206 protein-coding genes and 1 tRNA gene (2 of these 207 cut by a window edge) are annotated in these 230,686 nt (G+C 33.4%); 96 read left to right on the forward strand and 111 right to left on the reverse strand.

All coding sequences use genetic code 11. The annotated features are described in order from the left end of the window. A protein-coding gene (gene dinB, locus OZP10_RS08440; RefSeq protein ID WP_281634275.1) for a DNA polymerase IV crosses the window boundary here: on the reverse strand, positions 1-213 show its start. It extends 870 nt beyond the left edge of the window; 213 of the gene's 1,083 nt are visible here — the first part of the coding sequence; its start codon is at positions 211-213; the stop codon falls past the left edge of the window. 139 nt (positions 214-352) lie between these two features. Here dinB and OZP10_RS08445 point away from each other — a divergent pair, with 139 nt between their 5' ends. After that, positions 353-1,087, forward strand: coding sequence for a metallophosphoesterase family protein (locus OZP10_RS08445; protein WP_281634276.1), 735 nt, complete (start codon positions 353-355; stop codon positions 1,085-1,087). Between the two features lie 48 nt (positions 1,088-1,135). Beyond that, positions 1,136-1,663, forward strand: coding sequence for a DUF6646 family protein (locus OZP10_RS08450; protein WP_281634277.1), 528 nt, complete (start codon positions 1,136-1,138; stop codon positions 1,661-1,663). 249 nt (positions 1,664-1,912) lie between these two features. Here OZP10_RS08450 and OZP10_RS08455 read toward each other — a convergent pair whose 3' ends face one another. From OZP10_RS08455 to OZP10_RS08480, 6 genes are all read right to left on the reverse strand, one after another. Further along, positions 1,913-2,569, reverse strand: a complete 657-nt coding sequence (locus OZP10_RS08455; RefSeq protein ID WP_026727421.1) for a CoA transferase subunit B — start codon at positions 2,567-2,569, stop codon at positions 1,913-1,915. A gap of 93 nt (positions 2,570-2,662) precedes the next feature. Next, positions 2,663-3,544, reverse strand: a complete 882-nt coding sequence (gene bla / locus OZP10_RS08460) for a class A beta-lactamase, subclass A2 (RefSeq protein WP_281634278.1) — start codon at positions 3,542-3,544, stop codon at positions 2,663-2,665. Between the two features lie 90 nt (positions 3,545-3,634). Next, a complete protein-coding gene (locus OZP10_RS08465; RefSeq protein ID WP_281634279.1) occupies positions 3,635-4,336 on the reverse strand; it encodes a CoA transferase subunit A in 702 nt (233 codons plus the stop codon). A gap of 165 nt (positions 4,337-4,501) precedes the next feature. Next, on the reverse strand, positions 4,502-6,808 hold the full coding sequence (locus tag OZP10_RS08470) for a penicillin-binding protein 1A (RefSeq protein WP_281634280.1): 2,307 nt from the start codon (positions 6,806-6,808) through the stop codon (positions 4,502-4,504). A gap of 10 nt (positions 6,809-6,818) precedes the next feature. Further along, a complete protein-coding gene (locus tag OZP10_RS08475) occupies positions 6,819-7,298 on the reverse strand; it encodes a gliding motility lipoprotein GldH (RefSeq protein WP_111377678.1) in 480 nt (159 codons plus the stop codon). Continuing rightward, positions 7,282-8,685, reverse strand: coding sequence for a PSP1 domain-containing protein (locus OZP10_RS08480; protein ID WP_281634281.1), 1,404 nt, complete (start codon positions 8,683-8,685; stop codon positions 7,282-7,284). The genes OZP10_RS08475 and OZP10_RS08480 overlap by 17 nt, the downstream gene beginning before the upstream one ends. Positions 8,686-9,036: 351 nt before the next feature. On the opposite strand from OZP10_RS08480, the gene OZP10_RS08485 reads away from it, so the two are divergent. The 5 genes from OZP10_RS08485 (at position 9,037) to OZP10_RS08505 (ending at position 14,059) form a co-directional block, all read left to right on the forward strand. Continuing rightward, a complete protein-coding gene (locus OZP10_RS08485; RefSeq protein WP_281634282.1) occupies positions 9,037-10,218 on the forward strand; it encodes an ankyrin repeat domain-containing protein in 1,182 nt (393 codons plus the stop codon). A gap of 35 nt (positions 10,219-10,253) precedes the next feature. Next, positions 10,254-11,594, forward strand: coding sequence for an ankyrin repeat domain-containing protein (locus tag OZP10_RS08490; protein ID WP_281634283.1), 1,341 nt, complete (start codon positions 10,254-10,256; stop codon positions 11,592-11,594). A 20-nt stretch (positions 11,595-11,614) separates the two neighbouring features. After that, positions 11,615-12,157, forward strand: a complete 543-nt coding sequence (locus tag OZP10_RS08495) for a hypothetical protein (RefSeq protein WP_281634284.1) — start codon at positions 11,615-11,617, stop codon at positions 12,155-12,157. An 81-nt stretch (positions 12,158-12,238) separates the two neighbouring features. Then, positions 12,239-12,994 (forward strand): hypothetical protein, encoded by a 756-nt coding sequence (locus OZP10_RS08500; RefSeq protein WP_281634285.1) that lies wholly within the window; start codon positions 12,239-12,241, stop codon positions 12,992-12,994. A gap of 27 nt (positions 12,995-13,021) precedes the next feature. After that, positions 13,022-14,059, forward strand: coding sequence for an XAC2610-related protein (locus tag OZP10_RS08505; RefSeq protein ID WP_281634286.1), 1,038 nt, complete (start codon positions 13,022-13,024; stop codon positions 14,057-14,059). Between the two features lie 52 nt (positions 14,060-14,111). On the opposite strand, the gene OZP10_RS08510 is transcribed toward OZP10_RS08505, so the two are convergent. The 5 genes from OZP10_RS08510 to OZP10_RS08530 form a co-directional block, all read right to left on the reverse strand. Next, a complete protein-coding gene (locus tag OZP10_RS08510; RefSeq protein WP_177211604.1) occupies positions 14,112-14,342 on the reverse strand; it encodes a ferredoxin in 231 nt (76 codons plus the stop codon). After that, positions 14,342-15,583, reverse strand: coding sequence for a peptidase U32 family protein (locus OZP10_RS08515; protein WP_281634287.1), 1,242 nt, complete (start codon positions 15,581-15,583; stop codon positions 14,342-14,344). The genes OZP10_RS08510 and OZP10_RS08515 overlap by 1 nt, the downstream gene beginning before the upstream one ends. A 184-nt stretch (positions 15,584-15,767) precedes the next feature. Then, positions 15,768-17,126, reverse strand: a complete 1,359-nt coding sequence (gene trhO / locus OZP10_RS08520) for an oxygen-dependent tRNA uridine(34) hydroxylase TrhO (protein ID WP_281634288.1) — start codon at positions 17,124-17,126, stop codon at positions 15,768-15,770. A 159-nt stretch (positions 17,127-17,285) separates the two neighbouring features. Continuing rightward, the gene (locus OZP10_RS08525) at positions 17,286-18,962 is read right to left on the reverse strand and encodes a SulP family inorganic anion transporter (RefSeq protein WP_281634289.1); all 1,677 of its coding nucleotides are present in this window, start codon (positions 18,960-18,962) and stop codon (positions 17,286-17,288) included. 63 nt (positions 18,963-19,025) lie between these two features. Continuing rightward, complete coding sequence (locus OZP10_RS08530; RefSeq protein WP_281634290.1) at positions 19,026-19,988, reverse strand: polyphosphate kinase 2 family protein; 963 nt, start codon at positions 19,986-19,988, stop codon at positions 19,026-19,028. A gap of 260 nt (positions 19,989-20,248) precedes the next feature. Here OZP10_RS08530 and OZP10_RS08535 point away from each other — a divergent pair, with 260 nt between their 5' ends. From OZP10_RS08535 to OZP10_RS08545, 3 genes are read left to right on the forward strand one after another with little or no spacing between them, the layout of a single operon-like run. Beyond that, the gene (locus OZP10_RS08535; protein ID WP_281634291.1) at positions 20,249-21,394 is read left to right on the forward strand and encodes an efflux RND transporter periplasmic adaptor subunit; all 1,146 of its coding nucleotides are present in this window, start codon (positions 20,249-20,251) and stop codon (positions 21,392-21,394) included. A gap of 18 nt (positions 21,395-21,412) precedes the next feature. Then, positions 21,413-24,586, forward strand: a complete 3,174-nt coding sequence (locus OZP10_RS08540; RefSeq protein WP_281634292.1) for an efflux RND transporter permease subunit — start codon at positions 21,413-21,415, stop codon at positions 24,584-24,586. Continuing rightward, entirely contained in the window at positions 24,579-25,946 is a 1,368-nt protein-coding gene (locus OZP10_RS08545) for an efflux transporter outer membrane subunit (protein ID WP_281634293.1), read from the forward strand. Before OZP10_RS08540 ends, OZP10_RS08545 begins: the two co-directional genes overlap by 8 nt. 165 nt (positions 25,947-26,111) lie before the next feature. On the opposite strand, the gene OZP10_RS08550 is transcribed toward OZP10_RS08545, so the two are convergent. Together OZP10_RS08550 and OZP10_RS08555 are read right to left on the reverse strand one after the other, a co-directional pair. Beyond that, a complete protein-coding gene (locus tag OZP10_RS08550; protein WP_111284876.1) occupies positions 26,112-26,522 on the reverse strand; it encodes a BrxA/BrxB family bacilliredoxin in 411 nt (136 codons plus the stop codon). A 153-nt stretch (positions 26,523-26,675) separates the two neighbouring features. Beyond that, positions 26,676-27,845, reverse strand: coding sequence for a lycopene cyclase family protein (locus OZP10_RS08555; RefSeq protein WP_281634294.1), 1,170 nt, complete (start codon positions 27,843-27,845; stop codon positions 26,676-26,678). 141 nt (positions 27,846-27,986) lie between these two features. Between OZP10_RS08555 and OZP10_RS08560 the strand changes: the two genes are divergently transcribed. Genes OZP10_RS08560 through OZP10_RS08570 form a run of 3 tightly spaced genes read left to right on the forward strand, consistent with a single transcriptional unit; the run spans position 27,987 to position 31,101 of the window. Further along, complete coding sequence (locus OZP10_RS08560) at positions 27,987-28,808, forward strand: DUF6492 family protein (protein WP_281634295.1); 822 nt, start codon at positions 27,987-27,989, stop codon at positions 28,806-28,808. A gap of 30 nt (positions 28,809-28,838) precedes the next feature. After that, positions 28,839-29,909, forward strand: coding sequence for a glycosyltransferase family 4 protein (locus tag OZP10_RS08565; RefSeq protein ID WP_281634296.1), 1,071 nt, complete (start codon positions 28,839-28,841; stop codon positions 29,907-29,909). A gap of 46 nt (positions 29,910-29,955) precedes the next feature. Beyond that, positions 29,956-31,101, forward strand: coding sequence for a glycosyltransferase (locus tag OZP10_RS08570; RefSeq protein ID WP_281634297.1), 1,146 nt, complete (start codon positions 29,956-29,958; stop codon positions 31,099-31,101). Here the strand turns inward: OZP10_RS08570 and OZP10_RS08575 are convergent. From OZP10_RS08575 to OZP10_RS08595, 5 genes are all read right to left on the reverse strand, one after another. Then, a complete protein-coding gene (locus OZP10_RS08575) occupies positions 31,087-32,283 on the reverse strand; it encodes a glycosyltransferase (RefSeq protein WP_281634298.1) in 1,197 nt (398 codons plus the stop codon). The genes OZP10_RS08570 and OZP10_RS08575 overlap by 15 nt on opposite strands. Before the next feature lie 287 nt (positions 32,284-32,570). Then, positions 32,571-33,029 (reverse strand): thioredoxin family protein, encoded by a 459-nt coding sequence (locus OZP10_RS08580; RefSeq protein ID WP_281634299.1) that lies wholly within the window; start codon positions 33,027-33,029, stop codon positions 32,571-32,573. Between the two features lie 177 nt (positions 33,030-33,206). Continuing rightward, positions 33,207-35,459 carry a TonB-dependent receptor gene (locus OZP10_RS08585; protein ID WP_281634300.1) on the reverse strand — a complete coding sequence of 751 codons (2,253 nt, stop codon included), beginning with the start codon at positions 35,457-35,459 and terminating at the stop codon, positions 33,207-33,209. Between the two features lie 186 nt (positions 35,460-35,645). Further along, entirely contained in the window at positions 35,646-36,557 is a 912-nt protein-coding gene (locus OZP10_RS08590) for an NAD(P)/FAD-dependent oxidoreductase (protein WP_281634301.1), read from the reverse strand. Positions 36,558-36,567: 10 nt separating this feature from the next. Continuing rightward, positions 36,568-36,921, reverse strand: a complete 354-nt coding sequence (locus tag OZP10_RS08595) for a MerC domain-containing protein (protein ID WP_281634302.1) — start codon at positions 36,919-36,921, stop codon at positions 36,568-36,570. A 93-nt stretch (positions 36,922-37,014) separates the two neighbouring features. On the opposite strand from OZP10_RS08595, the gene OZP10_RS08600 reads away from it, so the two are divergent. The 3 genes from OZP10_RS08600 (at position 37,015) to OZP10_RS08610 (ending at position 40,109) form a co-directional block, all read left to right on the forward strand. Then, a complete protein-coding gene (locus OZP10_RS08600; protein ID WP_281634303.1) occupies positions 37,015-37,407 on the forward strand; it encodes a Fur family transcriptional regulator in 393 nt (130 codons plus the stop codon). 74 nt (positions 37,408-37,481) lie between these two features. Beyond that, positions 37,482-39,350: an Nramp family divalent metal transporter gene (locus OZP10_RS08605; protein WP_281634304.1), complete on the forward strand. Its 1,869-nt coding sequence runs from the start codon at positions 37,482-37,484 to the stop codon at positions 39,348-39,350. A gap of 105 nt (positions 39,351-39,455) precedes the next feature. Further along, the gene (locus tag OZP10_RS08610; RefSeq protein ID WP_281634305.1) at positions 39,456-40,109 is read left to right on the forward strand and encodes a metal-dependent transcriptional regulator; all 654 of its coding nucleotides are present in this window, start codon (positions 39,456-39,458) and stop codon (positions 40,107-40,109) included. 157 nt (positions 40,110-40,266) lie between these two features. Here OZP10_RS08610 and OZP10_RS08615 read toward each other — a convergent pair whose 3' ends face one another. The 7 genes from OZP10_RS08615 to OZP10_RS08645 all read right to left on the reverse strand — a co-directional run bounded on the left by OZP10_RS08615 (position 40,267) and on the right by OZP10_RS08645 (position 46,434). Further along, positions 40,267-40,665, reverse strand: coding sequence for a hypothetical protein (locus OZP10_RS08615; protein WP_111377756.1), 399 nt, complete (start codon positions 40,663-40,665; stop codon positions 40,267-40,269). A gap of 174 nt (positions 40,666-40,839) precedes the next feature. Beyond that, entirely contained in the window at positions 40,840-41,622 is a 783-nt protein-coding gene (locus tag OZP10_RS08620; RefSeq protein WP_281634306.1) for an enoyl-CoA hydratase/isomerase family protein, read from the reverse strand. A gap of 11 nt (positions 41,623-41,633) precedes the next feature. Next, positions 41,634-43,049: a sensor histidine kinase gene (locus OZP10_RS08625; protein WP_281634757.1), complete on the reverse strand. Its 1,416-nt coding sequence runs from the start codon at positions 43,047-43,049 to the stop codon at positions 41,634-41,636. A 142-nt stretch (positions 43,050-43,191) separates the two neighbouring features. Next, positions 43,192-43,740 carry a CopD family protein gene (locus OZP10_RS08630; RefSeq protein ID WP_281634758.1) on the reverse strand — a complete coding sequence of 183 codons (549 nt, stop codon included), beginning with the start codon at positions 43,738-43,740 and terminating at the stop codon, positions 43,192-43,194. Further along, positions 43,740-44,312: a hypothetical protein gene (locus tag OZP10_RS08635; RefSeq protein ID WP_281634307.1), complete on the reverse strand. Its 573-nt coding sequence runs from the start codon at positions 44,310-44,312 to the stop codon at positions 43,740-43,742. Before OZP10_RS08635 ends, OZP10_RS08630 begins: the two co-directional genes overlap by 1 nt. Positions 44,313-44,327: 15 nt before the next feature. Continuing rightward, a complete protein-coding gene (gene hemH, locus OZP10_RS08640) occupies positions 44,328-45,347 on the reverse strand; it encodes a ferrochelatase (protein WP_177211579.1) in 1,020 nt (339 codons plus the stop codon). A gap of 211 nt (positions 45,348-45,558) precedes the next feature. Next, positions 45,559-46,434, reverse strand: coding sequence for an AraC family transcriptional regulator (locus OZP10_RS08645; RefSeq protein ID WP_177211578.1), 876 nt, complete (start codon positions 46,432-46,434; stop codon positions 45,559-45,561). A gap of 227 nt (positions 46,435-46,661) precedes the next feature. On the opposite strand from OZP10_RS08645, the gene hemA reads away from it, so the two are divergent. The 11 genes from hemA to OZP10_RS08700 all read left to right on the forward strand — a co-directional run bounded on the left by hemA (position 46,662) and on the right by OZP10_RS08700 (position 56,059). Then, positions 46,662-47,912: a glutamyl-tRNA reductase gene (hemA, locus tag OZP10_RS08650; RefSeq protein ID WP_073410229.1), complete on the forward strand. Its 1,251-nt coding sequence runs from the start codon at positions 46,662-46,664 to the stop codon at positions 47,910-47,912. Between the two features lie 104 nt (positions 47,913-48,016). Beyond that, positions 48,017-48,940 (forward strand): hydroxymethylbilane synthase, encoded by a 924-nt coding sequence (hemC, locus tag OZP10_RS08655; RefSeq protein WP_281634308.1) that lies wholly within the window; start codon positions 48,017-48,019, stop codon positions 48,938-48,940. Then, positions 48,940-49,605, forward strand: a complete 666-nt coding sequence (locus tag OZP10_RS08660) for a uroporphyrinogen-III synthase (RefSeq protein WP_281634309.1) — start codon at positions 48,940-48,942, stop codon at positions 49,603-49,605. The genes hemC and OZP10_RS08660 overlap by 1 nt, the downstream gene beginning before the upstream one ends. A gap of 52 nt (positions 49,606-49,657) precedes the next feature. Continuing rightward, entirely contained in the window at positions 49,658-50,683 is a 1,026-nt protein-coding gene (hemE, locus tag OZP10_RS08665; RefSeq protein ID WP_111377708.1) for a uroporphyrinogen decarboxylase, read from the forward strand. A 78-nt stretch (positions 50,684-50,761) separates the two neighbouring features. Continuing rightward, positions 50,762-51,439 carry a hypothetical protein gene (locus OZP10_RS08670; protein WP_281634310.1) on the forward strand — a complete coding sequence of 226 codons (678 nt, stop codon included), beginning with the start codon at positions 50,762-50,764 and terminating at the stop codon, positions 51,437-51,439. Between the two features lie 3 nt (positions 51,440-51,442). Beyond that, entirely contained in the window at positions 51,443-51,826 is a 384-nt protein-coding gene (locus tag OZP10_RS08675) for a hypothetical protein (protein WP_281634311.1), read from the forward strand. After that, a complete protein-coding gene (locus OZP10_RS08680) occupies positions 51,823-52,368 on the forward strand; it encodes a GNAT family N-acetyltransferase (protein ID WP_281634312.1) in 546 nt (181 codons plus the stop codon). Before OZP10_RS08675 ends, OZP10_RS08680 begins: the two co-directional genes overlap by 4 nt. Next, a complete protein-coding gene (hemF, locus tag OZP10_RS08685) occupies positions 52,365-53,270 on the forward strand; it encodes an oxygen-dependent coproporphyrinogen oxidase (protein ID WP_281634313.1) in 906 nt (301 codons plus the stop codon). Before OZP10_RS08680 ends, hemF begins: the two co-directional genes overlap by 4 nt. A gap of 325 nt (positions 53,271-53,595) precedes the next feature. Next, the gene (gene tnpA / locus OZP10_RS08690; protein ID WP_281634314.1) at positions 53,596-54,054 is read left to right on the forward strand and encodes an IS200/IS605 family transposase; all 459 of its coding nucleotides are present in this window, start codon (positions 53,596-53,598) and stop codon (positions 54,052-54,054) included. A gap of 90 nt (positions 54,055-54,144) precedes the next feature. Then, the gene (locus OZP10_RS08695; protein WP_281634315.1) at positions 54,145-55,080 is read left to right on the forward strand and encodes a DUF4421 family protein; all 936 of its coding nucleotides are present in this window, start codon (positions 54,145-54,147) and stop codon (positions 55,078-55,080) included. Between the two features lie 82 nt (positions 55,081-55,162). Beyond that, positions 55,163-56,059 carry a fructose bisphosphate aldolase gene (locus tag OZP10_RS08700; RefSeq protein ID WP_281634316.1) on the forward strand — a complete coding sequence of 299 codons (897 nt, stop codon included), beginning with the start codon at positions 55,163-55,165 and terminating at the stop codon, positions 56,057-56,059. Positions 56,060-56,114: 55 nt separating this feature from the next. Here OZP10_RS08700 and OZP10_RS08705 read toward each other — a convergent pair whose 3' ends face one another. Beyond that, positions 56,115-57,992, reverse strand: coding sequence for a hypothetical protein (locus tag OZP10_RS08705; protein ID WP_281634317.1), 1,878 nt, complete (start codon positions 57,990-57,992; stop codon positions 56,115-56,117). Positions 57,993-57,996: 4 nt separating this feature from the next. After that, positions 57,997-58,629: a hypothetical protein gene (locus OZP10_RS08710; protein WP_281634318.1), complete on the reverse strand. Its 633-nt coding sequence runs from the start codon at positions 58,627-58,629 to the stop codon at positions 57,997-57,999. A 266-nt stretch (positions 58,630-58,895) separates the two neighbouring features. On the opposite strand from OZP10_RS08710, the gene hemB reads away from it, so the two are divergent. From hemB to OZP10_RS08725, 3 genes are read left to right on the forward strand one after another with little or no spacing between them, the layout of a single operon-like run. After that, positions 58,896-59,891, forward strand: coding sequence for a porphobilinogen synthase (gene hemB / locus OZP10_RS08715; protein ID WP_281634319.1), 996 nt, complete (start codon positions 58,896-58,898; stop codon positions 59,889-59,891). A gap of 1 nt (position 59,892) precedes the next feature. After that, on the forward strand, positions 59,893-60,234 hold the full coding sequence (locus OZP10_RS08720; RefSeq protein ID WP_281634320.1) for a cupin domain-containing protein: 342 nt from the start codon (positions 59,893-59,895) through the stop codon (positions 60,232-60,234). Positions 60,235-60,245: 11 nt separating this feature from the next. Next, positions 60,246-60,644, forward strand: coding sequence for a c-type cytochrome (locus OZP10_RS08725; protein ID WP_281634321.1), 399 nt, complete (start codon positions 60,246-60,248; stop codon positions 60,642-60,644). 279 nt (positions 60,645-60,923) lie between these two features. Here the strand turns inward: OZP10_RS08725 and OZP10_RS08730 are convergent, their stop codons facing one another. After that, complete coding sequence (locus OZP10_RS08730; protein ID WP_281634322.1) at positions 60,924-62,981, reverse strand: M13 family metallopeptidase; 2,058 nt, start codon at positions 62,979-62,981, stop codon at positions 60,924-60,926. A 227-nt stretch (positions 62,982-63,208) separates the two neighbouring features. Between OZP10_RS08730 and OZP10_RS08735 the strand changes: the two genes are divergently transcribed. The 6 genes from OZP10_RS08735 to OZP10_RS08760 all read left to right on the forward strand — a co-directional run bounded on the left by OZP10_RS08735 (position 63,209) and on the right by OZP10_RS08760 (position 67,747). Beyond that, positions 63,209-63,874: an SCO family protein gene (locus OZP10_RS08735; protein WP_177211561.1), complete on the forward strand. Its 666-nt coding sequence runs from the start codon at positions 63,209-63,211 to the stop codon at positions 63,872-63,874. A 103-nt stretch (positions 63,875-63,977) separates the two neighbouring features. Beyond that, positions 63,978-64,217 carry a FeoA family protein gene (locus OZP10_RS08740; protein ID WP_177211560.1) on the forward strand — a complete coding sequence of 80 codons (240 nt, stop codon included), beginning with the start codon at positions 63,978-63,980 and terminating at the stop codon, positions 64,215-64,217. Further along, entirely contained in the window at positions 64,217-66,316 is a 2,100-nt protein-coding gene (feoB, locus tag OZP10_RS08745) for a ferrous iron transport protein B (protein ID WP_281634323.1), read from the forward strand. Before OZP10_RS08740 ends, feoB begins: the two co-directional genes overlap by 1 nt. Before the next feature lie 6 nt (positions 66,317-66,322). Next, complete coding sequence (locus OZP10_RS08750) at positions 66,323-66,448, forward strand: FeoB-associated Cys-rich membrane protein (protein WP_085949274.1); 126 nt, start codon at positions 66,323-66,325, stop codon at positions 66,446-66,448. A 188-nt stretch (positions 66,449-66,636) separates the two neighbouring features. Next, on the forward strand, positions 66,637-66,759 hold the full coding sequence (locus OZP10_RS08755; RefSeq protein WP_281634324.1) for a hypothetical protein: 123 nt from the start codon (positions 66,637-66,639) through the stop codon (positions 66,757-66,759). Between the two features lie 61 nt (positions 66,760-66,820). Then, complete coding sequence (locus OZP10_RS08760) at positions 66,821-67,747, forward strand: alpha/beta fold hydrolase (protein ID WP_281634325.1); 927 nt, start codon at positions 66,821-66,823, stop codon at positions 67,745-67,747. Positions 67,748-67,879: 132 nt separating this feature from the next. Here the strand turns inward: OZP10_RS08760 and OZP10_RS08765 are convergent, their stop codons facing one another. The 3 genes from OZP10_RS08765 to OZP10_RS08775 form a co-directional block, all read right to left on the reverse strand. Continuing rightward, on the reverse strand, positions 67,880-68,533 hold the full coding sequence (locus tag OZP10_RS08765; RefSeq protein ID WP_281634326.1) for an HD domain-containing protein: 654 nt from the start codon (positions 68,531-68,533) through the stop codon (positions 67,880-67,882). Between the two features lie 135 nt (positions 68,534-68,668). Continuing rightward, positions 68,669-69,664 carry an acyl-ACP desaturase gene (locus OZP10_RS08770; RefSeq protein WP_281634327.1) on the reverse strand — a complete coding sequence of 332 codons (996 nt, stop codon included), beginning with the start codon at positions 69,662-69,664 and terminating at the stop codon, positions 68,669-68,671. Between the two features lie 45 nt (positions 69,665-69,709). Continuing rightward, a complete protein-coding gene (locus tag OZP10_RS08775) occupies positions 69,710-70,456 on the reverse strand; it encodes a lysophospholipid acyltransferase family protein (protein WP_201999254.1) in 747 nt (248 codons plus the stop codon). A 125-nt stretch (positions 70,457-70,581) separates the two neighbouring features. On the opposite strand from OZP10_RS08775, the gene rnpA reads away from it, so the two are divergent. The 4 genes from rnpA to OZP10_RS08795 all read left to right on the forward strand — a co-directional run bounded on the left by rnpA (position 70,582) and on the right by OZP10_RS08795 (position 74,346). Further along, the gene (gene rnpA, locus OZP10_RS08780; RefSeq protein ID WP_281634328.1) at positions 70,582-70,986 is read left to right on the forward strand and encodes a ribonuclease P protein component; all 405 of its coding nucleotides are present in this window, start codon (positions 70,582-70,584) and stop codon (positions 70,984-70,986) included. 70 nt (positions 70,987-71,056) lie between these two features. Then, on the forward strand, positions 71,057-71,899 hold the full coding sequence (locus OZP10_RS08785; RefSeq protein ID WP_281634329.1) for a DUF4349 domain-containing protein: 843 nt from the start codon (positions 71,057-71,059) through the stop codon (positions 71,897-71,899). A gap of 2 nt (positions 71,900-71,901) precedes the next feature. Beyond that, positions 71,902-73,539, forward strand: coding sequence for a S41 family peptidase (locus tag OZP10_RS08790; protein WP_281634330.1), 1,638 nt, complete (start codon positions 71,902-71,904; stop codon positions 73,537-73,539). A gap of 3 nt (positions 73,540-73,542) precedes the next feature. Further along, positions 73,543-74,346 carry an OmpA family protein gene (locus OZP10_RS08795; RefSeq protein WP_281634331.1) on the forward strand — a complete coding sequence of 268 codons (804 nt, stop codon included), beginning with the start codon at positions 73,543-73,545 and terminating at the stop codon, positions 74,344-74,346. A 98-nt stretch (positions 74,347-74,444) separates the two neighbouring features. Here the strand turns inward: OZP10_RS08795 and OZP10_RS08800 are convergent, their stop codons facing one another. From OZP10_RS08800 to OZP10_RS08855, 12 genes are all read right to left on the reverse strand, one after another. Beyond that, entirely contained in the window at positions 74,445-74,891 is a 447-nt protein-coding gene (locus OZP10_RS08800; protein ID WP_281634332.1) for a GNAT family N-acetyltransferase, read from the reverse strand. A gap of 163 nt (positions 74,892-75,054) precedes the next feature. After that, entirely contained in the window at positions 75,055-75,696 is a 642-nt protein-coding gene (locus OZP10_RS08805; protein WP_281634333.1) for a DUF1579 domain-containing protein, read from the reverse strand. 132 nt (positions 75,697-75,828) lie between these two features. Next, complete coding sequence (locus OZP10_RS08810; protein ID WP_281634334.1) at positions 75,829-76,797, reverse strand: DUF4837 family protein; 969 nt, start codon at positions 76,795-76,797, stop codon at positions 75,829-75,831. A gap of 47 nt (positions 76,798-76,844) precedes the next feature. Continuing rightward, a complete protein-coding gene (locus OZP10_RS08815) occupies positions 76,845-78,659 on the reverse strand; it encodes a lytic transglycosylase (RefSeq protein WP_281634335.1) in 1,815 nt (604 codons plus the stop codon). 110 nt (positions 78,660-78,769) lie between these two features. After that, on the reverse strand, positions 78,770-79,957 hold the full coding sequence (locus tag OZP10_RS08820) for a phosphoglycerate kinase (protein ID WP_281634336.1): 1,188 nt from the start codon (positions 79,955-79,957) through the stop codon (positions 78,770-78,772). A 157-nt stretch (positions 79,958-80,114) separates the two neighbouring features. Further along, the gene (locus OZP10_RS08825) at positions 80,115-81,095 is read right to left on the reverse strand and encodes a PorP/SprF family type IX secretion system membrane protein (RefSeq protein WP_281634337.1); all 981 of its coding nucleotides are present in this window, start codon (positions 81,093-81,095) and stop codon (positions 80,115-80,117) included. A gap of 43 nt (positions 81,096-81,138) precedes the next feature. Then, on the reverse strand, positions 81,139-97,611 hold the full coding sequence (locus OZP10_RS08830) for a T9SS type B sorting domain-containing protein (RefSeq protein WP_281634338.1): 16,473 nt from the start codon (positions 97,609-97,611) through the stop codon (positions 81,139-81,141). 118 nt (positions 97,612-97,729) lie between these two features. After that, entirely contained in the window at positions 97,730-102,184 is a 4,455-nt protein-coding gene (locus OZP10_RS08835) for a PorP/SprF family type IX secretion system membrane protein (RefSeq protein WP_281634339.1), read from the reverse strand. Position 102,185: 1 nt separating this feature from the next. Beyond that, the gene (sprC, locus tag OZP10_RS08840; protein WP_281634340.1) at positions 102,186-103,634 is read right to left on the reverse strand and encodes a gliding motility protein SprC; all 1,449 of its coding nucleotides are present in this window, start codon (positions 103,632-103,634) and stop codon (positions 102,186-102,188) included. Continuing rightward, positions 103,631-104,041 carry a hypothetical protein gene (locus OZP10_RS08845; protein WP_281634341.1) on the reverse strand — a complete coding sequence of 137 codons (411 nt, stop codon included), beginning with the start codon at positions 104,039-104,041 and terminating at the stop codon, positions 103,631-103,633. The genes sprC and OZP10_RS08845 overlap by 4 nt, the downstream gene beginning before the upstream one ends. Before the next feature lie 100 nt (positions 104,042-104,141). Then, positions 104,142-105,434, reverse strand: coding sequence for a hypothetical protein (locus tag OZP10_RS08850; RefSeq protein WP_281634342.1), 1,293 nt, complete (start codon positions 105,432-105,434; stop codon positions 104,142-104,144). 181 nt (positions 105,435-105,615) lie between these two features. Continuing rightward, complete coding sequence (locus OZP10_RS08855) at positions 105,616-106,068, reverse strand: hypothetical protein (RefSeq protein ID WP_111368292.1); 453 nt, start codon at positions 106,066-106,068, stop codon at positions 105,616-105,618. Between the two features lie 445 nt (positions 106,069-106,513). Here OZP10_RS08855 and OZP10_RS08860 point away from each other — a divergent pair, with 445 nt between their 5' ends. From OZP10_RS08860 to recA, 4 genes are all read left to right on the forward strand, one after another. Next, complete coding sequence (locus tag OZP10_RS08860) at positions 106,514-107,662, forward strand: DNA polymerase III subunit (protein WP_281634343.1); 1,149 nt, start codon at positions 106,514-106,516, stop codon at positions 107,660-107,662. A 6-nt stretch (positions 107,663-107,668) separates the two neighbouring features. Continuing rightward, entirely contained in the window at positions 107,669-108,052 is a 384-nt protein-coding gene (locus OZP10_RS08865; protein ID WP_095930182.1) for a DoxX family protein, read from the forward strand. A 115-nt stretch (positions 108,053-108,167) separates the two neighbouring features. After that, positions 108,168-108,677 (forward strand): acyl-CoA thioesterase, encoded by a 510-nt coding sequence (locus OZP10_RS08870; protein WP_177211537.1) that lies wholly within the window; start codon positions 108,168-108,170, stop codon positions 108,675-108,677. Between the two features lie 145 nt (positions 108,678-108,822). Continuing rightward, positions 108,823-109,830: a recombinase RecA gene (recA, locus tag OZP10_RS08875; protein WP_281634344.1), complete on the forward strand. Its 1,008-nt coding sequence runs from the start codon at positions 108,823-108,825 to the stop codon at positions 109,828-109,830. A gap of 552 nt (positions 109,831-110,382) precedes the next feature. Here recA and OZP10_RS08880 read toward each other — a convergent pair. Beyond that, positions 110,383-111,126 carry a lysophospholipid acyltransferase family protein gene (locus tag OZP10_RS08880; protein ID WP_281634345.1) on the reverse strand — a complete coding sequence of 248 codons (744 nt, stop codon included), beginning with the start codon at positions 111,124-111,126 and terminating at the stop codon, positions 110,383-110,385. A gap of 289 nt (positions 111,127-111,415) precedes the next feature. Here OZP10_RS08880 and trpS point away from each other — a divergent pair, with 289 nt between their 5' ends. Together trpS and OZP10_RS08890 are read left to right on the forward strand one after the other, a co-directional pair. Then, complete coding sequence (trpS, locus tag OZP10_RS08885; protein WP_281634346.1) at positions 111,416-112,390, forward strand: tryptophan--tRNA ligase; 975 nt, start codon at positions 111,416-111,418, stop codon at positions 112,388-112,390. A 114-nt stretch (positions 112,391-112,504) separates the two neighbouring features. Continuing rightward, complete coding sequence (locus OZP10_RS08890; protein ID WP_281634347.1) at positions 112,505-112,627, forward strand: hypothetical protein; 123 nt, start codon at positions 112,505-112,507, stop codon at positions 112,625-112,627. Positions 112,628-112,645: 18 nt separating this feature from the next. Here the strand turns inward: OZP10_RS08890 and dprA are convergent, their stop codons facing one another. Further along, the gene (gene dprA, locus OZP10_RS08895) at positions 112,646-113,746 is read right to left on the reverse strand and encodes a DNA-processing protein DprA (protein WP_281634348.1); all 1,101 of its coding nucleotides are present in this window, start codon (positions 113,744-113,746) and stop codon (positions 112,646-112,648) included. Between the two features lie 238 nt (positions 113,747-113,984). Here dprA and OZP10_RS08900 point away from each other — a divergent pair, with 238 nt between their 5' ends. Next, positions 113,985-114,956, forward strand: a complete 972-nt coding sequence (locus OZP10_RS08900) for an HU domain-containing protein (RefSeq protein WP_281634349.1) — start codon at positions 113,985-113,987, stop codon at positions 114,954-114,956. Between the two features lie 75 nt (positions 114,957-115,031). Here the strand turns inward: OZP10_RS08900 and OZP10_RS08905 are convergent, their stop codons facing one another. From OZP10_RS08905 to OZP10_RS08935, 7 genes are all read right to left on the reverse strand, one after another. Continuing rightward, complete coding sequence (locus OZP10_RS08905) at positions 115,032-115,793, reverse strand: hypothetical protein (RefSeq protein WP_281634350.1); 762 nt, start codon at positions 115,791-115,793, stop codon at positions 115,032-115,034. 78 nt (positions 115,794-115,871) lie between these two features. Continuing rightward, positions 115,872-118,151 (reverse strand): helix-turn-helix domain-containing protein, encoded by a 2,280-nt coding sequence (locus OZP10_RS08910; RefSeq protein WP_281634351.1) that lies wholly within the window; start codon positions 118,149-118,151, stop codon positions 115,872-115,874. A gap of 103 nt (positions 118,152-118,254) precedes the next feature. After that, on the reverse strand, positions 118,255-118,839 hold the full coding sequence (locus tag OZP10_RS08915) for an OmpH/Skp family outer membrane protein (protein ID WP_177211528.1): 585 nt from the start codon (positions 118,837-118,839) through the stop codon (positions 118,255-118,257). A gap of 237 nt (positions 118,840-119,076) precedes the next feature. Continuing rightward, positions 119,077-119,925, reverse strand: a complete 849-nt coding sequence (locus tag OZP10_RS08920) for a class I SAM-dependent methyltransferase (RefSeq protein ID WP_201999230.1) — start codon at positions 119,923-119,925, stop codon at positions 119,077-119,079. Between the two features lie 458 nt (positions 119,926-120,383). Then, on the reverse strand, positions 120,384-122,255 hold the full coding sequence (mnmG, locus tag OZP10_RS08925; RefSeq protein WP_281634352.1) for a tRNA uridine-5-carboxymethylaminomethyl(34) synthesis enzyme MnmG: 1,872 nt from the start codon (positions 122,253-122,255) through the stop codon (positions 120,384-120,386). Between the two features lie 560 nt (positions 122,256-122,815). After that, a complete protein-coding gene (gene ybeY, locus OZP10_RS08930) occupies positions 122,816-123,232 on the reverse strand; it encodes an rRNA maturation RNase YbeY (RefSeq protein WP_281634353.1) in 417 nt (138 codons plus the stop codon). After that, the gene (locus OZP10_RS08935; RefSeq protein WP_281634354.1) at positions 123,229-126,615 is read right to left on the reverse strand and encodes a collagen-like domain-containing protein; all 3,387 of its coding nucleotides are present in this window, start codon (positions 126,613-126,615) and stop codon (positions 123,229-123,231) included. The genes ybeY and OZP10_RS08935 overlap by 4 nt, the downstream gene beginning before the upstream one ends. Before the next feature lie 165 nt (positions 126,616-126,780). Here OZP10_RS08935 and gltX point away from each other — a divergent pair, with 165 nt between their 5' ends. Next, the gene (gltX, locus tag OZP10_RS08940; protein ID WP_281634355.1) at positions 126,781-128,286 is read left to right on the forward strand and encodes a glutamate--tRNA ligase; all 1,506 of its coding nucleotides are present in this window, start codon (positions 126,781-126,783) and stop codon (positions 128,284-128,286) included. Between the two features lie 134 nt (positions 128,287-128,420). Then, a complete protein-coding gene (locus OZP10_RS08945; RefSeq protein WP_281634356.1) occupies positions 128,421-129,404 on the forward strand; it encodes an SPFH domain-containing protein in 984 nt (327 codons plus the stop codon). A 20-nt stretch (positions 129,405-129,424) separates the two neighbouring features. On the opposite strand, the gene OZP10_RS08950 is transcribed toward OZP10_RS08945, so the two are convergent. From OZP10_RS08950 to OZP10_RS08970, 5 genes are all read right to left on the reverse strand, one after another. Next, positions 129,425-129,679 carry a DUF6327 family protein gene (locus OZP10_RS08950; protein ID WP_177211520.1) on the reverse strand — a complete coding sequence of 85 codons (255 nt, stop codon included), beginning with the start codon at positions 129,677-129,679 and terminating at the stop codon, positions 129,425-129,427. A gap of 2 nt (positions 129,680-129,681) precedes the next feature. After that, positions 129,682-130,032, reverse strand: coding sequence for a competence protein (locus OZP10_RS08955; protein ID WP_281634357.1), 351 nt, complete (start codon positions 130,030-130,032; stop codon positions 129,682-129,684). A 74-nt stretch (positions 130,033-130,106) separates the two neighbouring features. Next, positions 130,107-130,433 (reverse strand): YtxH domain-containing protein, encoded by a 327-nt coding sequence (locus OZP10_RS08960; protein WP_111378726.1) that lies wholly within the window; start codon positions 130,431-130,433, stop codon positions 130,107-130,109. A gap of 93 nt (positions 130,434-130,526) precedes the next feature. Continuing rightward, the gene (locus OZP10_RS08965) at positions 130,527-131,006 is read right to left on the reverse strand and encodes a hypothetical protein (protein ID WP_198855071.1); all 480 of its coding nucleotides are present in this window, start codon (positions 131,004-131,006) and stop codon (positions 130,527-130,529) included. A gap of 1,215 nt (positions 131,007-132,221) precedes the next feature. Further along, on the reverse strand, positions 132,222-134,339 hold the full coding sequence (locus OZP10_RS08970; RefSeq protein WP_281634358.1) for a glutamine--tRNA ligase/YqeY domain fusion protein: 2,118 nt from the start codon (positions 134,337-134,339) through the stop codon (positions 132,222-132,224). 107 nt (positions 134,340-134,446) lie between these two features. Between OZP10_RS08970 and folB the strand changes: the two genes are divergently transcribed. Both folB and OZP10_RS08980 read left to right on the forward strand, forming a co-directional pair. Beyond that, on the forward strand, positions 134,447-134,806 hold the full coding sequence (gene folB, locus OZP10_RS08975; RefSeq protein ID WP_111378731.1) for a dihydroneopterin aldolase: 360 nt from the start codon (positions 134,447-134,449) through the stop codon (positions 134,804-134,806). 94 nt (positions 134,807-134,900) lie between these two features. Next, positions 134,901-134,971: transfer RNA gene (locus OZP10_RS08980), tRNA-Cys, on the forward strand. 520 nt (positions 134,972-135,491) lie between these two features. On the opposite strand, the gene OZP10_RS08985 is transcribed toward OZP10_RS08980, so the two are convergent. From OZP10_RS08985 to rnr, 3 genes are read right to left on the reverse strand one after another with little or no spacing between them, the layout of a single operon-like run. Continuing rightward, positions 135,492-136,172 carry a LysE family translocator gene (locus OZP10_RS08985; protein WP_281634359.1) on the reverse strand — a complete coding sequence of 227 codons (681 nt, stop codon included), beginning with the start codon at positions 136,170-136,172 and terminating at the stop codon, positions 135,492-135,494. A gap of 13 nt (positions 136,173-136,185) precedes the next feature. Further along, entirely contained in the window at positions 136,186-136,854 is a 669-nt protein-coding gene (locus OZP10_RS08990) for a head GIN domain-containing protein (protein ID WP_281634360.1), read from the reverse strand. Positions 136,855-136,876: 22 nt separating this feature from the next. Continuing rightward, positions 136,877-139,060 carry a ribonuclease R gene (rnr, locus tag OZP10_RS08995; protein ID WP_281634361.1) on the reverse strand — a complete coding sequence of 728 codons (2,184 nt, stop codon included), beginning with the start codon at positions 139,058-139,060 and terminating at the stop codon, positions 136,877-136,879. A 110-nt stretch (positions 139,061-139,170) separates the two neighbouring features. Between rnr and OZP10_RS09000 the strand changes: the two genes are divergently transcribed. Both OZP10_RS09000 and rpiB read left to right on the forward strand, forming a co-directional pair. After that, the gene (locus OZP10_RS09000) at positions 139,171-139,404 is read left to right on the forward strand and encodes a putative signal transducing protein (protein WP_177211513.1); all 234 of its coding nucleotides are present in this window, start codon (positions 139,171-139,173) and stop codon (positions 139,402-139,404) included. Between the two features lie 805 nt (positions 139,405-140,209). After that, positions 140,210-140,641, forward strand: a complete 432-nt coding sequence (rpiB, locus tag OZP10_RS09005; protein WP_091129181.1) for a ribose 5-phosphate isomerase B — start codon at positions 140,210-140,212, stop codon at positions 140,639-140,641. Between the two features lie 155 nt (positions 140,642-140,796). On the opposite strand, the gene OZP10_RS09010 is transcribed toward rpiB, so the two are convergent. Then, positions 140,797-141,066, reverse strand: a complete 270-nt coding sequence (locus tag OZP10_RS09010) for a DUF1294 domain-containing protein (RefSeq protein WP_281634362.1) — start codon at positions 141,064-141,066, stop codon at positions 140,797-140,799. A 117-nt stretch (positions 141,067-141,183) separates the two neighbouring features. Between OZP10_RS09010 and OZP10_RS09015 the strand changes: the two genes are divergently transcribed. The 3 genes from OZP10_RS09015 to OZP10_RS22705 all read left to right on the forward strand — a co-directional run bounded on the left by OZP10_RS09015 (position 141,184) and on the right by OZP10_RS22705 (position 144,275). Next, positions 141,184-143,307: a Tex family protein gene (locus OZP10_RS09015; protein WP_281634363.1), complete on the forward strand. Its 2,124-nt coding sequence runs from the start codon at positions 141,184-141,186 to the stop codon at positions 143,305-143,307. Positions 143,308-143,462: 155 nt separating this feature from the next. Beyond that, positions 143,463-144,107 (forward strand): hypothetical protein, encoded by a 645-nt coding sequence (locus tag OZP10_RS09020; protein WP_281634364.1) that lies wholly within the window; start codon positions 143,463-143,465, stop codon positions 144,105-144,107. A 105-nt stretch (positions 144,108-144,212) separates the two neighbouring features. Then, entirely contained in the window at positions 144,213-144,275 is a 63-nt protein-coding gene (locus OZP10_RS22705; protein WP_489886153.1) for a hypothetical protein, read from the forward strand. Positions 144,276-144,365: 90 nt separating this feature from the next. Here the strand turns inward: OZP10_RS22705 and OZP10_RS09025 are convergent, their stop codons facing one another. Continuing rightward, positions 144,366-144,545, reverse strand: a complete 180-nt coding sequence (locus OZP10_RS09025) for a Sec-independent protein translocase subunit TatA/TatB (protein WP_008465789.1) — start codon at positions 144,543-144,545, stop codon at positions 144,366-144,368. Positions 144,546-144,758: 213 nt separating this feature from the next. On the opposite strand from OZP10_RS09025, the gene OZP10_RS09030 reads away from it, so the two are divergent. From OZP10_RS09030 to OZP10_RS09090, 13 genes are all read left to right on the forward strand, one after another. Then, positions 144,759-145,265, forward strand: coding sequence for a peptidase (locus tag OZP10_RS09030; RefSeq protein WP_281634365.1), 507 nt, complete (start codon positions 144,759-144,761; stop codon positions 145,263-145,265). A gap of 11 nt (positions 145,266-145,276) precedes the next feature. Then, the gene (locus tag OZP10_RS09035) at positions 145,277-146,761 is read left to right on the forward strand and encodes a GH3 auxin-responsive promoter family protein (protein WP_281634366.1); all 1,485 of its coding nucleotides are present in this window, start codon (positions 145,277-145,279) and stop codon (positions 146,759-146,761) included. A 140-nt stretch (positions 146,762-146,901) separates the two neighbouring features. Continuing rightward, complete coding sequence (locus OZP10_RS09040) at positions 146,902-148,581, forward strand: DUF6909 family protein (protein WP_281634367.1); 1,680 nt, start codon at positions 146,902-146,904, stop codon at positions 148,579-148,581. 9 nt (positions 148,582-148,590) lie between these two features. Continuing rightward, a complete protein-coding gene (locus OZP10_RS09045; RefSeq protein WP_281634368.1) occupies positions 148,591-149,574 on the forward strand; it encodes a hypothetical protein in 984 nt (327 codons plus the stop codon). A 101-nt stretch (positions 149,575-149,675) separates the two neighbouring features. Further along, positions 149,676-150,212, forward strand: coding sequence for a hypothetical protein (locus tag OZP10_RS09050; protein ID WP_281634369.1), 537 nt, complete (start codon positions 149,676-149,678; stop codon positions 150,210-150,212). 83 nt (positions 150,213-150,295) lie between these two features. Continuing rightward, the gene (locus OZP10_RS09055) at positions 150,296-151,597 is read left to right on the forward strand and encodes a flippase (protein ID WP_281634370.1); all 1,302 of its coding nucleotides are present in this window, start codon (positions 150,296-150,298) and stop codon (positions 151,595-151,597) included. Next, positions 151,584-152,663, forward strand: a complete 1,080-nt coding sequence (locus OZP10_RS09060; protein WP_281634371.1) for a glycosyltransferase family 2 protein — start codon at positions 151,584-151,586, stop codon at positions 152,661-152,663. The genes OZP10_RS09055 and OZP10_RS09060 overlap by 14 nt, the downstream gene beginning before the upstream one ends. A gap of 377 nt (positions 152,664-153,040) precedes the next feature. Continuing rightward, a complete protein-coding gene (locus OZP10_RS09065) occupies positions 153,041-154,051 on the forward strand; it encodes an O-antigen ligase family protein (RefSeq protein WP_281634372.1) in 1,011 nt (336 codons plus the stop codon). Further along, complete coding sequence (locus tag OZP10_RS09070; RefSeq protein ID WP_281634373.1) at positions 154,044-154,835, forward strand: glycosyltransferase; 792 nt, start codon at positions 154,044-154,046, stop codon at positions 154,833-154,835. The genes OZP10_RS09065 and OZP10_RS09070 overlap by 8 nt, the downstream gene beginning before the upstream one ends. A 254-nt stretch (positions 154,836-155,089) precedes the next feature. Beyond that, positions 155,090-156,019 (forward strand): O-antigen ligase family protein, encoded by a 930-nt coding sequence (locus tag OZP10_RS09075; RefSeq protein WP_281634374.1) that lies wholly within the window; start codon positions 155,090-155,092, stop codon positions 156,017-156,019. Next, positions 156,012-157,136 (forward strand): glycosyltransferase, encoded by a 1,125-nt coding sequence (locus OZP10_RS09080; protein ID WP_281634375.1) that lies wholly within the window; start codon positions 156,012-156,014, stop codon positions 157,134-157,136. The genes OZP10_RS09075 and OZP10_RS09080 overlap by 8 nt, the downstream gene beginning before the upstream one ends. A 1-nt stretch (position 157,137) precedes the next feature. Then, on the forward strand, positions 157,138-158,121 hold the full coding sequence (locus OZP10_RS09085) for a UDP-glucuronic acid decarboxylase family protein (RefSeq protein ID WP_177211503.1): 984 nt from the start codon (positions 157,138-157,140) through the stop codon (positions 158,119-158,121). A gap of 75 nt (positions 158,122-158,196) precedes the next feature. Continuing rightward, complete coding sequence (locus OZP10_RS09090) at positions 158,197-158,964, forward strand: glycosyltransferase family 2 protein (protein WP_281634376.1); 768 nt, start codon at positions 158,197-158,199, stop codon at positions 158,962-158,964. A 113-nt stretch (positions 158,965-159,077) separates the two neighbouring features. Here OZP10_RS09090 and OZP10_RS09095 read toward each other — a convergent pair whose 3' ends face one another. From OZP10_RS09095 to OZP10_RS09105, 3 genes are read right to left on the reverse strand one after another with little or no spacing between them, the layout of a single operon-like run. Further along, positions 159,078-159,605 (reverse strand): ORF6N domain-containing protein, encoded by a 528-nt coding sequence (locus tag OZP10_RS09095; RefSeq protein WP_281634377.1) that lies wholly within the window; start codon positions 159,603-159,605, stop codon positions 159,078-159,080. A 42-nt stretch (positions 159,606-159,647) separates the two neighbouring features. Beyond that, the gene (locus OZP10_RS09100) at positions 159,648-160,958 is read right to left on the reverse strand and encodes a phenylacetate--CoA ligase family protein (protein WP_281634378.1); all 1,311 of its coding nucleotides are present in this window, start codon (positions 160,956-160,958) and stop codon (positions 159,648-159,650) included. Further along, on the reverse strand, positions 160,955-161,824 hold the full coding sequence (locus tag OZP10_RS09105) for a hypothetical protein (protein WP_281634379.1): 870 nt from the start codon (positions 161,822-161,824) through the stop codon (positions 160,955-160,957). Before OZP10_RS09105 ends, OZP10_RS09100 begins: the two co-directional genes overlap by 4 nt. A 130-nt stretch (positions 161,825-161,954) precedes the next feature. On the opposite strand from OZP10_RS09105, the gene purD reads away from it, so the two are divergent. Continuing rightward, complete coding sequence (gene purD / locus OZP10_RS09110; RefSeq protein ID WP_281634380.1) at positions 161,955-163,229, forward strand: phosphoribosylamine--glycine ligase; 1,275 nt, start codon at positions 161,955-161,957, stop codon at positions 163,227-163,229. Between the two features lie 43 nt (positions 163,230-163,272). On the opposite strand, the gene OZP10_RS09115 is transcribed toward purD, so the two are convergent. Further along, positions 163,273-163,503, reverse strand: coding sequence for a DUF6341 family protein (locus OZP10_RS09115; protein ID WP_029271378.1), 231 nt, complete (start codon positions 163,501-163,503; stop codon positions 163,273-163,275). A gap of 141 nt (positions 163,504-163,644) precedes the next feature. Between OZP10_RS09115 and OZP10_RS09120 the strand changes: the two genes are divergently transcribed. Next, positions 163,645-164,574, forward strand: coding sequence for a DUF6427 family protein (locus OZP10_RS09120; protein ID WP_281634381.1), 930 nt, complete (start codon positions 163,645-163,647; stop codon positions 164,572-164,574). On the opposite strand, the gene upp is transcribed toward OZP10_RS09120, so the two are convergent. Continuing rightward, positions 164,569-165,222 (reverse strand): uracil phosphoribosyltransferase, encoded by a 654-nt coding sequence (upp, locus tag OZP10_RS09125; RefSeq protein WP_281634382.1) that lies wholly within the window; start codon positions 165,220-165,222, stop codon positions 164,569-164,571. The two genes, OZP10_RS09120 and upp, sit on opposite strands and share 6 nt — an antisense overlap. Before the next feature lie 110 nt (positions 165,223-165,332). Here upp and OZP10_RS09130 point away from each other — a divergent pair, with 110 nt between their 5' ends. Next, the gene (locus OZP10_RS09130; RefSeq protein WP_177211496.1) at positions 165,333-165,938 is read left to right on the forward strand and encodes a DUF4254 domain-containing protein; all 606 of its coding nucleotides are present in this window, start codon (positions 165,333-165,335) and stop codon (positions 165,936-165,938) included. A gap of 43 nt (positions 165,939-165,981) precedes the next feature. Further along, positions 165,982-166,992, forward strand: a complete 1,011-nt coding sequence (locus OZP10_RS09135) for a glycosyltransferase family 9 protein (protein ID WP_281634383.1) — start codon at positions 165,982-165,984, stop codon at positions 166,990-166,992. A 42-nt stretch (positions 166,993-167,034) separates the two neighbouring features. Here the strand turns inward: OZP10_RS09135 and OZP10_RS09140 are convergent, their stop codons facing one another. The 3 genes from OZP10_RS09140 to OZP10_RS09150 form a co-directional block, all read right to left on the reverse strand. Next, positions 167,035-167,379: a hypothetical protein gene (locus OZP10_RS09140; protein ID WP_281634384.1), complete on the reverse strand. Its 345-nt coding sequence runs from the start codon at positions 167,377-167,379 to the stop codon at positions 167,035-167,037. 229 nt (positions 167,380-167,608) lie between these two features. Continuing rightward, the gene (locus OZP10_RS09145; RefSeq protein WP_281634385.1) at positions 167,609-167,917 is read right to left on the reverse strand and encodes a hypothetical protein; all 309 of its coding nucleotides are present in this window, start codon (positions 167,915-167,917) and stop codon (positions 167,609-167,611) included. Between the two features lie 160 nt (positions 167,918-168,077). Next, positions 168,078-169,130, reverse strand: a complete 1,053-nt coding sequence (locus OZP10_RS09150) for a ferredoxin--NADP reductase (protein ID WP_281634386.1) — start codon at positions 169,128-169,130, stop codon at positions 168,078-168,080. Between the two features lie 127 nt (positions 169,131-169,257). Here OZP10_RS09150 and OZP10_RS09155 point away from each other — a divergent pair, with 127 nt between their 5' ends. From OZP10_RS09155 to OZP10_RS09245, 19 genes are all read left to right on the forward strand, one after another. Beyond that, entirely contained in the window at positions 169,258-170,718 is a 1,461-nt protein-coding gene (locus OZP10_RS09155; RefSeq protein WP_281634387.1) for a DUF5687 family protein, read from the forward strand. 81 nt (positions 170,719-170,799) lie between these two features. Beyond that, complete coding sequence (locus tag OZP10_RS09160; RefSeq protein ID WP_281634388.1) at positions 170,800-171,495, forward strand: ABC transporter ATP-binding protein; 696 nt, start codon at positions 170,800-170,802, stop codon at positions 171,493-171,495. A 174-nt stretch (positions 171,496-171,669) separates the two neighbouring features. Continuing rightward, complete coding sequence (gene porW / locus OZP10_RS09165) at positions 171,670-174,198, forward strand: type IX secretion system periplasmic lipoprotein PorW/SprE (protein WP_489886152.1); 2,529 nt, start codon at positions 171,670-171,672, stop codon at positions 174,196-174,198. Between the two features lie 12 nt (positions 174,199-174,210). Then, the gene (locus tag OZP10_RS09170) at positions 174,211-174,612 is read left to right on the forward strand and encodes a bactofilin family protein (RefSeq protein WP_281634390.1); all 402 of its coding nucleotides are present in this window, start codon (positions 174,211-174,213) and stop codon (positions 174,610-174,612) included. 43 nt (positions 174,613-174,655) lie between these two features. Further along, positions 174,656-174,817, forward strand: coding sequence for an AtpZ/AtpI family protein (locus OZP10_RS09175; RefSeq protein WP_420810997.1), 162 nt, complete (start codon positions 174,656-174,658; stop codon positions 174,815-174,817). Positions 174,818-174,875: 58 nt separating this feature from the next. Beyond that, entirely contained in the window at positions 174,876-175,268 is a 393-nt protein-coding gene (locus OZP10_RS09180) for a hypothetical protein (RefSeq protein ID WP_281634391.1), read from the forward strand. 118 nt (positions 175,269-175,386) lie between these two features. Beyond that, positions 175,387-176,562, forward strand: coding sequence for a F0F1 ATP synthase subunit A (gene atpB / locus OZP10_RS09185; RefSeq protein WP_281634392.1), 1,176 nt, complete (start codon positions 175,387-175,389; stop codon positions 176,560-176,562). Between the two features lie 34 nt (positions 176,563-176,596). Then, complete coding sequence (gene atpE / locus OZP10_RS09190) at positions 176,597-176,794, forward strand: ATP synthase F0 subunit C (RefSeq protein ID WP_008465835.1); 198 nt, start codon at positions 176,597-176,599, stop codon at positions 176,792-176,794. Between the two features lie 90 nt (positions 176,795-176,884). After that, a complete protein-coding gene (locus OZP10_RS09195) occupies positions 176,885-177,385 on the forward strand; it encodes a F0F1 ATP synthase subunit B (RefSeq protein ID WP_095930604.1) in 501 nt (166 codons plus the stop codon). Between the two features lie 4 nt (positions 177,386-177,389). Further along, positions 177,390-177,923 carry an ATP synthase F1 subunit delta gene (gene atpH / locus OZP10_RS09200; protein ID WP_281634393.1) on the forward strand — a complete coding sequence of 178 codons (534 nt, stop codon included), beginning with the start codon at positions 177,390-177,392 and terminating at the stop codon, positions 177,921-177,923. Positions 177,924-177,961: 38 nt separating this feature from the next. Beyond that, positions 177,962-179,539 (forward strand): F0F1 ATP synthase subunit alpha, encoded by a 1,578-nt coding sequence (atpA, locus tag OZP10_RS09205; protein WP_177211486.1) that lies wholly within the window; start codon positions 177,962-177,964, stop codon positions 179,537-179,539. A gap of 90 nt (positions 179,540-179,629) precedes the next feature. Beyond that, a complete protein-coding gene (gene atpG, locus OZP10_RS09210; RefSeq protein ID WP_281634394.1) occupies positions 179,630-180,490 on the forward strand; it encodes an ATP synthase F1 subunit gamma in 861 nt (286 codons plus the stop codon). A gap of 789 nt (positions 180,491-181,279) precedes the next feature. Beyond that, positions 181,280-181,726 carry a GNAT family N-acetyltransferase gene (locus tag OZP10_RS09215; RefSeq protein ID WP_281634395.1) on the forward strand — a complete coding sequence of 149 codons (447 nt, stop codon included), beginning with the start codon at positions 181,280-181,282 and terminating at the stop codon, positions 181,724-181,726. 95 nt (positions 181,727-181,821) lie between these two features. Next, complete coding sequence (locus OZP10_RS09220) at positions 181,822-183,282, forward strand: lipopolysaccharide biosynthesis protein (RefSeq protein ID WP_281634396.1); 1,461 nt, start codon at positions 181,822-181,824, stop codon at positions 183,280-183,282. 28 nt (positions 183,283-183,310) lie between these two features. Beyond that, a complete protein-coding gene (dut, locus tag OZP10_RS09225; RefSeq protein ID WP_274254888.1) occupies positions 183,311-183,745 on the forward strand; it encodes a dUTP diphosphatase in 435 nt (144 codons plus the stop codon). Positions 183,746-183,806: 61 nt separating this feature from the next. Next, entirely contained in the window at positions 183,807-184,823 is a 1,017-nt protein-coding gene (locus tag OZP10_RS09230; protein ID WP_281634397.1) for a sugar phosphate nucleotidyltransferase, read from the forward strand. A 48-nt stretch (positions 184,824-184,871) separates the two neighbouring features. Continuing rightward, positions 184,872-186,224, forward strand: a complete 1,353-nt coding sequence (locus OZP10_RS09235; RefSeq protein ID WP_281634398.1) for a tetratricopeptide repeat protein — start codon at positions 184,872-184,874, stop codon at positions 186,222-186,224. Between the two features lie 13 nt (positions 186,225-186,237). Continuing rightward, complete coding sequence (gene lolB1, locus OZP10_RS09240; RefSeq protein WP_281634399.1) at positions 186,238-187,017, forward strand: lipoprotein insertase outer membrane protein LolB1; 780 nt, start codon at positions 186,238-186,240, stop codon at positions 187,015-187,017. Between the two features lie 24 nt (positions 187,018-187,041). Then, positions 187,042-188,295 (forward strand): murein hydrolase activator EnvC family protein, encoded by a 1,254-nt coding sequence (locus OZP10_RS09245; RefSeq protein WP_281634400.1) that lies wholly within the window; start codon positions 187,042-187,044, stop codon positions 188,293-188,295. Between the two features lie 39 nt (positions 188,296-188,334). On the opposite strand, the gene OZP10_RS09250 is transcribed toward OZP10_RS09245, so the two are convergent. Continuing rightward, positions 188,335-188,754 carry a CBS domain-containing protein gene (locus OZP10_RS09250; RefSeq protein ID WP_281634401.1) on the reverse strand — a complete coding sequence of 140 codons (420 nt, stop codon included), beginning with the start codon at positions 188,752-188,754 and terminating at the stop codon, positions 188,335-188,337. Positions 188,755-188,878: 124 nt separating this feature from the next. On the opposite strand from OZP10_RS09250, the gene rbfA reads away from it, so the two are divergent. The 3 genes from rbfA to OZP10_RS09265 all read left to right on the forward strand — a co-directional run bounded on the left by rbfA (position 188,879) and on the right by OZP10_RS09265 (position 192,072). After that, on the forward strand, positions 188,879-189,271 hold the full coding sequence (gene rbfA, locus OZP10_RS09255; RefSeq protein WP_095930618.1) for a 30S ribosome-binding factor RbfA: 393 nt from the start codon (positions 188,879-188,881) through the stop codon (positions 189,269-189,271). Position 189,272: 1 nt separating this feature from the next. Next, positions 189,273-190,472, forward strand: a complete 1,200-nt coding sequence (locus OZP10_RS09260; RefSeq protein WP_281634402.1) for an ABC transporter permease — start codon at positions 189,273-189,275, stop codon at positions 190,470-190,472. A 172-nt stretch (positions 190,473-190,644) separates the two neighbouring features. Continuing rightward, complete coding sequence (locus tag OZP10_RS09265; protein ID WP_281634403.1) at positions 190,645-192,072, forward strand: MATE family efflux transporter; 1,428 nt, start codon at positions 190,645-190,647, stop codon at positions 192,070-192,072. A 146-nt stretch (positions 192,073-192,218) separates the two neighbouring features. Here the strand turns inward: OZP10_RS09265 and dusB are convergent, their stop codons facing one another. The 35 genes from dusB to flxA form a co-directional block, all read right to left on the reverse strand. Then, on the reverse strand, positions 192,219-193,211 hold the full coding sequence (gene dusB, locus OZP10_RS09270; RefSeq protein WP_281634404.1) for a tRNA dihydrouridine synthase DusB: 993 nt from the start codon (positions 193,209-193,211) through the stop codon (positions 192,219-192,221). A 162-nt stretch (positions 193,212-193,373) separates the two neighbouring features. Beyond that, a complete protein-coding gene (gene flxY / locus OZP10_RS09275) occupies positions 193,374-194,666 on the reverse strand; it encodes a flexirubin biosynthesis putative acyl-CoA ligase FlxY (protein ID WP_281634405.1) in 1,293 nt (430 codons plus the stop codon). After that, a complete protein-coding gene (locus OZP10_RS09280; RefSeq protein ID WP_281634406.1) occupies positions 194,663-196,327 on the reverse strand; it encodes a C45 family autoproteolytic acyltransferase/hydrolase in 1,665 nt (554 codons plus the stop codon). Before OZP10_RS09280 ends, flxY begins: the two co-directional genes overlap by 4 nt. 7 nt (positions 196,328-196,334) lie before the next feature. Then, positions 196,335-197,852 carry a phytoene desaturase family protein gene (locus OZP10_RS09285; RefSeq protein WP_281634407.1) on the reverse strand — a complete coding sequence of 506 codons (1,518 nt, stop codon included), beginning with the start codon at positions 197,850-197,852 and terminating at the stop codon, positions 196,335-196,337. Next, positions 197,849-201,526: a 1-acyl-sn-glycerol-3-phosphate acyltransferase gene (locus OZP10_RS09290; RefSeq protein ID WP_281634408.1), complete on the reverse strand. Its 3,678-nt coding sequence runs from the start codon at positions 201,524-201,526 to the stop codon at positions 197,849-197,851. The genes OZP10_RS09285 and OZP10_RS09290 overlap by 4 nt, the downstream gene beginning before the upstream one ends. A gap of 166 nt (positions 201,527-201,692) precedes the next feature. Continuing rightward, the gene (locus tag OZP10_RS09295; protein WP_281634409.1) at positions 201,693-202,868 is read right to left on the reverse strand and encodes a DUF2062 domain-containing protein; all 1,176 of its coding nucleotides are present in this window, start codon (positions 202,866-202,868) and stop codon (positions 201,693-201,695) included. A 16-nt stretch (positions 202,869-202,884) separates the two neighbouring features. Continuing rightward, a complete protein-coding gene (locus OZP10_RS09300) occupies positions 202,885-203,370 on the reverse strand; it encodes a hypothetical protein (RefSeq protein ID WP_281634410.1) in 486 nt (161 codons plus the stop codon). A 2-nt stretch (positions 203,371-203,372) separates the two neighbouring features. Then, the gene (locus OZP10_RS09305) at positions 203,373-203,744 is read right to left on the reverse strand and encodes an ApeI family dehydratase (protein ID WP_281634411.1); all 372 of its coding nucleotides are present in this window, start codon (positions 203,742-203,744) and stop codon (positions 203,373-203,375) included. Positions 203,745-203,749: 5 nt separating this feature from the next. Next, entirely contained in the window at positions 203,750-204,361 is a 612-nt protein-coding gene (locus tag OZP10_RS09310; RefSeq protein ID WP_281634412.1) for an outer membrane beta-barrel protein, read from the reverse strand. A 2-nt stretch (positions 204,362-204,363) separates the two neighbouring features. After that, a complete protein-coding gene (locus tag OZP10_RS09315) occupies positions 204,364-204,960 on the reverse strand; it encodes a porin family protein (RefSeq protein WP_177211465.1) in 597 nt (198 codons plus the stop codon). Positions 204,961-204,997: 37 nt separating this feature from the next. Then, a complete protein-coding gene (gene lolB2 / locus OZP10_RS09320) occupies positions 204,998-205,633 on the reverse strand; it encodes a flexirubin biosynthesis protein LolB2 (RefSeq protein ID WP_281634413.1) in 636 nt (211 codons plus the stop codon). Then, positions 205,599-206,225, reverse strand: a complete 627-nt coding sequence (gene lolA2, locus OZP10_RS09325; RefSeq protein WP_111422991.1) for a flexirubin biosynthesis/transport protein LolA2 — start codon at positions 206,223-206,225, stop codon at positions 205,599-205,601. The genes lolB2 and lolA2 overlap by 35 nt, the downstream gene beginning before the upstream one ends. A gap of 118 nt (positions 206,226-206,343) precedes the next feature. Beyond that, the gene (locus OZP10_RS09330) at positions 206,344-207,129 is read right to left on the reverse strand and encodes a polysaccharide deacetylase family protein (RefSeq protein WP_281634414.1); all 786 of its coding nucleotides are present in this window, start codon (positions 207,127-207,129) and stop codon (positions 206,344-206,346) included. Continuing rightward, positions 207,126-208,187, reverse strand: a complete 1,062-nt coding sequence (locus OZP10_RS09335) for a beta-ketoacyl synthase N-terminal-like domain-containing protein (RefSeq protein ID WP_281634415.1) — start codon at positions 208,185-208,187, stop codon at positions 207,126-207,128. Before OZP10_RS09335 ends, OZP10_RS09330 begins: the two co-directional genes overlap by 4 nt. After that, positions 208,187-209,386: a beta-ketoacyl-[acyl-carrier-protein] synthase family protein gene (locus OZP10_RS09340; protein WP_281634416.1), complete on the reverse strand. Its 1,200-nt coding sequence runs from the start codon at positions 209,384-209,386 to the stop codon at positions 208,187-208,189. The genes OZP10_RS09335 and OZP10_RS09340 overlap by 1 nt, the downstream gene beginning before the upstream one ends. A gap of 138 nt (positions 209,387-209,524) precedes the next feature. Continuing rightward, the gene (locus OZP10_RS09345) at positions 209,525-209,782 is read right to left on the reverse strand and encodes a phosphopantetheine-binding protein (protein WP_111378796.1); all 258 of its coding nucleotides are present in this window, start codon (positions 209,780-209,782) and stop codon (positions 209,525-209,527) included. A 2-nt stretch (positions 209,783-209,784) separates the two neighbouring features. Continuing rightward, positions 209,785-210,402 carry a 3-oxoacyl-ACP synthase gene (locus OZP10_RS09350; RefSeq protein ID WP_281634417.1) on the reverse strand — a complete coding sequence of 206 codons (618 nt, stop codon included), beginning with the start codon at positions 210,400-210,402 and terminating at the stop codon, positions 209,785-209,787. A gap of 19 nt (positions 210,403-210,421) precedes the next feature. Further along, positions 210,422-211,105 (reverse strand): hypothetical protein, encoded by a 684-nt coding sequence (locus OZP10_RS09355; RefSeq protein ID WP_281634418.1) that lies wholly within the window; start codon positions 211,103-211,105, stop codon positions 210,422-210,424. 5 nt (positions 211,106-211,110) lie between these two features. Beyond that, positions 211,111-211,389 (reverse strand): hypothetical protein, encoded by a 279-nt coding sequence (locus tag OZP10_RS09360; protein WP_281634419.1) that lies wholly within the window; start codon positions 211,387-211,389, stop codon positions 211,111-211,113. Then, complete coding sequence (locus OZP10_RS09365) at positions 211,386-212,525, reverse strand: beta-ketoacyl-[acyl-carrier-protein] synthase family protein (protein WP_281634420.1); 1,140 nt, start codon at positions 212,523-212,525, stop codon at positions 211,386-211,388. The genes OZP10_RS09360 and OZP10_RS09365 overlap by 4 nt, the downstream gene beginning before the upstream one ends. A gap of 100 nt (positions 212,526-212,625) precedes the next feature. Beyond that, entirely contained in the window at positions 212,626-213,075 is a 450-nt protein-coding gene (locus OZP10_RS09370; protein ID WP_281634421.1) for an acyl-CoA thioesterase, read from the reverse strand. Next, positions 213,050-214,333 (reverse strand): ABC transporter permease, encoded by a 1,284-nt coding sequence (locus OZP10_RS09375; RefSeq protein ID WP_281634422.1) that lies wholly within the window; start codon positions 214,331-214,333, stop codon positions 213,050-213,052. Before OZP10_RS09375 ends, OZP10_RS09370 begins: the two co-directional genes overlap by 26 nt. Next, complete coding sequence (locus OZP10_RS09380) at positions 214,323-215,021, reverse strand: ABC transporter ATP-binding protein (RefSeq protein ID WP_281634759.1); 699 nt, start codon at positions 215,019-215,021, stop codon at positions 214,323-214,325. Before OZP10_RS09380 ends, OZP10_RS09375 begins: the two co-directional genes overlap by 11 nt. 63 nt (positions 215,022-215,084) lie before the next feature. Beyond that, positions 215,085-216,083, reverse strand: a complete 999-nt coding sequence (gene darH, locus OZP10_RS09385; protein WP_281634423.1) for a BtrH-related acyltransferase DarH — start codon at positions 216,081-216,083, stop codon at positions 215,085-215,087. Beyond that, the gene (gene DarG, locus OZP10_RS09390; protein ID WP_111423013.1) at positions 216,084-216,488 is read right to left on the reverse strand and encodes a flexirubin biosynthesis protein DarG; all 405 of its coding nucleotides are present in this window, start codon (positions 216,486-216,488) and stop codon (positions 216,084-216,086) included. A gap of 322 nt (positions 216,489-216,810) precedes the next feature. Further along, positions 216,811-217,278, reverse strand: a complete 468-nt coding sequence (locus OZP10_RS09395; protein WP_281634424.1) for a hotdog family protein — start codon at positions 217,276-217,278, stop codon at positions 216,811-216,813. A 9-nt stretch (positions 217,279-217,287) separates the two neighbouring features. Further along, positions 217,288-217,716 (reverse strand): hotdog family protein, encoded by a 429-nt coding sequence (locus OZP10_RS09400; RefSeq protein WP_281634425.1) that lies wholly within the window; start codon positions 217,714-217,716, stop codon positions 217,288-217,290. After that, positions 217,716-218,849, reverse strand: a complete 1,134-nt coding sequence (gene darB / locus OZP10_RS09405) for a dialkylresorcinol biosynthesis protein DarB (protein ID WP_281634426.1) — start codon at positions 218,847-218,849, stop codon at positions 217,716-217,718. The genes OZP10_RS09400 and darB overlap by 1 nt, the downstream gene beginning before the upstream one ends. A gap of 17 nt (positions 218,850-218,866) precedes the next feature. Then, a complete protein-coding gene (locus OZP10_RS09410; RefSeq protein WP_281634427.1) occupies positions 218,867-219,769 on the reverse strand; it encodes an NADPH-dependent FMN reductase family protein in 903 nt (300 codons plus the stop codon). A 137-nt stretch (positions 219,770-219,906) separates the two neighbouring features. Beyond that, entirely contained in the window at positions 219,907-220,806 is a 900-nt protein-coding gene (locus OZP10_RS09415) for a lysophospholipid acyltransferase family protein (protein ID WP_281634428.1), read from the reverse strand. Beyond that, complete coding sequence (locus OZP10_RS09420) at positions 220,807-221,061, reverse strand: acyl carrier protein (RefSeq protein ID WP_177211448.1); 255 nt, start codon at positions 221,059-221,061, stop codon at positions 220,807-220,809. Next, a complete protein-coding gene (locus OZP10_RS09425; RefSeq protein ID WP_281634429.1) occupies positions 221,054-222,289 on the reverse strand; it encodes a beta-ketoacyl-[acyl-carrier-protein] synthase family protein in 1,236 nt (411 codons plus the stop codon). Before OZP10_RS09425 ends, OZP10_RS09420 begins: the two co-directional genes overlap by 8 nt. A gap of 86 nt (positions 222,290-222,375) precedes the next feature. Next, complete coding sequence (gene flxB / locus OZP10_RS09430; protein ID WP_281634430.1) at positions 222,376-223,107, reverse strand: flexirubin biosynthesis SDR family reductase FlxB; 732 nt, start codon at positions 223,105-223,107, stop codon at positions 222,376-222,378. 96 nt (positions 223,108-223,203) lie between these two features. Continuing rightward, the gene (locus OZP10_RS09435; RefSeq protein ID WP_281634431.1) at positions 223,204-224,430 is read right to left on the reverse strand and encodes a WG repeat-containing protein; all 1,227 of its coding nucleotides are present in this window, start codon (positions 224,428-224,430) and stop codon (positions 223,204-223,206) included. A 40-nt stretch (positions 224,431-224,470) separates the two neighbouring features. Further along, positions 224,471-225,991, reverse strand: a complete 1,521-nt coding sequence (gene flxA / locus OZP10_RS09440) for a flexirubin biosynthesis tyrosine ammonia-lyase FlxA (RefSeq protein ID WP_281634432.1) — start codon at positions 225,989-225,991, stop codon at positions 224,471-224,473. 101 nt (positions 225,992-226,092) lie between these two features. Between flxA and OZP10_RS09445 the strand changes: the two genes are divergently transcribed. Next, on the forward strand, positions 226,093-227,343 hold the full coding sequence (locus tag OZP10_RS09445) for an NAD(P)/FAD-dependent oxidoreductase (RefSeq protein WP_281634433.1): 1,251 nt from the start codon (positions 226,093-226,095) through the stop codon (positions 227,341-227,343). A gap of 17 nt (positions 227,344-227,360) precedes the next feature. On the opposite strand, the gene OZP10_RS09450 is transcribed toward OZP10_RS09445, so the two are convergent. The 4 genes from OZP10_RS09450 to OZP10_RS09465 form a co-directional block, all read right to left on the reverse strand. Further along, positions 227,361-227,696: an L-rhamnose mutarotase gene (locus OZP10_RS09450; protein ID WP_281634434.1), complete on the reverse strand. Its 336-nt coding sequence runs from the start codon at positions 227,694-227,696 to the stop codon at positions 227,361-227,363. A gap of 10 nt (positions 227,697-227,706) precedes the next feature. After that, entirely contained in the window at positions 227,707-228,561 is an 855-nt protein-coding gene (locus tag OZP10_RS09455) for a fumarylacetoacetate hydrolase family protein (RefSeq protein WP_281634435.1), read from the reverse strand. A gap of 280 nt (positions 228,562-228,841) precedes the next feature. Beyond that, complete coding sequence (locus OZP10_RS09460; RefSeq protein ID WP_281634436.1) at positions 228,842-229,606, reverse strand: SDR family NAD(P)-dependent oxidoreductase; 765 nt, start codon at positions 229,604-229,606, stop codon at positions 228,842-228,844. Positions 229,607-229,643: 37 nt separating this feature from the next. Beyond that, a protein-coding gene (locus tag OZP10_RS09465) for a UxaA family hydrolase (protein WP_281634437.1) crosses the window boundary here: on the reverse strand, positions 229,644-230,686 show its 3' portion. Its footprint extends 613 nt past the window's final position; the window shows 1,043 of its 1,656 coding nt (coding positions 614-1,656); its start codon lies off the right edge, out of view — the gene reads right to left on this strand; the stop codon is at positions 229,644-229,646.

Consider the following 230,686-nt stretch of genomic DNA (forward strand, 5'->3'; position numbering starts at 1 on the left):
ACAGTATTTTTTGGCTAAAGCGCCGCTAAGAGCACTTCTTACACCAAATTTTCTAGCTTCATAACTTGCTGCCGAAACCACACCGCGATTCTCTGAACCGCCAACTGCAACGGGTTTTCCTCTTAATTCGGGATTGTCCATCTGCTCTACCGATGCATAAAAAGCATCCATATCAATATGAATTATTTTACGATATGTTGGTGTTTCAGACATGCTACAAATTTAAAAAGGAAAGCAATAAAAAAGCGCTTCAAATAGTTATAAATAATACCAATCTTTAAAGAATATAAATTCGTTGAGTGCAAACCAATTATTCTTTCTATTTTTGTTCTTCTACTCGAAAAATTAAATAATGCGAACATTTGTTATAGGTGACATTCATGGCGGATTACTTGCACTAGAACAAGTATTACAAAGAGCCGAAGTTACTACTGAAGATACTCTAATTTTTTTGGGCGATTATGTTGACGGCTGGAGTCAGTCTGTTGAAGTAATCGACTATTTGATTGATTTAAAAAGCAAACAAAATATCATCTGCATAAGAGGAAACCATGACCAGCTTGCATTAGACTGGTTGGAAGAAAGACACGATGATTTTGACGAAGAAATGTGGTACAAACATGGCGGAAAAGCTACTGTTGAAGGCTACGCTAAAATTTCTGAAGAGAAAAAGAAAACCCATATCGAATTTCTTGAAAATCTTCAGGATTATTATCTTGACGATCAAAATCGATTATTTGTTCATGCTGGATTCACCAATTTAAATGGCGTAAAATGGGAATATTTTTCAAAGCTATTTTATTGGGACAGAACTCTTTGGGAAACAGCTTTGTCATTAGACCCAAAATTAAACGTAGACGACATACACTATCCTAAAAGATTTACCGTTTATAAGGAAGTTTATATTGGTCATACCCCAGTTACCCGAATCGGCGAAACGGTTCCTGTAAATAGAGCTTGTGTTTGGAATGTAGATACAGGTGCAGCATTTAGAGGTCCGCTTACGATTTTAGATGTCGATACTAAGGAATACTGGCAAAGTGAACCGTTGAACGAACTCTATTTTAACGAAAAAGGTAGGAATTAATTTATTTAAAAATTACATTTGCGCCACAATAATTAATATTAAATTTTTATGAAAAAGGTTATTACACTTTTGTTTTTAGTGACATTCGGATTTGTTAATGCTCAAGAAGCTTTCAAAGGAAAGGGAGATATTAAAGTAAACGTAGGAGCTAATTTACAAGATGGTGGTTCTGGAATTCAAGGTTCTGTTGATTTTGGTTTAGGAGAAAATTTCTCTTTTGGTTTTGTTGCTAACTATATCCTAGGATTTGATAATTTTAATGGTTTCTACCACGGTAGTTCAAGTGCTTATTATGATGCTGAACCAGATTTCTCAGATCGTTTTGATGCAAAAGCAAGAATCAATGCTAACTTATCTAGTGTAATTGGCATAAAAGAATTAGACGTTTACCCTGGATTAAGTCTAGGTTTACATAATTTTGGTGGTCATGTTGGAGGTCGTTATTTCTTCACAGACGGATTTGGTGTTTTCACAGAAATCGGATTCCCAATTGCAAAATATGGTTCAAACAATGATCCTTTCTATCATTTGAATAATCAAACTACTTTTAGTTTAGGAGCTTCATTTAATTTATAATACTTAGGAAATTAACCGCAAAGTGCGCTAAGATTTACGCAAGGCACGCAAGGTTTTTTCTAATCTCGCAAAGGCGCAGAGGCGCAAAGTATAAAAAACAAAAAACCGCTCAAATGAGCGGTTTTTTGTTTTTTTTCTATAAAGATTTTATAAAATTATCTTTGCGCCTCTGCGCCTTTGCGAGATTAAAACATTTCATAATACTTTTGCGTGCCTTGCGTAAATCTTAGCGCACTTTGCGGTTAAAATCTAAATCGACATCTCAGGAATTTCACCTTCAATAATCAAATCGGCTTCGGTTGAAGCGATGATGTGCTCGACTGATACGCCTGGCGCTCGTTCTAAGAGCTTAAAACCTTTTTCAGTCACTTCGAGAACCGCAAGCTCAGTTACAACCTTTTTAACGCATCCTACGCCCGTTAATGGCAAAGTGCATCTTTTTAAGATTTTGGACTCTCCTGCTTTATTTACGTGCATCATGGCAACGATGATATTTTCAGCGGAAGCTACCAAATCCATTGCGCCTCCCATTCCTTTTACCATTTTACCTGGAATCTTCCAATTGGCAATATCTCCGTTTTCAGAAACTTCCATTGCTCCAAGAATCGTCAAATCTACTTTCTGGCTTCTGATCATTCCAAAACTGAAAGCCGAATCAAAAAAACTTGCTCCAGGAAGCGTTGTAATGGTTTGTTTTCCTGCATTGATAATATCGGCATCTTCCTCTCCTTCAAACGGAAAAGGTCCCATTCCGAGAACTCCATTTTCACTTTGAAATTCTACCGCAATATCTTCTCGAACATAATTCGCTACTAATGTCGGAATTCCAATTCCTAAATTAACGAAGTATCGGTCTTTTACTTCTTTAGCAATTCGTTTTGCTATATCTTCTTTACTAAGTGCCATAATTTTTTAATGTGTCAATTTGTGAATTTGCCAATTAGATAATGCTATCTGCATTTTAAATTAATTATCTAATTGGCACATTGTCTAATTATCTCAATTATTAAAATAATTCCAAACTGCTTTTGCGATGTCTGCAATTATTTTTTCTGTGTCCTCTCTTTTCTCTGTAATATCTTTTAAATAAACTGACAGAATGAAATGTTTTCCGTTTGGAAGCTTTACAATTCCAATGTCATTCATTGCTACTCTCAGGTTATTATCATTAGTTCCAGAAATTCCAGTTCTGTGTGCCAGTTCAGTTCCCTCAGGAAGTCCAGCTTTCATCCAAGTAAGACCTCGTGAAGTTTCAACCATTATTTGATACAAATACTTTGTTGTTTCTTCTTTTAAAACTTCGCCTTTAAAAAACTTCTCAAGCAATTCTGTTGTTGCTATCGGAGTTGTGGTATTTACATAAAGATTTTTCCATGTCTTCATTTGGTCTTCGTTCATCTTAATAACGAAGTCCTTGATACCTTGCTCATTTATAAACTTTTGAATGTACTTTGTACATCCGACTAAATTGATCAAAATATCGCATCCGTTATTATCACTATGCGAAACCGTGTAGCGAAGTATTTTATCTAAAGTCAAATTCACATTTCCCTCTGGATAATCTACTTTCATCGGACTCCATGTATCTTCTTTTAAATCTTTCTTTTTTATAAAGATTTCCTGAGCAAGATTAAGTTTTCCTTCATCAACTTTATGCAAAACCGCCAAAGCAATATGAAATTTAAACACACTCATCATCGGCATTTTTAAATGTCCGTTAATGCTTAAAGTGTCGTTATCTTCAATACTTTTAATAGAAATTCCAACTGTTGCATTCTTATTTCCAATAATTTGATTTAGTTCTTTTCGAAGATCAGACGTTGTCTGAGAAAAAGCTTGAAAAGTTAAAAACGAAATTAGCAGTATAGAAAGTTTTGCCATATTTTTTAATGTGTCATTAGTCTATTTGATAATAAGATAATTCCATACACAGCCTGAATTAATTATCTAATTGCCTCATTTTCTAATTATCTAATTTCTAGCTCTTACAGTTCGTTGTTCGATTCGTTTCTCAAATTTTTCTCCCTGAAAGATACGCTGTACCATGATTCCCGGAATATGAATCTGATTTGGATCTAAAGTTCCAACTGGAACCAATTCTTCTACTTCTACAATTGTAATTTTTCCAGCTCCAGCCATACAAGCATTGAAGTTTCTGGCTGTTCCTTTGAAAATCAGATTTCCTGCTTCATCACCTTTCCATGCTTTCACGATGGCAAAATCGGCTTTGAAAGCTTCTTCCATAATATGCATTTTTCCGTTGAATTCACGAGCTTCTTTTCCTTCTGCTACTTCCGTTCCGTAGCCTGCTGGAGTATAGAAGGCAGGTATTCCTGCCTGAGCTGCACGACAGCGTTCTGCAAGAGTTCCTTGTGGAGTTAATTCAACTTCTAATTCTCCCGAAAGCATCTGACGTTCGAATTCTGCATTTTCTCCCACATAAGAAGAAATCATTTTTTTGATTTGCTTTTTCTGCAGCAATAATCCTAAACCAAAATCATCAACTCCCGCATTATTTGAAATACAGGTTAAATCTGAAATTGTTGTGTTTACCAACGCTGCAATTGTATTTTCAGGAATACCGCATAATCCGAAACCACCAAACATGATGGTCATGCCGTTTTTAATTCCTTCAATAGCTTCCTGAACACTATTTACTTTTTTTGTTATCATAACAAACTATCTTTATTGCTGAATATTTTTGATAAAAATAAGATTTTTAGATTAAATTATAACGATTTCGTAAAAATAAAACCAAAATAAAAATCCCTTTACTCATCTTCTAAAAGAGTCGTAAAGGGATTGAGATATAATCAGATAAGCTTTATTGCAACATTGTTACAATTCAAACTCGTCAGTATTTTGTTCAGTCTGTGTGGTATCTTTTACAACAGCAGGTCTTTGATAGCAATCTACTTTAATAGAAAGATTTGCCGGACGTTCAAATTCAGCTTTTGAAATCTGAAGATCTTTATCCGCATAACACTTTTTCATATAATAACCCCAAACTGGTAAAGCTGCTGTTGCTCCTTGTCCGTAAGTTAAACTTTTGAAACGTGCTGAACGATCTTCGCATCCAACCCAAACTCCAGTAACTAAGTTCGGAACCATTCCCATAAACCAGCCATCAGACTGATTCTGTGTTGTTCCTGTTTTACCTGCAATTGGGTTTGTAAACATATATGGATATCCTGTCCAACGGTTATCTCCGCTTCCACCGCCTTGCGTACGTAAACGCACACCAGAACCGCTTTCGGTAACACCTTGAAGCAATTTGATTACTGCAAAAGCGATATCTTTATTTAAAACGTCGTGAGACTCTGGAATTGGTTCATAAATAACCTCACCGCTTTTGTTCTCAATTCTGCTTAAAAACTGTGGCTTTACATAAACTCCCTGGTTTGCAAATGTGCTATACGCCGCAACCATATCTTCAACGGTGATATCTACAGCTCCTAAAGCAATAGATGGCTGTACGGGAATTTCTGTTTTAACTCCTAATTTCTTCGTCAATTCTACAACTGCTTCTGGGCTTGTTCTGTCAATTAATTTAGCCGAAACTGTATTAATAGAAGCCGCCAAAGCTTGCTTTAAAGTCACCATTCCGCGGTATTTGTAATCAGAGTTTCTTGGCTCCCAATCTTCTGTTACGTGGTGACGCCCTTTATGAATCATAAACGGTCCGTCAAGAATTGAATCGCAAGGCGACATATTAAGTTCTTCAATTGCCGTTGCATAAACGAAAGGTTTAAAAGTAGAACCAACCTGTCTTGCTCCTTGCCCAACGTGATCGTATTGGAAATATTTATAATTGATACCTCCAACCCAAGCTTTAATTGCTCCCGTTTGAGGTTCCATCGACATTAAACCAGATTGTAAAAAGTGCTTGTAGTAACGAATAGAATCTAATGGCGTCATTACTGTATCTTTTTCTCCTTTCCAAGTAAAGACACGCATTTTTGTTTTTACTTTGAATGAAGCAATAATATCATCTTCGCTTTTATCCATTTCTTTCATTTGCGCCCAGCGTACAGAATTTTTCATCGCCTGCATCATGATTCTATCTGTCTCAGCTTGAGTAATATTTACGAAAGGAGCATTTTTATTGTTTTTTTGATCAATAAAAAACTGCTGTTGAAGGTTTTGCATGTGTGCTGCAACAGCTTCTTCTGCATAAGTTTGCATTCTAGAATCTATCGTAGTATATATTTTAAGTCCGTCTTTGTAAATATCGTAATCCGATCCGTCTGGTTTTTTATTTTCTGCAACCCATTTCTTCATGTAATCACGAAGATATTCTCTAAAATAAGTCGCTATACCTTCACGGTGGCTTTCTAGTTTAAATTTCAAAGTAATTGGCAAAGCTTGAAGCCTTTCTTTTTCGGCTTCTGAAATCATTTTTGCTTTTGCCATTTGAGATAAAACCACATTACGACGGTTTTTTACTCCTTCTGGATTTCTAACGGGATTGTATAAACCTGAGTTTTTGAACATTCCAACCAAAATAGCCGATTCGTCAACAGTCAAGTCTTTTGGCTCTTTAGAAAAATAAGTCTGTGCAGCAGAACTTACTCCAACAGAATAATTTCCGAAGTCGTAAACATTGCAATACATCGCCAAAATTTCATTCTTGGTATATTGCCTTTCCAAACGAATAGCGATAATCCATTCTTTTATTTTTTGTACAATCCTGAAAGGAAGAAATTTAGATCCTTCTCCATGAAACAACTGTTTTGCAAGCTGTTGTGTCAATGTACTTGCACCTCCGTTTGTTCCTAAACTAAAAACGGCTCTTAACGTTCCGCGTCCGTCAATTCCTGAATGTTCGTAGAAACGTGCATCTTCAGTAGCAACAAGCGCTTCAACCAGATTTTTAGGTAAATCTGAATATTTAAGTTGAGATCTGTTGGTTTTGAAATATTTACCCAACACTACTCCGTCAGAAGAAATAATCTCTGTTGCAAGGTTTGAATCTGGATTTTCTAAATCTTCAAACGAAGGCATAGAGCCAAATAAACCCCATGAGGCAAATAAGAAGAAAGCTAAAACTCCTAATAAAGAGTAAGCAAATACCCTCCAGAATTTCTTCTTGTAATAATTAATATCCTTAGTTTTATTTGATGGATTGTTTTTTTTAGCAGCCATAACTATTTTTCTAATCTTTTTGTTCTATTCTAAAACCAACGTCTGTAATTCCTTGTAAAGCTTCAACTCCAGGAATTTTACCTGATTGTCTAACAGCTTGTTTGATATGAACTTTATATTTTCCTGTAAATTTTACATCTTCCTTGTAAAAGAGTTTACTTTCTTTTATATCAGAAAATCCATTTCCTAATAAAGTCCCATCTGGCGCTGCCATTTGATATTCTAACGTATCTACTTTTGTGAAACCGCTTGGGGTTTCTAGAGCCACAATCAAAAACAAATTATTAAACGGATAATTATTGTTATCTCTTATGTTTACAAAGGCATTGTATTTTTTTGTAGAATCTAAAACCGGCAAATCAAAGCTTATAATACTGTCTTTATGCCAAGCACTTCCAACAGATTTATACTCATCAAATACTCTTTTTTTATCACAAGAAAAAAGAAGTATTGCTGCCAAGAGAAGAATTCCGCTATTTTTTATTCTCATTTTTAGTATTCGTTATTGGTTTCCTAGGTTCAGCAGGTTTATTTTCATTTGAATTTTGCTTATTCGGATTGTTTTTATTCGAATTATGCTTTTTCTTATGATTTGGCTTATTTGGATTGTTTGGTTTAGTCCCAGCATTGCCATTATTTGCATTTCCAGCGTTGTTTGGATTATTATTTCCTACTGGTTTAGCATTGTTATTCGTATTTTTCTCCTGCTGTGGTTTTACCGGAGTTGCAACACCAGCCGTTTCCGTACTTTGCTTGCGTTTGCGATTTGGTTTTTTCTTTCTTTTTGGCTGGTCAAAACGAGTCAAACTCTCTTGTCCCATTGCATTATTGAAATCTTTTTCTGGTTCTGCAACTACCTCAACAGCAAAATCTTCTAGAGATGAGACTTTGTTTTTCTGTTTATTTTCAGCAATAATTTCTTTTACCTGATCAATTTTTAAAACATGCCAGTTTGCGAAATTATTGGTGTAAGCAAACCACATTAAACCTTTAAAAATATCTTGTTTTTGGCAAACAGCGTCTCCTTTTTCTGTTACTAGTTTTGTATCATAATCAGGAAAATCTTTTAACGCGTCCATGTAAGTGTCTAACTCATAGTTTAAACAGCATTTTAATTTACCGCATTGCCCCGCCAATTTCTGCGGATTCAATGACAATTGCTGATAACGAGCTGCCGATGTATTTACACTTCTAAAATCTGTTAACCAAGTAGAACAGCAAAGTTCACGTCCGCAAGAACCAACTCCACCTAAACGAGCCGCTTCCTGACGGAAACCAACTTGTTTCATCTCTACTCTAGTACTGAATTCTTTCGCAAAATCTTTAATCAGCATTCTAAAATCGACACGATCATTTGCTGTATAGTAAAAAGTCGCTTTAGAACCGTCTCCTTGAAATTCGATATCCGAAATTTTCATTTCCAATTTATGCTGAATTGCCAATTCGCGAGCACGAACTTTCATTGGCTCTTCACGATCACGCGCTACAGACCAGATATCAATATCTTTTTGAGATGCTTTTCTATAAATTTTCGGAACATCATTACTTTCGTAATTCACTCCTTTTTTCTTCATTTGAATCTTTACCAATTCTCCTGTAAGAGTCACAATTCCAATATCATGTCCTGGCGATGCAACAGTTGCTACGATGTCGCCAATACTTAAAGTTAATCTCTCCGAATTTCTAAAAAATTCCTTGCGTCCGTTTTTAAAACGAACCTCAACACAATCAAAAATCGCCTCTCCATTAGAAGGACTCATGTTCGAAAGCCAGTCAAAAACCGTCAATTTATTGCAGCTATCGGTGCCGCAAGTCCCATTATTTTTACAACCTTTTGGTGCGCCACCGTCTGAGGTTGAACAACTTGTACATGCCATAATTATATATGTAGTGCTGCCAGAATGCAGCTTAAGTTCATAAACGTTTGATCGGTAAAGATAGTATTTTTTTTATTTTGCTTTTTATGCATAAAAACTAAAGGCCTGTTAAATAAAAAAACGAGTTTTTTTGTACGTAAATTTCTACCAAAACACTCGGCTTCTCTTCTTGTTTTTAAAATATTCTTCAAAAAAACCTTTATTCTGTAAGTTTTATGACCTAAAATGGTAATTTAACTTTTCATCCTGAAATATATTTGCCATTTTTATGTTTTATCTTACAACATGGTTAGAAAAAGCCCAATTTTAGGCACTTTCAAATCTTAATCTTTCATTTTAAAATTCATCACAATGCAAACACAAAACCAGATTGAAAATTTCCTTTTTCAGGGAAAATTTGACGAGGCCAGAGAATGCCTAAATAACGGAGAAAAATTTAACGAACAATATCTAAAAAACAATTTTTCGCAGATTGCTGGTAAAATCATTGATGCCAAAGAAATTGATTTTATAGAAAAATTAATAAAAGCCGGATTTATTGAAACTGATATTTACGAATTGGACAGTTTTGATCAATCTATTTTCAAATCTTTAAGTTTATATTTAAAAGATGATGAAGAGTCAATTGCTTTTTTCAAGGAATTTATGTCGAAAATGGATAACATCAACGATGAAATAAGCGATAAAACCCTTCTTGGTTATTTTCTTGAAAAAGGTGTTTCGCCAAAAATAGTTCAAGTTTTAGTTGATGATTTTGGGGCTAACACTCAGTATAAGAACAATGCAGACGAAAATTTCATTCATGCTGTTTTGAATGTTTACGGACTAGATCCTGAAAAAGTAAAAGAGTACATAGCCATTTTGACAAATAGCGGAGTTGACATTAACGAAAAAAATATCGTTGGAACTACTCCACTTTTATGTGCCGTAAAAAGAAACAGAAAAGAACTAATCCCTTTTTTACTAGAAAACGGAGCAGATCCAAACGAAACTGACAACCTCAACAATACTGCTTTTTATTATGCTGTTGCTGAACAGTTTTCATTTGATATGTATGATGCCTTAACTTCAATTTCTTCTCCTAATTTTAATATTGTAAATAAAGACGGCCGAACTCTATTTACTAGTTTTATCAGTTCTGCTTCGGGTTCTGCAAGTGATATTTCATTCATAGAACGATTATTGTCTGATGGCGCCGATGTAAATTTCTGCGCTCAATATTACGGACAGCCTAAATCAGGAATTGATTTTATTGTCGAAAAGAAATCGGATATCTTAAAATCTGTTTTAGAAAATGTTTCTTTAGATATAAATGAACAAGACAATCAAGGAAACACCATTTTGCATAAAGTATGCGCTTATAATGTCAATTACGACGCAGAAATGGCAAAAGAAACGTATAGAAAAGTAAAACTGTTATTAGATCAAGGTGCAGATATTTCTATTACAAACGACAAAGACGAAACTGCTTTAATGCTTGCTTCTGGCGATAATCTGAAAATTAAAACAGTCGAACTTTTAATGAAACAATAAAACGATCATTTACTTAAAATTACTCAAAGATGTCAATGTCATTTATAGTTGCCTGCGAAAATGGGAACCGAAAAATAGCCGAATTGCTGCTTCAGAACAAAGAAGTAGACGTAAAATATACTGATGAAAAAGGAAGAACTGCAATTCATTATGCCGCGCACCGCGGTTATCTTGATATTGTAAAAATTCTACACGAAGAAGGTGCCGATATTAACTACGAAGATCATCAGGGAGAAACGCCTTTGTACTTTGCCTGTCTTCAAAAACAGAAACAAACTGCACTTTATCTTTTAGAAAATGGAGCAGAAATCACAAAGAATGATAAATACGGAAATAGTCTCCTACATTTAGTCGTTCAAACGGCTCAAATCGAAATCGCAACAAAGTTGCTTCAAGCCGGAACGGATGTTAATCTACTGAATAACAATGGAGAAACCCCTTTAATATTAGCTTCAACAAAATTAAACAGAGAAATTATCCAACTGCTTTTAGACAATGGAGCCGATATTAACGTAACCGATAAACAGGGAAATACGCCACTTATTTATGCTTGCTATACCAAATCGATTCCGATGGTGACTTTGCTCTTGGACAATGGCGCTGAGATAAACCACACTAATCATTCTGGCGAAAATGCGCTTTTAATTGCTTGCTACGAAACCAACAGAATGTTAGCTAAATTATTGATTGAAAGAGGATCAGATGTATTTACTTCAAGCAATAATGGATATTCTCCTATTTGGTACGCTTGCGCGAATAATCAAAAGGAGATTGTGGCCTTGTTTTTAGAAAACGGAGTTGATGTGAACTATAGCAAGCCCGTCGCCAGCGATACTTCATCTATGAATGATTATTTGGATTGGATTGTAAGCGCAACAAATATTTCAAATGAATCTACTTTTACCCTTAACGATTCTTATACTTATGGAGGTGAAAGCCTGTTGCACGTAGCTACCAAAAAAGGAAATTTAAGCATGGTGAAACTGCTTATTGAAGCTGGAGCAAACATTAACATTCAAGACGAATCTGGAAATACGCCTTTGCATTACAGTGCCGCTAATGGTAAGAAAGATGTTGTAAAATATTTATTAGACAACAAAGCCGATGCTTCAATCGTAAACGTAAAAGAACAAAAAGCGATTGATTACTCGAATGTAAAAGGCTTTAATGAAATTACAGAACTAATTCTGAAATACGCTCCGTCTGGAACTGTTGTAACCTCCATAAATGTTCCGCAAGAAGCACCAAAAACTGAAGCTTCAAATTCGATGGAAGCAAAGAAAAAGGCATTATTAGATTTAAAAGAACTTCTAGATGCTGGAATTTTGACTTCGGAAGAATTTGACGCTGAGAAAAGTAAAATATTAAAAGGATAAACAATAAATAAATTTAAAAAATGAAAAAAATCTTAAATGCCACAACTCTATTTTTAGTATTAATTGCCGGAAGCTTAGTTTCTACATCTTGCACCAACCTCTCTCCAGAAAAAACCTTTGAAATTGCAGCTTTAAATTCGAATTTGTTATCTCGTTTTGGAAGTAAGGAAATTAATGAAAAGCTTCAATCTGAGCCTCAGGTTTATGACGAAACGCAAAAGAAAATGATTCCGTCTACTTATCAAGATTCTTTTAAATACGATATAACTAATTTAGAAGCTAGATTAAAAACGATTCAGGACATACCAGAAGATGAAGACAACAAAGAGCTTCTTCAGGCCTCAAAAGATTTGTTTTCTTATGCAATTGCGAAACAAAAGGAAGGTTATGTACCAATCGCAAAGTTGAAAGACGAAAAAGCTTCTCCAGAACAAATTGAAAAAGCAATTGCTGATTTTGATGCTTCAACTCAAAGCGAAATAGATGCAAAATTTACTAAATTGATGAATGTGGCACAAACTTATGTTGATAAGCACAATATCAATGCTAAAATTGGAATCTAAATTTTCTCCTGCTGGCGCAAATTTTATACTAGCGCCAGCATTAGATTTTAGCAAGAAAATTGTAAAACAAGCTCAAAAAATATGATAAAAAAATACTCTCTAATTATTGGAACATTTGCATTGCTAGCAATTACCAGTAGCTGTAAAGATGATAAAAGCAGTAATAAGAAATCAAATAATGCCGAAATAACAGATTTACAAGAAATCCCAGAAGTAGATGAAACTACTGTTGTGACCAAAAAGAATCCAACCGACTTTATTCCTAAAAACTTTGTGGCTTTTGACACTATTTACGGCGATTTAAATAAAGACGGATTAGACGATTGTATACTAATTATTAAAGGCACCGATAAAAGCAAAGTAATTACAGATGAATATCGTGGTGAATTGGATAGAAACCGAAGAGGTATTATTGTTCTCCTTAACAAAAAAGGCAGTTACGAATTGTTTACAAAAAATGAAAGCTGTTTTTCTTCCGAAAATGAAGATGGTGGCGCTTATTATGCGCCTGAGTTAGAAGTAGAAATAACGAAAGAAAAACTATTTATAAGTTACGCGTATGGAAGATACGGTTACTGGCAATATATGTTTAGGCTTCAAGATAATGATTTAGCTCTTATTGGTTATGATTCTAGCAGTAATAATGGTCCTGTAGTAAATGTCGAAACCAGTATAAACTTCCTTACCAGAAAAAAGATTACCAATGTAAACACAAATGATGATGCAGACAGCGGTGAAGAAGTGTTCGAAAAAACCGAAACAAAAATTGCAAGAACTAAGCTTCTGAAATTATCTGGAATTAAAGATTTTGATGAACTTCGTTTTTTTGATGAATAGTTTCATAAACCTTATCCCGAATAAAGCATGAAAATAAAGCTTCTCCTTTTTCTAATTGCACAGGCGTACATCTCAAATGCCCAGAAAGCTTATATGAGTAATGATTTTTTAAAAGGTTATACTTTATATTTTGTGAAACAAACTAAGAATTCAGAAATAAAAGAATATTATAAACTTACAGAGAATCAAACCAAGAAAACGGTACTCGAATATGGCGCTAAAGAATTTTCTAATTCAGAACCGCTAAAAACGGCTAAAATCACTTCTTTCAAAAGTATTGCTGAATCTAATATTCGAGTTTTAGGAGATGTCAACTTTGATGGACGTACCGACATTATCATTTTTAACAATGAGAAAAATGAAGATGAAGGTTGTTATACACCTCAGGCAACAGCATATATCTTTATTAATTTGGCAAATTCTTTTGTGCTAAGCAATAGTATTAGCAACTTATATTACAATTCCTTTTGTGTAAGAGGTGGCGCATTTGAAATTGACGCTAAAAACAGACGTCTTATAACCTCGAGTAGCGGTGGCGCAGCCCTTCATGTTTGTTCCTATTATAGCGTTTCTGGTTTGGAAGCTGAAGAAGAATGCACTTTTGAGGAAGATGGCTATTCTTTTCCTTTTTTAAAAATAACAGGCAAAAAACGAAAAGGTAATGATTTCACACCTTTTTCGACTTTATCTGTCTATGAACCAAACCTAGACAACGTAGTTTCTTTTGATACTAAAAATGGTAAGGGCCACATAATTCTATTTAAATATAATGCTATTTTGTACTATGCATTTCGACAAAATGATGAGTATAAGTTTGTTTCGTTTGCTCACCCATCAAGTCCTGAAAAAGCAGACAAAGCAGGATTTAAATTTCGAAAACAAAAGACAGTTTATGAATTGGAATTTAATAGTGGCAGCATAAAATATATAATTTATGAAAGCGCTACAGACATTGGAATCAAAATTTATGTAAACGGAAAACTATCTGATTGGCAAGGAACTTCTAAAAAAGGAAGTTTATCTTTATTATCAAATAGCAGTTTCAAAAATATGGTCAAAGAATAAATTTATTGTAAAAAGAAAGAGCTGCGTTTTGCAGCTCTTTCTTTTTATGTTCCTAAGTCTCCTTAACCGTAATAATCTTTACTGGACAAGCCTTTGCTGCCAATTCACAGCTTTCCACAATGGCATGATTCGGAGATTTTAGAGTAAAAAATCCTTTTGCATTCTGCGAATGAATCAAAACCGATTTTCCGTCTTTTTTTGACATTTGAAAATGAATCGGATCCATCTCGACACAGTAATTACAGCCAATGCACTTATCTCTTTGTAAAGTTACAATAACCATTATGCCTCAACAATTTTATATAATTTGTCCGACATTCTGATTCTGAATGGCAATTTGAAACTGCAATCATCTCCTTTTGTGGCTTTTTCACCAGCAGCATCATTCACAAACATTTCGTCGATAATCATTTCCTGTGCACCTGTACTTGGTCCCGTTACTAAAATTTTATCACCAATTTTAATGTCATAAGCTTCAATCTTAAATTGCCCTATTTCTGCTTTCGGGAAATAATGTGTTCCTTTTCCAACATAAACCTTTTTCTGAGTCGCTGCAGATCCTGGAATATCACTCCATTCACCTAATTCCTGACCTAGATAATATCCAGACCAGAATCCGCGATTGTAAACGGTTTCTAAGGCTTTCATCCATTCTGCAGTTTTTTCTTTGGAAAAAGCACCTTCATAGTAAGCATCAATTGCTTCACGATAAGTTTTAGTTACCGTTGCGACATATTCTGGTGCACGGCCACGTCCTTCGATTTTCAAAACCTTAATTCCAGAATCGATAACCTGATCTAAGAAATCCAATGTACATAAATCTTTTGGTGACATCATATATTCGTTATCCAATTCGATTTCAAAACCTGTTTCCTGATCGATAACGGTATATTTTTTTCGGCAGTTTTGTTTGCATGCGCCACGATTTGCAGATGAATTATGCGAATGCAAGCTCAAATAACATTTTCCTGAAACCGCCATACACAAAGCTCCATGGCCAAAAATTTCGATTTCGACTAGATTTCCATTCGGTCCTTTTATCTGCTCTTTCTCAATTTGATCTGTGATGTTTTTTACTTGACGCAAACTCAATTCTCGGCTTAAAACCATTGTATCTGCAAATAAACTGTAGAATTTAATGCTTTCAATATTCGTCACATTCAGCTGAGTTGAAATATGAACTTCCATTCCAATCGATCTTGCCATAGCTATTACAGCTTGGTCAGAAGCTATTACAGCTGTAATATTGGCCTCTTTAGCTTTCGTCAATAATGTTTTTACAACCGATAAATCGTGATCGTAAATAATGGTATTTAAAGTCAAATAGCTTCTAACTTTTTTGGCTTCACATCGATTGGCGATTTCTTTTAAATCGTCAATTGTAAAATTTACCGTTGAACGCGCACGCATATTAAGCTGTTCAACTCCAAAATATACTGAATCACAGCCATTATCTAAAGCAGCCTGAAGCGACTCAAAATCTCCAGCTGGAGCCATGAGTTCAATTGTATTGTTAATTGTCATTTTCGATCTATTATTCAAATGACAAAATTAATGTGGGTATAGATTAGATTTCTATGATATATATCATAGTCTATATTTTAAAAATTATCCGCAGTATATTATTAAAAAAGCCCACGATTGAAAACGTGGGCTTTGTTCTATATTATCAAAATTTAACTTAAATACCGCAGCACTCCTATTAAACTCAATCTAAAATCTTGTATACTTTATCAGACAATCTAATTCTGAAAGGAACCTCAAAAGTAACCCTATCACCAACTTTAGCAGTTTGAGTTTCTGCGCCATTAACAATGATTTTGTCTAAAATCAATTCTTGATCTCCAGTTGTTGGGCCAGAAATAAGGATTCTATCACCACTGTTTAATTCGTGATTTTCTACAGTAAATTGTCCAACTTGAGCTTTTACGTAATAGTGTTCTGCTTTCCCAAGAAGTACTTTTTTTACTTTTATTTTCTGACGGATATCTGCTGGCTTTTGCGCTGTAGCCAAAGCAGTTTCTGGCAATTCCCCTGAATGTTTGAATTTCAAGTTTTCAGATTTTCCTTTTCTGAATACTTTGTTTCCAACTTGTTTTCCAGTTCTTAAACGAACTTGATCAACTAAAGGCATGTGTATAATATCCAAGCATTCTGTAGAACAGCAGTTTTCCATTGCCGCTTTACATTCATCACATTGAATAAATAATAAATGACAACCATCGTTTTCGCAATTCGTGTGGTTATCGCAAGGTTTACCGCATTGATGGCATTGCGAAATAATATCATCTGTAATTCTTTCACCTAGACGATTATCAAATACAAAGTTTTTACCAATGAACTTACTTTCTAAACCTTCTTCTTTCAATTGTTTAGCGTAATTAATAATTCCGCCTTCTAACTGATACACATTTTTGAAACCTTGATGTTTAAAGTAAGCACTTGCTTTTTCGCAACGAATACCTCCAGTACAATACATTACCAGATTTTTATCTTCTTTATGGTCTTGTAGCTGTTCGTTAATGATTGGCAAACTCTCTCTAAATGTTTCAACATCTGGGGTGATTGCGTTTTTAAAATGTCCTACTTCACTTTCGTAATGATTTCTAAAATCAACCACAATCGTGTTTGGATCGTCAAGGATTTCGTTGAATTCTTTGGCTTTCAAGTGAACGCCTATATTGGTTACATCAAAAGTATCATCGTTTAAACCGTCGGCAACGATTTTGTGACGAACTTTAATCGTTAATTTTAAAAACGAATGATCATCGTGTTCTACAGCTTCATTCAATCGAATGCCTTTCATGAAGTCATATACTTCAAGAGTTGTTCTAAAAGCCTCCAAATTTTCAGCAGGAATACTCATTTGAGCATTTATTCCTTCGCTGGCAACATAAATTCGGCCTAATGCATCAAGGGCATTCCAGGCTAGGAATAAGTCGTTACGAAATTTTTGTGGATCTTGAATTTTGGCATACGCATAGAAAGACAACGTTAGTCGTTGTTTACCTGCATCATCGATCATGATGGCTCTTTCTTCTGCGCTCAAAGTGTTATACAGTTGCATGCTATAAACAGTTTTAAGTTAAGAATATATGTATTTTTAGATTTTTCTTTAAATCTGCGGCAAATTTAGGGTTTATTTTGAGATTAAAAACGATCCTACCCTAATTATCTGATTATTTTAACATCAAAAAAGAATTCTATCGCCTTCATCCTTTACTTTTTACTTACTATTGTCTTGTATAGCATGTTGCACTAAATCGTCTACAGAAACAGAACGACTGATATGCCCAAACAGAATTTCAAAATTTTCTGCCCGAAGGCTGTCGCGAACGTCAGAGCGGGCTTCGGCAATTTTTAGAGTAATATTTCTTTTTTGTAAATCGATAAAAAGGCTTTTTAAAAAACGTGCCCCAGCAATATCAATGCGAGGTGAAGAATTAAGGTCTAATATTACTGTTTTTAGAGCATCCTGTTCGCTATAGATTTTTTCCAAGATTCGTTCTTTAATATATTCTGCATTGAAATAAAATATGGAAGATTCGACCCTAACAATCAATATGTTTTCCATTATCTCATTGTCAGGATGTCTTTTCAAATCGGTATAAATTCTTGTTCCTGGAATTCTTCCTAAAAAAGCTACATGAGGTTTTGAAGCAGCTTTTAATAAAAGCAACAAGGTTACGAGTGTTGCAAGCAAAACTCCCGCGAGAATTCCCCAGATTAATACTCCGGCAAGCGCAACCATAACTACAGCAAATTCTTGCTTGTTTATTTTATAAAGATGTCTCATTTCTTTCCAATCAAAAAGACCTCTAATGGCAACTAAAACTATCGCTGCCAGAATTACAGTTGGCAGATTCTGAAGATATCCCGTCAAAAACAAAAGACAGCATGCAATTGCGGCTGAAGCAAATAAAAGTGACAACGGTGTTTTGGCGCCTGCAACATCGTTTACAGCAGATTGAGACAAACCGCCTGCAACAGGATAACCGTGTCCGAATGAAACGGCAGCATTAGCAACTCCAAGTGCCAAAAGTTCCTGACGCGGATCGATAACATATCCATTTTTTTGTGCTAATGTCCGGCCAGCAGAAACGCTTTCGATATAAGACAATAAAAAACAAGCCATCGCAAGTGGCAAAACTCCCTCTACATCTCGAATCCGCAGAGAAGGCAGATGAAATTCAGGAAGACCAGTCGGAATAATTCCAACTGTATTGAATTCGGCATATTGTAATGATGTAGCCGAAATAAGAATAATAGATAAAATGACAATTACTATTGCAACTGGAAACTGCGGTGCTATTTTTTCTCCTATAATTAATATAAGAATAGCAATTATTCCAAAAATAAAAACAGCTGTATTCATGTCTGGAATTTGATGAACGAGAATAACAATTCGTTCCATGAAATTATCCCCGCCACCTTTAACTCCAAATAATTTCGGCAATTGTGTCAAACCGATAGTGATCGCCGCGCCTGCTTTGAATCCAACCAGAACGGTTTCACTAATAAAATTAATAATTCCACTTAACCTCAGCAAATAGGCAACAATGGCCATTCCAGCAAATACTAATGCCGTAAGCGAGGCAATTTCAGACCAACGGTGTACATCGCCATTTGCCATACCAGCTATAGTTGTACCGACTAATAAAGAAATTGCAGATGTCGGCCCAATTGCAAGCTGTTTGCTGGATCCTAACAAAGCATAAAATATGCCACCAATGAGGTATCCGTAAATTCCATATTGAGGAGGCAAACCTGCAAGAGTTGCATAGGCAAGAGAAACAGGAATTCCGTAAGCGGCAAGAGTTACTCCTGCAATGAAATCTCTTTTGAAATTCTGTTTTTCATAATTTTTAATCCAATCTATTGAGGGTAAAAGCTTAGAAATCATATTAAAAAAGATTAAGATAGTACTAATTCACAATTATAAATGAATGTTTATAGCTGCAAAAGGTTACTCTTTCTCTTCTAACAATGCTTTCTTAACCTCATTGAGTTCTGCAATTTTCTCTGGACTTACTTTAGGATATTCCAAATCCATTTCGTCTAAAGCATGAATAATTGCAGAAGCAATCGCAATTCGAGCATAAGACTTATCATCGGCAGGAATTACATACCAAGGCGATTTTTTGGTCGATGTGTTTTTAATTAATTCCTCATACGCATGCATATAATCATCCCAATAGCCTCGTTCTTTGGCATCGGCTGCACTGAATTTCCAGTTTTTATCAGGATTATCAACTCTTTCAATAAATCTTCTCTTTTGTTCTTCTTTAGAAACATTTAGAAAAAACTTAATGACCACTGTTCCGTTTCTGTTCAGATATTTTTCAAAGTTTCGAATGTCTTCAAAACGATTATCCCAAATGTCTTTGGTAATCAATTTCTCAGGAAGTTTTTGCGCTCTCAATATTTGTTCATGAACACGAACCACCAAGACTTCTTCATAGTAAGAACGATTAAAAATTCCAATTCTTCCTCTTTCTGGAAGGTGTTTTTGACAACGCCATAAATAATCATGGTCTAATTCTTCTGAGCTTGGTCCTTTAAAAGAAGAAACCTGACAGCCCTGCGGATTTATTCCTGACATTACATGCTTTATAGCACCATCTTTTCCAGCGGCATCCATAGCTTGAAAAATAATAAGAACAGACCACTTATCTTGCGCATACAAAATGTCCTGCATGGCAGCTAGAGCCTTAACTCCCATTTTTAATGTTTTTCGAACCGAGATATTGTCATTTTCTATAGCATAAGAAGTCGGTTTACCTTTTAATGTGAAGCTCTTATCGTCTCCAACACAATATTGCTCAGAAAATTTTTTTGCCCGATGTAATAATTCCTTTTTAGTTAATTTTTTTAAATCATTATCATCTCTTTCCTCTTTTTTGTGTTTTTTCTTGTTATTTTTTGACATGATTATAAAAGTTTTTGAATTATTATTACTAGTCTTTTGAATAATTTATTCTTACAAAAATGCAGTTTATCGGCAGTAAATGGCATTTCATCCTAATTTGTATTTATCAATTGAAATACAGACAGATAAAATTTTAACTAAAATTAACAAAATTCGCACAATATTTAATCACCTAACCAAAAAAACGCTAACTTAGCTATTGCACTTTATTGGTTTTTAGTTAGTTGTATTTAATGAATTTTACCTAAAAGAATTTAACAATGAACAAAATCTATTCCTCCGCAGTCTTACTATGTCTTTTAATGATTTCTTGCAAAAAAGAAACACCTCCAGCACCCAAACCACTAGAAATTTCAGTCACAACGGTTTTACAGCAAGATGTAAAATTAGAATCTGAATACACGGGGCAGACTTTTGGTCAATCTGATATACAAATTAACCCGCGAGTTGATGGTATAATTGAAAGTATGAACTTCAAAGAAGGAAGTTTTGTCAAGAAAGGACAGGTGCTTTATACAATTGACCCTTTACCATATAGAGCGAAACTTAACGAAGCACAGGGAGTTGCCGCAGAATCGCAGGCACGATTATCTAAAACCAAATCAGATTTGGATATGATTACTCCGTTGGCAAAAATGAATGCTGTCAGCCAAAGAGAATTGGTTTCGGCAAAAGCGGCATACAATGCTTCATTAGCACAGATTAAAGCATCTGACGCTTCGGTTCAAAATGCTAAAATCGAATTGGGTTACTGTCAAATTTTAGCACCAATTTCAGGATTAATTGGTTTGTCTAAAGTGAGAGTAGGCGATTATGTACAGCCTGGGCCTTTATCAGTTCTAAATACAATTTCTGATCTTGGCGATGTGAGAGTTCGATTTACAATAAGCGAACAGGAATTTTTGCGTCTTTTTAGAGAATTCAACAAACCAAATTCTCCTTTAAAAGGCTCTGGAGCAAGTGTTACCATAAAACTATCTGACGGTTCCACTTATCCGCATAACGGAAAAGTAAGTTTTGCCGACAGACAAATTGATCCTTCTACAGGAGCTATCACTTTTGAAGCCGCTTTTCCTAATCCAGATAAATTATTACGTCCTGGCCAATATGTAAAACTTGCTTTGCTTACTGATATTCGCAAAGAAGCAATCGTAATTCCGCAGCGCGCAGTTATTGAAATTCAAGGAATTTATCAAGTATATGTTGTAGGTAATGACAATAAAGTGCAAATGCAAATTGTAAAACCAGGCCCTATCGTTAAAAACGGTTATATTATTGAAGATGGATTAAAACCTGGCGACAAGATAGCCATGGGCGGTACTTCTTTATTGAAGAATGGAAGTGTCATTACCCCGAAAATCGTTCAATGGCAATTGGGCGATCCAGAAACTATAGTTGCAAAGTAATCTAAATCACATACTATTATGGGAGAATTTTTCGTCCGAAGACCAATTGTTGCCATTGTTATTAGTATTATTATTGTGATACTTGGATTACTGGCATTACAAAAAACACCTATCTCGCAATATCCGGATATTAATCCGCCAGTTGTAAAAATTACCACTTCTTTTACTGGAGCAAATGCGCTGAATGTTGAACAAGCAGTTGCAACTCCAATTGAGCAAAAGGTAAACGGTGTTGAAAACATGTTGTACATGAAATCGATCAACACTTCTGATGGTGCTTGTACTATCGAGGTAACTTTTGACGTAGGAACCAATCTGGACAACGCTAATATGCTAACGCAAAACAGACAAAACCAGTCTGCTCCCTTTATGCCATCAAGTGTAAAACAACAGGGTGTTGTGGTAAAAAAATCGCTTTCGTTTCCGATGATGTTATTTACCATTACATCTACCAATCCGAAATACGATGCTAAATTTTTAAATAACTATGCAAGTATCAATGTTGTTGACCAGCTGGCTCGTATCAAAGGAGTTGGAGAGGTTGCTCTTTTTGGAGGTAGTGATTACTCAATGCGTATTTGGCTAAAAGCTGACATGATGAGTAAACTCGGCGTAACAGTTGAAGATGTAAAAAATGCGCTAAACGCACAAAACATGATCAGTCCGGGAGGAAAATTTGGAGCTGAACCAGCACCTCCTAATACTGAATTTACATATGGTGTAACACTTCAAGACCGCTTGGTAACCGAAAAAGAATTTGGAAACATCGTAGTTCGAAGCAAAGAAGATGGAGCACAAGTTTTACTTGCCGATATTGCCCGAATCGAATTAGGAACCGAAAATTATAGCTCAACAGCTAGAAGAAACAGTTCTCCAAGTGCCGTTATTGCTATGTACCAAATGCCAGGAAGTAATGCTCTCGAGGTGGCAGAAATTGCAAAAGCCACCATGAAACAATTGTCTGAAAGATTTCCACAAGACATCGAATACCAAGAATCTTTAGATACAACACTTGCCATTACTGCAGGGGTTGATGATATTGTTCACACTCTTTTTGAGGCTATTATATTGGTTATTATAGTAGTGTTTATATTCCTGCAAAACTGGCGCGCTACTTTAATTCCGTTAATTACCGTTCCTGTTTCTCTTATTGGTACCATTGCCGTTTTCCCAATGTTAGGATTTTCGATTAATACCCTTTCGCTTTTAGGACTAGTACTGGCAATTGGTATCGTTGTCGATGATGCAATTGTGGTTGTAGAAGCCGTAATACATCATATCGAGCATGGAAAAACTCCTAAAGAGGCAACTGTTCAAGCAATGAAAGAGGTTTCGGGACCAGTAATAGCGATTGCATTAATTCTATGTGCCGTTTTTATTCCAGTAGCTATGACACCTGGAATTACGGGACGTTTTTACCAGCAATTTGCCATCACCATTGCCGTCTCGGTCGCCTTTTCTGCATTTAGCGCCTTGTCTTTAAGTCCCGCGCTTTGTGCCATGCTATTAAAACCTACAAAACCTATTGATCAGCAAAAAGGATGGCTTGCTAAATTCTTTACTTGGTTTAATAAGGTTTTCGAAAATGTTACAGGAAAATATATTGGTGGAGCAACATTTTTTGCCAAAAAAGCAATGCGTATTGTTGTTTTACTAGCTGTTATTCTTGTTTCAATTGTGCTTTTAGGCAAAAAGATTCCAGTAGGATTCATTCCAGAAGAAGATCAAGGATATGTTTTAGTAAATATTGCATTGCCTCCTGCATCATCATTACAGCGTACCGATGAAATATCGAAAAAAGTAGATAGTTTCCTTAAAGAAGAAAAATCTATTCTGTCTTATACCACGATAAACGGATTTAGTATGCTTACAAACTCTTATCAGCCAAATAACGCTTTTATTTTTATTTCCCTAAAACCTTGGGAAGACAGAGCAGAAACGGCTAAACAGTTTGTAGACCGATTCAATAAAAAACTGGCCACTCAAATTACAACTGCGACTTGTTTTTCATTTGGACCGCCAGCAATTCAAGGTCTGGGTGCATCAGCCGGATTTAGTTTGATGCTCCAAGACCGAGGAGGAAATACACCTCAATATTTAGCAGAACAAACACAAAAATTTATTGCTGCCGCACAGCAGCGTCCTGAAATAAAACGAATTTATACCACTTTTAATGCTGGTACACCACAAATTAAATTGGATATCGACAATGATAAAGCCATGAAATTAGGAATACCAGTTTCTAAAGTTACCGAAGCGCTCGGTGCCTTTTTGGGAGGAAGTTATGTGAATGATTTTAACCGATTTGGTCGTCAATATAAAGTTTATGTACAGGGAGAAGCTGTCAATCGTGTAAAACCAGAAGATCTAAACCTGATTTATGTAAAAAATAATAAAGGAGATATGCTTCCGGTTTCGACATTGGTTACGGCGACTAAAGTATCTGGTCCCGATTTTACGAATCGTTTAAACTTATTTAGATCTGCAGAAATTGGAGGAAGTCCGAATGATGGTTATAGTAGTTCACAAGCTCTGACTGCATTAGAAGAAGTCGCCAAAGAGACCTTACCTGCAGACATGAGTTTCGATTACATCAACTTATCGTATCAGGAAAAGCATTCACCAGGTGGATCTTCTGTATTTATTATGGCCTTGGTTTTTGTATTCTTAATCCTAGCCGCACAATACGAAAGCTGGAAGCTGCCATTTAGTGTACTTCTTGGAGCGCCTTTTGCCGTATTTGGAGCCTTTTTAGGACTTCTTTTGGCAAGATTTGGAAGTGATGCTTATGTCAACAACGTTTTTGCACAAATCGGACTCGTTTTACTTATCGGATTAGTGGCAAAAAATGCCATTCTTATTGTTGAGTTTGCCAAAGAAGAATACGAAAGAGGGAAACCGCTTTACGAATCGGCAATGTATGCAGCAAGACTTCGTTTTCGCCCGATTCTGATGACTGCTTTTGCCTTTATTCTTGGAGTTGTGCCGTTATTAACCGCTACAGGTGCTGGTTCTCAAGCTCGTATTGTAATGGGAATGGCCGTATTTAGCGGAATGTTAATCGCTACAGTTCTCGGTGTATTAATTGTACCAGGTCTATTTGTTATGATTGAAAGAATTGGACATAAGAAAGAGGAAACAATCGTAGAAGGAGAAAACAATGTAGAATCAAATACTACAGACCATGAGTAAGAAATATAAAATAATCGTTATTGTATTGGTTGTTTCCTTACTTCCAGTGGGATGTATGGTCGGACCAAAATATAAAAAACCTGAGCAGTTAAAATCAGATTCTTATAAAAACGAAAGAAATTTAGACAGTCTCGCTTCGGTAACCAACTTAAAATGGTTTGATTTGTTTAATGATGATGTTTTAAAAGGTCTTATTCAAAAAGGCCTTGAGAATAATTATGATTTAAAAATTGCGGTTTCGAGAATTGAACAGTTTCGTGCTGAATTAGGTTATTCCAAAGCCGATTTATTTCCGGCTTTTCAATATGGAGCTACTATAAACAGCAATAAGAAATACATTACTCCATCGACCGCCGGTGCAAGTATGTCTTGGGAACTAGATTTCTGGGGAAAATTTCGCCATGAAAACAATGCTGTCAAAGATGAACTTCTCGCTACAGAAGAAGCTCGTAAAGTAATATTGTCTGATATTGTTGCCAATATTGCAATAGCGTACTTTCAGATGCGAAATTTTGATGATCAGCTGGAAATAACCAAGCATACTCTTGAAACAAGAGAAAAGTACTATCAAATCATAAGTGAGAGATTTGAAAAAGGATACATCTCAGAAGTTGATAAAGTACAGATTGAACAGCAGGTTGCGATTGCTGAAGCAGCAATTCCTAACATTGAAAGACAAATAACCTATCAAGAAAATGCGATTGCGTTGCTTACAGGTCAGCTACCTACTGAAATTCCAAGAGGAAAAAGCAATACCGAGTTACAGATAGTCAGCAAAATTCCATTATCAATTCCGTCTGCCTTATTAGAAAACAGACCCGATGTAAAAGCGGCCGAATTAAGATATGCAGCAGCAAACGAAAGAATTGGCGTAGCACAGGCAATGCGTTTTCCGTCTATCAATCTAGCTGCAATTGCCGGATTTGCCAGTGCCGATTTGAGTAATCTTTTTCTAGGAAGCTCTTATATGCAAAATGCTTCTGGCGGAATTGCAGGACCAATATTTGCATTCGGAAAAAACAAAAGAAGAGTTGAAATAAACAGACAACAAGCAGAACAGTTCAAATTTCTTTATCAACAAAAATATATTGATGCTGTTTCTGAAGTAGAACAATCTATACAAAACGTTAGAACTTATCAAGAAGAATGGAAAGCCCGCAACAGACAAGTTCAAGCGGCTTTGATAAACTTTAAACTATCTCACGAAAGATATGACAGCGGTTATGTTTCTTACTTGGAAGTTTTAGATGTAGAAACCAACCTTTTCAATGCACAGTTAAGTCTAGCACAATTATCTGAAAGACAATTAAGTTCAATGGTTGAATTGTACAAAGCGCTTGGTGGAGGGTGGAATCTTTAAGAAAAGGTTCTGAGTTGCTAAGATTCTAAGGTACTAAGGTTTCAAAAATTGTATAAACAACAAAAAGCACTATTTTCATAGTGCTTTTTGTATTTATGCTTTGTGCTTGTGTTACTTTGTCCCAAAACTTAGAACCTCAGCAACTCAGAACCTTAGTCCCTTAAATTAGCAGAACTCGTTAAACGCATCCTGTAAATTCTCAGCAATTAATTCAGCTGGGCGTCCTTCAATGTGATGACGCTCTAACATGTGAACCAATTCTCCGTTTTTAAACAAAGCCATAGATGGCGAAGATGGAGGAAATGGGAACATGTGTTGTCTTGCAGCATCAACAGCTTCTTTGTCTACACCTGCAAAAACAGTAATTAAATGATCTGGTTTTTTAGCATTATCCAAACTCATTTTTGCTCCCGGACGTGCATTTCTTGCAGCGCACCCGCAAACAGAGTTTACAACTACTAAAGTGGTACCTTCAGCTTTGATAGCATTTTCAACAGCTTCAGCACTATGTAAATCTTGAAAACCTGCAGCTGTTAATTCAGCTTCCATTGGTTTTACCATGTCTAGTGGATACATATTTTTTGTCTTTTAAATTGTACTTTTTGAACTGCAAAGTTACAAAGTTTACTCGCAACTAGTTACTTTGAAGTATAAAGTTTTGTTATAGTTCGATTGATTTAGTCGAAAGTTCGAAAGTCATAAACAGGAAAGCCTCAATTCAGTCTGCTTTTATGTGAAAATCGCCCGTAACAAAGCCTTTATAAAAGGCAATTTTGGGCATTTCATAATCACTCGAAAATCTTCAATGAGATTAGTCTCTTCATCTAAAAACTTAAAAATCAATTTTGGATTTCCCTTTTTAAATAATGAAGAAAAAATAGAACTTCCCAATTCGTTATGTCGATACAGAATATCCAAAAGCAATAAATCATAAAACCAAAATTTAGATTTTTTATGAAACAATTTCATATTGAGCGAAGTCGCGGTATCATTCTGAATAAAACCTACCAAATCTGAGGATTTTTTATCTGAGTTTTTAAAAGTATAACCTGTACTTGCTTTTGTCCAGCCGCCTGCAGTCCCAATATTCAAGACTCTTTTGGTGTTTCTTTCCCAAAATGGATAACATGTCATGGGAATGCTTCCCTCTTCTTTTTCAAGAATTTGATATTGGCTTACACCGAGTTTCTTCAAATAGATTTGAATCTCGTTTTCATATTCCTCTTTTGGAAGAAGCTTTTCTGAAAACAGCGTATATTCTACCAAAGCTTCCGTTTTTGAAGTCGGCAGCACATACATAAATCTTGTATTTTCTTTTTGTTCAACCGAAAAATCCATGAAAGTTACTTCTTCAGGATTGAAAACTTCTTCTTGCGTCTTTACAAACCAACCCACAAAATGCTGTTGCAAAACGGGATATTTATTCTGTCCTTCGGCGAAAGCCTTAGTATAAATACTATTGAATAAATAATTGCAGGTAAATCTATTTTCTTCTGTTCCCACAAAAACATGAGTTTCCAATTCGTTTATGTCGGTTACTTTTTCGTTTAAAAACGTAATATTAGAATGATTTGAAATAGTTTCAAAAACGAAATTATAAAAATCTAATCCGTTGATTTTTTGGTATGAATAGGGTTTTAAATCCAGATCGCGTCTGAAATTCTCATTAGAAAAAAGAGCCGAATCCCATTTTTTTGAAATCACCGAATCCCAGATGCTTTCTTCTTTTTCCCAGAAACACCAAGTTCTGTCATTGGATTTCTTCAAATCCTGATCTAACAGTAAAATGGTTTTATCAGCGAATTTTCCAGACAAAATCATTTTATAAACCGTCATCAAAGATGCTAGTCCTGTTCCTGTAAAAATGTAATCGAAATGTGGGATTTGCGAAGAATTCATTCTCAAAAATAAGAAATTTTATTCTTTCCTTTTTTCTAAAAAAAACTTAAAAAGACCGCAATTTATTATTTCGTTTCGCCGTTTGTTTACAATATGATTTAATTCTATCTTTAGTAGTACAAAAAATAAAATTTCTGCCTTATGCATAAATTGATCCTTTTCATTAAAACTTATGAACCTGATTTTAAAACCGTTTATAAGCTTTTAGATTCTATAGATGAGTTTAATAAAGACAGCATTCCGGTAGTTATTTCTGTAAACGATGAGCATTTTGGTTTCTTAAAAAAGGACTGTCTTGAGAAATATAAAGTCTATCGAGATTCTGAAATCTGCAAAACAACAATTACCGAAGGATGGAGATACCAGCAAATCATAAAATGCAATGTTTACAAGCTTAATATCTGCGAAAATTATGTTGCTATAGATTCTGATGCTGTTTTTATAAAGGACTTTTACATTTCCGATTTTATGTATGACGAAAATACGCCATACACTATCATGCAAGAATCTAAAGATTTACTTGAAATGACAGAAAGAATCGGTATGGATTCTGAAAATCTGTTTTTTAAAAGAGCTTTGAGAGATACTCGTCCGTTTTTTGGAAATAAAGGCAAAGAATGGGATTATGGTCCATCTCCCTATATCTGGAATTGCAAGGTTTGGGAACATTTTAATGAAGTGTTCTTAAAAGAAATAAATCTCACTTTTGATCAATTTTTTACCGAAATAGACAAAAAAAGCTATTCCCCAAGTGATTGTGTGATCTATGGAGAATATCTGCTAAAGACCAGATTAATAGACTTATTACCAATTGGTAGCCTTTTTAAAGTTTATCATTACAAAAAGCAATATGCAATCGAAAATAACCAGTTGAAACTTGAGCAATTGCGCAAAATTTATCTTGGGCTTATTCACCAAAGTAATTGGCGAAGAAAGAAAAAAAAGTGGTATCGATTTTTTTAATGAAAATACTATTCTACAAAAGAATTTCAGATGATAAAGGCAAGTAAAGTTTATTTGGTATTTCTAAACGGAAAATCTAATGCCGGCGGTGCAGAACGGATGGTTCATTATTTGGACGAATATCTCAAAAGCCGAAAGATTCTGACTGAAATAATAGATGAGGATCGTTTAAAAAACACTTTTATCGGAAAGCTATACTGGAAATTATTCAATAAAAGACATTTCGAAAAACGAAGAGCAAAATATATTGCACGATTTGCAACTGCTTTTCTTTGGCTTAATTATCGATCAAATAAATTAGTCATTAGCAATGGTGAACCCACAGCTTATTATCCAACCGATTACGTAATTTCTCATGGTTGTTATCATAAAATGGAATTAGACTACGGAAGAAAAGATCCTAGATTGAGTAGAGTGGCCAAATTGCAAATGATAGCCTGCAAAAATGCCAAGAAAATAATCGCTGTTGAAGACAATGTCAAAAAAGATCTAATACAATACTATGGAATTGATGAAAACAAAATAAATGTGGTGCCAAATTGTATTGATAAGACTAATTTTTATCCCATAAAAAAAACATCAACCAGTTTTAAAACAGTTGTATATATTGGCCGACTCGAATACGGAAAAGGCATTTCAGAATTACAGGAACTAGCAAGACTTGTTGAACAGCAAAACGATTGGAGACTTCTTATTGCAACAAACAATCCTTCAAATACAGAACTTTTTAAAAATTTAAATCATACCGAAATCTTAGTCGGATTAACCATAGACAATATCAACGAACTGGCTTATTCACGGGCAGATATTGTTTTCTATCCTTCGTATTCAGAAAGTTTTGGAATGGTGACCATTGAAACACTTGCTTGCGGAAAACCAATTGCAGGAAGTGCCGTCGGCATTCTTCCCAAATTAGTCAAAGACAAACAGCCTGGCGCTTATTTGCTTCCCAAAGAAATCGATGAGAATATTTTTCAATTTTTGGATCATTGCATTGAAGATTCAAAAAAAACAAGCCCAGAGGAGATTCATGAAATGACAATGAAAAAGTTTAGCGTTGAATCTTATTTTGAACAAATGGATAAGCAGTTTACTAATTAAACCAACTGATTATCAATACAAATATTTTTGATTTTAAAAATTGCTTATGAGAATTTTATATTTCTATCCCGAAAATCCGCTGCACAAGGCAAAAGGAAATAACGCAAGAGCCTTGTCATTATTAGAATATTTTAAATCAAGAAATATTACTGTTGATTTTGTTGGTGTTGAAACAGACCTATTTGCTAAAAATGAAATCAACAAACTCAAAGAAGAAAAACTAATTTCTAACGGTTATTTTCTTCCTGTTTTTATCAGAAAAAAAAATAAGCTGAAGTATTTCTTTCAGTACTCGCTTCCAAACAAAATCAAAGGAAAAATTGGTTTGTTTGATAATATCCGTTCCGGTCATATTCCTGCTTTTAATGAAGCCTTAAAAGAGAATGAATATGATGTTATTTTGATCTCCTATCTGTATTGGTCAAAGCTAATCAAGAATAATCCGTATCTGAAAAAGGCAAAGTTAATAATTGATACGCACGATTTCCTTACTTCACAATTTCAGAAAAAAAAGAAGTTCCAATTAGGTAAGTTTTTTGAAACAGAAATAAAACTTTTAAATTCTTATGATAAAATTTTAGTGATTTCTCCAGAAGAAAAATACCTTTTCTCTCAATTTATTAATAAAGAAATCGCTTTGATAACCCATAGCTTGCCACAAAAAAGTAATTTAAAAACAGAAAGTAAATACGACATTATCTATGTTGCCAGCGAAAACGAACACAACACCAAAGCCGCCAAATGGTTCTTTGATCATGTTTATCCTTTACTTTCAAAATCGCTAAAAATTGCTGTAATTGGAAAAATCACTAAATTCATAGATGATTACCCAAATGTGGAGAAAATTAGTTTTATTGAAAATCTTGATGATGCTTATGCTCAGTCTAAAATTGCAATATGTCCAATGCTAAGCGGTACGGGAATCAAAATCAAAGTAATCGAAGCTTTGTCTCTCGGGCTTCCGGTAGTGTGCAATGAAAGAGGCGTTGACGGATTAATAAATAAGTCTAATAATGGCTGTTTGGTTTCGAATGATCCGAATGAATTTGCGAATCAGATCAATACATTACTAACCGATGCCAATTTTTATACTAAAATCAGCTCTGAAGCCAATGCCTATTTTAGCGCTCATCATAGTCTTGATGCAACTTACAGCATATTAGACAATGTATTTGAATTACAGCGATTCTAATTTTAAAAACAATGCTTCTAAAGCATGATTTGAGAATGGTTCAAGACTTTCTGCAGAGTTTTGCTGCAATTCCAGCCAAAGCGATTTGTTTCCATATAAATTAAGTATCGCCGAAGCAAATTCCTCTTTAGCATCGTAAATCAAAGCATTTCTTTCTTGAACCAGCTTCATGCCTTCCGCACCAATTGATGTCGTAACAACTGGCAGATAATACTCAAAAGCCTGGCCTATTTTTCCTTTTACCCCAGCACCATATCGCAAAGGAGCAACCATCATTTTATTTGTATTAAATAGTGGTTTTATATCACATACATGGCCTTTAAAAATAAATCTAGAATCTTTAATGTTTTTAAGTTTCTCATTAAGATTGCCTATAATATTTACTTTTATAGTGTTATTTGTCTTCCAAACCAGCGGCATTATTTCGTGATATAAATAATTGACAGCGTCAACATTGGGTTCATGCTGCGAGCCTATAAAAAGCAAGTCTTCACGATCTTCAAAAGGCAAAAGTTGATCTTTACCAACTTTTAAATAATGGATATTAGAAAGTATCATCAATTTGCGTTCATCGATATACTTTGCCATAATTTCATTTTCGACATTAGAAATAGTCAATACCAAATCTACTTTTCTGGCAAGTCTTGTTTCGATCCAAAAAAACTTCAAATAGTTTTTTGTTAATGAAATTCGGCTGGGATTAATCTTAATTGCTCTTTTATACCGCAGAAAATGAATATCTACCATATCATAAAGTGACGTAGCGAGCGGAAAAATTTTGGATACTTTTTTTACATTCCGACCTAAAGCTTTTGCTCCATAATACCACACAAAATCAACTTTAGGAAGTGATGCTATAAAATCAAAATAGTTCGAATACTGATTGTTTTCTACAAAAACGACGGCGCCTAACTTACTGAAATAAGTTACATAACCATTATCTCGAAAGGTATCTTTTGAACAAATAATACAATTATAATCTTTGCTTTTAAAAAACAATATAATCTCTTTCAGTCTGTTAGAACCCGAATCATGTTCAGGAGCTGGCATATGAATATTGAAAAAAACAATAGTTTTATTTGATGGGTTGTAAGTATTATAATTTGGAATTGATTGATCGTGCTGGTTCCTAATTTCTTCTTTTCGTTTATAATAGCGCTTAATATTTTTAAATATCCCCATATTATCCCCTTATATAAGCTTAATTTTCTTTCTATTTTTAATAATGAAATGATCTGAATCTCAATAAATTCAACATCTTATTTCATTCTTAAAACTCTTTCCGTAATTTTTATATTGTATGAGAACATTATAAAAAGCTGTTAATTAACAAAGCAAAAAACATATTAAACTGATTATCAATATCTTTTTTAACTTGCAAAGCTTTACAACAATTTACAAATAAATTTTAAAAAATACCGCGCAAACAGCGTTATTTATTTCATTTTCAAAGAACTAATCCAAAACTACTATTTCACTTTCTCCAACAGAATTTTAAACTCTTTTGAGCTTAAATAAATATTATATTGGAAAATGATTTCGTTTTTCTCATTCAAAACACATAAAGTCGGATAGGCAATTTGATTATTGATAGTTCCAAGCTGCAATGCCAATTCATGTACTCCAACATTATTTCCTGAAGGTTTGTACTTAAAAATATGGTTGTTGAATGTAATATCTCGCTTTTCCTCTGCATTGAAATCAATAAAATAGAAATCGGAGTTTAATTTTTCGATTATTTCCTGATCTTTAAAAGTTGTGGATTTCATTCTCTGGCAAAATTGACACCAATCGGTATGAATGAAAACAATGGTTTTTCGTTTTTGAATTTGCTGTAAGCTGCCTATTTCTTCAAAAGTGCTGCTTTTTAATTGGCAGAACCCTGTTGAAGTTATTCCGAAGAGAATTAAGAGAAACAGCTTTTTCATTTTTTTGTTTTGTTTGCCACAGATTAAAAGGATTAGAAAGGATTTTTATTCGTTTGTCACCCAGAGCGATCCCGAGGCTTCGGGAGAAGGGCGCTCCAATTGGAACGGGGCTTCGACTTCGCTCAGCCTGACAAAAAGAATAATCCTTTTAATCTGTGTAATCTGTGGCTTATAAATTTACCTAAAAGTATATCGCAATCCCAAAAATCCGCGAATTGTTTGGTTCTGTCCATAAACATAAGTTGTGTCAAATGTCAAACCGTAGGGATTATCAGGCGTAACCAGAACTTTTCCTGTCGAATCGTATTGCACATTTTTGTCGAAAGGATCATTGGTTCTCGAAATCAAAAATGGATTATTCTGTTTCGGAGTAAAATTCAACAGATTCTTAATTCCTCCATAAACTTCAAAATCCTTCCAACCTGAAAAGGTAAACTGAATATTCTGAATACTATACCAAGGCGAATCTGGACTTCTTGGATCGGTTTCGCTCAACAAAGGCAATTTCATCGGACTATAAACATTTCCAGTATAATCCATCGACAAGTTCCAAGGCTGAATTTTATACGAAATGCTCCAAGTTCCGGTGAAATTCTCCGTCAAATAAGGTCTTTCAGAAATCCCGTTCTCAACGTTTTTATTGTCTAAAACCGTGGCTCCGATAATAAACTTTAATCCCGATGGAAAATTAAGATCGATATTCGTACTGATTCCTTGACTTAATGCGTAACCATCAATATTGTCGTAAATGATTTTGTTGGGATCTGTTTCGTAATCAGAAATAATCTTATTGCTAAATCTCGTGTAAAAAGCAGTCGTTTCAATTCCCATAAACGTTCCATTGCCAAAATTGATTTTCTGAATATAATTTAAATTCACATTTATAGACTGTTCGGGTTTCAAATCGTTTCTAATAATAACATCTCTAGAACCCGTTAAAGCCGCGTGATCTTCGGTAAATAAATTGACGACACGAAACCCAGTTCCTGCATTTAATCTAAAAATGGTGTTTTCGTTTGGCTTAAATCTGTAAGCAAATCTTGGTGTGAAAATAGATCCGTGAATCGAATTGTAATCGTAACGCATTCCCAGCAAAACCTGACTTTTTGGAGAAAAGGTAATTTCGTCTTGAACAAAAATTCCTGGAAGCCAAGTGTTTTCGGCTTCTTTTGTTGCAGTTGTGTTATCGTCGTAGTATGTGTATCGGCTTGCAATTCCTGCTAATAAATCGTTTCGACCAATTTTTTTATCCCAAGTCAGTTGTAAAAATCCAATTTTCTGATTGGCGATATAAGATGTTGTTCCATAACGGCTGTCCTGATAATGCACATTTCCAGAGAACGAAAGCATCAGTTTTTCTTCAAACGGCAATTGATAACTTCCAATTAATTCGGCTCTTTTGGTGTAAATGCTTTCACCGTAAATTTCGTCACCACCTCGGTATTTTTTCTCCCAACGAATATCTCCGCCCCAACGATCTTCATACATTCCACGTACAGCAATGGTAAAAAGGCGATTTTGATTTCGCTGAAAACTCCATTTATTAAAAATCGAAATACGTTCAGAAAGCGTTACATCGGTAAAATTATCTTTATCTTTATCGATTACTTGATCATAGTTGAAGTAATTAACACCAATAAGCGAAATGGCCTTTTTTCCCACATTAAATTTCATTCCCAAATCTAGATTACTTTCAAAATAAGAAGTCGTAAAATAATCGGCTGAAAAAACGGGTGCGTTAGTCGGATTTTTAGTGATGATATTAATTAATCCTCCAACCGCTTCACTTCCATAAAGAGACGAGGCTGGACCTTTTACAATTTCGATTCGTTCCACCAAAGAATTCGGAATTCCAGACAAGCCATAAACCGTAGAAAGACTGCTCACAATTGGCATTCCGTCAATCATCACCAAAGTATATGGACCTTCCAATCCGTTGATATGAATGTCTCCTGTGTTGCAAACGCCACAATTTAACTGTGGACGAACGCCATTTATGTTTTGAAGCGCATCGTAAATACTTGGTGTTGGATTTTTCTTGAAGAATGTTGGTGAATACACCTCAACAGGAACGGCACTTTCTAATCGTTTTACAGGTTTTAACGTTCCTGAAACCACCACTTCGTTCAATTCATTTTGATCTTCTTCTAATTCAAAATCAAGATTCAGATTTTCATTTTCTACAATTGTAATTCTTTGGGTTATGGGTTTAAATCCTGTTGAGGTTACGTTTATTTTATAAGTTCCGTTTGGGATATTTTCTAATTTATAAAATCCGAAAGAATCAGCTTGTGTTCTAAAGTTTGTATTTAATAAACGAATGGTAATTTCCTGATCAATAGGAAGTATACTTTCTACTTTTCCAGTGATATTTTGAGAGAAAACACTTTTTGTTGCAATTATTAATATTGTCAAAAATAAATATTTCATTATTATAAAATTAAATTTAGACAAAACTAAAAATTAAATTTGACAAATAATTATTCTTAAAACAAAAATTTTCAAACTGATTGAGTTCAATATGTTATGTTTTTTTAAACCACATAAGTTATATAAGATAATTTAAGTTTGTGCTGAAATGAACTTATATACTTATATGGTTGAACTACTCTTTATCTATTGACTAAAATCATCGTCAATAAGCTCTTTATTAATGACCGCGCCAGCGAACGAACCCGTAGAAACCGCAATGGCCACAGATCGCATTTGTGTTGTACAATCTCCGCTGGCAAAAACTCCAGCAATATTTGTTTTCTGCATCGCATCAACTTTTAATAAACCTTGTTCATTTATATCACAGCCTAAATCTTTTGGCAGCAAACAATGCTGTTCAAACGCTGGTCGCGAATAAATGGCTTTAACTTCAACTTTATTTCCATTCTTGAAAACGATATTCGAAACATATCCTTTACTATGTTCAAAAGAATCTATTTCTTCTTCAAAAATCTGAACACCATGATTTTTAAGAATTTGAGTTTGTTCTAAACTCAATTCCGATTTTCCGTTGGTACATAATCGTAAATCCTTAGTCCAGTTCGAAATCAATTTAGCAAATTCAAATCCCATTTCTCCATTGGCAATAATTGCTGTTTTTTCGTTTTTAACTTCATAACCATGACAATACGGACAATGTAAAACCGAAATTCCCCAACAAGCCGCAAAACTCTCAATTTCAGGAATCAGGTCTTTAACTCCAGTTGCAAACAATACTTTTCTCGAAGTAAAAACAGCTCCCGATTCGGTTGTAATTTCAAAACCGCTTTCTGTCTTAACTGCTTTTACAGCAAGTCCGTTAAAAAATTGAACCGTTTTATAAATGTCTACTTGCAATTTGGCTTTCGCCGAAATAACTGCTGGCTTCTCACCATCTTGTGTAATAAAATTATGAGAATGCGGTGTTTGTCTGTTGCAAGGCAAACCGCTGTCGATAACCAAAACCTGACGCAAGGAACGTCCTAGACTCATTGCGGCAGATAATCCGCTATAACTGCCACCAATAATAATCACTTCAAAATGCTTCTGTTCCATATTTCTCTCTTTAATGATTTTGTTTTTTATGTAATTTATAATTGATTAAATGCCCGATAATCATTCCGATTCCACCAAAATAGATCAGATCAAGATGAATTTCTAAAAAGAGTTCTGCCAAAATACTAATCCAAATCAGCGCCATTGAAACAACCAAAATGGACGATACCAAAAGAGCTGATTTTTTTATAATTTTGAGAATTGCAAATAAACCTATCGAAGCAAATAGTAAATCTATAATTGGGTTGTGACTCAAGCCTAAAGGGAGAATCGTTAAAAGAGGAAAAATCAAGCAATGCACCAGACAAATGGTTGCGCTCGAAATTCCTAAAATATCGTAAAAGGATGTGCTTATTTTCTTCATTATGTGTACTTTTGCTTAATGCAATTTTGTTGCAAATATATACAATTTTATCAATTGCAACATTGTTGCGTTTAAATTTTAATTTCGTAAAAAATGAAGACTACACGTAATACCGCAGCAAAGACAGCTGTTTTAGAGGTGTTTGAGAAATCTAAAACGGCTCTTTCACATACCGAAATTCAGAAACAATTAAATGATTTGTGCGATCGCGTTACCATTTACAGAATTTTGGACCGATTAATGAATGAAGATATTATTCATAAAATTTCCAATTTAGACGGAACGGTAAAGTATGCCAAATGCAATCATTCACATCAGCGCGTACATATTCACAACCATGCGCACTTTAGCTGCGAGAATTGTCATGAGATTACTTGTCTTGAGAATGTAAAACCAAGCTATATTATGCCTCATAACTATAAAGTAAACGAGATTAATTTTACTTTATCGGGATTGTGTCCGAATTGTTTAAATTCTAACATTTAACTTTTAGACTCGTCTAAAAATATTGTTTCGCGAATATAATTTTTCTCTATATTTGTGAAAACAATACTTTTACAATGACCAAATCTTTAGAAGAAGTCCACGAATCGGTTTCTACAGAAAATAAAAAAAAGGGTTTTAGAAAAATTTTAGCCTTCTTAGGTCCCGCTTATCTTGTAAGTGTCGGCTATATGGATCCGGGAAACTGGGCGACTGATATTGCCGGCGGAAGCCAATTCGGATACACTTTAGTCTGGGTTTTATTAATGAGTAACTTAATGGCTCTGCTATTGCAGAGTTTGAGCGCTCGCCTCGGAATTGTAACACAGCGTGACCTTGCGCAAGCCTCTCGAGAAACCTATTCCAAATACATCAACTATATTTTATATTTTCTTGCTGAAATTGCAATTGCGGCTTGTGATCTTGCCGAAGTTCTCGGAATGGCAATCGGAATTAACCTTCTTTTCGGAATTCCGTTACTCGAAGCAGTTCTCATTACCGTTTTAGACACCTTTTTACTACTTTTCTTGATCAATAAAGGAATTCGCAAGATGGAAGCCTTTATTATTGCTTTAGTTGCCATAATTGGCTTCTCTTTTATTTTTGAAATGATTTTTGCTGAGCCAGAAATGGGTAAAGTTTTAGCAGGACTTATTCCTTCGATTCCAAATTCAGCTGCTTTATATATTGCCATCGGAATTATTGGAGCAACTGTAATGCCTCACAATTTGTACTTGCATTCGTCTTTAGTTCAAACCAGAAAATTCGATAGAACGCCAGCAGGAATCAAACAGGCTTTAAAATACAATTTAATCGATTCTACAATTGCCTTAAACCTAGCTTTCTTTGTAAATGCTGCTATTCTGATTCTTGCAGCCGCGACTTTCCATAAAAACGGAATGTATGAAGTGGCCGAAATTCAAGACGCGCATCAATTTCTTGAACCGTTGTTAGGAACCAAATGGGCACCAGTTTTATTTGCTGTTGCCTTGATCGCTGCTGGACAAAGTTCGACCGTAACAGGGACTCTTGCAGGACAAATTGTAATGGAAGGTTATCTGCATTTCAGAATTCAGCCTTGGGTTCGAAGAATCATAACTCGTTTAATTGCTATTATTCCTGCCGTAATCGTAATTTTAATTTATGGCGAAAGCGTAACAGGAAAACTTTTAATTCTAAGTCAGGTTATTTTAAGCTTACAGCTCGGATTTGCCATTATTCCCCTTATACACTTTGTGAGCGATAAATCAAAAATGAATGGTTTTCATATTTCCAGAACCACTCAGGTCGTTTCTTGGATTATTGCGACGATCATTGTTTCTCTGAATGCGAAATTGGTTTATGACGAAATCACTTCTTGGTTAGCAAGTTCAAATCATCCAATGGTACTTTGGTTTACGGTAGTTCCACTAGCTTTCGGATTCGCAGCTTTATTGCTGTATATCGTCTTCAAACCATTTATCGCCAAATTCAAATCAAAAACAATAAATCATTCACCACACCATCTTAAATTGAAGTTTTCGCCAAGAAAAAGTCAGAGCATTCAAAACATCGCTATTTCTGTAGATTTCTCACATGCTGACGAAGCTGCATTAAACAAAGCCTTCGAATTGGGTGGCATTGACACCGAATATACGCTCATTCACATTGTAGAAACCGTTGGTGCTTTAATGTATGGCGTTAATATTCACGATCATGAAACTACAATCGACGAAAAATTATTATTAAAATATAAAGAAATGCTTTCCGAAAAAGGGTTCAAAATTAAAACCGAACTCGGATTTGGAAAACCAAACAGCGTAATTCCGAAAATTATAAACGAAGGAAGTTTTGATATTCTCGTTATGGGAACCCACGGCCACACTGGATTGAAAGATATTCTTTTCGGCACAACAGTAGATAAATTGAGACATAAAATTTCGATACCTTTGTTGATTGTTAAATAAAAGGTGCTGAGGTACTGAGTCGCTAAGGTTCTAAGGTTTCTCTCGAAAACTTCAAAACAAAACCTTAGGACCTCAGCCCCTTAGAACCTTAGAAGCTTAAAAAAAATGACCTTTTCAGAAGAAAACTACTTAAAATCGATCTATCACCTGACAGCCGCTTTGGAAACTGAAGTCAGCACCAATGCTATTGCAGAAATTATGGAAACGAAAGCTTCCTCTGTAACCGATATGCTAAAAAAACTGGCAGAGAAAGATTTGGTTAATTATAAAAAATACCAAGGGGTTTCTTTAACCGAAAACGGAAAACTGGCTGCCAAAATGATTGTTAGAAAACATCGTCTTTGGGAGGTTTTTTTGGTTGAAAAACTAAACTTTAGCTGGGATGAGGTTCACGATATTGCAGAACAGTTAGAGCACATTAAATCGGAACAATTGATTAATCGTCTAGATGATTTTCTCGGCAATCCGACCGAAGATCCTCACGGCGATCCAATTCCAGATGCAAATGGGCGAATCATTAAAATTGAGAAATACCTTTTATCTGAGCTTGAAGAGAATCAAGCAGGAGTTTGTGTTGGCGTAAAAGACACTTCTTCAGAGTTTTTGAAATATCTGGACAAACAGGGAATCGCTTTGGGATCAAAAATTGAATTGCTTTCTAAAGAATCTTTCGATCTATCGGTAAAAATTAAAGTGAATGATAGAGAATTATCGATTTCTAATAAAATTGCTTCTAATTTGTTTGTGAAGTTGGTTTAGTGTTTTATTACACAGAGATTCACAAAGAAGTTTCACATAGATACTCTAAGAGTTTTAATAAGATATCTTTTGTTAGGCTGAGCGAATTCGAAGTTTCGTAAAGAGGATTCACCAAACTAGGGCTTCGACTTCGCTCAGCCTGACAAATTAGTTATTATTAAACAATCCCCTTTTCAATCATTTCCAGCATAACTGGCGAAGCATTTTTAAAAGTTGGCGCTTGCTCAATAATACTTCCCGCGTTCTTTTTATTTACTTTAAACGTAACATCATCGTCAGTTGTAAACAAAAGCGCAGTTAAAAAAGGATTTTTGATGTGTGTGCCTAAAATTAATAAGGCTTCATCTAAAGTGTGAATGCTCTCTATTTCTTCTGTTTTATATCTAAAAGTAAGCGAAATTGAGAATGTATTATCTTCATTGAGAACCAATCGGAAATAAACATTTTTAAGCTCTGTATCGCCCATAGTTTTGGCCAAAGTCAGTTTTGCGAAAGTGCCGCTTTGGATGCTTTCTTTAACTCGTTCACAAAAAAGGGCAAATATTGGTTCGTACATTTTTTTTAAAGGTGCTAAGGTTCAAAGATGCTATCCCGATAGTTATCGGGACTAAGGTTTTAAAATCGTTGTCTATTATTTTAACCGCAAAGGTCGCTAAGATTTACGTAATCCCGATAGCTATCGGGAGCTAAGTTTTTAAATTTTCTTGCGAACTTTGCGGTTAAAAAAAAACTATTTTCCTGTAAATTCAGCTTTACGTTTTTCTAAAAATGCTGTAGTTCCTTCTTTAAAATCTTGTGTTCCGAAACATTTTCCGAAAGATTTTATTTCTACATCAAAACCGTTTTTACCATCTGCAAAATTAGCATTGATTGCTTTTATAGCTTTTCCGATAGCGAAAGGTGCATTTTTGATAATTTTCTGCGCAATCACGTTTGTAAATGACAGTAATTCTTCCTGAGGCACAACATGGTTTACTAAACCATACTCTTTTCCTTGTTCGGCAGTAATCATCGCTGCTGTCATGATCATTTCCATTGCGCGGCCTTTTCCAATTAATTGCGGTAAACGCTGCGTCCCTCCATAACCAGGAATTAATCCTAAAGTAACTTCTGGAAGTCCCATTTTTGCATTATCCGAAGCGATTCTGAAATGACAAGCCATTGCCAATTCTAATCCGCCTCCTAATGCAAATCCGTTTATTGCTGCAATAACTGGTTTTTTCAAACCTTCAATCATGTCAAATAGCAATTCCTGACCTTCAGCGGCCAATTGTGCGCCTTCGACAATAGTGTAATTAGCAAATTCTGAAATATCAGCTCCGGCAACAAATGCTTTTTCGCCACTTCCTGTTAAGATAATAACGCGGATATCATCATTTTTACCCAATAATTTAATCGCTTTACTCAGATCGCTAATAGTTTCTTTGTTTAAAGCGTTTAATTTTGCTGGTCTGTTTATAGTAACGGTTGCGATATTCCCTTCAATAGAAATTAAAAGATTTTCGTAGTTCATGATGCTTTATTTTATGAGTTGGTGATAGGGAGAGAAACCGTAAATGTGGTTCCTTTTCCGTAAGTTGACTCAAAGGTAATTGTTCCTTTGTAATTTTCGATAATGTTTTTGATAATTCCGAGTCCAAGTCCCATACCACTGGTTTTGGTAGTAAATTTTGGCTCGAAAATTCTTCCGATGTCTTGTTTCTGAATACCGATTCCGTTGTCTTTTACCGCAATTTCAACATTATTATCCTGTCTTTTTACAGTAACTACAATTGATTTATGAAACTGACTTTCTGGGATTGCCTGAGTCGCGTTTTTAACCAAATTGGTAATGACACGGATCAATTGTGTACGATCCATTTTAGAAATGATTTCTTCTTCTTCTTTTTCGAAAGAAATATAATCTTCGTTGAAAATATCTAAAGCCAGTTCGACAACCTCAACAACATTTAAAGTTTCATTTTGCTGTGCAGGCATCGAAGCAAAGTTGGAAAATGCCGAAGCCACAGCCGTCATGGTATCTATTTGCTGAATTAAAGTTTCGGAGTAATCATTCATTTTTTGTTTTACATCTGGAGCCGCAGGATCAAATTTTCTCTGGAAACTCTGAACCGTCAAACGCATCGGCGTAAGCGGATTTTTAATTTCGTGCGCAACTTGTTTCGCCATTTCGCGCCAAGCTTCTTCACGTTCGCTTTGTGCTAGCTTAATTGCACTCGTTTCGAGTTTATCCACCATTCCGTTATAAGCTTTGATCAGGAAGTTGACTTCTTTACTGTTAGCTTCTAACACAATTTTTTCGTTTTTCTGATCCAAATTGGTTTCTTCTAAACGATCTGAAATGGTTTTCAACGATTTTGTGATATAAGTCGAAAGGAAATATGCCAAAGCAAAAGCAACAATCAGCATAAAAGAATACACCTGACTCAGACGAATTAAGAAAGTATTCAACTCATTATCATAATAACCATCATCTTCTAAATATGGAAGATTCAAGATTCCGAGCGGTTTGAATTTTTCGTCTTTAATTAAACTGTATGAAGATCGGTTTTTGACTCCATCAATCGTTTTAATATCAACAAAACGCTTTTCGATAGAAGAACGAACCAGTTTAAGAATATATTCCGGAATGGGAGGTGCAATTTTATCAACCGCAAAAGATTCTTTGGATGATTTTAAAAGTTTTCCATCCAAACTGTAAATATTGATTTCGATTTTATGAATCTGCGCCAGCTCATGAATTTTATCTTTAAAAATTAAATCTAAATTCTGAGTTTTTAAAGGATAAGTCGTGGTCGCCAGAACGTAATTGATATGTTCTTTTACCGCATTTTCTTTTCGTTCTAAACGTTCCTGATGATATTCTTTGGCCTCAGTTTTAAACTGAATAATCGAAATCGAAGCCAATAAAAAAGATGCCACAACAATCAATACAATCATCGACAGGAAAATCCTGGTACGAAGGGAAAGCATTGACATTTTGAAGTTTAGCATCTTGTTTTTGTTTTGTTTGTTTCAGGTTTCAAGTTCCAGGTTATGTTGCGTTTGGCAACTTGAAACTTGAAACCTGAAACTAAAAAAACTATTTTCTCTCTCTAATTCTTTTATAAAAACGGAATCCCAGCATAATTAAAACCGAGAATAAAATAATCCCGATTACGCCGAAAATCCAGTTGATGGCACTTTTTAAAACTACTAAAAAGACAACAGCAAATAGAATAATGGTTGCGCCTTCATTCCACAAACGCATAAAATTATTGGAATATTTTACCTCATCTCTTTGTAATTGCTTAAAAATCTGATGACATTTTCCGTGATATAAATATAATAGGAAAACGAAACATAATTTTACGTGCATCCACGGCATTTTGATCCAAACGCTTCCTGCCTCTGTAAAAAACAGCATCCAAAAAGCAAAGATGCTTGCCAAAATCGCCGATGGCCATGTAATGATATACCACAAACGGTAGGCCATTATTTTGTATTGTGCTTGTAGAATTTCTTTTTCTGGCGAAGGTTTTTCGTTGGCTTCAATCTGATACACAAACAAACGCACAATATAAAATAGACCCGCAAACCAAGTAATCACGAAGATAAGATGCAGTGATTTTAGATAGTTATAGTATTCCATCATTTTTTAAAAGTCGATTTTTTAAAAAGATCAATCATATCTTTACCATAATTTTCATCTTCATACACTATTGAAGCGATAAAGATTTTGTCTCCAAATCCTTTCGAAAAAATTACTGCTGTAGCAACTGTTTTTCCATCTTCAGTAACTTCGATTTTAGATTTTCTAAATTCCAAACCTGAAATTTTTTCACTGCTTACCACGTAATCTCCCATTTTACCTTTTGGATAGACTTTTCCAATATCTTTTAAAAGAAGAAAATCTTTTAATCTCATCTTTAGATCGGCTCCACGAGCATCTCCGGTAGGATAGTTTTCGTAATTTGCAGAAAAGTAATTTGCTTCATCTCTTTTAAAAGCTACAATGGAGTTTTCTTTTTTAACCAAAGCTGTATCTCCTTTTACTTCTCCTTTTTCTTTTTGGATTACCTTTTCATAATCATCAGGAATTGTAATTTCCCAATTGAATGTTTTATCAAAAAAACGATTATTTTCAAAAGTGTTTTTCTTTTTGCATCCAATAATTGTTACTAAAGCAAAAAGTAAAATCGAAAAATATTTTAATTTATTCATTTATAAAAATTGAAATTATTTAGCCCAATCGTTAATCCAACCAGCAACTGTTTCGCACCATTCATCATCATCATTCAAGCAAGGAATTGCTAAAAACTCTTCTCCTCCATTTGCTTCAAAATCTTCTTTGGCACGCATTGCGATTTCCTCTAAAGTCTCTAAACAATCGGTAACGAAAGCTGGAGTTACAACCGCAATTTTCTTAATTCCTCTTGCTGGCATATTGTCAATTTCAACATCAGTATAAGGCTCAAGCCATTTGTCTCCTGCTAATCTCGATTGGAAAGTCACGCAATATTTGTCTTTTGGAATTCCCAATTGCTCAACCACCAAACGCGTTGTTTCGTAACAATGTGTTCTATAGCAGAATTCGGCTTCTGGAGTTCCAACTTCACAACACATTTCGTTGGTTACGAATTTTTTATGTGATTTTGTTTTATCTGTTTTACGAACGTGACGCTCTGGAATTCCATGATACGAAAACACCAACTGATCATAATCAAAATCACGTAAATGTTTTTTGATTGAATCTGCAACATTTTTGATGTAATCTGGTTTATTGAAAAACGCTGGAACATCTGAAAACTTCATGTGAGGGAATTTCTTCTTGCGGATTTCTTCTGCCAAAACCAAAATGGTCAAAGTAGAAGCCATTGCATATTGTGGATATAAAGGAAAAAGTAATACCTCTGTTACGCCCTGATCGCTTAATTCCTGCAAGCCTTTTTCGATTGTCATAGATCCGTAACGCATTGCAAGCGAAACTGGAATATTTGATAAAGGCTGTACTTTTTTGTGCATTCTTTCAGAAAGAACAATTAACGGCGAACCTTCTTTCCACCAGATTTTAGCGTAAGCATGAGCCGATTCTTCTGGTCTTTTTCTTAAAATAATACCGCGAACTAATAATGCTCTCAATAAATACGGAACGTCGATTACGTATTTATCCATTAAAAATTCGTCTAAATAGGGTTTTACATCTTTTGGTGTTGGACTGTCTGGTGATCCTAAGTTTATTAAAAGTGCGCCTTTCATTATGTATTTTTTGCTTTATGCTTTAAGCACTAGGCTTTAAGCTTTTTATTTGTTTTTAAAAATTTCGGCAAAAGTAAACGCTGTACTTTATTTGAAATATGATATTTATTACTTTTTCTTTATTATTGAATATTCAAAATTGATTAGCTAGTTCGTGAAATTTTTTCACACAGATTTTTGCAGATTAATTCGTGCATTCGTGGCTAACAAATTAAACATTCGCATTAATCGACATCAAATATTTTTTTGGTGTTGTTCCGAATTTCTTTTTAAATGCAGCTATAAAATGACTTCCCGTGCTATAGCCAATCTTCAGTCCTACTTCGTTTACATTATAAGAACCGCTGTCTAAAAGTTTTCTGGCGAAATCCATTTTATAATCGAATAAGAAACCATAAACCGTATCGCCATAAATCTGTTTGAAACCCATTTTGAGTTTTTTCAAATTCAAACCAATTTCATCTGCCAATTCTTGCAATCCTGGCGGTTCGGACATATTAGCGATTACAATTTCTTTTGCTTTTCTGATTTTTAGAACATTATCTTCATCAATCAAAAATGGACATTGTTCTGCATTTGGATCTTCTGTTCTATTGAAATATAAACTCAGCAATTCATATCCCTTTCCTTTATAATATAGATTTTTTATGGATGGATGAAGATTGTAATGAAACAACTGACTCAGAACAATCGCCATTGACGGACTGATATTCCCTTCGTTATAATACTTTTTATCCTTATTATCAGGACTTAGAAAAGTAATATAATCGGCTTCGGCAGAAAATAAGGCGTGAAATTTCTTGATGGAGACAATTACTGAAATCGCCCACGAGTTTGGAGCCAGCTCTAGATTTAGCGGCAATTCTTTCTGTGGATTGTATAAAAGCAACGATTTTTCCTCTTTCAATTCTAAAGCGTAATTGCCTTGATTGAATAAAAATTTTGCATTTCCTTTTATCCCGAAGTGAAACTGTATCAGGCCAGTACCTATTATTTCGTGCTGTGCATAAAAAGGTTCTGGACCATCATTTTGAAAACGGATCAGCGTAAAGTCGTCTTCAATTTTTATAACTTCTTGAGAACTCATAGCGATATTTTTTTGAAACGAAAATCAAAACAAACTCAAAATGTTATTTAGAACGACTCTAAACTAATCACTTCAAACGAGTTGATTTTGCTACAAAAGTAGTCCTTTTTACTCAAAAACACCTATTTAGGTTCAAAAAAACATACAGCGACATAAAAAGTACTTTTAGCGTTATTTTTATCGATGCTATAGTAATAATTTTGTTGCACTTTTATGAAAGTGAATTTATGGAAAACAATAACGTACCGAAACACCTTTATTTTTACTCAGTTGGTCTGAGTTATAAAAAAGCTGATGCTGAGGTTAGAGGTCAATTTAGTTTGGACGCCGTTGCGAAAACTCGCCTGCTAGAACAAGCTAAAAACGATGGAATAGAAAGTTTACTAGTTACTTCAACTTGCAACAGAACTGAAATCTACGGTTTTGCTGAACATCCATTTCAATTAATAAAACTTATTTGCGATAATAGTAACGGATCTGTAGATGCTTTCCAAAAAGTAGGTTTCGTTTACAAAAATCAAGAAGCAATTAATCATATGTTTCGCGTAGGAACTGGTTTAGACAGTCAGATCTTAGGCGATTTTGAAATTATATCTCAAATAAAAACCAGTTTTACACATTCAAAATCAATGGGATTAGCCAATGCTTTTATGGAAAGATTGGTAAATGCGGTAATTCAGGCGAGCAAAAGAATTAAAACGGAAACAGAAATCAGTTCTGGTGCTACTTCGGTTTCTTTTGCATCTGTACAATATATTTTGAAGAATGTTGAAGATATCAGCAACAAAAACATTTTACTTTTTGGAACTGGGAAAATTGGAAGAAATACGTGCGAGAATTTAGTAAAACATACTAAAAACGAGCATATCACTTTGATCAACAGAACTAAAGATAAAGCAGAGAAATTAGCAGGAAAGTTAAATCTGATTGTTAAAGATTATTCTGAATTACATTTAGAACTTCAAAAAGCCGATGTTGTAGTTGTTGCAACAGGGGCGCAAAACCCAACAGTTGACAAAGCCATCTTAAATCTTAAAAAACCTTTGTTGATTCTGGATTTATCGATTCCGAAAAACGTTCATGAAAACGTTGAGGAATTAGAAGGCGTAACTTTAATTCACATGGATTATCTGTCTCAATTGACAGATGAAACTTTGGAAAACAGAAAATTACACATTCCAGCTGCTGAAGCGATCATCGAAGAAATCAAAGAAGAATTTGTTACTTGGATGAAAGGAAGAAAATTTGCTCCGACAATTAATGCTTTAAAAGAGAAATTAAACGCTATAAAAGCTTCGGAACTAGATTTTCAAAGTAAAAAAATCGCCGATTTTAATGAAGAGCAAGCTGAAATCATCAGTAACCGAATCATCCAGAAAATCACTACTCATTTTGCCAATCATTTAAAAGACGACGATACCATGGTTGATGAAAGCATCGAATGGATCGAGAAAGTTTTCAAAATAAAAGCATCTTAAATAAAATTTAAACCATATAAGTTATATAAGTTCATTTAAAAACTGTGTTTTACTCAAACCACTTAAATTTCCTTATATAACTTATATGGTTCAAAAAACAAAACATGGCTGAAAAAACAATCAGAATTGGAACGCGCGATAGCGAATTAGCACTTTGGCAAGCACATACTGTCGAGAAAAAACTAAATGATTTAGGTTATAAAACTTCAATTGTTGCGGTTAAATCTCAAGGTGATATTATTCTGGACAAACCTCTTTATGAGTTAGGTATCACAGGAATTTTTACCAAAACGCTGGACATTGCTATGATCAATGGCGATATTGATATTGCGGTGCATTCTATGAAAGATGTTCCAACGGCTTTACCGAAAGGAATTGTTCAGGCAGCTGTTTTGCCAAGAGCTAATGTTTTGGATATTTTAGTTCATAAAGGAAATCCTGATTTTACAAATCCAAGTACCATTGCAACCGGAAGTCTTAGACGTCAGGCACAATGGTTTAACAAATACCCAAATCATACAGTAGTTGATTTACGTGGAAACGTAAATACGCGTATGCAGAAATTGCAGGACAATGATTGGGACGGAGCTGTTTTTGCAGCTGCAGGTTTAGAGCGAATCAACTTAAAACCTGAAAACTTCATCAATTTGGATTGGATGATTCCGGCGCCGGCTCAAGGAGCAATGCTTGTTGTGGCAATGGAAAATGACAACTATACTTTGGATGCGCTTTCTCAGTTAAATGATATTGAAACTGAAATTTGTACGCATATCGAACGTCAGTTTTTAAGAACACTCGAAGGAGGGTGTACTGCCCCGATTGGAGCTTTGGTAACGTATAACGAAGATCAAGATACGTTGCATTTTCAAGGCGTTTTGCTTTCTATTGATGGAAAACAAAAGCTGGAAATTGACAAAACGGTTGACATTTCAGAATGGAAAAAACTAGGTTTCAACTCTGCGCAAGAGATTTTGAATAATGGAGGAACGGAATTAATGCAGAAAATCAAAGAATCTCTGAAGAAATAATGGCAAAATCAGTTCAAATACTATCTACTAAAATATTATCTCCACTTCATAAACAAGAGTTGATGAAATATGGCGTCGAATTAATCGAAGCCGATTTTATTAAAACCGAAAACAAGGCTTTCGAATTAAAAGACCTTAACGAGAGTCTGATTTTTACAAGTCAAAATGCTGTTCATAGCGTTTTATCTGACCCAAAATCAGAGGAACTAAAAAAGAAAAACGTGTACTGTGTTGGTCTTAAAACCAAAACTTTATTGACAGATAACGGATTCAATGTTATTGCTTACACTGGTTATGCTTCTGATTTAGCTGAAATTATCACTTTGATTTATGGCAATGAAAGCTATACTTTTTTCAGCGGAAACTTGAGAAGAGATACTTTACCGGAAGCTTTAAAAGAAGCTGGAATTAAATTCAATGAAATTCAGGTTTACGAAACTACGCTGCAACCTCAGAAAATAAAAGCAAATCCAGAAGCGATTTTGTTTTTTAGTCCATCTGGAGTTAAAAGTTATTTGAAGGATAATACCATTAATAAACAAATCTGCTTTTGCATCGGTGATACGACCGCAGAAGCTTTAAGTAAAATCACGAAAAACATTATTATTGCAGATCAGCCAACAATCGAGGATGTGATCGAAGATGTAATTCACGAATACAAATAAAAAACTTTGCAACTTTGTCACTTTGCGACTTTGCACCTAAAATAAAAAAACAATGTTAAAAAACGACCTATTTTTAAGAGCATTAAAAGGAGAAACAGTTCAACGTCCGCCAGTATGGATGATGCGTCAGGCTGGAAGATATTTACCTGAATTTAGAGAACTTCGTGATAAATATGATTTTTTTACGCGTTGCGAAACTCCAGAATTAGCTGCTGAAATTACAGTTCAGCCAATTCGCCGAATTGCTCCAGATGCTGCGATTTTATTTTCGGATATTTTGGTAGTGCCGCGTGCAATGGGAATTCACGTAGAATTGAAAGACAATTTGGGACCAATAATTCCAAATCCGATTCGTTCTTTGGCAGATGTTCATAAAGTTTATGTCCCAGATGTAAATGAAACTTTAGGTTACGTTTTTGATGCTGTGAAATTGACTAAGGAAATGCTGAACGACGAAGTGCCATTAATTGGTTTCGCGGGTTCTCCTTGGACAATTTTCTGTTATGCTGTTGAAGGAAAAGGTTCTAAAAGTTTTGATACTGCAAAAGGATTCTGTTTTTCAAATCCAGCTGCAGCACACACTTTATTGCAAAAAATTACCGATACGACTATTTTATATTTAAAAGAAAAAGTAAAATCTGGAGTAAATGCTGTTCAGATTTTTGATTCTTGGGGAGGAATGCTTTCTCCTGTTGACTATCAGGAATTTTCTTGGAAATACATCAACCAAATTGTTGACGCTTTAGCAGATATTACTCCAGTTATTGTTTTCGGAAAAGGATGTTGGTTTGCTCTTGGCGAAATGGGTAAAAGTAAAGCTTCTGCATTAGGAGTTGACTGGACTTGTTCGGCTAGAAATGCGCGTTATTTGTCTGGTGGAAACATTACTTTACAAGGGAATTTTGATCCGTCAAGATTGCTTTCTCCAATTCCGACAATCAAAAAAATGGTTCACGAAATGATCGACGAATTCGGAAAAGATAAATATATTGTAAATTTAGGTCACGGAATTTTACCAAATATACCTGTAGACCATGCAAAAGCGTTTATTGACGCGGTTAAGGAATACGGGAATTAATAAGTTGATAGTTTATGGTTGATAGTTGTTGGATATAAATACTATCAACCATAAACCAACAACCATCAACTCAAAAATATGCTTGCAAACCTAAACCTCAACAGAAACTCACCGTTTTCATTTATCGAATACGGATTTCAGGCGTACTACGCCTATGTGTTTTTGATGGTTTGGATGCATCCAGAATTACATCCAGTTAGCGTTATAAATGATTTGGCTGTTTTGATGGCTTTTGAGTTTATAATGGTTCATTCAGGAGTTTTTATGGCGGTCATGCCAAAAAAATGGTCGCTTTTTGTGTTTTTCCCGCTCTACGGATTATTTGCCTACTCTTTTAATGAATCAGTAGTTAATACTAACATTCTTTATATTTATCTGCTTACGGTTTTAAACAGAATGAGATTTGCCTTTTCAAATGTAGCGCCAGAAGTCAGAGTATATCAAATGGGAAAATCTGCAGCAAAAGCGGTTTTCTACTTTTTCCTAATCCTAGCGGTTTGCATTGGAAATTCTATAGTACCTCCATTCGGATTGACAAATGAGTTTTTAGAAAAATCACATTATTTCCAAACCGTTAAATCAAGCGGGTTATTTATAGAAAAGCCTTATGTGCCTATCTGTATGGGATTTATTTATTATGCTTTGCCTGTTTTATATTTTATTTATCGAATACTAAAAAACTTTGGTAAAAAAGATTCTTTTCAAAATGAAAAACTAGTTTTTAGCCGAACAACTGTCAAATCGAATAAATTCTAAATTATGTTGAATAAAGGTTTACGAGACGAAGAATCTATTAGAATAGAGAATACTCTACGAACTTTGCATGCATTAATTTTTGTTCCAAAGTTTTGGAATGCTGAAGATACAACTCTTATTGATGAACAATTGAAAAGTTTTGGCTTAAGCCTACAAAGAACAATTGAAATTCCAGAAGAGGAATTAATTCTGCTTTTACAACGATGCCATTTAGACTGGAATCAGCAAGAACAATTTGCTGATATTTTAATGGGCCTTTCTGCAGAGAAACAATTTGACTTTCTAGGAAAAGCCCTCGCAATATATCAATATATCCAACAAGAAAGCAAGGTTTTTTCTTTTGGAATAAATACCAAAATCGCATCTTTAAAAAACAATCACATATGAGTTTTATAGATTGGAAAACAGATCGAATTGAAAACGTTCTTCCTGAGGAGTTTTACAAACTAATCGACAAGAATAAAAATCATATTGGAAAAACATTTCCTGTAACACTAGCTAATTCTGACTCACCAGAAAAAGCAGAAAATTTTATCTCAGTTAATAAAAACAAGGAAAGAAATAGCGAAGGATATTATTTCTTTGCCCGAGACATCAAAACAAATAACCTAATTGGTTATTTATGTGTAAAAACTATCGATTATCGGATTTCTAAATGTGAGTTAGGTTATTTTATTGATGAGGATTTTCAAGGAAAAGGAATTACATCCAAAATGGTTTCAGACGTGCTTGAATTTTGTTTTGATGAATTAAAAATGAATAAAGTTTTCATTTGTACATCAGAAGTAAATTTAGCAAGTCAGCGAATCGCTCTAAAACATAATTTTAAACAAGAAGGAATTTTAAGAGATGAGTTTAGAAATGGTGACGGCACTTTGCAAAACACCGTTTATTTCGGACTTCTTAAATCAGAATATATAAAATCATGAAAGACAAATTTTACGCATATATACAAAACTTACAAGACCAGATTTGCGCTGGATTAGAAACTGTTGACGGAACTGCAAAATTTCGTGAGGACTTATGGAAACGTCCAGAAGGCGGTGGCGGAAGAACTCGCGTCATTGAAAACGGAGCAGTTTTCGAAAAAGGTGGTGTAAACATTTCGGCCGTTCACGGAAAACTTCCTGAAACAATGCAGAAAATGTTTGGTGTTGGCGAAGCAGATTTCTTTGCTTGCGGATTAAGTTTAGTACTGCATCCAAAAAACCCTATGGTTCCTACCGTGCACGCTAATTGGCGATACTTCGAAATGTATGACGAATCTGGAAAAGTAATTGAGCAATGGTTTGGCGGCGGACAGGATTTAACGCCTTATTATTTGTTTGAGGAAGATGCAATTCACTTTCATCAAACATGCAAAACTGCTTGCGACAAACACAATCCAGAGTTTTATCCAAAATATAAAAAACAATGCGATTCGTATTTCTGGAACGCACACCGAAATGAAGCTCGAGGACTTGGCGGTTTGTTCTTTGATTATTGCAAAGCAAATGAGCAAATGTCAATGGAAAACTGGTACAATTTCGTAACCGAAGTGGGAAATAGTTTCCTTGAAGCTTATGTTCCAATTGTAGAAAGAAGAAAAAACCTTTCTTATACTCCAGAGCAAAGAACCTGGCAAGAAATCCGTCGTGGCCGTTATGTTGAATTTAATTTGGTTCATGACAAAGGCACTTTGTTCGGTCTAAAAACCAACGGAAGAATCGAAAGTATTTTAATGAGTTTGCCTCCGCATGTGCAATGGGTTTACGATCATCATCCAGAAGCAGGTAGTGAAGAAGAAAAATTGATTCATGTATTGGCAAATCCGCGTGAGTGGATTTCGTAGTCTAAAAATTTATTTAATTTGATAATTATATGTCGCCCCTCTGGGGCTTCTTTTTTTGTTGTCGATTCAATTTCTATAAATATTTTGCTCCGCTGGAGCATTTTTTTGTTCAACTATTCCCAGAGGGACGGAATATTTATAGAACCCAAATAATAGCTCAACGAACAAGCTTCGGAGAAGCAAAATATTTATAGAACAATTTGCATCCCCAGTATCAAGCTCCAGAGGAGCGACATATTTATTTAATACCGAAAAAAAAAGAATACTTATCCTACAAATTAAAATTATTAATTAGCTTTACTGATTATAAATTTTACTTAAAAACATGGCTAATACCTATTCTCAATTATACATTCAAATCGTTTTTGCCGTAAAAGGAAGACAGAACCTGATTTCTAAAAATTGGAAAGATGAAATCTATAAATACATTATAGGAATTATTGTCAATCAGAAACAAAAATTGATTGCAATATACGGAATGCCAGATCATATTCATATCTTAGTTGGGATAAAACCAAATGTTTCAATATCAGATTTGGTACGAGACATTAAATCAAGTTCATCCAAATTCATAAATGAACAGAAATGGATTAATGGAAAATTTGAATGGCAAACAGGTTTTGGTGCTTTTTCGTACGGTCATTCACAATTAACATCTGTAATAAAGTATATTGAAAACCAAGAACAACATCATAAAACCAAAACGTTCAAAGAAGAATATATCGCATTTCTAAAATTATTCAATATTGATTTTAAAAATGAATATCTGTTTAATGATGTTTAATTTATGTCGCTCTGCTGGAGCTTCAAATGCTATTCGATTATTATAATTGCTATAAATATTTTGCTTCTCCGAAGCATTTTTAAATACCACATGATCTTGAAACTGATTTACGCCACATTCTTTATCAGCATTTTTGGGTGTTTTGCCCAAAACGATTCCCTGCAAAATCCGTATTTTAAATCATATAATGATAAAATTACTGCTAGTGTTTATTATTTAGATACTTCTAATAGTTTTCAGATTGCTTCTGGTCAGGATTCCAAAACATATGTAAATCTAATTCCGAATCGAAGAGAACAAATCGGTTTTACATTAAACTATAAAATCATTGATATCACAATTGGTTTTGCTCCCAAATTTCTAAGTCAAAATAAGGGAGATTCTCATTCCAAAAATTTTAATTTTAACACCCGTTTTTATTTAAAAAAATGGATGCAGTCGTTCACTTTTATCAATCAAAAAGGATTTTATATTAGTGATGACAACATTACAGCTCAACTGCCCAATATGCGAACAACAAAAATTGGCGGTTCGACAGCTTATGTTTTTAATGATAAATTCTCTTTTAAAACATTGGTAAGCCAAAACGAATGGCAGACCAAAAGTTCTGGAAGTTTTATTCCGACTTTCTCTTTTTATTACACCAATTTAGATTTAAATACTCCCGATTCGTCACCTGGCGATATTTATGTTTTAACGCTTGCGCCCTCCTATTTTTACAATTTCGTAATTAGTGATCGCGTCTTAATTGGCGCTGGACTCGCTTTGGGTGCCGGAATTAATATTATTGATGGAGACACCTCAGCTTTGTATCAAGTAGATTTCAATTTGAAATTGGCTTATAACAAAGACCGTTTTTTTGGTTTTGCCAGTCTTAACACAATTGGTTTTGCGCAAGATGACAAAGTCGATCCGCGATTGAATGACAATATTTCTACTCTAAAACTCTCTGTTGGGTATCGATTTGATCCTCCTAAAAAAGTAAAAGAAGTCTACGATAAGGTCAATGAAAAAATAGGTCTTTGATAAATCTTAATCTCAAATAAACAGCCAAAAGGATAAAAATGCTTAAATTACAGAGATTTATGAAAAATTAAAATTCATTATTATGGGAAATAAAAACACAGAACAATTAAATCTCATGCATTCTGGAAAAGGATTTATTGCGGCATTAGATCAAAGCGGTGGAAGTACTCCTAAAGCACTTTTACAATATGGAGTGGCAGAAAACCAATATACAAACGATGAAGAAATGTACACTCTTGTACATGAAATGAGAACTAGAATTATTAAAAGTCCAGCGTTTGACAGTCAATATATTCTCGGTGCAATTTTGTTTGAAAACACAATGGATCGTAAAATCGACGGACAGTGGACAGCAGATTATTTATGGGAGAAAAAACATATTATTCCTTTTTTAAAAGTAGATAAAGGTCTGGCAGAAACTGCAAATGGCGTACAACTAATGAAACCCATTTCTGGCTTAAACGAATTGCTAGATCGGGCTGTAGAACGCAATATCTTTGGAACTAAAATGCGTTCTGTAATAAAAGAAGCCAATCCCGAAGGAATACGAGATGTTGTTGCCCAGCAATTTGAAATAGGAAAACAAATTTTTAGTAAAGGTTTAATTCCAATTATAGAACCTGAAGTTGATATTTACAGTCCTGATAAAGAAAAATCGGAAGAGATTCTAAAACAAGAAATCCAAAAACAGCTTAATGCATTGGATAAAGAGATAAAAGTAATGCTGAAACTTTCAATTCCGACCGTAAACGATTTTTACAAAGATCTTATTTCAGACGCACATGTGGTTCGTGTTGTAGCGCTTTCTGGTGGCTATTCACGCGAAGAAGCAAATCAAAAACTCTCTCAAAATCATGGATTGATTGCCAGTTTTTCTAGAGCATTGTCTGAAGGATTAACTGCAGATCAGTCTGATCAAGATTTTAATGCTGAATTAAAAGAAACCATCAAAGGTATTTATCAGGCTTCAATTACTTAGAAAACATAAAAAAATCCCTGAAACAATATTGCTTCAGGGGTTTTTCTTTTTTCGATTATTTAGAAGTCATTTCTTCGGCTAAATCTAATGTCTGCAAAATAATGTTTTTATCAGACTTAAAAGAGTTTAGTTTAAAAACGAATTTCAATTTATTGTCGATTAGCTTTTTAGGAGATTCTATAGAAATATCTGAAAACTGAGATGAAATTTTAGTCATTCGATCCAACTCTGAATCTTTTGCTTTCTTACCAAATGTTCTCACGGTTTTTGAAAGATCTAATTTTCCAGAAATATAGTTTTTACTCAAATCTTTCTTCGTGTCTTTTGCAAAAGATCCTTTTCCAGAACTAAAATAATCTTTTGTGTTAGCAACAATAACTACATCTTTGTCTTTTGCAATAAAAATATCACCATAATCTTGTGTACCCGCAATAATATATGAATTTCCGTTTGGGACCAATACTTTTTTGCGAACACCCAATTGCAATAATTTATCTCCAAATGTTGGATGCGTAGAAGTAAAAATCACAGAAAACAACGGAATTTCTTTTTTCACTTTTTCTTCTGTTATTTTTTCTTCATAATTCTCATCATACTCGTACTTTTTAGTCATAACCTCAACTTCTTTCGTATCGTATAAAAAAGCACTTAAATCGCCATCAAAAAGCTTTGCTGTGGCCTCTTCGTCAACAATTGTAGAAATCAGATCTGTAATTAGCGTAATATCTTCTTTAGCAAATTTTGGATTTTGAAATATTTCCGACATCAATGACGGAAAGTTTTCAAGTGCCGCTTTTGTATTAGCGTGATATGAAATATATCCTAAAGGTTTTTCCGCAGGAAAATAATTAAAGATATTTCTGTTGATTTTTCTATCGCTAATTTTGCTTACAATAGCAGCAATCTCTGGAGCATATTCAACTACTTCTTCAATTCGAGAATTATCATTATCAAAATAAAAATCCAGATTGATGCCTTTTACAAAATTCCCAAAGTTCTTCTGCATCGGCAAGTATTTATCATAACCTCCAAATAGTGCTAAGGGATAATTGTATAATGAATAAAAACTAGACATCAATCCGCTGTAATTTACCCAAGTCGAAATATCTGCCGAAGCATTTATTTTTGAAAAACTTGGTGCAGTAAAATCATTCTCAAATAAACCTTTTATAATTTGGCTTTGCTGCTCGGCTAGTTTTTTATCAAACTCTGCTTGCTCTGCCGTATATTCTTCATACGGATTTCCATCGTACAAATAGTCTTGGTCTGTTGTTTCTACTGATCCTGCTGGCACATTAGCGATCATCGGTTCATCTTGCATTACAGAAGGTTCTCCAATTTTTGGCGGATTCGGCGCTTCTTCTACTCCGTATACTTTCGATGTATCTACAATTACCGTTTCTTCGTACGGCTCTGAAATTCCTATTGAATCGTTTAAAACAGGAGGTCCATCTGGAGAAGCATAAAATTTATTAGGAAGTCTTTTTGTCAATTCAAATATGACCAAATAATGATCATTCCATACAAATGATCTTTTTAAACCGCTTGGTGTAAAAACAGCATATTTTCCCAATTCTTCAATTGCACTATTATTTCCGTTTGCACCTTGTTTTTCAATCAGATATTGTCTAACCGCTTCTTTGTTTTTTATCGGAATGGTAACTTGATAAAACGGAACGCTATCTAAGAAATTCCCATGAACCGTAATCTTTTGGTCCAATTGAATAATCGAAGTATATTGGCGAAGATCAAAATCAGGTTTTTTACTAGTGTATCTTGTAATAATTGAGTGGTTCAGCACTTCGTTTATGTTTACTTTCTTCGAAAGCTGATTTCCGTTAAACTGAACAAAATAATCGTATTTGTCTGGACTCGTTTGTCCAAAAGTAAAATAGGCGGCAAATAGAAAAACAAGAGTGTAAAAGTACTTCATAAAATCAAGGCGTTAATTGGATTATATTATTCATCAAGGTCGTTTTCTTAAATACACTGTACATACTTTGTTTTAAAAAAACCGTTTTTTTATTTTTTGAAATTTGACTGTTTGCATTATCTACAGCCACAATATCTTTATCGAAAGTATAAATAGAAATAATGCTGGCTTCTTCCAGATCTTTCTTTTTCTTCGGGTCATTTACCACTTTTTCTGGAATTGGATAAGAAGCAATTCTTTCAAAAGTTTTGCCTCTTCCGCTAAAATGAATCTGATCGCGCTGATTGTTTATCGTATTCACAACCGCGTTTAACGCTTTTAAATTGGCATAATTAAGTTTGATAATGAAAACGTAATTTTGAAAATCTGTTTTTGTAATAACATTTGAAATTCCATCAATCTTCAACGCTTTTTCTTTAAAGTTATTGAGTTTAGCGGTGATTTCCTGTTCGTTCGGAATTTTCACACCATCAACTTCTTCTAGCCAAATAGCGGACTTGGCCTTAAACCAAGATTTCGAAAAATCAATCATTAGCGTGTATTCACCACTTTGATCGTCGTGATGTTTGATTCTTTCAGTAATCTCAAAACAGCTCGTTAAGAGCAGACAGCAAAATAAAGCGAGAATTTTCTTCATTTTACAAATTTAGATGGAATATTCTGAAAAACCATGCTTTGGTTCAAACAATAAAAAAATCTAAATTTTTAGATAATATTAACGGATTCTGAGGTAAGCTAAACGCCTTATTCTGTTCCTTTTTCTTTAACTTTGCGCCACTCATTAAAAGTGAGATAAACTTCAAAAAAAATAAAAACAACTGCAGTTTTAGAATAAGGATTTATCAATCTGTTTTCATAATTCAGGTTAAAATCTGAAATCTAAAATCTAAAATCTAAATTTATATGTTCCCATTACAAAGAGGCAGAAGATTAAGAGTAAATGAATCAATTCGTTCTTTAGTTCGTGAAACCAGTTTAAGTCCATCGGATTTTATGTTTCCAATGTTTATTGCTGAAGGAGAAAATGTAAAAGTCGAAATTCCGTCAATGCCAGGAATTTACAGAAGATCAATAGATTTAACAGTTGAAGAAGTAAAAGAACTTTATGATTTAGGGATTCGCGCCGTTAACATTTATGTAAAAGTTAGCGAAAACCTAAAAGACAATACTGGAAAAGAAGCTTGGAATGCTAACGGATTAATGCAACAAGCAATTCGTGCCATAAAAACAGCTTGTCCAGAAATGATCGTTATGCCAGATGTGGCTTTGGACCCGTATTCTATTTATGGTCATGACGGAATCATAACAAATGGTGATGTAGAAAATGACAGTACGGTTGATGCTTTGGTAAAAATGGCCGTTTCGCACGCAGAAGCTGGTGCCGATTTTGTTGCGCCAAGTGATATGATGGATGGACGCGTTTTACGCCTTCGCGAAGGCTTGGATGCGGCAGGGTTTCAGAATGTTGGAATCATGAGTTATTCTGCTAAATATGCTTCAGCTTTTTATGGCCCGTTTAGAGATGCTTTAGATTCGGCTCCTAGAGAAGCTGATGTTGTGGTTCCAAAAGACAAAAAAACATATCAAATGGATTATGCCAATCGTATCGAAGCGATCAAAGAAGCTTTATCAGATGTAGAAGAAGGTGCAGATATGGTTATGGTAAAACCAGGAATTGCTTATTTGGATATTGTTCGCGAAATAAAAAACACAGTACATGTTCCTGTAACCGTTTATCAGGTTTCTGGAGAATATGCTATGATTAAAGCGGCATCTGAAAGAGGTTGGCTGGATCACGATAAAATTATGATGGAACAGTTAATGTGCATCAAACGTTCGGGTGCCAATCTTATTTCGACATACTTCGCAAAAGAAGCTGCAATTTTATTAAACAAATAAAATGATTGTCGATAAACAAAATGCTTCTCATTATTTATGGGGAGATAATTGCGACAGCTGGATTTTGGCAGATACTGAAGGTTTATCTATTAAACAAGAAAGCATGCCAAGCGGAACCAAAGAAAAATTGCATTTTCATAATCATGCACAGCAATTCTTTTTTATTCTAAAAGGCACTGCAACTTTTTATCATGACGAAAAAACTGAAATTGTAAATTCAAATCAAGGTTTATTGATTGAGGCAAAAACGCAGCATTATATTGCCAATGAAAGCCAAGAACAATTGGATTTTTTAGTGATATCACAGCCATCAACAAATAACGACCGAATTACAATTGAATAAAATCTAAAAACATGAAAAAGATATTATTTCTTTCTGCAGTTTTAGCATTTGCTTCTTGCAAAAAAGAAACTTCTGAACCAACAAACACAGCAACCGAATCTGTTTCTGAAGGAGAATCGGCGAAAGCCAAAAGTCCAGAAGAACTAGGAAAACAGCTTTTTGAAGGAACTGGAAATTGTTTTGCTTGCCATCAGCCCGATCAAAAAGTGGTTGGACCAAGCATCAAAGAAATTGCTAAAATCTATAAAGATAAAAATGGCAATATCGTTACTTTCTTAAAAGGAAATGCAGAACCCATTGTTGATCCAAGTCAGTTTGAGGTTATGAAAACCAATTTTGCAATTACGCAGTCAATGTCTGATGAAGAATTAAAAGCAATTGAAGCTTACATCTACAGTAATTTGAAATAAAGCAAAAGGAATTCTCTTCTGAAAGCTCCTTTTGTTGCGAGCTTCGAAGAAGCGAAATATGTATAGCAAAAAAATATTCTCAATATAAAGCTCCAGCGGAGCGACATGTACTAGATTATAAAAAAATATGTCGCTCCGCTGGAGCTTTTCTCATTTTCTTATTGAAATTCTATAGATATTTTACCCCGCTGGGGTATTTGCTGTAGTTTTTATAAAAATTCATTACAATAAAAAAAGCTGTCCTTTTGAGACAGCCCTTTTTGATATAATATCATTCGATTACCAGATTTTAACTCGTTTTTCTGGTTCAACATACATCTTATCACCTTTCTTAATATCAAATGCTTTGTAGAAAGCATCAACGTTTTGAATTGGCACATAAGCTCTGTACATTCCAGGAGAGTGCGGATCTGTTTTTACTTGATTTTTGATTGCTTCATCTCTAGATTTTGTTCTCCAAACAGTAGCCCAAGAAATAAAGAATCTTTGTTCAGGAGTAAATCCGTCGATTAAACCTGGATTTCCGTGTTGCTTTAAATACAATTGCAGACCGTCAAATGCAGCATTAATTCCGCCTAAATCTCCAATATTTTCACCCAGTGTAAAATGACCATCAACATGAACTCCTGGCAATGGCTCAAGAGCGCTGTATTGATTTGCTAAATCATTTCCTAGAGTTGTAAATTGTTTCAAATCATCTTCTGTCCACCAATCCACTAAATTCCCTTCAGCATTGTAACGTGCTCCAGAATCATCAAAACCGTGAGAAATCTCGTGTCCGATTACGGCACCAATTCCACCATAATTAACTGCTTCATCAGCTTGATAATTATAGAAAGGTGGTTGAAGGATTGCAGCTGGGAATACAATTTCGTTATAAGATGGGTTATAATAAGCATTTACTGTTTGCGGAGACATGTGCCATTCTGTTTTGTCAACAGGTTTAGACAATTTGTCTACGCTTTTCTTGAATCTCCATAATGCTAGACTTTTAGTATTTTCAAAATAGCTTCCGCCTTCTGCAATGCTTTTAATTTCTAAAGCCGAGTAATCTTTCCATTTATCAGGATATCCTACTTTAATAGTTATTTTGTTTAGCTTTTCGATTGCTTTTGCCTTAGTGTCTTTAGACATCCAAGTTAAATTGTTAATACGATTTTGATAAGCCGTAATAACATTATGAATCATATCTACAGCTTTTGCTTTAGCCTCAGCTGGAAAAACTTTTTCTACATAAAGTTTTCCAAGAGCTTCACCAACATTTCCGTTAACCACATTAAGCGCTCTTTCTTCAGCAGGAAGCTGTTTTATTGCACCTCTTAATGTTTTGCTGTAAAAGTCAAAATTAGCATTATCAATTTCGGTTGTCAGCTTACTTGCAGCGCTGTTAATCAAATCCCATTTTAGGTATTCTTTCCATTGTGCCACTTTATTTTCCTTGAAAACAGTTTCTAAAGCAGTCATATATTTAGGCTCAGAAACAATTACAGACTGTAAATTAGTAATTCCTAAACCAGCAAAATATTCGTTCCATTTGATAGCTGGAGTTAATTTTTGAAGTTCAGCAATCGTCATTGGGTTGTATTGCAAACGGCTGTCTCTTCTTTCAACTCTGTTTAATCTTGGCTTTGATAATTCTGTTTCAAGAGCCAAAACCTCAGCTGCACTTTGTTTTGCTTTTTCTGGAGATTCTCCAATAAACTGAAGCATTCTTGCAACGTGCAATTCATATTTCGCACGTTTCTCTTTAGAATCTTTGTCATCAGAAGTGTAATAATCTTTATCCGAAAGTCCTAATTGGCTTGGGCTCAGATTTACAGAATTTTTAGAACTGTCTTTATCATCAGCTCCAATGTAAATTCCGAAAAAGCCTGCGTTTCCTTCTTTTTCCATTTCAACCAAATATTTCTGAACATCAGCAACGCTTTTAATTGCGTCGATTTTTTTCAGATATGGCTTCAAAGGTTCGATTCCTTTCTTGTTTCTTCCGATAGAATCCAAATAAGTATTAAATAAATTAACCGCTTTTCCCTGATCTGTATTAGACTTGTACTTTGGATTTTTTGAAGCTTCTTTTAAAACTTCCATCACATCCTTGTCAGTTCTTTTAATTAATTCATTAAAACTTCCCCAAGTAGTTCGGTCACTCGGAATTTCTGTTTTATCCAGCCAAGCTCCGTTTACATATTTGAAAAAATCCTGACTTGGGCTGATTTTCGTATCCATATAAGATACATTAATACCTGGCTCTTTTGGCGCTGTTTGAGCTTGAGCTGCAGTTATTGCAAACATTGCAGATATCACACCAAACACAGGTTTAGCAAATTGTTTTTTCATAAAAAATTATAGTTTAAGGGAAAATACAAACATATTGTTATTATTTCAAAAATTGTGTTAAAATTCTAACTGTACAGTCAAAAAGACGGATAAATTTCACAAATAGAACTTAAACATTGAGGTATATGTCTCCAGATACTAGTAAAAGTTACAAAAGGCTGTTAAAAAAAATAATCCAGTAAAGTTTTTAGAATCTGCTTTTTGTATTTTTGCGCCAAATTATTTTTATGAAATCGCTTTTATATAAATACCGCAAATTCTTCATTGTATTAATAGTGTTTTCGGTTGTTACGATATCTTTGTTTTATTCTGCATTAAAACCTAAAAAAACGCTACCGATTTACAATCCAGCCGATGTAAATCCAGAATTGGTAGACAGTACAGTTCAATATAAAAGCAAATACCACACTATTGCCGATTTTTCCTTTATCAATCAAAATGGTGATACAATAACACAAAAAGATTACGAAGGAAAAATCTATGTTGCCGATTTCTTCTTTACAACCTGCGGATCGATCTGTCCAAAAATGTCAACTAATTTAGTTGATGTTCAAAAAGCGGTTTTAAACAATCCAAAAGTGATGCTACTTTCGCATACCGTTTTTCCTGAAGTGGACAGTGTTTCTGTTTTAAAAGCTTATGCTATAAAATATGGTGTTGTAGACAGTAAATGGAATTTGGTTACTGGCGACAAAAAAGAAATCTACAAAATGGCCAGAAAATCGTACTTGGCTGTAAAAATGGGAAGACCAGATCAACTTTATGATATGGTGCATACAGAAAATTTTGTTTTAGTTGATCAAAAACGTCGCGTTAGAGGTTTTTATGACGGAACAAATAAAGAAGACATAAAACGTCTTTTAGAAGACATCGAATTCCTTTCGCAGGAGTAAAATCCCTTATTTTTAGAAACATTTAGCATTTGTCGAAGTGTTAAATGCCTTGAAATAAAGAATAATTGCCTACTTTTGCAATCTAAATTCAATCTAAATAAGCTTGCAAAATACAATACATACTCTGAAGAAAGGCGAAAAAGCCATTATCAAAGATTTTGATATCGATCTTATTCCACTTAAATTATTAGAAATGGGTTGTCTTCCTGGCAGCTTAGTTGAATTATTGCAGGTTGCTCCTTTTGGTGATCCTTTATATTTAGACATTAATGGTTCTCATGTTGCAATCCGAATTGAAACAGCTCGTGAAATTGAAGTAGAAATTATCAAAACCAATTTGTAATGAGTGTTCAGAATATCAATGTTGCCCTTATCGGAAATCCAAATACCGGAAAAACCTCTGTCTTCAATCAATTAACAGGTCTTAACCAGCAAGTTGGAAATTACCCTGGAATTACGGTTGAGAAAAAAATGGGTTTCTGCAAGCTTCCCAATAATGTTAAAGCCAATATTCTAGATTTACCAGGAACGTACAGTTTGAACGCCAGTTCTATGGACGAAAGCGTGGTAATCGAACTTTTATTAAATAAAAACGACAAATTATATCCAGATGTAGCAGTAGTTGTAACAGATGTCGAAAATCTGAAACGAAATTTACTGATTTACACGCAGATAAAAGATCTTGAAATTCCGACGATTTTGGTCATTAATATGTCTGATCGTATGGAACGCAAAGGAATTTCTTTGGATATTCCGTATTTAGAAGAAAAACTAAAAACGAAAATTGCTTTAGTAAGTTCAAGAAAAGGTTTAGGAATTGAAGAATTAAAAGAACTCATTGTTTCTCATAAAACCATTCCGCACGAACCTTGTTTGAATGCTTCTGTAATTGATCCTGAATATTTTGAAAAATTACAAAAAGCATTTCCAAACCAATTGATGTATAAATTGTGGCTGGTAATTACGCAGGATGTTAATTTTTTAAACTTAGACCGAAACGAAATACGAGGCACTTTTACCAAATCGCATTCCGAATTAAAACGTTTACAGCAGAAGGAAACCATCAAAAGATATCAGTTTATCAATGATGTTTTAAAAGATGGTTTAAAAATTGATGCCTCAATGGCGAAAGATATTCGTGCCAAATTAGATCGTGTTTTAACGCATAAAGTTTTTGGCTACGTTATTTTCTTTGCCATTTTATTTTTGATTTTCCAATCAATTTTCAGCTGGTCCACTATTCCGATGGATTTCATTGACAGCACTTTTGCTTCTTTAAGCAGCTGGGTCGCCGAAGAACTTCCAAGCGGTATTTTGACCGATTTGCTTTCGCAGGGAATTATTCCGGGAATTGGCGGAGTTATTATTTTTATCCCGCAGATTGCCTTTTTGTTTTTATTTATTTCGATTTTAGAAGAAAGCGGTTATATGAGCCGTGTCGTATTCTTGATGGATAAAATCATGCGTCGATTTGGACTTTCAGGAAAAAGCGTCGTGCCTTTAATTTCAGGAACTGCTTGTGCGATTCCTGCAATTATGGCAACTCGAAATATCGAAAACTGGAAAGAACGTTTAATCACTATTTTGGTAACGCCATTCACAACTTGTTCAGCAAGATTGCCTGTCTATGCGATTATTATCTCGTTGGTTATTCCGAGCAAAAGAGTTTTTGGAGTATTAAATCTTCAAGGCTTAACGCTTATGTCTCTTTATGTTTTAGGTTTTTTTATGGCCATTTTATCTGCTTATATTTTGAATAAGGTTTTAAAACTAGAATCAAAAACATATTTTGTTGTTGAAATGCCAAGTTATAAAATGCCTCTTTTAAAGAATGTGGGAATCAATGTTGTAGAAAAAACAAAAGCATTTGTTGTTGGTGCAGGAAAAATTATCTTGGCAATATCGGTTATTTTATGGTTTTTGGCTTCTTACGGTCCTGGAAAAGAATTTAATGAAGCCGAAACAATTGTTAAAGAAAGATTTGCCAATACTACTTTGGATGAAACTCAATTTGAAAACGAAGTTAATTCTCAAAAGCTAGAGAATTCTTATATTGGATTAATGGGAAGAGCGATCGAACCAGCTATTCAGCCTTTAGGTTACGATTGGAAAATCGGAATTGCCTTAATTAGTTCATTTGCTGCACGTGAGGTTTTCGTAGGAACATTGGCAACCATTTATAGTGTTGGAGATACAGATAACGAATCGACCATAAAAAGCAAAATGCAAGCAGAAATTCGTCCAGATACCGGAGAGAAAGTATTTGACTTTGCAACCGGAATCTCTTTATTGCTGTTTTATGCTTTTGCGATGCAATGCGCCAGTACATTGGCAATTACCAAAAAAGAAACCAACTCATGGAAATGGCCTGCAATGCAGTTGGTCTTAATGAGTGGTCTCGCTTATATTACCGCATTAATTGCGTATCAACTTTTAAAATAAGAAGTTATGTTTCAGGAAATAATAGCCTTTGCCATATTAGGATTTGCAGTTGCTTTTTTGATTAAGAAGTTTTTCTTTAAATCGAAAAAGAAAAAAGACTGCGGTGGCGGAACTGATTGTGGATGTTCATAATTTTAAGGTTCTAAGACGCTGAGATTCTAAGATACTAAGATTAAATGCTAAAAGCTTCAGATAGATTTTAATTTCTATTTGAAGCTTTTTTGCAAACAGTAAAATGTCTTATTCTGTTGTTTTAAAAACTTAAAATAGCTTATCGGTATATTTTCTAAGATTATTTTTGATTTCTAAATTTATTAAAGATGACACCAGAAGATAGAATGGAAGTAATTCGAGACAATAGAGTTGCTCGATTACTGTGGTTTACAATCGGTTTTTTCTGCGCAATGATTATTACCTATTTTTCAATGAAAAACAATCATTAGTTTTTTCTCTGCTGATTTAATTATAATTTTATCCCATTAAAACAGCAGAAAAAACTTTAAAATGAATCCAAAAACTCCTTTTCTTTTCTTTCTATTTTTATGTTTTACTCAAAGCGGAATTTCCCAAACAAAAACAGATGCAAAACAAGATTCAAATAATACTTTTCTAACATCTGATGGAGTTTCTCTATTTCTGAAAGTTTCAGGAAAAGGTGATGCTTGTATTTTTGTGCATGGCGGTCCAGGCGCATGGAGCAAGTCTTTTGAAGAATTTGGCGGAAATGTGTTAGAAGATAAACTAACAATGTGTTATTTCGACCAAAGAGGTTGCGGTCGATCCGGATCTCCTGTAGACAACAATTACAGCATGGATAGAATGATTGATGATATTGAAGAAATTCGAGTTCATCTTAAAACGGATAAAGTATTTGTAATCGGGCATTCTTTCGGAGGAATTTTAGCTACTAAATATGCCGAAAAATATCCACAGCATGTAAAAGGCTTAATTCTATTGAATGCTACATTGGATATAAATGATTCTCTTCTTAATCAAATTGCTTTTATGGGTAAAACTCTAGGAAAAGATTTTACAGTAAAAAGTAAGGATTCAATTCTAAGTACTTTTTTTGAAGCTAAACAGCAAATTAAAAAAGCAGATCTCGATTATAAAATGCTTTCTGATAATAGAGCAACCGTTGAAAAACTGGACAGCATTGATAACAGTGAAAAAAGAAACTCTTCATTTGCGCAGCATGCATTAAGTGGTCCGTTATATTTTAGTGATTTTACAAAAGAAACAGCTTCGATTAAAGTTCCAACACTTATAATTTCAGGAACAAAAGACAACAATATTGGTCCAGAACATTATCGCCTGTTTAAATTCCCAAGCCAAGAAATTAAGATTATCAACGGCGGACATATTTTGTATTACGAACAAAATAAAGAGTTTAAAAACACCATTCAGTCATTTGCTCAGAAAGTTAGATAAGGAATATAGCAGAGGCAAGAATAAAGGCTTTTTTTAAGAATTAGAAGAAAAAAATCTTAATGCTTAATATCACATGATAAAAAAAACGGCTCTAAATTTAGAGCCGTTTTTATTTTATAATCTAAATGAATTCTACTTCAACCCTTCCCATTCTGCATAAAATTGGGCAAGGAAAGTTTCCATAAAACGATGTCTCTCGGCAGCGATTTCTTTTCCCTTTTCAGTATTCATCTTGTCTTTTAAAAGTAAAAGCTTTTCGTAGAAATGATTAATAGTTGGAGCGCTGTTCTTTTTGTACTCCTCCTTTGTCATATTCGTTACAGGAGCAATTTCTGGATTGTATAAAGCTCTATTCTTAAATCCGCCATAATTAAATGCTCTAGCAACACCAATAGCGCCAATGGCATCTAGACGATCTGCATCTTGCACAATATCCAATTCGACAGAAGAGAATTTCTTTTCGAAATTTCCGCCTTTATAAGAGATATTTTCAATGATATTGACTACATGAGCAATTATATCTTCAGAAACATTTTCGGCTTCTAAAAACGCTCTTGCTGTTTTTGGCCCAATAGTTTCATCTCCATTATGAAACTTACTATCTGCAATATCATGCAGTAAAGCACCCAATTGCACAATTGTAAGATCGCACTCTGTTTCTTTTGCAATCAATAGCGCATTTTTATAAACACGTTCAATATGAAACCAGTCGTGGCCTCCTTCGGCATCGTTTAGTTTTTCTTTTACAAAAGCAATGGTTTTAATAATTAATGCTGCGTCGCTCATAGTGAAGTTTTTACGGTTTATAAAAAAAGTTGATTGCCAAAGATTCTTAATCTTCAACAATCAACAAATATAATTTATTCAAAAATCTAAAATTCCAATCTCTAATCTGAAATCTACATTCTAAAATCTAAAATTCTAAAGTCTAGCTGGTTCAACCCATTTAAAGATATGCGATTCTTGTGGAATAACAATTCTTTCAGAAATTTTAGCCATTCTCGCAGGCAATTTCATTAAATAGTCACGTGCTTTTTCTGCTTCATCAGTCAAATTAGAGATTTTATCTATCTCCCACTTGTTGATTAACTTCTGCATAATTTCAACGTAATCATTTGCAGTGTAAACTCCAATACGTTGTGCAGAATCAGAAAACTGTTCGAAAGCTGTGCTTATTTTTTGACCAGATTCTCTCAAGAAATGAGCCGGCATAACGATTTTCTGCTTCATCATGTATTGAAAAGCCAACATCATTTCGCTAGGATCTACTTGGAAAATTCTAGTAACAAATTCGCTGTATGCATGGTGGTGACGCATTTCGTCTCCAGCAATCATTTTACACATTTTAGACAACTTGTTATCGCCAAATTTCTTAGCTATCTGCGCTACTCTATTGTGCGAAACATAAGTTGCTAATTCCTGAAAACTAGTGTATACAAAGTTCTTGTACGGGTCAGTTCCAGTTCCAATATCAAAACCATCGTTGATTAAATGCTGTGTAGTCATTTCGATTTCACGCATGTTTACACGACCAGACAAATACAAGTATTTATTTAAAAGATCTCCGTGACGGTTTTCTTCTCCAGTCCATTGTCTCACCCATTTGGCCCAACCGTTTCCTTGGCCTTCTTCCTGCTGATCTATTCCTTCAACATCCATTAACCATGACTCATATGTAGGCAATGCTTCCTCTGTGATGGTATCACCAACAAGCGTAACCCAGAAATCGTACGGAAGTTCTTTAGCAATCTCACGTAATTCTTTTACCTCTTCAAAGAAGTTTTCTCCTTGAGAATCTGGTAAGAAATCCGACGGCTGCCAAATTTTTTCCACTGGAATTAAATACTGTTCCACGAAGCTATCCACGTTTTTCTCCAAAAACTGCATTACTTCTAATCTAATGTTTTTTATAGACATTACTTATTATAGATTTGGGTTGTACGTTTTAGCTCGGACTAAAACTTAAACCTGTTTATATTCATTTATTCCTTCTTTAACTGCTTTTTCAGTTATCTCCATCAGTTCTTCGAACTTGTAATCTTTAACAGCCAAAGCTTTATGAGCTGTAAATTTGAGGTGATTTCCTAAACCAACAGGAAAAAAACCAAATTTTACCATTTTCCAAGAATTATTGATGCTTACCGGTACAACATACGCAGATGGTGCATATTTGCATAAAATTTTTAAACCGCTTTGCGCAAATTCTTTTGGTACTCCCGTTTTACTTCTTGTCCCTTCTGGGAAAATAACGGCAGATCTTGTGTTTTTTTCGATATATTCAGACAAGCCTTTAATAACGGGTATTGCTTGTTTAGGGTCTTTTCGGTCAATTAAGACAGATCCTCCGTATTTCAAATTGAAAGAAACACTTGGAATTCCGCTTCCTAACTCCTTCTTACTTACAAATTTACAATGAAAACGTCTAAAGTACCAAATCATTGCCACGATATCGTACATACTTTGGTGATTTGCCACAAAAATAATTGGCACACCCTTCGGAACCGTATCCACGCCTTCAATTGTATATCTTGTCCCGACAAGATTGGTACATTTTAAAAGGCAGAAATTTAAATAATCAACACTTTTTTTGTGAGCCTGGTAACCAAAAACATTTAAACAAATCCACTGAATTGGGTGAAAAACAGCCAAACATAAACCAAATAATAAATAATAAATTACCGATATTGGATAAGAAATAATTTTTTCCATGCTTCAAAAATTAATGCGCAAAAGTAGTAAATATATTTTTAGCCTTATTAAAATTGAAAACAATAACTGTTTTTATGGTTTAATTGTACCTTTGCAACAGAATTTGCAAATTTTTTCTGAAATAAATGAACTTTACATATCCTAAAAACGAGCGTTTAAAAAGCAAAACTACCATTGGATTACTGTTTTCCGCAGGAAAATCGGTTTCCAAATATCCGCTTCGTTTGGTTTACCGTCAAGCGGAAGAAAATTCAGAAGAACAAACCAAGATTGGTGTTTCGGTATCTAAGAAATACTTCAAGAAAGCTGTTGACCGCAATTACTTCAAAAGAGTTTTAAGAGAAACGTATCGTTTGAACAAACATTTGCTTTTGGATAACATGGATCAGCCCTATTCGATAATGCTTTTTTATCAGACCAAAGAACGTTTATCTTACGAAGAAATCAACACCAAAATGATTCAGTTATTTGAGAAATTTTCAGCTCAAATCAACAAACCGCAAGATTCTGATAAGAAAACTGAGGCGTAAATTTCAAAACGTAAGATTATTAATCAAGTTAGACAAAAAAATCGTAGTTTTAGCTCTAAATTGAAATTTTATGCGTCAACTTTTCTTTTTATCTATTTTTATTTTAATTATTTCTGGGTGTAGTAAATCTTCTACTTCAAATGAAGAAAATATTTCTATTGAAGCAGTAAAATTACCTCCAAAAGCAGGAGCTAGTTCTGGTGATAAAGATTTTGATCCAGTAGCAGCGCCTCCTGTAAAAGTCAAACAAGAAATTGAACAGAAGATTATAAAGGAAGCGACATTACGATTTGAAACTGATAATCTTGAAAACACTTTCAAGCAAATTCAAAAAGCAGTTGCAAATAGTAAAGCAAGAATCATTAACGATTCTGAGGGAAAAGATTATGAAACCGTTTTTAGAAATCTAATTGTAAAAGTTCCGAGCCAAAATTTCGATCGTTTTATAAGTGATGTTTCTAAAGGCGTTTCATATTTTGAAGTTAAAAATATCTCCGCGCAAGATGTTACAGAGCAATATATTGATCTTACTTCGAGATTAAAAACCAAGAAAAAACTAGAAGAACGTTATCTTGAAATTTTAAAGAAAGCGAACAAAGTCAGTGAGATTTTAGAAATTGAACAACAGATTTCAACTATTCGAGAAGAAATTGAGGCTAAAGAAGGTCAGTTGAAATATCTCGAAAGTCGCGTTTCTGACAGCACGATTACCATTGAGTTTTATAAAACAATACCTGAGAAAGAAGGTGTTAAAATATCTTACGGTTCCAAACTTTGGAACGCAGTCAAATCGGGATTCTATACTTTATCCGATTTATTAATTTCATTATTAAGCGCTTGGCCGTTTGTAATTTTGTTTGTTGTATTTGCCTATTTTATAAGAAGAAAATTAAAAAGAAGAAAAAAAGAATAATCATGTATCCGTATTTCAAAAAGAAATTTATTATACCAGTCGCTGCGGCGGGAATGTTGTTTGTTGGAACCAGTTTTAGAGAAGATTTTTTTGAAATTGCCAAACAGATCGAAATTTTTACGACTTTGTTTAAAGCCGTAAATACCAATTATGTCGACGAAACCAATCCTGGTGATTTGATGGATAAAGCCATTAAAAGCATGTTGGGAAGTTTAGATCCTTACACGGTTTATTTTAACGAACAAGATGTTGTTAATTTTAAAATCAATAATACTGGAGAATATACTGGAATTGGCGCTTTGATTTCTAGAAAAAATGACCGCTTAGTTGTACGCGAACCGTATAAAAATTATCCTGCAGACAAGGCAGGATTAAAAGCCGGTGACGAAATCATTCAGATTGGAGATGTCTTGATTGCTGATTTTAAAGACGACGCTTCTCAATTATTAAAAGGAACAAAAAACACTAAAATCAACATCAAATATCTACGTCAAGGAAAACCAAGCACCACGGTTTTGGTTTTGGATGAAGTTGATATTAAATCGGTTCCTTTTTACGGAAAAATTGATGATAAAACAGGATATATTGTTTTGGCGCATTTTAGCAGAAAAGCTTCAGCTGAAGTTAAAGATGCTCTTGAGAAATTAAAAGCCGATGGAGCTAAACAAATCGTTTTGGATTTAAGAGGAAATCCTGGAGGATTATTGAATGAAGCAATTGATATCTGTAATTTATTCGTTCCAAAAAACGAAGTAATCGTGACAACTAAATCGCGAATTGAAAAACACAACAATACTTATAAAACACAGAAAGAACCTGTTGACACCGAAATTCCGTTGGCAATTTTAGTAAACGGAAGAAGTGCTTCGGCTTCTGAAATTGTTTCGGGCGCTTTGCAAGATTTGGATCGTGCCGTTATTTTAGGAAGCAGAAGTTTTGGAAAAGGCTTGGTTCAGCGTTCTGTTGATTTAACTTATGGAACACAATTGAAAGTTACTATTTCTAGATATTATACGCCTTCTGGAAGATGTATTCAGGCTTTGGATTATGCGCATAAAGATAAAAATGGTGTGGCTCAGAAAACTGATGCGAAAAATTTCAATGCTTTTAAAACCAGAAAAGGAAGAACGGTTTATGATGGCGGAGGAGTTTTACCAGATATTGAATTGGAAGAAACCAAAACGAGTGCCATTGCAACTGCTTTAATTAAAAATGATGGCGTTTTTGATTATGCAACAACGTATTATTACAAAAATCCAGCTTTGGGAGATAAGATTCCGACCATTACAGATGCAGATTATACTGCTTTTAAACAATATCTGAAAACCAACAAAATCACTTTCGATACAGAAACCGAAGTGGCTTTAAAAAACACTTTAGCAGCAGCTAAAAAAGAAAAAATAGACGAGACCATTACTGCCGAATATCAGCAATTGTTAAATGCTTTAGAAAAAAGCGAAACTACTTTACTGGACAAAAATCAAAAAGAAATTAAAAACATGATTTTGGAAGAGTTGATTAAAAGATACCAATATCAGGAAGGTTTGTATCAGTATTATTTAAAAAACAATTCAGAAATTAAAAGAGCAGTTAGTGTATTAAATAACCAAACAGAATATAAAACGATTTTAAAAATGTAGTGAATGAAGATAACTTTAGCCCTGACTCTTTTTTCATTTTATACAGTAACGGCACAGCAAAAACCTGTTGAAACTATTTATTTTGAATTTGACAGGTATGATCTGACAGATAAACAAATTACTGTTGTTTCAAACTTTATAAAAAACATAGACACAGCAAAAGTTGAGTCTATACAGATTTATGGCTATTGTGATGACCGCGGAAACGATGAGTATAACTTTAGATTGTCTAACAATCGGGCTAATACGATTCAGAATCTATTGGTCGAAAAAGGATTCAAACAGAGTAAAATTGTCATTCTTGAAGGAAAAGGGCGTGTTGTCGTAAAAGCAGATACAGTAGAAAATCTGTATGAGACACGCCTCCGAAATCGGCGGGTTGATTTAATCGTTGTTAAGAAAAATAGTTTCGGAAAAGGTGTTTATACTTCTTTCAAAGACAATCTAAAAGTTGGTGACAAGGTTTATCTCGAATCTATTTTATTTGATATTGGAAGCGCCAAACTAACCAGCACTTCTAAAAAAGAATTGGATAAAATTGCAATCATTCTTCAAAATCATAGAACTCTGAATTTTGAAATCAGAGGACATGTCTGCTGCACGCCTGAAATTTACAGTGACGGAATTGACAGAGACACTAAAGAAAGGAGACTTTCATGGAATCGTGCCAAAACGGTTTTTCACTATTTGATGTCTAAAAAAATCTCCAAAAGCCGTATGACCTATATCGGATGTGGCAATCGATATCCGTTAGGAAAAGGTGATAATTTTGATCGGCGGGTGGAGTTTGTGATTACTAAAATTTAGTTTTTTCTAAGCTTCTAAGATACTAAGTTGCTAAGGTTCTAAGTTTTTTGTTTCTTGGAATATGCTAAAAATCCTTTCGGATTTATTTCATTTTTTAATCATTCGCGAATCATTTCTATATGCGGAATATCATCTTCTAAATACATTTCGCTGGTTTGAACAAAACCGTGACTTTCGTAGAATTTCTTCAAATATAATTGCGCTCCAATGGTAATTTTATCTTTTCCAAAATTAGATTTAATTCCAGCTATAGCTTCCTGCATTAGTTCATGTCCCCATTTTCTATCTCTGTAATTGGCGTCTACAACTACTCTTCCGATAGAAGCATTGTCAAAACTAATTCCAGCATCAAATAAGCGTGAATAGGCCACGATTTTATCTTCAAACTCTCCTATTAAGTGTAAAGCTTTCTTGTCTTTGCCATCAAGGTCTAAATAAACGCAGTTTTGCTCTACGACAAAGATTTCACTTCTTAGTTTGAGTAAATCATATAACTCATGAACAGTTAATGCCTCAAAAGGCTTTATTTTCCATTTTAATTCCATTCTTGCTTGTTTTTTGCCGCGAAGGCACGAAGGCGCTAAGTTATATTATTTTTTAGTAGCACTAAAGTTTCTTACAGAAATCGCAAAAGACACAAAGTTATATCTCATAGAAATAAAACTTTGTGCCTTTGCGCCTTTGTTTCTTTGTATCTAAATAGAAAATTTATTTTTTGGTCATTATAATTTCCATGCTTTTATATTCTGTTCCGTTTTTTGTGTCGAACATTTCCATTTTTCGTGTTTTAGCATCCACAACGGTGTAAACTTCTCTGTACTTTGTGTTTTTTGCTGTTACTGGATCGGCCATTTCTCCGTCAAATTCTATACTCTTAGTACTTTCGTTATACTTTCCTCTACCAACCATCATTCCTGTTCCCATGTTATCAATAAATGTGGAGATGTATTCTTTACTCGCATTATTATAACCAACTGTGCCTTTGCCTTCAAATGGCTGCCCCATCATAGTTCCTTTATAAGTTGCTTCTTGAAAGCGTCCGCCTAAAATCATTTTAATTTCCGCCACAGAAGTTTCTTTTTCAGGTTTTGCATTTGCATCAGACCAAAATGTCATATCGCAATTCCAAGTTCCAACTTCATCAGCCAGCATTTTATGCGGATTACTAGGAGTTGCATATTCTTGCCAAGCCTTCATTTGTGCGGCAGAATCTAATGGCGCTTCAGTAACAGGTTCTTCAGTTTTAACAGAATCTGTTGCTACTGAGGTTGTAGTTTCTTCTTTCACTTCTTTTTTACAAGAAATAAAACACAAGGTTATTATTGCTAAGGTTGCGGTTAACTTTTTCATAACTATTTGTTTTTATGTTTGTTATGAATAAAAGTACGAATTTTTTTGTTTCATGTTTCATGTTTCATGTTTCAAGTTGACATACTGAACGAATTGAACCACAAAAAAGCTTGAAACCTGAAACCTGAAACTCTATCTTTTGTCGATTTTAACCGTTTTTATAATGGCTTCAAGTTCTAACATTAGATCACGTTCTTGATGTGAAGGCGAATAACAGAAACCTTCTATAACCAAAACACGATTGAATGTTTCGTCTAATATGGCATAATTGATAAAGGGTCCCGACATAAAATCGTTTTTCAATTCCCACGTTCCTTTTGTTTCGAAAGCCGTTTTATTATCTAAAGTTATTTTTGAGAAATAAGGAGCGTAAGCTTCACTGGTAATCATTTGCGTATTGGGTTCACGTCCTTGAATATATTTACCGATTGAATCACGCATTTTGACAATGGCGTTTACAACGTCTTTTTTCTTCTTGAAATTAGTTAGTGGAATCTGATAAATTAGTAAACTGGTGTTACCGCTTATGATTTCTTTTTTAAGCCAGATGAATTTCTTTTTATGCAGCATATACTCATATCCTGATGGAATCTGAATATTAATATGGAATTTGTTTTTAATAATTGCCTTATTTAATAACGAAGTGCTGTTATCTTCCTGAATTTTTTCAATTTCGGCGTCGTGAATTATTTTTATAATCTGCGCTGAATTCAATTCGATACTACAGATAATATCGTCTACCGATTTTCCGTAAATGCGAAAAGTATTGTGAGGCAATGTTTTGCTCCGAATGATTTCGAATTTATCAGCTGCGGCTTTTTTTACCACAATAATGCTTCGGCTGTCTGTAACAAAGCCTTCTAGCAATCTGGCGGGATATTGATTTATGGTAAAAAGTGGCTCTTCTTGGGTGAGTCCAAGAACCGGAGAGGCAAATTTATTTCTGATGCTATCACCTACTTCTCCATACCATAACTGATCGTCAATAATGACAGAGATGGTGTTGGTTTTTCCTGAAACTGGTTCACTTTGTTTTTCACTTTTAAAACAAGAAGTCAGGAAAAATGGAACTAATAGCAATAAAAAATGGGTTTTATTCATTTTTTTAATTTATAAAATAAAACCCAAATTTAATAAGATTATTCTATTTATCCGTTTATTTTAAGTTTCATTCCCGGTTTAATATCTTCATCTTTAATGCCATTCCATTTTTTAATATCTGAAATTGTTACTCCAGGATATTTTTTAGAAATGCTGTATAAAGAATCTCCTTTTTTAACGTAATAATCTTCACTTACATTTTTAGAAGGTGCTTTTTTCTTGAATGAATCAACCGAGTTTGATGCAATTGCTGTTGAAACAGGCTCTTCTATAACTATTGCTGCTTTAGAAATAATCAGTGTTTTTCCTAAACCAATATTATTTGAAGTTAAATTATTAAGTTCTTTTAACTCCGCAATAGTCGTACCGAATTTCTTTGCAATACTGCCTAAATTATCTCCAGCTACCACAACATAGTCCATATCTACCGCTGTTGGCTTATTTTTTTCATCAGCAGAAGCGATTGCTTCTTCTTTTCTGTCTATGATAGGAGAAGCTTTAACTGGAACTTCTTCTTCAGATTTAATCTTTAAACTTCTTCCAATAGCAACAGCATTTGTTTTCAGATTATTCCATTTTTTCAACTCGCTGATGCTAACATTATATTTAGATGCAATTGCGGCTAAATTATCTCCTTTTCTAACTTTATAAAATTCGAAATCACCGCTTTCAACCGCTGCAGGTTTTGCAACAGCAGGTTTTGCTTTAGGAGCATACTTTACAGCTAATCTAGATGATGTTGCTCTAAACTCTTTGTCGTATTTTACGTAAGCATAAATTTGTTCTTCGTTTGAAACAAATGTTGCTACTTTATCTTTTGGAAGACGTATAAAATGCTGTTCTCCTTGGTAAAAAGGAACAACTCCCATTTTATAGGACGGATTTAAAAGCTGAATCTGAGATTGTGGCATGTCTAATAAATCGGCAATCTGTTTGAAAGACATTTGATTTTTGACTGCTACTGTATCGGTTTCAAAGTTTTTAACTACAGCTCTTTCTGGATTAATTCCGTGTTCTTTGTGGTATTCAAAAAGGTACATTGTTGCTAAGAAAGCTGGCACGTAACCTTGAGTTTCTTTTGGAAGATAATTACGAATGTCCCAGTATTTTGTTTTTCCGCCTGAACGACGAATTGCTTTGGTAACATTTCCTGGACCTGAATTGTAAGAAGCTAAAACCAGTTCCCAGTCACCAAAAATATTGAACATTTTAGTCATGTATTCTGATGCTGCAGCTGTAGCTTTAAGAGGATCACTTCTTTCGTCGATGTAAGAATCGATTTTTAAAGCGTATTGTTTTCCGGTTCCGTACATAAACTGCCAAAGTCCCGTAGCGCCCATTTTAGAAACTGCTTTAGGATTTAAAGCAGATTCTACAACGGCTAAATATTTTATTTCCAAAGGAACGTTTTGTTTGGCAAAAGCGTCCTCGAAGATTGGGAAATAATATTCTGATAAAGCCATTAATCGAGAAAACGATTTTTTACGATTCTTAAGAAATGACTTTATTATATTTTCTAAACCTTGATTGTATTGTATCTCAAAAGGTGATTTCTCATTCATCGCCGCCAAACGCTGCTTTAGCAGTTCGGTTGGGAGTTCTTCATCGACAGTAACATCCTTATTGATGGTTTGAATGTCCTTGGTCAGATCATCATAAATATCGAGACTTACTAATTCGTTCATCCAAAGACTATCTACTTTTGTAGCAAGATCGTTCTTTTTGAATGTGCTTTTAATAGAATCTAAATATGAAAGTTTAACCTCTGGCTTCAGTTCTACATCTGCCTTTGCCGTTTCCTGTGCACAGACAGCAAGCGAAAAGAAAGCCGAAACCACTAACGATAATTTCTTTACAATCATATAACATTTTTTTAAAATTCTGTAATTCAAATAATTACAAGAGTTGTATTTTTGCAAATCTAAGCCCTTTATCGAAGAAAAGTGTTTAAAAAAATGTTAATTGTGATTTTTTAGTCTAAAATCGCAGCGATTCCAGGTAAAATTCTTCCTTCTAACATTTCTAGCATAGCCCCGCCACCAGTGGAAACGTAGCTCATTTTATCTTCAAATCCGAACTGTTTTACTGCTGCAACAGAATCTCCACCACCAACTAATGAAAATGCTCCATTTGCTGTAGCTTCTGCGATATAATCTCCTAATGCGATTGTTCCTTTAGAGAACGTTTCCATCTCAAAAACTCCCAATGGACCATTCCAAAGAATTGTTTTTGACTCTAAAATTACTTTTTTGAAGTTCTCTAAAGATTTTGGGCCTGCATCTAAACCTTGCCATCCGTCAGGAATTGCAGTTACATCTACAACCTTCGTGTTTGCATTGTTTGAGAAATCGTCTGCAGCAATAACATCAACAGGAATATGAACCTGAACATTTTTTTCTTTTGCTAATCTCAAAATTTCAAGAGCTAAATCTAGTTTGTCATCTTCGCAGATAGACTCTCCAATTTTTCCTCCTTGAGCTTTAATGAAAGTAAAAGTCATTCCTCCTCCAATAATCATGTGATCTACTTTATCTAAGATATTTTCGATAACGGTGATTTTAGAAGAAACTTTAGAACCTCCAAGAACAGCAGTTACAGGTTTTTCACTGTTTTTAAGAACTTTATTTAAACTGTCAATTTCTTTTGCCAATAATGTTCCGAAACATTTATCGTTTGGAAAAAACTGTGCAATAATTGTAGTCGATGCGTGAGCTCTGTGAGCTGTACCAAATGCATCGTTTACATAAATATCTCCAAGAGAAGCTAATTCTTTAGCGAAAGCTACATCTCCTGCTTCTTCTTCAGCATGAAAACGTAAATTTTCTAATAAAAGAACTTCGCCTGGTTTTAAATCTTTTGCGGCAGTCTGAGCTGGTTCTCCAACGCAGTTTTCAGCAAATTTTACTTGAACTCCTAAAATATCAGAAGCTGTTTTTAGAATATGTTTTAGAGAGTATTTCTCTTCTGCTCCTTTTGGTCTTCCAAGGTGTGACATTAAAATCACGCTTCCGCCTTGTGCTAAAATAGTATCGATTGTTGGTTTTGCAGCCTCAATACGTGTCGTATCTGTTACATTAAAATTTTCATCCAATGGCACGTTGAAGTCAACACGGATAATTGCTTTTTTATTTTTAAAATCGAAATCGTTTAAAGTTTTCATCTGCTAATTTTTTTAATTTTTTGAAAGAATAACAAATATAGAACTTTTACAGTAGTCTAAATTTCAAAAAAGCAAAAATAATCGAACAATAAAAACGAAAACGTTGTAATTTATGAAAATAAACAAATTTATTCTCAAAAATGATAAAATTACTTGTTTAATCTCGAACGGGACTTTGTGTACAAGGACAGTTACTGATAGATTGCAAGAAATCGAATCCGATTGTGATAGAATGCGTTCCTGAATTGTAGCTTCCAAGACCATTAAACATCAATTGATAAGAGTATGCAAAATAGAATTTAGATTTCATAAAACCAGCCATTGGTCCCATTGCCAAAGGTTTTGGGAACTGGTCGTTTAAGAAACGGTATGAAACTCCAATCCAATAATAATCTTCGTAACGATTGTAACGTCTGTACTTGAAGTTAAAATCGGTTGTAGAACGCTGGTCACTTGCAAAATATTGTAAGAAAACTGATGGTTCGTATTCGATACGTCTGTTTTCCGCATCTTTAAAAGTAAATCCTGTGTATACTTGAAAATTTGATAAAAGATCGGGTTCATTTACTCTCTCAAGACTAATATTCTTTTTTAATACGTTATTGGCATTGAAACTTAAATAAAACCCTCTGTTACGATACAAAGCACTAATATCAAAGTTATTGTTAGCACTATAGCGATTGTCTGTTGGCTGTTGTCCACCAACTGGCGGATTTCCGTTACTACCGTCATTAAAATTTCCAGTTTCGATACGGAAACTATTAAAGTTGTAAGAGATACCAAAAGATAAATACTGTTCTGTACGATAATCTAAAATTAGGTGGTGTGCAAAAGAAACTTTTGCTCCTGTTTGTCTTGTATTACCGTTGCTATCATTATACAATGAAATACCAACTCCCGAACGATCTAAAAGACGAAAATCTGCATACAATGATTGGTTGTCTGGTGCATCTTTAATTCCAACCCACTGTGTCAAACCGTTGGCTCTAATACGGAGATTATCTCCAATACCAGCATACGCAGGAGAAAGAATAAAAGGGTTATCAGCTAAATACTGGGTAAACACTGGTAGGTTTAACTCTTGGCTGTAACTTGTTGTTACAGCCATGAGTACTAAGGATAAAATAAACTTTTTCATTGTATTAATTTTTTTAGATAACATCATTGGGGCTATAATTTTGTTATCTGTATAATGTGAAATGCCCAACAAACTCTCTTGGATCTTTCGGATCATTTAATTTAAGAACATACCAGTAATCTCCTGTAGGCAATTCGCTTCCATGATATCTTCCATCCCATTTTCCATTTACACGGTATTTCGCTACTACTCTACCATATCTATCATAAATATCGAATGTCAATTCTTTGTAAGCTAATGCACCACAACCAGGTCCAATATTGTCTCCATCACCGTCACCATTAGGTGTAAAGTAGTTAGGCATACAGAAGTCATAGAAAATTCCTTCTACATCTATCGTAGCTTCACAACCATTTTTGTCTCTAACAATTACTTTATAGATACCTGTTTTATAGATTCTATAGCTATTAGATGATGTAAATGGTTCCCCATTGAAACTGTATTCATAAGGAGCAACTCCACCAGAAGCTTTTACAACAATAGTGTTGATGTCTTTGCTTTGGTTTGTAACATCTATTACGCCTAATTCTGCAACTGCCTCTACAGTAAACACTGGAGTACGCACTTCACATCCGTTAGTATGTCTTGCTACGATGAAGTGATCACCAGCAGCAACATTAGTAAAGATTTCACTTGGTTGATAAACACCACTATTATCTAATGAATAATCTACATCTGTAGGATTATTAAATTTATCAATAGAAACGATTACCATATTTGCCTGTTTGTTGTCCACACAGTCGTACTGAACTTCTGCAGTTGGGTTAAGAACTACCGGTTCTGGCATGTTAATCTCAACTTCGCTAATACAACCGTTACTATCTTTAATAAATACAGAGTGTTTTCCTCCTGCAAGACCTGTATAATCTTTCTCTGTTCCTGTAATTAAATTGAATGGACCAGCAGATTTGTCAAGACTTTCATAGTATGGAGCCGTTCCACCTCTTACTTTAACACTAAACGCACCGTCATTGTCTCCTTTACAAATTTCAGGAATCATAGATCCTGCTATTTCATTAGCAATTAAAGGTTCTGGCTGTGTAATTTCAATAGTATGAATTTCAGTACATCCTAAAATATCTTGAACAATTACTGTGTAAGTACCTGCTTCTAATCTTTCGAATGTTCCGCTGTCTACAAATTGTGCTAAGAAAGGAGATATTGCAAATTTAATTGCGCCTGTTCCTCCAGAAGCTGTCATAACAATTTTACCTGTCTTTTCTGCAAAACATTTAATTGGTTCTACAGTGTAAGAAGAAGTTAGTTTTTCTAATGCCTCTGTTATTGTTACAGGAACTTCTTTTTCGCAATCTACACTTACTACACGAACAATATATGAACCTGCAAACAAGTTAAAGAACATTCCATCAGCTTGTGCTGGTCTAATTTCTACACCTGTACTATCCAATAATGAATATTGGTAATTTCCTAATCCACCTTTTGCAACAGCATTAATAATTGCACTGTCGTCTCCTTTACAATTAACAACTGCATTTTTTGGATCTAATTCGATATCCAAAGGAGTAAGCGGTTCAATATTCAATTCGTTAGAAATAACTGGACATCCAAAGCTATCTTTTACATAGTATTTATGTAATCCAAGACTAACAGAGAAAGTTGTTGAACTATTGAAACTTGTTGTACTGTAATTAGTTCCATCTTCACTATATGTATAAGGACCTGTTCCTCCTGTTACAGATAAAGTAACAGTAGCATCATTTTTACAAGTAACTCCAGTTGTTAGAGATAAAATTGGTTCTATTACTGAAGGGTTCGTTAATGTAATAACTGTTGGTGAAGTAGCTTCACAGCTAAATCCGTCAGCTACTGTAACTACATACGATCCTGCACTTAATTTTGTAAATACATTAGAATCTTGAGGTCCTAATACAATAACATCGCCTTCTGGAGTTGTATAAGTTAAGCTGTAAACATAGTTTGCACCTTCTCCACCTGTTGGAGTTCCAACTGTAATTACTCCGCTGTCATCACCGTAGCAAGACAGAATTGTACTTGTTGCTGAAGCTGTAAACAAGATTGGTTTTGGAACATCTAAATCAACAACATCCGTAATCTCACACTCATTACTATCCTTAACATATATAGTATAGTGTCCTGGTGTTAAGTTCGCAAAATGACCTTCTGCTGAGTAATCATAGCTAACTGGACCATCCAATTTATATTGGTATGTTCCTGGCCAACCACCATCTGCAATAACATCGATACTACCATCATTACTTCCTGGAGCACACGTAATTGGTGCCACAGATTTAGTCATTGTTAATGCTACTGATGGTGCAGCAATGTCAAAACTTGTACGAACATCACATTCTGGCGAATTAACTAATTTACCAACTACGTCATATCTACCCGGTTTTAATCCGTTTAATGGAAGAGTAACACCTGTTGTTTGTCCTGAAGTAAGAACAATACTTGAATCTGGACCAGTAACTGTATATTTAAAATCACCCGCTTTATCCTTTGGATAAGGACGATTATCTACAAGAGTCACTACAACACTTCCGTCAGCTTGACCAAAACAGATATCTGTTCTTATTGCATCTACATTGAAAGCAAACGAGTTTGGATCTTGAACCAAATGGTTTTGAGATATTGTACAACCCGTTGCTGGGTTAAGAACAGTTACTAAATAAGTTCCAATTGCTAGATTTTGGAATAATCCGGTATTGTTCTTCTCTGGAGTAATAACTGTATCGCCTGTTCCTGTTAATGTGTACTCTAGCGCACCTGTTAAAGTTCCGTTCACATCAACCACGGTTTGAATAGTTTCACCATCAACACATGTAATTGGCATTACATTGAAATCCATACCCAATAAAGTAGCGAAAGCTCTAACCTCAATTGGGCTTGTATTAGTTCCACTGCAATAATTTTCATCATAAGCAGTAATTACATATGTACCCCCTTTATGGTCTTTCTCTTCATATGAAGTTTCTGTTCCGCTGTAAAGCAACGTTCCATCTCTTCTATATTCATAGTATAAATATTTACCAGAACCTCCAGTTACTGAGTTAATAGTAATTATAGCATTATTAGTTTCATTACCTGTTGTACAACCGTATTCTGTAAAACTTGCATTTACAGCAATAGCATTTGGCTGTCCTACTGTAATTTTTTCAGGTAATGATATACAACCTCTTCCAGATTTTACAACTACAGTATATTCTCCTGCAGGTAAATCATTAAAGTCTGGAGAAATGCTATCTGTAATACTTACAACCGGAGCACCAGTTGGACCAGATATACTGTAAGTATATGGCAAGTCTACATTTGTCGCTGCTAATGTAACTGAAACTCCTCCGTTAGAATATCCAAAACAAGTAACAGGTCTAGGTTTTAAAGTTATTCCTAAAACATCAACTGCATCAGAAATTTTAACTTTAAAGTCTTTTGTACATTTCGTTACGATATCCTTCACACTGAAAGTATAATTTCCAGGAGCTAAATTAGTGAACTCATCAAAAGTCTGGTCTGTTTTCCAGTTGTCAATTGAGTAAATATAGCTGCTTGGCGTAGTTACTGTTCCTCCTCCTGCAGTTAACTTCACAGTTCCTGTAGCAGTATTACATGTTGGCCATACTGTTACTTCTGCATCTAATGTTAAAGGTTTAAGAACTGTTACTGCCGTACTAGCTTTTACTGGACATTGGTTTTTATCCCATACCCAAACGGTGTAATTACCTGGATCTTTTACCATAAAGTAATTATCATCTTGGTATACTATTCCGTCTAAACTATATTGCAGTTTTGCCAATCCTGTTGCATCTACATCGATTCTATATCCAGTTGCGCTAGGACATTGATCAGCTACAGTAACTTTATTGATTACTGGTAACGGATCTACAGAAATATGTACATTCTTGAATCTTTCACATTTATTGGCATCTCTCACATAAACATCATAAGAATCATATAATGGTGCTATTTGAGTTGTCGCAAATGTTTTAATGTTAGATCCGCTATAATCGCTATCAGCTGGAGTGTTTCCTGCTGGTACAAACGCATAAGTATAACTACCCGTTCCGCCAGAAATACTTGCTGGATCAACAGTAATTGTAGCTACAGTAGTATTACAGTTTTGATTTTTAACATTAATAACAATTCCGCTAATATCTACTGGCGATGGTTCTGTAATTGTAACAGGGTTTGAAGTCACAGTACATTCTGGGTAAGCATTTTGAGTTACCTCTACTGTGTAATCTTTTCCTGCTGGCAATCCTGTTATAACATAAGGATTACTTGTTCCCGCATTGATATTTGTTCCTGTTGCAACAGCAACTGGATTTCCTGGCAAGAACACTTTATAATCATATAATCCAGTGTATTTATCAATATTGATTGTAATCTGACCATCACTAAATGTATTACAGCTTGCCATTTTTGAAGCAGTTGCAGTAACCGTCATGATGTTATACAATTTCACATCGTAAGCGCTTGAAATAACAGTACAATCTGTATTCTTATCTGTTATTTTGAATTGATATTTATGGCCTGCAGTTGGTGCAACATAATCAAATGTGTTTGTTCCTATCACTGGAATTCCAGGAGTGCTATAAGAAGCTCCATCTACAGAAACTTGATATTCAAAACTGTAAGGAGTTTGTCCTCCAACAATATCAACTGTAATTGTTTCTTGTCCTCCGTTTTTACAATCAGCTAAAATTCCTGTTCTAGGAGTTGCTGAAATTAATTCAGGGAATGGGTTAATGTCGATATCAACAGAAGCCACACAACCTTTTAAGTCTTTAACATAATAAGTTAAATGTTGAACAACTCCTGGCTTATTATCAACTTTGAATTCGTTTTCGTCATACCAATTCGTTCCATTGTTACTGTACGTGAAATTTTTCTTTATCTCTACACCTGCACCGTGTTCACCAGTAACTGTAACAATTGTTTGTTTAATAACATTTGCAGGAGTACAAGCAAAGTCTGCTGCTTTTGCTTTTGCAATTACCGCCGCCGGAACATCAATAATAATATTATTTTGAGTAACTGGACATGATCTTGCTGATGAAACTGTTACACTATAAGTTCCCGCCGTTAAACCTGTAAATAAGCCATTTGTTTGTGTAACTGGCAATCCAACAGGTGGAGTCAACGTGTAAGTGTACTGCTGATTATCTGCAAGTGCTGCTCCTGTAAGCTCTACTAAAATTTGTCCGTTTGATCCGTTTCCTTGTGTAGCATCACAACTTGGAGAAGTTGGTTTTGGTGTGTAAGTAATAATCGTTGGGTCACCCACGTGAACTAACTTTGTTGTAACAGCACATGTCTTAGAATCTGTAATTGTAAATACATAATCACCAGCACCTGTTGCTCCATCTACAACATGATCTGCTGTCGTTGCATTACCTACAAAAGTATATATTGTAGGATCTGCAATTCCATCTTTAGTAACCGTATATTTAAATGGTGCATAACCACCAACAACGTCAAGTTTAATTATTCCATCAACTGGTCCACAGAAAATTTCGGTATCTATTTTCGCTGAAGCGAAGATTTGACCTTTAATTTCAACTGGAACAGCAGCCACTGCCTCACATCCGTATTGATCTTTTACTGTAACTTGATAGTTACCTGGCGCTACGTCGGTAAATGTATTACCGTGCCATGTTTTACCATTATCAATACTGTATTCATAAACTGGCGTATATTCTGGTGTACCTGGTGTAGTTGCGTTAACAACAATTGTTGCACCTTGTCCTACACCTGAACCAGTATAACAATATACTGATGTCGCATCGATTGAAGCAACTGGCTCAATTGGTGTTTTTAATTCGAATGTTGTCGTTTCAACGCAGCCATTGGCATCTCTTACTGACGCAGTGTAAACTCCAACTTGAGTAAGTCCCTCGAAAATTCCGTCTGTATTTGAAGGCAGCACTTTATTTCCTGGAGCTGGCTCTGTAACTGTGTAAACAAAACCTCCCCATCCATCAGCTGCTTCAAGTTTTACTGCACCTGCACTTTTACAACCAAGTGGTGTAACAGTAACTTTTAAATCTAACTTAGTGGTTACGGTTTTAATATCGAAATTAACAGTATCTGGACATCCTGTCTCATTATCTGTTACTGTAATACTATGAGGTCCTGGAGCTAATCCTATTAAATCAATTGTTCCAGTTGTCATTGTAACTGCTGCATCTGTATCTAGTACATAATCGTAACTAGCACTTGTACCACTTTCGAAGCCAGTTACTACGAAACTAGCTTTACCATCGCCTGCACCTAAACAAGTAATATCTGTTGGAGCTTGTTTCAACTCGATATCGATTTTGATAACATCTTTAACAGTATACTTAATTTGTTTGATACATTTATTTGCGTCTGTTACTTGGAAGATATAATCTCCTGGTAATAGATCTGTAAATACTGGATTAGTATTATTCTGTGTAATAATTGTACCAGTTGCTGAAACAATTTGGTATGTCAATGGTGTAATACCACCTGTAACATTTTTAATTTCTACATCAGTATTTCCATCAATACAAGTAATTGGATCTGGTTGATCTAGATCAAACTTTGTTGGAGGATCTAACCAAAGAATTGTTACAGTACTTGTTTTAGGACAGCCATTCTCATCTCTAATTGCATACTGAATAGTTTGACTTGCTCCGTTTTGATCTACATAGAAAATGTTTGTATCTGCACTGAAGTCACTATTGTTAAAACTATATTCATAAGCACCAGTACCGCCATGTGCCGCTAAAACAACTTTTGCTTGTTGTGGAGCATTATTTGCACCACATAAAGGTTGATCAATTGTTGGCGTATCTAATATCAATTCTGTTGGCTGGCCTAAAGTTTGAGTACCAGTTACAATACAACCCAATTCATCTTTAACAGTATAAGTATAATCACCTGCAATTAAATTAGTAAACAATGGAGTTGATTGCGTCATTAAAGTTCCTCCTGCTGGTGAAGTTCTTAGCAACGTATATTCATACTTGCCTTTACCTCCTTTTGCAGATAGTAACATGGTTCCTTCTCCTCCAAAACATAACGGTTGAGTTGGTGTTGCATCTGCTACGATTGGTACAAGCGGATCAACACTTACTGGAGTCGTTTCTACTGAACAGCCATTTGCATCTTTAATTAAGAATACATAAGTGTCTGCATCTGTAGCTGAAACTGGATAAGTGAAAGTTCTTGAACCTGCTGGTAAAATTGGGGTATCACCACTAAATGTTCCAGTTCCTTTTTTAACAGCATATGCAAAATTAGGAGTACCAGTACCATTTGTAATAGTCACTGTAATGATAGCATTTGGACCTGCTGCTCCAGTAGCATCACAAACTAAATCTGTTGTAACTTCTGCATTTGCTTTTGGAGTTGGTGTAATTGGAGATTTAACAACTGGTGTTTCACAACCGTTAAAATCTTTAATAATTACATCTACTGGTCCAGAGCTAAGGTTTTTTATTGTATACGGTAAAGTACCAATTGGTACAAAAGTTTTTCCGTTTACGCTTATATAATATGGTTCTTTTCCTTTTGTTGTTTCTGTTACTTCAACCTCAAAAGAACCTTCAGCAGCACAATTATCTACGATATCTAATGTAAATGCTGGAATAGGATCCTGCGGTAAAGCAATAGTAGTATATTTAATACATCCGTTTGCATCTTTAACATAGACATCATAGCTCGTTCCTGCTCCTACACTTCCTGCTAAATTAAAGCTGTTTTTATTATCCCATTTTGTAGGATCATAAGCCGTTCCTGAAGCAACAGCCTGATATGTATAAGGCGATGTTCCATCTTGCGCAGATGCACTAATTGTTCCTAATTTACTACATGTTGCATTTAAATCAACTGAAGCGCCAATTCTTAACAATTTAGTCGATTTATCAATTTTAAAGTTTGTTGTAGCAATACTACAGCCTTGATTTGGTGTAGCACCAACTTCTTTTATTAAAACATAGTAATATCCTAAATCTAACGCTGATGGACTAGTAATAGTTACTGTTCCAGGAACACCACCCACAGCTGCAGGTACTGTACCAGAACCTGTAACACCAGTTGATGTCAATGTTAAGCCATTAAAAATTGTATAGGTCAAATTAGTTGCGGTTGTATAGATACTATTAACCGTAAATGTTACGTTACCGTCTGTTACATCACTACAAGTAACGTTTTGTGGCACTATATTGCTAGCCGTTAAAGTAGAGTTACTTGGAATAGCAGGTGCGCCAGTTTCATAATAGTAACATTTTGACTGATCGTCGTATACTACATAAGTATAAGTAACACCTGGTGTTAAATTAGTAAAAGTAGTTTGCTTAAGTCTATCGCCTGTAACAATATCAACTTCTTCTGCCTGCCATCCTGGTCCAGGGTAAGTTGCATTTGTTCCGTCATAAATTCTAAAGAAAAATGGTCCTGTACCTGAAAATGCAGATCCAACCTTTACAACTGCAGAACCACCGCCTCCACCCGGAGCTGTTGTGTCACAATTTGTAGGAGGATAAGTTACTGTAATAGCAAGTTTATTAGGTGGAGATGTAACTAGCTCATCTGGGAATTCTACTGAACAACCATTTTCATCCTTAACTACAATCTTATATAAACCAAAATCTACAATACTAAAAGTAACAGAAGTTGTACCGTCAGTATTTAATTCACTCTTATTATAATTTGTCCCTGTAACATAGTAGCTATAACCCGTAGATCCAGGAACTCCCGGAGAAGTAACCGTTCCACCTGTTACACTATGAATGATAATAGACCCTTTTGCCATTCCACCGGCAGGATCACACTTTATACCAATAATTTCATAATCTACTACAATGGGTTTTGGTTTAATGATTTCTACTAATTCATCATCAAAACATCCTTTGCTATCAGTAACCGTAACTTTATAATGACCTGCTGGTAAACCTGTCATTTGAGAACCAAAATCTGTAAATGGCGCATCTAAAAGCTCTACTTTATATGTAAAAGGTGAAGCACCTTTACTTGTATCAAGTGTAACTTTAATAGCTCCTGTTGATTCTGTTGGACATAAAATCTTTTGCGATTGAACCGCTGTTAAAATAACTGGTGGTTCAATAGGTGATACTTTTACAACTTCAGAAATAATAGAACATGCTGGAGTATTAGAATCTGTAGCTTCAAATTTATAATCTCCATCTAAGCTTGTTGAAAAAGTACTTCCTGTAATTCCCGTTGTTGTAAAACCTCCTCCATTACGAGAAACTTTATAGGTGTAAGGTCCTACTCCACCTTCTGCAGATAACGTAAATTGAGCATCTGTAGTTGTATACGGAGGTAAAACAGCACATGTTAAATCTTTTACTGGAGTTACCGTAATTTTTAATTGATCGTTAACAGTAATAATAGTAGTATCCTCACAACCATTATCATCTTTAATACCCAATGTATATTTTCCTGGCGCTGTAATTGATTTGGTATCATTTGTGTTATAAACGCCATTTAATCCGTAAAGTTTTGTTGTTGATCCTGAATAAACTGATCCTGTAATTTTCACATCAAATGCGGCACCAGCATAACAAAGTGGATCTGTTACTGGGTCAATTTTTGGCGAATCGTCTTTTGTAATAGAAATTGATGTTTGAGCAGGACAGCTATTACCGTCTTGAACATATACATCATAATCTAAACCATCTACGCTTGTGTCTTTAATAAAAGTATTATTAGATACATAATCAGTAGCTATTGGAGTATCTCCAGCTTTTACTACTGCATATTTTAGAGGAGCTTTTCCTCCTTGTGCAGTCACTACAATCGTTGTACTAACATGAGGCGTACAGAAAACTTTTGTTCCTGTAACCTTAGTAATTTCTACAAGAACTGGATCTGCAAGGGTTACTTCGCTTGTCGCAATACATTTTGTTACTTTATTTGTAACCGTAAAAGTATATTTCTCACCACCTTTTAATCCTGTATACGTAACTACATCATTTGCTGGATTTGATGGACTAGGTGTTATACTAGGAGTTAATAAAATATCCCCTGAAATACTTCCAACTAATTTAGTAGTGTAACCTCCTGTTAAATTTCCAGAAATTGTGAAATTAATAGAACCATTGCTCAATCCGTTACAAGTTACATTGCTTACAATTGATCCTGTCGCTTGGATTTTTACAACATCTAAAATTTCAAAATCACCAACTACAGTACATTTGTTTGCATCTGTAACTTTAAAGTAATAATGTGCTGGTGTTAAACCTGTAAATGTATGATCTCTATTAGCGTCACTCACCGAAACTGCGCTTGGACTAGTTATTTCATATGTAAATGGTCCAACACCTTTTGTAAATTCTAATTTTAAATCAGCACTATTGACATCACATGTAATAACATTTGATGCAGTAATTGTAAGTCCTGTTGGAGGGTCTAATTTTTCAATTTCTACACCACCTGTTACATCAACATGACATCCATTGGCATCGTATACTGTTACACTTACATTACCTGCAATATTTGTAGAATAAGTATCTGAAATAACTGGCGTTTGACCATTATAACTATATCTATAAAGATTTGGTGCTGGGTATGGAGTACCTCCTGAAGCCGTTACTTTAATTGTTGCTTTCTGTGCATTATTTGAAGCATCGCAAGTTAATTTAACATCAACATTTGCATCTGCTATTAGCGGATTTACTGGTTCTTTAATTGTAATCGTTTGAGGATCTGAAGCACATTTTTTAGCATCGATAACAACAACACTATAAGTACCTGCTCCTAAATTCTCAAATAAATTTGTTGTTTGAGTAATTTTTGTGCCTGATGGAGTAACTGGCGTTACTTCATAAGTAAATGATCCTGCAGGACTTGCAGTAATCGTAATAGTACCTGTTGTAGCTGATTTACATAGAATCTCATTTGGTTTAGCTGTGAAAGTTGGTTTCACAGTTGAATTTACTGTTTGAGAAACTACAATGCTACAGCCTTTACTATCTGTTATTTGAAAATAATAAGTTCCTGCTAGAGCTTTATAAGTAAATTTATTTAAACCTGGACCTACAGGAATAGGCGTACCTGTGAAAGGTGCCCCAGTTGTATTTACTAAGTAGGTATAATCTGGATATCCATCTTGAATTGTAACTCCAATGACCGCTTCGGGATTAGTTGGATCACAAGTTAAATCGGTATCAATTGCTGCTTTAGCACTTAAAGGAGCAGAAATGATTTCCTCTGCTAAATCAGCTGTACAGCCTGTTACAATATCTCTAACTGTAATAGTATATTTCCCTGGAGTTAATCCTGCGAATGTACCTGATGGCTGATAATTACCGCTATTAAGTTTATATTCATAATTAGGGTTTGGTTTAGGTGCATTTTTTGGAGTTGCAATTAATATCGCTCCAGTTCCACCAGCACAATAAGATGATGTTACACTTATTTCTGCCTCAGGATTTACTGATCCATTAATTGTGAAATTCTGTCCATCAACTTTACAACCTGTTAAATCTGTAACCGAAACGCTATAATCTCCAGCATTAAGATTTGTAAATACATTGTTATTTACCTGTACTTTTGCTGTTCCTCCTGGTGAAGTTGGTGTTACTGTATAAGTATAAGATCCTGAACCATCTACAGCATGAATTGTAGCCGTTCCTTTTACTTTACAAGTAACATGAGTTAAGTCTGGATCATTTAATTTTAATGCTGCAGTTGGTCCTCCAACAGTTACATCTTCAATAATTGGACAATTTGTAGTTGAATTTGTAACTGTAATACGGTGACTTCCTGCAGTTAATCCAGTAACATTAAGAACAAAAGGATTTGATGCTGCTGTTCCTGTAACTGGAGCTCTCGAATCTACTACGTAGCTATAATTAGTTCCTATAGCAATTCCTGTAACTGTATAACTTGCTGTTCCGTCTGTTGCGTTAAAACAAGTTACAGTTCCTGGAGTTCCTTCAACTGTAAAACTTGCAGGAGGTGCTATTGTATGTTTATCTGTAAATTTACATTGGTTTGCATCTCTTACTTCAAAAGTATATTCAACATTTGCATCCAAACCATTGAATATACCTGTAGAATTTGGTCCAGCTGTTATTGGAGCGATAATTCTATATTCTAATGTGCCTGTTATAGCTACTCCAGCAGCATCTTTTACATTTGTAATTGTAACACTTCCTTTATTATTAGGACAAGTTGCTGCTGTTGTAGTAGTGATTGTCATTGCTGCAGGAGGGTTCAATTTATTTATTGTTCCTGCGTTTACAACAACAGAACAAGAATTAGCATCAGTAATTCTTACTGTATAATCACCAGCTACATTTATTCCTGTAAATACATTGCTATCTTGAGGTCCTACAACTGCAACATTATTTCTTAACAAAGTATATTTATATGTACCTGTTCCTCCAACTACACCTGAAACTGTAATAGTTGCTGGATGGTCACAGTTATATACTGGATCAATAGTAGCTGTACCTTTAATTTCTGCTGGTTCATTAATCTTGAAATCGTAAGATCTTGTACAATCATTAGCATCTTTAACAATATACGTATAAGTTGTTCCAGGAGTTAATCCAGTATAATTGGTTTGATCTGTAAAAGTACCTGAACCATTAAAATCAAATTTAAAAGGAGCTAAACCTGTTAATCCTTCCAGATCAACAGAACCTTTTCCACCAAAACATAATGGATCATGAGGGTGAGCCGTTGCGGTTGGTTTTACTAAAGCATCTACTTTTCTAGCAATTGATGTTGGACAACTATTCTTATCTGTTATCTCAAAAGTATAAGTGTCATCTATTGTTGTTGAATATTGGAATACAGGATTTGTCGTAGTTCCTGAAGCCACAACTTTATCTAAAGTATTTTTAACAACATAGTTGTATGGCGCAACACCGCCTTCAATAGTTACTTCTATTGTTGCTTCAGAACCTGTTTGTTTACAGCTTAATGCACTAATAACTGCTGTTTTTGCGCCTAATTGTGGTTCAATCTGCTGACTAACAACTTCTGCACTACATTTGCTATTCATATCTAGAATCTCAAATTCATAATTTCCAGTAGCTGTTACATTATGTGTAAACGTACGTGTAGTAAATTGATCACTATAGTCGCTATAATTTCCTCCGTTACGTTTCACTCTATATTTAAATGGCCCTACACCATCTTTAATTAAAATAACAATTGATGCACCATTATTTTCTGTAAAACATAAATTAGAAGTTGATTGAATTTCTGCTTTTGGTTCTGTAGAACCATTTACAGTAATATCAGTGCTTTTGTCTGCCTGACAACTGTTTTTATCTGTAGCTGAAACAGTATAGTTTCCTGGCTTAACATCAAAAACCTTATATAATAAATCTGTAGGATCAAGATTAAATGGTTGAGTAGCACCAGTTGCTTTATCTGTCAATACAAGATTAAAAGGAGCGGTACCTCCTATAATAGAAGTAGCCGTAACTACTGCTTTTTTATCACAAGTAGCCGTAGTTGCATCTACTGTAAATTTAAGCTGAGCTGGTGATGGTACAGTAGTAGGAATATCAAAATCACAACCCTGTGACGTTGGGTCTTTTCTTACCCTAACGCTATAAGTAGCTGCTGACAACGGACCAATTGTAACGCGGTCTTTTGTAGATTTTATCCAAGGTTCTTGGTTATTAATCGAATAATAGAATTCTCCCGTAAAGTTTTCACCAAAAATATCAAAAGATCCATCTTTTGCTCCAAAACACGATTCTCCTTTTAAATTTTCAACATGGGCAATAAATGGAGGTGGAGGAGTAATCGTAAAATCCCACTTAAACTGTGCTCCACATACTCTTGGAACTTGGAATACTTTAATGTCATCTATCGCAACGTCATTACCAGAGTCCTCCTGGACACTTGAACGGACAATAAGTCGTAATTTAGTATAATTTCCAGGATCAAGCGTGATTGGTGTTTTTGGATATTTTATCCAGTCTCTATCTGTTGCCGATCTATCAATACTACCTGTTGCAAATGATGAAATTTCATTCCCTGCTCCGTCTACCAAGGCAATTGTCAAATTAGGGTCTTTTTTACCTGCTCCTGGCTTCATCAAGTTCATCGCATAAAACTCAAACATGATAGGCTGATTCGGAATTACATCATTAATCTCCTTTTCATATAAAATCGTACTTGTTGGAATTAAACTTCCAATATTAACAGCAAGGAATCTTCCTTTAGGATCTTTAACTCCCTTTACAATCGATGTATGGTCAACCGGATATCTCCAGCTCCAACCTGAAGTAGCATCTTGATTAATAGAACTTGTTACCGAATAATCACCATCATTAATAGCATAAGAACCATTACAATAGGTATCTGGTCGGTCTGGTATTTGTCTCTCAAAACAATAGTAAAAAGTATTAATACCTGGTGAAGTTGTATTTGGTCCACTACCGAAACTTTCATCTAATAAGTTACTATATGTAGAAGCCGATTTAACATTATAATCAACCGTAATAAAATGTTGCCCTTGCGGAACATTCAAAAACACGTTTGGCTGCGCTGTATTCGGGTTAGGATTTCCATCTAAGTAATATTGGAAAGTATATCTAGGATCACCTGCTCCATTATTAACAAGCACCGTTTGTGTTGCAGTACCATCACAATTATAAGTAATCGGCCCTTTGGTAATACTAGGTTCAGTTGGTTTACCATCAATACGAATGCCTGTCATATCAAATTTACAGCCATTTTTATCTCTAATGCTTACCGTATAAGGCCCTCCTTCTTTTAAATAACCTACATTGCTTGTAGTCCATCCACTACCATTAATAGCATCAGTATTAAAATAATATTCGTATGGAGGAGTTCCCCCTTGCGGGTTAGTAATTCTCACAATTCCATAGTCTGGATAAGGATCACATCCTGGTAAAGCTGCGACACCAGCAGAAGCTGTTAATGCAGTCGTTGTACCAATTGTAATTGTATTAAGAGCATCCTCGCAATAAGACCCTTTACTACCTGTACGATATCTGATCATTACATCATAAGAACCTCCTTCAAGACCAGGATAAGTTATTCCTGTTCCAGTAGTAAAATTACCATCCTGCCAAGTTAATCCAGCATCTTTACTGTATTGAATTGTATTATAACCATTTTTATTAGACACAGTAATCTTAATAGTTCCACTTGGATTACAAATATTATCTGTTGTTGTGCTAATCGTATAAACCGGTTTATCAACATTAGCTACATCAAATGTTTTTTCAGCAGAACAGCCATTCAAATCTTCAACTCGCATAATGTATTGACCTCCTTTGTCTATAATGACTCTATTATTTGGAACCAAAGTAAAGGCTCCTCCATTATAGCTTACAAAATAACGGTAGGAAGTTCCTGCCCCACCATTCGCATTTCCTTGAAGAATTCCTGTTTCACATACTTTAAAAGTTCTAGTAATAGATGAAGTATTATTTAAAGTATTTGCCGCCTTAATTTCTATGCTTTGAGAATTTTTTACCTCACAAGTACCGCTACCAGTATTTTTTACAGTAGTTACCACTGTATAATTACCCGCGCTTAATCCTATAAATTCATGTTCAGCAATAGATTTTTGTTGCGAAAAATCTATTGGAGTGGTTAAATTTGAACTTCTAAAAAGCTGGTAAACGTATTCGTTGTTTGCTGTATTGGCAGTTACTTTTATTTTACCTTGACTATTATTGCTAACACACGCTGGCTGTGTTGCAGTTAAAGAAGTGCTAAAAGTCGTCGTACTAACAACAATATTTTTTACACTAAAAACACATCCCGCTGGAGCTGCTTTTAATCTAATGAAAACATTATAAGTATCAGCATCTGGAGTAATAAAAGTATTACTGTCCTGCCAAGTATTAGGAGCAGGATTTGTTGTAAAGCTATATTCATACAAATCACTAAATCCTCCAGAAACGATTCTTCCAGGGATAACACATGAACCATCACTGCTTCTTACAATATTTGTTTTTGTAATTCCTGTAGGATCTACTTCCGATTTATAAACATTAAAGTAAAAAGTAAAAACAGAGGCATCTGGATATTTTATGACAACTTTATACTCACCCGCAGAACTGGCAATAAATTTTTGTCCACCAACAACATCAGCCCAAGTACAATTGTCTGCTGTATTGGCACAATTTCCGTTTGTATTTGGCGTACATCCTCCTGTACGTTTCATCCATACAATAGAAGTTGCATTTTTTATTTCCGTATCAATTTCTCTTGTTTCGTTGCCTCCGCACAAGAAAAGTTTTGGAAGCTCTGCACCATCATTAGGACAGATTGACACAGTACCTGCATAAGGATACTGAGCATATTTTTTAATCGGATTCGGAATAGTTGGAGGCGTAGTCATTTTGCCTGTAAGCGTGTCCGAACTAGCATCAAAACTAATCTGATTGTTAAACTGATTATTTGCTTTTAAGAATAAGTTCTCATTCGAGCTTGACTTAAGTTTTGAATTGAAAGCAACCCAATTTTGCGCGTAGGAGGCAAAATTGAATAGCAGAGCTAAAACAAAAATCAGCGTTCTTAAAGTAGTAGGTTTTTTCATAATCATTTTTTGTTACTTCTGTTTATCCTCTAAGGGGCATTAGTGAATAAAAAAATTTGTATTTGATAACATTTATTTCAATGTCTCTCTTAACTTTTAAGAGAGACTACTGTTTTTACTAATTCTCCACTTTTACAATGGCCATTCTTCCGTTGTATGGTTTATTTCCTTTTGCTTCTAAAGCTTTAGTTGCCTCTTGTAAACCATCAAACTTCTCGTAATAGATATAATATTTACTTGTTGTTACATTGTAAAAGAAATTAATATCTGATCTTCCTGCAGCAACTGCTTTTGCTAAGAACTCATCTCGTTTCTCTACACTATTATGAACCGCGATAATCATATAATACCCGCTATCAGAATTTTTAATATTCTTAATAATCTGCATATTTGACTGCTCTTCACCAAAATCAAAATCATTTGCTTTTAATGGTGTACTGCTCAGCTTAGTTGTTTCTTTAATTCTCTTAAGAGCTGCAACGTCCTGCGCATATCTTCCTTCATCATTCTCATAAGCTGCACGTTTAATTCTACGTTTACGCTCAATCTCAGTCTCTGTTTTAATACGCTCTAAATCGGCAATTAATGCTGCGCCTTCACGCTCCATTTTTAATTGAGCCGCTTTCAATTCGTTTATCTTTTCAAGATAAGCTTTATTCAAAGGATCATCTTTAGGGAACTTTTTAAGCCTTTCGTTATAAAGATTAGTCAGTTTCGCAATCTCATTTTTCATGCTGGTATTGGCATCAGCAATCTGAATTTTCAATGCCTCAATCTGGCTGTTTTCTGCCGCTACACTCTTAAATGGTTTTGGCTCTCTATAAATACCCTTTTCACTTAAATCATTCTCCTCTTTCAAATCGTTTAAGTCTTTCTGCTTATTCGCAACGGTAGCTTTAAACTGATTTAATAAATCCGTTTGAATGTTACTTGTACCTTCAACAGATTTAGTCAAGTTTTCGATCGCTTTTCCAGTATCATCTTTCGCTTTTGCTGCAAGTGCCGCTGCTGCTGCATCTGCTTTAGCCTGTTCTGCTGCTAATCTTGCTTGGCGCTCTTCTTCTTCACGTAGGCGTCTTGTTTCTTCTTCAGCTTTCAACTTTTCTGTAGCTTCAGCATCCGCTTTTGCTTTTGCTTCTGCCAAAAGTCTTGCTTGTTCAGCTGCCATATCGGCTTTTGCTTTTGCGTCTGCAGCAATCTTAGCTTGAAGTGCTTCTGCATCAGCTTTTGCTTTTGCGTCTGCTGCTAACTTAGCTTGACGAGCCTCTTCATCTAATCTAGCTTTTTCTTCAGCAACTTGTTTAGCTTTTAATGCCTCAGCGTCTGCCTTAGCTTTTGCATCAGCAGCAAGTTTAGCTTGAAGCGCTTCAGCATCTGCTTTTGCTTTTGCATCGGCAGCCAATTTCGCCTGACGAGCTTCTTCATCTAATCTAGCTTTTTCTTCCGCTGCTTGTTTCGCTTTTAATACTTCAGCGTCTGCTTTTGCTTTTGCTGTAGCTTCTGCATCGGCTTTTACTTTTGCATCAGCTAATAATTTTGCCTGTAAAGCCTCCATATCCGCTTTTGCTTTTGCATCGGCTGCCAGTTTAGCTTGTAATGCTTCTGCATCTGCTTTCGCTTTTGCATCTGCCGCCAATTTGGCTTGGCGCGCTTCTTCTTCAACTCTAGCTTTTTCTTCAGCAACTTGTTTAGCTTGCAATGCTTCTGCATCGGCTTTAGCTTTCGCTTCTGCTGCTAATCTTGCTTTTTCTGCCTCAGCATCAGCTTTGGCTTTTGCTTCTGCAGCTAATTTTGCCTGACGAGCTTCTTCTTCTACTCTCGCTTTTTCTTCGGCAGCTTGTTTAACGCGTAAAGCTTCTGCATCTGCTTTAGCTTTGGCTTCTGCCGCTAATCTTACTTTCTCTGCTTCGGCGTCAGCTTTTGCTTTCGCTTCTGCTGCTAATCTTGCTTTCTCTGCTTCCGCATCTGCTTTCGCTTTTGCATCGGCTGCTAACTTAGCCTGGCGAGCATCTTCCTCTTCTTGTAATTTTTTCGCTTCTGCTTCTGCCTTAGCTTTTGCTGTAGCTTCTGCATCGGCTTTTACTCTAGCATCTGCAATTAATTTAGCCTGTAAGGCTTCCATATCTACTTTCGCTTTTGCGTCGGCTGCCAATCTAGCTTGCTCTGCTTCTGCATCTGCTTTCGCTTTTGCGTCGGCGGCCAATCTAACTTTCTCTGCTTCGGCGTCTGCTTTTGCTTTAGCATCAGCTGCTAATTTTGCTTTAGCTGCTGCTTCTGCATCTGCTTTCGCTTTTGCGTCGGCTACAAGTTTAGCTTGAAGTGCTTCTGCATCTGCTTTTGCTTTTGCTTCAGCATTTAATTGTGCCTGACGAGCATCTTCAGCTTGTTTTATTCTTAGTGCTTCGGCATCTGCTTTTGCTTTCGCTTCAGCAGCGATAAGCGCTTGTCTTGCTTCTTCATCTGCCTTAACTTTCGCTTCAGCAGCTAATTTTTCTCTAAGTGCAGCTTCTTCTGCCGCTTTTGCTTTCGCATCTGCCGCCAATTTAGCTTTGTTTGCAGCATCGATAGAAGATTTTGTTTTAGTTTCTGCAGCCGCTTTTGCTTTTGCTTCAGCAGCTAATCTTGCTTGCAATGCATCTGAATCTGCTTTCGCTTTAGCATCTGCTGCTAATATTGATTGCATATCTGCAGCCTCTGCTTTTGCTTTTGCATCTGCTTTACGTTTTGCTTCGGCAGCATCGGCTTTTGCTTTAGTATCTGCAATTAATTTTAATCTTGCTGCTTCAGCATCTGCTTTTGTTTTTTCTGCTGCTGCCAATCTTGCCTGTCTTGCGGCTTCAGCATCTGCTTTAACTTTTTCTGCTGCAGCTAATCTCATTTTTGCAGCAGCTTCTGAATTTGCTCTTGCTCTTTCAATTGCAAGCTGTGCTGCTGTTTTTTGCTCTGTTGGTGCAGCTGCATTTGCAGCGGCTGCTTTAGCTTTTGCAGCTTCAGCATCTGCTTTGGCTTTATCGGCTGCTGCTACTTTTACTTGTAAAGCTTCCGCATCTGCTTTGGCTTTAGCATCTGCAGCTAATTTTATTTTTAATGCTTCAGCATCTGCTTGTGCTTTATCTGCAGCGAGCTGTTCTGGAGTTTTCTGTACAACTGCACCAGATTTGTTTGCTGCGGCTTGAGCTCTTGCTGCGGCTGCCGCATCTACTCTTGCTTTGTTATCAGCGGCTAGTTTTATTCTGCGTTCTTCTGCATCTGCTCTAGCTTTATCAGCAGCAAGTTGTGCTTGTGTTTTTTGTGTTTCTGCTACGGCTTTATTTGCTGCAGCAGTTTGTGCTCTTGCTGCCGCTGCGGCATCTGCTTTAGCTTTTGCCTCGGCAGCTAATCTTATTTTAACAGCCTCTGCATCTGCTTTGGCCTTATTATCTGCTTCTAATTTTGCTTTTGCTGCAGCTTCAGCATCTGCTCTCACTTTTTCAGCTGCCGCAAGTCTTGCTTGTTTTGCTTCAGCATCTGCTTTAGCTTTTGATTCTGCAGCCAATCTATTCTTTTCGGCGATTTCTGCTCTGTTAACTTGAGTCGCTTCCGATTGCGGTTTTGCTGGTACTGGTTTTGGTTTCGCAGGATCAACTAAAGAACCTTCATCATCATCTCCATAGTAGTAATTTCTATTTTTGAATTTATACGCAATAGCAAATTCATGAGAACCACCTAAGTTTGAGAAATTACCCATTCCTCTTTCGTAATTGTACTCAATAGCAATACTCGGCGTAATGTTAACTCCAAGTCCTGCAGAAACTCCATATAATGTGTTATAACCTAACTGGACCCAAACTCCCTGCTGAAGTGAAAGCATCCCAAGTCCAGAAATAACTGTTTTATCCTTTTTAATTTCTGTTCTTACAATTCCAGAAAATTTACTTCTGTCAAAAAAGCCATAACTATCAATATATCCTGTATACATGGCATGCAATTGAATTGCTCTTTCTGGATCTTCCTTTACCATTCCAGATCCAAAATTGTAAAGAACTAAATTGTTAATTGCTAATCCGAAATCTAAAAATTCTGTACCATAATTAATCCCTGGATTTACAGTCAGTAATGTGCTTTTTGGAAAATCCCCTGATAGAATAGTAGAATCATCTGATATAATTTTTCCTGTATTTATACCGCTTTGATAAATTCCTACATTTAAACCAAAAGTCAAATTACTAGCTTCTTCCAGAACAATATTGTGAGCGAAATTGGCAACTCCGCCAAAGACAGTCATCAAACCATAATTCTGTTGAAATAAGCCTACAGCAAATGCTTCATTTTCTCTAAATCGGCCAGAATAGTTGGCCAAATAAGTCTGCGGAGCATTATCAAACTGCACCCATTGCCTCTTATTATAGAAACTTGCGTATGGGTTCGATTCTCTAACAAAACTGAAAGTTGGGTTAATTAAATATCTATTAAACTTTAAAGAATTTCTTATGGGTAATGAAAACGAAACAACTCCATCCTCAGAAGCTTCTTGAGAATAGAGTACATTTGATAAACCGTAAAATAACGTGATGAATAGTAAAATTTTCTTCATATTATTTTATAACCGTTATTGATCCTTTTTTTTCACCTGCATCGCCTTGAATGACATAGTAATAAACGGGATTTACATTTTTAAAATCTATATTGTTTTGAGGCCAATCGCCTTGGTAATTCACTACATCCAGAACTTTATCACCGTTTGAACTAATGATGATTACCTTTGTATTTGCATTTTTATATTCATCTGGAATATTCCAGTACGGATTCATTCCGCTTAGTTTAATAATGTTTGGAATAACACTAGCTGGGCCAGACTCTCCATTTATTCTAAATGAAAATTCTCTATTTGCGATACAGCCAGATGCTTGAGAAATTTTTACTTTATAATTACCTTTAACAGCTACCACATAAGAACTAGATGTTTCATTAGGAATTAAATTGTCATTTAAATACCACTCATAAGTAGGATTAGTAGCATCTGTAGTTACAGATACATTTAATGTTTCACCTTCACTTAATTTGTAACCATCTTGAACATCTATTTTTGCTTCGAAACCGTTGCTTTGAAGATTAATACTTCCAGTAGCTGAACATCCTCCAAAATCTACATCGACAGAATAAACTCCAGATTCGTTTGTTGAATAGGTTCTATTAGTAGCGCCATTAATTAGATTACCATCTTTTTTCCATTGATATTTATTTCCTGATGTCGCGGTTAAAACTGTCCCCGTACCACTAGCACAAAATGGGTTTCCAAGACTAGAATTGATAGTAACAGCCGAACCTGAACTAGAAGAAACAACATCAACTCTATTAGAACTAATATTGCTTGCAGTACAAACTCCGTAATCAATTTCAGAATAATATTGCCCTGGACTATTAACTACTAAGGAGCTTCCTGATTGCCCAGAAATAATAGCACCATCCTTATACCATTTATATTTAAGTGATGGATAATTTGCAGGTGAGGAATTTACATCTGAAGGTGTTTCATTATAAACAGATAATGTAATACTTCCAGATGAACAAATTGCTGCAGATGTATTTTTGTTATTAATGAAATAAGCCGCTTCATAAGGTTTATAATAAGCTCCTATAGAAGTATTTCCTAAAGAGTTTCTAAATCTCTGGCTAACCGTACCTGTAGAGCTTTTGATTCTTAAACCATAAATATCAGAACCAGCTAAATCAGTAGGCACAGCAAACTTGATAGTCTGCTGCGTTGCTGATGTATTTATTACTTGAAGAGTTGTAGTAGCGGTTGGAGTTGTAAAACTACCTGTATTATCTGAAAGTTCTACCTGAAAGGTAGTTCCTACAGGAAAATCTATATAACTAAAAGTTGCAAAAAACTCATTGAAAGAACTACCAGCACAAAGTTTCTCTAAACCATCTAACTGTTGAGGAACTATCGTTTGGGCATAGGAATTCGATCTAGCAAAAAGTAAAATGCTAAATAATATTATAACTTTAAAAAAAGATAAAGTAATTTTTTGAATCATATAGTGCGTGTTCTTGCTAGATCTATACGCTCAAAAAACAGGATATCTATGAATGTTTCAGAGAAATCATACTTGTAGTTTTCAATTACTTCTTTTGCAAGAATTGAAGTTGCTGCAAATGATGAATTCTCATTACAATCATTAGATACAGTATTTGACTCAGCCGCTATAGTAAGGCTATCCTTGGGGGTGGACATCCCTACTATAGACTGATTTAAATTACTTGATTTGCCGTTTTCAATAACAGCATTATTATTGTTGATTTGGTCATTGCAAGCCAAAGTTAAACCACACTCAGAAACAGCAGCCTTAGTAGGATTTTCTGCTGTGTTCTGTGCATATAGAGTTAACGAAATAGGCGAAACCAAAAATATTATATATAAAAAATATTTTTTCGTAGATACCATTATGTCTTGATCTTTATTTGGGCCCGTAAGACGATACATAAATTGTGTCTGGGGACTTAATTAATAAAATTTACGCGAGGGAAATAAAAATCGAAACTATTTATTTGTTACCGCTAGAAGCTGTGATTTTTCCTAATTGTAATCTGAAATCTGGTTTTTTAGGATTGAAGATATCAATGAATGTTTCTTTGTTGTCACTTTGTGACATAACATTGAAAAACACAGGGTTTCCATACCAGCTCTCTAAATCTTCATTGTTAGAATTGTATTCAGTAAAGATGTTTCCTTTACATAAATTGAAATACATTTCCTCAAATTTGATTTTTTTAAGGTTGGCATCATTGATTTCAGTTTTGCTGTCTAATAATACTGCAGGGTTGAATCCAGAGATTACACTTCTTTTCATTTCAAGAGAAGCATTTTCGGCTACATAAACAGCCTCTTTTACTAATCCTGCTTGAATGTCAGCATTAATGTTTTCACTGTCATTAACCATTGTAATATTACTTGCAACAACTAAAGTTTGTTTTTTAGTGAAATCTGTTTCACTTTTCTTTTCATAAGATTTAACCTCCATACAACGAGATCCGTCTTTAGTACTTGAGAAGTAAGAAGATCTAACTGCTAAAGAGTTGAAGAAACGACATTGAACTCCTTGAGAGAATTTAAAGTCATCGTTAACTGATTTATAAGAAACGAATTTTGTAGCATTTAAGTCACCACCTAAGATTCCGAAAGAATCTCCACCAGCGTAACTTACCATGATGTTTTCTAAAATTGTTTTGTTACCAACAGCTGCTAAAGTTAAAGCGTTGAAAGTATCAGCTCCTTTTACTTTTTTACCAGCAAATTCGATTCTTACGAATCTTAAAATTCCTGAGTTTGAAGCTACGTTGTCTCCACCGTAAGTAGTCATTGTTGGATCTAGATCTAGGTTATAAGAACCTACATTTCCAAATTTATTAATTGGAGCATCACCAAGAATTACAATACCACCCCAGTCTCCAGCTTTTTTCATGCTGCGGTTTGAAGTAAATACGATTGGATCTGTTTCTAAACCATCAGCTACTAATTGTGCACCTTTTGTGATCACCAATGTTCCTTTTGTTTCGAAATCACCAATAATTACTGTTCCTGGTTCGATAGTTAAAACAGCATTGTTTGTAACATAAACGTTTCCTTGCAAAACGTAGATATTTCTTTTCAGCAATTTGGTATTAACAGAAATATTTCCTGCCAAAATTTGGTTTGCTTCTCCATAATCAACTTTGTTAGGCTTAAACTCAGTCCAGTTGTTTAACCAATTGGTGTAGCCCATAATTCCTTTCTCTTGTTGAGCATTCATACTCGCAACTGTCAAAAGAACGCAGATCAATTGAGTAATTTTTTTCATGATAAGGGGGGTATTACGGTTAATAATAAATTTGGGTATGCGTAAATGCAAAAACTCTTCTCGAGTTTTCTGAAATTTTCAGGACCCTCGAGAATGAGTTGTTTTTTTTTATTTTGTTTTTTAAGAATGTCTAGCTGGTATTCACCAGACTTTCTCAAAAAAGATTTTAAAAAATGCTTTATTACATTTCGTTCAAATCGTTGAACTCGTGTAATGATTTCAATGTACTTTCGTAGAATAAGATTGCAGCGATTAGATTTCCTTTATCAGAGTAAGGCATCATTTTTCTTTGAAAATCTACCGTCGTATCCAAGAAAGTTGTTGTACCAACTGCCTGAGCATCTAATACTTTTTTGTGTTCGTTATCGTCTGGAATACCTAAGTCTGCCATAGTAACACCTGGTTTAGTAACCAAAGCAATGTAAGGGAGAGTTTTAACTAATACTTTAATACGCTCGATGTATAATTCCAAAAGTTCTCCTTTTTGCATACCACTTAATTCTTTTTGATCATGGTATTTTCTGATAAGAGCAGTTGTACTGATAATACTTCTCGGTGCGTTTTTAGCTTGTGCTGAAGCAGCCGCAGTAGTTAAGATAAAAAAAGCACTAAATAGAATAATTTTCCCTTTCATAGATTCTTATTTTATAATTGGTTGTTGATAAAAACAAAAATATAGAAATTAACTTAAATTACAACTGTAATGGATTTTTTTTTCAAAAAATTTCCTTAAAAAAACCTTAAAAACCAGCGTTATGTCGAGAAAATGTGCGTTTTAACGGGCATTTTGTTAAAATGTTTATATAAAAACCGTAAGATATTAACTATAAAAAATAAAAAATTAACTCTTTAAATAATCAAAAAACAGCTCCGTTTGTCGAATTTTGAAAAAAAATATTAACAAAAACATCTTGGTGTTTATTAACTTGAAGATATTTATTAACAAATTTCTGTCGAAACTGCATGAAAAAAATCAAAAAATCAAGTCCAAGACTTTAATCTCAAATTTGAAAATTCCAACTTCGAAATAATCTTATCTTGAAAATTTTTGACTACACATTTTCTTCTATCTTTGCGCAATGCAATTTTCTCAAATTTTAGGTCAAGATTACATCAAAAGCCACTTGATAAAAAGTGCTGCTTCTGGTAGAATTCCTCATGCACAATTATTCGTTGGTCCAGAAGGAAGTGGCACATTAATAACGGCCATTGCCTATGCCCAATATATTTTATGCAATAATACCGGTGATGAAAATTCAAATGGAAATGATTCTTGTAATCTAAAGTTTGATAACATCTCTCATCCCGATTTGCATTTTATTTATCCAACCGTTACAACCGAAGACGTAAAGACAAAACCTAAAAGTTTAGACTTTATTCAGGATTGGCGCAGTTTCATTCAAGAAATGCCTTATGGAGGTTTGTTCGATTGGTATAAAATTCTTGGCGTTCAAAACAAGCAGGGAGAAATTCGTGTAGAAGATGCACAGGAAGTTTTAAAATCGCTTTCGCTGAAATCTTATGAAGGCGGTTACAAAATCATGATTATCTGGATGGCCGATAAAATGAATATCGCCGCATCTAATAAACTGCTAAAACTTCTCGAAGAACCGTCAGACAAAACCATGTTTATTCTGATTTCTGAAAACGAAGAAGATATAATCCAAACCATACGTTCAAGATGCCAGGTTATTCACTTTAACGGACTTCCTGAAAAAGTAATAGCCGAAGCTTTGGTTGCCAAAGAAAATATAGATCCAAACTTAGCTAAAAAAATTGCACATCAAGCGCAAGGAAATTTTAATAAAGCATTGCACTTGTTAAAAGAAGACGATGACGATCTTCCTTTTGAGCAATGGTTTGTCAATTGGGTTCGAGCTGCTTTTAGAGCAAAAGGAAATGCCGCCGCTATTCAGGATTTAATTTCATGGAGCGAGCAGATTGCCGCGCTTGGACGTGAGAGCCAGAAAAAATTTATTCAATACTGCATTGAAATGTTTAGACAAGCTCTTATGCTAAATTATCAAGCACAAAGTCTAGTATACATTGAACCGAAAGTGGATAAATTTAAATTGGAGAATTTTGCTCCTTTCGTAAACGGAAACAACATCCACGAAATATTCAAAGAACTTTCAGATGCGATGTATCACATTGAAAGAAACGGAAATGCAAAAATAATCCTTACCGATTTATCGATCAAATTGACTCGTTTAATTCATAAAAAATAATTCATAATGAACAATGTTGCCTCAATTTTACTTTTAGCTTTTCTAGCTTTAACTTTTTTACAATCGGGTTACGAAAAAATTTTTTACTGGAAAGATAATGTTGCTTGGCTTAAAGAACACTTTGCCAAAACACCTTTAAAAAATCAAGTTCCTCTGGCTCTATTGCATTTATTGATTTTAGAATTGATTTCAGGAATTTTATGCGTTGTGGGCGGAATTCAATTATTTACAAACAATGGCAGAGAATTTGGCTTTTATGGAGCTATATTTTCTTGCATCTGTTTGCTAATGATGCTTTTCGGACAAAGACTTGCGAAAGATTACGATGGTGCAAGAACCATTGTTATATATTTTATACCAGCTGTAATGGCTGTTTATTGGTTGAATTAAAATATGCCACTCCCGATAGCTATCGGGATTCACAGATTTATTTAATCATTTTAATCTGTGAAATCTGTGACAAAAAAGCCCTTTTTGGGGCGTTAAAACAAATTTTATTAAAAAAATGAATCCAAAACATCCTTCAGAATCCCTAACTATTTTAACTGATTTGGTTTTACCGAGCGAAACAAATCCTTTAAACAATCTTTTCGGCGGTGAGTTATTAGCCAGAATGGACCGAGCGGCAAGTATTGCGGCCCGCAGACATTCGCGTCGAATTGTTGTAACGGCCTCTGTAAATCACGTTGCTTTTAACAGAGCTATTTCGCTTGGAAGTGTTGTAACTGTAGAAGCAAAAGTTTCCAGATCTTTTAAAAGTTCTATGGAAGTTTTTATAGACGTATGGGTAGAAGACCGCGAATCTGGAAACAGAACAAAAGCCAACGAGGCAATTTATACATTCGTAGCGGTAGACGATACAGGAAGACCTGTTGAAGTTCCAGCAATTGTACCAGAAACTGAATTGGAAATTCAGCGCTTTGAGGCTGCACTACGTCGTAAACAATTGAGTTTATTGCTAGCTGGTAAAATAAAACCAACAGATGCAACAGAATTAAAGGCTTTGTTTTTGTAGAACGATTTTGTGACAATTTGGAACAATCAAACTTCAAAAAAAGAAGTAATTTTACAAATTATAAAACTGACTAATAAGATTATTAAGGAATTTTCTTATTTTTATCCAGAAAGACAAAATAATAATTTAAGATATTTAGAAAAAAATGAGTTCAGAGAAAGAAGCCAAATTAAAAGCACTACAATTAACGCTTGACAAACTTGACAAAACCTACGGAAAAGGAACCGTAATGAAAATGGGCGATAAAGCCATTGTAGAAGTAGAAACGATTTCTTCTGGCTCACTAGGTGTTGACTTAGCTCTTGGAGTAAACGGATATCCAAAAGGAAGAATTATCGAAATATATGGTCCAGAATCTTCTGGAAAAACTACTTTGACGCTTCACGCAATTGCAGAAGCTCAAAAAGCTGGTGGTATTGCTGCTTTTATCGATGCGGAACACGCTTTTGACAGAAACTATGCAGAGAAATTAAATGTTGATATCGAGAACTTAATTATTTCTCAGCCAGACAACGGAGAGCAAGCTTTAGAAATTGCTGAAAATCTTATTCGTTCTGGCGCTATAGACATTGTTGTAATTGACTCGGTTGCAGCTTTAACTCCAAAAAGTGAGATTGAAGGTGAAATGGGAGATTCTAAAATGGGTCTTCACGCACGTTTGATGTCTCAAGCTTTGAGAAAACTTACTGGAACTATCAGTAAAACAAACTGTACAGTTTTCTTCATCAACCAGCTTCGTGAAAAAATTGGTGTTATGTTTGGAAATCCTGAAACGACAACCGGAGGTAACGCACTTAAATTTTACGCTTCTGTACGTTTAGATATTCGTCGTTCTGCTCAGATCAAAGACGGTGAAAATGTAATTGGTAACAGAACTAAAGTTAAAATTGTTAAAAACAAAGTGGCACCACCTTTTAAAACTGCCGAATTTGACATTATGTACGGAGAAGGAGTTTCTAAAACTGGTGAAATCTTAGATCTAGCTGTAGAATTTGATATCGTTAAAAAAGCAGGATCTTGGTTCAGTTATGGTGACACCAAATTAGGACAAGGACGTGACGCCGTTAAAGCTTTAATTAAAGACAACCCAGAACTAGCTGACGAACTGGAAGTTAAAATTAAAGATCATATGAAAGAATTGGCAAACGCCTAAAAATAAGTCAACAAAGACGCCTTAAAAGCCGAATGATTCTAAAAAATCATTCGGCTTTTTTATTTTGACATAAAAAAATGAAATTTTCACGCAACCTTTTTACCAACCTTCCATCTGTATAAAAAAGCAGTTTATAATTGGTACTGCCATATATCAATTTCGGTTTTTTTAGAATTTACATTGGTTGGTTATTTGAGTAAAAAATCCGTTGGTTGTTCAAACTGACGGGTTTTTGTCAAATTATCCTCAATTCCAACGCAACCTTTTTAATTTTTCGATATCTATAATAATGTGACATTAACTTGAGTTATTAACTAAACTCTTTATTATCAACCATTAATATTTTTAACCATGAAAGAAAAAATAGAATTGTTGTACAATAAAAACCGAAGAAAAACCAAATTGAAATTTAAAAAAGTATTGCGTTTTATTTCAGAAAAGATAATTCACAGATAATAAGCTTTTGAATAAAAATAGGGGTTTTTAATTCAAAGAAAAGCCGGTAAACTTTTAAGTCTACCGGCTTCTGTATTTTACATAATGTTTTTATGGTTATTCCTTTTGATAATCCACTAAACCATTATAAATCATATTTCTAACTTGATCTCTCAATTCTTTTCTGTTGTCACTTGTTAATCCTTTTGTTTCTACGAAAGGTAAAATTCTAGCGCGCATCTTTCCTGGACTTCCACTCAAAAAAGTATATGAAAAACGCTCTTTGTTATCTGGATAAACAATAGGCACAATCGGAATCTGATGATCGATTGCCAATCTGAATGCGCCGTCTTTAAACTCGTCCAGCAAAATACTTTCGTCATCTGGAACTCCGCCCTCTGGGAAAATGCAAATACTTAAACCTTGATTCAATCTGTTTTGAGCTCTTTTAAAAACCTCATTTTTACTTTTAGACGAACTTCTGTCAACCAAAATACAAGTACGTTTATAGAAAAATCCAAAAAGCGGAATCTTTACCAGCTCTTTCTTCCCAACAAAAACAAATGGATTTTTAATTAAAGCCAACGTAAGCATAATATCCGTCATAGAAGTATGATTGGCCACTATCATGTAACTTTTCCCTTTAACGAGCTTCTGCTCGCGTTTTACGGTATAAAAGAAACCCATTCCGAAAAGGATAAATTTAGCCCAAATGCGGGCCATTTTAAAGAAGTATGGATATCCTTTCTCAGAAAGTATAGAAATAACCAGAAAAGGCAACATAATCAGTATTGGAATGGCCATCAAAACGTAAAACCAAATTCTCCAAAGAATCCAAAAAGCAATTTTAAATATTTTCATAGATTCAAAAGTAAGAAAACAGAAATGAATATTTAGCAACAATTTATAATGTGAATAATTTAACAGCAAAGCACACAAAGATTTTACGCAAAGAGCGCAAGTTCTTAGCCACAGATTTAAATGATTAAATGGATTTTATGAAATCTGTGAAAATCTTTTTAATCTGTGGCAGAACATTTAAATCTTTGAAAAAACATAGTAAAAAATCTTTGCGTGCTTTGCGTAAAATCTTTGTGTGCTTTGCGGTTATAAAAAACTTCACGAACTTTGCATTTCAGAAAAAACGAGAATGGCAAAAATACTTACGGGTGTTCAAAGTACAGGAACACCGCATTTAGGAAATTTATTAGGAGCAATTATTCCGGCAATCGAATTATCAAATGATCCATCAAACGAATCTTATTTGTTTATTGCCGATTTGCATTCAATCACTCAAATTAAAGACGGAAAGACTTTAAGAGAAAACACGTACAGTACTGCTGCGGCTTGGCTTGCGTGCGGATTAAATCCTGAAAAAGTTACATTTTACAGACAATCAGACGTAGTGCAAACTACAGAATTGACTTGGTATTTGAGCTGTTTTTTTCCATTTCAAAGATTGACTTTAGCACATTCTTTCAAAGATAAAGCTGATCGTTTGGATGATGTTAATGCCGGACTTTTTACATACCCAATGTTAATGGCTGCTGATATTTTATTGTATGATGCTGAATTTGTTCCAGTTGGAAAAGATCAATTACAGCATTTAGAAATTACTCGTGATGTTGCGGCTCGTTTTAACCACCAAATGGGTGAAACTTTTGTTCTTCCTGAAGCAAAAATTCAAGAGAATATTATGCTGATTCCAGGAACAAACGGAGGAAAAATGAGTAAATCTGCAAACAATATCATCAATATTTTCTTGGACGATAAGACTCTGCGTAAACAAGTTATGAGTATTGAAACTGATTCAACTCCACTTGAAGCTCCAAAGAATCCTGATACTTGTAATGCTTTTGCAATTTATTCTCTGTTAGGATCAGAAGAACAAATCGCACAAATGAGAGCAAATTATTTAGGTGGAAATTATGGTTACGGTCACGCTAAACAAGCTTTGTTCGAATTGATTACTGAAAAATTCAAAACAGAAAGAGAAAAATATAATTACTACATCAACAATCTTGAAGAAGTTGACGCTTTATTGAAAAAAGGTGCTGCAAAAGCTTCGGTTATTGCTGATGGTGTTTTGGCAAAAGTTAGAGAGGTTCTAGGATTTCAAAAATAAATTTAAAAAACAATATTCTATAAAACGCTGAACATTACTAAAATTGCTCAGCGTTTTTCTTTTATCATATATTTTTGTAACTTCAAGTATATTAATCTTTTAAAAACAAAAAGAATGGATAAGTATATTGAAGATTACAATGTTCCCTCTTATGTATTTCAAATCTTAAATATAATTTTCGGCTTACTGCTGATTTATATTTTATATCGATTGTACAAACATTTTACAAGAAAATAATGTATAGGATTTTCTGTGTTAAATTGACTCAAAAAGTTTTCCAGGAAGTGGTCTAATAACACCTTTTAATTCCATACCAATCAGAATTCCGGATAGTTTGAAAATTGGTATTTGACATTCGATTGCAATGATATCTAATAACTCTTTTCCGTTTTTTAGAAGAAAATCGTAAACCTTCTGTTCTTCAGATTCTAATTCCACAAAAAGCTGTTTCTGAATGTTTTTTGTTTTTTCTTTAATATCCCAATTTAACATATATATTAAATCAGCGGCATCTGTCAACACATTTGCTTTCTGGGTTTTAATTAAATTATTGCAGCCTTGACTGTATTTATCTGTAACTCTTCCAGGCACAGCAAAAACATCACGATTGTACTCGTTGGCCATATTTGCAGTAATTAGAGATCCACCTCGATCGGCAGATTCTATAACAATTGTAGCTTCAGTCATTCCAGCAACAATACGGTTTCGACGCACAAACTTCTCTTTATCTGGATTCGAATCGCTCCAAAACTCAGTAATAAATCCGCCATTCTCCTCCATTCTAGCCATATACTTTTTATGAGTTCTCGGATAAATCTGATTTAAACCATGAGCCAGCACGCCAACAGTTTGTAAATTTAAATCCATTGCCGCCTGATGCGCTACGATATCAACTCCATAAGCAAATCCACTTACAATCACTGGATCTAATGGAGCCAAATCTTCAATTAATTTTCTACAAAAATCAGTTCCATAAGAAGTAATCTGCCGTGTGCCCACGATACTGATTATTTTTTTGTTTTTAAAATCTAGATTTCCGGCAGTAAATATCAGAATTGGTGCATCAATGCAATGTTTAAGTCGTTCTGGGTAATTATCATCCTGAAAAAACGAAACCTGAATATTATTGTTTTTTATAAATGAAAGTTCTTTATCTGCTTTTTCAAAAACACTTTTATCTTTTATATTTTTCAATAAAACAGATCCAATTCCATCAACAGCAGCCAATTGAGAATTCTTTGCTTTAAAAATAGCATCGGCATCACCAAACGAATTAAGCAATTTTTTGCCCATTATATCTCCTACTCCATCAACCTTCAATAAGGCAAGTAAATTAAACAATTCTTGATCTGTCATCTTGTTTTAACATTATGTAAAATAGATAAATAAAATCTACTTTTTTTAAGGCACAAATATCTATAAAACAAAGTAATTTCTTAATAAAATTATAGAATATTTTTAAAGTGCCTTGTTTTGAAAGAAAACATAAAAAGTTAATATACTGAAAACGAATTGTCTAAAAATAATTCGGAATTGTTAATAAAAATTGTGAATAAAATTTTGATAACTATACGCGTTGTCTAACTTTGTTAATATGAAAATCGAAGTATATATCTCACAGTTATTGTATCGTTATCAGTGTGTAACGATTCCAGGATTTGGTGCATTTTTAACAGAAACTCACTCAGCGCAGCTGAATGAAAGCACTAATTCGTTTTTTCCTCCAAAAAAAACCATTTCTTTCAACAGTCGTATCAAAAATAACGATGGATTGTTGGCAAATCATATTGCACAAGCAGAAAAAACATCTTATAGTTTTGCAGTTAGCGCAATTGCTTTTGAGGTTTTAAACTGGAAAAAAACATTGGAAGAAGAAGGCGTGATTCTTTTAAAGAACATTGGAGAGCTGCGTTTAAATTCTGAAAGCAATATTGTTTTTAAACCAAACGATCAAACCAATTTTCTATCTACTTCTTTCGGATTAAGTCCTTTTGTTTCGCCAATGGTGAAAAAAGAAGCTTTCGAGAAAAAAATCGAAAAAATCGCGGCAAAAGAAAAAGATGCTGTTTTATTATACGAAAATGAAGAAGAAACTAAATCTTCAAATCCGTTCTTGCGATATGCTGCAATTCTTGTTTTAGGACTTGGAATTACAGGAAGCATTGGTTACCCATTATATCAAAATCAAATTGATAACCAAACACTTGTTGTAGAACAAGCAGTTCAGAAAAAAGTACAGAACAAAATTCAAGAAGCAACTTTCTTTATTAAAAGTCCGCTTCCAGCTGTAACTCTTTCTGTTGATTCTGCTAAAGTTGAAACTGTCGAAACAACAATGCCATATCACATTATGGCTGGTGCTTTTAGAAGCGAGCAGAATGCAAGAAAAGCGTATAACCAACTAATTAAAGATGGTTTCAAAGCGAGAATGTTGAAAGAAAACAAACACGGATTATTTCCTGTTTTATACGGAAGCTATGCGACTATGAAAGAAGCAGAGCAAGCTCAAAAAGAAATACAAAAAGGCGAAAATCCACAAGCTTGGATCCTGGTCGAAAATCTATAAATCAAAAAAATCCCGTTCTTCTGAAACGGGATTTTTTTTTGATCTAAAAACTTAATATTCCGCAATGTTTAATGTTTATCGTGAAACAATCTTAGCATCTTGTGATAAAATCTCTTTTCCTGATTGATATACTATTAATGCCGCAGGCGCCGAATTTTTTTCACCTAAAACAATAAAATGACACTCATATCTGAAGTTTCCTTTTTTGAATTCGAAATGATGATTTCCGCCTGTACCATCTGCAACAAAAATTCCATTTTCGATTACTAAATCAGGTTTGTCGGTCATTTTGTTTTTGATTCCCCAAGAAACGTAACGATAGTTATTATTCCCCAAATCATCAATTCTTATTCTAAATTTTGAAGTTTCAAGAATGGCAATCGGCTCTTTAAAATTTGAAATCAAAGAGTTTACATTTTTCTTCTGTGCTGCAATCAGCGAATTTTTTATTTTCAGTTCTTCATCAGATTGATGATTGATGCTGATGATTCTTCCATCAGTATCGATCCACAAATCACCTTGATTGAGCATAATTCCACGCCAACCCACTTCTGACCAATCCTTTGCAGGACCCGATTTTGTTATTTTTTCAATCAAAACTTTATCAAAAATTTGATTATATCTTTTTATAAAATCTGCTTTATCTTTCACTGACGGAATTGGATATTCTCGCTTGAACGGAAATTTTATTCGTTTTGCAATTGCTTCTTTATCGCTGTTTTTCACTTCCAGAATAAACTTCGAAATGAACTTTTGATATTCTGGTTTCAAATCTTGAGCAATTAAAAACGAAGAATTAAACACCAAAATTGTTAGCAATATTTTAAATGTTTTCATATCAAAAATAATTTAATGCGTTAGAAATTAGATTTTTGAAAAACAGAAAACAGTGTTTCACGTAGGACGCTCCAAAAATTAATTTATGCTCGCTTTGAACATTTTCAATTCGTCCCAGGTAAATTCGTCGCCATATTTTTCCTTCAAAGGGCTCAAAGATTCTTCTTGATAAAACTGAAATGCTTCTCGCAAAGCCAAAATTTTATCATACGGAAGAACATCAGTAATTTCAATTTTCTTCGCTTGAATAAGTCGTATCAAATGCCCCTCAATAGTTTGAACATTCAATTTACGCATTCTCGCAATATCTTCAACCGAATTTTTATCCATCCACAAATCGTACGTTTCTTCGACTGTCGTTTTTTTAGCCGTTTTAAGCTCGTTTTTCTCTGTCTTAGCTGATTTGTATCGAACAACGGGTTCTTCAGCCCTAAAAATGTCTGTATTTGTCGTTTTCAGCTCTTCTCTTATCCTTTCCGCTTTGTTCGTTTTGTAATTTTTAATATTTGGCGACGAAAGCTTTTCTTTACTAATTTCTTCACCGGCAACAACAACTTCAATCAATAACTTGGCTTTCATCAATCGTAAAACCGCTTTTGTTTGGAGATCTTCCAAAAAGTTAAGCTCTTCGTAGAACTCTTTTACTTTTTTAAATTTTTGAATTTCACCCATTTTGTAAATCAGATCATCTACCAACTTATCCATTTGTTTGAAGAAATAATCATAGGCCGCATCTACCCTTTCTTTTACAAAAAACAAATCGACCGTTTCTTTGATGAAAATTTTATTGAGTTGCGAAATGAATTTCTGCGAAGGATCTAAAAGCTGCTCCATAATTTCCATGCGTTTATGTGCCCAAACTGCATGTTTCGTTTTTTCGGAACCTGCTGCATTTTCGTTATAACTGAAACGATGATTTCGCCATTCTTGCGCCAATTCTCCCCAATTAAAACTGTTTATCAAATAGTTATGTATAAAATTTTTAGTTTCAAAGTGAAGCGCTTTCTCCAAAGTTTCTTCTGTTGCTCTGTTCAAAGCATAATCCATCACATCTTGATCGTTAGAAATACCATTCATCTGCATCGGAGAAAGCAAAATAAGACCTTCTAACGAACGCAAACGCGAAAGTGCTACATAGGCCTGTCCGGGCAGAAAAACTTGCGATACATCGAGCGCTGCTTTGTCAAAAGTTAAACCTTGGCTTTTGTGCACCGTGATGGCCCAAGCCAACTTGATTGGATAATGCGCAAAAGTTCCTAAAACCTCTTCTTCGATATCTTTGGTTTGTTCGTTGACTTTGTAGCGGATATTTTTCCATTCGTACTTTTCCACTTCAAGCGTCATGTTCTCTTCTGGAAAATGAACAAAGATTTCTTCATCTGAAAGCGATTTGATTATACCCATTTTTCCGTTGAAATATCTTTTCTCAAAAGACAAATCGTTTTTGACGAACATGATCTGTGCGCCGACTTTTAATTTCAGTTCTTCCTCGACAGGAAATATCTTTTCTGGAAAATCTCCTACAACAAATGGCGTATAAACATATTCTTTACCACCTAAATCACTGATTGACTGTGAGTTAATAGAATCAGCTTTAGCATTATGCGTTGTAAGCGTTATATAGCCTTTGTTCTCTTTAAAGTCAAAATCTGGCTTAACATATTGATTTAGAATAGCTATGTCTTGTGGCGTGATCTGATTGTTTCGCAAATTATTCAAAACTGAAATAAAAGCATCATCGGTCTGGCGATAGATTTTTGACAATTCAATATAAATTGGCGGATACGTTTGGAGAACATGAGAATGAAAAAAGAATTTCCCTCGGTAATAATTTTTCAGCGTTCGCCATTCTTCATCACGAATAACCGGCGGCAATTGTAGCAAGTCTCCAATAAACAAAACCTGGACTCCGCCAAAAGGCTGTGTGTTTCTTCGAACAGTCTGCATCATGAAATCGACCGCATCCAACAAATCGGCGCGCATCATACTCACTTCATCAATAACCAGAAGCTCCATGTTTTTGATTACATTTCGCTTGACGTTATTCATTTTGAAATGACGACGCAAAGATTCTTTGTTTTCAAACTTTACCGTTTCTGTAAATTGTGCGCTCGCTTCGTAAGACGGAATAAAAGCAGAAAACGGAAGCTGAAACATAGAATGGATTGTTACACCTCCAGCATTCAAAGCAGCAATTCCTGTTGGTGCAACGACCACAGTATTTTTATGCGTTGTTGCGATGATTTCACGCAAAAGCGTAGTTTTTCCAGTACCTGCTTTTCCCGTAAGGAAAATAGATTTTTGAGTCTGATTGATGAATTGCAAAGTATAAGCTGCCGCTTCTGAAACGTTCTGCATTGGGCTTGTATTAAAGAAATAAAATTACCGCATTTTTATAAAAAGAAAAAACCTAAATCTTAGTGGATTTAGGTTTTCAGTAATTTAGTTAGTTTGGTAGTTTTTATTTTTTTGCTTCGCCTTCTTTTGCTTCAGCTGCTGGTTTTGCATCTGTCTTTGGCTCTGCTTTGTATTTATCATTTAAAGCTTTGATAATTTCTTTTGTGATATCGTATTTCTCTTCAGCATACAAAATTGTTGCAGCATCTCCTGTTCCGTAGATGTAAGAGTAACCGTTTTTCTTTCCGTAATCTTTAATGAATTTTTTAACTCCACTAACAAGAGAATCCATCTCAACACCACTTTCTTGTTGTAATTGTTGAGCCAATGCTTGTTGTGCATAACCTAATTGCTGCTCTCTTTTTTGCAATTCAGCACCTCTTTGCTGTGCCCAAGCTTGACCGTTTGCTTGTGCCTGACTTTGAAAACTAGCAGCGTCTTGTTTAAAACGTGAAATCTCAGCTTGTAATTGTCTACCTTTTTCTTCCGCTTGAGCTTTATACTTTGCCTCTAAATCTTTTGCCTCAGTGTATTCTTTCATCAAAACCGAAGTATCCACGTAAGCTGTTTTTACTTCCTTTACCTCTGCTGTTTTGTTACAAGAAACTGCGAAAACTGAAAGTGCGATAATAACTAATGCTTTTTTCATTTTTTATAATTCTATTTTTTTAAGTATTGAAGACAAAAATATAAAAAAATCAATAGCATCAACATAAAGTTTAAAAAATGCGTAAAATTTATGATATTGTTTTTATTTATCGAAAAAAATATAGCCATAAACCAATGTTATCGCCATATTTTAGGTGTTTTTTGTCTTGTTTTGGATTAGCTAAAAAAAGCCATCTTGTCTTTTAGAGGCAAAACGGCTTTAAATGATTTTTGATTTTTATTTGTTTTTTAAAACGTAAATATGCGATGAATATTCCTTTGAGCTTTTTGCTTTCCAATTTGATTTTAAACCAATGAAAAAAGCTTTGATGTAATTCATTTTTCCATTTTTATATTTTTCGGATAAAAGGCTTACGTAAAAAGAATCAAACTTCATTGGAAGTATCTTTTCTAATTTCATATCCACTCTTTCAAAAAGCAATTGAATTGATTTTTTTGAAAAATGCCAAAAGTGAATCGGCACATCATACGCAGCCCAAAAAGTTTCATAATGACCCGCATCGAACGATTTATAGTTTGGAACCGCAATAATTAATGTTCCAGTTGGTTTTAACAAACGCTTTAATTCTTGAATCTGAAGTTCTAAATTTGGAACGTGTTCCAAAACATGCCACATTGTAATTACATCCAAAGAATTACTTTCTAAAGTGCTAGTTTCTTCTACAAATGAAATTCCTTTTTCTTTAGCAATATTTTTTGCTCGATCGCTTGGTTCTACTCCAATGGTTTCCCAACCGTCATTTTTTGCTGTTAGAAGAAAATCTCCAGTTCCGGCTCCAATATCCAAAAGTTTTCCTTTTTTCGATTGCTGGCTATTGATTAGATTCAATTTATTCTTAAGCGCAATATTTTTTACAAAATGATATGCTTTTTCAAATAACGAACGTTTGTTATCTGTATGCGAAATATAATCTTCGCTTTCGTAATATTTACCCAAATTTTGAAGTTCAGGTTGTGGAGAAGTAATTAGCATATCTAATTCTTCATCGTAATACAAATCAAAAATTTCTTTTGAAACAGAATGGTCTTTTACCGTAAGAAAGTGTTTTTTGTTTAAAACGTTCATTTTTTAAATTTATAGATATTTGGGTTTAATTTATAGCAAATCCTAAAAACGAAATTTTATCGCTTTTAGGATTTTTTGTTTTTCATTTTATTCTTCTAGATTCTTCTAAATTCTTTTTGATTCTTTTTGATTCCTTCAAAATTGATAATTCAACATAATTGCAAATCTACTTTACTTATCCTTTTGCAAAATAATTTCCTTTTCAAATCTGATTTTTATTTGCATCTGAAACGGTTAATAATTCCAATTGCATTAAAAAAACAATTTTCTTTTACCAAAAGGTTTCACGTGGAACAGTTACAATCTAAGATTTTTGGCTTTAGATTTTAGATTTATTCTAGATTCTGAAATAAAACCTAAAAGCATTATAGTTTCACGTGGAACATTTAATACTCTTCAGTCCCAGTTTACAGTCTCAGTACAAACTGAAAACTGAAAATTGAGACTGCAAACTTTATTTACCTTCCCATATAAATCAAAAGAACGGAAATATCGCTTGGCGATACTCCGCTGATTCTTGAAGCTTGAGAAATGGTTACAGGACGAATCTTGCTTAATTTCTGTTTTGCTTCAATCGACATTGATTTGATTTTGTTGTAATCAAAATTATCCGGGATTTTTACTTCTTCCAAGCGATTTAGTTTATCTGCATTATTTCTTTCTTTTTCGATATAACCAGAATATTTTACTTGAATTACTGCCTGCTCTACAATTTCTTCATCCAGATTATTTTCTTCAATATAAGCTGAAACCTTTTCAAATTTCAACATATCCTCCAATTCAATCTGTGGACGAGAAAAAATCTTGAACATTTTATCTCCTTGCGAAATCGGAGCAGATTCTTTTGCCTCCAAAATAGGATTGGTTTCTGCAATACTTACACTTGTTTCTTTAAAGAATTGAACCATCTTTTCAGATTCGTTTAATTTCTTTTCCATTCTGCGTAAACGATCTTCAGAAGCTAAACCAATTTCATATGACATTGGAGTCAATCTGAAATCGGCATTATCCTGACGCAACAAAGTTCTATACTCTGCTCTTGATGTAAACATACGATACGGTTCTTCTGTTCCTTTCGTAATTAAATCATCAATTAGAACTCCAATGTACGCTTCGTCACGTTTTAAAATCAATGGATCTTTTTCATGCACTTTTAAATGCGCGTTTATTCCAGCCATCAAACCTTGAGAAGCTGCTTCTTCATATCCTGTCGTTCCGTTAATTTGTCCCGCAAAATATAAACCTTCAACCAACTTCGTTTCTAAAGTATGTTTCAATTGCGTTGGCGGAAAGAAATCATATTCGATTGCATAACCCGGTCTAAAGAATTTCACATTTTCAAAACCTGCTACAGAACGAAGCGCTTTAAATTGAATATCCTCTGGAAGCGAAGTTGAAAATCCGTTTACATAAACTTCGCAAGTATTCCATCCTTCTGGCTCAACAAATAATTGGTGACGCTCTTTATCTGCAAAACGATTTATTTTATCTTCAATAGACGGACAATATCTTGGTCCTAAACTTTTAATTCTTCCGTTGAACATTGGAGAACGATCAAAACCTTCTCTCAAAATATCATGAACATTCAAAGAAGTGTACGTCATGTAACAAGAACGCTGATGCGTTAATGGAGCGGTCACATCAGAATAAGAAAACTTAGCTGGCTTCGCATCTCCTTTTTCTTCATTCATTTTAGAATAATCCAAAGAACGCCCATCTACTCGAGGTGGCGTTCCTGTTTTCATTCTTCCAGCTTCAAAACCTGCTTTGATCAAATCTTCGGTAATTCCGGTTGCAGCGCTTTCTCCTGCTCTACCTCCTCCGAATTGTTTTTCACCAATATGAATTAAACCATTCAAAAAAGTACCATTCGTCAAAACCACAGATTTAGAACGAATCTCCACACCAAGCGAAGTTCTAATTCCTTTTATCTTTCCATCTTCAATAATCAATCCTTTAACCATCTCTTGATAAAAATCAAGATTTGGAGTTGCCTCCAACATCATTCTCCATTCTTCTGCAAAACGCATTCTATCACTTTGAACTCTCGGCGACCACATTGCAGGTCCTTTTGATTTGTTCAGCATCTTGAACTGAATCGCAGTTTTATCTGAAACAATTCCTGAATACCCACCAAGCGCATCAATTTCACGAACAATCTGTCCTTTTGCAATTCCACCCATCGCAGGATTACAAGACATCTGTGCTATGTTCTGCAAACTCATTGTAACCAATAAAGTTTTCGATCCCAAATTTGCAGCCGCAGCCGCAGCTTCAGAACCAGCATGGCCTGCACCAACCACAATAACATCGTATTCTTCTAAAAACATTTTGTTTTATTATTCTCCAAAAACCGCTAACGCGGTTTCTAGAATTACATTTATATTTTTCTTGTTCCACGTGGAACTTTTATTTTTGTTTCAGGTTTCAAGTTTCAGGTTTCAAGTTCAAACTGAAACCTGCAAACTGATATCTTCAAATTCGAAAACAAATAAAAACGTTTCACGTTTTTTTTTTAAAACAGAACTTTCAAATAGAACTTTCAAATAGAACTTTCAAATCAGAACTCCGAAACAGAATCTTCATAATAAATATTTCACGTGAAACATTTCTAAACTTCTATTCTAAACTTCTATTCTAAACTTCCAAAGAACATTTTAAAATCATGTTCCACGTGAAACATCTATTCTTTTTCTTTTAAATTCAAATTTAAAAAATCGTTCCACGTGGAACGATTTAATCTTTTATTCAAATTCTTTACATTAACGTTCCACGTGGAACGCTTTAAATTCTTTTATTCTCTTCAGATATGTTTCACGTGGAACGTTACAAAAATTTAAAAACCGAAACGTTTCACGTGGAACATATCTATTAAAAAGATGTTTAATTACTATTCCACGTGAAACATCTTCATTTTCTCTTCTTCTTTCTGTCTCATTAATTGAGCTTCTTCCTCTGACTTATCTTTGTATCCACAGTAATGTAGTATACCATGAGATAGCACTCTTTTAAGTTCTTCAGCAAATGAAACATTGAAGTCTTTTGCATTATCTGCAATGCGTTCTACAGAAACAAAAATATCTCCATTTAACTCGTTACCAACTGAATAATCAAAACTAATTATATCAGTTAAAGTGTCGTGATCTAAATATTCAACATTGATTTTATGAAGATACTCATCATCACAAAATATATAATTGATTTCTCCTTCGTTCTTATTTTCAGAAACAATTACAGCACTTAGCCAGTCACTAAAAACCTGCTCGTCTCCTAAAGTAAAATCTGTTTCGTAATTAAAATTTATCATTTTGTATTAAAGTATTCTTGAACTTTTTGATTAAAATTCGAGCGCAAAGGTAGTGATTGTCTGTTTAATATCTCTACACTGTTTAAATATTCCAATAACGAACTAGGCAAAGCATTGGAACGATTAGTAAATTCAGTCTTATTAGTTTCAGATTGTCTTTGTGTATCTTGGCCTTGTTGCTGAACTGCGTTGTTTAATTTCCATAATTCTTGCTGGATGTTTAAGATACGTTGCAGGTTCTCATTCTTGAAACCTTTATTCAAAATTTGCTTTTCAGATTGTTTCATTTGGTCTATCACAGATTTCCCTTGAGAATCTAAACCTTTCTTTGCTAATTCTTTTTGAAGCGCTTCTCTAAGTTTAACTTGCTCTTTATAAATCTCCATTATAGCTTCTGCATCTCCTTCTCCATCTTCACCTTCATTGCCTTTTTGTTCTCCTTTTCCATTCTTACCATCTTTACCAGAAGAACCTTTATCTCCACTTTTATTTCCTTGTCCTTCTTTACCCTGCCCGTCTTTTCCTTGACCAGACTTTCCATCTTTTCCTTCTCCAGGTTTATCTCCAGGTTGTTGACCAGGTTTCATACCTTCTTTCATCTTATCGGCAAGTCCCTTTTGTTTCTGAATAATATCTGGTAATTGCATTCCTTGTCCGTCTCCAGGTTTAGGTTTTCCAGCTCCGGGTTTAGGCATAGACATCTGCATATTATTTAATAAATCACTTAAGAAATCTGCTAACTTATTGGCAGATGAAACCGCATATTGCTGGTGTGAAACACCTCTAGGAATCTGAACATCCGTTAAAGTTTCAATCGCCTTGTCCATGTTGTATTGAACGTTTCCAATTTCTTTAGTAACATCTTCTGCTACCTTTGGGTTACGTAATGAAAGTGCAAACAAACTGTCATCAACATGTCTAAACTGCTGTTTCAAATTCTGTTGAATCTTGATGTTTTTTGTAAATGTAGAAGAACCCAATTTCATTGCTTTGAACTGTTTCATCACATCTTCTTGCGACAAAGAATAAGCTAAAAGATTATCTAAAATTTGACGAAGCATTGCTACATCTTCTTCTAATTGCTCTTGTTCTCCACCTTCCATTTCGCTCTGCATTTCCTGAGCCATAGACTTCATTTTCTTCGCTGCGCTTTTCTGTTTTGGCTTAGCAGCAGAAGTGTTCTTTTTGCTCAATTCTTCTGAAGCTTTATTAAGATCATTGTCTAGATCCTTCTCTTTTGAAGCATCAGATGGAATATCTAAAGGTTTCTTTAAAGTCTTATTTTCTTCTTTCAAATCTTTTAAATCTTCCTGAATCTTATCAAAAGATTTATTAATTTCATCCTGCTTCTCTTTCGTATTTTCTTTCTCTTTACTTGATAACTGTTCCTGTTGTTCTGACAGTTTATTTAGTTTCTCAGCAACCTGCTCTGCTTTCTTTGAAACATAAAAACGTTTGGTCAACTCAACCAATTGTTCTAAATTACGAGATTGGTTTTTACTGATTTGTTTGAACTTTTCCATCTTATCAAACAGTTCTTCACTGTTTAATTTATCGTTTAAGTTCTTCAATTCATCTAACAATTTCTGATTCTTTTCAAGATCTTTCTGTGCATTATCTAAACGCTTTTGCAAATCATCAGCTGTTTTATCTTTCTTATCATCTTTGAATTTATCTAAGTTCTGGTTCATTTTCTCAGAAAACTGTTTCATCATTTCGTCTTGCTGTTTCTGACGTTTGATAAAATCATTGATCTTCTGCTGATCTTTAAACTCTAAATTATCTTTTTCTTTTCCTGTATTCTGAAGCTTATCCATTTCTGAAATCTGCTTCGTTTGGTTCTTCAAAGATTTAGATAAACTATTAATGTTTTGATTCTGCTGTTGTAATTCCTGATCTTGAATTTCATCTGTTGTAGCTACACGATCTGAAAACGTAGAAGACTTTGTACTCTTAAAACCATGTGGTGCATCGTTATCAAAAACCTCAAAATAGTATTCATATGAAACACCTTCTTCTACAGGAAGGTTACTTGGAAAATTAAAAACAAACTGATCGAATACTCCAGCCTTAACAGGAATGTTTCCACGCTTTGCAGATTGTGGTTTGTTACGCTCGTAATACACAATTTGTAATTTAGAAAGTCCATAATCATCACCTAATCTTCCTAGAATATAGTTCTTATCTAGCTTCAAACTATCAGGCGCAGGACCAACATTGATAGTTGGAAACTGATCTTTGATTACAGAGAGCTGATAATCGAGTTTTTCGTAGTTTTTAACCTTATCGTTAGACGTAAGAATTTGATATTCTGTATTTTGACTAATATTTTTACTAAATTTAAAGTCATTTTCAACCTTATTGAACTTAAATACTTCATTATCTCTTTTCCATGCTACTTCCTGTGTAGATTTGGTATTCATTTTCCAAGTTACAGTCGTTCCTTCTGGTACAATTGCATTTCCAGTTCCTTGAATTATTTCTGATTTTTTCTTTAGATAAGAAGGAAAATTCAAAACCATTTCGAAGTTTGCAATTGACGGAACTGTGATTACTTTCAATTCGTATTCTTCTGAAACAACAGAATTTCCTTCAAAAGAAAATTGAATATTCTCAGTTGGTTTCTCCACGTTAAATTCAAACTTTCCAGGTTGAGAAGATTCCATAAAATAGCTTTCATTTCCAATATGAATCATAACATTCTCAGGAACTACATTTCCAACAGATTCCATTTTGATAACGAAATCTTTATTTTGTTCAGCTTGCAAATTCGAATTCAAAACCACAAACTTAAAAGGAGCTGGTGGTAAAAATGCAGAATTAAAATGCACTACTCTATTCAAACTTTGAGAAATAATATTGCTATTTCCAGAAATATAAAACACTGCAAAAAGTAAAATTGGAACTAAAGCTAATGGCAAGTATTTTTTGTTAGCTTTAAAATTGATAGCATTTCCAAATGGAATTGGTTGTAAAGAATTTGCTTTTTGCTCAATTGAAGCCAAAACCAATTCTGAACTTTCAGTATTATTTTCAGAAGACAATTGCAAAAAGTTAGTTAGCTTGTCGCTCACTTCTGTGAAATGATTTCCAATAATTTTAGAAGCTTGAGTATAATCAATTCCCTTTTGAAGTTTGAATAATTTAAACAATGGGAAGATAATTAAACGGACCAAAAGGAAAACTTCAACTCCAATAAATAACCAAAATAGAAAAGTTCTTCCCAAAGGTTTCAACCAAAGAAAGTACTCTACAAAAAGCGTAAATAGAAAATATAATAACCCAAAACCAGTAAAAAGTAATATCCCTTTTATCAGTTCGTTGGTATAATATTTCTTAATGAAAGCTTCTAACTTTTGATATATAGCAGATGATGTTTTCAAAATTAAATCTGTTTTAATTATAACCTATAAAAGTAGTAATTATAACAATAAGTCTGAAAGTCAAAAGTCGAAAGTCAAAAGTTTAGCACACAGCTAAAAACCTTTCAAACTTTCGACTTTTGGCTTTTGACTAATATCGTATCTTTGCAACAAAATTTTAAACAAATGTCAAAGCAAGTTCGTGTGCGTTTTGCACCAAGTCCGACTGGACCGTTACATATTGGCGGAGTTCGTACTGCCTTATTTAATTATTTATTTGCAAAGAAACATAATGGTGTTTTTTATCTGAGAATTGAAGATACAGATCAGACTCGTTTTGTTCCAGGTGCAGAGGCTTACATTATGGAAGCTCTTGAATGGTTAGGAATTGCTCCTGAAGAAACAGTTGGAAAAAATGAAAAATTTGGTCCATACAGACAAAGCGAACGTAAAGATTTATACCAGCAATATGCAGATCAATTGATCAATTCTGGTTGGGCATATTATGCTTTTGATACTCCGGAAGCTTTGGATGCACATAGAAAACAACACGAAGCTGAAGGAAAAACATTTATTTACAATCACCACAATCGTGAAAAGTTAGATACCTCTTTAGTAATTTCTGCAGAAGAAACTGCTAAAAGAATTGCAAATGGAGAACATTATGTAATCCGTTTTAAAACTCCTGTTGATGAAACTTTGCATTTGAAAGATATCATTCGTGGAGATGTTAAGTTTGAAACTAATCTTTTGGATGATAAAGTTCTTTTCAAAAGTGACGGAATGCCAACTTACCATTTAGCCAATATTGTGGATGATCATTTGATGGAAACTTCACACGTAATTCGTGGTGAAGAATGGTTGCCTTCTATGCCACTTCACGTTTTATTATACAAAGCATTTGGTTGGGAAGCTCCAGAATTTGCACATTTACCTTTGATTTTAAAACCAGTTGGAAATGGAAAATTATCAAAAAGAGATGGAGACAAAATGGGATTTCCAGTATTTCCATTAGAATGGAAAACTGAAGAAGGAATTTCATCTGGTTATAGAGAAAAAGGATTTTTTCCAGAAGCAGTTGTAAACTTCTTAGCTTTACTTGGATGGAATGATGGAACTGATAAAGAATTATTTTCTTTAGAAGAATTAGCTGAATCTTTTGACTTAAATAGAGTTCACAAAGCTGGAGCAAAATTTGATCCAGAGAAAAATAAATGGTTCAACCACCAATATTTAATAAAACAAAATGACGCAGATTTAGCAAAAACCTTCTCTCCTATTTTAGAAGAAAAAGGCATTGATATTTCTAAATATGATCTAACTAGAATTGTTTCGTTGATTAAAGAAAGAGCAAATTTCGTTTCAGAATTTTGGGATTTGACAGATTTCTTTTTCCAAGCGCCAACATCTTATGATGAGAAAGCAAGCAAAAACTGGAAAGAAGAAACTCCTACTTTAATGCAGGAACTGATTTCTGTTTTAGAAAATATCGAAGATTTTACTTCTGCAAATATTGAAACAATCGTGAAAGATTGGTTAACTAAAAACGAAATCGGAATGGGTAAAGTAATGCAACCTTTCCGTCTAAGTTTGGTTGGAGCGCTTAAAGGTCCTCACCTATTTGACATTGTTGAAATTATTGGAAAAGAAGAAACTATTTCTAGAATTCAGAAAGCAATTGAAACTTTATAATTAAAATTTCATTTAAAAATAGAAACGCTAAGTAACATCACAAAAATGTTCTTAGCGTTTTTTTAATATTTGATAATTCCTTTTTAGAAGAATTTTCGTAATTTACCGAAATTCATAAATTAAACAAAATAACCATGAGTACAGCATTTATTATCTTTTTAGTATTGGCATTCTTCATTTTCATGTCGTCTTTCTTTACTGTAAAACAGCAATCGTCTGTCATTATCGAACGATTTGGAAAATTTCAGAGTGTAAGAAATTCAGGATTACAACTTAAAATTCCGTTGGTTGACAGATTGGCCGGACGTGTAAATCTTAAAATTCAGCAACTAGATGTTATCATCGAAACTAAAACTAGAGACAACGTTTTTATTAAAATGAAAGTTTCTGTTCAGTTCAAAGTAATTCAAGAAAAAGTATATGAAGCATTTTACAAATTAGAATATCCGCACGATCAAATTACTTCTTACGTTTTTGATGTAGTTCGTGCCGAAGTTCCGAAACTAAAATTGGACGACGTTTTTGAAAGAAAAGATGATATCGCAGTTGCAGTAAAACGAGAATTGAACGAGGCAATGTCTACTTACGGATATGATATCATCAATACTTTGGTTACTGATATTGATCCAGACATTCAGGTAAAAAATGCAATGAATAGAATCAATGCTGCGGATAGAGAAAAAACCGCCGCTGAGTTTGAAGCAGAAAGTTCAAGAATTAGAATCGTTGCTAAAGCAAAAGCTGAGGCAGAAAGCAAACGTTTACAAGGACAAGGTATTGCAGATCAGCGTCGTGAAATTGCAAGAGGTCTTGTAGAAAGTGTTGAAGTTTTGAACCAAGTTGGAATTAATTCTCAAGAAGCTTCTGCCCTAATTGTAGTTACACAACATTATGATACTTTACAAGCAATTGGAGCTGACGCAAATTCTAATTTAATTTTACTTCCTAATTCTCCTCAAGCTGGTAGTGACATGTTAAATAATATGGTCGCATCATTTACTGCATCAAACCAAGTTGGCGAAATGATGAAAAAACATAATAAAAAAGTCGACAAATCAAAACCAATTCAGAGACAATCTGGTTATGAAGATGACATTCAACCGGAAGATCAACAATAATATAAAAATGAAAAAGAGGCTTAATCGCCTCTTTTTCTATTTATAAACCAACCAATTACATAAGGTAAAATGGTCTGTAGAATTTTTACATAAGAATTGGAAAAGTAATCTGTGTAAGATGAAATAAAACCATTTACAATATTTTGCGGAGTGATACTTTCCTTTGTTTTCTGAAAACTCAAAACCAATTTCTGATAATTGATTTCTTTCTCCAATTTCAAAATTTCTAGATCTCTTTCAATCTCAGCATACGAAGAGTATTTTTTTCTTTCCATAATTAATCATTAAAAAAGATTTCTGAAAATTTCTCCAAGATTGGTCCTTCAACAAATTTGTCTTTTATAAAGAAAAGCAAAATAGTTATTACCAAATAGATTCCTCCTACCGTCAAAAATCCGAGGGCATTACTTTCAAACAAAGAACCAAAAGCATACGCTGCGGCGAAAGATCCAAAAATCATCACCATACTGAAACACAATAAAATCAAAGTAAACTTAAAGATTAAAGTTGTTGATTTCATTGCAACTTTAAAACCCCAAAGTTTATAATAAGCTAAGTGACTATCAATATATTGTTTAGCCTGATCTTGAACTTTTTCGGTGTTCTCTTTTAATTCTTCAAAAGCCATATTTAAAATTTTAGATAAAAAAAAGCACAAAACTTTCTTATAAAAATAAGCAAGTAATGTGCTCTATAAAAATATTATTTCTGAAGTTTAGCGTTTTGTGCTTTTAACTCAGCCAATTTAGTTTCTAAAAAAGTAATTACTTCTTCTGTTTTATGGCTGACATTAGAAAGTAACTCATTCAAAGTTCCGTCAAGATTATGAGTAGCACTCGTAAATTTTTCACGAAGAACTTCAGAGCTCGCATCAAAAGAATCTTTCAGATTATGTTTAGCATCATCGATACCTTCCTTAATTTTTGCTCTTGTTTTTGATCCTTTATCTGGAGCAAATAAAATTCCAATTGCCGCTCCTGCAGCCGCTGCAGCCAAAATTGCTGCTGCTGTATTTAAATTCTTAGACATGATAGTTACAATTTAAAATTATTAATAAAGATACTCTTTTTTAAAATGATAAAACTTTGATTAATTGCAATTTACAAAAAATTAACAATCCTATTAATACACATAGGCTACTGCTTCGTACTTACCATCTGCTTTTTCAACAATGCTAACAAAAGGATAACCATTTGAAGCCGATTTAGATTTGATTCTCATAGCAGTCTGGTTCTGATTTGCAATTGGCGGTTCACCTTTTGTCCTTGTTGAGACTCCTGTAAAACTAGCTGCTTGTTTCAGTCCTATTGTTTTTTCTTGCGGAAGAACAGTTACCATTTTGTAATCGTCTTTTGAATCAACTACTATTTTATCAGAAACTTTTTGAGTTTGTTTTGTTTCTTTATTTGTAATAGATGAAACCGCATATTTACTGATTTTAATTTCTTCAGAACTTCCGTTTAAAGAATAGTAAACAAAACCATTTTCAGATTTAATAAAATTTACATCAAGTTGTTCTCCGTTATGTTTTGTAATTTGATGTGTTTGAGAAATTGCAACATTTGCAAATAATAATGCTAGTGTGAAATATAAAATTTTCATGATAATTAGATTTAAATTAAAAATTGTCAGACCTGAAATTTAAAAACTAAACTTTCACTCAAATTCAACATTATGGTATTTTGTAAATTATGACACAATTTGAAAAAATATTTTTTACGGGAAATATTATCAGAATTACATCATAATAAAAATGCGAACATAAAATTGTCTTTTTAGGAAATCAGTTTTGAAAACCCATTGTCATAAAAATTACGAGTTTCTAAAAACAATAAATTTCAACTTAGATTCTTTACGGCAAATTTTAATTTTTTACAAAAATCATCTCTGACTTTTGGTATTGAGTTAAAAATAGCAGTTTTATAAACAATTGTGTGTTAACAACCCGTTAAACTGACTAAAATAACAGTAAAAACTAAAATAAAGACCGTAAATAAACAATTATCTAAAAAATGAGTTATATATCAAACACGTTTTAAAAACGTCTTAAAATTAATTTATGAAGGTTAAAATTAATCAAAAAAAACTATTATTTTTATATTTTTAATCATTTTTACAAATAATAATTAAAAACTAAATTTTTAAAAAATCAATAATAAAAATTTATATATATAAAATTAAAATCAAGAGCTTAAAAAATAATAAAAAACTATAGTTTTAAATTTTAAAGTAATTTTTCTAAATAATAATTACAAACTAAATTTTAAACTATAATAATAATCAAAACTTATAATTGTAAAAATTGAAGTCAAAAATTAAAAAAATAAGAAAAAACCTTAATTTAAATTTTTTTAGAAGAAAACTGAAAGCAAAAAAGTAAAAAATTAAAATAAAGAGTTTTAATGAATGAAAAGTAAAAAAAGGTCTTCTTTACTCGACTATTTTTTATTCTTCTTTAAAATTAAATTATGAAAGTCACTTTTAATCTATAAAATTAATAAAAATATTAAATTTAATAGATTTTATAAATAATAGATAAAATATTAAAAATAACATACTTTAAATAAGTAAAATTTATTATTAAAAATTAAAAACAAAAATTGAATCTAAAAAAAGCAAAAATTCAAATAAAGCTTCCTAATAGATCTAAATTTAAAAAAATGAATTCCTTATCCAATAAAATTTTATTTTCTATTAAAATCAATTTATGAAAGCCACTTTTAATTTATAAAAATTATAAAATTTTAAATTATAATAGTTAATTTATATAATAAAAAAAAGCGCTTATAAAAGCGCTTTTCATAAATTTAGTTGATATTACTTCTTCACCATTTCAGAAAGAATTTCAATTTCTCTTTCTGAAGCATTTTTTGGTGGATTTGAATATAATTTCAAAATTTCATCGTCAAATTGATTTCTGAAACTCTCACTTTCAATATCTCTTAAATTTAAAAGTGCTTTTGATCTAACATAAGTCGATTCACTTTTTAGAGACATTGAGTACAATTTCTTAATATCTTCTTCTTCAAAATCTGTTGATTTCCAGTTTGAATACTTCAAAATAAACTGAGAAAACAACAGCGAAGCCTTATTATTGTTGATATTCTTTTTCAAAGAATTCTGTAAAAGAGAAAAAGTAGAGATATTTTTGATGTTCTCCCCTATTGCACTTTCAATTGCAATTCTTTCTGGTTTAGTCTCAACTTTAAAATATTTGTTGATATCTTTCAAAGAATTATTGATGCTATTTTCTTCTTTTTTACCTTTTTCTTCCCAAGCATCTTTCAATCCAACAGTTTTGTTAAATACTAATTTTGAAGCAGTTGAGTCTTTATCAACAGTAAAATATCCTAAACGTTGAAACTGAAATTTATCTTCATTTTGAGCTGTTGATAAACTTGGTTCAACATATCCAGTTACAATTTCTAATGAATTTGGATTCACAAAATCTAAGAAATTCTTCTCTTTATAACTGTCCGGAGCTTCATCTGTAAACAAACGATCATACAAACGAACTTCTGCTTCCAAAGCATGTTGAATAGAAACCCAATGCAATGTTCCAGACACTTTTCTTTGGCTTGCTTCTGTCCCACTTCCACTTAAAGAATCAGTGTCATATGTTACATGAATTTCTGTAATATTTCCGTTTTCATCTTTTATAACAGACTCACCTTTAATGATATAAGCATTTTTAAGACGAACTTCTTTTCCTAAAGTCAAACGGAAAAACTTAGCTGGAGCTTCTTCCAAAAAGTCTTCCCTTTCAATGTATAATTCACGGGAAAAAGGCACTTTTCTAAATCCTGCATTTTCATCTTCTTGATTATTTTCTGCTTCTAACCACTCTTCTTTTCCTTCTGGATAATTGGTAATTACCAATTTTACAGGATCTAAAACAGCCATTACACGAGGTGCAATTTTATTCAAATCTTCACGAATACAGAATTCTAAAACCGATACATTGATCAAATTATCGCGTTTTGCAATACCAATTGTATTAGCAAAATTACGTAATGAAGCAGCTGTATAACCACGTCTTCTTAATCCAGAAATTGTTGACATTCTTGGATCATCCCAACCGTTTACATGCTTTTCTTTAACTAGTTGCTGTAATTTTCTTTTACTAACAACAGTATGTGATAAGTTACGTCTAGCAAATTCTCTTTGTTTTGGACGAAGTTTATTTTCATCTAAAATCTGATCTAAAAACCAATCGTATAATTCACGGTGAGGCAAAAATTCTAGTGTACAAAATGAGTGGGAAATTTGTTCCAAATAATCACTTTGTCCGTGCGCCCAGTCGTACATTGGATAGATTTTCCAAGCATCTCCAGTTCTGTGGTGATGTTTGTGTAAAATTCTGTACATGATAGGATCACGCATTAACATGTTTGTTGATTTCATGTCAATTTTTGCACGAAGAATATGTGTACCAGCCTCAAATTCACCATTTTTCATTCTTTCGAATAAATCTAGATTTTCTTCAACAGAACGATTTCTGTATGGGCTGTCAGTTCCTGGAGTTGTTGGAGTTCCTTTTTGGATCGCCATTTCTTCAGAAGATTGGCTGTCAACATACGCTTTATCTTTCTTAATTAAGAAAACTGCCCAATCGTACAATTGTTGAAAATAATCTGATGCATAACATTCTTCAGCCCAAGTATATCCTAACCATTCCACATCTTTTTTAATAGCATCAACAAATTCCTGCTCTTCTTTTTCAGGGTTTGTATCATCAAAACGTAAATTCACAGGAGATTGATAATCAATTCCTAAACCAAAATTTAACGCAATAGAACTCGCGTGCCCAATGTGTAAATATCCATTAGGTTCTGGTGGAAAACGAAAGCGAAGTTTAGTATTTGAAAGACCTGATTTTACGTCTTCCTCTATGATTTGTTCAATAAAATTGAGTGATTTCTCTTCTGATGCCATTATTTTATAGTAATTTTAGCAAAGATAAAAAAAAGGTTTCAGGTTTCAGGTTTAAAGTTATCTAACTGGCATAAAACCTGAAACTTTAAACGTGAAACAATACAAAAATGGGAGTTATAAAATTGAAAAATATCCGTACTTTTTCTTACCACGGATGTTTAATTGAAGAAGGAAAAATTGGATCTGATTACAAGGTAGATTTAAAAATTAAAACCAATTTACAGAAATCAGCAGAAACAGATCATCTTTTAGACACTGTAGATTATGTTCATTTGAACAAAATTGTGACGGAAGAAATGGCAATTCGTTCGCATTTATTGGAACATGTAGCCAAAAGAATCAATATTCGTGTGCTGGCAGAGATAGAAATGATAGAAAAAACCACAGTTTGGGTTTCTAAAATAAATCCGCCTATTGGTGGTGATGTTGAGTCAGTTACTATAAAAATGACGGAAATTAGAAAGTAATGTTTAAAATTAAAATCCTAAAATTTTAAAATAGTTACTATGAAACTTTTGAAATTTAAAGATTTTAGTTACTTTTGCCAACCGTTCAAGTAATGGCGTCGTGGCCGAGCGGCTAGGCTGGGCTCTGCAAAAGCTCCTACTCCGGTTCGAATCCGGACGATGCCTCAAAAAGAGATACAGAAATGTGTCTCTTTTTTTTGTGCTTAATTTTTAGAAAAAATTAATTAAATATATTGGTTCGAATCCGGAAGATGCTTCAAAAAGAGATACGGAAATGTGTCTCTTTTTTTTTTGTGTCTAATTTTTAGAAAAAATTAATTAAATACATTGGTTCGAATCCGGACGATGCTTCAAAAAGAGATACGGAAATGTGTCTCTTTTTTTTGTGCTTAATTTTTAGAAAATCCAATCATTAAAAACTTCTATACAAATCCGACAGGTTTTAAAAACCTGTCGGGTTTATAATTTTTGCACAATTTTGTCATTTCGACGAAGGAGAAATCTCCACAAGTAACTCCGCAACAATTATCCAATCTTTGTCGAGCTTCTCACGAAGATTTCTCCTTCGTCGAAATGACAAACTAGACTTAAAAAACTCATTTAAAAGTTCAAAACTAACAGTTATAAATACAAAAAAACCTCTGAAATTCAGAGGTTTAATTTTATAATTTTGAGTTATTAACAACTACTTCTTCTCTATTCTTTCGAAAGCATTTTTAACCATTTCCTTTTCTTTTGGAAACCAACCTTGAACTACTAATGCAAATCCGAAGATCATTAAAACAACGCTAATTCCTTTTTTGATTTTAAGAATATTAGTTGGAGTCATTTTTGATTTTAACTGTTTGGCTAGTAAAATCTTAGCGCAATCAATTAATAAGTAAGTGATAATTACAGCAGTAAAAAATGTCATCATTCTTGAAGTCTGCATATCTAATTTTGGCCCGACAGAAATAATAACTGCAAGCCAAAAACCAAGAACACCAATGTTAATAACGTTCAATAAAAACCCTTTTACAAACAAACTGCCATAGTTTCTTTTCAGAATATCACGGTCGATTTCTTCATCGTTTATTTTCTCTTCTTTCTTTAGCTTTACAAACGATATAATACCGTAAGTAAGCATAATTATTCCTCCAAAAATAAAAAGCGCTGGATCGTCTTTTAAACTAGAAATCAGTCTATAACTTCCAAGATAAGCGATCGCAATAAAAAAAATATCGCCCAATACTACGCCTAAATCAAATACAATTGCAGCTCTAAATCCTTTTGTTATACTGGTTTCTAATAAAACAAAAAAAACAGGACCTACCATAAAACTAAGAACAAGTCCCCAAGGAAGTCCCGCTAGAATATCGTTAATCATCAATTACAACTTGTTATTTTACTTCTTCTATTTTACCACCAAAAACAGTTTTTTGGTTTATTTGCTTTGGTTTTCCATAAATGTAAATAGAGCCTCCTGCGCTCACTTTTGCATCGACAAGGGTAGAAGCATTAACATCTGCTTTTCCGCCCGCAGAAACGCTTACAGTAGTCTGAGATGTCTCTAATTTACTTGCTAGTAAATAGCCACCAGCTCCTAGACTTGCATCTTGATTTGCAGCTTTTCCAGTTAATGTAATTTTACCTCCTGAAACAGAGCTTACTTTTAGTTTATCAACATCGAGATCAACATTAATAAGACCGCCTTCCTGAGCGCTAACTTTAAAAGAAGTTGCTTTAATGGCTTCATCACTCTTCACTTCTGCTCCTTCATTGACATCAATCAATTCTATATGTTTGTAATATAGTGTTATATCAAGATCATTTCCAGAAAGAAGTTTTGGAAAAGGCATTCTTAATTTTAAAATTCCGTTTTTATTAACAGCCTCTACTTCTGCTTCTCTTGTTCCTTTTATAACAATTTTATTTTCAGATGACTGAACTAATTTTACGCTTAATTTATCAAATACTTTTACGGTATCAAAATCTCCTAACTCTTTGGTAACTTGACCAAAAGACATTTGTACAAATAAAATTGCTGCTCCTATAATTAGCTTTTTCATACTTTTATTTTTAAATTAATATTTATTCTGCTCTTCTTAAAAAGTGAAAATCAAGTTGTTTTTTCACTAAGTCAGCATTTTTTACTTTTACATAAATTTCGTCTCCCAATTGCAATAGACGGTTTGAAGTAGCTCCAACCAAAGCATATTGTCTTTCATCAAAAGTATAGTAATCTTCTTTTATTTCTCTGATTCTTACCATTCCTTCGCATTTATTAGAAACGATTTCAACATAAATTCCCCATTCGGTAACACCAGAAATAACACCAAGGAATTCTTCGTCCTGATGATCCTGCATGTATTTAACCTGCATGTATTTAATACTATCTCGCTCAGCATTTGTTGCTAAGTTTTCCATGTTTGAACAATGCAGAGATTTGGTTTCGTAAGTTTCTTCGTCTACAGAAGCTCCTCCGTCCAAATAATACTGCAACAAACGGTGTACCATAACGTCTGGATAACGACGAATTGGCGAAGTGAAATGGCTGTAATAATCAAAAGCTAAACCATAATGACCAATATTATCAGTCGAATATTTGGCTTTACTCATACTTCTAATAGCAAGAGTATCAATAAGATTTTGTTCTTTCTTACCATTTACTTCTTCCATCAAAGCGTTTATTGATTTTGCTATATCACCTTTTGTTCTAAAATCAATCTTATAACCAAACTTAGCAATTACAGTCTGCATTGCAACAAGTTTATCTTCATTTGGTTCATCGTGAATACGGTAAACAAACGTTTTCTTTTGTTTTCCAATATATTCTGCTACTTTTCTGTTAGCCAAAAGCATAAATTCTTCAATCAAATGATTCGCATCTTTTGATATTTTAAAATATACTCCTTCTGGTTCTCCTTCTTCGTTAAGATTAAATTTGACTTCAACTTTATCAAAAGAAATGGCGCCTTGCTGCATTCTTTTCTTTCTTAAAATCTTAGCTAATTCATCTAGTTTTAAGGTTGCTTCCACAATTTCATCTGAAACCACATACGATTCTCCAGTAATAGAAATATCAACTGGAATTGTATTATTTCCTTTTGTTTCAATAATATGCTGAGCCTCTTCGTAAGCAAAACGCTGATCTGAATAAATTACAGTTCTTCCAAACCATTGGTTAATAACTTGTGCAGTTGGAGAAACTTCAAATACAGCAGAGAAAGTATATTTCTCTTCATTTGGACGTAACGAACACGCAAAGTTAGACAATACTTCTGGAAGCATTGGCACTACTCTATCTACTAAATAAACTGAAGTAGCTCTTTGATATGCTTCATCATCCAAGATTGTACCTTCTTCTAAATAATACGAAACATCAGCAATATGAATTCCAATTTCGAAGTTTCCATTTTCTAACTTTTTGAAAGACAAGGCATCATCAAAATCTTTTGCATCTTTTGGATCTATCGTAAACGTTAGCGTATCACGCATATCACGACGTTTTGCAATCTCAGATTCCTGAATCGAAGTATCTAATTTTTGTGCAAAAACTTCTACTTCAACAGGAAAATCTGCTGGCAATCCGTATTCTGCTAAAATAGCATGAATTTCAGTATTATGTTCTCCAGGTTTTCCTAAAACTCGAATTACAGATCCAAACGGACTATCGGCTCTTTTTGGCCAGTCTTCAATCTTAACCAAAACAACATCACCGTTTTCTGCTTCACCAATTTTATCTTTAGGGATAAAAATATCGGTATACATTTTAGGGTTTGCAGTCGAAACAAAAGCAAAGTTGGGTTGCATATCAATTACACCTACAAACTCTGTTTTATCTCTTTCTATAACTTCAATTACTTCACCTTCAGGTCTTTTTCCTTTTCTTCTGTTATAAACGTAGACTTTAACTTTATCTTTATCTAACGCACGATTCAAATTATTGGTCGGAATAAAAACATCTTCTTCAAATTCATCGCAAATAAAATATGCCGTTTTTCTGCTCGTCATATCTATCGTTCCTTCGTAGTAATCCTGGCTTATTGCTTTTACTAAGTATTTTCCAGGTTCAGTTTCTATAATCTTTTTTTGAGCTGCCAGTATTTTTAAATCTTTTATAATCTGGTTTCTGCTTTTAGTATCGTCTAATTCAAGCTTTGCTCCTATCTGTTTATAATTGAATGGTTTATTAGCATTTTGCGATAAAATCTTAAGTATTTTTCCAGAGAAATCTTTCTCTTTTTTTATCGGCTTTCTAATTTTCTTACTCATATATCTTTTCTTATAAGGTTTAAAATTACAAATAAGAAATCAGATTATAGATTTTAACAATTAGAATTATTAAAATTATAACTTTTCGTACATTTACAAAAACAGCCTTTATGGAAAGCTTTCAAACCATCGCCGTATTCAATTATCAGCACGAAACAGTGGTTCTCAAACACTTACTGGAACAAGAAGGAATCCCTTATTTTTTTGAAAACGAAATGACACTTTCTGTCGTTCCTTTATACTCAGCGGCACTGGGCGGAATCAAACTCAAAGTACATCCAAACGATTTCGAGGAAGTCCAACAAATTCTGGACAATCTCAACAATCCTCTCAAAATCGTCTGAAACAAGATTCAAAAACAAATTCAAATCAAGAGTAAAATTCAAATTAAATTTTTTTTTTTTCCTTTTCAACCTTTTTTAGTTTTCAACATATATTAAATACAATAAAAAAGATTTTTAAAAATTTAAAAAAATTTGTTGGTTATTATAGTGTGTTAATATGTCGAATAAATTTATTTTTAAAAGTATTGAAATGAAGTTTCTCTTAGTTATTCTGAGTTATCAACATAGTTATTTTTAGTTAAAATACTTATTTATAAGACTTTTTGTATTTTAATTAACAACGGTTGACAACCAAAATTGAATTGATTTTGTAGATAAGTTGATATGTTGATTTCTGTTGAAAATGGTATTTTTGATATTGATAACTTTTCCAAAAATTCACGAAACTTTTCTTGCATATTTAAATCCAGTTTTGGATTAAGCATTTTTTCGAAACAACCAAAAAAAACTTCTAATTTTCTTTTCGAACTTATTAACATTTTCTGTTAACTTAAAGTTAATTGAATATCAAGCAATTACAAACTGCTATTAACACCTCAAAATTTTAACAAATATTCTGTTTATTCTTCATTGATTGTGAGATAGTTATAGACTTATTAAAATTGTTAATAACTGATAAGGTTTTGACAGTAAGATAGTTGTAAAATGAGAGTTTTCGTAACGAATTTACGAATGTATACTAATTATAAATCGGTTTGTTGATATAGTATCTATAAAGAAAAAAATTTGTGAAAATTAGCCTAATTCGTGGCGAACATCTATTTATTAAGTAAATTTGCATAACACAACTTAATAGTATAGAAAAATGAAAATTTCGATAGGAAACGACCACGCAGGACCAGAATATAAAAAAGCAATTGTTGAAATGCTTAAAGCTAGAGGATATGAGGTAACAAATTATGGAACAGATACTGATGCTTCTGTAGATTATCCAGATTTCGGGCATCCAGTTGCCAATGATGTATCTGAAGGAAAAGCAGATTTTGGAATCGTAATCTGCGGAAGTGGTAACGGAATTGCAATGACTGTTAATAAACATCCGAAAGTGAGAGCTGGATTATGCTGGACTAAAGAAATTGCGTATTTAACACGTTTACACAATGATGCCAATATTGTGAGTATTCCAGCGAGATTTACATCTATTCATCAAGCTGTTGAAATCGTTGAAACTTTCCTTGATACAGCGTTTGAAGGCGGAAGGCATCAAAATAGAGTGAACAAAATTGCTTGTTCTTAAAAAGTCAAAAAAAATTCGGTGCTTCGCACCTATTATAAATAAAACACACCGGGCCGATTTTTTAATTTGTCCGGTTTTTTATTTAAATATTTGTAATTCAGTTATTTAAGTTTGTATAAAAACGGTAGTTTTCGAGTTATCAACAATGTTAATATCTACTTTTTGTAATTTAATAAGGCAATTATAAGCGCTACTTGAATTATCAAAATCAGAACAAACTTTACAATAAAAGAAGTTTTACTCGTTTTATGTTTAAATAATAACATTGCTGTTAATAGCCCAGGAGTTCCGCTGATAAGTTGCAGAAAGAATAACGTATTTTCGGGAATTCGTCTTTTATTTTTTCTAGCCCTATTTTTATCATAACCAGCGAGAATAAAAACAAGTATGTTAACAATTAAAAAATAGAGTAAAAAAAATTTCATAGGCTTAAAATTAGAAACAAAGATATTATTTTAGCCAAATGTTTGATCAATTTACAAGATTGTTTTAACAAGTAAATTATATCAACTTATAATTAAGAATTTATTTCATTAAAAAGTATGACTAATATTCAATTCATTGCCAAGTCTGTTCAGGCACCCGCTGTCAGCATTCAAAACACAGTAAAATTATTAGAAGAAGATTGTACGATTCCGTTTATTTCGCGTTACCGAAAAGACTCTACCGGAAATCTTGATGAAACTGTAATTGAGCAGATTGCAAAACTTCAAAAAGATTATGATACACTTATTAAACGTAAAGAAGCCGTTTTAAAATCTATTGAAGAGCAAAAGGCGCTTACGCCAGAATTGAAGAAAAAGATTGAAGATAGTTTTGATTTACAGGAAATCGAAGATTTTTATCTTCCGTATAAAAAGAAGAAAAAAACAAAAGCCGATGTGGCACGTGAATTTGGTTTGGAGCCATTGGCAAAACTGATTATATCTGAAAGTGACTCAGATATCGATTTTATTTCGACACAATACATTAATGAAAATGTTATTAACGAAGAAGCCGCTATTCAAGGCGCAAGAGATATTGTAGCAGAATGGATTAACGAAAATATTTACGTTCGTAAACAATTAAGAAGATTGTTTCAACGCAAAGCAACGATCACTACAAAAGTGGTTAAAAAGAAAGCCGAAGAAGAAGGCGCACAAAAATTTAACCAATATTTTGATTGGGAAGAACCTTTAACAAAAGCTCCCGCACACCGTTTATTGGCAATGCTTCGTGCTGAAAATGAAGGTTTTATCAAAATGAAAATCGATGTTGATATTGATGATGCTTACGACGTTATTGACGAAATTATCATTAAAAAACAAAACAATTCAACAGCTCATTTGCAACTAGCAATTGAAGACAGTTACAAACGTTTATTAAATCCAGCAATTGGAAACGAAACGTTACAAGAAGCAAAAGCAAAAGCCGATGCAAATTCAATCCAGGTTTTTGCCAACAATTTAGGTCAGTTATTATTGGCTCCACCGTTGGGAGAAAAACGTATTTTGGCAATTGATCCAGGATTTAGAAGTGGTTGTAAAGTGGTTTGTCTGGACGAAAAAGGCGATTTATTATACAACGAAACGATTTATCCACATGCGCCTCAAAATGAGGAATCAATGGCGATCAAGAAAATCCGTTCGATGGTAAATGCGTATCAAATTGATGCCATTTCTATCGGAAACGGAACTGCTTCTCGCGAAACTGAATTTTTCATCAAAAAAATCGCATTTGACAAACCAGTTCAGGTTTTTGTGGTTTCTGAGGCAGGAGCATCGGTATATTCAGCATCAAAAATTGCGAGAGAAGAGTTTCCGAATTATGATGTAACGGTTCGTGGTTCGGTTTCTATTGGACGACGACTTTCAGATCCGTTGGCCGAATTGGTAAAAATCGATCCGAAAGCGATTGGAGTAGGGCAGTATCAACACGATGTTGACCAAACTAAGTTAAAAGAAGAATTGGACAGCACGGTTATTCGTTGCGTGAACTCGGTTGGAATCAATATTAACACTGCAAGTAAACATTTATTAAGTTATGTGAGTGGAATCGGGGAGAAGCTGGCCGAAAACATTGTACAATATCGTTCTGAAAACGGACCTTTTGAAGATAGAAAACAGTTGAAAAAAGTGCCACGTTTAGGTGATAAAGCGTATCAGCAAGGAGCGGCGTTTATCAGAATTACAAATGCTAAAAATCCGCTGGATAATTCGGCGGTGCATCCAGAGGCTTATTCAGTTGTTGAAAAGATGGCTAAAGATTTGAATATTTCTCTGAATGATTTAATTGCAAACAAAGAAAAAACAGCCCTTATTAAGCCAGAAAAATATGTTACACCAGAAATTGGTTTGCTTACGCTGAAAGATATCATTAAGGAGCTTGAAAAGCCGGGATTAGATCCAAGAAAGTCGGCTAAGGTTTTTGAATTTGATGCGAATGTAAAATCGATTAAAGACGTGAAAACTGGAATGATATTACCAGGTATTGTTAATAACATTACCAATTTCGGCTGTTTTGTTGACATCGGAATCAAAGAAAGCGGTTTAGTGCATATTTCGCAGTTAAAAGCTGGATTTGTGAGCGATGTAAACGAAGTGGTAAAATTACACCAGCATGTTGATGTGAAAGTGACTGAGGTTGATGAAGATAGAAAGAGAATTCAGCTGACGATGGTGCTTTAAGAAAATTTCTAATTTTCGAAATTCTAAATTCTGGAATTTTTAGATAAAAAAAACTCACAAATTGCAAATCGCAATTTGTGAGTTTTTTATTTCTATTTTACTGATATTAATACTTACGAAATAATATATTTGTAGGAAATTTTAAACCCCAAGTTATGAAAAAAAGCATTTTAATTTTAATTACCCTTTTATTCTCCTCTATCGGCCACGCTAATTTTTACAAAGTTATTTTGTACATGGAAGATGGAACAAAAAAAACAGGTCTTGCTGAATTGGTAAAGAGTGAAGACTCTAAAATAACTTTCAAAACAGATGAAAGCGCTAAAAAAGAAAAAATAGCAAGCGTAGAAGTAAAGAAAATAGAATATTTTGATGAAGAAGAATGCATCACAACAGTAGAAGCATTGTATGCAACGACAGCAAACATTTTGACAGGAAAATTTTCGAAATCTAAAAAGAAATTATGGTTTAATGTTATTTATAACAAGGATGTTAAAATCGGCGTTATTCGTGATGCGGGAACTATAAGGCCAAATGCTGGAGGAACCAGTACAATTGTAAGTTCATCGAGTAGTTCGTATTTTTTTGGAAATAAAAACAGTGATGCTTTGGTTTTTGGATATTTTACAACTGCCAATACCGTGGGAGCAATAGGAACAGAATCGCTATTAAGAAAAATGTCAAGAGAAGCTTTTTCAGATTGTCCAAAGCTTATAGAGGCAATTGCAAAAGAAGATTTTAAACTTCAAACTTTGTTAGAACAATTGGTTACAATTTTCGAAAAAGTTAAATGCAAATAATAACAAATAGAAACTCCCAAATTACGAATTGTAGTTTGGGAGTTTTTATTTTAAAAAACAATTTCTGAAAACAACGAAATAAATGTAGCCAATCAGTCAAGAGGCATTTATTTTGTAAAAATATCCAATACGAAAAGGCATCACGAAAAGCGAGTTTTTCATATCTAAAATTTGGAATTCTACAAATAGGAATTTTTCGATATAAAAAAATCCCAAACTACAATTGTAATTTGGGACTTAATAATTTTTTCGAATTTCTTATTTTGTTTCTTCTTCTTGTTTTTTAGAAGCAGCAGGTTGATCGTCTTTAGCAGCGTTTTTAAATTCCTTAATTCCACTTCCTAAACCTTTCATTAATTCTGGAATTTTTTTACCTCCAAAAAGTAATATCACAATACCTACGATAACAAGGATTTCTGTAAGACCTAATCTTCCCATGACTAATATATTTAATGCCGAAGCAAATTGTTTTTCTTAATTATTCCGCAAAGGTATATAGAAATATACGAAATAGAAGTATTTTTAGTTTAAAATATTTGTATTAAACCGCGTTAAATATTTTATAAAATCGTAAATTATAGCTCTTCATGAAATTTTTTGAATAAATATCATGATGATTAATTATTATATTTGCTAGCATAAAGAAGGATAATGAATAAAAAAAAGAAAAAGGATTTTAGAAAAAAACTGTTCATTAAAAACCGATTAGTAATTTTAAATGAAGACACTTTTGAAGAGATATTTTCTTTTAGGCTTACTTTAATGAATGTCTTTGTAACGTTTACTTTGGGTGGAATATTTCTAATTTTGGTTACTACTTTTATCATTGCTTTTACACCCCTTCGCGAATTTATTCCTGGATATTCTTCGACAGAATTGAAACGAAATGCTACAAGACTAGCAATTAAATCAGATTCTTTAGAAACGGCTTTAAAACAGAATGAAATTTATATAAAAGGAATTCAGAAAGTTTTGAAGGGAGAATTGGAATATTCAAAATTTAATAAAGATTCTATATTAGCAGAATCGGTTGAGGATGCTTCAGATGTAAATATGAAAGCATCTGATGCTGAAATAAAACTGAGAGAAGATGTAGCTGAAACTGAAAAAGAGCTGAAGGTGAAATCTCAGGACAAAAAGAAAAGTGATAAAAAATAATACCACTGAAAATGTCAATTAAGTCAATTGCGGCAAAAATATTTGCCAAAAATATATACAATCAGACACTTAAATGGGCCAATAAACCTGTTGAAACACAACAAAAAGTTTTTAAAAGTTTGATCGAAAATGCGCAAAACACCAAATTTGGAAAAGACCATCATTTTGAACAAATAAAAAGTTTTGAAGATTTTCAGAAACAGGTTCCTGTTAGAGATTATGAAGATTTAAAATCTTATATAGAAAAGGTAGTAAAAGGAGAAGCGGATATTCTCTGGAAAGGAAAACCTTTATATTTTGCTAAAACTTCTGGAACAACTTCTGGCGCAAAATTTATTCCGCTTACCAAAGAATCGATGCCTTATCATATTGAAGCAGCTAGAAATGCAATTCTGCATTATATTCATGAAACAGGAAATGCTGATTTTGTCGATGGAAAAATGATTTTTTTGCAAGGAAGTCCAATTCTGACAGAGAAGTACGGAATTAAATTTGGACGACTTTCTGGAATTGTAGCGCATTTTGTTCCTAAATATCTGCAGAAAAACCGAATGCCATCTTGGGAAACCAATTGCATTGAAGATTGGGAAACCAAAGTAGATGCTATTGTCGATGAGACAATAAAAGAAGATATGTCGGTTATCTCTGGAATTCCGTCTTGGGTTCAGATGTATTTCGAACGTTTGGAACATAAAAGCGGCGGAAAAAAGATTGGCGAAATATTCAAAAACTTCAACTTGTTTATTTACGGAGGTGTTAATTATGAACCGTACCGTGCTAAATTTGAAAACATGATCGGCAGAAAAGTAGACAGTATAGAATTGTTTCCTGCCTCTGAAGGATTTTTTGCTTATCAGGATTCACAAAAAGAAAAAGGGATGCTGTTGCTATTGAATTCAGGTATTTTCTATGAGTTTATAAAAGCGGATGAGTTCTTTGAAGAAAATCCAAAAGTATTGACAATTGGAGAGGTTGAAGTAGGAGTAAACTATGTTTTGATAATTTCTACCAATGCAGGGCTGTGGCGTTATAATATCGGAGATACCGTTCAATTCACTTCTTTGGCTCCATATCGTGTTATAGTTTCTGGACGTATTAAACATTATATTTCGGCTTTCGGAGAACACGTTATCGCTAATGAAGTAGAAAATGCGATGAAAGAAGCCGTAAATTCGACTAATATCGTAATCAATGAGTTTACTGTGGCGCCACAAATTAATCCATCAAACGGACTTCCGTATCACGAGTGGCTGATTGAATTTGAGAAAGAACCTGAAAACATGGAAGTTTTTGCAGAAACTATCGACAATTCAATGCGTAAGCAGAATATTTATTATGACGATTTAATTACCGGAAATGTCTTAAGAAAAGTAGTGATCACTAAAGTTTCTAAAAACGGATTTCAAGATTACATGAAATCACAAGGAAAATTGGGCGGACAGAATAAGATTCCGAGATTATCGAATGATAGAAATATTGCTGATAATTTGAAGTAGGATTTAGCTTTTTTAAAATAACCGACTAACAATTTGTTAAATGGAAATTCATTAAAGTTATATATATAATTCCTACTTTCGTTTATCGAAATATTTACATCTTCTTTAAAAATGAAGATGATTTTTAAAAATAAAAAGACATGAAAGAAACTAAACATATATCAAGATCTAGAGCGCAGGAATCTTCTGCGGCGATAGAAAAAATGTACATTACAATGCGCCATTTATTCAACCGTGGTTTTTATAAACCAATGGGAGTTTCTGGCGACAGTTTACGCGAATCATTATTGGCTTTACGTCCTGAAATCTACGGAAATATCGCAGAAGAAAAAGTAGAGTTAAACGGACTTTTATACGTTATTGAACGTCTTCCAATCGGAATTGAACAATGTCGTTTTATCAATTTAACTTCAGACGAAGGTTACTCTAAATCGCATTTTCAGCCGATTGTTCCTCCAAAAAGAAGAAGAAACTGCTACAGAATTGACGAAGAACAGATGAATGTTGAAATCACTCGTGGACGTTCAGACATTTATGATATTTTGACGCATTTGACTTTCATTTTTATTGAATCGCATAAAATTAAAAATAGAGTTTTAATAGATGATGGAGGAGAAGTTTCGCGTGATTGGCAGAAATTAGAGCAAGCCGTTATGCAGACTAAAAAGCTTTCTCAAGTTGAAAAAGAAAAAGCAATTTCTCACGTTGCCAATATTTTAGCAAGAACTTTTGAGGAAGTATTAGATATTTATGATGCTTTTGGTTCAGAAAATGCACCAGATCGTTTCCTACACGTTATTTATTGGTTAGGAAAATTAGCGATAGAAGAGATTGTTGAAAACAACAAACGTACGATCACTTTTAGTCCAGTTTTACGTGAAAGATTAGGACACCATATTCATGGAGAAATCTGGGCAACAAATATTAAAGAAGTTTTAAAAGCAAACGATTTGCTGAAAAGACCAATTCACGTAATTAGTGCTAATATGCACAGTGTGATGAATTCGATTTTTGCGACACCTTTGCTGAAAACAAAATATAAAGGAAAAACAGATTTCTTTATTTATGAAGAATTAAGCAGTTCAGGATCAAAAGAAATTAGAGGTCAAGTAGAAGAATTGGCTTTAAAAAATGGAATGATTTCGTTGCCAGATTGTTCAGGAACTAATATCGATGTTCAGATTTTTGACACAGCTAAAATTGATTGGTCAAAAACAGCTTTTTCACATGCCAATGTAGGCGAAGAAAAACCAGTTATAATCGTAATGGATTATGCTTTTGGAGAACAGGCTTACGAAACCATCGATGAGCTTTTGAAACCATTTAAAAAAGAAACTTTACTAAATGTAAAATCGGTTTCTATTATGGGTAAAGCTGGAATTCTAGAAGGAGGAAAAGGCGATATTATGATTCCGTCTGCGCATATCAACGAAGGAACGGCAGATAATTATTTCTTCGAAAATGAATTGACAGGTGCAATGTTTGAAGGAAATGATATAGATATTTATGAAGGAGCAATGGTTACCGTTCTTGGAACTTCATTACAAAATAGAGATTTATTAAAGTTTTTCCACGAATCGACTTGGGGTGTAATTGGTCTTGAAATGGAAGGATCTTATTATCAAAAAGCCATTCAGTCAGCATCTAAAATTAGAAAAAGCGTTCCGCATGATATTAAAGTTCGCTATGCTTATTATGCTTCAGATAATCCGCTGGAAACAGGAAGTACATTGGCCTCAGGCGGATTAGGAACAACTGGTGTGAAACCAACGTATTTAATTACAATTAAGATTCTAGAGCAGATTTTCAACATCAAATAAAAATCATAAATGAGTACAAAAGTACCGCAGAATACAGAAGATCAGGAAGTTGATTTGGATTTTATATCAAAAAAAATAGGTAGCTTTTTTGAAAGAATAAACAGGTCTATTTTCAATAGTATCCAATTTTTTATAAAAAACTGGGTGATTGTCTTAATATTAGTTGGTGTTGGTTTTGGACTAGGGATGTTTTTGGATCAAAATCAAAAAAGTTATAGACACGAAATTATAGTTGCGCCAAATTTTGGGAGTACAGATTATTTATATGCAAAAGTCGATTTGATCAACTCAAAAATCAAAGAGAATGATACTCTTTTCTTAAAAGAAGTTGTAGGGATTTCAGATCCTAAAAACCTCAAACTAATTGAAGTAAAACCTATTGCTGACGTTTATAATTTCATTCAGAATAAACCTGAAAACTTTGAATTAATAAAGTTGATGGCTGAAGATGGTGACATAAAAAAAGTATTAGAAGAAAATGTGACAAGCAAAAATTATAATTATCAAACATTGCTTTTATTTACTAACAAAAAGGTTACAGAGGAAAATTTGATTAAACCTCTTTTAGAATATTTAAACACTTCAGATTATTATTCTAAAATTCAGAAAGTAGTTTATCGTAATGTCGAATTGAAAATTCAGCAAACAGATTCTATAATTAAACAAATTGATGGCATATTAAATAATTTATCGAATTCGTCTAAAGGAACTTTAAAAAATGATAAGTTGATCTACTATAATGAAAACACACAATTAAACGATATTATTAAAAGTAAAGACGGTTTATTAAATGAACAAGCAACGCAGAGAGTAGAGCTAATTGGTTTCAATAAGATTATAAAAGAAAATAACATCATTTTAAATTTACAGTTAGTTAAATTTGTCAACGGTAATCTGAAATTTTTACTACCATTTATATTTGTTTTGGCATTTATTTTCTTAGGATTTTTCAAATCATTTTATAAAAGACAAAAGCATTTAGCCAGTTTATAGGATAGAAGGATAAGATTTTTCAAAACTACATTTGGATTGAACCTAAACAAAAAAATTTCAGCAGAAATAGTAAATATATATTTTTGCAAAAAAAACAGCAGATGAAAAAACAATTGATTTTTTTAAATTTAGTTTTAATAACATTATTTATTTCTTGTAAAAACAAAGAAGAAGCACAACCTGTTAAAGAAGTAAAAGCGAATACTTTTGATGTGATTGTTGATTTGAAAATTGAAAAAGACGATGAACTTATTCTTTTTTACAAAGATCCTTCAATTGCCTATTTTGATGCTAAAAATACTGTTTATAATGGTGTAAAAGGAAAACCAGAATCTCAACAAGTAACATTTAGTATTCCTGAGGGAATTTTACCAAACGATATTCGTTTTGATATAAGTTCAAATAAAGAACAAAATCCGATTACGATAAATTCGATTACATTAAGCTTTGAAGGAAGAGTATTTAAAATTGAACAGAAAGATATTTTAAAATATTTTACGCCAAATGATTTTATAAAACTTGATGAAGCAACAGGTACAGCAACATTCATTAAAAAAGGTGAAGAGTATGATCCTTATTTTTTAACAAAGGAAATTATTTATCCTCAAATTGAAATGGTTAGAGGAGTTAAAATGTAATTTTTGTTAATGATATAATTAATATTTTAAGGCTGTTCCTTCAAAAAGGTATAGCCTTCTTTTTACACTAAAACCAAAAGATATTGAAGCTGATTTTTGATATATTTCAACGATTTAAAAAGCACAAAATTTTAGCTTCGAATTTTGTATATCTTTTTGTTCTTCAAGCTTTAAATGTTATTTTACCATTAATTACTTTTCCTTATTTAATACGAGTTTTGGGAGTTGAGTATTTTGGACTCTTGTCTTTTTCTATAGCTTTTGTAACTTATTTTCAAATTGTAACAGAATATGGATTTAATTCGACTGGTACACGTGATATTTCATTAGCAACAAATAATCGCGAAAGACAAATATTGATTTTTAATCAAATAATGTCTGCCAAACTTGTGTTGGTAAGTATAAGTTTTGTTGTAATGATGGGAATTGTTTTCTTGTTTGATATTTTTAGAGCATACTGGTACATATATTTATTTTCCTTTGGATCTATTTTAGGTCAGGCTATTTTTCCTGTTTGGTTTTTTCATGGAATCCAAAAAATGAAGTATGTAACATATCTAAATTTAATTACTAAAACAATATTTGCACTTGCACTTTTTGTTTTTGTAACTAAAAAATCTGATTATTATTTAGTTCCAGTTTTTAATGCTTTAGGGTTTCTCTCTGCAGGTATTTTATCACTATTTTATATTTGGAAAGATTTTAAGATTAGCTTTAAATTGCAGTCTGTTAAAGGAATTAGAGAACAACTCAATAAGGCAAAATTCATGTTTTTGTCTGAACTTAAAATTTCGCTTTTTACAAATACAAACACACTAATTTTAGGAATTTTTGCTGGAAATCAGGCCGTAGGTTATTTTTCGGCAGCAGAGAAACTCGCTCGTGCAATAGGTAATCTGCAAACTCCAGTCTCAAATACTATTTTCCCATATCTTTCGGCAGAAATGGCTTTGGACAAGCTAAAAGCAATTATAAAAATAAAGAAAATAACAATTGTCGGATCCATTGTATTCTCTTTGATTGTTATCACCTGTTTTTGCTTTGCAGAGCAAATAATTTCTATTATTTATGGTAAAGAAATGCTCCCATCTGTGCTATTATTTAGAATTGTGATTCTGATACCATTATTATCGTTTTTAGATACAATGTTTGGTAAACAGATTCTATTAAATTTAGGAAAAGATATATTTTATTTTAGAGTAATTGTTTTAGCTACAATCTTAAATTTTACTATTAATTTTATTTTGACCTATTTTTATCAGGAAACAGGAACAGCAATAAGTTTAATAATCACTCAGATATTTATTGTTTTAGGTATGTGGTATTTTGCACATAAAGAAATAAGTTTGATTTTAAAACAAAACAGCAATTATGGCAGTAATTAAAGTTAGCGTTGTTATTCCTGTTTACAATGCAAAAGATTATTTGCATGATTGTATAAAATCACTTATAAATCAGACTCTTGAGGAGTGTGAATTTATTTTTATAAATGACGGTTCAACAGATAATAGCTTTGAAATAATAGAATCATATCAAAAAATTGATAGTCGAATTAAGCTCATAAATCAAGAAAATGAAGGAATAGGTGAAGCAAGAAATGCTGGAATTGAGGTTGCTATTGGAGAATATATTGGTTTTTTGGATAATGATGATTTTTTAAAAATAGATTTTTTAGAGAATCTATATAAAAATGCCATAGAAAGAGATTTAGATATTTTAGTATCAAAAACAATATTAGGAAGGGACGGAAAATATATAATTAAAGATCATGGTTTTATTACCGATTTAATATTTACAAAAGACTTTATACAAGAACAAATCATTCCAAATCTCTTAAAAACGGAAGATTTATTTGCAGTTTGGAATAAAATTTACAAACGGACTTTTATTTTCGAAAATAATATTCGTTTTCCAGACAACAGAGTAATTGAGGAAGATAATATATTTAACATTCAGTCTTTTAACAAAGCTAAGAAAGTTTTATTTATCGATTATGCGGGTTATTATTATAGGGATGTAGCTGATAGTAAATCAAGAAAGATTATTGAAAATGATTATTTTTCAAAAGCTCTTGAAAAATATTATTTGGATTATAAAAAAGAATATAGTCTCAGCATTTCATACGAAGAATTGGAGAAACTTAAAGCGATTAGATTTATTCAAAGAATCTTTTATTTAGTCTATAAATGTTCAGTATTAAAAATCCCGTTTAAAATAAAATGGGACTACATCAAAAACATGGTTTTTCATGAAAAAGTATATGAATTGTCCAAAAACTATGATGAAGAAATCCTCCAAGATAAAGGATTATATGAAAGAACCCTCTTAAAAATTATCACCAAAAAAACATCCTTTTTATTGGTTTTATTAATTTTTAGCATTCAAATTGGATATCATCCAAGAATTTCAGAAACAATAAGAAAGATAAATAAATTGACAAAAAAACGCTGATAGTGCTTGCAAAAATATATAATACATTATTTTTCTTAGGTCTTTTCTTTTTCCCATTTAACAGTTATGAAGGAATATCATTTTTGGGAGAATTTAAAACTGAGTCTGGAGCACTTTTTTTATTTGCTGGATTTTTATTTTTATTGATAAACACTTCTTTCACAAAAAGAATAATCTTTCCATACAAAAATTTTCTATTTCAGCTTGTAATGTTATTTATAATTTGTTGTCTAATAACAACAATATTAAATGCCTCTTCGGTTAGTTCCAATTATTTTAAGAGTACAAGCGGTATAAATAGGTTCATAAGACAATATTTCGCTTTGCTTATTTCTGCTTTTGTATTTTTTATTTTCTATATCAATGTTTTAGCAAAAATGGAACTGAAAGACGTACTTTTTAAAGTAAGAAAAGTGTTTCTTTATTCTTTAATTGTAGCTTCTATATATGGTTTTTTGGAAATTTTAATTTCAGTTTTTGGCTATGTATTTTTATATCCAATTTTAAAAGGATTTAATTATTTTCCTTTCTTAGAAGTTAATCTTCATCCAGAAGGCAGAATTTCGACCATAAGTTACGAACCTCCTTTTTTAGCAATTTACCTTATTACAATTTCTGGTTGGATGTTTAGTTATATTCTCACCAGTAAAAAACTAACGAGATTTTTGCCAACATTTGCTATTTTAGTTCTGACTTACTTTTCAGGATCACGTACGGGATTAATCGTGGTATTTTTTCAAGGATTTGTTTTTTTAATTTTCTTATATAAAGACGTGAGATTTAAGAAATATGTGATCAATTTTTTAGTAGGAGCTTTAGTTGTTTTTTCAGTTTTGCTTGTGTTTAAAGGAGAAAAAGTAATTCAATCGGTTACCGAGAAAATGAATTCATTAAATTTTCAAAAAAATTTAACCAAAAGCGTTTCTAATCAATCGCGATTCGGGATGCAATATGCCGCATTACAGGTCTTTTTAGAAAATCCAATTATAGGAGTTGGGTTTGGCCAGCAAGCCTACCACAATAGAACTCATTATCCTTCTTGGGCAACAAGAAATAATTATGAGTTTGAATTGTATTATAAGAATAAAAAGGAAAAGGCATTTCCGCCAGGATATAATCTTTATACAAGACTTCTAGCAGAAACAGGTTTAATTGGAATTTCTTTATTTTTAATGTTACTTTATTTTTCTTTAAATGAAGTTCGGCTTTTGATGAAAAAGGCAAAAGAAGAAGAAAAAATAATTCTAATGATTATTTTAATTTCTCTTTTAGGACTATATATCAACTGGCTTCAAATAGACACTTTTAGAATTTATGGTGTTTGGCTTTGTTTGGCTATTTTAATCAGAATGCGATATAATAAAACTTTAATTTTAAAAAATGAATAACATCATTCTTTTAATACCATATTATAATAATTCTGATGGATTAATGAAATCGTTGCAATCTATTGATCAAGATGAAGAGTTAGATATTTTAATTGTTGATGACGGAAGTATAAATAGATTTGAAGAAAATACAGCGATACAAAATTTTAAAGCAAAAGGAAAAATCTTTTTTGAATATTTACCGGAAAATAAAGGAATTGAAATAGCATTAAATACTGGTTTAAAAATTAGTATTGAAAAAAGATATAAATATATTGCAAGATTAGATTGTGGAGATATTTGTCTTGGGAAAAGATTTGCTATTCAGAGAAGCTTTTTGGAAGATAATCTAGAAATTAAAATAGTAGGTTCCAATGTTTTGGCAGTAGACAACAATGATACGTTTTTGTATTCAATCAATTTACCATTGAAGGATCGGGATATAAAAAATAAAATGTACTTTAATTCGATGTTGATTCATCCTGCTATAATGTTTTCTGCTGAAATTTTAAAAACGGTAGGATTGTATTCTTTAAATTACAAATCAGCTGAAGATTATGCTTTTTTCTTTGCTATTTCAAAGTCATACAAAATGGCAAATATTAGCGAGTATCTCACTCAAATAGAAATTAATGAAAAAGGTATTTCACTGCAAAAAAGAAAGCAGCAGGTAGCTTGTAGAATCAAAATTATAAAAGAGAATTTTTATTTTGGTTTTTATCCAATTTATGGGCTAATTAGAAATTATATCTTATTGATTCTTCCATATCGGTTTATTTTGTTTTTAAAAAGAAGTAAAAAATGAAAAGTTTTATACAGAAGAATTTATATCATTACTCAGCTTATTTTATGATTCTAGTGCTTTTCTTTTCTAAAGCACTACCCAATATTGGTTTAATTGTTCTTACAATCTTATTTTTAATAAATTTTGATATTAAGGCATTTAAGATCAATTCTTATTCAAAACATATTTTATTGATTTTATTATTTTATCTTGTAGTAAAATCGGCTATTTATGGTAATTTATCGTTCGATTTTAGGGTTTACAAAGGTATATTGTTGGCATTTTGGATTTCGATTTTGCTGTCTAAAATAAAAGATATAAAAACATTAAAATTAGTTGTTTTAATAGGGATTGATACTTGTATTTTAATTTCCTTTTTTCTTATAGGAGTATTTTATTTTCAAACAGGAATTCTGCCTTTTTCTAATACTGCTGAGGTGAACAAATTATTGCTTTTAGAGCGTCCATATATTGCATTTATTGCTGTTTTAGGGTTTTTAATATCTTTAGAAAAAGGAATAATTATATCAAAATGGCGTAAATTTTTTATATTCAATTCTGTTCTTTTACTTGGATTTATTTTATTGATTTCGGCGAGAATTTCAATTATCACTGTTTTTTTAATTGTAGGAGTATATTTTGTATTTTATTTTAAAACGAAGTGGTACAAAAAAATTCTTTTTGCATTAGCTCTGGTACTTTTGTTTTTGGGTGTAGTTATGTCAAACAAAAATATTAGAGAAAGATTTTTTATAAAAAGTAATTTAGAAAAATCATTGCAAGAAGCCTCTGATTATGAGCCAAGAATTGTAATTTGGAACTGTGCCTATAAAATGACAAAACAGGATGATTTTATTTTATTGACAGGTTTTGACGGGTATCAAAAAATAAAAAATAATTTGCTTGACTGTTATGCATCAAGTATCGAAAATCAATCTAAAAAAGAATATTTTTTATCAGAAAAGTTTAATACCCACAATCAGTTTATTGATTTTTATTTAGTTGGTGGAATCATTGCTTTTCTTTTATTCTCAGCATTTTTTGTTGCATTATTTTTAGAATTAAGATTAGCTTTTTTTAAAATTGCAATAGTGATCTCTTTTCTGCTTTTTTTTATTGTAGAGAACATATTTTACCGACAATTTGGTTGTTATTTGTTTGGTATATTTGCACTAATTTTGCTCCAGAGAAAAGAAGATGAATAAAATTAAAGTTGCGCATATTCTACATTCAGTAGGTGGGGTTGATGTTTCTTTGAGGCAGATACTTCACAATTTAGATACCGAAAATTTTGAGAGCATAGTGATTCATGGAAATTCTGATACTCAAAATGAATTTGTAGACAAAGATGCTAAGCCAATAGGATATTATAGGCTTCCGATATATAGAGAAATATCTTTTAGATATGATTTATTAGCAATTTTAAAAGCATGGAAAATTATTCGTAAAGAAAAACCAGATTTAATTCATTCACACAGTACAAAAGGTGGTGTTATTGGAAGGATAGTGGGTTTTTTAACAGGAATAAAAGTTTTGCATACACCACAGGCATTTTCTTTTTTAAGTACAGAAAGTAAGATTAAAAGGTCTTTTTTTTTAAAGATTGAAAAATTGCTTTCCAAAGGGAAAACGGTTTTAATTGCATCTTCTCAATCTGAATTAAATAGGGCAGTGAATGAGGTCGGGTTTCCAAAATTTAAAACAGATCTTTTTAATAATGCGATAGAACCAATAGAAAAGATTTTTGATTTATCTATACCTAAAACATGGCCAGATCAATATTTATGTACTGTAGGTAGACCTTGTTATCAAAAAAATATTGAAGAATTGATTGAAGTTTTATATGAACTTAATAAAATTGTTGATGTACATTTGGTCATTCTAGGATTAGGGCATTATGCTGATCATATAAGACAAGTTGAAGATTTAATAGAAAAACTTAATTTAAAAAATAAAGTGACATTATTAAATTGGACAACAAGAGAAGATGTTTTAAACATTATAAGTAAATCAAAGATATATCTTTCAACAGCCAGATACGAAGGACTACCTTATTCAGTTATAGAAAGTTTAGCACTATCAATTCCAAGTATAGTTTCTGATTGTGATGGTAATAGAGATTTAATCATAAATAATTATAACGGTTATTGTATTAAGGAAAACAATACTGTAGAGTTTAGTAAAAAAATAAATGTTTTGCTTCAAGATGAAAAATTATATAATGAGTTTTCAAAAAATGCGAAAGAAACATTTGAAATGAATCATAATATTTATAAAAAAATAAAGGATCTCGAATCTATTTATAGAGAGCAATTAACATAATATGAAAAGAATACTTATCACTGGAGCGGCAGGATTTTTAGGATCACACTTATGTGACAGATTTATCAAAGAAGGTTACTTTGTAATCGGAATGGATAATCTGATTACGGGAGATCTTAAAAATATTGAACATTTATTCAAATTAGAAAACTTTGAGTTTTATCATCATGATATCACCAAGTTTGTTCATGTTCCAGGCGATTTAGATTATATATTACATTTTGCTTCGCCAGCAAGCCCGATAGATTATTTAAAAATTCCGATCCAAACTCTTAAGGTAGGATCTTTGGGGACGCACAATTTATTGGGATTGGCAAGAGTAAAAAAAGCAAGAATTTTGATTGCATCTACTTCAGAAGTTTACGGAGATCCGTTGGTTCATCCACAGACGGAAGAATATTACGGGAACGTAAATACAATTGGTCCTCGAGGAGTTTATGATGAGGCAAAACGTTTTCAGGAATCAATTACAATGGCATATCATACGTTTCACGGAGTAGAGACCAGAATCGTGCGTATTTTTAACACGTACGGACCAAGAATGCGATTGAACGACGGACGTGTAATTCCTGCTTTTATTGGACAAGCGTTACGCGGAGAAGATTTAACGATTTTTGGAGACGGAATGCAAACACGTTCTTTCTGTTATGTAGACGATCAAGTTGAAGGTATTTACAGATTATTGCATTCAGATTACGTTTATCCAGTAAACATTGGAAATCCAGATGAAATCACTATTAAAGATTTTGCAGAAGAAATTATAAAACTGACAGGAACGAACCAGAAAGTGGTGTATCATCCACTGCCGATAAACGATCCGTTACAGCGTCAGCCAGACACTACAAAAGCAAAAGAGTTATTAGGCTGGGAAGCAAAAGTTAACAGAGCAGAAGGAATGAAAATAACTTATGAGTATTTCAAATCATTATCTCCTGAAGAATTGGCTAAAGAAGAACACAAAGATTTTTCAAGCTATATTAAATAATACTAAGCATAGCTCGAATTTTAATTAAATTCGGGCTATTTTTTAAATAAACTTCCCCAAAAACAATTAGCATCAATGAACGAATTAGTTTCTATTATTGTACCAACATATAATACCGAAAAGTTCATTAAATCGACAATTGAGTCAGTTCAAAATCAAACTTATGCAAACTGGGAGATGATTCTGGTCGATGATGCTTCAACAGATAATACGGCTTTAATAATTGAAGGTTTTGCTGTGCAAGACAGCCGTGTTAAACTTTTTAAATTATCAGAAAATAGAGGAAATGGTTTTGCTAGAAATGCAGCTTTAGACAAAGCTACAGGAAAATATATCGCCTATTTAGATGCTGATGATTTATGGTTTCCTACTAAATTAGAAAAGCAAATACAGTTTTTAAAAGCAAATAATTTGCACTTTACTTTTAGTTATTATGATTCTATCGATGAAGAGGGAAATAATTTGAATAGAAGGGTTGAATCTCCAAATCCTTTAACCTATAAAGAATTATTTTTCTGTAATTATGTAGGTAATTTGACGGCTATTTATGATGTCGATTATTTCGGAAAAATTATTCTTGAAACTTCACAAAAACGCCAAGATTGGAGAATATGGCTTACGATTTTAAAAGAAATTAAAATAGCCAAACCAGTTCCAGAACCTTTGGCATTTTATAGAATTAGAAAAGATTCTGTTTCTTCATCCAAATTTAAATTGATTAAACACAATTTTGGCGTTTACAGAGAATTTCACGGATACAATCTCGTTTTTTCTATTTTGTTGATGATGAGGTTTTTGTTTACTCAGTTGATAATCAAACCAAATTATATTAAGAAGATTTAAAGTTCAACTTGAAGAATTTCGATAGAATTGGAGGTCGCAATTTGAGACCTCCAATTTTTTCAAACCGATATATAAATGATAAACTTGATGTCACAATTTGTGACCTTAAAGAACTATTTTTTATAGCCAATTTTCACTCTTTCAGATTCATTTTCTTTCTTATCAGTCAGTTCATCCAAATAAGAAAATACCAATTCGATGTTTTTATCATGATTCTCTAACTTCTTCTGGATTTGTAAAATATCAACTTTAATTTCTGTTGTATCCAAAAGCATTTGTCTCACTTTCGTAAAAATTCGCATAATTTGAATGTTGGTTTGAATAGCTTTGTCGCTTTTTAAGACACTTGACAACATTAAAACGCCATGTTCAGTGAAAGCTGTTGGAATTTTACGTAAACCCATTTTTTCAGAATTGGAAATCACAATTTGTGATTTCCAATTTTCAAATTCTGATTTATTGAGTTCAAACATAAAATCTTCTGGAAATCTAGATATGTTCCTTTTAACTGCTTGGTTTAAAATTCGTGTCTCAACTCCATAAAGTAATGCCAAATCACGATCCAGCATCACTTTTTGACCTCGGATAAAATATATTTTATTTGAAATTGTTTCTTCAGAAAGTAAAGAACGATCTTCCATAAGTTTTTAATTAGAAAAACAAATGTAAGATTTTATATATAATTATAAATATGATTTAAATTGTTTTAGTTTCCCACGATTGGTTCTCTCTAAAACTGTTTTTCTTGTAAAGGTGAAGTTTAAATTGGGCTCTAAATACAAATCGATAGCTTCTTTTATTTTTTGAATTTGTTCTGAAACTAATTCTTTTTCAGCAATATATTCAATTTCAAAAGTATCTATTTGGGTTTGTTTGATAATGAATTCTTTTACGTTTCCATCGTCTTCAATTATGCTTTTGGTTACATAATAAAATGTCAATCCAGGCGATTTTTTTCCGCTTGGTAAAATCGCAAGATCATTTGTTCGGCCAGTTAGTTTTTTTAAAATTGGTTTTTGAGGAGTACTTTTTTCGTCCAGAATTCCAATGTCGCCAATTTCATATCTGATAAAAGGGGTTGATTTATTGAAGAGCGAAGTAATTACAATTTTTCCTTCCGTTCCATGTGGAACAGGATTGTTGTTCTCGTCTAAAATTTCTACAAAAAGGGTTTCTGAATTTATTTGCCATTCTCCTTGAGGGTTTTCAAAAGCAATTAAATCCAATTCAGATGCACCGTATTCACTGATAATTGGAATTCCGAATTGTTTTTCTAGTAATTTTTTATCCATTTTAAAAAGCATTTCTGACGTAACAAAACAAGCTTTTAAAGTTGGACAGACTTCTTTTAAAATGATGTTTTTCTGTGCTAAATATTTAGCAAATAAAACAATCGAACTCGTGTAACCATTGATATAATCAAATTTTTTAATTCTGAATTTATGTAGAAATTTTTCTAATACATCATCAGACAAATCAAAAACAGGAAAACGATAACGATGTGTTAAAAAGTCTTTGAGACGTTCTTTTTGATAACCAATAAGATCCATTGGAATTCCGTAAAAACGTGCTTGATAGGAATGATTAAAATCGATTCCAAACCAACCAAAGCGCATAATATTCGAAGCCCAAGTCAAGGCATGGCAATATTTATCTTTACCAAAAACAAAAGGAGTTCCGCTTGATCCCGATGTTTTGTTGAGGTAAATGTTTTTTTTTGAATAACCTTTAGAAAGCCTTTCTTCGAGTGTATTTTGAAGATTTTGCTTATTTAAGACAGGAAGATCATTCCAATTTTTAATTTTTTTGTGTTCCACCAAATCGCAATAAAAAGAATTGTTATTTAAATGAAAATCAACAATTTCTTTCTTTTTATTTTCAAGAAATGTGACGTATTCTTCTTCAGAAAAACGAACAATTTCACACAATTCGCTTTTTGCTTTCTTTATAGGAAAACCATTTAATTTTAGTGAAAGATCAAAAAGGTGAATCATGATATTTTTAAAACAATATTTATACTTCCGGCCGTCAACTCTTTTTCTGAATATTTCAAGAAATCTTCATGTAATTTTAAACTTTTAAATTTTTGTTCTTGAGGAGAGTTTGACATTGGATTGTCATGAGAAATATAAACAATTTCTAAATCTAAAGAATTGAAAATATCTAGATATTGAGGAAGCCTTAATCTATTATGATAATCAAATCTTGTTTGGATATTATCCCATTCTTCAGAACTATATTTCAAAAATTCTTGAAGAGACAAAGATTTATCAGAATATGCCCTGTGATCACTCGGAGAAATAAAATGTATAATATAAGATTCCTTAGGTAAAGAGCTCTTAAATTTTTTATGCATTTCTTTTATATCTTCAGGAGTTACATGCTCTAGAACAAATCTTGAAAAAACAATATCTGCTTTAGGAATTTCGGCATCTATTATATTTTGAAATGGAAAATAATGAACATTTTCAGGTAACGAATATTGATTATTGCTTGCAGTTATATCGCAATTATATATTTTTGAAAATAAAGAATTAAACCTAAGTATATTTTTTGTTTGATAATGCTTGTTTATATCAAAAGTGTAGACGTTTTTTAGTTTATACTTGTGAATTAGAATATATGGTGATATTGGTAACCATCCTGATCCTATTTCAATCGCTGATTTGTTTTGCAGATCAATTTTTAAACTCGAAAAAATTGAACCTAAAGAATTAAACGTGTTTTCTGTACTTTTTAATTTTCCTTCAATATTTTTATTTTCAGATACATTTTGTAATTGATGATAGATTTTTGAACCCAGCGAATGTGGAAGAGTACTAAGAGCCTTGAAAATATATGTTTTTACGTAATGCTTCATCGTCAGATTTTTGTCAAAAATAATGTTTAGGAATTACTAACAGTATAGAACCAACAACTTTTTAGAGATTTAATTATTTTTTACGTTCAAAAGCAATTATTTTTGCACCACAACTAAATATAACAACACCATGACAATTTTACTATTGGGATCAGGCGGAAGAGAGCATGCATTTGCATGGAAAATGACTCAAAGTCCGCTTTGCGAAAAACTTTTTGTAGTGCCTGGAAATGCAGGAACTGCCGCAATCGCTGAAAACGTTGCAATATCTGCAACTGATTTTGAAGCTGTAAAAGCATTAGTACTTAAAGAAAATATAAGTTTAGTAGTCGTAGGGCCAGAAGATCCGTTAGTAAAAGGTATTTATGATTATTTTAAAAACGACGAAAGTTTAAAAAATATTCCAGTTATTGGGCCATCAAAATTAGGTGCACAATTAGAGGGAAGTAAAGAATTTGCAAAAGAATTCTTGATGAAACATAATATTCCAACTGCAGCTTATGACAGTTTTACTGCTGAAACAGTCGAAGAAGGATGTAAATTCCTTGAAACCTTACAGCCTCCTTTCGTTTTAAAAGCAGACGGATTAGCGGCTGGAAAAGGTGTTTTGATTATTCAAGATCTTGAAGAAGCAAAAACAGAATTACGCAATATGCTGGTTCATGCTAAATTTGGAACAGCAAGTGCAAAAGTAGTTATCGAAGAATTTTTGGACGGAATCGAATTAAGCTGTTTCGTTTTAACTGATGGAAAAAGCTATAAAATTCTTCCAACTGCAAAAGATTACAAACGAATTGGCGAAGGTGATACAGGTTTAAACACAGGTGGAATGGGAGCAGTTTCTCCAGTTCCTTACGTAGATGCTGTTTTGATGGAAAAAATCGAAACTCGCATCGTAAAACCAACAATCGAAGGTTTCCAGAAAGACGGAATCGAATATAAAGGTTTTGTATTTATTGGACTGATTAATGTAAAAGGAGAACCAATTGTTATTGAATACAATGTGAGAATGGGTGATCCTGAAACTGAAGTTGTGGTTCCGAGACTGAAATCAGATTTAGTTGAATTGTTCTTGTCTGTTGCAGATCAAAAATTAGGAGACTTTAATTTAGAAGTTGATCCAAGAAGTGCAACAACTGTAATGGTCGTTTCTGGCGGATATCCTGAGGATTTTGAAAAAGGAAAAGTAATTTCTGGATTAGAAAATGTGACAGATTCGATAGTTTTTCACGCAGGAACAAAATTAGATAATGAAAATGTCGTTACTAATGGAGGACGTGTAATTGCTGTAACTTCTTATGGAGACAATTTCCAAGAGGCCATAAAAAAATCTTATCAAAACATAGATAAACTAAGCTTTGATAAGATGTATTTTAGAAAAGATATCGGTTTTGATTTAATCTAAAAATAAAATTCACAAGCCCTTTTTAATTAAAGGGTTTGATTTTTTATTTTAAAAATGAATGAGCCGTAGTATCTTGGTTTTCTGTTCCAGCGTCATCAAAAATACGTAATTGTTTAATCCAATAAACGATTGCGCATGCACAGATGATCATGAAAATCCAGTTAATAGTGTTTGCACCAAACCATGTAATTAATTCCAAACGACGTAAAAAGTCAAGAGGAGCAAACAAAATGTTAACGAATAAGTATTGTATTCCTTCAAAAAAAGCTGTCATAATTCTTTAAAATTATATGTTATTTATTGTTGTGTAATGCTTTGAAGATAAAATTCTTTTAAACGAATCTTTTTTCAACTTGTTCTGTTTTCCTTTCAAACAAGTATTATCTTTACAATCACAAAAGTATAAAATATCCTTATGATAACAAGTGTTTTTAAAAAATCTACGCCATTAAATTATTCATTGGTTGTAATTTTAATACTGGTTTTCTTTTTTATGTTCCAAATTAAAGACCCTTCTTGGGTTACTTCTTATTTTTTGGCTTTTCAAAAAGTGAGTTTGTTATGCTTTATTTTGGCTTCTTTTTTTATGATTAATTTCATTGTAAAAAAGAACGGACTCAGTAAAGACAATGGTTACGCGATACTTTTTTACTTATTGTTTATTTTATTTTTTCCAACAATATTTAATGATTCAAATGTTATCTATGCCAATTTTTTTATTTTATTGGCACTTCGAAGATTGATTTCGCTGCAATCTCTGAAAGCATCAAAAGAAAAAATATTTGATGCTGCATTTTGGATTTTTGTAGCTTCTTTATTTCAATTTTGGAGCGTTCTCTTCTTAATATTGGTATATATATCCATTATTTTTCACGTTTCAAGAGATTATAGAAACTGGGTTCTTCCTTTTATAGCATTTTTAGCCGTTGCGATTTTATTTTACATGACATCATTAATTTTCAAATTTGATGCTGTAGCCTTCATTCAGGAAAGAGCTGTTATCGATTTTAGAATTGATTATTTTAAGAATAATTATGAAAATGCAGCACTTTCAATATATACCGCTGTAGCTTTGTTTTTTGTTACTTCGATGTTAATGACATTGTCAAACAGACCACAAATTGTACATTCTTCGTATAAGAAAATTGTAGCTTGCTTTTTTATAGCCGCTTTTGTTTACATCGTTTCACCAAATAAAAGCAACGATTTATTATTGTTTAGTATTGCTCCGTTAACGGTTATGGCAACAAGTCATATAGAATATATGCAGCAGAAACTGAATAACGAAATTGTTTATTATACGCTGATTGTGTGTAGTTTATTTACGTTTTTCTCTCAATTATAATTTACTTCCGTAAGCAAGATCGCCAGCATCGCCAAGGCCAGGAACAATGTAGTTTTTTTCATTTAGTTTTTCGTCTAGAGAAGCTACCCATAAATGACAGTTTTCAGGAAGATTTTCCTCAAGATAGGCTATTCCTTCTGGAGCAGCGATAACAACTATAATATGCAGTTCTGTTGGAGAAGCATTTTCGATTAGTTTTTTATGAACAGCTACAATTGATTGCCCTGTAGCCAGCATTGGGTCGAGAAGCAAAACAGTTTTATTATTTAAGTCTGAAATTGCCTGATATTCAACTCGAATCTCAAATTCATCATCATTGTTTGGGTGAAATCTACAGGCAGATACAAAACTGTTTTCGGCATGATCAAAATAATTTAAAAAACCATTGTGCAATGGTAATCCGGCCCGTAGAATAGGACATAATACCAAGTCGGTATCAATTTCTGTTGTTTTTTTGATTCCAAGTGGGGTTTGAATATCTACATTTTTATAAGGTAAAATTTTGCTTAGTTCATAAGCCATAATTTCGCCAATGCGTTCAATATTTCTACGAAAACGCATGCTGTCATTTTGAACATTTACATTTCGGATCTGGCCTAAAAAATGATTTAAGACACTGTTGTTCTCAGAGATATAATGGATTTTCATATTATTTTTTTAGAAGATCAATTGTTTTTTAAGAATAATTGAAAAATTGATGTTTTTTTTCAAAGTATAAAAGTATAAAAAGTATCTTTGTTTTATAAAAAAATAAAAACATGTTTTCAAAATTAGCATATTCTGTTTTCGAGCAAAGCATCAAAGATTATCACCAATTTGATAATGTAGATCAGCCGATCAATAATCCTTATCCAAAAGATAAGTTTGAGCATTTGTTATATCTAAAAAATTGGATTGACACCGTTCAATGGCATTTTGAAGATATTATTCGTGACCCGCAAATTGATCCAGTTGCAGCATTGACTTTAAAAAGAAGAATTGATGCATCAAATCAGGAACGTACTGATATGGTGGAATATATAGATAGTTATTTTTTACAAAAATACAGAGATGTAAAAGTAAAAGATGGAGCAAAAATTAATTCTGAAAGTCCAGCTTGGGCATTTGACAGATTGTCAATTTTGGCTTTAAAGATTTATCATATGCATGAAGAAGCAAATCGTGCAGAAGCGTCTCAAGAACACAGAGATAAATGTCAAGAAAAATTAAATGTACTTTTAGAACAAAGAAGTGATTTATCAACTGCAATAGATGATTTATTGACTGACATTGAAAATGGAGATAAATTCATGAAAGTGTACAAACAAATGAAAATGTACAACGATGATGAATTGAACCCAATTTTATATCAAAATAAAAAATAATAATTTGGCAGACTTGTCTAGCAAAATTAAGCATATAGCCGTCATGAGACTATCCGCAATGGGAGATGTCGCCATGACGGTTCCTGTTTTACGAGCTTTTGTAAAACAATACCCAGAGGTAAAATTAACGGTTATCTCACGTCCTTTTTTCAAACCGTTTTTTGACGGAATTCCGAATCTTGAATTTTTTGCTTTTGATGAAAAGGAAAGACACAAAGGTTTTCTAGGTCTTATACGCTTGTATAGAGATGTGAAAAAACTGAAAATTGATGCTTTTGCAGATCTTCACAATGTTTTACGATCTAAGGTTGTTAACTTGCTTTTCGCTTTAAGCGGAAAAAAAAGAGCAACTGTAGATAAAGGACGTGAAGGAAAAAAAGAATTGACGCGAGAAGAAAACAAAATTTTCAAACAATTGCCAACCATGTTTGAAAGACATGTAAAAGTGTTTGAAGAATTAGGTTTTCCTTTGGATTTATCGAAACCAACATTTCCTGAAAAAGCAGTTTTAAGTTCTGATATTTTGCAAATTATTGGAAATAAAAATCAAAAACTTATCGGAATTGCGCCTTTTGCTCAGTACGATTCTAAAGTTTATCCTTTAGATTTAATGAAGGAAGTAATTACAAAATTGGCTGAAAATTCATCGTACAAAATTTTACTTTTTGGCGGAGGAAAGAAAGAAATTGAAATTTTAGATTCACTCTCAGAACCTTTTGAAAATGTAATTAATATGGCTGGAAAAATTAAATTTCAGCAAGAGTTACAACTAATAAGCAATCTTGATGTAATGCTTTCTATGGATTCTGGAAACGCACATATTGCAGCAATGTTAGGTGTAAAAGTTATCACGCTTTGGGGTGCGACGCATCCGTACGCAGGATTTTTGCCATTCAATCAAAGTTTAGAAAATGCACTGACTTCAGACCGAAATCAATATCCAAAATTACCAACATCAGTTTATGGTAATAAAATTGTTGAAGGTTATGAGGATGCTATGAGGACAATTTTACCACAACAGGTTATTGACAAAGTCGTAGAGCAACTTTCATGAAATAAAAAACTTCTCTTTTTTGGAGAAGTTTTTTTTAAAATTTTAAGCAATATTTTTGTTTAAAACATATCTTTCATCAGCATCAAGGAAAGAATATCCTATCGTTTTTCTTCTTTTTTTGTTTACTATGATGGAGACAAAATTATTTTTGTCTTCGGTTGACAATAGAATATGTTCGAATTTATTGGATGAATCTCTATAAATTTTATAAATTAAGTCGTGATCTTTAATTTTCTTAGATAAAATTTTAGCCGATTTAAGTCTACTTACATAAGGCCAAATATTAAAAATATTCGAATCTGTCTTTTTAACTTCTACCATTTTTTCGGTCAAGGTTGAATTGTATTTTTCTCTTTCAAGCAACTTTGGACCTTTTTTGTTTTTCATTTTTATAATAACTGCCAGAACGCAAAGCGAAGCAGTTACAACGAGCATAATAAATAGGTATAGATGAAAGTGTTGTACGTGAGCTGTCATGATATTTAATGTTTAAATGTTTGACAAATTTGATTTAGCTCTGAAAATTCTCAAACTATGAGATTGAGATTGCCATAATTATACCTCTAATTTAATGAAAATTCGACAATATTTTGATAAAATTTTGCTTTTATTTCAATTACAGCCAAATTTTTTCATCACGGCAGCGACGGTAAATGTAACTTTTTAGATTAGCAATGGTTTCTTGATAATTTGGTGCATCATAACCGAAGCGTTCATGTTCCATTTGTTCCTTTTCAATGGTTTCGCATCCTTTTATAACTTCTTTGATCATGTCGAGTAAAGCAAGTTCTTTATTGTCAGTTTTTTGAAATTTAAGTTCAACAATATCATCCTGAAGTTCTTCACAGTAATCAACCAGTTTCATAACTTCTGGTTCATCCAGAAGATATTCTTTGTTTCTAAAAATTTCTCGTACAGATTTCATAAACAATTAATTTTCAATTTTTTAAATTCCAAATTCCAAGTTACATCTTTGTCAAAGTTTTAAACTTTGACAAAGAGTAGAAACGCAATTAAACAAAAAAATTCCAAATCCCAATTGAAAGATTGGAATTTGGAATTTTTGATATTGGAATTTGATAAGACTAGACGTCGTCGTAATCAATATAAATAGTTTCTGATGTTGGATGTGCTTGGCAAGTTAAAATTAAGCCTTCAGCAATTTCACTATCTGTTAAAATAGAATTTTTCGTCATTTCGGCACTTCCTGCGGTAACACGCCCTAGACAGCTGCTGCAAATTCCGCCCTGGCAAGAATAAGGAGCATCAACACCTTGTTTTAAAGCTGCATCAAGAATAGTTTGTTTTTTAGACATTTCGAAAGTAGTTTCCTCATCGTCTACCAAAACAGTAATTTTTGTATGTCCTTCTTGAGAACCTTGAATTGCATGTTCTTCTGCAGAAGAGGTAAATAATTCAAATTTGATAGCAGACTCTTTTACATTTTTCTCTTTCAAAACATTAGAAACAGTATTAATCATTTCTTCTGGTCCGCAAAGGAAAAACTTATCAAATTGAAGTTCTTTGTGTTTGTTGTTTAAAACATAATTCACAGCCGATTTTTCAATTCTTCCAAATAAAGCATTTTCAGCTTTTGCTTGACTGTATACATAATGCACAAAAAATCTGCCTACATATTGCAATTGTAAATCATGAAGTTCTTGATGAAAGATTGTACTTTCAGGAGTTTTGTTTCCATAAACCAATACAAATGAACTCTTTGGCTCATTTTTAAGAACAGATTTTATGATAGAAAGAACCGGAGTAATTCCGCTTCCTGCAGCAAATGCCGCGTAATTTTTTTGTCTTTCGGCATCTGGTTCAAAAGTAAATTTACCTTCTGGCTGACCTACTTCAAGAACATCTCCTGCTTTCAGTTTTGTATTAGCAAACTGAGAAAAAAGACCATTTTTTACAGCCTTTACAGCAATTCTTAATTCGCCGCTATCAGGTGCAGAGCAAATAGAATAAGCACGTCTAATTTCTTGGTTATCAAGAGTTAATTTTAAATTGATATATTGACCAGCTATAAATTTATAGTCAGATTTTAGTTCTTCAGGAACATTAAAAAGAATAGAAACAGCATCTGCAGTTTCTCTTTTAACCTCTTTAATAATAAGTTTTAAGAATGAAGGCATGATAGAATTTTTATGCAAAAGTAGCAAACCACTATTAAAATTTTAGCACGAAATTATTTTTTTTAACTTTTTTTGTAACGTTTTCCTACATTTGGTCTCTTACTACAAAAATACTAAACCATAAACCATGATTAAGAAGTTTATTTATCTCGAATGGAAAGCTTTTATTAGATCGGCATCTTTCGGTAAAAATCTGACAATGAAAATTATAATAGGTTTTTTAATGATCTATTTTTCATTAATTTTTATTAGTATGGGAGTTGGGGCATTTTATTTGCTCAAAGAAATGAAATTGGAACCATTGGTAACCGTAAATAAATTTCTGATTTACTATTTTTTATCTGATTTAGTAATTAGGTTGCTATTGCAGTCAATTCCTGTTCTGAATATTAAGCCATTATTGGTTCTTCCTTTAAAAAAAACAACGATTGTTCATTTTTCTTTAGGCAAAACGATTTTATCTTTCTTTAACTGGATTCATGCATTATTTTTTATTCCGTTTACAGTTGTCTTAATTTTAAACGGATATGACGTTGTTCAAATTATTTTTTGGCATTTAGGAGTAATGTCAATAATCTACATTAACAATTTTCTAAATATTATTTTAAGCAATATTGACAAACTATTTACTTTGTTTTTGGTACTTATTGTGGCTTTAGGATTGGCGCAGTATTATCAATTATTTAATATTACCGTATTTACGACTCCATTTTTTCAAAGTTTTTACGACATAGACGGCCTGTTTTTAATTCCAATCCTGGTATTAATTGTATTGCACATTTTTACTTTTAAATACTTTGAAAGAAATTTATATCTCGATGCAGGACTTTCTGTAAAACAAGATGAAGCTTCTACAGAAAATCTTTCTTGGCTAAATCAGTTTGGGACTTTAGGCACTTTTCTTAAAAACGATATCAAACTCATTAAAAGAAATAAAAGATCCAAAACCACTATTGTAATGAGTGTGATATTTTTATTCTATGGATTGATTTTTTTTGGAAATACACACCAGCCACAGGCCATGCAAATCTTTGCAGGAATATTTGTTTCAGGAGGATTTCTGTTTGTTTTTGGGCAATTTGTTCCAAGCTGGGATAGTTCGTATTATCAATTAATGATGACACAAAATATTCCGTATAGAGGTTATATTACTGCCAAATGGTGGCTTATTGTTATTGCAACTTTTATCTCGACTATACTGGCTTCTTTTTATCTTCTTTTTGGATGGGAATCTTACTTAACTATTATAATTGGAGCAATCTATAATATTGGTGTAAACTCACATTTAGTACTTTTAGGCGGTGCATTTACAAAAACGCCTATTGATTTAAGTAGTGCTGGCGGTGCTTTTGGAGATAAAAAAGCGTTTAATGTAAATGCAATGCTCCTTTCGCTTCCTAAAGTTTTTTTACCAGTGCTATTATATTGGCTTGGATTACATTATGGAAATAAGACTGTAGCATTGAGCTTGGTTGCGGGAGCTGGTATCTTGGGTTTTATATTTAAAGAAAAAGTATTTTCAATAATCGAAAAGAGGTATAAAATGGAAAAGTACAGTACAATAAGTGCTTATAAACAAAAGGGTTAATTAAATAATTTGCCAATTTTAAAATGAGATAATTATCTCATTTTAAATCTAAAATCTGAAATCAACAATCTAAAAATTATTATGATACAAGTAAATCAGCTTTCAAAAATATATAACGGAACAACAGTTTTAAACATTAGCAATTTAGAAATTCCTAAAGGACAAAGTTTTGGTTTGGTAGGAAATAATGGGGCAGGAAAAACAACTTTTTTCAGCTTGCTTTTAGATCTTATTCAACCTTCTACTGGATATATAAAAAGTAATGATATTCAAGTGAATACAAGTGAAAACTGGAAATCGTTTACAGGTTCTTTTTTAGATGAAAATTTCCTTATCGGCTATTTAACGCCAGAAGAATATTTCTATTTTATTGGAGATTTAAGAAATCAGAACAAAGCAGATATTGATGCATTGTTGGCGAAACATGAAGAGTTTTTTAACGGTGAAATTTTAAAGAACAAAAAATATCTTCGTGATTTGTCTAAAGGAAATCAGAAAAAAGTAGGAATCATTGCAACGCTTATTGGAAACCCAGAAGTTGTAATTTTAGACGAGCCGTTTGCAAATTTGGATCCAACAACAGTTAGCCGATTAAAAAAAATAATTAGAGAATTAGCCGATAATCCGAATGTAACAGTTTTGGTTTCAAGCCATGATTTACAGCACACTGTAGAGGTTTGTGATAGAATTGTTGCCCTTAATAAAGGCGAGATTGTCAAAGACATTCAGACCTCAAAAGAGACCTTACAAGAACTAGAAATGTTTTTTGCTGTGTAAGAATTTCTATATTTCAAAAAGAAGCGTATTTTTACAAGTGAATATACTAAAATCAGTTTTTAGTAGTTATCTGTCTTAAACTCTTTTCTATTGAAGAAGAATACTTTTAAATATAGTTTTACTCTCGTTTTTTTATTCTTTTTGATAGCTTGTTCTACCAAAAAAAATACTTTTTTGTCTCGAAGTTCTCATTCGATTGGAACAAAATATAACATCCTTTACAACGGCGGAATTGGCCTTGACAAAGGTTTACAATCTATTCAGGCCAATAATGAAGATAATTTTTGGAAAATGCTGCCGATTGAAAAAATGCAGTTTGACGAAAATTTTTCTGAAGGTGAAAAAGCTAAAAATCCTGATTTTGAAAAAGCAGAAACTAAAGCTACAAAAGCCATCCAAAAACACTCCATGAATATTGGTGGAAGGGAAAGAAACTGGCAGATGGATGAAGCGTATCTTATGCTTGGAAAAGCTAGATATTATGATCAGCGTTTTATTCCGGCAATTGAAGCATTCAATTACATTTTATACAAATATCCAGAAAGTAATAATATTTATACCGCAAAAATCTGGCGAGAAAAAACCAATATGCGTTTAGGTAACGATGCAATCGCGCTTAAGAATATTAAAATTTTACTTAAAAAAACAGATTTAGACAAACAGACTTATGCCGATGCTAATGCCCTTTTGGCTGAAGCTTTTTTAAATCTGGAACAAAAAGACAGCGCTGTATCTAGACTTAGGGTTGCAGAACAATTTACAAAAAGTAACGAAGAACGAGCAAGATATCGTTTTATACTTGGCCAAATGTATCAGGCAGAAGGAAAACGTGACAGCGCGATTTATTTCTACGACGCCGTTATTGATTTAAACAGAAAGGCAGATCGTAAGTATATGATGCATGCTTACTCGAAAAAAGCACAGATGTTTGATTATGAAAATGGTAATCAGGATTTGTTTATTGAAGCTTATAATAAGCTGGTAGAAAATCGAGAAAACCGCCCTTACTATGATATCTTATTTTATGAAATGGGAGTTTTCTTTGATAAAAATAAAGATCAGGAAAATGCACTTTTATTTTACAATAAATCTTTAGGCAGAAAATCAAAAGATCCATATTTAATGGCTTCTGCCTACAGAAATATTGGAAATATGTATTTTAAAAATACAGATTACTCAATGGCAGCCAAGTATTATGACAGTACTTTGGTAAAACTGGATCCAAAAACCAGAGAATTCGCTTATATAGAAAAAAACAGAAAAAATCTTGACGACGTAATTAAATACGAGGCGATTGCAAAACGTAATGATAGTATTATTAAGGTATACAACTTACCGCCGAACGAAAAGAAAGATTATTTTGAAAACTATATAGCTGAACTTAAAAAGAAAGATGAAGCAAAACGTCTTTTAGAAGAAAAAGAAAAAGAGCGATTAGCCAATATTGATCGAAATTCCCAAGCAGAGTTTTCAGGAAACGGAGCCGTCAATCCTAATTCTTTAGGTAAACCAGTAGAACCAGAAGGAAATGGAATGCCTCCAGGAAGTAACGATAATGCAAGTACATTTTACTTTTATAACCCAACAACGGTTGCTTACGGAAAACTGCAATTTAAAAAAATGTGGGGAAGCAGAACAATGGGCGGAAATTGGAGATTGGCAGGAGTTCGATCTGCAAACGATGCCGCTTTGAATGATACTATTAATACGAAAGAAGTTGCCAACGCACTGAAAGATACCATTGTTCCTGAAAAATATACTGTAGCCTATTATGTAGAACAACTTCCAACTTCGCAAGAAGCTATGGATAGTATTGGTAAAGAACGTAATTTTTCATACTATCAATTAGGACTTATATATAAGGAGAAGTTTAAAGAATATAATCTGGCTAGTGACAAACTAGAACAGTTGCTTCAAAATAATCCAGAAGAAAAACTGGTGCTGCCTTCTATGTATAATTTGTATAAAATTTATCAAATTACAAATCCAGCAAGAGCAGAAGCTATTAAATCAGAGATTTCTTCGAAATATCCAGATTCGAGATATGCCCATATTTTAAATAATAAAGAAGACGATCCAAATTCTAGTCCCGATAAAGAATATCAGAAATGGTATAAACTTTTTGAAGAAGAAAAATTCGACGAGGTCCTAGCCAATATTGATAACCTGATTAACCAATATTCGGGAGATGATATCGTATCGAAATACGAATTGCTAAAAGCCAATACTTTAGGAAAAGTAAATGGATTGGAAGCATATAAAAAAGGTCTTGAAAATGTAGCAGACAATTATCCAAATAGTGAAGAAGGTAAAAATGCAAGAGAAATTCTAGAAAAACAAGTGCCAGTTCTAGAAAAACTTAGTTTTACAACAACCGATACTAAAAATTGGAAAATATTATATCGTGTTTCTAAGAACGATACAAAAGCGGTTAAAAGAATTGAAGAAGCAATCAGAGTATTTTTATTAGTTGAAAATTACGAAAGATTAACAACATCTTTGGATAAATACAATAAAACAGAAAGTTTTGTAGTTATTCATGGTTTAAAATCTGAGGCTTACGCAAATGATATTGCTGGAGTTTTCAGAGATGATAAGAAATATAAAATCCCAGATCAAGCAATAATAATATCAAATGATAATTACAAAATCGTTCAAATCAAAAAGAATTTGGACGCATATTTGACCCCGAAAACCCCTTAAATCTTAACCGCCATGTTTGAAAAAGTAAAGAAAAATGGAACTGAACAATTAGGAAGAACAAATAGAATTGTAGAAGGAACATCAATAGTAGGAGACATAGTCTCTAAAGCCGATTTTAGATTAGACGGCGAATTGATTGGAAACTTTACTTCACAAGGCAAAATCGTGATTGGGGCCAAAGGAGCTGTTAAAGGAGAAATAATTTGTAACAATGCTGATATAGAAGGAGAATTTCATGGTAAAATAAAAGTTCTTGAAACTCTTAATATTAAATCTACTGCTCAAATTCATGGAGAAGTGGCAGTAGGAAAACTTTCGATAGAACCAGGAGCCGACTTCACAGCAACCTGTACCATGCTTACCCATTCAAATCCTGTAATCATGTTAGAAGATGGAAAAGGAACCGAACAATAATAGGAGAAATAAATGGCTGGCATTTATTAATATTCCCTTTCAAATGGGAGTAATCATTTTTGTGTTTTCCTATTTCGGAACTTGGCTTGATGAGAAACATCCAAGCCCCAAAGTTTATTACAATACCATTTTTGTGCTAGTGGGTGTTGGAGTTGCATTGTATAATGTAATCCGACAAGTAAATGATATCAATAAAACAAAGTAGTTTGTAAATAAAAATCGCTTGAGATAAAAATTGCATCTTTGCACTAAAATTATTTCAAATGCTTTCAAAAAATTACAAACCATTTTTTTACTTGTTATGTCTTGCTTTAGGAACTTATATTATCCATAAAGCTGTTTTTTTATTCAGTGAAATTAATACGCAGCACTTTCATTATAGTTTAGAATTACTGTATTTATCTTTCTTCGCGATTTCATCTTTATTATACTTTATATTGTTAATAGTAAAAAAGAAAAATTTTGAAATCGTCGGAATGACGTTCCTATTCGGAACTTTTACACAAATGTTATTAGCCTATTTAGTTTTGCAGCCAATTTTAAAAAATCAAATTGGAGAAACCAATGTTGAAAAAGTCAGTTTTTTTATAACATTTGTGTTGTTTTTGTTATTTCAGACGCTTTTAACTGTCCGATTATTAAATGAAAAGCCTTAAAATAACAATTCTTTAAAACAAGGTTTAAAAATAATTTTTCATATCCTTTTGAATATTAATAAAAAATGTACCTTTGCACCAAATTTTAGAAACGTAAAAAAATAAGATTTTCCAAGATATGGTGATTTCAAACAAACCACTCAGCTTTATTCTTGCTGCTTTTGTAGCTTCTCTACCGATTATGGGTTTTGCAAATCCAGAGAATGACTCGACGCATGTACAAACTGAAACTGCTCACGAAGAGAAAGTAGTTTCACATAATGCTCACGAAGAGGGAGAGCATGTTGCTCTTGATCCAAAGGCAAAAGTGGATGCATTTATTGATCACCACTTACAAGATTCTCATGACTTTGTTTTCTTCCAGGATGAGAAAGAAAACAAACACTACGGTTTTCCATTACCAGTTATTTTAATTGATGGTGGTTTAAAAGTTTTCTCTTCTTCAAAATTCCACTTCGGAGAAACAGTTGCAGAAGTTGACGGAAACTTCTACAAATTAGTTCACGGTAAAATTTACAAAACAGATGCAGCCGGAACAATTACTTTTAATGAGCACGGTCATCCGGAAAATGAAAAACCATTAGATTTTTCAATTACTAAAAATGTTGTTTCAATGCTTTTCGTATCAGTATTATTATTATTAATGTTTACTGGATTAGCAAGATCATATAAAAAAGGACCAATCCCAACTGGATTTGGTAGAGTTTTAGAACCATTAGTAATTTTCATCAGAGATGAAATTGCTGTTCCAAATATTGGAGAGAAAAAATACCGTAAATATATGGGTTACCTATTAACTGTATTTTTCTTTGTTTGGATTCTAAACTTATTAGGAATGACTCCGCTAGGAATCAACGTTACAGGAAATATTGCTATTACAGTTTGTTTAGCAGCCTTTACATTTATCATTACTCAATTTAGTGCTAACAAAGATTATTGGGGACACATCTTCTGGATGCCAGGAGTACCAGTTCCAATGAAAATTATCTTAGCTCCAATTGAGATTTTAGGAACATTAACAAAACCATTCGCATTATTAATTCGTTTGTACGCAAACATTACTGCAGGTCACGTAGTAATTATGAGTTTGATTGCAATGATTTTTGTTGGAAAGAATTTAGCAGCAGATTTGCCAATCTCATTAGGATTGACATTGTTTATTTCTGTTATTGAAATTCTAGTTGCATTTTTACAAGCGTTTATCTTCACAATGTTATCATCATTGTTTATTGGTATGGCTGTTCAGGATCATGATCACGCTCACCACCATGAAGACGAAACAGCGATTATTTAATTTTAGAAGTTTAATTTTATATATATAAATACTTATGGGAACAATTCCAACTTTAGTAGGTGCTGGTTTAGTAGTAATCGGTGCAGGTTTAGGTTTAGGTAAAATCGGTGGATCTGCTATGGACGCTATTGCTCGTCAGCCAGAAGCTGCTGGTAAAATCCAAACTGCGATGATCATTATCGCTGCTTTATTAGAAGGTTTAGCATTCGCTGCTTTAATCTTAGGAAAATAATAAAGAAAAAAATAACAGCATCTTTAACGGTTGGTTAAAGATGTTGTTACTTTAAAAACAGAAATTAAATATTTAATATAGTTATATAAAATGGATAAGTTAATTAACGATTTTTCATTCGGATTATTCTTCTGGCAAGCTTTAATCTTGGTAATATTAATTTTACTTTTGGTAAAATTTGCTTGGAAACCAATTATGGAGTCTATTACTGCAAGAGAAGAAGGTATTAAAAATGCATTACTTTCTGCTGAAAATGCAAAGAGAGAAATGGAAAACTTACAAGCTGACAATCAAAGAATTTTGAATGAAGCTCGTGCTGAACGTGACGCGATGTTGAAAGAAGCTCGCGAAATGAAAGAGAAAATGATTGCTGATTCTAAAAACGAAGCTCAAGAAGCTGGTCAAAAAATGATTGATCAAGCAAAAGCGGCTATCGAAAGCGAAAAGAATGCTGCAATGGCAGAATTGAAATCTCAAGTTTCAACTCTATCTTTGAGTATTGCTGAAAAATTATTGAAAGAAGAATTATCTAACAAAGAATCTCAAACTAAATTGGTAGAGAAATTGTTAGGTGACGTAAAGTTAAACTAAGATTATGGCAAGTACAAGAGCAGCAATTCGTTATGCAAAAGCAATTCTAGACTTAGCAAACTCTAAAGGTGTTGCCGAAGTTGTCAATAACGATATGAAATCAATTGCACACGCAATTGAGACTAATGAAGAATTGAGTACATTTATTCAAAACCCAACAACAAAAGTTGAAGTTAAAGAAGGTGCTCTTTTAGAAGTTTTTGCAGATGCAAATGGAGTAACAAAAGGATTATTCCGTTTATTATTCGAAAACAAAAGATTTGAAATTCTAGATGCAATTGCACTAGAATACAATAAGTTATTTGATGAAAATAATGGTGTTGAAGTAGCGAAAGTTACAACAGCGATTCCAATGGATGCGGCTTTAGAAGCTAAAGTTTTAGCAAAAGTTGCAACTTTATCAGATAAAAAAATTACAATTGAAAATATAGTAGATCCTTCAATCATTGGTGGATTTATTCTGAGAATAGGAGATAATCAATACAACGCTTCTGTTGCAAACAGATTACAAGTATTAAAAAGAGAGTTAAGTAATTAGTTTTTATAACACAAAAAGTGTCTAAATTATAAATTAAGATGGCGGAAATCAAACCTGCTGAAATTTCAGCAATATTAAGAAAGCAAGTAGAAGGTTTTGAATCTGGTGCTACGCTAGAGGAAGTAGGAACAGTACTTCAAGTTGGAGACGGTATTGCTCGTGTTTACGGGCTGTCTAATGTACAATATGGAGAGTTAGTGGAATTTGATAACGGTATGGAAGGTATCGTATTGAATCTTGAAGAGGATAATGTTGGGGTTGTATTGTTAGGACCATCAACTGGACTTAAAGAAGGATCTACTGCAAAAAGAACTCAACGTATTGCTTCTCTTAAAGTAGGTGAGCAAATGGTAGGACGTGTTGTTAACACTCTTGGTTTTCCAATTGATGGAAAAGGACCAATCGGTGGAGACTTATACGAAATGCCATTGGAAAGAAAAGCACCTGGTGTTATCTTCCGTCAGCCAGTAACTGAGCCATTACAAACAGGAGTAAAAGCAGTTGATGCTATGATCCCAGTTGGTCGTGGACAGCGTGAGCTTGTAATCGGTGACCGTCAAACAGGAAAATCTACTGTTTGTATCGATACAATCTTAAATCAAAAAGAATTTTACGATGCAGGAAAACCTGTATTCTGTATATATGTTGCAATTGGACAAAAAGCTTCAACTGTAGCAGGAATCGCAAAAATGTTAGAAGAAAAAGGAGCAATGGCTTATACAGTTATAGTTGCTGCTAATGCTTCTGACCCAGCTCCAATGCAAGTTTATGCTCCATTCGCTGGTGCGGCAATTGGAGAATACTTTAGAGATTCAGGTCGTCCAGCTCTTATCGTTTATGATGACTTGTCTAAACAAGCTGTTGCTTACCGTGAGGTTTCTCTTTTATTAAGAAGACCACCGGGACGTGAGGCTTACCCTGGAGACGTTTTCTACTTACACTCTCGTTTATTAGAGCGTGCTTGTAAAGTAATCGCTGATGATGGTATCGCTAAAAACATGAACGACTTACCAGATTCTATCAAATCTATCGTAAAAGGTGGTGGTTCTTTAACTGCTTTACCAATTATCGAAACTCAAGCTGGTGACGTTTCTGCATATATCCCAACAAACGTAATCTCTATTACAGATGGTCAGATCTTCCTTGACGGAGATTTGTTCAACTCTGGGGTTCGTCCTGCTATCAACGTAGGTATTTCTGTATCTCGTGTTGGAGGTAATGCTCAAATTAAATCAATGAAAAAAGTTTCTGGAACTTTAAAATTAGACCAAGCTCAATTCCGTGAATTAGAAGCTTTCGCTAAATTTGGTTCTGACTTGGATTCTGTTACTTTAAACGTAATTGAAAAAGGAAAAAGAAACGTTGAAATCTTGAAACAAGGTTTAAATGATCCTTATCCTGTTGAAAACCAAGTTGCAATTATTTACGCTGGATCTAAAAACTTATTAAGAAACGTTCCTGTAAATAAAGTAAAAGAATTTGAAGCTGATTTTATCGCTTACTTAAACAGTAAACATAAAGATACGCTTAACGCGTTGAAAGCTGGTAAATTAGATGACGCTATTACAGACGTTATCGAAAAAGCAGCAAAAGAAATTTCAGCAAAATATAACTAATTAGATAATTGGTAAATTAGATAATTAGAAAATGTTCCATCATTATTCTAATTATCTAATTTTAAAATTGTCACATTTTCTAATTAATAGATGGCAAATTTAAAGGAAATCCGTAATAGAATTACTTCCGTTTCATCGACGATGCAGATTACATCGGCTATGAAAATGGTTTCTGCTGCAAAGCTGAAGAAAGCACAAGATGCAATCACTGCAATGCGTCCTTATGCCGAGAAATTAACGGAGTTATTGCAAGATCTTTCGGCTACACTTGAAGGTGAAGTAGGAGGAGATTACACTACACAACGTGAAGTAAAAAAAGTATTGTTAGTAGCTATAACTTCAAATAGAGGTTTATGTGGTGCTTTCAATTCAAATATTATTAAAGAGATTAAAAACCGTACTGATTTTTATGCTGGAAAGCAAGTTGATGTTTTTGCTATTGGTAAAAAAGGAAACGACGCTTTAAGCAAAACTCATAAAGTTCACGGTCATCATAATGCAATTTTTGATCATTTGACATTTGAAAATGTTGCTGGAATTGCAGATGATTTGACGCAAAAGTTTTTAAGTGGAGAATACGATAGAATTGAGTTAGTTTACAATCAGTTTAAAAATGCTGCAACTCAAATTGTTCAAGTAGAACAGTTTTTACCGTTAGCTCCTATTAGTACTAGTGTAGCAGCTTCTTCTGGAGATTATATTTTTGAACCAGGAAAAGAAGAAATTGTATTGACTTTAATACCTAAGTCTTTAAAAACACAATTGTATAAAGGAATCCGTGATTCATTTGCTTCTGAGCATGGAGCACGTATGACTGCAATGCACAAAGCAACAGATAACGCAACTGAATTAAGAAACCAATTGAAATTAACTTATAACAAAGCTCGTCAGGCTGCGATTACAAGTGAGATTTTGGAAATTGTTGGTGGAGCAGAAGCTTTAAATGGATAATCGTAATTCCATTACTATATAAAAGAAAAGCCAGCGTTAGCTGGCTTTTCTTTTTATTGGAAGTTTTATTCTTTTTTAAAAATAACTTTTATAAAATGGTGATTCTCAAATTACAGTTAAATTGAGAATCACTACCATTTTATAAAAATAGACAGATAACTCTGCGTGCTTTGTCTTTCATGGGAACAAACTAGCTTTATTAATCCCAATGCTCTGTTTTTTTAAGGGTTACAATACAGCAGAATCAATCCCTTGTGCTTTGTCTTTTATGGGAACAAACAAGCTTTATTAGTCCCAGTGCTCTGTTTTTATTAGGGTTACTGCAGCTGAATCAATCCCTTATGCTTTGTCTTTTATGGGAACAAACAAGCTTTATTAGTCCCAGTGCTTTCTTTTTTTTGAAGGGTTGTTTCTAGCTTTCTCATTCCCTTTGAAACAAATTTAAAAAAAGACTGTTAAAAAAATGTTACATAATTTTCATGTGTATTTTATATATTTCACATGTTATGTTAAAAAATCGTATAATTATCTGTAGGTAAGTAATTTAATGAAACATTACCGCTGTTTCTCTAGTTTTGCCCAGACATTCCTCAGTTTTAGTCTGCCATCAAGAAGTTGTTAAAGCAAGTGCTTTTACTTAAAACGTATAAAATCTGAATTTATTTTGCGTAGTTATAATTAACGAATGTTAAATTAGTTAAATATATGGAAGATATGAATATGTAAACGACACAGATTCTTTCATGATTATATTTTGAGTATTTTTGAATTCTATTTCATTTTTAAACAATGGCTTTACAAATACGAGAGCTTACAACCATTGAAGAAATGGTGGCTCAGATTAATACAATACGATTTTTATATCCAAATATATCTCTTGAAAAATATAAAGCATTTCTTTGCGAAATGCTTCCGCACAATTACATTCAGATTGCGGTATTTGAAGATGAGATTTGTCTTGGTCTTACTGGCTGTTGGTCGGCTACAAAACTTTGGACAGGGAAATATCTTGAGATTGACAATTTTGTCGTTAATCCAGAATATCGATCCAAAGGAATTGGAAAAATGCTTACCAATTATGTAGAGAAAAAGGCAATACAGCTAAATTGTAGTAGCATTGTTTTGGATGCGTTTACAGGAAATTTTGGAGCACATCGATTTTATTATAATCAAGGTTATGCTCCAAAGGGATTTCATTTTGTCAAAATTTTAGATGAAAAGAAATTAACGGTTTAAAAACAAATAGAAGTTTTTTTTATTGCAACAACAAAATCTCCATTAAACAAAAGAAATGGTTATTTTTGTCTTACAAACATTATTAGAATTATATTTTGGGATTATATAAAAATCTATTCAAGCAAACTGCAATTTACGGACTGGCAACAGTTTTACCGAGAATGCTAAGTTTTTTATTAGTGAGATTATATACAGGAATTTTACCTACCGCTGAGTATGGGGAAGTTTCAATCGTATTGTCTTGGATGGTTTTCTTTAACGTAGTTCTTTCTTACGGAATGGAAACTGCTTTTTTTAGATTTTACAGTGCTGAAGAAGATAAGAAAAATGTAATTGCAACTTCTACCATTTCTATATTTTGGACCTCGATAATCTTTCTTTTCGCTGGATTGATTTTTAGAAATACACTCGCAAATCTAGCAGAAGTAGATGTTCAATACATTACTTATACAGTGTGGATTTTAGTTTTAGATGCACTGGTTTTAATTCCATTTTCTAAACTTAGAGCCAATCAGAGACCTATGGTTTATGCGGCAATTAAGATTGGAAACGTGGTGATAAACTTATTATTGAATATATTTTTCCTGATGTATCTTCCAAAATTGGCAGAAGCAAATCCAAATTCTATTTGGGATAATTTATATGTTCAAAACTTCCAGATTGCTTATATTTTCATCGCAAACCTTTTGGCAAGTTTGGCAACCTTTATTGTGCTTTCTCCAAACTACCTTTCGCTTGGACGAAAATTCGATCCTGTACTTTGGAAGAAAATGATGAAATACGGACTTCCTATTTTGGTAGCTGGATTGGCTTTTGCCGTAAATGAACATTTCGATAAAATTCTATTAGGATATTTGCTTCCAGAAAATTTAGCAAAATCTGAAGTTGGAGCTTATTCTGCTTGTTATAAATTAGGATTGTTTATGGTTCTTTTTGCAACAGCTTTTAGATTAGGAATTGAACCGTTCTTTTTTAGTCATGCAAAAAATGAAAACGCACCGCAGACTTATGCTGTTATTACCAAATATTTTGTGATTTTAGGATCGTTGATTTTATTAGGTGTAATTGTTTTTGCAGATGTTTTAAAATACCTATTATTAGACAACAAATCGTATTGGGAAGCAATGAAAGTTGTGCCATTAATTATTTTGGCAAATTTCTTTTTAGGAATTTACAACAACTTATCAGTTTGGTATAAACTTACTGATAAAACAAAAATTGGGGCTTACATTTCTATTGTTGGTGCAATTGTAACCTTGATTTTAAATTATCTTTTAATTCCGAAGTACAGCTATTATGGTTCTGCAATTGCAACCATTTCTGCTTACGGTAGCATGATGCTTATTTCTTATGTTTTAGGAAATAAGTATTATCCGATTCCTTATGACATGAACAAGATTGGTGCTTATTTAGGCGTTTCAATAGTATTTTCAATTATTTCGTTTTACGGATTTAGAGAAAAATATTATGTTGGAATTCCGCTTCTTTTAATTTTTATGTATATGGTTTACCATTTTGAAAAAGATACTATAAAAGGAATAATGAGGAGAAAATAAGACGTTTTAAGAAAATTTATATTTAAAAATGAAAATTCAAATTATCAATAAATCACAGCACGATTTACCAAATTACGAGACAATTGCTTCTGCAGGAATGGATCTGCGTGCCAATATTATAGAACCAATTACGTTAAAGCCTTTAGAAAGAACAATTGTAAAAACAGGACTTTTTATTGAATTGCCAATTGGTTACGAAGCGCAAGTAAGACCAAGAAGTGGTCTGGCTGCTAAAAAAGGAGTAACAGTTTTGAATTCGCCAGGAACTGTTGATGCAGATTACAGAGGAGAAATTGGAGTAATTTTAGTAAATTTATCTAATGACGATTTTGTAATCGAAAATGGAGAACGAATTGCGCAGCTGATTATTGCAAAACACGAAAGAGCTGAATGGATTGAAGTTGAAACACTTACTGAAACATCAAGAGGTGAAGGAGGCTTTGGAAGCACTGGAGTAAAATAATAGAAAAACAAAGACCAAACCCATGAAGATTTTAAATCTTCTCATAAAATCAAATTAAAGAATGAAAATAATTGTGCCAATGGCAGGCCGCGGATCAAGATTGAGGCCTCATACATTAACCGTTCCTAAACCGTTAATTCCAGTTGCCGGAAAATCGATTGTACATCGTTTAGTTGAAGATATTGCCAAAATATTAAAAGAACCAATTGAAGAAGTTGCCTTTATTTTAGGAGACGAAGCGTTCTTTGGAGATGATGTTGTAGCAAGCTTAGAAGAATTGGCTAAAGGATTAGGAGCTAAAGCTTCAATCTATCGTCAAGATCAGCCTTTAGGAACTGGACACGCGATTATGTGTGCGAAAGATTCTCTTTCTGGACCTGCTGTAATTGCTTACGCAGATACTTTAATTAGAGCTGATTTTGAATTAGATCCAGAAGCAGATGCTGTAATCTGGGTAAAACAAGTAGAGCAGCCAGAAGCTTTTGGTGTGGTAAAACTGAACCAGAATAATGAAATTATAGAGTTGGTTGAAAAGCCAAAAGAGTTTGTTAGCGACTTAGCTGTTATCGGAATTTATTACTTTAAAGAAGTTGGAATTTTAAGAAACGAACTTCAAAATGTTTTAGATAATAATATTCAGAATGGCGGAGAATATCAGATTAATGATGGTATCAAAGCAATGATGGCAAACGGAAAAGTTTTCAAAACAGGAAGTGTTGATGAATGGATGGATTGCGGTAACAAAGATGTTACGGTTGAAACCAATACAAGAATGCTAGGTTTTCTTCATAATGATGGAGAGCATTTAGTAGATTATGGCGTGACGTTAGAAAATTCAACGATTATTCCTCCTTGCTATATTGGACAAAATGTAGTCTTGAAAAATACGACAATCGGACCAAATGTTTCTCTTGGAAATGGATGCCACGTTACAGACAGTACTATCAAAAATAGTTTGATTCAGACTTATTCTCAAATTAAAAATGCTGCTTTAGTTAATGCAATGATCGGAAACCATGTGAGTTATGATGGTAAATTTACAAGCATTAGCATTGGAGATTACGCTGTTTTAGAATAAAATAAAAATTAGCAAAGTTTCGTTTTGTTTAAAATGTAATTTTTAGAAATGATTAAAAAAGGAGTTTTTACAATATTGGTTTTTGCTTTATTCAGCACATCATTTTCGGTTTTTGCTCAGACAGAACCCGAGGATATTGCTATGGCAACCGACGAATATCAAGACTCATTTTATGAATCGTTAAAACAAAAAGGAATTGAAAATTATGATAAAGCGATTGTATCATTGGAGAAATGTATTAAGCTAAAACCCAATGATGCAGTTGCTTATTTTGAATTAGGAAAGAATTATCTGTCGCTTAAAGAATATCAAAATGCACAAAATGCTTTTGAAAAAGCAACGCAGCTTGATCCTAAAAACAAATGGTTTTGGCTCGGAATTTACGATGTAAGTTATGAGACAAAAAATTATCCTTTGGCAATTGAAATCATTCAAAAAATAATTGTTTTTGATGAAGAATACAAAGACGATTTGATTTCGTTGTACATGATTACCAATCAGTATGACAAAGCATTAATTGCGATTAATGAAATGAACGATAAGTTCGGAAAATCGTCTGATCGTGAAATTTATAAAGCACAGATTTTATCACAAGGAAAATATCAGAATGCTGAAATTGATAATTTGATTCAGCAAATCAAAAAAGGTCCAAAAGAAGAATCAAATTATTTGAATCTCATTCTCATATATTCAAAAAATAATGAAAATGAGAAATCGCTTGAAGTAGCAAAACAGCTGGCTAAAGAAATTCCAAATTCAGAATGGGGGCAGGTGAGTTTGTTCAAAACGTATTTAGATGCCAATCAAGCAGACAAAGCTATAAAATCGATGAATGTGATTTTAGCTAGTTCAAAAATCGATTCAAAAATCAAACACAGAACTTTGAATGAATTTTTGATTTATGTAAATAAAAATCCACAGTATGCTGCCGATTTAGAAAAAGCCATTTCCTATTTTGATAATGACAAAGATGTTGACGTTGCCAAAGAAATTGGAAAATTCTATCATAGTAAAGGACAATTTGAAAATGCCATTAAATATTATGAAAAAGATTTAAAGGCAAATTCAGATACCAATCTTGAGACCAATATGTTATTGCTGGAAGCGTATGTGCAGGCAAAACAATACGAGCCAATGACCAAAAGAGCCATGATGCTGATTGAAGTTTATCCGAGTCAGGCTCAGTTTTACTACTATGCTGGTTTAGGGAGCAATCAGCAGAAACAATTTAAAAATGCAAAAACCGTCTTAGAGATGGGGCTTGATTATGTGGTGGATGACGTAAAATTAGAGTCAAATTTTAATATTCAGCTAGGAGAGGCATACAATGGATTGGGAGATGCAAAGAAAAAAGAGGAATGCTTTTTGAAGGCAAATGAAGTATTAAAAAAGAAAAAATAAAAAGAGAATTCAGATGAAAAAATATATATCAATACTAGTATTGTCTATTGCTGTAATTTCATGTAAATCGAAAGCAGTAGCAGTGCAAGGAAATACAAGCCAGACAATTGTAGAGAAAGAAGACAAAAAAGTAATTGAAAAACATTACGACAACAAGTTGGATTTTTCGACCTTGTACATAAAAGCGAGCGCAAGATATGCTGATGAAAAACAAAGCCAAAATGTTACTGCCGAAATTAGAATCGAAAAAGACAAGCAAATTTTAATAAGTGTTCGTTTTTTAGGAATTACAATGGCAAAAGCTTTAATAACACCTTCTGCAGTAAGTTATTATGAGAAAATGAACGGGACTTACTATGAAGGTGACTTTACAAGTTTAAGCAAATGGCTTGGAACAGATTTAGATTATTCTAAAGTTCAAAATCTATTGATTGGAGAAGCTTTTGACGATTTAAGAAAAGGAAAATATACGCAGACTATTGTAGAAAATCTTTTTAGATTAGACGAAGAAAAAGATGCTAATTTGAAGAAGACCTTTTTCTTAGATGGAGAGAAATATCTAATTCAGAAAGAAGAGATTTCGCAACCGTCTGAAAACAGAACGTTGCAAATTGCCTACTCAGACACTAAAAATTTTGATCAGGGAATATTACCGACAAATATAGAAATCAATGCCGTTCAGCCAAAAGGCAAAACAAGTATTAATTTGAATTACAACAATATTTCATTTAATGAAGAACTTTCTTTTCCGTATAGCGTTCCAAGCGGTTATAAAAAAGTTACAATTAAGTAAATTTGCAAAAATAAAAACATAAACATGCCAAAATTTCTCCTAAGCCTAGTTCTAATTTGTGCCACTACCTTTGTATGGGCACAGGATTCTCAGCAAGAAAAACTGGAACAGCGTAAAGCTCAAATTCAGCAGGAAATCAGAGATAACGAAAAGATGCTTCAGTCTGTTCGAAAAAAAGAGAAATCTGCTGTGAGTGAATATTTAATTCAGGCAAATAAAATTAAGCTAAAAGAGAAATTAATTAATACTACAGCAAAACAGGAAAAACTGATTAGTAATGACATGTATATTAATCAAGTTCAGGTAAATAAACTTAAGAAAGAACTAAAAGTTCTAAAGGAAGACTATGCTGAGATGATTTTGAAATCGTACAAAAGCCGTTCTGAGCAAAGCCGAGCGATGTTCATTTTATCTTCTGAAAGTTTCTTGCAAGCTTACAAAAGAGCACAATACTTAAAACAATATACTACTTTTAGAAAAAACCAAGGTCTTGAAATTCAGTCAAAAACAGCGCAATTGGTTGATTTTAATGCAAAACTAGATGGTCAAAGACAAATTAAAAAGAAGGTAATTGCTGAAAATCAAAAAGAAAAAATTACACTAGAAGCAGAGAAAAAAGAACAACAAAAATTAGTTAATGCTCTTAAAAAAGATAAAAATAAAATTGCTGCAGATATTCGATCAAAACAAAACGAATCTAAACGTATTGATAAACAAATTGATCGTTTAATTCGTGAAGCTATTGCAGAAGCCAATAGAAAAGCTGCTGCAGAAAGAGCAAAAGCAAATCCAGGTTCTAGTGAAGCAAAAGCACCCGTTTCTTCTTCAAAAATTGCATTGACGCCAGAAGATAAAATTCTAGCTGCTGACTTTAAAGCAAACAGAGGAAGATTGCCTTGGCCAGTAGAAAAAGGATTTATTTCTCTTGGTTATGGAGATCAGCCACACCCATTGCATCCGTCAATTACAGTTCATAATTCTGGAGTTGAGATTACCACGGAAGATGGTGCAAGCGCTAGAGCTGTATTTGCTGGAGAAGTATCTAAAGTTATTGTATTATCGCCAGTAAATAAAGCAGTTGTAATTCAGCATGGAGACTTTTTTACCGTCTATCAAAACTTAAGTTCTGTTTCGGTTAGTCAAGGAGATAAAGTAACTATTAAGCAAAACATCGGAAAAGTGAGAACAAGTGGTGATACAGGAAAAACCATTATTAAATTCTTGATTCTGCAAAATACATCAAACAATAATCCGGAAGGATGGCTGCAAAGCAGATAAAAATTTAAGGGAGCATTTAGCTCCCTTTTTTATTATAATTTAATCGTATTGTTCTAGAAAATATTTTACAACATCTGTTGTAGTAACAATTCCCTTCAATTCTCCATTGTCAACAACAGGAAGAGCATGAAAATCTTCTTTCACAAAAATTTCTGCTAAGTCCCTGATTATGGTATCAGAAGAAACTGTTTTTGGTTTCGAAGTCATAACCTGAGGAACAGTCAGCATTTCTAGTATAGCTTCATCGGCATTGTCCTGACCTTCAAATAAAGCTCCAAAAGTTAATCGATTAATATCAGTTCGACTTATTATTCCGATTACTTCTTTACCTTTTACAATTGGAATATGACGGATAGTATTTGTTTTTAATTTTTCAACTACAGTTTTCAAGTCATCTTTTTCGTCTGCAGTCACTACGGTTTTAGTCATAATATGACTAATTGGTTCTCTTTTTTTCATGATAGATTAGTTTTATATTTATATCAAATATGTAGAATAATTCCCTCAAACGCTATGATCTTTATCAGCTTTTAAAACAATTAAAAGAACATGTAATACGACTAAATTTTAGTATTTTTGCAGTATGGAAACAAATAGACAGAAAAAAATAGGCGGTGTTATTCAGAAAGATCTGGTTGATATTTTGCAAGGTGAAGTGAGAAAAAACGGAATTACAAATTTGGTAATTTCAGTGTCCAAAGTAAGTGTCACTACAGATTTGTCTGTGGCAACAGTTTATCTTAGTATTTTTCCACAAGAAAAAGCCAAAGAAACATTAGAGGCAATTAAAACCAATACTACATTAATCAAACATGATTTGTCACAGCGTGTACGTTTGCAATTACGCCGTGTTCCGAATTTAGTATTCTTCATAGACGATTCATTAGATTATATCGAGAAAATCGACAATGCACTTGCAGGAAAAGAAAACCCAATAGAAAACAGAGATCTTTTAGAAAAAAGAAGAAAATCATAATTTGAATTTCCCCTTATACATAGCCAAACGTTATATTTTTAGCAGCAGTAAAAACAATGCTATTAATATCATCAATCGTATTGCCAGCATGGGAATCATTGTTGGAACGATGGCTTTGTTTGTGGTTTTATCTGTTTTTAGCGGATTAAAGGTTTTCAGTCTTTCGTTTACAAACGAAATTGATCCGGATTTAAAATTGACAGGTACCTACGGAAAGTCTTTTTTATTTACACCTGATCAAGAAAATCAGATTAAGAAAATCAACGGTGTAGCTTCTTACACCAAAATTATCGAAGAGCGTGTGCTGTTTTTATTCAAAGACAAACAGCAGGTTACGTATTTGAAAGGAGTTGACAGTTTATATCCAGTTGTCAACGATATCAAGAAAAAACTTTTTAACGGCCAATGGTTGAAACCAGATAGTTATCAGGTTGTAATTGGTTATGGTTTAGCTCAAAATTTTTCCATGGGGATTTTAGATTTTGAAAATCCCTTACAGGTTTTTGCTCCAAAACCAGGAAAAGGCGGAATCGAATATCCAGAAGAAGCTTTCAATAAAACCGATGTTCTACCTGTTGGAATTTACTCTATCAGCGAAGATTTAGATTCAAAATATGTATTTGCAGATTTAGGATTAGTGCAGGAATTGTTAATGTACAAGCACAATCAAATCTCAGGATTAGAATTTAAATTAAAAGAAAACGCAGATGAAGAAGCAATAAAGACACAGCTAAATTCTATTTTTAAAAATAAAATCACCTTGAAAAATAGAGCACAGTTAAATGAGTCTTTGTATAAAATGCTTAATACTGAAAACATTGCTGTTTACCTCATATTTACCCTAGTAATCATCGTAGCGCTTTTTAATCTGATTGGTGCATTGATTATGATGATTTTGGAAAAGAAAGGAAATCTTAAAACCCTTTTCAATTTAGGATCAGATATTGGTGATCTTCGAAAAATATTTCTGTTACAAGGAACTTTATTAAGTGTTTTTGGTGGTTTAATCGGACTTGCTTTAGGGATAATCCTTGTTATTTTGCAGCAGAAATTTGAGCTCATCATGATTACGCCAACTTTGGCTTATCCAGTTGTTTTTACAGTAGAAAATGTTCTAGTCGTAATGGCTACAATAATTTCATTAGGGTTTGTTGCATCATTAATTGCAAGTAGTCGAGTAAGTAAAAAATTACTCGATTAATTTCTTCTTTAGAAATATTACTTATATTTACTGCCTTGAAAATCTACAGCATATGATTGTTTCTGCCTAATCCTATTTTATTTTTTAGAATAATTAGGATACTTAAGTTTTTACTTTTTCAGTTCAGATTTATACATCTGAACCATTTTATCATTTATTATCCTAATATATCATGACAGAAACATCTATAAAGGAAGGTTTTATTTCCAAAATTTTTACCACACTAAAACAAGCTTTAAAAGGCGACGAATCTTTTGATTATACTTCTGGAAGTATCAAAAAAGCAGTAATTCTATTGGCCATCCCGATGGTTTTGGAAATGATGATGGAATCGGTTTTTGCTCTAGTTGATTTATATTTCGTAGGACATTTAGAACATAGCAGTTTTGCGATCCAGACCGTTGGATTAACCGAATCTGTGCTAACCGTAATTTATTCACTCGCTATCGGAATGAGTATGGCCGCAACCGCAGTAGTTGCACGAAGAATTGGAGAAAAAGATCCTGTCGCTGCAGCAAAAGCTGGAATGCAAGCCATTATAATTGCATTTGCAATAAATAGTATAATGAGCATTTTGGGAATTATATACGCAAAAGATATTTTAATTTTAATGGGGTCTTCTGTAGAATCTGCCGAACATGGTTTCCGTTTTACTCAAATTATGATTGGTTCTAGTTTGTGTATTATGCTTTTGTTCTTAATAAACGGAATCTTTCGTGGTGCAGGAAATGCCGCCATTGCAATGAAAAGCCTTTGGATTGCTAACATTTGTAATATTATTTTATGTCCAGTTCTAATTAATGGTTTTGGACCAATTCCCGCTTTCGGACTAGTTGGCGCCGCTTTGGCAACCACTATTGGAAGAAGTATTGGAGTTTTGTATCAGATTTATCATTTATTTTTTGGAAATGGAATCTTAAAAATCAAAATACCTTATTTCGCGCCCGATTTTAAACAGATACGAGCTTTGGTAAAAATTGCTGCGCCTGGAATTCTACAGTTTGTAATAGCATCTTGCAGTTGGATTTTCTTAGCACAGTTAGTTGCGACAACTGGTGGCGATCACGGTTCTGCAGGATATCAAACCGCTTTGAGGATTATGATGTTTTTTATTCTTCCAGCTTGGGGATTGAGCAATGCGGCAGCGACTTTGGTTGGACAAAACTTAGGAGCGAAACAAATTGAACGCGCCGAAAAATCAGTTTATACAACTGCACGATACAATGTGATTTTCATGGCTACGATTATGATTATTACTTTGGTTTTTGGACAATATATTATTTCGTTTTTCACGAATGATCAGCAAGTCAAAACCATTGCAATAGAAGCTTTACAAATTATGAGCATCGGTTTTATTTTCTACGGAATTGGAATGGTTTTAATTAATACTTTCAATGGAGCAGGAGATACTTGGACACCAACCGGAATTAACTTCTTCGGATTTTGGCTATTTCAAATTCCGCTTGCTTATATATTAGCAAAGCATTTTAATATGGGACCAACAGGAGTTTTTATTGCGATTCCTGTGGCTGAAACAGCAATCACTTTAACAGGGATATTTTTCTATAAAAGAGGAAAGTGGAAAAGAGTTCAAGTTTAATAAACAAAAAAGACCTTCAAAATTTGAAGGTCTTTTTTTGTATCGATATTTTTGCCAAAGTTAATCTGCGTACTTTTTTGTCATTTCGACGAAGGAGAAATCTCCACAAGAAGCTCGACAAAGATTTAGATTTTTGTTATGAGATTTTAAACAAACTCGTATCCAGCATAAACCTCTTCAATCTCTTTCATAATAGCAAACAAATCTTCGGGAGCATCAGTCGTAACAAGTTTTTGTTTGAACTCTTTGAAAGAATGAATTCCTTTGAAATAATTGGTATAATGACGTCGCATTTCTACAATTCCTAAACGTTCGCCTTTCCATTCCATAGACCACATTAAATGATTTCTAGCCGCTTCAACACGATCAATAACCGTTGGAGCAGGTAAGTGTTCGCCTGTCTTGAAATAGTGTTTAATTTCGTTAAAAATCCACGGATAACCAATCGCGGCACGGCCAATCATGATCCCGTCAATTCCGTATTCGTTTTTATATTTTAGTGCTTTTTCTGGGCTGTCAATATCTCCGTTTCCGAAAATAGGCATTGTAATTCTTGGATTATTTTTTACACGCGCAATATGCGACCAGTCAGAATGGCCTTTATACATTTGAGCACGGGTTCTAGCGTGAATTGTTAAGGCTTGAACACCAATATCCTGAAGTCTTTCTGCAACTTCATCAATATTAATTGAGTTATCATCCCAGCCTAAACGTGTTTTTACCGTAACAGGTAAATCAGTTCCTTTGATAACCGCTTTCGTTAAACGAACCATCAAATCAACATCTTTTAAAACTCCTGCACCTGCACCACGACAAACGACTTTTTTTACTGGGCATCCAAAATTGATATCCACTAAATCTGGTTTTACAGTAGAAACAATTTTAGATGACATTTCCATTGCTTCTTCATCACCACCAAAAATTTGAATTCCAACAGGACGTTCGTAATCAAAAATATCCAGCTTCATGCGGCTTTTTATAGCGTCACGAATTAATCCTTCCGATGAAATAAATTCAGAATACATCATGTCAGCACCATGCGTTTTGCATAATCTGCGAAACGGCGGATCACTAACATCTTCCATCGGTGCGAGTAATAAAGGAAATTCTGGTAATTCTATGTTGCCAATCTTGACCATCTTCGTAATTTTTTGCAAAATTACAACATTTAGTTCAATTCATAGCAAAACATTTAAGAAGCTGAAATTAAACCATATAAGTGATATAAGTTCATTTAATTAGAGTATTGTTATGCGCAACCTTTTTAAATAAACTTATATCACTTACATGGTGGAAAATTTTTATATGTTTCTGTAGTCAAAAAAACGAATTGGTTTTCGACTCATTGGGTTAAAAACCAGAGGATTCAAAACTTCTTTTGAAGCAAATTCTATTTTTGGAGTCACTCTTAATTTGGCTCTAAAGTGATCTTTTATTTCTTGCAAAAATTCTGGAGTTTGGTTTTTCACAGCAATTTTAATCAAGATTTCATCTGTTCCCAAATCGTTGGTAGAGATTTCGATAAGGTGATTTTCGATATTATCAAAACTGCTCAAAACATCGTTCATCGCTGGCGGATAAAGTGTTGTTCCTTTATATTTGATCATTTGTTTTTTACGACCAACAACTGGACCAACACGCAAAGTATTTCTGCCGCAAGCGCAAGGCTCGTCGTGAAACTGAACCATATCTCCAGTTTTAAAACGCAGTAAAGGCATCGCTTCAATTCCTAAAGTAGTAAAAGTGAGCTCGCCCGTTTCTCCATTTTTTACTGGCTGATTATTTTCGTCTAAAACTTCTACAATGATCAATTCTGGATGATGATGCCCGCCTTTTCCGTGTTCGCATTCGGTAAAAGCGGTGCTCATTTCGGTAGAAGCATAAGTTGAAAACAACTTAATATTCCATTTATCGGTAATTTTTTTGGATAGAATATTCATGGAGAAATCCTGTTCTCTCAAAGATTCTCCAATACAAATAGCACCTTTTATGCTCGAATTATTATAATCGATTCCGTGAATTTCGGCATATTCAATTAATTTCAAAAGAAAAGAAGGAACCGTAATCAAATAACTTGGATTGTATTTTAAAATAGAATCCCACTGCATTTCTGGAATTCCTGCTCCAACGCGAATTACGCCCACTTTCAATTTTCGAAGTCCTAGAAAATAAGCCAAACCAGCCATAAATTTTCTATCGATTGTGGTCATTAATTGAACTACATCGCCTTCTGTAATTCCAGCACAAGCAAACGAAATCGCTTCATTATAAGCCAATCGATCTAAGTCAGAATCGGTTAGACCGAAAGTAACGGGATCGCCTAAAGTTCCTGATGTCGAAGCGTAATCTATAATTTTATGTTGCGGAACGCACAAAAAATCATCATTATATTGCTGTAAATCTTCTTTGGTTGTAACAGGCAAATGTTGTAAATCTTCTAGCGTTTTTACTTTCGAAATATCAATATTCTGTCCTGCAAAAAGTCTTTTATAAAAAGGAGAATTCTCACTGATATAAGCTAAAAGTTCGGCTAATTTTTTTTCTTGAAAAATTTTAATCTCTTCTAAAGAATCTTTTTCTATTGCTGGAATCATTGTAATTTTCTTTTGACTTTTTTTAAATATTTTTCAATCTCTTCTTTTTGAGGAACTGTAGTGATTTCATGACTTAAAGCTTTTTCAAAATTAAGCTTCGCTTGAAGAAATTCCTTTTTTTGGTAAAAGTACAATCCTGTCTTATAATATACAACCCAATAATCTGGGTTTAATGCTTGATAATGCTGAAGAAATTCTGAGGAAACAGTTTCTTTCTTTTTTATAATCGAATCTATTTTATGATCTTCAATTTTAAATTTTTTAAAATTCTGAAAAACGGTCGTTTCCAAGAAAGGATCTTTGGCAATATTCAAACTTTCGTTCTGAAAAGATTTTGCCGCAATATGGTTTTCACCAAAAATCAAATTTAAATCGTAACAAACAAATTCGCCCAATTGAAACGGATTTGCCGAAACCCAAACTAATTTTTCTTTTGGTTTAAAGATAATTCCGTGATGTGCCAACAGTTGATTCAAGGCTTTTTCATTTCCATATCCTAAAGAAATATTTTTTAAGCCGTTTTTATCTCGAAGAATTTCCGAAGCAATCTCAGGATTTACTTTCGGATTTTCAGACAGCAATTCCTGCATTCTTTCGTAACGATATTCTGAATGGCTGTTGGCAATTTGTTCCAGATTTCGTTTATCTGCTGCAAAAGCTTCTCCTTGAAAATGATTGGAACAAATGATTTGATCGCTGTTTGGAACATCATAAACGTCCATTTTATTTGGAGAAACTTCGATCAAAATAGCTTTGTTATCATTGGCACTTCCAACCATAATAGATTCAGAAACAAAGACTTTTCTTTTTTTTGCAATGGCAATGGCTTCGTCCAGATTTTTGGCATGTTGCAAAATTTCGCGGGTCAAGATCGAAATCGGAGTTTTCGCGCTAAGCGGAATTTTAGATTTAGAAGCATTTATGGTTACAGTCAATCCTTCATAATTCATTCCAGAAACAGCGCCAATCATTCCGGGCCACGTTACCATCATAAAAGGATATCCTTCTTTGGGTTTGATAAAGGCAGCGATTTTATTTTCCGCGAAAGCGTCATTCACATAAAAATCAAAATTTCGAGCCAGAATTAAATTTCCATCCTCCGATTTTTCGTTCCAAGCCGCAAAAGAAGAACAGCCCACTAAAGCCAAATCCTGCAGCGCGTGTCCAATATCATGAGCGGCATGTAAGTACAAACTGCGCTGATATTGTGGTGCGATATTATCAAAGTCATTCGAAGTATATTGCGAAACGCCATAAATTTCGGTTTGATATTCGTCAGGAACATTTAAATACAATTTTCGATTGTACCATTTTAAAAACTGACGAAGCATTTTCTGCTGGAATTTTGACGGAATTAAATCGGTTATTTTCGAAAAAAAAATGCGTTGCTGTTTGTGCAAAAGCGAATCGGTAAGGGCGCCAGTCGAAAGTCCAATTTCCAGCGGATCACCTTCCACGTACAATTCCCAAAGGCCTTGTCTGTTTTTTAAAAGCGAATTTTTTCCAGAGAGAAAAATACTGTCCGATATTTTTTCAACAACAGGTTTTGTGTAGTTAAAAGCGGTAATATCTGGTTTATGATGTTTTGATTTTGAAGTACCGCAGGAAGTCATCAAGCTTAAAAAACCGATAAGAAAGAAATAAAAAATTCGGCTTTTCATGATGCAATTATTCAGATGCTTTTTTAATTTTTTCCAGCAGATATTCTTTTCCTACAATTTCAGAGCAGGTTATAACCGCTCCCACCGTAACTCCTAAGACACCGTGCATGTTGATACTTTGGCCTGTAAGATAAAGATTTTCTACCTTAGTTTTAGTTGGAATCAGAGTTTTCATCGGATTATTTGAATCTTTAACATATCCGTACATATTTCCGCCGTCTCCGCCAATATAATCACGGTACGAAAGAGGAGTAGAAGTATGAACCGATTTAATACATTCTTTTATTCCAGGAAATTTTTTCTCGATTTCTTCTAAAAATTTTGAGGCCTTTTTAGTTTTGAAATCCTCATAGCTTTCTCCTCGGTCATTTTCTTCAAAAGTGGTGTTGAAGGTGTTTTCCCAAGTTTTGACATCATCATATTTCATATAAGTCAAAAACGTCATTCCGTCTGCCCATTCTTCATCTTTTTTTGACGGATTCATAGAAGCCATAAAAGTTTTTGGCCACGAATTTTCGTCATAATCATAAGCGGTCCAAACATCATCGGCACTTTTAAAATGATAATAATTGTGGTTGATGTATTTGAAAGTTTTGGGTTTAAAAACGATATACAGACTGAAAGCAGAAAGTACGTTTTCTAGATTTTGAATTCTATTGAAAAATGGTTTTCTAAAGTTTTCCTGACCCGCCATTTTCAAAGTCGTTTTTGGTTCGATGTTCGAAATAAAATACGTTCCAGAAACTTCGGTTCCGTCTTTCATTTGTACCGAATTTACCTTTTGGTTTTCGACTTCAATTTTAGTGACTTCTTTATGTTTGAAAAACTCTCCACCATATTTTTTAAGCTGTTTCAGCAATTGTTTGGTAATCTGACTTCCGCCATTTACGCATCGCCATGAACTTTCGATGTATGAATTTACGACAAGTGCATGAACATAAAATGGCGATTTATCCGGAATTCCAGCATAAAGAAAATTGGATCCCGCTAGAACTGCTTTCAGTTTTTCATTTTGAGTAAAAGAATCGATGGTTTCTTTCGCGTTAAGCGCTAAAATTTCATCATCATATTTTCCTTCCGATTCTAGATTGTAAAGCGGAAATGCTTTGCAGACTGTTTTTATTTTCTGGCAGTATTGTTTGAGATTTTCTTTTTCCTCAGGAAAGTAATTTGTCAGTTGCTGAATGAAATTTTCGAAACCTTGTGCATGCGGATATTCGGTTTTATCATCATCAAAAGAAATAATATCAAAACCATTTTCGTCCAATTTTTTCAGATTCAAATGATCCATTATTCCAATATATTTGAAATATTGATGAAGATTTTGGCCTTCGTCTAAACCTCCGATATAATGAATTCCTGTATCAAAAATGGTTTTATCTCTAACGAAAGTCTGAAGATTTCCGCCATATTGATTGTTTTTTTCGAGTACACAAACGCAGTAGCCTTCTTTTGCCAGAATAACAGCAGAAACTAATCCGCCTAAACCGCTGCCAATTATGACTACATCGTACTGTTTTTTCATTCTTTTTTCTTTAAAACTAGCAAAGCATTTTCATTACAAACAATTTCAAAATTCTCAAACTGACTTTTTAAACGAGAACAATTGACTAAAATTATAAAAGAAACGTTTTGAATTAATTTTTCAATTTCATCGTGATAGCTTTCATCAGAAATTAAAACAATATCATATTGATTTTCAAATGCCGATTCTAATTTGTCGAGATATGTTATTTTTCTCTTTTTAACTAAATAATTCGTTTTGGCAACTAGCAATTTTTCTTCATCATTTATAAAAGAAAATATTTTTCGCTGTGGTTCTTGTAAAGCCAATAAAACATCCAATTGCCCGTAATCACTTCCTAAATGAAGGATTTTTGCTTTTGGCTGAATGTGTTTATTTAAGCTGTAATATGTTTCGAGATTCTGTTTCAAATCCTTTTTTACGCTTTGTCCAATTTCAATTTCTTTGTAATCGTAACTGTTGATTAACATTGTTTTGAAATAATCTGGACCTTCAAGCTCTTGTCTAATTTTGCGATATTCTGCTTTAAAGAACGAACTGATTTGCTTGGTTCTTTCGGCATAATTATTTCCGAACGAAAGATCATTTGGAGCAATTCTTTCTAAAATGGTAACTGTCAATTTTCCGTGGTGAATGACAAAATCACCTTTCGGAATTAGTTCTGAAGCACCGTGAATAACAACCGGAATAATGTCAATTTTAAATTCTTCGGCAAGGAAAAAAGCACCTTTGTGGAATCGTTTAATCACATTGCTTTCTGAACGTGTTCCTTCTGGGAAAACCATTAACGAATAGCCTTGTTCTATTTTTTTTCGCAAATGTTCAACACCACCTTCAAGACCTTCAGAAACTGGGTAAAAACCTGCTTTTCTCACTACACCACCAAAAATAGGAGAGTTGTAAACCCAGTCGCTCACTAAGAAAATGATTTTCGGACTCAGCATTCCGATTGCTAAAATGTCTAAAAACGAAGAGTGATTAGCAATAATTACGGCTGGTTTCTCGAATGTTTCATTGAAATTATTAACGACTTTTTTGCGAATAAATGGGTTTGAATACAATACCGATTTCATAAATTTTGAAATCACATATCGGAAAGCTTTCATTTTTGATTTTTTGCTGAAAGGCAAAATCGGCATAATGGTAAAACTGAAAATCGACATTACGATGCCGCCCAAACCATAATAAGCAAATGAAATTACACCATGAACAAAAGTTCGCAATTGAAAAGGCGGATTTCCTTTTTTCGGACGATTCGATAAAAATAGTTTGAATAAAATCGGATAGAAAATAAACGTAATAATCAACGCTGCAAAAACCCCGATTAATGAAACCAGAGAAATGGAAGTAAGCGCAGGATGTTTGGCAAAAATCATTGCACCGATTCCTAAGATTGTCGTGATAACTGCCAGAATAATTGAGGTTCTGTAAATGGCAATTTCATTGACTCCATTGGTGTATTCTTTTTGCAAGGCACTAGTCATGAAAATACTAAAATCGACTCCGTGACCAAAAATTAAAGTGCAGACGATCATACTGAAAATATTCATCTGAATGCCAAAAATGCCCATAATTCCTGCAGTCACAATTCCTGTTAATGCAATTGGAATACAGCTGATAATGACCAATTCGATTCTTCGAAAAAAGAAAAACAGAATTAAAATTACGGCTACAAAAGAATAATTTACGAGTGAATTAAAATCGGTTTTTAAAGTCCTGAAGAACGTTTCGTTCATCTGCTGGCGATCAATCGCAATTATATTTTCTTTTGCGGAAGCCGATTTTACAAACGTATCTCGTTGTTCTGGCGATACTTTTACTAAAGTTGAAACGGTATAAAAACCATTTTTCTCGGTTATGAATTCTTGTAGTTGAAGCGCTTTAATTTTTAAAAATTCATCTGCAGAAACGGGCTGGAAATCGAAATCTAAATGATCAAAAAACAGATTGTATGTAGTGGGCTTAAAACCAAGTTTAGCACCTTCTGAGATTAATTCAGATTTTACAAATTGTTTTTTCTGCGAAGTCCAAAACGAATTCCATTTATTAATTTTTTCAATTTGAGCTTGTTGCGAAAGAACAATTCCACCAACGGAGCTGAAGTTTAAAATTTTATCCTGATTTTTTGCTGCAGATAAATCATCAAAAAGTTTGCTATTATGCTGTAAAGCTTCTTCCATGGTTTTTCCGTAAGAAGCGACATAAATCGTTTTGGAAGTTAAACTTGTGCTTTCTTCCAATTGTTTTTCGACGGCTTTGATTTCTTTCGGAATAAAATTCAGTTGCGATAAATCGTTATTGAAACCGACATCATTATAAGTAAAACAACAGATTATGGTAATGATAACGCAAAGTCCGATTAAGATTTTATTATTGTGAAAAGAAAAATGAGCCATTTTGTCGATCACATTCTTCTTGTGTTCTGCCGGATTTTCTGTTGGCTTGTATAAATGTGGAACAATCAAAAGCGAGAAAACTCCAGTTGCCATAACGATAACAGCAGCAAAAATTCCGAGGTCATTCAGTGCATCCGATTTTACAAAAAGCAGACATAAAAAAGCAACAGCAGTTGTAGAACTACTCATGATGACTGGCATCGTAATGTCTTTGTACAACGTTTTTACATCGCTATTATGCTTATAATGCGTGAGAATGTGAATAGAATAATCAATCGTAATTCCCAATAAAATAGAACCAATTCCTAATGAAATTGCCGAAATCTGTTCTCTAACGAAATATAAAAAGGCAACCGCAAATAATCCTCCAAAAACTGTTGGAAGAAAAATAATTAGCGGAATTAAGACTTTTCGATAAAATAAAATCAGAATGAGCATTAAAGTAAACATCGCAATTGATGTAGTTAAAATAATATCTCCTTTAATCTGATTGGCATTGGCAACTGCAATTAAAGCAGAACCAAAATAACTGATCGAAGTTTTTCCTTTAAATTGGGTATTTAGATTTTCCTGAATCGATTTCAGTTTTTCAGCAAAAAAGGTATTCTTTTCTGTTTCGCTTGACGGAATATTTGAAGTAATAAAAAGCAGTAATTTCTTTTTATCCTTTGTCATTACAAAACCATTTTCGAGCGTAAAATCGTCTCCAATATTTAATTGCTGTAATTTTTTTAAAGCAATAAAAGAAATCCCAAAAGGATCTTGCAGAATAAAATCTTTGCTTATAAATCCCGAAGGAGAAATAATCGATTTGTAATTTCCTTGAACTGTTGCTGCAATACTGTCTTTCTGTATTTTTTTCTCGATAGCAACATAATCTTTATCATCTAGAAAAAGAGGAAGATTATTGTAAACAAAATCGATAGTTTCCTGAATGTTTTCTTCGTCAATTTTTCCTTGAATTCCTGTTATGTACGGTTTGCAAGATTTAGAAACGCTATCAGAAAATATAGTTGCCATTTCTTTCAAATCTTCGGCAGAACCATTTTTATCCAAGCTAAAAATTACGGTAGTTTTATCGGCAAAGTTTAATTGTTTTAAGACTTTGGCCGTAACATCGGTTTTGTCGTTGGTTGGAATAAGTTTGGTGATATCTTCTTCAAACTTCAATCTTGAAGCGAAAAATCCAAAAACTAGAAGCATCAAAACAGCCAAAAAAACCGAAAGAGATTTTCTTCGGTTTACAAATAAATGAATGGCGTAGAAGTATTGATGCATGGTAATTTTATTTTTTTTCCGCCACGAATTAAAAGATTAGCTTTAGTTTGTCACCCTGAGCGAAGTCGAAGGGCGTTCCAATTGGACGTGGGCTTCGACTTCGCTCAGCCTGACAAACTGGATATAAAAATCTGTGTAAATCCTTTTAATCTGTGGCAAACTTAACTTAAATATTCGGTTTGTTTTTAGAACTAAAAGCCGTTAAAAGCAAATAACTTATAAGACCAACTGATAGCGCTGAAACGGTTGCTAAAATAAGACTTCCTACGATATATTGCGTAGCATTTTTTTGAATATCATCGAGCGTAATTGAACTGTCCAAAACCAGTGGCGCATCGCTGGTTACAAAAATACTTCCAACTTGTAGCGAAGCATAAATAATAAACGGAATAAAAGGCGGAAAACTTACATTTGAAGTAAGATAAGCAATGACTTTGTTGAGTCTGAACAAAGCAGCAAAAGTAAAAAGTAATATGGTCTGAAATCCCCAAAAAGGTGAAAGTCCGATAAAAATACCTAAAGCAATGGCGGCTGATTTTTTAAAATTAGAATCGTTACTTTCTAAAATATCTTCTAAAAAGAATTTTTTAAAACCTTTTTTTTTAGCTCTTCTAAAAAAATCTCTTGGCTTTATATACAGCAAAGCATTGGTGACCAAAACCGTATTTAAAATACTGATTCGCGTAAAATCTTGAAATGGACGAAAATGTGAAACTCTTTCAGCGGGATCATACAAAACTTGAATCGGAATATTTTTTACCACAATTCCTTTCCACGCAGCACGCACGATAACTTCGATTTCAAATTCAAATTTATTGGTATAAAAACGTTTTGGAAGCAAACGAAGCGGATACAATCTAAAACCAGATTGTGTGTCGTCTAGCTTAATTCCAGTTTCAAACTTGAACCAGAAATTAGAAAATTTGTTTCCAAAACTGCTTTTCTTCGGCACATTTTCCTGGGTCATATTTCGGCTTCCAATCAAAAGAGCGTTTGGCTCATTTTGAATTGCTTCCAAGAAAACAGGAATATCTGCAGCAAAATGCTGACCGTCAGAATCGATTGTAATGGCGTATTCAAAATCCAATTCCAATGCTTTTCTAAATCCGTTTCTGAGTGCTCGTCCTTTTCCTAAATTTTTAGGATGGTGAATTTGAGTCAGTTGCGAATATGATTTTAGAATTTCGCTGGTAGAATCGGTTGAACCGTCATTAACAACAATGATATTTGTGGTGAAATCTAAAATAGAATCCAGTACTTTTTTCAGTGTTTTTTGGTTATTGTAAGTGGGCACAATAACGCAAAAGTTAGTCGAACTGAGTAATTCTTGCTGTGATTTCATGAGGAGTTTTTTGAGCTTACTTTACAAATTGTTTCTCTTTTTCGGAGAAACTCTTAGATTGTAAAACAAAGTCTTTAAGATAATCTTTCAAAGCTGCGCTTTGCGAAGCATAATACGTCGTTATGAATTTTTTATCTTCTTTAATGTTTTTCTTGTAGCCTGTAATACCGGGAACATCTTCCTGAACACTCAATCGGATCATTCGCATTTCAATATTACTTGGATCACTTTTTATTGTAGCTTCAAGTAATTTTGCGCCTTCTTTAAAACGGTCAATTTTGGTACCTATTTTCTTTTCAAATTTAGATTCCAATAAAATAGAAGCCGCTTTGTAAGCCACTAAAATTTTATCATCACTATTTGAAACACCTGCAAGTTTGGCTACAAATTCTTTGGCATTGCTTTCTGATTTTGCTACATCAGAATACATTTTTCGGATTGAAGCCAAATCTGGCGTTCCAGCAAAACTAACCCATAAAAATAATGTCAGTAACAGTTTCATAATTATATTTTTTTGTACACTGTGCTCAGTTTAAGAGCAGTTGTATCGTTAAAGTAAGTCGTGTTTTTCACTTTTACCAAACCTTCTTCAGTAGTTGTAACATCCAGTTCCAATCGTAATTCTGGAGTAACCTCCGGATTAATCAGCGCCATGAATTTTACATTTGCCAAAGACTGAATCATCAGCGAACTTTTGGTAATCGATTCTGTAAGTTCTTTGATAATCTGAATCATGCAAACACCAGGCATAATAGGATTTCCAGGGAAATGTCCTTTAAAAACCTCGTGTTTTTCGTTGACTAAAATTGTAATTGTATATTTCGAATCAGACACATTTTCTTCTGATAGTATTTTATAAAAATCTTGTAAAATCATATTTTTTATTTTCCAAATGAATAGGAAATCCCTAATTGAAAATTAATATTCGTGTTATAATCTCCAAATAAATAATAATTATTGGAGTCATTTTGATAATAATCACTGCTTAAAATATCAAGCAATCCTTTTTTGAATCGCGCTTCAAATGTTAAACCAGAAGGCAAGGCATAAGCAACTCCTAAAACCAAACCAAGATCATTTTGTGCTTTTCTAACAGCAAGATTATCATTCAATAAAATATCTAATGTTGGTCCTGCTTGAAATTGAATTCCTTGTGGAAGCGTAAACTTATTTATCATAGAAAGAGACAAATAGTTTATATCAAGATCTAAATGTTCTACTTTATTGGTCTGTGTATTTTCATCAAAATAATTTCGAGCTACATTATTAGAACCTTGTCTGCTGTAATTTATCTCTGGTTGAAGGGCGTAAACTTTGGTTATTTTAATTTCTGTAAAACCACCAGCATAAAAATCAGTTTTATAATCGGCATGCATTTCAGAAATCGTCGAAAAACTAAATCCGGCTCTTAATCCAGGTTTTACGGTTACTTGTGCTTGTATATTTAAAACCAAGAAAAAAACAGCAATAAAGAAGAATATTCTTTTATTCATTTTTATTTTGTTTTAAATGTATAACTAATTCCGATTTGGAAAACTTGATTTAAGATTACATCATTATAGTAATATCCGTTATTGTCATAATCATATCCATTATAACCATAAATATCAATTAATCCTTGTTTAAGTCGAGCTTCAAAAGTTAAACCATTTGGCAAAGTATAACCAACACCTCCAACAAATGAAAGATCAAAATCTTCGGGATTTGTATTTACATAATTATCACTAACTTTTAAATCTAGAGAAGGGCCTGCCAATAGATGAAAACCTCCACCACCAAAGTTAAATTTTGCAACCGCTCCCAGTGTTATATAATTCAACTCATACTTTTCAGAATAATAACGGCCGTTTTCAAAATATCTTCCTTCATCACCTTGTCTTGAATAATTTATCTCTGGTTGAACCGAGAAAAATTTATTGAATTTAATATTTACCAATCCACCAACATAGAAATCTGTTTTAGAACTATTGTCATCAATATTCGTTAATGTTGATACATTCAAACCACCTCTCAGTCCTGGACTAACTTTTACTTGCGCTTCTGTTTGCATTCCGATTAATAAAACAAATGCAATTAAAACAAATTTTCTCATTTTGGGCTTGGTTTAAGTTTAGGATTAGTTTAAGTTTTTATTCTGATTTGAAATAATTCAGCTCAATTTTCAATTTAATATTCTGATGAATTATCTGAATCTTTTCGGCAAAAATATTGTTTTCTGAACTGAAAAGCAGTGTAAATTTTTCTTTTGTTTTAGAAGCGTGAACGATCTTTTCTAATTTCTGATCTTTTTTGGAGATAAAAATGTAATTGTCGCGTTTGCCATCTGCCGATTTATATATGTCTGCCGATTCGTTTTCGAATTGCTCCTGAATCGAATATTCTTTCTTTAAAAGCAATCGAAAATCTTCTTTTAAAGTATTAATCAAGATTTTTCGATCTAATTCTGATACAATAGAATTGACTTTAAAATCGGTTTCTGAGATTTCAAAATCCATTAATTTATTTCCGAATTCCGTTGTAAAAACTATTCTATGTGTGGTGTCGTTTATTTTCTTGGCAATGAAAATTCCAGACAATTCATTTCCGTAAACACTGATGTTGGTTTTATAAACGTAATCGGTTTTTGAGTCTGAAAAATACGGAACCGTGTAAGACGTTTTGTCTAATTTTTTAGGTGTATAATTTTTTGTGACTGAGCCACAAGAAACTAGAATAAGAGCCAGAAAGCAATTAATTAGTAAAAACTGAATCGTCGATTTTTGCATTGATCACTTTATTTTTAAGTACAATTCGGGTATAATCTTCAGATGACTCTAATAATTTTACCTGAACAACTGTCGCTTCCTCTTTGTCAAAAGTCAATTCAATTTGTTTGATGTATTTTTTAAGCGTCGCATCTTTCGGAACAAATTTAGCCAGATTCTGACCTTTCAATTTAAAATACGAAATCGTAAATTCTTTATCATCAAACATATTGCCGCTTACGCTACCCACGATCAATTTATTAATTCTGGCAAAGATTTTACTGTTTCCAATATCAACAGCACTTTTCTTTCCTTCATCGTTAATCAGGATTTTTCCGTTCTTGAAAGTGATGCTGTAGTTGTATGGTTTTTTATATTGCCATTGAAGTAAAGCAGGTTCTTTAAAAACCATTTTTCCCGAAGTTTCAATGTCTTTCGATAAAAAGTCTAAATGCTTGTACTGAACAAAATCGGTACTTAACGTTTTGATTTTTTTGGCTACAACATTTACATCTTGCTTAAAAGACGCAATTTCGGCATCGGTCATTTTTTGTTCTTGCGCGAACAAATTGCCTGAAATAAATAGAATGAGTAGTGCTATTTTAGTTTTCATATTTTTTCAAAAATGTGCTTTAATTTTTTTTGCCACTCCCGATAGCTATCGGGATTCACAGATTAAAAGGATTATAAAAATCCGTTTTTATCCGCGTCTTCGCGCAAGCGAATCTGTTTTATCCGCGTTCAATTTCATAAGCATTAAGATTCAAAAGTTCTTCGATCGAAACGACTTGATAATTATTCTGCTGTAAAAATTGCAAAAACTGTTCCAGTACCAAAACAGAATGTTTTCTAGTATCATGCAAAAGTACAATTCCTCCGGGAGAAATATGTTTAATGAGTCGATTGAAAATTAAGTCTTGATTTTTGGTTCCTCCGTCAAGCGAACGAATATTCCAGCCAATCGTTTTATGTCCGGTTACTTTTAAAGCTCTTCTTATCGAAGGAGTTGTAACTCCATAAGGCGGACGAAATAAGTTTATTTTTCTAGAAGTGAATTTTTCCAGAAGTGCATCTGTTTTCTGAATTTCCTCGGTTATTGTTGAAGCATTATAAAAATCAAAAAACTTAGAATGAGAATAAGAATGATTTCCAACTAAATGTCCTTCATCAATCACTTTTTGGAGAATTTCGGGATGCGTTTCAATGTTTTTACCAATACAGAAAAAGGTTGCTTTGGCATTGTATTTTTTCAGAAGATCCAAAACTTCTAAAGTATAAATGCTCGGACCATCATCAAAAGTAAGCGCAATTTTTTTTTCAGTTTCTAACGGATTGCTGCAAAAAGCTTTTACATGATAATTGGAAGAAATGCGTGCAGAACCAAAAGCGTTTATTCCAATCCATAGTAAAGCAATTATAAGAAACCATAATTCATTAATTGCTAGACTTATTTTCAGAAGAAACAATAAAAGCAATAAAAAGATAAAAAACAGCGATATGTTTTTGTGCGTTATCATTTTGACAGCAGCGTAAAACTATGGTTTTTTCCGTTTAATTGATTGTATAATAAAATCGTTTTGGAGCTTGATTTTTCGACAGCATTTACTTTTACAATTTCAGGAATTTTTTGAGTTTTCAAAATTTTAGCAGCCATCCAAAAAGCAAAAGCCGAAGCTGTATCGTATTCTCCGCTCAAATGTTTGTAATATAAAACAGGAGTTTGAGCAAATGCATTATCAGCAAGATTTCTATAATAATTCTCAAAATCGACATTTCCGTCAAAACCTAAAACAAGCGCGTCAAGATCTGAAATTTCTAAATTATTTGATTTTAAGAACGAAACAATTGTTGCTTCAACTTCATTTTCTTCCAAAGTATTTACAATAGCAACATCTAGAAGTTCGGCATAAGTGTTTTCTTTTCTTTCGTTTTCTAAAACAAAAAAACTAGCACCTTCGCCATAAACCGCTCCACTTGTTGAAGAATTTAGAACATCGTACGGAGCAGAATTGTCTGCTTTAATACGACCGTTTAATTTAAAAAGCGAAGTCGTATAATCGCCATTTTCGTCAACACCACCCACTAAAATTGAATTGGCTTCAGCTTCTTCAATCTGCATTTTAGCATCAATAAGAGCCGATTCAAAAGAAACAGCACCATTGACATACGTAAAATTATAACCCTTACATTGCTGTAAAAGTGCAATCTGCGCTCCAACGGTATTGTGAGTAGATTGAATGAAAGAAGTCGGAGTTAAAAACTCTTCGTTATTATCTAAAATACTTTTCAGGAATTTTTCAGAATCTTCGATGCAACCTAAACCAGTTCCAGTAATAATCGCATCGACTTTTTCAATATTGGCATCTTTCATAGCCAAAGCCGAAGCTACTATTCCGTTTTTTACACCTTTTGCCATTCTTCGGCTGGCAGCAGGCGAAATATATTCTTTGTATACTGGCGGAACAATTGCCAGTACATTTTCTTTATGATTTACAATAGCTTCTTCCAAAAAAACAGTATCAAATGTTTTTTGAGTCGAAATACAGCCTACTCCATTTATATATGTCTTCGTCATTAGCTTTTTGAAAATATAAGGGTTGAACAGTTTCCTCCAAAACCAAAAGAATTGGATAAAACGTGCTCGATAGTTTTATTTTTTAAAGTTGTCTGCGGTTTCAAATCAAATTCTTCCATCGGAACTTCAAAATTCAAATTTGGGTAAACCACATTATTCTGAATTGCCAAAACACTATAAACGGCTTCAATCGCAGCTGCAGCCGCTAATGTATGTCCTGTAAAAGGTTTTGTAGAACTGAAATCTGGAACTTTTTCGTTTTCATAAATTCGAAGCAAAGCTCGTCCTTCAGATAAATCGTTATTTGGAGTTGCAGTTCCATGAACATTGATGTAATCAATCTCAGAAGGTTTTAAACCAGAAACGTCAAACGCCTTTTTCATGGCTAAATAAGCGCCTTCTCCATTTTCTGAAGAAGCAGTTTGGTGAAAAGCGTCGTTGGCGTTTCCGTAACCTGAAACTCTTGCCAATACTTTTTTGTTGTGTTTTGCTACAATTTCATCCGATTCTAAAACCAAAAAAGCCGCCGCTTCTCCAAGATTTAATCCTTTTCTGGTATTGTCAAAAGGTTTGTTGTAATCGTCAGATAAAATCATCAAAGTCTTGAATCCGTTGATGGTGAATTTTGCCAAAGCATCGGCTCCGCCCACAATTACGCGATCCAGTTTTCCCGTTTTGATTAATCTCGCACCCAACATAATCGAATTTGCTGCAGAGGAACAAGCCGTAGAAATCGTCGTAACCATCCCTTTTAAACCTAATTCTTCAGCAATTTTTTCGGCAACATCGCCGCCATCATGGCAAGTGATGTATTTGGTCAATTCTGGTTTTTCGAAATAATCGTAATAATGTCTTTCCGTCATGTCCATTCCGCCTACACTTGTGGCCGAAATAAGTCCCGTTCTAAATTCATTTATATCGGTAATGCCAGCATTTTCAACAGCTTGTTTTGCTGCCAAAGTGCCAATCATAGCGGTTCTGGAGAAATTATTATCATCATTTAATTTCAGTTCATCAACAAGATCTTCGTTGGTTTTTTTGATTTCGCCAACTTTGATAACATCTGCATGAACAGTCGAAATATTTTGAATACGAGAAACACCGATTTTGTTTTCGGTCAGCGAAATATAATTTTCCTCAACCGAATTACCAATCGCAGAGATAATTCCCATTCCTGTTATTGCAACACCTCTTGCCATTTTAGATTTTAGATTTATGATTGTAGATTCTTAGAACTTTGTCAAAGTTTCAAACTTTGACAAAGTTGACGGATTTTTAAACATTTAAAATTTTAGATTCAGGATGGAATCTAAAATCTAAAGTCTAAAATCTGAAATCTATTTAGTTCTATTTGCGCTGATATAAGCAGCCATAGTTTCGATAGATTGGAAAATAGATTTTCCTTCTTTCGGATCTACTAATTTAATTCCGTAATCTTTATCTAAAATCACGATCAATTCAAGTGCATCAATCGAGTCTAAACCTAAACCGTCTCCAAACAAAGGATCGTTATCAGCAATATCTTCTACTGCGATATCTTCAAGGTTTAAAGTCGTTATGATTTTATTTTTTAATTCTTCTTTTAATGCTTCCATGATTATTTATTATATAATGTATTGATAGTCTCGTTTGTATATTTTGCATTTTCTTCTGTACTAATTGTACATAAAAAAGCTTTGTAATTATCGTTAAAATATTCTACCCAACCGCACAGAACTACATCTGCTTTATTCGTATTCAGAAGAATATTCGAATAATTCGACATAAATTCGGTGTTAAAGGTGTCAAATATAAAGAAAGAATTTTCACTTTTCAGCTGATGACGGATACTTATTTCGCCCAAACAAATATTTGGCAGCGTATAAACAAAGACCGCCGGACTCGGATAATAGTTTTCTTTGTCTGAAATAGACTCCTGATATTTTACATCGGTATCCAAACTCGACGATTTATTGGCCAAAACCAAAGCGATATTGTTTTCCTGCTCCGTTGAGATAATCGGACTCAAAAGCAATTCTGACCCTAAAAAAGCCAATTTGCTCAAAGCATCCATTTTGAAAAACTTTGGATATTGCATTTCAAAATTACGATATGCTTGTTTAGAGAAATCAGCAAAATCGGTCGGTTCAATTTTGAATACAGAAGTTCCGTTCAAAACAATTTCGTTGTTTTGGATGGTGATGTAGGATTGTATGTAGGTTTTGTTTTGAGTCATTTTTTAATAACGGATTCAATTATGAAGTCCAAAGATGAATAATTTTATTTACTTTCCATTTCCCTGCCTTGTTTTCAATTAAAACAAGAAAACCTCTTCCGCATTTTCCACCACCACATGAAGCACCAGCTGATAAAATTCCTGATTTTTTTGTTTTGTCAAATTGAATTCTGGATATAAAAATAGTTCCAACAGGTATCAAAGAATTACTTTTATCATTTAAGTTCCATTCTTTTTCATGAAGATATTTTGAAGTATTTTCAAAACGGAACTTCTTATTATTCTTAAAAGATTTTAAATCAAATTTAAATTCTTCACCTTCTTTTAAAGTGTCATACGCAAAGTTTGAAAGATCAACTTCTTTAGAAATCATTTCTGTTTCAAAAGAACTAATTTTTCCAACTTGGTCATAGACACCTAATAAGATTCTTTTTTTAATGTTTTTTATGCTGTCTTTATACTGTAAATATTTCTTTAATTCTGCAGCATGTCCTGTTGTATCTACTTTATTTGTTTTAGAATTAAATAATGGAGGTGGTGGTCCAAGCATCATTCTTCGATCCATATAAATAGAATCTACAATTTCGACAAAAACACTATTTAAAACCTCTTTTTCAAATTCAGATTTAGGCACTTCTTTCTTCTTACATCCAAAAGATGAAAGAAGAACTAAAGTTATAAATATGAATTTTAATAGTTTCATAAATCTTATTGGCATAAATTTTTAAGAGCTCTTTTTAAACTTATTTGAGAAAAAAGAACTGGAACATTCAATTTTTGATTTTCTTTTATCATTGTAAAATAGATGTCTTTTTTATCTAAAATAAATATTCTGCTTGTTTGAAATCTCGGATTAATAGCTAGATAATTTAGGCTATTATAAATTATTACATTTCCAGAATTGAATTTATCAAACCAATTTTCTGAGAAGACCAATTTTCTTCGTTCAATACTTTTTCTAATATTTAAGTTTTTTAAACTTCTCATTTTATTTTTTCAAAAACAACAGCCGTATTACAGCCCCCAAATCCAGAAGCTGTTTTCAGAAAATAATGAATTTTCTTTTCTTCGTTTTTCTCAATCACATTGATCGCTTCACTAACCCCAATTTCATCAAAACCTTTCGATTCAAAAAGTTTATTTTGGTTGGCAGATTCTATCGCAATTACCGTTTCTAATAATCCTGAAGCACCTAATGTATGACCGTAAAACCCTTTTAAACTATTAACGGGAACATTTTGTAAATCTAAACGAGTTAGAGCAATCGCTTCCATTTCGTCATTATAAGGAGTTGCAGTTCCGTGGGCTGAAATATAATCTAATTTGTTCGCTTCAATTTGCGCTTCTTTTAAAGCATTTTGAATACTTCTGAACAAACCTTCTCCCGTTCTTGACGGACCCGAAATATGATTGGCATCGTTTATCGAACTGTCTCCAATAACTTTTATTTTAGCATTTTTAGCTTCCGCCGAAATTAAAACTGCAGCTGTTGCTTCGCCTAAACTTACGCCCGTTCTATTTTTAGAATATGGTTTGCAAGGCTGCTCGCTCATAGCTTGGAATGCATTAAAACCAGACAAAACAAATTCTGAGACTTCGTCGCCTGCCACTACAAAAACATTATCGTAAAGTTCAGATTGAATAATTCTTTTGGCAACAGAAACGGCTAAAATTCCAGAAACGCAAGCATTCGAAACTACAATGGGTTGTGTTTGGAATCCGAAGAAATTGGCAACGTTTTTAGCCAAAACATCTAAATGTGCGCTGTTGAAACTTTCTTCAGAATCATTTGCTAAAGCAGTAACATTTCCTTTTGTGGTAGAAAGTATAAAAGCAGTTTTTGAATTTAGTTCCACTTTAGAGTTTTTGATAATAGGTTCTAAAGCCAAAATCATCATTTTCTCTAGACGGGAATATTTTGTCTCAGTGCTGATTTTTGAAAAAGCACTGTTTATTTTTTCATCAGAAATAATCGAAGCATAAAACGGATTCGGCATCAAAGAAACATCATTATGAAGTTGGATTCCAGAATCACCACGAAGAATGGCGCTGATATTAGATTCAACATCAAAACCTAAAGGCGTGATACAATTCGTTTCTGTAATGTATATTTCTCTTAACATTTTATGATTTTAATTTCGTGAAATTTTTGCTCGCAGATTTGGCAGATTAAGCAGATTCCGATTTTAATTTTTTCTAATTCGTGAATTCGTGGCTAAAACTTTATTTTAATAACCCAACTTTTCGTTTCCATTCCTCATAAAAAGGCGGATTTGTCAGCATTAAATTTCCTGCTGCATCTAAAAAAACCTGAGTGGTTTCGCCTGTGCAGGCCACTTCTCCTTTGTCATCAATAATTTTAAAACGGTAAATCATTTTGGCTGCGGGAGTATCAACAACTGTTGTTTCTATTGTCACCACATCACCATAACGCAAAGACAATTTATGTTCGCAAGTCGATTTTACAATTGGCGTGGTATAACCCGTTTTGGCAATATCCAGATACGTAAGTCCGTGCTGGCGTCCAAACGCTTCTCGTCCATCTTCGAAATACGTAATGTAATTGCCATGCCAAACAATTCCAAGTGGATCAGTTTCGTTAAAACGAATCCTGATTTCGTGCGAAACGGTTAGATCTGTAGCTTCTTTAAACGGCTCTTTTCTTTTTATCATAAAATAATGCGATGGAAGTGGTAATAATGAAAAACAAAAATAATAAACTTATTCTTGGTATGATTTCGACGAAAGAAACGTTTCTAAGTAATACATCGTAAAAAGCCTCTAATCCCCAGTTCATTGGAGATGATTTTGCGATATATTGCATGATTTTCGGCATAGCAAAAACAGGAACCCAAACACCGCCAATTGCCGCTAGAATAATCACACTTGTAGCGCCAAAAGGAGCAGATTGTTCTTGCGTGCTTGCCACAGTTCCTAATAAAATTCCGAAGCCGATTGCTGCAAAACCTGAAAATAATGCGACAACACTTGTCAGCAAGAAATGACCTTCGATGTTTAATGAAGGCAATCCGATGGATGGAAATAAGAAAACGGCAACGGCAACCATCATATAAAACTGAATCATGCAAATGATCGAGTAGGTAATGGTTTTTCCAATAATTACAACCAGATTAGAAACAGGATTGGTTCTTAATCGAACAAAAGTTCCTTGAGATTTTTCTTTAACAATATTGATAGATAACGGAATAACAATAAAAAAGATCGCAAAAAGTGTCCACGCCGGAACATTGTGCTGAACGGAATTGGGACGAACTTCTTTGTTGTTGATTCTTGGAATTATTTCTTTGAAAGTAATAAAGTTCTTTTGTTCAAAATCGATGGTTTCTTCTCCTAATTGTTTTTGAAAAGTGCTGTAAATTGATTTGGTTTCAATCTGCGAAATCATTTTGTCGATTGAACTCATGACAGCATTTTTGAAACTCATCTGAACCGCTGGATCAAAATACAGTTTTACTTCTTTTTCTTTAATAACACGTTGAGGTTCGGCTGCCGTTGTACTGTCCGTCAAACCTAAATTGCTGACAATTTTTTCTACATTCTGATTTACTTTTTCCTGTAAATCGGAACTTAGATTTTCTGGAATTACAATCGCCAGTTGAAATTTTCCTTTGTAGACATTTTCTTTGGCAATTTCTTCAGTGATCGGTTTATTGTCGATTTGGGTTACAACAGTAAAATATTTGCTTTTTTCTAAATTTTCAAAAACGGTTTTCGATACAGATCCTTTGTCTTGATCGACCAAAAGAATCTGAAGTTTAGAATCGGTTACGGCTTTAAAAGTGCTGTCTTGAATTAAGGTTACAGCAATTACTAGAACCAAGGGCATGATAAATAAAATAATCAGTCCGCCTAAATCTCTTTTTAGCAAAAGGAATTCTTTTACTACCGACATCCAAATTTTATATATCATCTCTCAACGCTTTACCGGTTAATGAAATAAAAACATCTTCGAGATTTCGAGCATCTTTTGTAGACCCAATTAATGCCGACGGAGTTGCTTGTGCGTAAATCTGTCCTTGATCTAAAATCGCAATTTGCGAACAGAAATCTTCGGCTTCAGCCAAATGATGAGAAGTATAAATAATAGTCGTTCCGTTTTGATTTAATACTTTCAGATAATCAATTATGGCAGTTTTAGAATGTACATCAACACCAACAGTTGGCTCGTCCAAAAACAAAACTTTTGGATTATGAAGAATTCCTGCAATTAAATTTACACGTCGTTTCATTCCGCCAGAAAAAGTTTGAACTTGTTTGTCGGCAAATTTCAACAAACCTAAAAGATCCAAAGTTTCTATTACTTTATCTTTTAAATCAGATCCTTTTAAACCGTACATGCTTCCAAAATAGAGCAGATTTTCTCTGGCCGTCAAAGTTGGATACAAAGCATATTCTTGAGGAACAACACCTATAATTTTTTTAATTTTTGAAGCATGATGCTGATAGTCTATACCATCAATTGTAAAATGTCCCGAAGTTGGTTTTACCAATCCGCAGAGCATGGAGATTAAGGTTGTTTTTCCGGCACCGTTTGGGCCAAGTAAACCAAAAATCTGACCTTCATTTATATTTAGCGAAACGTTGTTCAAAGAATACATTTCTGCATTTTTGTACTTTTTCGAAAGGGATTCTATTTGAATGATAGATTGCAAAATAGTGTTTTAGCTGATCGCTTTTTTTAGTTTTTTGAAAAAGATTTCTTCTCTATTGGCAATGTCCAAAAGTTCATCGGCAATAGTGTTGTAGGCATCTTCTTTGGCACTTCTGTTTTTATAAATACGCGAAGCTTCAACAGCAAAATCACGCCATGAATCTCCAATTTGAGTCATTTCTTTAGAAAGTACCTTCAGTTCTTCGTTACCCAAAATAACCGAAGCTTCCTGTAAAAATGCCGCATAAATAAAACGGAAACCTCCGCCGCCAGTTCCAATTTCTTCTTGCATGCGAACCATTTGCGCCAAGTAATGATTGGCTTTTCTAACGCCATGCTTTTTAGGCCATTTACGAATCTGGCGAGAAACCATTTTGATGCCGCGAACACCAACAATTGGCATTGGCGCTAGCATATCTCGGCAGGTATTTTTGATTCCTTTAATGATGGCGCTTTTTAAATCAACATCTTTTGGAATCTGAATCGGATAGTACATTTGTCCGCGAGGTGCAAAAGCTCCTTTGGCAAAACGTACTTTATTCATGTCTTCGTAAGTTAAAGTCGTAACGGTTTCCATAACAGGATCGCTCACTAAATACTCAGTTTCGGTTTTTCCGTAAACGACCAAATTGTGCGCGTTGAAATGAAAACGATATTCGTCTGGAAAATAACTCAGATTGTAAACTCCAACCTGTAATCCGGTTGGAATATTATTTTTTAAATTTTCGTCTAAAGCTTTATTCGCATTTGCTATAGAAGAAAATTTTTGTCTTTTTATTTTTAAATTTAATCGGTTGGCCACTTTATTGAAAATCTGTCCAGGCAAAGTTCTATAACTGATTGCTGGTGCATGATTGACTTTTATAAAAGGGAGATATACAAAAAACAATCCTGAGCCAATACCAAAAACCATCGGTTCGCTAATGTTTAGTCCGCTATTTTTTAGCAGATTTGACGCTACTCCATTCTCGCAATGAGCAGACTGATGATGTGTGAAAGTTAATTCCATTTATTTGGTAATGCTGTTTTTTAATTCTTCAATTGATACTCCAAAAGTATCAGCATATTTTTTCAGGATTTTATCGTTTAGTTTGGCAAAAACACTAGGTTTAAAATGTCTTTTTACGCGCCATTTCCAAAACCCGACATAACTTGATAATATGTTAAGATCCATTTTATTGGCTTCCATAAAATACACAATCGGACTTACTTCACCATTTAAAACCTGTTGTTTGGCATCGGCAATTCGTTCGTTTATTTCATCAATAGAATTTGAAAGGGCAATTGTTTTAGGTTCCCAGCCAGTACTTAATGTTGTGGTATAATTGCCATTTTCATCTGTTGCATACAAAAGCTCTTTTACATTATTCTTAGTTAAGTTGCTTTGATCCTGAGGTACTTGATCTTTTTCCATATTACTAATTTAATTTATTAGAAACATATAATAGAAAACTATACATGTACTAATTATTAAAAATCCAAAATTTACGAAAGCCAGATTACTTTTTTTCTTTACATATAAATAAATCATTTCTACAACTAATCCAAGATAAAAGATTTGTATTGCCATAAAGAGCATAATAAAAAATCCCAAACCAGTATCAAAATGTTTGTGATCGTCTCCATGACAGTGCTTATGACGATCGGTTGTTAAATACCAAAATAAAAAAACTAATATTGTTAATAAGATTAAAATCGCAATCCTGCTAACTAAATGTAAAATGATTTTTTTTGAATTATTCAACCGAAACTGTTTTCTGAATAAATAAATTAATTTCGCATTCTAAGAGTATCTGGTCTTCCAATAAGCTTTTGCAGCTCATTGTGCATAAAGTATAATCGTCGCCCACAAATTTAGAAACCAGATTGGCTTTTGTTATGATCGTATCGCCAACTTTTGGCAATGCATGAACTTTTACACTTTTTAAAGCGCTGATGAATCCAATTACATTTACGTTTTCATTTTCGATTCCGTTGTCGTCAAAAAAGTATTTTTTTCCAACGATTGCAGAACAAGTCTGTGCCGTATTTTCGATTAATCCCGCTTCGATAAAAACATTATTCTGAATAAAAATATTGTCTTCTTTTATCAAAAATATGGTTTCTACAAAGTTGGCATCTATATCCAAAATCAAATCCACCATAAGCATTGGAGCTCGGTGCGGTAAATAATTTTGTATGTCAACAGCAGAAGTAGTTTTCATCGATTGTTTTTATTTTGCCAAAACGGTTTTCATTTGTCCTCTGGCAATCTCTTCATTATTTAACTTCGTAACAATATCTACCAAAGTAATTCCGGCAAATTCCTGCAGAATCGTAACTTCAGATTGAATGTTATCGCTAAGCTTTGGAAGTTTCTTAATTTCAATTTCTTTAATAGAACCAATATAGCCCGTTGGAGCAATTTCGTTTTTCAAAAAATATTGATATCCAGTATGCAATGCCACAGACTGCGCCATATGTTCTATTAATCCAGCTTCAAGAAAAATATCGTTTGATACAAAAATATTGTCGCGCTGAATTTCTAAACCCGAAACCAAAGAAGTTTCAGAATAAGAATGCATAGCGTCTACCATCACAAAAGGAAACTTTTGAGGCAGTAAATTTTCGACCATTTCTTTTTCTAAAAGCATTGTTTCCATTAACAAACAGTTAAATAGGCATATGCGAAAGAGAATCTTCCGCTTTCTGGAACAGATAATAAAATTTTATCTCCTTTTTTCAAATTTCCTGAACTCATCAATTCTTCAAGAGCCAAGTAAATAGAGGCAGAGCCAACATTTCCAACTCTAGAAAGATTCATGAACCATTTGTCATCGCTCATTCCGATACCTTTTTCATTTAATCCTTTTTTCAATCCTTCAACAAAAAAGTTAGAAGAAACGTGAGGAATAAAATAAGTAATATCTTCCGATTTAATATTGTTTTTATCCATGGCGTCTTTCATGCTTTGGGCACCTTTTGACAGGATAAATTCGTCTAATAATTTAACATCTTGTTTGATTGAAAAAACAGATTCGTTCAACCATTGTTCTGGAGAATAATCGCTCCAGCCTTTAATTTCGCCGTTTTCCAATTTATCTCCTCCGGCATACATACAGGTTTCTAATTCGTACGCATACGAAAAAGCTTCCATCCATTCGATTTTTAGCGAAATTGGCCCTCTTGGTTTGTTTTCTAATAAGAAAGCACCGGCACCATCTGACAACATCCAACGAAGGAAATCTTTTTTGAAAGCAATAATTGGCTGTTCTTCAAGGCTTTTTAAATTATAGGCCTCGTGATTGTATTTTTGAGCATTCAGCCAAGTAGAAACTTTTTCTGATCCTGTGCAGATTGCGTTTTTTGAATTTCCAGATTTTATAGAAAGAAAACCAAATTTAAGAGAGTTCATTCCGGCACAGCAAACTCCTGTTGAAGAGTTCAATTCTACCGATTTATTTTTTAGCAGACCATGAACCATCGCAGCGTGCGAAGGCAGAAAAATGTCGGGAGTTGAGGTTCCGCATGAAAGTACTTCTAAATCTTGAGGCGTAAAATTTTCGTCGAATAATGGTAAAATGGCATTTTTGGTTAATTCGGCATTGCTGTGAGTACTTTTTCCTTCTTTGTCAACAGCGTAATATCGGCTTGTAATTTTATTATTGCGCAAAATAATGCGTCTTGCTTTAGAAGCAGTATCATTGATAAGGCCCAAGTAGGCTTCCATTTCATCATTTGAAACGGCTTCGTTTGGCAAATATTTTGCAGCTTTTGTAATATATACTTCAAACATAATTTAAATTTCGTCTTCTAAACTCCCTGATAATATTGAGTTTCCTTTTTTATAGATTTTAACTTAAGCGGATAGGTAATAAGGTGCAATATATACACTATTGGTGAGATTAACCATATCGCAAGGAATAAATAAACATTAAATACTTTAAGCAGCTGTTTTCGGTTTTTTTGATTTTTATAAATGATATTTGACCATTTATTAAAAATTTTATTGGCCGTTTTGTCAACCGTTACCAGATATGAACTTATTTTTACAGCGCCAGCATCAACTAATTTGGGCTGTAATTGCGCTAAATTATTTTGCTGTAAAGAATCAAGCATGATTTCTCCAAACTGACTCGATTCTTGTATGTCTTTTTCTGAAACTCCAGGAAGCGGAAAAATCCCTAAATATTTTTTCTTAACCCCAGAGAACATCCATTCTACAATTGTTATAACGCTGATTAAATTTCCAACGCGGTCTACCAAAGCTACGTTTCCAACCAAATTGGCATTGGCTTTTCTCAGCAAAACTTTGATTTTTTCCTGAGCCATAATCCACATGTTTCTCGAACCGCTGATGGTAATAACAGGCGTATTGTTCAAAATTTTCTTAGCATCTTCGCTTTTCAAAAATGAATTGATCGGAATGGAAGGCGATAAATACCAAACTTGATAATGAAATAAAACCAAGTCAAATTTTGTATTTAAAATTTCTTCTGGAACTGGTTTTAATGCGGTCGGAATCTGTAAAAATGATTCTGGAAATGCATCAAAAAACGAATCTTTGTTCCAAGGAAATGGAAAGGGTTTTTCTAATTGTATTTCGTGAAAAGTAACATTTATTTCATCTGAATTTAGGAATGGTTTTGCAATATTTCTTGCAATAGATTCCAACTGTCCAGATTGCGTATAATAAATTACGAGAACATTTTTCATTTAGGTTTTTTGGCTTTGGTGGTCAGCAAAAATAAGTAAATTTATTTAAACGAATTTTCTTATTCCTGCGAATGGCCTAGAATTCCTAAATTTTTGATTTATTCAAAAAAAATGAAGTTAAAAGAGTTTATTCGGTGTTATTTTGGCAATGAATCTTTGTTTTCTAACTGCTTCCAAAAATCAAAATAATTGAACCATTGTAATGGATAACGATTCAAGATGCTTTCTACGCTTTTTACATATTCTTTCAAAAGCGCTTTTTCGTCTCGATGTTTTACTTCGGCTTCTCTTGCATACAAATGATAATGAAGATTTGGCTCTTTCATTACATAAACAAAAACTACTGGAACTTTTAATCTTGAAGCAATTAAAAACGGACCTGCAGGAAAATTGGCTTCTTTGCCCAAGAGGTTTTCAGAAAGCGATTTTGTTCCTTCAAAATAACGATCGCCTGTAAAACAGATTAATTCGTTTTTGGCCAAAGCGGCATTGATCTCAAAAATATGAGAGAGGTCTTCCTTGATAATAATAAACTTTACAGTTGGTTTTTTAGAAACGCTTTCAAGATAATTCTTGATAGCAGAATGTTCTAAATCTGTTGTAACAAGATTGATTTGGAAATTAAGATCAATATCACCCAAAAAATGTTCGGCAATTTCAAAATTACCAACATGTGCACTAATAAGAACGCCACCTTTTTTCTCGGCAAGTAATTTTTTTAGTGTTTCTATTCCGTCAAATTCATAAGTAAATTTGTTTCGCATTCCTGCTGAAATAGAAACTTTATCAATAATGGTCTGTCCAAAAGTATAGTAGCTTTTGAAAACCATTTTTTTGGATTTGAAATAGGAGTATTGAAGTCTTTCTTTAAAATAATAGAAAATGGCTTTGTTGCTTTTTCTTAGAAATAAAAAATAATAAGAAGCAACAAAATAAAGTAAGACATAAGCAGCTTTTACACCCGCTTTTTGAATTAAAAAAACGAATATTTTATAACCTAAAACAGTTCCTTTGGATTTACCATCCCATTGACTCATTTAAGCTGATTTGGCTTTTATTTTAGTCTCGATTAAGTCATAAAAACTTTGAAAATCAGAAATTCCAACAAAATCTGCTTCCACTAGTTTTACACCAAAGTTTGCCTCTATTGAAACGACTAAATCAACATAATCCAGACTGTCTAACCCAAGTGTATCTTTTAAATTAGCATTTGGTTCAATGTCGTCACTATCAACTTCAAATTCATCAACTAAAAAACCATTAATTTTTGCTATAATCTCTTCTTTATTCATTGTTCAATTTAAACTTTTTAACCACCAACGCAGAGTTGGTTCCTCCGAAACCGAAAGAATTGGACAAAAATATGTCAAATTTTTTGTTTAACGTAGTTTTAACTAAATTTAATTTTGACGCATCTTCATCTGGAGTTTCCAAATTGATGTTTGGCGCGATAAAATCGTGCTGCATCATTAAGATAGAATAAATGATTTCGCTGGCTCCAGCCATCCAGCATTCGTGGCCAGTCATTGATTTTGTAGAACTTACTGGAGGATTTTTTTCTCCAAAAACTTCAAAAATAGCTTTGGCTTCATTAGCATCTCCAACAGGTGTTGAGGTTGCATGAGCATTTATATATTCAATATCTGAAGCTTCTAATTTTGCATCGTCAAGTGCGCGTTTCATTGCTGTTGCTGGCCCTTCTACGTTTGGTGTTGAGATGTGTCCGCCATTTGATGAAAATCCGTAACCGCCAATTTCTGCAATGATATTGGCACCACGCGCAATGGCAGATTCGTAACTTTCTAAAATTAAAGTTGCACCACCGCCACTCGGAATTAAACCGTCACGACCAATATCAAAAGGTCTTGAAGCTTTTGTAGGATCGCCTTCTCTGTTAGAAAAAACACCTAATCCGTCAAAACTGCTCATGGCATATTTATTAATTTCCTGAGCGCCGCCAGTAATTACAATATCTTGGAAACCGCTTTTAATTAAAAAATAAGCCAAACCAATAGAGTGAGATCCGCTGGCGCAAGCTGCACTAACTGTAAGATTGATTCCGCGCAGTTTAAAAATCGTAGAAAGATTCATCGTTACCGTAGAATTCATCGACTTAAAAATAGCACCAGAACCAATAAGTGCAGTGTCTTTTTTCTCGCGTACAATATCTGTCGCGTCAATGATAGCTTTAGAAACGCTGTCGTTTCCGTACATAATGCCTACTTCGTGTTCATCAAAAAAGGCATCATCAATGTTAGCATTTTTTAATGCTTCTATAGTAGCCATATAAGCATACTCGGTTTCTTCACCGATGCTCATACGTTGTCTTCGCGTCAATAAATTTTTAAGATCGGCTTTCGGAACCATCCCTGTTAAGGCCGACTGGAAACCAAATTCTTTACGTTCAGAATCAAACTGAATACCAGATTTTCCTTCGTATAACGAATTTTTTACTTCGTCTAAAGAAGTTCCGATACAAGAATAAATTCCCATTCCAGTAATTACAACTCGTCTATTCATCGTCTTTCAAAAGTAATTTTTTATCCTTAAAGTGTAATTTTCTATGTTTAAAAATCCTTAAAATAATCTCGCAAACATAGTATTCTTTAAGAATATATTCCGCCGTTAATATTGATAATTTCTCCTGTAATATAGCTTGCTTTTTTAGAAATCAAAAAGCTTACCAAATCTGCTACTTCTTCGGCTTCGCCAAAACGGTTAACCGGAATAAGTTTTAGTAATTCTTTTTCGTCCAATTCGCTCGTCATGTCAGTTCTAATGAAACCTGGAGCGACAGCATTTACAGTAATATTTCTTTTGGCAACTTCTTGAGCCAAAGCTTTGGTCGCTGCTACAATTGCGCCTTTTGCAGCCGAATAATTGGTTTGTCCTGCAGTTCCTTTTACTCCAGAAACAGAAACCATATTTACGATTCGACCATATTTGTTGCGTAACATTTTTTGAATAAAAAATTGTGTAACATTAAAGAAGCCGTTTACGCTTGTATTCATAACGCCATTCCAGTCTTCTGGTGTCATCCACATAAAAAGACCGTCTTTTGTGATTCCGGCATTGTTTACAATTGCCTCAACCAATTTTTCAGGATTTGCTTCCTGCCAAGTAGTTAAAACATTTTGTACGTTTTCAAAATTAGAAACATCAAAACCTAAGATTTCTCCTGTCGCGCCTAATTTTTGTACTTCTTGTAATGTTTCTTCGGCAGCTGTTTTATTCGAATGATAATTAATCAGAATATGATAATCGGATTCTACGGCTAGTTTTTTACAAATCGCACTTCCAATTCCTCTCGAACCGCCTGTTACTAATACACACTTCATTGATGTAGGGTTTATTTTTTATTCGTCATAAATGAAACCGCTTTAATAGAATGCGATTTCATTTATGCAAATGTCTAATTTATTTGGGAATAAATATTATTTCTTTTTTTTCGGTGCTGGTTTTGCAGCTGTTTTTTTTGCAGTTGGCGCTTTGGTTTCCTCTTTTGGTTTTTCGGCAGGAGTTACAGCTGGCTGAGGTTTTTCTGCACTTTTAGAAAACAGTTCGGCATTTTCAAACCATTGGTTGGCTAATACAGTTCCGTCAGGTTTTAGAAATCCCCATTTTCCTTCGTTTTTTACTCGTGCAACGCCATCAATAAAACCTTTATCTTGTTGTACAAACATTGCAATTATGGCATTTGCAGTAATGCCATATTGAGTTGGAATAACCAGTTTTCCAGATTCATTTATAAATCCCCAATTGCTTTCTTTTACAGGAGCCAAACCGTTTGTACTAAAAACTTCTGCATCACTGTATGTTGGTTCAATCACAAATTTTCCTTCTGGATTAATAAATCCCCATTTTTTTCCAACTAAAACAGGAGCTAGATTTTTCGAAAACGCTTTTCCTTTATCATAAATAGGAAGAATTGCCCAATTTCCTTTTAAATCGATGTAACCAATTTTTCCGTTCTTTTTGGCAAAAGTTAAATCCTGAATTTCAAAATCCCAGATTTTTTCGGCTCCGTCAACCGGAATAAATTTTCCGCTGTTTACCAATCCGAAAGTTTTATCTTTTCTTGCCCAAGTTGTTCCTTTAAAATAATTTCCAACTTCGGCATAAACTGGTTCAACCAATTCTTTTCCGTTAGTATCAATAATTCCCCAGTTTTTGTTCAGTTCCACTCTCGCGTAACCATTTTCAAAAGGTTTGATCTGATCGTATTTTGGTTCTAAAACAACAGTCATTTTGTTGTTGATTAATCCCACTTTATTGTTTTGTCTGAAGAAAGCAACTCCGTCATTAAAATCAAATACTTTGTCCGTAGTTGGTCCTTTTTGAACTTCTCCTTTTGTATTAATATAAACCCAGTCTTTTTCTTTTTGTACAACTGCGATTCCGCTGTTAAAATCTTTAGCATCTTTAAAATCGGCTGGAATTATCCAAGTTCCTTTGGTATCGATAAATCCCCATTTTCCGCCATTTTCTACGGCAGCTAAGCCTTCAGAAAAACTTTTAGCAGATTTATATTGAGGTTCGATTTTGAAAGATCCATCCTTAGAGATATATCCAATTTTAGAATTTTTCTTAACTAATGCTAATTCTTGACTATTAACAAATTGAATGCAGCTTAGCAATAAAAAAACAAGAGACTTTTTCATGATTTTAAGATTCAATATTAATACTGTAAATTAAAGATTTTTAACTGTTTATCAAATAATCTTTTACTTTTTGAACAAAAGGATACATCACTTGGTCCTCCTTAAATTCTGGAATTATATTTCTGATATCGTCGTACCATTTTTTTGTTGTAGACGAAATTTGATCTTTTTGTTTTAAATAATCGATTGCCTGAACAATTGTGATCAATTCGATTGCCAAAACTTCAAAAGAGTTTTCAATTACTTTTGATGTAATAACCGCAGCATTGGTTCCCATACTTACAATGTCTTGATTATCATTGTTGTTTGGGATACTATGTACGTACATTGGGTTGGACAACATTTGGTTTTCTGCCGTTGTTGAAGTCGCTACGAACTGAACTCCCTGCATTCCGAAATTAAATCCTAATGTTCCTAAGTTTACAAATGGAGGAAGTATTTCGTTGATTTTTGAATTCAATAGATAATTCAATTGACGTTCTGCCAGCATCGTTAATTTCGTAATAACGATTTTCAGTTTATCCATTTCAAGCGAAATATAATCTCCGTGGAAATTTCCGCCGTGGTAAACGTGTTTATTTTTTACGTCTATAATTGGGTTGTCGTTTGCCGAGTTAAATTCGTCTTCCAGAATAGAAGCGACATTATTTATAGTTTCTAAAACTGGTCCTAAAATTTGAGGAACACAACGTAATGAATAATATTCCTGAACTTTTTCTTTGAAGATTTCTTCGGTATTTTCGCCAGAATATAAATGATCTTCTCTTTTACGGATTAAAGTACTGTCAGAAAGATTTTGTCTCATTCTTTCTGCAACTTCCTGTTGTCCTTTATGACGTTTAGTTTGGTTTAATTCTTCAGAGAAATGATCGTCATAAGCTTGAACCAATTCGTTAATTGCACAAGAAGCTTTTAATGACCAGTCTAATAATTTTTTTGCATAATGAACATTTACAACTCCAATTCCTGTCATTACAGAAGTTCCGTTGATTAATGCCAAACCTTCTCTAATTTCTACTTGAATCGGTTTTAAGCCTTCGATTTCGAAAACTTCTGAAGTTGAATGTCTTTCGCCTTTATAAAAAACTTCACCTTCGCCAATCAAGACTAAAGCTAAATGTGATAATTGTACTAAATCTCCACTAGCACCAACACCACCGTGTTCAAAAATTAAAGGCGTAATATCTCTGTTGATTAATTCTGCCATTAAATGAATTACAGAAGAGTGAACTCCTGAATTTCCTAAAGAAAGTGTATTTAATCGAGCTAAAATTGCTGCTTTTGCGCACTCTGCATTTAATGGTTTTCCAGTTCCAGAAGAGTGGCTTCTAATTAAATTATATTGCAATTGAATTTGATCTGACTCTTTAATTCTGTATTGAGCCATTGGACCAAATCCTGTATTTACGCCGTATATTACTTTGTTTCCTGAGAATTCTTTTAAGAAATTAAAACTTTCGTTTACTCGATTTAAAACCACATCGCTTATGGCAACTTTGCTTTTTCCAAAGATTATGGCTTCAAATTCTGCTAAACTTAGATATTCATTTATTGTATTCATTAAATCGATTTTGGTTGCGCTAATTTAATTTTATTTATCAAAATAAATGTAGTTATTTTGATGATGGCAAATGTAGGTTAATTAATGATAATAATTCTAATATGACAAAGGAGTTTGTTGATGTTTTAGTGATTGGTGCAGGACCATCTGGATGTGTTTCGGCATCTTATCTTTATAAAAACAACGTAAAGGTTAAGGTTGTAGAAAAAACGAAGTTTCCGAGACTTGTAGTAGGCGAAAGCCTTATTCCGCGTGTAATGGATCATTTTGCTGAAGCAGAATTGTTTGACGCTCTTGATGCAATGAACTTCGAAAAGAAATTAGGAGCTCGTTTTATCAGAGGAGAAGAAATCTGCAATTTTGATTTTAGCGTAAAGTTTGGCGAAGGCTGGGATTGGACTTGGCAAGTTCCAAGAGCAGATTTTGACAATACAATGGCCCAGGAAATTGTTAGAAAAGGAATTGATCTGGAATTTGAAACTGAAGTTTTGGAAGTTTCTTTTGAAGGGAAAAATTCAAAAACTATCGTAAAAGACAAAGACGGAAACCTAAAAGAAATTCACGCTAAATTTATTATCGACTCTAGCGGCTACGGACGCGTTTTGCCGAGGCTTTTAGATTTGGATACTCCGTCTAAATTAGATCCGCATTCTTCGATTTTTACACATGTTAAAGATATTAATAGAGAAGAAGGAGTTGAGGGAACTCAAATTTCATTTGATATTCTGGAAACTCAAGTTTGGCTATGGGTAATTCCGTTTTCTAACGGAAATACAAGTTTAGGCGTTGTTGGTCCGACCGATTTTATCAATTCTCTTTCTGAAAATAAAGATAATGCTGAGGCTTTGCGAAATGCCATTCAGAAATCGGATTATTATATTAAAAGATTTGCTGGAACAGAGTTTTTGTTTGAACCAGTTAAATTAGAAAATTACTCAAGAGCCGTAAAAAGAATGTATGGCGATGGTTTCGCTTTAACAGGAAACAGTTCTGAATTCTTAGATCCAGTTTTCTCTTCAGGTGTAGCTTTTGCAACCGAATCTGGAATGCTGGCCGCAAAATTATACTTAAAAGAATCAAAAGGAATTCCTGTTGATTGGGAAGTGGAATTCACGCAATACATGAAACGTGGAATTGCTGTTTTTACTACTTATGTTCAAGAATGGTATACAGGAAATTTACAGACGCTGTTTTTCCACCAGCCAGAGAATCCAGAAGTAAAAGAAAAAATATGTGCCGTTTTAGCAGGTTATGTTTGGAACGAAGAAAATTCGTTTGTCAAAAAACATGATCACGTAATTGCTAATATGGCGTATTTACTAAATATGCAAAAAGAACAAAGCCCTGAATAATCAGGGCTTTGTTTGGATTACAATCCAAAAATCTTATCCATTAAAATCCATTTTTGTCCTGGTTTTGCCCATGGTAAAGCTTGTTGGAATTTCCACATTAAAGTTTCCCATTCTTGAACTTTTTCATTTTCGGCATCGGCTTTGTCTTTCTTTTCGAAAGTAAAATCTGCATCTGCTTCGATGATCATGAACAATCGGTTTCCTGTGCAGTAAATGTCTAGAACTTCAATTCCAGAATCTTGAATGCTTTTTTTAATTTCTGGCCAAACATTTTCGTGTAGTTCTTTATATTCTGCAATTAAATCTGCATCATCTTTTAAGTCTAAAGCCAGATAGAATTTTTGAGTTGCCATAATGTAAAATTTATCCTTGGTAAGCTACAGCAGTTTGTTTGCTTGTACCTAAACCTTCAATTCCTAATTCGATTACGTCACCCGCTTTAATGTAAATAGGATCTGGTTTAATTCCCAAACCAACTCCTGGAGGCGTTCCTGTACTAATAACATCGCCTGGAAGCAAGGTCATAAATTGGCTTAAATAATGTACTAAAAATGGAATTTTAAAAATCAAGTTTGAAGTATTACTGTTTTGGAACGTTTTTCCATTTACAGTCAACCACATCTTTAAGTTATTTACATCGCCAACTTCGTCTGGAGTTGCCATAATTGGTCCAAGAGGAGCGAAGGTATCAGAACCTTTTCCTTTTGCCCATTGTCCGCCGCGCTCGATTTGGAATGCTCTTTCACTATAATCATTCAAAAGGCAATATCCTGCAATGTAGTTTGGCGCATCTTCTTCAGAAACGTAGCTTGCTTTTTTACCTACAACAAAAGCTAATTCTACTTCCCAGTCTGTTTTTTCGCTGTTTTTTGGAATAATCAAATTGTCATTTGGTCCGCATAAAGAAGTCGTAGATTTGAAGAAAATAATTGGTTCTTCTGGAATTGCAGCGCCTGTTTCTTCGCAGTGATCCACATAATTTAATCCGATGCAGATAATTTTTGAAGGACGCGCTACTGGTGAACCTAAACGAACTGAATCGCTAACTTCTGGTAATGCTGGATTGTTTTTTAAAGCTTCTTCTAATTTCGCTAAACCGTCATTTTCAAAAAAAGCTTCGTTGTAATCTGTAACGATAGACGAAACATCATATCTTTTATCATTTAGTAAAACACCTGGTTTTTCCTTTCCTTCTTCTCCGAATCTAATAAGTTTCATATTTTAAATTTTTTAGTAATGTGTATTGTTTTTTTGCCACTCCCGATAGCAATCGGGATAAAGGATTAGAATGATTTCTTTTAGATTGTCACCCTGAGCGAAGTCGAAGGGCGTTCCAATTGAACGTGGGCTTCGACTTCGCTCAGCCTGGCAAAAGCAGGAAATAAAAATCTTTTTAATCCTTTAAATCTGTGGCTTTATTTTTTTGCTCGCAGATTTAGCAGATCTAGCAGATTTTTTTAAATCCTTTTAATCTTTTAAATCTGTGGCTAAATAATTTTTAGTTGTTTAATTTAATAAATCCACCATCAATTGGGTAATCTGAACCTGTGATGAAAGAAGATTCATCACTACATAAGAATAACGCTAAAGTTGCGATTTCGTCTGGTTTTCCCATACGTCCGATTGGCTGTGATTGTGATAGTTTTTCGAAAATCTCTTCTTCTTTTCCAGGATAATTTTTAGCGATAAATCCGTCTACGAAAGGCGTGTGAACTCTCGCAGGAGAAATAGAGTTACATCTGATTTTATCATTCAAATAATCTTTTGCAACCGATAAAGTCATGGCCATAACCGCTCCTTTTGCTGTAGAATATGCAAAACGATCAGGAATTCCAACCCAGCAAGCGATTGAAGCTAAGTTCAAAATTACACCTCCGCCAGAATTTCTCAGCGCCGGAATTGAAGCATGAAGACAGTTGTAAACCCCTTTTACGTTTACATTCATAATTCTGTCAAAATCAGATTCTGAAGTTGTGTCTACTTTTCCAACGTGAGCAATCCCCGCGTTGTTTACTAGAATATTGATATTTCCGATTTTTTGAAAAGTTGAAGTTACTTGTTCGTGGTTTGAAACGTCGCAAGCGTGAGCAAAAACATTTCCGCCATTTGATTTAATTTCTTCAACCGTTTCTTTTGCGCTTTCTTCCGTCAATTCTAGAATATGAACTTCAGCTCCTTGTTTAGCAAATAATACCGAAATCGCTCTTCCAATTCCGCTTCCTCCGCCAGTGATAATTGCTTTTTTATTTTGTAATGAAAACATTTGATATAAATTTTTATGAGTTGTTTTTAATAGTCTTTTACAAAGATACGCCGCGTTTCCACGGAATAAAATCGTCTTGGTTTAATTGAACTGCTTTCGGAATAATTTCGCCGCTTGCCGCTTTGATGCAGTATTCTAAAATTTCCTCGCCCATTTCTTCAATAGATTTTTCTCCGCTAATGATCGGTCCGCAGTCAATATCTATAATATCTTTCATTCTCGTTGCCAAAACAGAGTTTGTTGCCACTTTAATTACAGGACAAACTGGGTTTCCTGTTGGAGTTCCCAATCCAGTTGTAAACAAAATTAAAGTTGCTCCAGAAGCCGCTTTTCCAGTTGTTGCTTCAACGTCATTTCCTGGCGTACAAACCAAACTTAAACCTGGTTTTGTAACCAATTCGGTATAATCTAAAACATCAACAACAGGAGAAGTTCCGCCCTTTTTGGCTGCTCCAGCACTTTTGATAGCATCGGTAATTAATCCGTCTTTGATATTTCCCGGAGAAGGATTCATATGAAAACCAGAACCCACTTTATGCGCCAGTTCATCATAAGACTCCATTAAATCTATGAATTTTTTCGCTTTATCTTCTGTGACACATCTGTCAATTAAATTTTGCTCTGCACCACATAATTCTGGAAATTCAGCCAAAAGAATTTTTCCGCCTAAAGCTACGACTAAATCAGAAGTATAACCTACAGCAGGATTTGCAGAAACGCCACTGAAACCATCGCTTCCGCCACATTTTACGCCAATACATAAATCGCTTAAAGGCGCATCGGTTCTTTCGTATTTATTGATTTCGATTAAACCTTCAAAAGTTTTTTTGATAGCATTTGTAATCAAAACTTCTTCGCTTTCTGTCTGCTGCTGTTCAAAAATAAATAACGGTTTGTCGAAATCTGGGTTTTGTCTTTTTACATCGTTTACAAAATCCTGAACTTGTAAATGCTGGCATCCTAAACTTAAAAGCGTGATTCCGCCAACGTTTGGATGATTCGCATAAGAAGCCAATAAAGCGCTCAAAGTAGAGGCATCTTGACGAGTTCCGCCACAGCCACCTTGGTGATTTAAGAATT

Origin of the sequence: Flavobacterium luteolum, from assembly GCF_027111275.1 — a bacterium.
Classification (GTDB): Bacteria; Bacteroidota; Bacteroidia; order Flavobacteriales; family Flavobacteriaceae; genus Flavobacterium; species Flavobacterium luteolum.

Coding starts and splice junctions, on each gene's coding strand:
- OZP10_RS08510 (WP_177211604.1), bottom strand. CDS start 14,342: ATGGTTATTGTAACTTTACAAAGAGATAAGTGCATTGGCTGTAATTAC.
- OZP10_RS08905 (WP_281634350.1), bottom strand. CDS start 115,793: ATGAAAACATTTAAAATATTGCTAACAATTTTGGTGTTTAATTCTTCG.
- OZP10_RS09105 (WP_281634379.1), bottom strand. CDS start 161,824: ATGAAGCATTACGTAAAAACATATATTTTCAAGGCTCTTAGTACTCTT.
- OZP10_RS08965 (WP_198855071.1), bottom strand. CDS start 131,006: ATGAAAATTTTATATTTCACACTAGCATTATTATTTGCAAATGTTGCA.
- trpS (WP_281634346.1), top strand. CDS start 111,416: ATGGCAAAAATACTTACGGGTGTTCAAAGTACAGGAACACCGCATTTA.
- OZP10_RS08635 (WP_281634307.1), bottom strand. CDS start 44,312: ATGAATAAATTAAAATATTTTTCGATTTTACTTTTTGCTTTAGTAACA.
- OZP10_RS08600 (WP_281634303.1), top strand. CDS start 37,015: ATGAAGACTACACGTAATACCGCAGCAAAGACAGCTGTTTTAGAGGTG.
- OZP10_RS09090 (WP_281634376.1), top strand. CDS start 158,197: ATGAACGAATTAGTTTCTATTATTGTACCAACATATAATACCGAAAAG.
- OZP10_RS09160 (WP_281634388.1), top strand. CDS start 170,800: ATGATACAAGTAAATCAGCTTTCAAAAATATATAACGGAACAACAGTT.
- OZP10_RS09015 (WP_281634363.1), top strand. CDS start 141,184: ATGACTAATATTCAATTCATTGCCAAGTCTGTTCAGGCACCCGCTGTC.
- OZP10_RS08475 (WP_111377678.1), bottom strand. CDS start 7,298: ATGAGAATAAAAAATAGCGGAATTCTTCTCTTGGCAGCAATACTTCTT.
- OZP10_RS08720 (WP_281634320.1), top strand. CDS start 59,893: ATGATTGTCGATAAACAAAATGCTTCTCATTATTTATGGGGAGATAAT.
- OZP10_RS09170 (WP_281634390.1), top strand. CDS start 174,211: ATGTTTGAAAAAGTAAAGAAAAATGGAACTGAACAATTAGGAAGAACA.
- OZP10_RS08800 (WP_281634332.1), bottom strand. CDS start 74,891: ATGGAATTAAAATGGAAAATAAAGCCTTTTGAGGCATTAACTGTTCAT.
- OZP10_RS08560 (WP_281634295.1), top strand. CDS start 27,987: ATGCATAAATTGATCCTTTTCATTAAAACTTATGAACCTGATTTTAAA.
- dut (WP_274254888.1), top strand. CDS start 183,311: ATGAAAATTCAAATTATCAATAAATCACAGCACGATTTACCAAATTAC.
- OZP10_RS09415 (WP_281634428.1), bottom strand. CDS start 220,806: ATGAGTCAATGGGATGGTAAATCCAAAGGAACTGTTTTAGGTTATAAA.
- OZP10_RS09230 (WP_281634397.1), top strand. CDS start 183,807: ATGAAAATAATTGTGCCAATGGCAGGCCGCGGATCAAGATTGAGGCCT.
- OZP10_RS08735 (WP_177211561.1), top strand. CDS start 63,209: ATGAAATCGCTTTTATATAAATACCGCAAATTCTTCATTGTATTAATA.
- OZP10_RS08985 (WP_281634359.1), bottom strand. CDS start 136,172: ATGATTAACGATATTCTAGCGGGACTTCCTTGGGGACTTGTTCTTAGT.
- OZP10_RS08815 (WP_281634335.1), bottom strand. CDS start 78,659: ATGATTGTAAAGAAATTATCGTTAGTGGTTTCGGCTTTCTTTTCGCTT.
- OZP10_RS09120 (WP_281634381.1), top strand. CDS start 163,645: ATGATAACAAGTGTTTTTAAAAAATCTACGCCATTAAATTATTCATTG.
- OZP10_RS09085 (WP_177211503.1), top strand. CDS start 157,138: ATGAAAAGAATACTTATCACTGGAGCGGCAGGATTTTTAGGATCACAC.
- OZP10_RS09300 (WP_281634410.1), bottom strand. CDS start 203,370: ATGAAACTGTTACTGACATTATTTTTATGGGTTAGTTTTGCTGGAACG.
- OZP10_RS08530 (WP_281634290.1), bottom strand. CDS start 19,988: ATGTCAAAAAATAACAAGAAAAAACACAAAAAAGAGGAAAGAGATGAT.
- OZP10_RS08890 (WP_281634347.1), top strand. CDS start 112,505: ATGGATAAGTATATTGAAGATTACAATGTTCCCTCTTATGTATTTCAA.
- OZP10_RS08830 (WP_281634338.1), bottom strand. CDS start 97,611: ATGAAAAAACCTACTACTTTAAGAACGCTGATTTTTGTTTTAGCTCTG.
- OZP10_RS08695 (WP_281634315.1), top strand. CDS start 54,145: ATGATCTTGAAACTGATTTACGCCACATTCTTTATCAGCATTTTTGGG.
- atpG (WP_281634394.1), top strand. CDS start 179,630: ATGGCAAATTTAAAGGAAATCCGTAATAGAATTACTTCCGTTTCATCG.
- OZP10_RS08710 (WP_281634318.1), bottom strand. CDS start 58,629: ATGAAGAAAATTCTCGCTTTATTTTGCTGTCTGCTCTTAACGAGCTGT.
- OZP10_RS08540 (WP_281634292.1), top strand. CDS start 21,413: ATGGGAGAATTTTTCGTCCGAAGACCAATTGTTGCCATTGTTATTAGT.
- OZP10_RS09425 (WP_281634429.1), bottom strand. CDS start 222,289: ATGAATAGACGAGTTGTAATTACTGGAATGGGAATTTATTCTTGTATC.
- rnpA (WP_281634328.1), top strand. CDS start 70,582: ATGAACTTTACATATCCTAAAAACGAGCGTTTAAAAAGCAAAACTACC.
- OZP10_RS08705 (WP_281634317.1), bottom strand. CDS start 57,992: ATGAAGTACTTTTACACTCTTGTTTTTCTATTTGCCGCCTATTTTACT.
- atpA (WP_177211486.1), top strand. CDS start 177,962: ATGGCGGAAATCAAACCTGCTGAAATTTCAGCAATATTAAGAAAGCAA.
- OZP10_RS08795 (WP_281634331.1), top strand. CDS start 73,543: ATGAAGATAACTTTAGCCCTGACTCTTTTTTCATTTTATACAGTAACG.
- OZP10_RS09250 (WP_281634401.1), bottom strand. CDS start 188,754: ATGAAAAAAAGAGAACCAATTAGTCATATTATGACTAAAACCGTAGTG.
- OZP10_RS08500 (WP_281634285.1), top strand. CDS start 12,239: ATGATAAAAAAATACTCTCTAATTATTGGAACATTTGCATTGCTAGCA.
- OZP10_RS08590 (WP_281634301.1), bottom strand. CDS start 36,557: ATGGAACAGAAGCATTTTGAAGTGATTATTATTGGTGGCAGTTATAGC.
- OZP10_RS09060 (WP_281634371.1), top strand. CDS start 151,584: ATGGCAGTAATTAAAGTTAGCGTTGTTATTCCTGTTTACAATGCAAAA.
- rpiB (WP_091129181.1), top strand. CDS start 140,210: ATGAAAATTTCGATAGGAAACGACCACGCAGGACCAGAATATAAAAAA.
- sprC (WP_281634340.1), bottom strand. CDS start 103,634: ATGATTCAAAAAATTACTTTATCTTTTTTTAAAGTTATAATATTATTT.
- OZP10_RS09025 (WP_008465789.1), bottom strand. CDS start 144,545: ATGGGAAGATTAGGTCTTACAGAAATCCTTGTTATCGTAGGTATTGTG.
- OZP10_RS09140 (WP_281634384.1), bottom strand. CDS start 167,379: ATGAAAAACAAAAAAGGTCCAAAGTTGCTTGAAAGAGAAAAATACAAT.
- OZP10_RS08515 (WP_281634287.1), bottom strand. CDS start 15,583: ATGACAATTAACAATACAATTGAACTCATGGCTCCAGCTGGAGATTTT.
- OZP10_RS09180 (WP_281634391.1), top strand. CDS start 174,876: ATGCTTTCAAAAAATTACAAACCATTTTTTTACTTGTTATGTCTTGCT.
- OZP10_RS09010 (WP_281634362.1), bottom strand. CDS start 141,066: ATGAAATTTTTTTTACTCTATTTTTTAATTGTTAACATACTTGTTTTT.
- OZP10_RS09455 (WP_281634435.1), bottom strand. CDS start 228,561: ATGAAACTTATTAGATTCGGAGAAGAAGGAAAGGAAAAACCAGGTGTT.
- OZP10_RS09460 (WP_281634436.1), bottom strand. CDS start 229,606: ATGTTTTCATTACAAAATAAAAAAGCAATTATCACTGGCGGAGGAAGC.
- OZP10_RS08860 (WP_281634343.1), top strand. CDS start 106,514: ATGCAATTTTCTCAAATTTTAGGTCAAGATTACATCAAAAGCCACTTG.
- OZP10_RS08595 (WP_281634302.1), bottom strand. CDS start 36,921: ATGAAGAAAATAAGCACATCCTTTTACGATATTTTAGGAATTTCGAGC.
- OZP10_RS09265 (WP_281634403.1), top strand. CDS start 190,645: ATGACAGAAACATCTATAAAGGAAGGTTTTATTTCCAAAATTTTTACC.
- OZP10_RS08570 (WP_281634297.1), top strand. CDS start 29,956: ATGAGAATTTTATATTTCTATCCCGAAAATCCGCTGCACAAGGCAAAA.
- OZP10_RS08760 (WP_281634325.1), top strand. CDS start 66,821: ATGAATCCAAAAACTCCTTTTCTTTTCTTTCTATTTTTATGTTTTACT.
- OZP10_RS08495 (WP_281634284.1), top strand. CDS start 11,615: ATGAAAAAAATCTTAAATGCCACAACTCTATTTTTAGTATTAATTGCC.
- OZP10_RS09040 (WP_281634367.1), top strand. CDS start 146,902: ATGAAAGAAACTAAACATATATCAAGATCTAGAGCGCAGGAATCTTCT.
- OZP10_RS09100 (WP_281634378.1), bottom strand. CDS start 160,958: ATGATTCACCTTTTTGATCTTTCACTAAAATTAAATGGTTTTCCTATA.
- OZP10_RS08525 (WP_281634289.1), bottom strand. CDS start 18,962: ATGATTTCTAAGCTTTTACCCTCAATAGATTGGATTAAAAATTATGAA.
- OZP10_RS08865 (WP_095930182.1), top strand. CDS start 107,669: ATGAACAATGTTGCCTCAATTTTACTTTTAGCTTTTCTAGCTTTAACT.
- dprA (WP_281634348.1), bottom strand. CDS start 113,746: ATGACAGATCAAGAATTGTTTAATTTACTTGCCTTATTGAAGGTTGAT.
- OZP10_RS08850 (WP_281634342.1), bottom strand. CDS start 105,434: ATGAAAAAAATTACTCAATTGATCTGCGTTCTTTTGACAGTTGCGAGT.
- OZP10_RS08680 (WP_281634312.1), top strand. CDS start 51,823: ATGAGTTTTATAGATTGGAAAACAGATCGAATTGAAAACGTTCTTCCT.
- OZP10_RS09310 (WP_281634412.1), bottom strand. CDS start 204,361: ATGAATAAAAGAATATTCTTCTTTATTGCTGTTTTTTTCTTGGTTTTA.
- OZP10_RS08535 (WP_281634291.1), top strand. CDS start 20,249: ATGAACAAAATCTATTCCTCCGCAGTCTTACTATGTCTTTTAATGATT.
- OZP10_RS08730 (WP_281634322.1), bottom strand. CDS start 62,981: ATGAAAAAACAATTTGCTAAACCTGTGTTTGGTGTGATATCTGCAATG.
- OZP10_RS08945 (WP_281634356.1), top strand. CDS start 128,421: ATGAGTACAGCATTTATTATCTTTTTAGTATTGGCATTCTTCATTTTC.
- OZP10_RS08620 (WP_281634306.1), bottom strand. CDS start 41,622: ATGAACTACGAAAATCTTTTAATTTCTATTGAAGGGAATATCGCAACC.
- OZP10_RS09335 (WP_281634415.1), bottom strand. CDS start 208,187: ATGACGAAGACATATATAAATGGAGTAGGCTGTATTTCGACTCAAAAA.
- OZP10_RS09305 (WP_281634411.1), bottom strand. CDS start 203,744: ATGATTTTACAAGATTTTTATAAAATACTATCAGAAGAAAATGTGTCT.
- trhO (WP_281634288.1), bottom strand. CDS start 17,126: ATGCAACTGTATAACACTTTGAGCGCAGAAGAAAGAGCCATCATGATC.
- OZP10_RS09155 (WP_281634387.1), top strand. CDS start 169,258: ATGATTAAGAAGTTTATTTATCTCGAATGGAAAGCTTTTATTAGATCG.
- OZP10_RS08950 (WP_177211520.1), bottom strand. CDS start 129,679: ATGGAAAGAAAAAAATACTCTTCGTATGCTGAGATTGAAAGAGATCTA.
- OZP10_RS09350 (WP_281634417.1), bottom strand. CDS start 210,402: ATGACTCAAAACAAAACCTACATACAATCCTACATCACCATCCAAAAC.
- hemA (WP_073410229.1), top strand. CDS start 46,662: ATGGAAAACAATAACGTACCGAAACACCTTTATTTTTACTCAGTTGGT.
- OZP10_RS08450 (WP_281634277.1), top strand. CDS start 1,136: ATGAAAAAGGTTATTACACTTTTGTTTTTAGTGACATTCGGATTTGTT.
- OZP10_RS09400 (WP_281634425.1), bottom strand. CDS start 217,716: ATGGAAACAATGCTTTTAGAAAAAGAAATGGTCGAAAATTTACTGCCT.
- tnpA (WP_281634314.1), top strand. CDS start 53,596: ATGGCTAATACCTATTCTCAATTATACATTCAAATCGTTTTTGCCGTA.
- OZP10_RS09020 (WP_281634364.1), top strand. CDS start 143,463: ATGAAAAAAAGCATTTTAATTTTAATTACCCTTTTATTCTCCTCTATC.
- rnr (WP_281634361.1), bottom strand. CDS start 139,060: ATGAGTAAGAAAATTAGAAAGCCGATAAAAAAAGAGAAAGATTTCTCT.
- OZP10_RS09045 (WP_281634368.1), top strand. CDS start 148,591: ATGAGTACAAAAGTACCGCAGAATACAGAAGATCAGGAAGTTGATTTG.
- OZP10_RS08575 (WP_281634298.1), bottom strand. CDS start 32,283: ATGGGGATATTTAAAAATATTAAGCGCTATTATAAACGAAAAGAAGAA.
- gltX (WP_281634355.1), top strand. CDS start 126,781: ATGTCAAAGCAAGTTCGTGTGCGTTTTGCACCAAGTCCGACTGGACCG.
- OZP10_RS08920 (WP_201999230.1), bottom strand. CDS start 119,925: ATGAACGTTTTAAACAAAAAACACTTTCTTACGGTAAAAGACCATTCT.
- OZP10_RS08915 (WP_177211528.1), bottom strand. CDS start 118,839: ATGAAAAAAGCATTAGTTATTATCGCACTTTCAGTTTTCGCAGTTTCT.
- rbfA (WP_095930618.1), top strand. CDS start 188,879: ATGGAAACAAATAGACAGAAAAAAATAGGCGGTGTTATTCAGAAAGAT.
- OZP10_RS09380 (WP_281634759.1), bottom strand. CDS start 215,021: ATGTATTCTTTGAACAACGTTTCGCTAAATATAAATGAAGGTCAGATT.
- flxA (WP_281634432.1), bottom strand. CDS start 225,991: ATGAATACAATAAATGAATATCTAAGTTTAGCAGAATTTGAAGCCATA.
- OZP10_RS09295 (WP_281634409.1), bottom strand. CDS start 202,868: ATGAAATCACAGCAAGAATTACTCAGTTCGACTAACTTTTGCGTTATT.
- OZP10_RS08880 (WP_281634345.1), bottom strand. CDS start 111,126: ATGAAAATATTTAAAATTGCTTTTTGGATTCTTTGGAGAATTTGGTTT.
- OZP10_RS09315 (WP_177211465.1), bottom strand. CDS start 204,960: ATGAGAAAATTTGTTTTAATTGCATTTGTTTTATTAATCGGAATGCAA.
- OZP10_RS08845 (WP_281634341.1), bottom strand. CDS start 104,041: ATGGTATCTACGAAAAAATATTTTTTATATATAATATTTTTGGTTTCG.
- OZP10_RS08470 (WP_281634280.1), bottom strand. CDS start 6,808: ATGGCTGCTAAAAAAAACAATCCATCAAATAAAACTAAGGATATTAAT.
- OZP10_RS09345 (WP_111378796.1), bottom strand. CDS start 209,782: ATGGAAGCATTAAAAGAAGAATTAAAAAATAAAATCATAACGACTTTA.
- OZP10_RS09095 (WP_281634377.1), bottom strand. CDS start 159,605: ATGGAAGATCGTTCTTTACTTTCTGAAGAAACAATTTCAAATAAAATA.
- folB (WP_111378731.1), top strand. CDS start 134,447: ATGGGAGTTATAAAATTGAAAAATATCCGTACTTTTTCTTACCACGGA.
- OZP10_RS09435 (WP_281634431.1), bottom strand. CDS start 224,430: ATGAAAAAGTCTCTTGTTTTTTTATTGCTAAGCTGCATTCAATTTGTT.
- OZP10_RS09330 (WP_281634414.1), bottom strand. CDS start 207,129: ATGATAACGCACAAAAACATATCGCTGTTTTTTATCTTTTTATTGCTT.
- upp (WP_281634382.1), bottom strand. CDS start 165,222: ATGAAAATCCATTATATCTCTGAGAACAACAGTGTCTTAAATCATTTT.
- OZP10_RS09130 (WP_177211496.1), top strand. CDS start 165,333: ATGTTTTCAAAATTAGCATATTCTGTTTTCGAGCAAAGCATCAAAGAT.
- flxY (WP_281634405.1), bottom strand. CDS start 194,666: ATGATTCCAGCAATAGAAAAAGATTCTTTAGAAGAGATTAAAATTTTT.
- OZP10_RS08485 (WP_281634282.1), top strand. CDS start 9,037: ATGCAAACACAAAACCAGATTGAAAATTTCCTTTTTCAGGGAAAATTT.
- OZP10_RS08970 (WP_281634358.1), bottom strand. CDS start 134,339: ATGGCATCAGAAGAGAAATCACTCAATTTTATTGAACAAATCATAGAG.
- darB (WP_281634426.1), bottom strand. CDS start 218,849: ATGTTTGAAGTATATATTACAAAAGCTGCAAAATATTTGCCAAACGAA.
- OZP10_RS09175 (WP_420810997.1), top strand. CDS start 174,656: ATGGGAGTAATCATTTTTGTGTTTTCCTATTTCGGAACTTGGCTTGAT.
- OZP10_RS08490 (WP_281634283.1), top strand. CDS start 10,254: ATGTCATTTATAGTTGCCTGCGAAAATGGGAACCGAAAAATAGCCGAA.
- OZP10_RS09245 (WP_281634400.1), top strand. CDS start 187,042: ATGCCAAAATTTCTCCTAAGCCTAGTTCTAATTTGTGCCACTACCTTT.
- hemH (WP_177211579.1), bottom strand. CDS start 45,347: ATGAAAGGCGCACTTTTAATAAACTTAGGATCACCAGACAGTCCAACA.
- OZP10_RS09355 (WP_281634418.1), bottom strand. CDS start 211,105: ATGAAACTATTAAAATTCATATTTATAACTTTAGTTCTTCTTTCATCT.
- OZP10_RS08910 (WP_281634351.1), bottom strand. CDS start 118,151: ATGCAGAACGTTTCAGAAGCGGCAGCTTATACTTTGCAATTCATCAAT.
- OZP10_RS08755 (WP_281634324.1), top strand. CDS start 66,637: ATGACACCAGAAGATAGAATGGAAGTAATTCGAGACAATAGAGTTGCT.
- lolB2 (WP_281634413.1), bottom strand. CDS start 205,633: ATGCAAAAATCGACGATTCAGTTTTTACTAATTAATTGCTTTCTGGCT.
- OZP10_RS08505 (WP_281634286.1), top strand. CDS start 13,022: ATGAAAATAAAGCTTCTCCTTTTTCTAATTGCACAGGCGTACATCTCA.
- atpE (WP_008465835.1), top strand. CDS start 176,597: ATGGGAACAATTCCAACTTTAGTAGGTGCTGGTTTAGTAGTAATCGGT.
- OZP10_RS09035 (WP_281634366.1), top strand. CDS start 145,277: ATGTCAATTAAGTCAATTGCGGCAAAAATATTTGCCAAAAATATATAC.
- OZP10_RS09340 (WP_281634416.1), bottom strand. CDS start 209,386: ATGGCAAGAGGTGTTGCAATAACAGGAATGGGAATTATCTCTGCGATT.
- atpB (WP_281634392.1), top strand. CDS start 175,387: ATGGTGATTTCAAACAAACCACTCAGCTTTATTCTTGCTGCTTTTGTA.
- OZP10_RS08775 (WP_201999254.1), bottom strand. CDS start 70,456: ATGGAAAAAATTATTTCTTATCCAATATCGGTAATTTATTATTTATTA.
- OZP10_RS08805 (WP_281634333.1), bottom strand. CDS start 75,696: ATGAAAAAGTTAACCGCAACCTTAGCAATAATAACCTTGTGTTTTATT.
- bla (WP_281634278.1), bottom strand. CDS start 3,544: ATGGCAAAACTTTCTATACTGCTAATTTCGTTTTTAACTTTTCAAGCT.
- OZP10_RS09395 (WP_281634424.1), bottom strand. CDS start 217,278: ATGAAAACTACTTCTGCTGTTGACATACAAAATTATTTACCGCACCGA.
- OZP10_RS09030 (WP_281634365.1), top strand. CDS start 144,759: ATGAATAAAAAAAAGAAAAAGGATTTTAGAAAAAAACTGTTCATTAAA.
- OZP10_RS08645 (WP_177211578.1), bottom strand. CDS start 46,434: ATGAGTTCTCAAGAAGTTATAAAAATTGAAGACGACTTTACGCTGATC.
- OZP10_RS09375 (WP_281634422.1), bottom strand. CDS start 214,333: ATGATATATAAAATTTGGATGTCGGTAGTAAAAGAATTCCTTTTGCTA.
- darH (WP_281634423.1), bottom strand. CDS start 216,083: ATGGAATTAACTTTCACACATCATCAGTCTGCTCATTGCGAGAATGGA.
- OZP10_RS09360 (WP_281634419.1), bottom strand. CDS start 211,389: ATGAGAAGTTTAAAAAACTTAAATATTAGAAAAAGTATTGAACGAAGA.
- OZP10_RS09070 (WP_281634373.1), top strand. CDS start 154,044: ATGAATAACATCATTCTTTTAATACCATATTATAATAATTCTGATGGA.
- atpH (WP_281634393.1), top strand. CDS start 177,390: ATGGCAAGTACAAGAGCAGCAATTCGTTATGCAAAAGCAATTCTAGAC.
- OZP10_RS08835 (WP_281634339.1), bottom strand. CDS start 102,184: ATGAAGAAAATTTTACTATTCATCACGTTATTTTACGGTTTATCAAAT.
- OZP10_RS08550 (WP_111284876.1), bottom strand. CDS start 26,522: ATGTATCCACTAGACATGGTAAAACCAATGGAAGCTGAATTAACAGCT.
- OZP10_RS08810 (WP_281634334.1), bottom strand. CDS start 76,797: ATGAATAAAACCCATTTTTTATTGCTATTAGTTCCATTTTTCCTGACT.
- ybeY (WP_281634353.1), bottom strand. CDS start 123,232: ATGATAAATTTTAATTACGAAACAGATTTTACTTTAGGAGACGAGCAG.
- OZP10_RS08565 (WP_281634296.1), top strand. CDS start 28,839: ATGATAAAGGCAAGTAAAGTTTATTTGGTATTTCTAAACGGAAAATCT.
- OZP10_RS08625 (WP_281634757.1), bottom strand. CDS start 43,049: ATGATTGTATTGATTGTTGTGGCATCTTTTTTATTGGCTTCGATTTCG.
- OZP10_RS08990 (WP_281634360.1), bottom strand. CDS start 136,854: ATGAAAAAGCTAATTATAGGAGCAGCAATTTTATTTGTACAAATGTCT.
- OZP10_RS08785 (WP_281634329.1), top strand. CDS start 71,057: ATGCGTCAACTTTTCTTTTTATCTATTTTTATTTTAATTATTTCTGGG.
- OZP10_RS09150 (WP_281634386.1), bottom strand. CDS start 169,130: ATGCCTTCATTCTTAAAACTTATTATTAAAGAGGTTAAAAGAGAAACT.
- OZP10_RS09370 (WP_281634421.1), bottom strand. CDS start 213,075: ATGATAAAAAGAAAAGAGCCGTTTAAAGAAGCTACAGATCTAACCGTT.
- lolA2 (WP_111422991.1), bottom strand. CDS start 206,225: ATGAAAACTAAAATAGCACTACTCATTCTATTTATTTCAGGCAATTTG.
- OZP10_RS08465 (WP_281634279.1), bottom strand. CDS start 4,336: ATGATAACAAAAAAAGTAAATAGTGTTCAGGAAGCTATTGAAGGAATT.
- OZP10_RS08605 (WP_281634304.1), top strand. CDS start 37,482: ATGACCAAATCTTTAGAAGAAGTCCACGAATCGGTTTCTACAGAAAAT.
- OZP10_RS09145 (WP_281634385.1), bottom strand. CDS start 167,917: ATGAAATCTGTACGAGAAATTTTTAGAAACAAAGAATATCTTCTGGAT.
- OZP10_RS09450 (WP_281634434.1), bottom strand. CDS start 227,696: ATGGCAACTCAAAAATTCTATCTGGCTTTAGACTTAAAAGATGATGCA.
- feoB (WP_281634323.1), top strand. CDS start 64,217: ATGAGTGTTCAGAATATCAATGTTGCCCTTATCGGAAATCCAAATACC.
- OZP10_RS09115 (WP_029271378.1), bottom strand. CDS start 163,503: ATGACAGCTTTTTTTGAAGGAATACAATACTTATTCGTTAACATTTTG.
- OZP10_RS09280 (WP_281634406.1), bottom strand. CDS start 196,327: ATGAAAAGCCGAATTTTTTATTTCTTTCTTATCGGTTTTTTAAGCTTG.
- OZP10_RS08445 (WP_281634276.1), top strand. CDS start 353: ATGCGAACATTTGTTATAGGTGACATTCATGGCGGATTACTTGCACTA.
- mnmG (WP_281634352.1), bottom strand. CDS start 122,255: ATGTTTTTAGAAGAATACGATGTTATTGTGGTTGGTGCAGGCCATGCT.
- OZP10_RS09080 (WP_281634375.1), top strand. CDS start 156,012: ATGAATAAAATTAAAGTTGCGCATATTCTACATTCAGTAGGTGGGGTT.
- OZP10_RS09195 (WP_095930604.1), top strand. CDS start 176,885: ATGGATAAGTTAATTAACGATTTTTCATTCGGATTATTCTTCTGGCAA.
- OZP10_RS08765 (WP_281634326.1), bottom strand. CDS start 68,533: ATGAGCGACGCAGCATTAATTATTAAAACCATTGCTTTTGTAAAAGAA.
- OZP10_RS08580 (WP_281634299.1), bottom strand. CDS start 33,029: ATGAAAAAGCTGTTTCTCTTAATTCTCTTCGGAATAACTTCAACAGGG.
- OZP10_RS08725 (WP_281634321.1), top strand. CDS start 60,246: ATGAAAAAGATATTATTTCTTTCTGCAGTTTTAGCATTTGCTTCTTGC.
- OZP10_RS08790 (WP_281634330.1), top strand. CDS start 71,902: ATGTATCCGTATTTCAAAAAGAAATTTATTATACCAGTCGCTGCGGCG.
- OZP10_RS09285 (WP_281634407.1), bottom strand. CDS start 197,852: ATGAAAAAACAGTACGATGTAGTCATAATTGGCAGCGGTTTAGGCGGA.
- OZP10_RS08480 (WP_281634281.1), bottom strand. CDS start 8,685: ATGGCATGTACAAGTTGTTCAACCTCAGACGGTGGCGCACCAAAAGGT.
- OZP10_RS09410 (WP_281634427.1), bottom strand. CDS start 219,769: ATGAAAAATGTTCTCGTAATTTATTATACGCAATCTGGACAGTTGGAA.
- hemC (WP_281634308.1), top strand. CDS start 48,017: ATGGCTGAAAAAACAATCAGAATTGGAACGCGCGATAGCGAATTAGCA.
- OZP10_RS08555 (WP_281634294.1), bottom strand. CDS start 27,845: ATGAATTCTTCGCAAATCCCACATTTCGATTACATTTTTACAGGAACA.
- OZP10_RS09365 (WP_281634420.1), bottom strand. CDS start 212,525: ATGTTAAGAGAAATATACATTACAGAAACGAATTGTATCACGCCTTTA.
- OZP10_RS08585 (WP_281634300.1), bottom strand. CDS start 35,459: ATGAAATATTTATTTTTGACAATATTAATAATTGCAACAAAAAGTGTT.
- OZP10_RS09215 (WP_281634395.1), top strand. CDS start 181,280: ATGGCTTTACAAATACGAGAGCTTACAACCATTGAAGAAATGGTGGCT.
- OZP10_RS08900 (WP_281634349.1), top strand. CDS start 113,985: ATGAAAATCGAAGTATATATCTCACAGTTATTGTATCGTTATCAGTGT.
- OZP10_RS09065 (WP_281634372.1), top strand. CDS start 153,041: ATGGAACTGAAAGACGTACTTTTTAAAGTAAGAAAAGTGTTTCTTTAT.
- OZP10_RS08630 (WP_281634758.1), bottom strand. CDS start 43,740: ATGGAATACTATAACTATCTAAAATCACTGCATCTTATCTTCGTGATT.
- recA (WP_281634344.1), top strand. CDS start 108,823: ATGAGTTCAGAGAAAGAAGCCAAATTAAAAGCACTACAATTAACGCTT.
- OZP10_RS08870 (WP_177211537.1), top strand. CDS start 108,168: ATGAATCCAAAACATCCTTCAGAATCCCTAACTATTTTAACTGATTTG.
- OZP10_RS08750 (WP_085949274.1), top strand. CDS start 66,323: ATGTTTCAGGAAATAATAGCCTTTGCCATATTAGGATTTGCAGTTGCT.
- OZP10_RS08660 (WP_281634309.1), top strand. CDS start 48,940: ATGGCAAAATCAGTTCAAATACTATCTACTAAAATATTATCTCCACTT.
- OZP10_RS08960 (WP_111378726.1), bottom strand. CDS start 130,433: ATGTCTAAGAATTTAAATACAGCAGCAGCAATTTTGGCTGCAGCGGCT.
- OZP10_RS08610 (WP_281634305.1), top strand. CDS start 39,456: ATGACCTTTTCAGAAGAAAACTACTTAAAATCGATCTATCACCTGACA.
- purD (WP_281634380.1), top strand. CDS start 161,955: ATGACAATTTTACTATTGGGATCAGGCGGAAGAGAGCATGCATTTGCA.
- OZP10_RS09135 (WP_281634383.1), top strand. CDS start 165,982: ATGAGACTATCCGCAATGGGAGATGTCGCCATGACGGTTCCTGTTTTA.
- hemE (WP_111377708.1), top strand. CDS start 49,658: ATGTTAAAAAACGACCTATTTTTAAGAGCATTAAAAGGAGAAACAGTT.
- OZP10_RS08545 (WP_281634293.1), top strand. CDS start 24,579: ATGAGTAAGAAATATAAAATAATCGTTATTGTATTGGTTGTTTCCTTA.
- OZP10_RS08820 (WP_281634336.1), bottom strand. CDS start 79,957: ATGAAAACTTTAAACGATTTCGATTTTAAAAATAAAAAAGCAATTATC.
- lolB1 (WP_281634399.1), top strand. CDS start 186,238: ATGAAAAAATATATATCAATACTAGTATTGTCTATTGCTGTAATTTCA.
- OZP10_RS08700 (WP_281634316.1), top strand. CDS start 55,163: ATGGGAAATAAAAACACAGAACAATTAAATCTCATGCATTCTGGAAAA.
- OZP10_RS08855 (WP_111368292.1), bottom strand. CDS start 106,068: ATGAAAGGGAAAATTATTCTATTTAGTGCTTTTTTTATCTTAACTACT.
- OZP10_RS08770 (WP_281634327.1), bottom strand. CDS start 69,664: ATGTCTATAAAAAACATTAGATTAGAAGTAATGCAGTTTTTGGAGAAA.
- OZP10_RS08615 (WP_111377756.1), bottom strand. CDS start 40,665: ATGTACGAACCAATATTTGCCCTTTTTTGTGAACGAGTTAAAGAAAGC.
- flxB (WP_281634430.1), bottom strand. CDS start 223,107: ATGAAGTGTGTATTAGTAACAGGCGGTTCGAGAGGAATTGGAAGTGCG.
- OZP10_RS09445 (WP_281634433.1), top strand. CDS start 226,093: ATGACAAAGGAGTTTGTTGATGTTTTAGTGATTGGTGCAGGACCATCT.
- OZP10_RS08670 (WP_281634310.1), top strand. CDS start 50,762: ATGCTTGCAAACCTAAACCTCAACAGAAACTCACCGTTTTCATTTATC.
- OZP10_RS09000 (WP_177211513.1), top strand. CDS start 139,171: ATGGAAAGCTTTCAAACCATCGCCGTATTCAATTATCAGCACGAAACA.
- OZP10_RS08455 (WP_026727421.1), bottom strand. CDS start 2,569: ATGGCACTTAGTAAAGAAGATATAGCAAAACGAATTGCTAAAGAAGTA.
- OZP10_RS09420 (WP_177211448.1), bottom strand. CDS start 221,061: ATGAATAAAGAAGAGATTATAGCAAAAATTAATGGTTTTTTAGTTGAT.
- dusB (WP_281634404.1), bottom strand. CDS start 193,211: ATGGTCAAGATTGGCAACATAGAATTACCAGAATTTCCTTTATTACTC.
- OZP10_RS09050 (WP_281634369.1), top strand. CDS start 149,676: ATGAAAAAACAATTGATTTTTTTAAATTTAGTTTTAATAACATTATTT.
- OZP10_RS09290 (WP_281634408.1), bottom strand. CDS start 201,526: ATGCATCAATACTTCTACGCCATTCATTTATTTGTAAACCGAAGAAAA.
- OZP10_RS08675 (WP_281634311.1), top strand. CDS start 51,443: ATGTTGAATAAAGGTTTACGAGACGAAGAATCTATTAGAATAGAGAAT.
- hemF (WP_281634313.1), top strand. CDS start 52,365: ATGAAAGACAAATTTTACGCATATATACAAAACTTACAAGACCAGATT.
- DarG (WP_111423013.1), bottom strand. CDS start 216,488: ATGGAAAAAGATCAAGTACCTCAGGATCAAAGCAACTTAACTAAGAAT.
- hemB (WP_281634319.1), top strand. CDS start 58,896: ATGTTCCCATTACAAAGAGGCAGAAGATTAAGAGTAAATGAATCAATT.
- OZP10_RS08955 (WP_281634357.1), bottom strand. CDS start 130,032: ATGGCTTTTGAAGAATTAAAAGAGAACACCGAAAAAGTTCAAGATCAG.
- OZP10_RS09235 (WP_281634398.1), top strand. CDS start 184,872: ATGATTAAAAAAGGAGTTTTTACAATATTGGTTTTTGCTTTATTCAGC.
- OZP10_RS08825 (WP_281634337.1), bottom strand. CDS start 81,095: ATGAAAAAGTTTATTTTATCCTTAGTACTCATGGCTGTAACAACAAGT.